This window comes from Nocardioides donggukensis, from assembly GCF_014842875.1.
GTDB classification, from domain to species: Bacteria; Actinomycetota; Actinomycetes; order Propionibacteriales; family Nocardioidaceae; genus Nocardioides; species Nocardioides donggukensis.
The window spans coordinates 1-225355 of record NZ_JACYXZ010000005.1 but is presented as its reverse complement, the minus strand read 5'-3'; the positions used below and the strand labels follow the sequence as shown (position 1 = coordinate 225355).

The window sequence follows — 225355 nt, the reverse complement described above, 5'->3', positions numbered from 1 at the left end:
CGCTTTCGAGGCGTTCTCCTTAGGCCGCTCGGACACGCCACCGCCGGAGAATGTACCGGACCGGCGGCTACGACCCGAAATCCGGTCGCCAGCCCGGTCGCCCGTCTGGTCGCCCGCCTGAGCGCCGCCCGGTCAGCCCCGGTGGGCGTCGAAGAACCGGTGCAGCAGCTCCGTGGACTCGGCGGCCAGCACCCCGGCGTACACCTCGGGGCGGTGATTGAGCCGCCGGTCGCGGACCACGTCCCAGAGGCTGCCGACCGCGCCGGCCTTGTCGTCGTAGGCGCCGAACACCAGCCGCTCCACCCGGGCGAGGACCAGCGCGCCCGCGCACATCGTGCACGGCTCCAGGGTGACCACGAGCGTGCAGCCGTCCAGTCGCCACTCCCCGCGGGCCAGCGCCGCCTCACGCAGGGCGACCACCTCGGCGTGCGCGGTCGGGTCGCCGTCGGCCTCGCGCAGGTTGCGGCCGCGCCCGACCACGGCGCCGTCGGGGTCGAGGACGACGGCACCGACGGGCACGTCGCCGGTGGCGAGCGCCGACTCGGCCTCGTGCAGGGCGTGCCGCATCGCCGCGTCGTACGTCGTGGGGGTGGCCGGGGGGTCCGCGGCGCTACGGGGACCGCTCACGCAGAGGTGAGCCCGACCAGGTCGTCGAAGGCCGCGCCGAAGCCGAGCCGGCCGGCGACGTCGGAGAGCATCTCGTCGGGGTACAGGTCGTAGTCGTCGATGAGGACCGCCATGTCCATCGCGTGCATCCCGAGGTCGCCGAGGATGTCGAGGTCGCCGGCCGGCGCCTGGTCGTCGTCCTCCTCCGGGAAGGGCAGGCCGAGGTGCTCGACGGCGGTGCGGGCGAGGTCCCACTCGTCGGCGGCGGTGATGTCGGAGAGCAGCACCCGCACGGTCGGGCCGGTGACGCGGGCGATGAGGAAGACGTCCTCGTCGAGGCCGATCATCGCCAGGGCGCCGTAGTCGCCGGGGAAGCGGCGCAGGGCGGTGGCCAGGTGCTCGAGGTTCTCGAGGACCTCGTGGGCGAGCTCGTGCACCACCCAGACGCCCTCCTCGCGGTAGGCGGCCAGCGCGAAGTCGACGTCGTCGTCCGCTGACACCGACGTCTCGGGTGTCCCGGGGGACTCAGCCATCACGACCTCACTCTCCTGCGCCGGGCCGGTCCCCGCGGTCGGGGGCCGGGCTCCACGTTCCAGAGTGGCAGAGGTCGGGGACCCTTCCAAGGCTCCGTGGGTAAACGTCAGGTTAGGTTGTGCGCATGCGCACGCACGTCATCGACCACCCGCTCGTCGACCACAAGCTCACCACGCTGCGCGACGAGCGCACCGACAGCCCGACGTTCCGCCGGCTGACCGACGAGCTGGTGACGCTGCTGGCCTACGAGGCGACCCGCGACGTCCGGGTCGAGGCGACGTCGATCACGACGCCGGTCTCCCCGACCGCCGGGGTCAAGCTGGCCACGCCCAAGCCGCTGGTGGTGCCGATCCTGCGGGCCGGGCTCGGGATGCTGGACGGGATGGTGCGGCTGCTGCCCACCGCCGAGGTCGGGTTCCTCGGGATGGTGCGCAACGAGGAGACGCTCGAGGCCTCGACGTACGCCGAGCGGCTGCCCGACGACCTGTCCGGACGCCAGTGCTACGTCCTCGACCCGATGCTCGCGACCGGTGGCACGCTGGCCGCGGCGATCCGCTTCCTCACCGACCGCGGCGCCGACCACATCACCGCGATCTGCCTGCTCGCCGCCCCCGAGGGCTGCGCCCGGCTCGAGCAGGAGCTCGCCGACCTCGACGTGCCGGTCACCATCGTCACCGCGGCCATGGACGAGAGGCTCAACGACAAGGGCTACATCGTGCCCGGGCTCGGCGACGCCGGGGACCGGCTGTACGGCGTGGTGCACTGAGCACTGGTCGGGCGGGGGACGTGTCGTGCCGCCGCGGCGACTGGACATGTCATTCGGGCGCAATTGCGGCCGTGTGACACATTTTTCGGCCAGATCACTGCAATTCGGCCGCAATTGCGGCCGTTCGACCAGTCCGCCCGGCCGTTCGACCAGTCCGCGAAGCCGTTCGGCCACTCCGACCAGCCGGTCCGAGCAACCGGACCCTCAGGACACGGTCGTGAGCAGCTGCGTCGCCCGGGTGAGCACGACGTAGAGCGTCGCCCGCCCGGTGACCGACTCGTCCTCGATCTCCTGGGGTCGGACGACCACGATCCCGTCGAACTCCAGCCCCTTGGTGTCCAGCCCGGTCAGCACGACCACCCGGTCCTCGCCGCTGGGTGAGCCGCCGGAGACCGACGCCGCGGCCGACGGGGCGTCGGCGGCCAGCTCGGGCCACGACGCCAGCCACGAGTTCACCTCGGCCCGGCGGGCGACGGGGACCACGATCCCGACCGTCCCGGGCACCTCGGCGGCGACCCTGAGCACCTCGGCGCGCACCGCCGACTCGAGGTCGTCGACCGAGTTCAGCTCGGTCGGCTCCACCCCCGTCGAGCGCACGGCCGTGGGCAGGTCGGCATCCAGCCCGACCCGCTCGGCGTACGCCGCGGCGTGGGCGTAGATCTCCGAGGAGTTCCGGTAGTTGGTCGAGAGGTGGAAGGCGTGCACGGCCTTGCCCTCGAGCGCCTCGGCGCGGGCGGCGTCGGCCTCGGCCGGCTCCGGCCACGACGACTGCGCCGGGTCGCCGACGATCGTCCAGGTCGCGGTCCGGCCGCGCCGGGCCACCATCCGCCACTGCATCGGGGTCAGGTCCTGCGCCTCGTCGACGAGGACGTGCGCGAAGGGATCGTCCTCGATCCGGTTCGACGGCGGCGTCCACGACGGGCCGGTGGCGTAGTCCCGGTCGGAGACGGTCGTGATCTCCTGCAGGTCGCCGCCGACGTGGTCGGCGTACTCGGCGTCCTCGTCGGTCTTCAGCGGCACGTCGCCGAGCGCGTACCGCAGCTCGTCGAGCAGGGCGACGTCCTCGATCGACGGCTCGCCCTCCCAGCTCTTGAGCAGCAGCGACTGGTCCTCGTGGCTGATCACGCCGTCGCCGACGCGGGCCAGGAAGTCGGGGTCGCGCAGCCAGCCCATCACCTGGGCGGCGTCCAGCGGCGGCCACCAGGCCAGCGCGAAGTCGACGAACGTGTCGAGCGAGAGCAGCTCGTCGTTGAAGGACTCGCGGCCCCGCTCGCGGCCGCGCTCGCTGCGCACCTGCCGCCACAGCGAGTCCAGCAGCGTGGTCGCCACCCGCGGGATCTGCCGGTTCCGACGCCCGTGCGCCAGCAGCCGGCGCCGGATCCGGCCGAGCTCGGCCCGGTCCAACGTAAGCACGTCGTCGCGGTAGAACAGCCGGAACTCCGCCGGCGCCCCGGGCACCGCCTGCCGGGCCGCACGGCGCAGCACCTCGGCCATCCGGCCGGCGCCCTTGACGTCGGCGACCGCGGGGTCGTCGTGCCTCGTGGCGCGGATCCCGTCGACGACCTCGCCGAGGGAGCGCAGCGCCACGGCGGTCTCGCCGAGCGAGGGCAGCACCCGCTGGATGTAGCGCATGAACACCCCGGACGGGCCGACCACGAGCACCCCGCCGCTCTCGTAGCGGCGGCGGTCGGTGAAGAGCAGGTACGCCGCGCGGTGCAGCGCCACGACCGTCTTGCCGGTCCCCGGCCCCCCGGTGATCGTCACCGCGCCCTTGGCCGGGGCCCGGATCGCCCGGTCCTGCTCGGCCTGGATGGTCGCGACGATCGAGTGCATCGACCGGTCCCGGGCCCGGGACAGCTGGGCCATCAGCGCGCCCTCGCCGACGATCGGGAGGTCTCCGCCGGCCTCGGCGTCGAGCAGCTCGTCCTCGACGCCGACGACGGTCGGGCCGGTGCAGCGCAGCACCCGGCGGCGTACGACGTCGTGCGGCTCGGCGGCTGTGGCCTGGTAGAACACCGCCGCGGCGGGCGCCCGCCAGTCGATCAGCATCGAGTCGCGGTTGTCGTCGCGCAGGCCGATCCGGCCGACGTAGCGGGGCTCGGGGTCGATCTCCTCGCGCAGGTCGAGGCGCCCGAACACCAGGCCCTCGTGGGCGGCGTCGAGCTGGGCGATCCGGCGGGCGGCCTGGAAGACCATGGCGTCCCGCTCCACCAGCCCGCCCTCGTGGCCGAGCCGTCCGCGGTCGTGGCCCTCTCGGGCGAGCTCGCGGGCGGCGGCGGCCGAGACCCCGAGCTGGGCATAGACCCGGTCCACGAAGGCCTGCTCCGCCGCGGTCTCGCGCGCGGCGACGTCCTCGTTCAAACGACGCTCCCCCTCAGGAGTCCTGTCTTCGGCAAGGGCTCGACTTTACCGGAGGCCGGTCGGGTGCCCAGGCGGCGGCCCGGGGGGACCGGCCGGGCCCACGACCCGCGGGTCCGGCGCTCAGTCGCGGTCGGTGAGCACCCAGGCGGCGAGTGCGCCGCCCACGGCACCGAACAGGTGACCCTGCCAGGAGATTCCCGGCTGCCCGGGGAGCACCCCCCACAGCACCCCGCCGTACAGGAGGAACAGCACCACGCCGAGCAGGATCTGACCGGCCCGCAGCGAGAACAGCCCCCGCAGGATCAGGTAGACCAGCCACCCGAAGATCAGGATCGAGGCGCCGAGGTGGACCGTGTTCGGTGGCGCGACCAGCCAGGTGCCGACTCCGCCGACGACCCACACCATCGCGGTCACGCTGGCCCAGTGACCGATCCCGGAGAGCAGGATCAGGAAGCCGAGCACGGCGACCGGCACCGTGTTCGCGACCAGGTGCCCCCAGCCGGCGTGCAGCAGCGGGGCGAAGAGGATCCCCAGCAGCCCCTCCTGGTCGCGGGGCTGCACGCCCTCGGCGTCGAGCCGGTTGCCGAGCAGGACGTCGACGAACTCGATCACGTAGAGCGCCGCCACGAACGCCGCGATGACGGCCAGGGCAGGGCCGACCCGGGAGGGTTGTCGGGTCCGCTCGGTCAGGGACATGGCGTCCACGGTACCCAGTCGGCGCTCAGCCCTTCTTGCGCGACAGGAACGCCAGCATCGCCTCTCGGGCCTCGTCGGACCCGAACAGCCGGGCGCTGAGTTGGGCGAGGTCCCCGCCGTGCTCGTCGATGTTCGCCACCAGGTGCCGTCCCAGCAGCGCCTTGGTCTCGCGCAGCCCCTGCGGGTGGCCGCTCACCAGCGCCGCGCAGACCCGCTCCACCTCGGCGTCCAGGTCGGCCTCGGGTACGGCGCGGGTCACCAGGCCCATCTCTGCGGCGGCGACCCCGTCGAAGGTCTCGCCGGTCAGGAAAGTCAGCGCCGCGGCCCGGTCGGTCATCCGCGGCAGCACGGTCAACGAGATCGCGGCCGGCGCGAGCGCCAGCTTCACCTCGGTGAACGCGTACGTCGCGTCGTCGGCGCTGAGCGCGACGTCCGAGGCCGCGACGATCCCGATGCCGCCGGCCCGCACGTTGCCGTGCAGCCGGGTCACGACCGGCTTGGGGCAGGTCACCAGCGAGCGCTGCAGCTCGACGATCACACCGGCCGCCTTCTCCATCCCGTCCTCGGCCGCCTCGGACAGGTCGGCGCCGGAGCAGAAGGTGCGCCCCTCCGCACGGATCAGCACCACCACCACCTCGTCATCCGCGACCGCCTGCGCCAGACGCTCGTGGAACTCGGCGACGAGCTGGCGGCTCAGCGCGTTCCGGTTGTGCGGCGAGTCGAGGGTCAGGGTGCCCACGCCGCCGGAGACGGCGTACGTCACGAGCTCGGTCATCGAGGTCCTCCACCGGAATGGGGTGGCGGCTGTCGGGTACCGGCCGCCGGTCAGGGAACCGCACAGTATCGGAGGCCTTCATGGACAAGCAGGACGACGGACGCTGGCAGGTCACCGCCACGGAGGCGGAGGCCCTGCAGGCCGTGGTGGACCGGGTCTCGTCCTGGCAGGACGGCGCCGAGGGCGGCGTGGTCCGTGACGAGTTCGGCTCGGTGGCGGGCGAGGTCGGGATCACGGTGCCCGACGAGCTGGCCGAGTCCCTGTGCGCCGACATCGAGCACCGGGACGAGCGGCCGGACCTGAGCCGCTACGTCACCGTCGCCTGAGCCGTCAGCAGGCCGACACAAGCGACGGGTCGGCGGGTCTCAGCCCGACACAAACGACGGGTCGGCGGTGCTCAGCCCGACACTCACGACGGGTCGGCGATCCTCAGCCCGACACAAACGACGGGTCGGCGGGTTTCGGGCCGACACTCACGACGGGTCGAGGGTGGTGAGGACGCGTGCCAGGAGGGCCTCGGCGGCGGCCGGGTCGGCCGCCGGCAACGGGGTCTCCAGCAGCTCGTCGAGCAGCACGTCCACCTGCCCGCCTGCGTCGCGGGCGACCCGGAGGCAGACCAGGGCGGCGTCGCGGACCGCGCGCGGCTCGACGGTCCACAGTGACTCGAAGCGCCGTCGGTGGTCGGGCACCCCCTCCTGGCCCGGGAGCTCCCAAGCGGCCAGAGCGGCGGTGAAGCCGGGGCCGTCGCAGATCACCGCCCACTCGCGCCGCATCGGCGCCGTCTCGGAGAGGTGCACCCGGAGCGGCCGCCCCCGGCCGGCGGCCTCGGCGGCATCGGGCGTGTCGCCCCCGTCGAAGGCGGCCAGGGCGACCGTGGCGCGGGTGACCCGGGCCAGCTCGTTCCAGCGCGGCAGGGCGGCGCGGTAGTACCGCTCCTCCTGGAAGGCGCCGAGCACCATCGCCTGGTGCGCCCGTGCCAGCGCCTCGTCCTCGATCGCCCACGAGAGCGCCAGCAGCGTCGACTTCGCCAGCGTGTGGGTGCGCAGGTGCGGGTGCCGCCGGCGCAGCTCGGCGAAGACCGACGGGGAGGCCGCGACGCTCCGGCCGCCCGGCTTCGCGTCCTGGCCGGACACCTCGGCGATCGCCACCTCGAGCCGGACCCCGGCGTCGCGGCGGCGCAGCACCCGGGTGACGGTCGCGACGTCGGTCTCGGCGTAGCGACGGTGCCCGCTGTCGAGCCGCCGGGGCACCGGGAACCCGTGCCGGGACTCCCACATGCGCAGCACGGCCGGGGTCAGCCCGGTGCGTTCGGCGAGGTCCCCGATCGTCAGATCGGCAGCGCCGGACCCTTGCGCTTTGGCTCCTGATGTGGTCATGCTTGGATCCTAACCTAAACAACGTGTTTAGGTAAGTGTTGAGATTTGGAGATCACCATGGACAGCAGCACCAGCACCCAGGGTTCCACCGACCAGGGCGAGGTCCTCGACTGGACCGACCTCGGCCAGAAGATGTGGTCGTTCCTCACCGGACGCGAGGCGGCGATCAACTACCGGTTCATCGACATGTCGGTCGAGGTGCCCCGCGACACCGGCAACAAGGCCCCGCGCGCCGTCTGGAAGCTCGACGGCGTCCTGCAGGTCACCACCGAGGACAACCAGAACCGGCCCGCGCACCGGTCGACGGACTGAGTGAGCCGGCCATGAGCACAGTCACGATCGCCGCGGACCTCTGCTTCGAGGTCCGGGCCCCGGGGCGGGACACGGTGCACGGGGCCCTCACCGGCTCCGGGAACCGGCTCGACCTCGCGGTCGACGACCCCGGCATGTTCGCCGGCCGGGGCGACGCCCCGGCCGTGCGGGCCATCGCCGCCGAGCTGGCCCGCCGAGGCCTGAGCCTGCGGGTCCACGACGGCGACAACCACCTGATCACGCTCGGCGCGGTCCGCGCCTCCTGGTGGCAGCGCCGCCTCACCGGCTCCCGCCACATCCGGCTCGGCAGCCTGCGCGGTGCCTGGACCTCGGCCCGCTCCCGCTCCCGCTCGGTGGACACCCCGGTGCTCCCGGACGCGGAGCTCGCCCCGCCGGCCACCCTGTTCCCGGTCGCCCCGACGTTCATGCGGCGGCCGCGGCGGACGCCGACCACCACCCACGACCCGCACCACGGCGGCAACCCCCGGCTCACCCTCGTGCCGCGCGACGGCGTGCACGTCGACCACCCCGAGGTGTTCTGGCTGGAGAAGGACCTCACCACGGTGGGCTCCGGCGCCGACTGCGACATCCGGCTGCCCGGCCTGGCCGAGCGGCACGCCGAGATCCGGCACGACGAGGACGACGACGAGCTGGTCATCCACGCGATCGACGCCGACACCAAGGTGCACGGGCAGCGGATCGCCTCGCACATCCTGCGCACCGGCGCCCGGCTCGACGTCGGCGAGTGGACGCTGACCTTCACCCGCGCGGAGTACGCCGACCACGGCCGGCCCTACGGCGGACGGATCGGCGGCGAGCTCGGCCACCAGCAGTCGCAGCCGCCCCGGGACGCCGCCCGCTGAACCCATCCGGCGAGGGGGTCGGCACCGAACAACGGGGCATGGAACGCCTCCGCACCATCCTCCCCTTCGCCGGCGTCGGCGTGCTGGCCACCCTGACCGGCATGGCCGCCGGTCACCTGGTGGCGGCCCTGACGACCCCGTCGGCCTCCCCGGTCCTGGCGGTCGGCTCGACCGTCATCGACCTCACCCCGACCCCGGTGAAGGAATGGGCGGTGCGGGAGTTCGGCACCGCGGACAAGCCGATCCTCATCGGCAGCGTCGTGCTGATCACGCTGGTCCTCGCCGGCGTCGCCGGCGTCCTGGCCCGCCGCCGGTTCGTGCTGGGCGCCGGGCTGCTGGTGCTGCTCGTGGCGCTGGCCGGCCTCGCCGCCGTGCTCCGCCCGATGGCGGGGCCGCTCGACGCCCTGCCCTCCGTGCTCGCCGCGGTGATCGGCCTCGGCGCGCTGTGGTGGTTGGTCAGCGGCCTGATCGGCACCGGCGCCCCCGAGGCCGCCCCCGGAGCGACCACCGCGGCCACCACCAAGAGCACCGCCACCGGCGCGGGCGCGGGTGCCACCAGCACCGCGACCAGCGGCTCCGGCGGCACCGAGACCCTCACCACCGACGGCGGCGCGAGCCGCAAGCCCGAAGCGCTGGCCCACCCCGGTGGCAGCCAGGACGGGATCCTCGTCCCCCGCGACCACCGCCCGTCCCGGCGCACCCTGCTGATCGGCACCGGCGCCCTGTCCGTGGCGGCCGTGGCGATGGGATTCGGCGGGGAGCGGATCATCTCCTACCGCACCAAGCCCGGGAACGTCACGCTCCCGGCCCCGGCCGACTCCAAGCCGGCCCTGCCGGCCGGCCTGGAGGAGAAGTACCCCGGCATCTCCAAGTTCACCACCCCGAACAGCGAGTTCTACCGGGTCGACACCAACCTCACGCTGCCCGTCGTACCGGTCAACGGCTGGACGCTGACCATCGACGGCGACGTGGAGCAGGAGCTGACCTTCACCTTCGACGACCTCGCCGCGATGGACCTGGTGGAGCGCGACATCACGCTCACCTGCGTCTCCAACGAGGTCGGTGGCCGCTACGTCGGCGCCGCCCGCTGGCTCGGCGTGCCGCTCAAGGACCTGCTCGACAAGGCCGGCGTCGGCAGCAAGGCCGACCAGATCCTCTCCACCGCGACCGACGGCTTCACGATCAGCACGCCGCTCGAGGTGGCCATGGACGGCCGCGACACGATGATCGCCATCGGCATGAACGGCGAGGCGCTGCCGGCCGCGCACGGGTTCCCCGCCCGGCTGATCACCCCCGGCATCTACGGCTACGTCGGCGCCACCAAGTGGCTGACGAAGCTCACGCTGACGACCTACGAGGAGCAGGAGGCGTACTGGACCGAGCGGGACTGGGCCACCGACGCGCCGATCAAGATCTCCTCGCGCATCGACACCCCCGCCCCGCTGTCCAACATCGACGCCGGCAAGGCCGTCATCGGCGGCGTCGCCTGGGCGCAGACCCGCGGCATCCGCAAGGTCGAGGTGCGCGTCGACGGCGGCCCGTGGCAGGAGGCCAAGCTCGGCCCCGACGCCGGCGTCGACTACTGGCGCCAGTGGTTCCTCCCCTGGGACGCCGCCAAGGGCTCGCACATGCTGGCCGTCCGGGCCACCGACATGGACGGCAAGGTGCAGACCGACGTCCGCGCCTCGCCGTTCCCCGAGGGCTCCAGCGGCGTCCAGGAGATCGTCGTCAACGTCACCTGAGCCCCCGCAGACCGCGCACGCCCAGCACACCCAGCTCACCGAGAACGGTGGTCACCCCCTCGACCGGGGTGGCCACCGTTCGTGCGTGACGGGTCGGTCACCCCGCGTCGTCGAGCGCGGCCCGGAGGTCGTCGAGCAGCCGCCGCAGCGGGCCCGGCACCCGGTCCGGGGTCAGCGCCGCCGCCAGCGCCCCCGCCAGCAGCTCCTTGCGGCCCGAGGCCACGCCGGCGAACCTGCGCAGCTGGGCGGAGACCGGGCGCCCCTGCCACGCGGGCTGCTGGCGGAACGTCTCGAAGCGCTCGCGGAGGTCGTGCCGGTCGAGGACCGCCAGGACCCGGTCGACGCCGAGGGCCCGGATCAGCTCCTCCTCCAGGTCGGCCTCGCACACGTGGAAGCCGACGGCCGGCAGGTCCGCCGCGGCCTCGACCGGGAGGCCGTGGGCGGTCAGCGCCCGGACCACGAACCGGGTGTCGGCGGCGTCGCACAGGCCGAGCACCCGGGCCGCTGGGCGGCGGTCGGCGAGCTCGTCGAGCCGGCTGCGCACGTTGGTCACGCCGCCCATGTCGACCAGCTCGACGCGATGACGCTGCGCCGCCAGGTCGCCGTCGGCGAGGAGATTCCGCACCGCGGCGACGTCGCTGCGCCCCTCGAGCAGGACCACGACCTCCGCACCGGGATGACCCACGTCACAAGGATTGCAGGAAGAAATCCGCCATCCCCCCAATCCGGGTGCCGCGCGGGGCCGAATCACCTCACGAGAAAACAAAGCCCCCTCCGAAAGGCAACATCATGAAGCGCACCATCCTTCGCCAGTCCGGCGCCGCTGCCGCGGTCCTCGCCCTCTCCGTCACCCTGGCCGCCTGCGGCTCGGACGACGAAAGCAGCAACTCCGCCGGTGAGGACACCAGCAGCGAGTCCGAGGCCCCCACCTCCGAGGAGCCCGCCGCGGACGACGCCGGCGCGCAGACCTTCGGTGAGGGCTGCTCCCTCATCCCCGACGACGGTGCCGGCTCGTTCAACGGCATGGCCACCGAGCCCGTCGCCACCGCCGCGAGCGGCAACCCGCTCCTGAAGACCCTGGTCACCGCCGTGGGCGAGGCCGGCCTGGTCGACACGCTGAACTCCGCCGAAGCGCTCACCGTGTTCGCCCCGACCGACGACGCCTTCGCCAAGATCCCCGAGAAGGACCTCAACGCGGTGCTCGCCGACAAGGAGCTGCTCACGCAGATCCTGACCGGCCACGTGGTCGCGGGCCAGCTCGGCCCGGACGAGCTGTCCGGTGAGCTGGAGACCCTCGCGGGCAACACCATCGAGGTCAAGGGCTCGGACGAGTCCTTCACCGTCGCCGACGAGGAGGCCAACGTCCTCTGCGGCAACATCCCGACCTCGAACGCCACGGTGTACGTCATCGACACCGTGCTGATGCCCTGATCGCAGCGGTCGGACACAATAGCTCCATGAATGACATCGCGCCCGTCCCCTCCGGTGACACACCGGAGGGGACGGGGGCGCCTGAACTCTCCGAGCTGCTGCACCGCTCGGCCCGTGGGGACGAGAGCGCCTTCGCCGCGTTGTACGACGCGACGGCGGCCCGGGTCCACGGGATGGTGCTCCGGGTCATCCGTGACCCGTCGCAGGCCGAAGAGGTCACCCAGGAGGCCTTCCTCGAGGTCTGGCGGACCGCAACCCGGTTCGACCCGGCCAAGGGGAGCGCCCTCTCCTGGTTGCTCACGATCGCGCACCGTCGGAGCGTGGACCGGGTCCGGTCCGCGGAGGCCTCCAGCCGGCGCGACACGACGTACCACGACAAGAGCCGGACCGTCGACCACGACGCCACGGCCGAGGCGGCGACCGCCGCCATGGAGGCCCGCCGCGTGCGCCACGCGCTGCAGGCCCTGACCGAGGTCCAGCGCGAGGCCATCCAGCTCGCGTACTTCGGGGGGTACACGCACACGGAGGTGGCCACGATGCTCGACCTGCCGGTCGGCACGGCCAAGACCAGGATCCGCGACGGGCTGATCCGACTACGAGACGCCATGGGGGTGTCGCTATGAGTGAGATCCACGCACTGTCGGGTGCCTATGCCGTCGACGCCGTCAACGACGTCGAGCGCAAGCTCTTCGAGCAGCACCTGGCCCACTGCCCCGACTGCCGGGACGAGGTCGCCAGCCTCCGCGAGGCCGCGTCGCTGCTCCCCGAGACCGCCGCCGTGGCCCCGCCGCCGGCGCTGCGCGACCGGGTGCTCGCCGAGATCGCCTCGGTCCGCCCCCTGCCGCCGGTGACCGTCGAGACCGGCCCCGTCGAGCCCACCAACGTCACCTCGCTGGCCGCCCGCCGCCGGCGCCGGCTGCCCGCCCTCGCGGCCGCCGCGGCCGTCGCCGCCATGCTCGGCGCCGGTGCCGTCGCCTGGCAGCCGTGGGAGACCACCCCCGAGGTCCAGCAGCGCCAGCTCACCGCCGCCGAGCGGATCGCCGCGGCCGACGACGCCCAGGAGATCGTGCACGAGTTCGAGGGCGGCGCGGTCGCCACCGTGATCCGCTCCCGCGAGCTCGGCCAGGCCGTCATCACCACCTCTGACATGCCCGCCGCCCCGGCCGGCAAGGTCTACCAGCTCTGGCTGCAGGACCCGACCGGGCAGATGCGTCCGGCCGGGCTGATGGAGCCACTCCCCGCGCAGACCGTGGTCCTCGAGGGCGACGCCGCCTCGGCCCGCGCCGCCGGGATCACCGTCGAGCCGGCCGGAGGCTCCGAGCGACCCACGACCGCCCCGCTCGCGGTCTTCGACTTCGAGCGGTCGGTGTGACCGCCCGGATCGCGGTCGTCGGCAGTGGTGTGGCCGGGCTGACCGCTGCCTACGTGGCCTCCCGCACCGCCCACGTCACGCTCTTCGAGGCCGACTCCCGGCTCGGTGGCCACGCCGACACGCACGTGGTCGAGGAGTCCGGGCGCGAGCTCGGCATCGACACCGGCTTCATCGTCCACAACGAGCGCACCTACCCGGTGCTGCTGCGGCTCTTCGCCGAGCTCGGCGTGCCGACCCAGCCCTCCGAGATGTCGATGTCGGTGCGCGACGAGGACTCCGGCCTCGAGTACGCCGGCGCGCTGGGCGCCAAGGGCCTCTTCCCCCAGGGCCGCAACCTCACCAGGCCGGCGTACCTGCGGATGCTCGTCGAGATCCCCCTGTTCCATCGGCGGGCGCGTCGGCTGCTGGGGGTCTCGACAGGCTCGACCGACGGCGGTGGCTCGACCGACGGGAACGGCTCGACCGACGGCGGTGGCTCGACCGACCCCGACGAGACGCTGCGCGACTTCCTGGCCCGCGGCCGGCACTCGGCGTACTTCGTCCGCCACTTCATGGAGCCGCTGGTCGCGGCGGTGTGGTCGTGCGACCCCGAGGTCGCCCTGGACTACCCGGCCCGCTACCTCTTCGCGTTCCTGCAGCACCACGGCATGCTCGGCGTCTACGGCTCCCCCGAGTGGCGCACGGTCACCGACGGCTCGCACGAGTACGTCCGCCGCATCGGCGAGGCGGTGCCCGAGGTCCGGCTCGGCACCAAGGTCACCTCGGTCCTCGAGACCGCCGACGGTGTCGAGATCACCGACGGCAACGGCGAGACCACGACGTACGACGCGGTGGTCGTCGCCACCCACCCCGGCCAGGCGCTGTCGATGCTCGGCGAGCCCACCCCGCTCCAGCGCGAGGTGCTCGGCGCGATGCCGTACTCGCAGAACACCGCCCAGCTGCACACCGACACCTCGCTGCTGCCGCGGCTGCCCGGCGCCTGGGCGTCGTGGAACTTCCAGCGCCGCGCCGCGGGCACCGACGGCGTCACCGTGACCTACGACCTGACCCGCCTCCAGCGGCTCGACACCGACGTGCACTACCTGGTGACGCTCGGCGGCACCGACCTGGTCGACCCGGCCACGGTGATCGACACGATGGAGTACGAGCACCCCATCTACACCCCCGAGTCCGTCGCCGCGCAGCGCCGGCTGCCGGAGATCGAGACCTCCCGGATCGCCTTCGCCGGCGCCTACCACGGCTGGGGCTTCCACGAGGACGGCGCCCGCTCCGGGCTGGCCGCCGCCGAGCGGCTCGGCCTGACCTGGCCCGAGGCACCCGCCGCGGCCGTCGGGAGGGCGCTGCCGGCCACGCCGCGGGTCTACGAGACCACGATCCGGCACACCCGGCGCACCCCGCTGCGCAACGAGTTCACCTACGGCTCGCACACCTGGCTGGTCGACCTCGACCGGCTGCCGGCGCCGAAGCGGACCGCGTCGTTCGAGGCCCGGGACCACCTCGGCTCCCCCGACCGCACGATCCGGCAGAACGTCGAGACGTTCCTCGCCGGGGAGGGCGTCGAGCTGGACGGCGGCCGGATCCTGATGCTGGCGCACCCGCGCTCGCTCGGCTACGTCTTCAACCCGATCAGCGTCTATTGGTGCCACGACGCCGCCGGCGACCTCGCCGCGGTCGTGCTCGAGGTGCACAACACCTACGGCGACCGGCACGCCTACCTGGTCCACCCCGACGAGCACGGGCACGCCGAGGTCGACAAGGCGATGTACGTCTCGCCGTTCCACGACGTCTCCGGCCGCTACGAGATCTCGGTGCCGCTGCCCGGCGACACGGTCGCGGTCGGCATCACCCTCCGCCACGACGACCGGTCGTCGTTCACCGCCGGCCTGTCCGGCACCGCTCTGCCGCCCGGCCGCCCGCCGTGGCGGGCCCTGCTCGCGCCCGCCCTCGGGAGCCTGCGGATCCGCAGCCAGGGCATCCGCCTGTGGCTGCGACGCCTTCCGGTGCGCACGCGCCCTACCCACCGACAGGAGAACGTCCGATGACCGCTCTCGTCTCCACGACCACGGCCACCGAGACCTGGCCCGGCCTGCACGACGTCCCCAGCGGGCCGAGGGCGACGGTCGCCGCGTCGATCGCGCGCAGGATCTTCGACGTCGCGATCAAGCGGCTGCACGTGCGGGTGGTGATCTCGCACGGCACCGCGGCGGGCGACCCGGTGCCCGGGCAGCCCGGCAACACCGACGAGCCCACGATCGTGCTGCACCGGCCCGACGAGTTCTACCGCCGGGTCGGCTCGGACGGCCTGATCGGCTTCGGCGAGGGCTACCTCACCGGCGCCTGGGACTCCCCCGACCTCGGTCACCTGCTGACCACGATGGCCAGCGAGATCACCACGATCGTGCCGGACTGGATGCAGACGATGCGCCGGCTCTACGTCGCCCGGGCGCCGCACTTCCACCGCAACACCGTGCACCAGACGCGGGACAACATCTCGCACCACTACGACCTCTCGAACGACCTGTTCCGCACCTTCCTCGACCCGACGATGAGCTACTCCTCGGCGCTGTTCGACACCCCGCACGCCTCGCGTGCCGACCACGCGGTGGCCGCGGCCCCCGAGCACGTCGACCCGGCGGTGTTCGAGGAGGCGCAGGCCCGCAAGATCGAGCGGCTGCTCGACCAGGCCGGCGTCGGCGAGGGCTCCCGGGTGCTGGAGATCGGCACCGGCTGGGGCGAGCTGGCGATCCGCGCCGCCCGCCGCGGCGCGACCGTGCACAGCGTCACCCTCTCCAGCGAGCAGCAGGAGCTGGCCCGCGAGCTGGTCGCCGAGGCGGGGTACGCCGACGCGGTCGACATCGAGCTGCTGGACTACCGGCTCGTCGAGGGCACCTACGACGCGGTGCTCTCGGTGGAGATGATCGAGGCGGTCGGCCACGAGTACTGGCAGACCTACTTCGAGAAGATCGACTCGGTGCTCGCCCCGGGCGGCAAGGTGGCGATCCAGGCGATCACGATGCCGCACGACCGGATGCTGGCGACCAAGCGCACCTACACCTGGATCAACAAGTACATCTTCCCCGGCGGCTTCCTGCCCTCGGTCGAGGTGATCGACCAGATCACCCGCGACCACACGAGGATGTCGGTGACCGACCGGCTCTCCTTCGGCGGCCACTACGCCGAGACGCTGCGGCTGTGGGACACCGCGTTCCTCCAGCACCGCGACCGGGTCCGCGAGCTCGGCTTCGACCAGACCTTCGAGCGGATGTGGCACTTCTACCTGGAGTACTCCCGCGGCGGGTTCGCCTCCGGCTACATCGACGTCAACCAGATCACGTTCACCAAGGACCCGGCATGAGCACCGCCACCGAGCCCCGGACCGGCGGCGCCCCCGGTGCCTCCGGTGCCTCCGTGGCCGACCGGCTCGCCGAGGGCCTGCGCCCGTTCGTCGGCGGCGACCTGCCGGTGCGGCTGACCGCCTGGGACGGCTCGGAGACCGGCCCCGCCGACGCCCCGCACGTGGTGATCAACTCCCCGCAGGCCCTGTCCCGGCTGTTCTGGCACCCCGGCGAGCTGGGTGCCGCGCAGGCCTACGTCACCGGCGAGCTCGACGTCGACCACGACCTCGACGACGCGCTGACCCACGTGTGGGCGGTCGCGAGGGAGCGCGGCCTGGCCGGCATCCGGCCCTCCGCCGCCGCCGCGAAGGCACTGCTGAAGGTGCTCCGCGACTTCCGCCCCGGCCTGCCGCCGACCCCGCCGCCGAGCCAGGCCCGGATCCGCGGCCGGCTGCACTCGAAGCTGCGCGACCGCAGCGCGATCAGCCACCACTACGACCTCTCCAACGACTTCTACTCGTTGATCCTCGACGAGTCGATGGCCTACTCCTCCGGCTACTGGCGCAGCGACGACCCGTCGTACACGCTGGCCGACGCGCAGCGCGACAAGCTCGACCTGGTGCTCGACAAGCTCGGCCTCGAGCCGGGCATGACGATGCTCGACATCGGCTGCGGCTGGGGCTCGCTGTCCCTGCACGCCGCCGCCCGCGGCATCAAGGTGACCGGCGTGACGATCGCCGCCGAGCAGAAGAAGTTCATCGACGCCCGGATCGCCGAGCGTGGGCTCGCCGACAACGTCGAGATCCGGCTGCAGGACTACCGCGACGTCACCGGCGAGCACGACGCGGTGTCGTCGATCGAGATGGGCGAGCACGTCGGCCAGGGCAACTACCCGACCTACGCCTCGGTGCTGCACCGCTCGGTGCGGCCCGGCGGGCGGGTGCTGATCCAGCAGATGTCGCGGCGCGGCCGGCACCCCGGCGGCGGCCCGTTCATCGAGTCGTTCATCGCGCCGGACATGTACATGCGGCCGATCGGCGAGACCGTCGCCTTCCTCGAGGAGGGCGGGCTCGAGGTGCGCGACGTGCACGGCATGCGCGAGCACTACGTGACCACGGTCGCCGCCTGGTTGGAGACGTTCGAGAGCAACTGGGACCGGGTCGTCGAGCTGGTCGGCGAGGAGGTGGGCCGCGTGTGGCGGCTCTACCTCGTCGGTGGCGCGATGGCGTTCCGGGACGGGCGCATGGGGGTCGACCAGATCCTCATGGTGCGCCCCGGCGCGGCGCACACCGTGCCGCCCGTGCGCACCTGGTGATCGCCCGGTGGCGCCGGCGTCCCCGGTGGCGCCGGTGTTGCCGGTGTTGCTGGGGTGACCGCCCTGCGATGATCCTCGGGTGACCGACTTCCTGATCGTCTCCGCCGCCTCGCTGGCCGCCGTCGCACTGCTGATGGCCGGGACCGCGCTGTGGGCCCGCTCGGTGAGCCGGGTGGCCGTCGTCGACGTGATCTGGGGGCCGGGCTTCGTGCTGGTCGCCCTGGTCTCGGCGGTCGTCGGCTCCTCGAACGCCGACACCAGCTGGCGTCCCTGGCTGCTGTTCGTCCTCGTCGCCATCTGGGGCGGCCGGCTGTTCTGGCACATCCGGCGCCGGGCCGTGGGGCACGGCGAGGACCCGCGCTACCGCGAGATGCTGGGCGACCCCGAGGACGACCGGTCAGCATGGTTCGCGGCCGCGGTCCGCAAGGTCTTCCTGGTGCAGGGCGCCGCGATGTGGTTCATCTCGCTGCCGTTGCAGGTGGCGGCCGTGAGCGAGACCGACTGGTGGCCGGTGGTCGTCATCGGCGTGCTGCTGTGGCTGGTCGGTGTCGTCTTCGAGTCGGTCGGCGACGCCCAGCTCACGGCGTACAAGGAGAGGCCGAAGCAGGAGCGGCCCCCGGTGATGGACCAGGGGCTGTGGCGCTACACCCGGCACCCGAACTACTTCGGCGACGCCTGCGTGTGGTGGGGCCTGTGGCTGGCCGCCGGGCTGGCGTCCGGCTGGCTCCCGGGGCTGCTGACGGTGCTCTCGCCGGCGGCGATGACCTACTTCCTGGTGTTCGCGACCGGGGCTCGGCTGTTGGAGCGGTCGATGATGAAGCGGGACGGCTACCCGGGGTACGCCGAGCGCACGTCGTTCTTCTTCCCGCTGCCGCCGAAGGGCTCCTGAGTCGGGTCGTTCCCTACTCGTAAGGTCTTTCGCCGCCGTTCCGACGTACCGTCGAAGGAACGGAAAAGAGGTGCTCGTCATGTCGATGATGCCCATGGGAATCGCACTCGTGCTCGGGATGGTCTTCCTGCTCCTGGTCGCCACCGGCGCCTACGTCGCGTTCCGGATGTACGGCGCGCACGAGGTCGCCCAGGACCACCCCACCGACGGGTTCCGCCGCAAGCACCCCTGACCTCTCACGGGTCGGATCGGCCGCCGGCCCGTGCTTGACTGGCCGGATGGACCCCGTGGCGGCGGCGTTCGCCGCGACCCCGAGGGCCGGCTTCCTGCCGCGCCGGGGGCGGCGGCGTGCCCGGTACGACGGCCCGCTGGACATCGGGCACGGCCAGACCAACAGCCAGCCGCGCACCGTCGAGGCGATGCTGCAGCTGCTCGAGGTGCGGCGCGGGCAGCACGTCCTGGACGTGGGCGCCGGCTCGGGGTGGACCACCGCCCTGCTCGCCCACCTCGTGGGGCCGCGCGGGTCGGTGTGCGGCGTCGAGCTGCTGCCGGAGCTGGCCGCGTGGGGGGCGGCGAACCTCGCCGCCGCCGAGCGGCCGTGGGCCTCGATCGTCGAGGCCCGTCCCGGGGTGCTCGGCCTGCCCGAGCACGCGCCGTACGACCGGATCCTGGTCTCCGCCGAGGCCGACGAGCTGCCCGACCCGCTCGTCGCCCAGCTCGCCGACGGCGGTCGGCTGGTGGTCCCGGTCGCCGGCCGGATGCTCCTGGTGCGGCCCCGGCACGGGGACGTCCAGGTCACCGAGCACGGCTACTACCGCTTCGTCCCCCTCCTCTGACCCCGAGGAGCCGCTCGGTGGTTGAGGAGGTCGCGCAGCGACCGTCTCGAAACCACCCACCCCCGGTGGTTGAGGAGGTCGCGCAGCGACCGTCTCGAAACCACCCCGCCGGTCAAGGCCGCCCGGTGGTTGAGGAGGTCGCGCAGCGACCGTCTCGAAACCACCCTCAGCCCAGCGGCTCCCGCGGCTCCCGCGCATCCACCGCGAGTCCGAACTCCGTGTGCACACCCGGGCTGAACGCGACGTGGTCCGGCTCCCGCTCGGCGAGCTCGCCCAGCCCGGCCGACCCCAGCAGCGCATCGTCGAGCTCGACCAGCTCGGCGTCGTGCAGCGGCCAGCGGCCGTGCCGGTTGGGGATGTAGCGCAGCTTGCCGAGTCGGCGGGTGTGCAGCCCCCACCGCGCCGAGACGAAGTGGTCCAGCTCGGACGCCTCCCGCGGCTCGCCGACGCGTACGACGACCCGGCTGCTCGTGGTCGGTCCGCGGCGCCGTAGCCGCGCGGCGTACTCGTGCTCGGAGCCGCCGGGGACCGGGCGGGCGGTGTGCGACATCCGGGCCCAGCGATACGGCACGCCGAACCCGAGCCTGGCGCCCGCCGCGACGAGCAGCCGGTCGCAGTCGAGGCTGAGGAAGACCACGCCGCGGCGGCCGGTGGTGTCGACGGAGTAGAGCCGCACGTTCGTTTCCAGGAACGACCCGAGCCACGGCACTCCGGGCAGCCGGCCGGGTGCGGCGTCGACCATGCGGAACGGCACCAGCCCGACGTACGTGCGGCCCTCGAGGACGTCCGGCACCACGCCGGCCGGGAGGAGGCCGGCGACCCGCTCGGGCTCGACCGCCCAGTGGAGGTAGGTGAGGTCGCGCCAGTCTGGTTCATGAGCACCGGCCCGCGGAAGCCCGGCGCGTCCGGCATCACGGGCTCGGGGCTGGTCACCCCGCCATCCTCCCTACCCGGTGGTTGAGGCCCCGGTGGTTGAGGAGGCCGAGGAACGAGGCCGTCTCGAAACCACCCCACCCCCGCTGGTTGAGGAGGTCGCGCAGCGACCGTCTCGAAACCACCCCCGGCCGCACCCCACCAGCGGTACAACAGGACCCATGCGCGAGCAGGGCACGGTGGCGGAGTGGAACGACGGCAGGGGGTTCGGCTTCATCACCCCGGCCGGCGGCGGTCCGCGCGTCTTCGTGCACGTGAGCGAGTTCCCGCGCGGGCAGCGACCCACCACAAGCGACCGCGTCACGTACGCCGTCCGCCACGACGACCGCAACCGGCGACGCGCTCACGACGTGCGGTACGTCAAGCGCTCCGGGTCGGTGCGTCCCGCGTTGCTCACCGCGATCCTCGGTGCGGCACTGTTCGCCGCCGTGGCGACGGGTCTGGTGCTGCTCGGCCGGCTCCCCATCTCTGTGCTGCCGGCGTACGGCGTCCTCAGTCTGCTGTCGTACACCTCCTACGGCAGCGACAAGGCGGCCGCCCGGCGCGGGTCACGGCGCATCCCGGAGTCGACCCTGCACCTCCTCGACCTGCTCGGCGGCTGGCCGGGCGGGCTGGTGGCGCGGCAGGCCTATCGGCACAAGACGAGGAAGCAGCCGTTCCGGACGTTCTTCTGGGGCACGGTCCTGATCAACTGCGGAGTGCTCCTGCTGCTCGCGACCGACGTGGTGTCGGTCTTCGCCGGTTGAGCCCCCGGTGGTTGAGGAGGCCGAGGAACGAGGCCGTCTCGAAACCACCACCCCACCCCGGTGGTTGAGGAGGCCGAGGAACGAGGCCGTCTCGAAACCACCACCCGCCGATCACCCGTCAGGAACACTGTGCCCGTGACCACCACTGAGCTGCTCCGCCTCGCCTCGGCCGACAACTTCCGCGACGTCGCCGGCCCGGGCGAGGGCTACCCGACCCGCGACGGGGGCCGGGTCCGGCGCGGGGTCTTCTTCCGCTCCAACCAGCTGGCGCTCAGCCCGGAGGACGCCGCCGTCGTCGCCGGCCTCGGGCTGACAGCGATCCACGACCTGCGTCGCGCCGACGAGATCGAGTCCAACCCCGACGTCGAGGTGCCGGGCGCGACCTGGCACCACCACGACGTGCTCGGGGTCGGCGCCGCGGACGCGGTCGGCAACCTGGACGTCGAGGAGACGGTGACGATGATGGAGCGGGCCTACACCGACTTCGTCCTCGACCCGGCCTCCCGCGCGGCCCTCGGCTCCCTCTTCGGCCACCTCGCCCACGACCCGGGCCCGCAGCTCTTCCACTGCACCGCCGGCAAGGACCGCACCGGCTGGGCGGGCGCCGTCCTGCTCGAGCTCGCGGGGGTCGACGACGAGGTCGTCTTCGAGGACTACCTGCTGAGCAACGACTACTCCGCCCGCAGCCGGGCCGGCTACGAGGAGGCCATCCGCGAGGCGCTCGGCGAGGAGGCGGTCGCGGTCCTGGTCCCGGTGCTCGAGGTGCGAGAGGAGTACCTCGCCCTCAGCCGCCGCCTGGTCGAGACGACGTACGGCGGTCTCGACGGCTACCTGCGCGAGGGCCTGGGACTCGACGAGGCGACGCTGACCGCGCTGGCCGGCAAGCTCCGCGCCGCCTGACCCTCGCCCGCGGCGGAGGCCTACTCGGGCAGCGGCGGCATCACGGTCAGGACGACCTCGGCACCGTCCTCGATGGGGCTGCCGGGGGTGGGCTGGATGTCCAGCAGCGCGCCCTCGGGGAGCGAGGCGACCAGCGACGAGGTGCGGGAGTCCGGCGGCTCCGCCGGCTCGACGCGCACCGCGAAGCCGCGCTCCTCCAGGAGCCGGGCGTAGTCCCGCGTCGTCGGGGGCTCCGTGCCCCAGACCGGCGTGTGGCCGCCCCGGAGAGCCAGCGGCACCGTCGTCCAGCCGTCGGGGAGGAGCGTCAGGGAGTCGCGGAACACCGCCGGATCGACGTCGCCGGCGTCGGCGACGTACATCGCGAAGGCCACGCCCAGCGAGGGCACCGCCACCACGGTCCGGCAGGCCCGCTCGGCGATCCAGCCGCACTCCTCGCCGGTCAACACCGCCTGCCCACTGACGTCCCCGTCCGGCACCAGGTCGCCCACGAGGCGCTCGCCGTGCGCGAGATCGGTCGGGACAACGGCCACCGACGACACCTCCCGGTGGGTCTCGGGCGGGACCGGTGCCGCGCAGTCGGTCATGGCGCCCGTCTCGACGTACACCGTGTCCTCCACGGGCAGCAGGCACTGCGTGTCCCCGGTCGTCCACCAGTCCGGCACCGCCACCACGACGCCGCGGTCGCCGACCCAGCGGTGCCCCTCCGGCGGCGACGCCGGCCAGGCATCGCCCGGTGCCGATGCGGCGGCGCCCCGGGTGGCGGCCCGGTCGGTCCCGAAGGAGCCGCTCGGCTGCTCGCCGGCACACGAGGCGAGGACGACGGACGCCCCCACGGCGACCAGGGACAGCAGACGCGCACTGAGAGGCATGCCGGTACGACGCGCGCGGCTCGGGGCGGGTTCCCCCGCCGGATCAGCGGACGATCAGCCCGAGCACGCCGAAGACGATCCCGACCACCAGCGAGGCGAGCGCGAGCCGGTCGCTGCGGGTCCACGGCTCCCCGCGTGTGGCCTCCGGAGCCGCGTGGGTCGGCTGTCTCACGGCACGGCTGGTGCGGTGCAGGACCAGGAAGGCCAGGGCCCCGACGACGAGCACGACACCGACCACCGTGAACAGAAAGGCCATGTCCTCACCCCCGCGCGTCGCCACCGTCTCCCCCGATCATGGCACCGATCGAGGCCGACGGGCAGGGCCCGACCCGAGCGCTCGGCATGGTGTCGACGGACCATGGCGTGCGGCCGCTCCAGCGGGTTAGCGTGACCGCAGATCCGCCGGCACCGGCGGACCAGCACGTCCTGGAGGTCGCCGATGCACCTGCTCTTCGCCGACCGGCTCCCCGAGCAGACGCTCGCCGGGCTCGAGGAGCGCGGCCACACGTGCGTGATGGAGCCGGCGCTCACCGCCGAGGACCTCCCCGGCCGGATCGCCGGGTACGACGTGCTGGTGGTGCGCAGCACGAAGGTGCCGAGCGCGGTGTTCGAGGCCGCCGACCGACTCGCACTGGTGATCCGAGCCGGCGCGGGCACGAACACGATCGACACCGACGCCGCCGCCACCCGCGGCGTCCTGGTCTCCAACGTGCCCGGCCGCAACGCCGCCGCGGTCGCCGAGCTCACGCTGGGGCTGCTGCTCGCGATCGACCGGCGGATCCCCGACACCGTGGCCGACCTGCGCGAGGGCCGGTGGGACAAGCAGCGCTACAGCAAGGCCGACGGGCTGCTCGGGAAGACCATGGCGATCATCGGTCTCGGCTCGATCGGGCTGGCGGTGGCCGAGCGCGCGGCGGCGTTCGGCATCCACCTCCAGTCGCTCGCCAAGCCCAGCCGATCGGCGTACGCCGCGGAGCGGGCCGAGGAGCTGGGGATCGCGATGTGCGACTCGATGGCCGAGCTGCTCTCGACCTCCGACATCGTCACCCTGCACGTGCCGTCCCACGACGACACCCGGCGGCTGGTCGACGAGGGCTTCCTCGGGGCGATGCGGGACGGCGCGATCCTGCTGAACACCTCGCGCGGCGACGTCGTCGACGAGCCCGCGCTGCTGGCGGCGCTCGACGCCGGGAGGCTGCGGGCCGGGCTGGACGTCTTCGCCGACGAGCCGGGCTCCGGCCAGGCCCAGTGGGAGTCGCCGCTGGCCCGGCACCCGCAGGTGGTCGCGACCCACCACATCGGCGCCTCGACCGAGCAGGCGCAGCGTGCGATCGCGGCGGGCGTGACCGAGATCGTCGACGCCTTCGTGGCCGGGGAGGCGCGGCACTGCGTGAACCTCGACCCCACCCGGCTGGGCTCGACCACGCTCACAATCCGCCACCTCGACCGGGTCGGCGTGCTGGCGCAGGTGCTCGACGAGCTCAGCACCGCGGGGCTGAACGTCGAGCACATGGAGAACCGCGTCTTCCGCGGCGGCCGCGCCGCCGTCGCCTCCATCGACGTCGCCGGCGAGCCCTCGGAGGCGCTGATGTCGGCGCTGGGCGCGATCCACGACGTGCTGGGGGTCTCGCAGGTGACGCTGGACCGGGACGACGGGTGAGCCTGGTCCGGCCGTTCCCGGCGCGGTTGGTGCGCCAGGACCACGCCGAGCGGCTGGTCACCGCCACCTCCGACTCCCCGGACGAGGCGTCGGCCGCCGCCCTGCGCTCGGCGGCCGACCCGGCGGCGTACGACGAGGTGCCGGCCGCGCTGTACGGCTACCGGCAGGTGCGCGACGGCGTCCCGCACACGGCGATCGTGTGCGAGGTGGCGATCCAGGCGTTCGCCGACGGTCGCGTGCGCGGGCACGAGGCGGTGCAGCCGCAGCGGGTCGAGGGGCTGGTGCGGCAGCACGCGACCACCGGTGAGCGGCCCGCGCTGGTGGCGCTGCTGCACCACGCGGGGCCCGCGTTCACGGCCGCGCTCGAGGCCGCGTGCGGGACGCCGCCGCTGCTGGACTTCGCCGGCCCGGGAGGGCTGCCGCAGGCGGTGTGGCGGATCGCCGACGACACGGGTGCGGTGGCCGCGGAGCTCGCCGCGGCCGACCTGTACGTCGCCGACGGTCACCACCGGGTCGCCGCGGCGCTCGAGGAGTGGCGCCTGGGCGGCAGGCCTGACGTCGCCGGCCTGCTCTGCGTGGTGCACCCGATGGACGGCCTGCACCTGTCCGCGTTCGACCGACGGGTGACCGGGCCGGTGGAGCCGGCGGACCTCCTGAGCCTGCTCTCCAGGGGCTTCGAGGTCTCGTCGGCGGCCGGGTCTCCGGCGCCGGAGCCGGGCACGATCGGTGTGTACGTCGCGGGGTCGTGGTGTGCGGTGCGGCGGCGGCCGGCCGACGACCACGGCCCGCTTCTCGACGTCGAGGTGCTGCAGGCACTGGTGTTCGACCGCCTGCCCGAGCTCGGCCCCGGGGCGGCCCCGACCGTCGAGGTCGCCGCCGCCCGGACCTCGGTCGCCGAGCTGACCCGGCGGTGCGACGCCGACGGGGGTGCCCTGTTCACGCTGGCGCCGCCGCCGCTCTCGGCGCTCACCGGGCTCGCGGACGCCGGCAAGGTGATGCCGCCGAAGACGACGTACTTCGAGCCGAAGCCGTGCACGGGGATCTTCCTGCGGCCGGCGGAGCGGTAGCCGGCCGGTGGGCGCGGATAATAGCGTGGCGCATTATCACACTACTGCCCTAATATCAAATCGCGCCGCGCTCGGCGGTGGCTTCGACTCTTAGAACGGTGCGACTCATGCGACGTCCACGAAGCACTACGATCGGCGCCGCCATCGCGGCGCTCACGGCCGGCCTGTTCCTGGGCGCTGGTCACGCGACCGCGGCGCCACCCACGCGCATCACGACGCCCCTCGACTTCTACTTCGCAGGTGACGACTTCTGCGGTGCCGGGATCAGCATCGAGATCGTGGGGGTCGGCGAGGAGCAGCTGCAGGTGACCCAGCGCCGGGGAGAGACATACTTCTCGGCGCATGCCCGACTCGACGTCTCGTTCACCAACACCGAGACCGGTGTCACGATCACCAGCAGGGAGATCACCCGCTTCACCGACCTGCACGTGACGGACAACGGCGACGGCACGCTGACGATCGTGAGCTTCGGCACCGGCTTCGCCATGGCGTACGACTCCGACGGGCGGATCATCGCCAAGAACACCGGCCAGTCTCGCCTCAGGACGACGCTCGACCTCAATGGGACGCCGGACGACTTCGAGGACGACACGGTGATCTCGGAGGAGCTGATCCTCGGCTCGACCGGCACCAACGACGACTTCTGCGAGGCCGCGGTCCCGGCGCTGACGTAGCGGTCGACCGCGAGTGGATGGGGCCGACCGGCAATGGTCGCCCGGCTCCGGGACCGGCCCGGCCCCGGAACGCAGGACGGCCGCGGGACGACGCCGGCCACTCCCCGCTACCCGATCGGGGCGGGGTCCTTCCCCGTGGGGGTGAACACGGGCCGGTAGCCCTGAAGCTCGGTGGCGATCTCCGCGAACTCGAGCTCGAAGGTGTGGCGCGGCACGCACGGGCGGCAGGTCGTCTGCTCACCTGGCTGGAGCACAGTCAGGCAGGTGTAGAGCTCGTGGCCGCGGGCGTCGATGGCGCTGACGCAGACCTCGCAGTCGATGGTCTGGCCGAGTTGACCTCGCAGGCACAGCTTGCGGTCGACCAGCTTGTAGGAGATGGGCCCGTCCGGTCCCTGCACTTCGCCGCTGTCCTCCTCCAGCACCTGGCCGCACACGCACCACTGGTAGTCGATCGGGAACGGCGCCAGGCGTGGCCACGCCTCGATCACTCCGCGCCAAGCCACCTCCGACGTGGTGCAGCGTGAGCAGTCGGCCGAGATGTACTCCTCGACCGGGCCTCGCTCGGCCACGCACCAACGCTGGGTGAGGTCGAGCTGGGCGACTGGGTTGTCGTAGGTCACCCACTCGAGCGTCAGCCGCTGGTCGAAGGTGTTGCGCCACGCCCGGCACCGCACCAGTCGACCGTCGCCGGTGCGCATGCCGAACACGACCCGGCTGCCGACCGTGAACGGCCCGAGGTCGGCGAAGGAGGGAATCATCGACAGGGGGATGCTGGTGCTCGTCAACGGAAGCGCAGAGATCGCCAGCGGGTCGAGGGCGCCGTAAGTCCGGCCGGTGACCGAGAGTCGCGCGGCACCTCGAGTGGTCAGACCCGAGGCGGGGTCCCACACCAGGTCGGTGCCGGGTTGCGGGGTGGCACTGGTGGATCCGGCGTCCAGGTCGAAGGAGATCCCCGCGACCGGGGTCCGCGAGCCACTGTTGCGGACCGGCACGGCCGGCGCCCGGGAGATCGTCCCTCGCAGCTCGAGGTCGTCGAGCACGAGCGACGTCATCGCCAGCCTGCTGCCGATCGGTCCCAGGGGGATCGAGGCGAACGTGCCGATCGAGCCGGAGATCCCGGACGAGATCAGGCTGTTGGCGACACCCTCGACCACCGACTCGGTGATGGCGAGCACCACGGCGGCGACGATCGCGCCGACGATGCCACCGAAGAGACCACCGAGCGCGAGTCCGGCGAGCCAGACCCACCACTCCAGGTCGACGTCGGTGGCGACGGTCGGAGTCGTGGTGGTGATCGCGATCGATCCCGTGGCGTCGATCGACAGGCTGACGAAGAACGTGAACGTCGACACCGCCGACCAACCGGTGCCGCTGGCAGTGGCCCGGCCGTCCACCCGGATCCGGTTGCCCTCGATGAAGGCCACCAGGGAGGTCAGCGTGCCCGTGCCACCGGGCGCCGGGATGGACCGGTTCAGCCGGAGCGGCGTGTCGAAGTCAGTGAGTGGACGGCCGAGCGAGGTGGCGACCTGAGGGCGCATCACCTTCGCCAGCAGCCACGTGTTGCTCATCATCACCAGGCTGGGGCTCCCCGCAGGGATCATGTTGGTGGTGACGTTGTTGATGTTGCCACCGGCGTCGCTGGACATCCGCACGCCGAAGGCGAGGCAGTCCCGATCCGCCGCACTGAGGTCGTTCACGGTGGTGACGGCGAGGTCGAAGATCGTGGTCGGGCTGGTGTCGTCCACGACCGGGATGAACGGGGTCAGCAGCACCCGCTGCACCGTCGACTGGAGCTGGGCGAGCACGAGGCCGGCCACGGTGTTCTCTGCCTGGGCGATCGACATGCCCACCGCCGCGAGCAGCGGCGCGAGCCGCGTCTCCGAGGCCGCGTCGAAGTCGACGGTGACTGTCGGGGCGCCGGAGGTGAAGTCGATGACGGCTGCCTGGCCGCCTGCCTCGGAGACGATCTGCACGGCGTCGACGATGACGATGGTGCCGCCCAGCGGTGCGACGGTGAGGGGCACCGGGGCCGTCAGTGCGAGCTGGGAGCCGGCGAACGGCAACGTGAGGCCGACCTGGGGTCGTGGCCGGTCCAGGTCCAGCGTCGGGGTCTGGAAGTTGATGTCGGCGGTGCCGGTCGCACCCCCCATCGTGACCGGCAGGGACAGCGAGGGCGGGAACACGGTCCCACTCAGGAAGGCCGCGGCCAGTTGACTGTTGATCTCCTGCTCCGAGATCTGCACCAGCATGTCGAAGCCGGATGTGCGGTCGAGCGCCATCGCTCCTCCTAGCAGTCCGGGTCGCCGGCCGCGCCGGAGCCCTGGTCGTCGGATGTGTCCTGGGAGGGCTTGCTCGGACGAGCGTCGCCGACCTTGCCCCGCTTGGTGGCTGACACGGTCAGCTTCGAGATCGAGGTGCCGGGAGGCAGGACGGCGTCCTCCCGCAGTGCGCCGTTGGACCGCGACAACATCTTGGCCTCGGCGCGGCTCAGCTCGACGCCGGCACGCTCGAGCGCGGCCACCGGGTCATCGATGAACTGCTGGGCATTCGCCTGGTCCTTGGCCAACCAACTGATGACCGCAGTGTTGGCCTCGGTCAGCTTGTCCACGAGGCCGGTGGGAAGGGGCATGGGGCGTACGACGAACGGGCGGTCGCCACGGGGAGCGCACTCCTCACGCTGCGGCTCCTTGAAGAAGTCTCGGCCCGGGACGATCCGGATCGAGACCTCGCTGTGGAAGCCCGGCTGAATGGTCGCCTTGATCGGCCGGCTGTTGTCGGCACTGGCCGCCCCGACGGCACGCGCCTCACGAGCTCCGTCGGAGTGCTCGTCCTTGCACTTTCCGCACATCGTGTCTCCTCGATTCGGTGATGCTCGGGAGGAGTCACGCGCGGGCGGCCAGATACGGCGGATCGTCCGCCGGCCTCGCCGAGCGAGTCGTCCAACATCCATGGTCGGATTGGCTACCGAGGCGTACTGCTGCTTTGCGGGAGTGCCCAGCACGGCTCTCAAGCGTCTCCGTCACGGAGCGCTTGACCGCTACTCCCCGCACGGCGAAGGTACGGCCATGCCCTCAATCTGGAACTCGGAGAATGTGCTTGAAGCAATCGTTGGGGCGCTTGACGGTGTGCACTTGAACAACCCACAGGGCCATCACTTCGGCCGGCCCTTTCTGACTGGGTACCAGTTGGCGATCAAGGTCGACGCGGCACACCCTGAGATCCGTCAAGCGCTCGGGCCTCCCAACGAACTCGGAGGCGAAGGCACGGGCGTTCATCACAGCTTTGCCCAGTACCTCGCTCGTGAGCTGTCCCGAAACATCAGGCGTCATGTTGAAGCGGATGAGTGGTATCCGGTGCAGGGCCGATTCCTGTCCAACGAGCACGTGACCGAACTCCGCTATAGGGACGCGCAGGGATTGCCGCGCACCAGCAGCCTGACCGGGACCGGCTTCGACTTGGCCCTGTTCCGGCTGCGGGGGATCGACGAAGGCGCTTGAGGTCGATTCGGACACCGGCAGGCCGGATCCGCGATGACCGGCGACAGTCATCATGAGCCAGTCCGCTGGGTTCGTCCCAGATCGAGTCGTTTCGACTGGCGTCGTTCCGCCGCGAGGGGGCATGCCAACGCGGAAACTTCGGGTTTGATCCTGGATTCGCGTGCGCCTTGTGGCTCGCAAAGGCTGGGTCCGACAGCACCTCGCAGCAGCGGGGCAGACGGCCGGCGCAGGACGGCCACCTGTGTCCACGGGGATGGTTAAGCGCTGACCTCGCAGCCGGTCGGCTTCGATCGGGCTAATCTCCTGAGAACTCGTTCTCAGGAGAGGCATGTGGCTGCACGACCGCTATCGATCTTCCTACTGAAGTCTGGCCGGGGCATCGACGACAGCATCGAAGAGCCGGAGCAACTCGAGGAAGCTCCGATGAGTGGCCAGTTCCCGTCCCAGTCACGCTTCTTTCTGCGCTTGGGAAAGTCGCGGAAGCCTTGGTGGTTGGACTACTTCGGCGTCCAGAACGATGTACGCTCCATGGCCAACGGAGCCTTGGTGTTCATTCCAACCAGAGACAGGATCTTCGCGCTGGCCTTCGGCAGCGCAAGGCACAACCTGGTCGACGACAGCTACGAGCACGACTTCGGCACGCGCGTGGTACTCAATTGCATAGACCCGGAGAAGCTGAAGAGCACGGATTTGGTCGAGCCTGGCTCTGCCCGGCGTCAAAGAACCCAACTGCCGTTCGATGCGGATCTCAGCTATTTCGGCGACCTCGATGACAGTACGGTGCTCAAGAGCCTCACGGGCAAGGTCGGTGGCCATCTTGCCGACGTTGCCCGCAGCGTTACTGGCGCCTACAACCTGCGCGTCACTGCCGACACCCCTCCCTCCGAGCTGGTCAAGTTTCTTGAGGACTGCCTTGACCTCTCCGAAAGTAGGGACTACGTCGAGAAGTTTCCCACCCTGCGGTGGCTCGAGCCCGTTACGGACCCTGAGGTGCTAATGCCGTTGAACGAGGGACTTATCGACGCTCTCTTCGACGTTGAGGCGATGATCGCCTTGACCATCCCGGACATCGTCGACTACGAAGCCGAAGGTCTCATTTCGTTTGCCGGCGCGGGTGGAAGCGATTGCTTCAACGATGTCTACATCAAGCACTATCGCGAGTACCTCGAGGGCGCCGGGCTATCCCGAGCCGATTTCGACCTCGAGAAGCTCAAGCGTCACAAGCTCCAGCTTCTCAATGACGACTTCACGGTGATGCACAGCTACTCCATCTATCGGTCCCTCGTCTTCGAGGCGTCTGCTGCCGACGATCACACCTTCCATCTCAGTGATGGCGTGTGGTACCGCGTAGCCGATGACCTGCTTGACCGGCTCAGAGCCCACCTGGAGCCGCATTGGCGCGCTTCGAGTTTTCCCAGCTATACGGGTCCGAATGAGGGTAGATACAACGAGCTCCTCGCAGCGGAGCTCGACGGCTACTGTCTGGACAAGACATCGATCGCGCCACCGGGTGAGTTCGGCGTGGAGCCGTGTGACGTGCTCAGGCTCATTAACGATCGAGTCGAGCTCATTCATGTGAAGATCGGGACAATGTCCGACAGACTCAGCCATCACTTCAATCAGGGTGTGAACTCTCTGACCTTATTGGTGGAGCAAGAGTCGGCTCGGGAGCGGTTGGCAGCACTGATCGCTGAAAGGTCAGGCGGTGCGTGCCCACAGGATCTACTCGATGCACTGGAGCATCGACGCTTCGCTGTCTCATTCGCGATCGTCACGCACAAGGATGAGACCGGGCGCGCAGGGAACGTCCCACTGTTCTCGCGACTCTCGCTACGACGCCAAGTCCGTGCAATCAGCCGAACTCAGACCCCCGCGAGTTTCGAGTTCGTCAGAGACACCACCGAGTCGGCCACTATGCGACGGCGAAGGGGCCGGCCAATCGCAAGTGCGCGCGAGGTCAGCTGCGCGGGATGTCGTCTTGAATTGCTCCCGCATCTTCTGACAAACGGCCTGTGCGCCGACTGTCGAGACGCGTAGCGATTCTCACGCGCGGACCGACGCGATCCCATCTGATCTACCGGGCCTCGCGCGCTCCCGACGTGCGACATGCCCCCGCGTCTGCCCTAGCCGAAGTCGAGAGTTCCGTCGGGGTTGACCCCCCGGAAATCGGGAGCCCACGTCAGGAGGACGCCTGCAGATTCGACTACCTCCACCCAACCGTTCGGGGGCGGTTCCTTTTCGAGCACGAGGATGGGCGTCACGCTGAGCTCGGGGTGTTGGCTTCGGATTCTTTGTGCGTACTCGAGAACCTGCCCCAGCCCTAACCGAATCTGCTGAACGACCGAGCCACTAGTGAAGCTCTTTACCTCGCCCACGACGAACGCTCGAGCACCTCGGCGCCATCCCACGTCATACAGAACCGGCCTCCTGCCCTCGAGGACACGGACGGCTGCAAGGTGCTTCAGAAGAAGATCGCGCGTGGTTTCATGCGCCTGGGTGCCTCGGTCGAGCTTGTCCAGATCCAACGACAGCTGAACAGGCCTACGGGTGGGGCTGTTGCGGGTCTTGGCGAGCAATCCAAGCGCGTCCTCGGCAACCGAGGCCTCGGTGGTGCTCGTCGGAGCCGGGCGTTGCCCGCTGAGACGGATGCCGCTCGGGGTTTCGACCAGCCCGATGCAGTTCGCCCGATCCCGGCGCAGCAGTTGACCGAAGCCGTGCCCATCCACGAGGCAGATGTGGTTTCCGAGGGCCCGCTCTTTGGCGACGAACACGATGTTCTGGGAACGCCGGTTCTTCGGATCTACGACGTGTAACGGCAGCTCTCCAGCGATCACAAGCGTTTGGTCCTTGTTGCGGCTTCCCTTGGGCACCGAGAAGCCGCCGAGCTCCCTGACCTTTCGCTTCACCTCGGCCTGTGTCCACCAAACACCGTCAACATGAATTCGCCCGGTGACTTGCACGAACTGACTCTTCAGGGTGTTCACCGTTCCCCTGCACGGACCTGATCCCATGAGATCAGTCTGCAGCTCCTGCGCCCTGCGTCGGCACTTCGACGTCCCGTGTAACACCTGGGGCCGCCGCCACCGGACACCCGCCAGCGGCATCATGCCGAATCGTCGACGCCTACGAAGCTTCGACCAAGATGGCCCTTTGGGCTTCGAGGTGCCGGCGAAGAGAGACGACCACGCCATCCTCGGCGTCGTCCTGCTTATCGAGGTCCTCGACCTCGACGTTGTACGCCTCCGCGAGTCGCCAGGTGTGGGCGATCACCATGTCGAACAGGGGCACCAGGTCGTCAAGGGAGATCTTGACCTCGTTGCCCTCGTCCGAGAAAGCCTTGATCGCGTTCAGGTCTTCCAGGAGTCGTGCAACTATCGGTGCGTCCAGCGCGCCTTCGCGTCCGGCCGCGACGTAAGCGCGGAGGGACGCGTCAAAGTTTGTGATGCACTCCGGGAGGTCATCTACCGGTACGAGCTTGGAGTCCTTCCGCTTCTTGGCGATATACGTGACCCCGCCGCCAACGACTGCGGCTACGGCAACGACCGAGATCACGATCTTGGGGTTGAGCTTCATGCTCCTGACTGCTTCTTCAGCTTTCTCCGGACTCGGCACCAGCTCGGTCAGGTGCTTGTAGATGCGGCATGTGTCGGCCTCCCTGACCACACTTCCGAACAGCTTGAGAGTGCCTTCGAGCAACCCCAATTCGATTTCCGGCGGCACGAAGAGCAAAGGTTGATCGATCATCATGGCTGAGTCCTCGAGAGCGGCATCGGTAGACTGAAACCCTATGACTGACCACCGGCATTCGTTCACGGAATGGCCCGTGCGACCCTGATGGCCGAAAGGCCTGTGGCGCACCGCGTCTTTTCGCCGCTTCTGCTCGGCCGATCAGCCGCCCAGGATCTTCCCGCCTTGCTCGAAGAAGTCATCCTGCCCGTGTCCAAGATCGGCACGCAGGCGACCGAACGCATCACGCAGCCAACGCCGCCCAGATGAATCCCGGAAATTGACCCGCGCGAATAGCGCGGCCGGTTCCCAGCCGGCCTCCAGTTGACCGTCGTAGTCGATCTCTTGGACTCGGGTTTCGCCCGGCGGAACTGGACCCAGTCCGACCCGGAAGAGGGCGCCGTCGATGGGCGCGCGGAAGTCGACAAATACGTCGTAGACGGCCGCGTCCGAGGAGTTGCGAACGAAGACCGCCGGGAGTCGCGGCTTGGCGAATGTGCCGAAGTCACCAAGACCGTGCCAGTCAGCCCACGCCGAGATCTGTCGCGCGTGCTCGCGTTCTGCATCCTCGGCGAGCTTGCGGCGGTCGACCTGACCTTGCCGCAGCAAGAACAGCGCCACCATCGTCGCTACGACTGCCGTCGCCGACGATATGAGCGTCGAGATTTCATTCATGAGCGCAATAGTCCAGGAGGGCACCGACATTCCGAGGGCGCTCGGGCGTGGTCGCCACTCAGGCGCATCCCTTCGCCGCGTCTAGGCTCACCCCATGGAAGACCCCTCGGAGGTTGTCCCCCCTTCAATTGCCCCAACTGAAGGCGATTTGCGAGGCGCGTGCGAAGACCTGCTGCGGTCGTGGGACGCGACCTATCTCGGGGTGGAAGAGATCTCGCTCGGACGCGCCGACCAGGAAGCCGACCCGATTCGATTTCTCCTTGTGCTGGCGTTCGCCTCTCATGCCCACCATTTGACGGGCACTGCCTGCTCAATGCTTGACGGCGGTGACTACCCGAGTGCCGTCCCACTGCTGCGCGTCGCGTACGAATCCGCCCTTACGGCAGCTTGGGCAGCAGAATCCGAGGACGCCGCGCTTGCTCTGCATAATCAGTACCTCGATGGGGCGGGGAAGCTACGCGCGAACGTACAGAAGACAGGATGGTTCGACGACCTGCTTGAGCGCGTTCACGAGCCGGGAGACGCGACCGACGTCGCACCGCGCGCCAGTGGCGAGGCCGGGAACTTCTCCAACTTGTGCCAGGCTCTGGAGCCGCACCCGGACTGGCTCTACACGACTTTCCGGCTGCTTTCGGCCTACGCGCACCCATCTGGTTCGGTAGTGCGGATGTTCGTTCCGGGCACGGCCGACCAAGGCGCCGCGTTCTCACCGGCGAAGGCCGCCGAGGATGCGCATCGGCAGTGGTGGCACGCAGCCGCGACCGTCTTGCTCCATGCTGGCCAGGCGTTCGACCGTCTTGACCCTCGGGCTCCACGACAAGGGCTCCTGGCTCGCACCGGAGAACTAATCGGGTGGGAGGAGCCGCTGCGGTTGAGCGCCGCCGCCCGACTGGCTGTCACGCAGGCCAGACTGGCTCGCGAGCGTGAGCCGGACTGATTGGACGCGGCGTTGTTCGTTGCGGAATAGCGGCCGCGAGTCGGTGTCAGGTGCCGCCTCAACGATGGTTGGCTCGGCACGGCTAGTGGCGAAGTCGAGGATCGCCTTCTCAGGATGCGGTCCCGTTGATGTTGTTGGAACCGGTCCGTCAGTCACTTGAGGCTTATCGGCCTTCTGCGTACCCGCCACACTCCCCGTATGACCGACTTGCACGATCGCATCTATGACGAGTTGACCTCCCAGATCACAACACTGGAGGGCGGTGCGCTGCTGCACCATCCCGACGGAAGCGCTCGGAGCACTACGGAAGTCGAGCAGTCATTGTCGGCGCTCCATGCGGATCGCGAACTGCTCAAGGAGCACTGGCAGATCACTCCTGGTGCAGCCGGCCTCGCTTCGGAGAACCCGCCACAGACCGCGTCGTGTGGCAATCCCCAGCCGCGCCCTCATGTGCTTGGCCTCGGGGCCAAGTACAGCGTTCCCGTGACCGGCTGACCGCTTCGCAACACACAGAGAATCTGCACCCATCCCAGGGTCGCGCCGATCGCGAGGTCTGCCGTGCATCTTCGGGTCCGCCCGACCACGCTTACGGGGCGGCTGGGCGCGTCTTTCCGCCGCCTGTCGGCGTCCTTCTGGGGCGCCTCCGGGCGCAAGCGCCCGAACTTGCCGTGGCGCTTCGACCTACCCGCCCACGGCCCTTGGGCGGAGTCGAGTGCCTCCGAGGTGAGCCCGCACGGTCACCGAGATGCCAGCGTCAGCCAAGCTCGCACGCGGACCTAGGCATTGCCCCAACCCTGCTCAATGCAGAACGCTCCGCCCGTCACAGGGCCAGCCTTCAGCCGGTCACAGTTACCCCGGCAGTCGTCCTTTGGAGCAGCAACGCAGACGGTGCCCGGTCACAAGATGGATGGTGTGCACTTCCTCGACGGTCGGGAACTAGTCCGGTGGCTACGCCAACTGGACGGCTAGGACATCACGCGCAAGGCCGCCAAGGACCTCGCCGCACGTCTGGCGCGGTACCGCGAGGCCATATTCAAAGCACACGAGGCCGCGGCTGCCCGAAAGCCGTGACGCGGGAGAAGGGCGACAGCCTTCAAGTGGGCATGGCGTACAGCTGCAGGACTATGCGGCGTGCTCCGCCCATAATCCGAGTCATGGCCCAACAGACCGACCCAGGCGAAGCTCGTAGGCGCATTGATCAACTCGTCGGCAGTCCACATGCCCAACCTCTGGTCGACGCATACTTCGAGCCTGAGCGCGGCTTTGCCGGTTCCGTGTTCGACGGCCTAGATGAGTACGGTCTACTCGCAGATAACCCCCCTGGACGCTTCACCGGTGACGACATCGCGGCCTCGTCGCTGCTTGACGTGCGATTCGGCCCCAAGGCGGTCCGGACGCTGCTGACCTCGCAAGAACTTGCGGATGCGCTCGATGCCGTGCCCCCGCGGTGTCCACTGTGGGAGGCGGACCAGCCCGAACTTCAAGCGGCCAGCGGGCTGTGGTCACTCATCCGCGAGATCCCTGGCGTGGGCCGCACCAAGGCAAGCAAACTGTTGGCGCGCAAGCGCCCCGAGCTGGTGCCCATCGTTGACTCCGTCATCTCTGAGGCCCTGCAACTCCGCTTCGACACGTGGCGCCCGATTGCGGATGCCCTCAAGGACGAGGGCCTACGACAGAGAATCGATGACCTTCGCCCCACGCGTGTGACGAAGCCGATCAGCACCCTCCGCATATTGGACGTGGTCGTGTGGATGTCATGCAGCCGGAGCAAGGCTGCCGTTCAGGTTCAGCTCGAGGTCGGGGCGCCCGCGACGCGAAGCCTGACATGACACTCGGCACTGGCTTCACTGTTGCTGGCTCGACCGCTCTCGCGAGGCCTTCTCCCGAGGTCGTCGGCTGAAGCGACTCCTAGGGAGTATGACGCGCTCGCCCGTTTCGAGGCATGCTGAACTTGGCGTGGAGGGGAGGTGCCCAATGCGGGGTGACGAGGCTCGGGTGGTTGATGCCTTCTGCGCACATCTCGAGGCTGACGGCTGGGTCGTTCAGAGGGAGGTGCAGCACGTCGATGTGAAGGCAACCAAGGGCCCGGCCACTCTCTACGCGGAGGCCAAGGGCAGGACCAAGGCCATCCGTCTCGACGTCGACACGCTCTACGGGCAGCTCCTACGCCGCGTTCCTGAGGACGCCGCCGACTCGCTGCTGGGCGTGGTGGTCCCAGACGAGGCGGTGACCGCCGCGCTTCGCGTGCCTGACTGGATACGCCAGCGACTCCGAGTGCGCATCTGGTCAGTCTCCGACGACGGCAACGTCCGTGAGGTTGCGTCCACACCAGAGGCCCACTGGCGCTGAGCACGTCCCTCAGTACGACTTCGGCAACCCCAGCGAATGCATCGCCACGAAGTTCAGGATCATCTCCCGACTCACCGGAGCGATCCGACCGGCGCGAGCAGCGACGAGCAGCCCGGCCATCCCGTACTCCTGGGTGATCCCGTTGCCCCCGTGCGTCTGCACGGCCCGGTCCGCGGCGTCACAGGCGGCCTCGGCGGCGGCGTACTTCGCCATGTTCGCGGCCTCGCCGGCGCCCATGTCGTCGCCGGCGTCGAGCAGGGCGGCGGCCTTCTGGGTCATCAGCCGGGCCATCTCGATCTCGATGTGCGACTGCGCCAGCGGGTGCGCGATGCCCTGGTGGGCGCCGATCGGGTCCTTGAAGACCGTGCGCTCCTTGGCGTAGGCGGTCGCCTCGCCGAGGGCGAAGCGGGCCAGGCCGGTCGAGAACGACGCCGCCATGATCCGCTCCGGGTTGAGCCCGGCGAAGAGCTGCACCAGGCCGGCGTCCTCGTCGCCGACCAGCGCGTCGGCGGGCAGCCGGACGTCGTCGATGAACACCTGGAACTGCAGCTCCGGCGAGACGATCTCCATCGGGATCGGATAGAACTCGAAGCCCGCGGCGTCCGTCGGCACCACGAACAGGCACGGCTTGAGCTTGCCGGTCTTCGCGTCCTCGGTGCGCGCCACGACCAGCACGTTGTCGGCCTCGTCGACGCCGGAGATGTAGATCTTGCGCCCGTTCAGCACCCACTCGTCACCGTCCCGACGGGCGGTGGTGGTGATGTTGTGCGAGTTCGTGCCCGCGTCCGGCTCGGTGATCGCGAAGGCCATCGTGCCGGTGCCGTCGGCGATCCCGGGCAGCCACCTCCGCTTCTGCTCCTCGGTGCCGAAGCGGCCGATCACGGTGCCGCAGATCGCCGGGCTGACCACCATCATCAGCAGCGGGCAGCCCTGCGCCGCGAGCTCCTCGCACACCGCCGCGATGTCGCCGATGCCGCCGCCCGCGCCGCCGTACTCCTCGGGGATGTTGATCCCGAGGTAGCCGTTCTTGCCGATCTCCAGCCACAGGTCGGTGGTCTTGCCACCGGAGCGGGCCTGCTCGGTGAAGTACTCGCGGCCGTACTTCGACGCCAGCCGGGCCACCTGCTTGCGCAGCTCGCGCCGCTCGTCGGACTCGGTGAATGCGATCTCGCTCATCCTGCTTCTCCTTCAACGACTGCCAGAACCTCGCCGGACGCGACCTGCGTGCCGGGTGTGACATCGAGCTGGGTGACCACGCCGGCCGTCGGCGCGGTCACGGTGTGCTGCATCTTCATCGCCTCGAGCACGAGGACCGTCTGCCCCGCCTCGACCCGGGCGCCGGCCTCCACCTCGACCCGGACCACCGTGCCCGGCATCGGCGCCAGCAGGGAGCCGCTGGCCACCGCCTCGGCCGGGTCGGTGAACCGCGGCAGCGCCCGCAGCGACAGGTGCCCCGCGGCCGAGTCCACGTGGACGTCGCCGCCGTCGAGCACCACGTCGTACGCCGTCCGCACGCCGTCCGCCTCCAGCACCACCCGGTCGGTGCTCGCCGCGATCACGACCAGACCGTCGACCGCGTAGCCGTCGCGACCGCCCAGCCAGGAGACCTCGACCTCCTCCTCGCCGACGGCGAAGCGGGTGACCTGGGGCTGGCTGACCACGTTGCGCCACGCCACCGGGATGCCGCGCTGCACGGTGCGGCGAGCCCGGGTGTGCTCGGCCAGCGCCAGCGCGGCGGCCACGGTGGCGTCTCGGTGGTCGGCCTTCCCGCCCGCCTCGAGCACGCCGCTGCGCTCCAGGAAGTCGGTCGAGACCCGGCCCGCCACGAAGTCCTCGTGCCGCAGCACCTCGACCAGCAGGTCGCGGTTCGTGACCAGGCCGTGGATCCGCGCCCTGGCCAGCGCCCCGGCCAGCCGTCGCAGGGCGTCCTCGCGGGTGGGCGCCCAGGAGACCACCTTGGCCAGCATCGCGTCGTAGTGGGTGCCGACCTCGCTGCCGGCCTCGAAGCCGGAGTCCAGCCGCAGGCCCGGGCCGGCCAGCGGACCGAACTCCACGCTCACCCCCGGCACGGTGAAGCTGGCGAGGCGGCCGCTCTGCGGCTGGAAGCCGGCGGCCGGGTCCTCGGCGTAGAGCCGCACCTCGACCGCGTGCCCCTCCGGATGGGCGGCCGACGACGCCCGGTGCCGACTCGTCGGACCGACCGCCCGGCCCTCGGCGACCTGGAGCTGGACCTCGACCAGGTCGACGCCGAAGACCGCCTCGGTGACCGGGTGCTCGACCTGGAGCCGGGTGTTCATCTCCAGGAAGAAGAACCGGTCGGCCTCGGCGTCGTAGAGGAACTCCACCGTCCCGGCGCCGCGGTAGTCGATCGCCGCCGCGGCCGCGCGGGCCGCCTCGTGCAGCGCCGCCCGGGTGCCCTCGGGCAGGGAGGGCGCGGGCGCCTCCTCGACCACCTTCTGGTGTCGCCGCTGGATCGAGCAGTCCCGCTCCCCCAGCACGAGGACGCCGTCGGCGTGGCCGACGACCTGCACCTCGACGTGCCGGCCGTGCTCGACGAACGGCTCGACGAAGACGGTGCCGTCGCCGAACGCGGACTCCGCCTCGGCCTGCGCCTTCTCGATCTCGCCGGGCAGGTCGGCCAGCGACCGGACGATCCGCATGCCGCGGCCACCGCCGCCCGCCGAGGCCTTCACCAGCAGCGGCAGGTCGTCCTCGGTCGCTTCGCTCCCTGAGGAGGCGAGGGACGAGCCGTCGCCGCTCCCTGAGGAGGCGAGGGATGAGCCGTCTCGAAGGGCCCCCACCGCCAGGTTCCCCAGCACCGGCACCCCGGCGGCCTCCATCAGCTCCTTGGCGGCCACCTTCGAGCCCATCCGCTCGATCGACTCCGGCGCCGGCCCCACCCAGGTCAGGCCGGCGTCCAGCACCGCCCGGGCGAAGTCGGCGTTCTCGGACAGGAAGCCGTAGCCCGGGTGGACCGCGTCCGCGCCGGTACGGCGGGCGGCGTCGAGCACCAGGTCGATCCGCAGGTACGTCTCCGCGGGCGTGCTGCCGGGCAGCCGGACCGCGACGTCGGCCTCGCGAACGAACGGCAGACCGGCGTCCGCGTCGGAGTGCACGGCGACGGTCTCGATGCCCAGGCGCCGGCAGGTCGCGAAGACCCGGCGGGCGATCTCGCCGCGGTTGGCGACGAGGAGGCGGGTGATGGGGTGGTTTCGAGACGGGCCTTGACGGCCCTCCTCAACCACCGGGGGCTCGCGGCCCTCGTCAACCATCGGGGGCTCACGGCCCTCCTCGACCTGCGGGGGGTTCGGGTCGGTCATCTCGCTCACATCCTGAAGACACCGAAGCGGTCGGTGCCCGCGAATTCGGTGTTGTCGATGACGGACAGGCAGATGCCCAGGACGGTGCGGGTGTCGCGCGGGTCGATGACCCCGTCGTCGTACAGCATCCCGGACAGGAAGAACGGCAGCGACTGCTCCTCCACCGAGGCCTCGATGAACTCGCGCATGCCGGCGTCGGCCTCCTCGTCGTACGCCTTCCCCTTCGCCTCCGACGCGGCCCGCGCCACGATCGAGAGCACCCCGGCCAGTTGGGCCGGGCCCATCACCGCCGACTTCGCGCTCGGCCAGGTGAAGAGGAACCGCGGGTCGAAGGCGCGGCCGTTCATGCCGTAGTTCCCGGCGCCGTAGGAGGCGCCCATGACCACGCTGATGTGCGGGACGGTGGAGTTCGAGACCGCGTTGATCATCTGCGCGCCGTGCTTGATGATCCCGCCCTGCTCGTACTCCTTGCCGACCATGTAGCCGGTGGTGTTGTGCAGGAACAGCAGCGGTACGTCGACCTGGTTGGCGAGCTGGATGAACTGTGTCGCCTTCTGCGCCTCCTCGGAGAACAGCACCCCCTGCGCGTTGGCGAGGATGCCGATCGGGTGCCCGTGCAGCCTGGCCCAGCCGGTGACCAGCGAGGTGCCGTAGAGCGGCTTGAACTCGTCGAACGCCGCGCCGTTGGTCTCGCTCACACCGTCGCAGATCCGGGCGATCACCTCGCGCGGGTCGAACGGCTCCTTGAGGTCGCTCGGGATCAGGTCGAGCAGGCCGTCGGGGTCGGCGTCCGGCTCGGCGTACGGCAGGTGGTTTCGAGACGGGCCTTGGCGGCCCTCCTCAACCACCGTCGCGCGGCGGCCCTCCTCAACCAGCGTCGCCTTGCGCCAGTTCAGCCTCGCGACGATCCGGCGGCCGATCCGGATCGCGTCCCGCTCGTCCTCGGCGAGGTAGTCGGCCAGCCCGGAGATCCGGGCGTGCATCTCCGCGCCGCCGAGCGACTCGTCGTCGGACTCCTCGCCGGTCGCCATCTTCACCAGCGGCGGTCCGCCGAGGAAGACCTTGGCCTGCTCCTTGACCATCACCGTGTAGTCGCTCATGCCGGGCACGTACGCCCCGCCCGCGGTCGAGTTGCCGAAGACCAGCGCGATCGTCGGCTCCTTGCGGGCGCTGGCGCGGGTCAGGTCCCGGAAGAGCTTGCCGCCGGGGATGAAGATCTCCTTCTGCGTCGGCAGGTCCGCCCCGCCGGACTCGACCAGCGAGACCGTCGGCAGCCCGTTCTCCTCGGCGATCTGCGAGGCCCGGAAGATCTTCTTCACCGTCCACGGGTTGCTCGCCCCGCCCTTCACCGACGGGTCGTTGGCGGTGATCATGCACTCCACGCCCTCGACCACACCGATGCCGGTGACCACGCTCGCGCCAACCGTGAAGTCCGAGCCCCAGCCGGCCAGCGGCGACAGCTCCAGGAACGCCGAGCCCTCGTCGACCAGCAGCTCGATCCGTTCGCGCGGCAGCAGCTTGCCGCGGGCGTGGTGGCGCGCGAGGTACTTCTCGCCGCCGCCGGCCACCGCCTTCGCGTGCTCGGCGTCGAGGTCGGCGAGCTTGGCGAGCATCGCCTCGCGGTTCGTGGGTGGTTTCGAGACGCTCGTTCCTCGCTCCTCAACCACCGGGGCATCGGCTGGTGGTTTCGAGACGCTCGTTCCTCGCTCCTCAACCACCGGTGTACCCCAGCAGCCGGGCGGCCAGATCGGTCAGCACTTCGGTCGCTCCTCCTCCGATGCCGAGGATCCGGGCGTCGCGGTAGTGCCGCTCCACCTCGGTCCCGTGCATGTATCCGGTGCCGCCGAAGAGCTGCACCGCCTGGTGGCACACGTGCTCGGCGGTCTCGACGGCGGTCTGCTTCGCCAGGCAGGCCTCGGCGACGACGCTCTCGCCGGCGACGTGCCGCTCGGCCACGTGCCGGGTGTACGTGCGCGCCACCTCGACCTGCCGGTGCATCTCGACCAGCCGGTGACGGACCACCTGGCGGTCGGCGAGCGGGCGGCCGAACGTCTCCCGCTCCTTCGTGTACGCCGCGGCGAGGGCCAGCGACCGGGCGGCGATCCCGTAGCCGTGCACGGCCAGCGCGAGCCGCTCGACGACGAACTGCTCGACGATCTGCACGAACCCGGAGTGCTCCTCGCCGACCAGGTTCGCCACCGGCACCCGCACGTCGACGTACGACAGCTCGGCGGTGTCGGAGCAGTGCCAGCCCATCTTGGCCAGCCTGCGGTCGACGGTGAAGCCAGGCGTGCCCTTCTCGACGACGAGCAGGCTGACGCCCGCGTGCCCGGGGCCGCCGGTGCGCACCGCGGTGGTGACGAAGTCGGCGCGGGCACCGGAGGTGATGAACGTCTTGGCGCCGTTCACGACGTAGTGGTCGCCGTCGCGGACGGCGGTCGTGGTGATGCCGGCGACGTCCGAGCCGCCGCCCGGCTCGGTCACGCCGAGCGCGCCGATCAGCTCGCCGGCCAGGGTCGGGCGGACGAACCGGTCGACCAGGTCCGGCGACCCGTTGGCGGCCAGGTGCGGCAGCGCGATACCGCCGGTGAAGAGCCCGGCCATCAGGCCGCTGGAGGCGCCGGCCTCGAAGAAGCCCTCCTGCATCGCCATCGAGTCGAGCAGGTCGCCGCCCTCCCCGCCGACGGACTCGGGGAACGAGACGCCCAGCAGTCCCTGCTTCGCGGCGGCCGCGTGCAGCTCCCGCGGGATCTCGCCGGCGTCCTCCCAGTCCTGCAGGTGCGGGGCGACCTCGCGGCGCACGAACTCGCGCGCGGCCTCGCGGAGCGCGTCCCGCTCGGCGCTCACAGCAGCCCCTCCTCGATCTGCACCAGCCGCGACCGCACCCACTCGCCGAGCCCCTTGGCCTGCGGGTCGAAGCGGGTGGAGGCGGCGACACCGTCGCCGAGTAGCCCGTGGATGAGCACGTTGACGCCGCCGAGGTTCGGCAGGCAGTAGACGTCGATCTCGAGGTCCGCCGCCTCGGGCACCAGCTCGCGCACCTTCTTGGGGTTCATCAGCTTGGTCAGCCAGGTGACCCGCTCGTCGTACTTCGGCGACCCGTCGTGGGCCACCCACAATCCCAGGTTGGCGTCGCCGCCCTTGTCGCCGGAGCGCGCGTGGACGAACGTGCCGAGCGGCATCCGCCGGGTCAGGCTGTCCCGCGGCGCGGAGTACGGCGAGGGGCGCAGGCCGTCCGACTCGTCCGGCCCGGCGGCCAGCGCGACCGGGTCCGGGACGACCTCGCGACGACCGTCCGCATGCACGACGGTGTGGGCGACCTCGGACCGGTCGACGTACGCCGGACGGTAGACGCCGTACGGCGTGGCCGGGCCGGGCGGCGCGGTCATCGTGAAGCCGGGGTAGGAGCCGAGGGCCAGCTCGACGGCCGCCGCCGTGAACGGCTTGCCGACCGGCTCGGGGGCCGGGTCCTTGACCGTGCACCGCAGCAGGCAGGAGGCGGCCTCCTCGGTCTCGGCGTCCGGGTGCGGGTGGGAGGTGCTCGACCACACGACCTCCGCCGGCTCGCGGCCCGCTAGCGCGGCGGTCATCTGCTCGCGCACCCACACGCCCTTGGCCTCGACGTCGAGCCCGGTGAGCACGAACTCCACGGTGTTGCGGTGGCCGCCCAGCTCGTTGACGCACACCTTCAGCCGCTCCGGCGGCGCCTCGCCGCGGGCGCCGCTGATCGCGACCCGGTCGGCGCCGGCCTGCTCGAGGGTGATCGTGTCGAGCCGGGTGGTGACGTCGGGGCCGACGTAGCGCGTGGACTGGATCTCGTAGACCAGCTGCGCGGTCACGGTGTCGACGGTGACCGCGCCACCGGTGCCGTCGTGCTTGGTGATCACGCACGAGCCGTCGACGGCCACCTCGGCCAGCGGGAAGCCGAGCGGCTCACCGGTCCGCGGCAGCGTGCGGAAGCCGGAGAAGTTGCCACCGGTCGCCTGGGTGCCGCACTCGATCACGTGCCCGGCGACGACGGCGCCGGCCAGCTCGTCGTACGACGTCTCGGACCAGCCGTGGTGCGCGATCGCCGGGCCGACCACGACGCTGGCGTCGGTGACCCGGCCGGTGACCACGACGTCGGCGCCGGCGTCGAGCGCCCGGGCGATGCCGAAGCCGCCGAGGTAGGCGTTGGCGGTCAGCGCCCCGCTCAAGCCCAGTTCCTCCGCGCGCGGCCTGAGGTCGTCGCCCTCGACGTGCGCGATCGCCGGGTCGAGGCCGAGCCCGTTGGCGACCTCGCGGAGCTTGTCGGCCAGCCCGGCGGGGTTGAGGCCGCCGGCGTTGCTGACGATCCGAACCCGGCGCTCCAGGGCGAGGCCGAGGCAGTCCTCGAGTTGGCCGACGAAGGTGCGGGCGTACCCCAGCGTCGGGTCCCGCATCGTGTCCTTGCCGAGGATCAGCATCGTCAGCTCGGCCAGGTAGTCGCCGGTGAGGTAGTCCAGCTCGCCGCCCTCCAGCATCTCCCGCATCGCCGAGAGCCGGTCGCCGTAGAAGCCCGAGCAGTTCCCGATCCGCACCACGCCGGTGGTCGAGGAGCGAGCGCCAGCCTCCCCGGTGGTCGAGGAGCGAGCGCCACCCTCCCCGGAGGTCGAGGAGCGAGCGCCAGCGTCCCCGGTGGTCGAGGAGCGAGCGCCAGCGTCCCCGGTGGTCGAGGAGCGAGCGCCAGCCTCCCCGCTGGTCGAGGAGCGAGCGCCAGCGAGCGTCTCGAGACCCTCCCCGCTCATCCCCGCGGCTCCCGTCCGCCACCCGGCGGCCCGGCGAAGGCCTGCGCGATCCCCAACCAGGTCTCGGCATCCTCGCCCTCGGCGACCAGCGCGACGTCGTCGCGGTGCCGGCGCTGGGTGACCAGCAGGCAGAAGTCGTACGCCGGGCCGGTCACCCGCTGCGCCGCGTCCTCCGGCCCCCAGGCCCACGTCTCGCCGGACGGTGCGTCGAGCTCGACGCGGGGCTCCTCGTCCGGCGGGGTCAGCCCGTGCACGGAGTAGGCGAAGCCCCGGGTGCGGACGCCGATGTGCGCGACGTGCCGGACCCGGTCGGAGACCTCCGGCTCGGCGCCGAGCGCCTCGTGCACGTCCAGGGAGTGCGCCCAGGTCTCCATGAACCGGGCGGTGGCCATCGACGTCGGCGACATCGGCGGCCCGAACCACGGCATCCGCTCGCCCTGCGGGACCTCGCGCAGGGCCCGCGCCAGCGCCGTACGCGCCGCTCGCCACCGGGCCAGCAGCTCCTCGGCCGACACCCGGCCACCCTCGAGCGCGACCGTGTCGACGAACCCGTCCGGGTCTGCCATCGCCCGCAGGACGAGGGCGTCCCAGGCCTCCTTGTCGCCGCCCGCGGCGACCGCGGCCGCCACCGCGGCCTCGTCGGTCCAGGCAAGGTGGGCGACCTGGGTGGCGACGTCCCAGCCGGCCGCGGGGGTCGGCGTCCGCCAGCCGGTCTCGCCGAGCGGCGCGACGAGGCGCTCCAGCAGGTCCCCCTCGGCGGCCAGGTCGGCGAGGACGGCTTCCAGCACGTCGTTGCTCACGGGCGCTCCTTCAGGACGGTGTCGAGGGTCAGGGCCCAGCGGTCGAGGATCCGTGCGCGGCGGCGGGCGTCGTCGGTGATCGTGTCGGCCAGGCCGAGGCCACGGACCAGGTCGAGGGTGGCCTGCACGAGCTCCCGCTCGCCGGGCCGCGACTCGTCGCAGCCGAGCAGCTCGACGGTCAGCCGGTGGGTCTCGCGGCCGACCCGGGCCTCGAGCGGGGCGACGGCGGCGAGCAGCGTCTCGTCGGTGCGGGCCGCCACCCACAGCTCGAGGGCGGCGCTGAACACCGCGCTGGTGAAGTGGTCGGCCAGCATCTGCAGGACCGCCCTGGTCCTCCGCTCGCCGTGCGGCAGCGCGGCCGCGGCGGCGACCAGCTCCCGGCCGCGGGTCTCGGTGAGGTGCTCGACCGCGGCGACGACGAGGTCGTTCTTGGTCGGGAAGTGGTGCAGCTGCGCCCCGCGGCTGACCCCGGCCCGCTGCGAGACCAGGGTCGTCGAGGTGCCGCTCCAGCCGTGCTCCACGAGGCAGTCCACGCAGGCCTCGAGGAGCCGGTGCCGCATGGCGCGGGTCCGCTCCTCCTGCGGGACGCGCCCGGCGGTCGTGGTGCTCACCGGGCCATCGTGGACCCTGAGGAAAGAAACAGTCAAGCCTGACTTTATGTGGGTGAGACGGGTCGTCGCCCCCGCCCGCGCGCGAGGCTCTACGTTCTGCAGGTTCTGCGCCCGAGAAACCTGCAGAACGTAGAGCCTGAGCCACCAGGGACCCGGCCACCAGCACCCCCCCTCACCCCCGCGGCGGGTCGACGACCGGCATCGCCATCGCCTCGGCGTGCAGCTCGGCGAGAGCCTCCTGCTCCGCGAGGTGCTGGTCCAGCCACGGACCGACCGGCCGGGCCTCCCACGCCCGCTGCCCCGGAGCGGCGAACCGGGACCGCCGCCGGGCGTCGAGCAGCCGGTCGACCACGGCGGAGGCGTCGGCCAGGTCCGGGCCGGTCACCCGGGTGACCTCGAGCCCGTGCCGGCGCAGGAGTGCCTCCCGCTCGACGTCCCGCGAGTGCCGACGGGCACCGCGATGGTCGGCGCCGTCGTACTCCACGACCAGCCCGGCCTCCTCGTCGAGCAGGTCGGCGATGCCGAGCAGCCGACCGTCGTCCCGGCCGCCGCGGGCGTGCACCGGGCAGTTCACGTGCGGCGCGGGCAGGTCGGCGTCCAGCACCCAGACCAGCCGGAGCCGGGTCTCGCCGGGCGAACGGCTGCCCTCGACGGCGAGCTCCAGGCCGCGGCGCACCCGACCGATCCCGGTCACCCGACCGCGCGTGGGCAGGTGGCCGGCCACCCGGGCGATCGAGACCAGCCGCGCCGCCGCCATCATGTCCAGCGCCACCGCGGCCTCCCGCTCGTCCGGCGCCAGCCGCATCGCGTCGAACGTCGCCCGCACCGGCCGCGTGGCGGGGACGCCGCACCGGACCCAGGTCTCCCCGGCCGGCAGCGGATCGTAGAGCAGCAGCACCCGCTCGTCCGGGCGGATCCGGCCGCACGCCCCGAGGGCGAGCGGCACCGGCAACGGCGTCCGGCGGTCCGGCGCCACTCCGTCGACGAGACCGGCCCCGGCCAACCGGCACGCGGCCCAGCCGGTCACCGCCGCACCCGGCGGCAGCCGCACCGAGGCCTCCAGCACCCGCTGCTCGGGCAGGGAGGCGTCGACCTCGGCGGGCACGAAGAACCCCGGAGAGGTACGCCGCCAGCGCGGCCCGGCCGCCCTCCCCCGGGTCGGCCCGGCGACACCGGTGGGATCGACCCGCACCGGCCGGACCAGTCCCCGCGGTCGCGGAGCCACCGGATCCCACGGATGCCCAGCCATGCCAGGGAGCATCTCCCAACCCGAGCCCTCCCCGAGGTGGTCATCCACAGGCGCCCGCCCGGGGACCGGCCCGCTGCCCGCAGGTGAACGCGAGGCTCTACGTTCTGCAGGTTCTGGGCCTGAGAAACCTGCAGAACGTAGAGCCTGACCCGCCCGGGACGGACCACACGCCGGTCCCCTCACCTGGCTGAGGGAGGATGGACCCATGGCCAAGACCATCCTGATCACCGGAGCCAGCGCCGGGCTCGGCGCCGAGATGGCGCGACAGTTCGCCGACCTCGGCCACGACCTGGCGCTGTGCGCGCGTCGCACCGACAGGCTCGAGGAGCTGAAGGCCGAGATCACCGGCAAGGATCCCGACCGCCGGGTCGAGGTCCGGGCGCTCGACGTCAACGACGACGCCCAGGTGTTCGAGGTCTTCGAGGCCTTCCACGCGGACTTCGGCAGGATCGACCGGATCGTGGTCAACGCCGGCCTCGGGAAGGGCGCGCCGCTGGGCACCGGCCGGTACGACGCCAACCGGGAGACCGCGATGACGAACTTCGTGGCCGCGCTGGCGCAGTCCGAGGCGGCGATGCAGATCTTCCGCGCGCAGGGCTCGGGTCACTTCGTGATGATCTCGTCGATGTCGGCGATGCGCGGCCTGCCCAAGGGGCTGGCGACCTACGCCGCCACCAAGGCCGGGGTCGCCCACCTCGCCGAGGGGATCCGGGCAGAGGTGCACGGCACCGACATCGCGGTGACCGTGCTCTACCCCGGCTACATCGCCTCGGAGATGAACAGCCGCTCCAGCGGTGCCAGCCCGATGCTCGCCTCGACCGAGAAGGGGGTGCGCGCCATGGTGTCGGCCATCGAGAAGGAGAAGGCCTCCGCCTGCGTGCCGGCGCTGCCCTGGGCGCCGCTGAGCGTGGTCATGAAGCACGCGCCGCTGCCACTGTTCAAGCGGATGGTCTGAGGCAACGAAGGCCAAGGGCCCCAGCGGCCCCGGCGGCCCTCAAGGCCACGTTCGAGCCTCAGCGGTAGGTCAGCCCGCCACCCTCGAGGTGCGAGTGCTCGTTGAACGAGACCAGCGTCGCGCCGCGGCGACCGGTGACCACCTTGGTGATCGAGGTGTTCACGACCACCTTGTTCAGCTGACCCCACAGGCTCGTCGTCGCCGGGTCGGGGGAGGTCGATCCGGTCAGCAGGGACGCCGCCACCCAGGAGATCGCGCCACCCGAGGTGAACACCACCGCCGTGGAGCTCGCCCCCGCCAGCTCGGTGGTGCGGGCCAGCGCGGCCCCGATCCGCTCCGCGAACTCGGCGTAGGACTCGGAGTAGCCGGTCCCCCCGGAGGTCCAGCGGTCGGTGGCGGCCTCGAACCAGCCCTGGAACTCCGCCGCCGTCGGCTCGGAGCCGGCGAACTCCGGATCCGGCGCCGCCGCGAGCATGCCGACGTGGTCGAACTCGTTCCAGCCGCCGTCGTTGACCACCTCCATCGCCTCCCACCCGGCCTTCTCCACCACGGCGGAGGCGGTCTCCCGGTGCCGGCGCATGCCGCCCTGCACCAGCAGGTCGGGGGTGGTCGCCCGGGCGGCCAGCGCGTGGCCGAGCATCCGGGACTGCTCCCAGCCCAGCGGCGAGAGCAGGTCGTAGTCGTCGGCGCCCCACGAGGCCTGGCCGTGCCGCACCAGCAGGACCTGGCCCATCAGCCGATCACCCGTGCGCAGCGCGTCTCGAGGTACTTCGCGACGTCCCCGAAGACGGCGTACGACGGGTTGCTGGTCTGGCCGTGGAAGTAGCGGTAGTAGATCTGCTGGGCGATCACCGCGAGCCGGAACAGCCCGAACACCTCGTAGAAGCGCCACTGCTCCGGCGTGACCGTGAGCCCGGTGCGCTCGCCGTAGTAGGCGACCACCTCGGCGCGGGTCCACATGCCCGGGGCGGTGGTCGGCTGGCGTCGGAAGAGGTGGAAGGTCTCGTCGTCGTCGGCCTGGATCCAGTAGGCGGCCATCCCGCCGAGGTCCATCAGGGGGTCCCCGAGGGTGGCCATCTCCCAGTCGAGGACGCCGACGACCCTCAGCGGGTCGTCGCTGTCGAGGACCAGGTTGTCGAAGCGGAAGTCGTTGTGGATCAGGCAGGTCGCGACGTCGTCGGGCTGGTGCTCGTCGAGCCAGGCCATCACCGGCTCGAAGTCGCCCACGTCCTCGGTGCGCGCGGCCCGGAACCGGCTCGACCAGCCGCCGACCTGGCGGGCGACGTACCCGCTGCCCTTGCCGAGCTCGGCGAGCCCGGGCGTGGTGACGTCGACGCCGTGCAGGTCGATCAGCACATCGATCGCGTTGCGGCACAGCTGGGAGACCTGCTCGGGCGAGAGGTCCATCCCCGGCGGCAGGTCCTGGCGCAGGATCGTGCCCTCGACCTTCTCCATCACGTAGAACTCCGAGCCGATCACCGACTCGTCCTCGCAGTGCCCGACCATCCGCGGCACCAGCGCGAAGACCGGCGCCAGCGCCGACTGGATCCGGAACTCGCGACCCATGTCGTGGGCGCCCTTCGCCTTGCGACCGCCGGGCGGGCGGCGCAGGATCAGGTCCCGGTCGGGGTAGCGCAGCAGGTAGGTGAGGTTCGAGGCGCCCCCGGGGAACTGCCGGACCTCCGGGTCGGCGGCCACCGTGTCGGCGAAGTCGGCCTCGGCGTGCGCGCGCAGCCATGCGGACACCGCGGCAACGTCGAAGCCGTCCTCGTCGCGCACGTCCCGCGACGGGTTCCCCTCGTCGCCCGCGCCCGGGTGATCGGTCGAGCCCTTCGACACCACTCAGTCCATCCTGTCCAACCTGGCTGCCTGCTGTCGCATGACCGCGTCGTACCCCGCGCGGTCATTCTGCTTGAGGTCGACCGCCCGGCGGGCGGCTTCGTCCGGAATGATCACTTCCTGTTGCCGTGCGATCCCGGCGAGCACCTCGGCGGCGATGTCCTCGGCGGTGAACGGCGAGCTCTCCACCAGGCCGGAGATCACCGTGCCGAGGGCGGTGTCGGCGCCCTGGAGGGAGTCCATGAGGTTGGTCCGGAAGTACGACGGGCAGACCACCGAGCAGCGCACCCCGTGACCGGCCAGCTCGTGGCCGGTGGTCTCGCTGAGCGCCACCACCGCCGCCTTGACCGCGTTGTAGGAGGCCATCCCGGCCGGGTGCACGAGTCCCGCGAGCGAGGCGACGTTGACGATGTGACCGGACCCCTGCTCGCGCAGCATCGGGACGAACGCGCGGGTGCCGCGGACCGCGCCGAAGAGGTTGATCTCGAAGATCCACTGCCACTCCTCGAGGGTGGCCAGGTGCAGCCGGCCGCCGCCGGCCACGCCGGCGTTGTTGACCAGGATGTCCAGACCGCCCCACTCGGCCTCGACGTGCTCGACCGCGCGCGCCCAGTCGGCGTCGGAGGTGATGTCGAGGTCGAAGCCGGTGCCGCCCAGGTCGGTGGCCAGCACCCGGTCCCCGGCCGCCTCGAACGCGCGGACCAGGGCCGCCCCGAGGCCGGAGGCGGCCCCGGTGACCAGCACCCGGCGACCGGACGACAGGTCGGACGGCGGGCCGGGCGGGCCGGAGGGTTCGGACGGGCCGCTCACTGGTGCTTGCCGAGCTCGAGCCGGGCGATCAGCCCGCGGTGCACCTCGTCCGGCCCGTCCGCCAGCCGGAGGGTGCGGGCGTTGGTCCAGGCGGCCGCGAGGTCGAAGTCGTCGGAGAGTCCGGCGCCGCCGTGCATCTGCATCGCCATGTCGATGACCTGCTGGGCCATGTTGGGCGCCGCGACCTTGATCTGGCTGACCTCGGAGAGTGCGTTGCGCGGACCGCCCTGGTCGAGCTTCCACGCCGCGTGCAGCACCAGCAGTCGCGTGGAGTCGATGGCGATCCGGGCGTCGGCGATCCGCTCCCGGTTGCCGCCGAGGTCGGCGATCGGCTTCCCGAACGCGGTCCGGGCCAGGCCACGCGCGCAGGCCGCCTCGAGTGCGTGCTCGGCGAGCCCGATCAGCCGCATGCAGTGGTGGATCCGGCCGGGGCCGAGCCGGCCCTGCGCGATCGCGAACGCCTCGCCGGGGCCGGAGATGACGTTCCCGATCGGCACCCGGACGTCGGTGAAGGAGACCTCGCCGTGCCCGAACGGCTCGTCCTGGATCCCCATCGTGGACAGCATCCGCTCCACCTTCACGCCCGGCGCGTCCGTGGGCACGAGCAGCATCGTGTGCCGGTGGTGCCGGTCGGCGTCCGGGTCCGAGAGCCCCATGAAGATGATCACCTTGCAGTCGGGGTTGCCGATGCCGGTGGTCCACCACTTGCGACCGTTGACGACCACCTCGTCGCCGTCGACGATCGCGGTCGCCTCCATGTTGGTGGCGTCGGAGGAGGCGACGCCCGGCTCGGTCATCCCGAAGGCGCTGCGGATCCGGCCGTCGAGGAGCGGCTCGAGCCACTGCTCGCGCTGCTCGGCGCTGCCGTACTTCAGCAGCACCTCCATGTTGCCGGTGTCGGGGGCGTTGCAGTTGAAGACGTACGGCGCGATCGCGGACCGGCCGGTGAGCTCGGCGATCGGCGCGTAGTCGACGTTGGTCAGCCCCTCGCCGCCGTCGGTGCCGAAGCGGGCGGCGTACTCCCCGGCGTGCTCGCGGGGCAGGAACAGGTTCCACAGGCCCTGCTCGCGGGCCTTGGCCCGGAGCTCGTCGAGGACCGGGAGCGGGGTCCACGGATCGCCGGTGCGCCGCTGCTCGGCGAGGTCGCGGTGGTAGTCGCCCTCGATCGGGGTGACGTGCTCGCGCATGAAGTCCGCGACCCGGCTGGTCAGCGCGGCGGCCCGGGGGGTGGGAGAGAAGTCCATGCAGTGAACCTAACGGTCACCGGGAACCGGCGGGAGCGGCATCCGCGTAGCGTCCGCGGCTCTGCGGCGTTGACCCTGCGTCGACCAAGCGTCGACCCGTCCCCGCGCCGAGGAGGTGCCCGTGCCCCGATCCACCCCTCCGGCCAGGCTGCGCGCGCTGATGCTGCTGCTCCTGCTGGGCCTGACCGCGGCCTGCTCGGGCACCGGCACCCCCGGTGCCGCCGACGACCGGGAGGCCGCCTCCACCGGCACGGCGACGACGACCACCGGCTCGGCCGACGTCGCCGCGGAGCTCTCAGCGCTGTTCGCCCGGCTCAGCCCCGAGTCGGCCGGGGCCGCGGACTGCTTCGGGGCCGCCCTCTCGGCCGACCTCGGCGACGAGGAGCTGCGGGAGGCCGGACTGCTGGACGGGGCCGGGTCCGCCGCGGCGCAGATGCCGTCGCTGGACCGCGGGCCGGCCGGGAGCTGGGTGGACGCCTGGTTCGGGTGCGTGGACTTCGTCTCCGTGGTCGGGCGGGCCCAGGCGAAGGCCACCCGGGGGCTCGACGAGGCCGGCTTCCGGGACTGCCTCCGGGACGCGCTCGACGACGAGGAGTTGCGGTCGGCGGCGGTCGACGGGCTGGCCGGGGACGCCGGGTCGGAGTCGGTCCGCCGGCTCGGGCAGGCACAGGCGACCTGCGCCGACCGGCACTCCTGAGCCCGGCCGGAGCTCCCGAGCCCGTCCGGTCGCGCCCGAGCCCGGCCGGTCGCGCCCGAGCCCGGCCGGTCGCGCCCGCGGCGGGAGGCCCCCTCAGGCGGCCACGTCGACGGCGGGAGGCCCGCTCAGGCGGCCACGGTCACCGCGACCCGGGACCGGGTGGTCGGCTCGGACCACTGCCGGCGGACCTGGCCCAGCCGCCGCCACCACCAGGCAAGCAGCGGGGCGGCCACCACCACGCTGAGCCACCAGACCCCGAAGACCGCGACCGTCGAGAACAGCAGGCCCAGCAGCGTCGTGCTCAGCGCCAGCCGGGCCGAGTAGCCGACCATCACGGCCGGCGGTGCCGGGGTGGCCCGGGCGCTGCGCATGTCCGCGGCGTACGGCGCCCGCGCCGACCAGCGCATGGATGCCGTCGTCACCTGGAGCGTGACCACGAGCCAGGCGCAGAGCAGCGCGACCAGCACCGCGGCGGAGGGCAGACCCGCGCGCAGGGAGCCCAGGGCGATCGTGACCGCCGAGGCCGCCATCAGCAGGCCGGCCAGCACCCCGGCGCGGGAGACGAACGCCAGGTCGGGGTCCACCGGCAGGCTGCCGCGCCACAGGGCGCCCCGGCCGTCGAGGCACCAGGCGTTCACCCCGAAGAGCAGGGCGGCGCCGGAGGCGACCAGCCCCGGCATCAGGATCAGCATGTCCCAGGCGATCGCTCCGCCCAGCGCGGCCAGGCCCGGGAGCAGGGCCAGCGTGAGCAGTCCGCGGCGCAGCGGCACCGAGCGCAGGACGGAGGACAGGTCCACCCGCGCCAGTGCCATCAGGTCCGAGCGGGCGTCGCCGCGCGGACGATGGGTGCCGGACTCCAGCCGGGCCTCGTCGCGCGGCGGCCGGCGCAGCGCGAGCGTGGCCGGCACGATCCCGGCCAGCACGGAGGCGACCAGCAGCGCCACCAGGACGCCGAGCACGGCCAGCGGGTAGCCGGCCTCGCCGTCCTGGATCCGGGCCACCGCGACCGCGAGGTGCACGGTCGGTGACGCGGACAGCACGTCCACGAGACGGTCGGTGGCGACCAGCCAGGCGGAGAGCGCCAGGCTGGCGACGACCAGCCCGCGGTAGGCGACGACGCCGTACCGGGCCCGGCGGACGGCCTCCACCGACCAGCCCACGACCTGGCCGAGGGCGGTCGCGGCGGCCAGGAAGAGCAGCATGAGCAGCTCGGCCGGGAGCAGGGCCCGCCACCCGGCGCCGTACGACGTGAGGCCGAGGAGCAGCCAGCCCTGGACCAGCCAGGCGATGTTGAGCGGCGCCATGAGCAGCGCCCCGAGGTGGTCGGTGACCGGGCTGACCGGGTAGGCGACGCCGTGCTCGCGGGACAGGAGCTCCCGCCCGCCGCCCGAGGCGACGGCGGAGACGATCGTGAGCAGCAGGAACGCCGTGGCCGCGGTCGGCAGGATCACCAGGAGGTCGAGGGCGTACCCCTCGCGGGAGCCGGCGCCGGCAGCGGCCGCCGGGACGAGTAGCACGGCCAGCGTGATCGCGGCCGGGATCCCGATCAGCAGCCGGGTGCGACGCGCCCCACCGGGTCGGTCGGGGCGGGCGGCGCCGAACCGGAACCGGACCAGGCTGCCGACGTCGGCGATCGGGTCAGTCCAGGAGCGACCGGTAGGCACGGGCACCGTCCTCCCCCGCGAGCTCCTGCGCGGAGACGTCGGCCACCTGGGCGCCGCCGCGCAGCACGAGGGCCGTGGTGCAGGCCTCGATCGCGAGCTCGCGCAGGTGCGTGGAGACCAGGACGCAGGCACCGGCCGCACGGGCGTCGGCGATGACGTCCATGGTGGCCTCGACGCCCAGCGGGTCGACGCCGTCGAATGGCTCGTCGAGCAGCAGCACGGCGGGTCGGTGGAAGGCGGCCAGCACGACCGACATCCGTCGGCCCATGCCGTGCGAGAAGCCGGCCGTGACCCGGTGCGTGACCGCGCCGAGCTCGAACCGCTCCAGCAGGTCGCGGGCCCGGTCCTCCCAGTCGTCGAGGCGGCGCAGTCGGGCCGCCAGCTGGAGGTGCTCCCAGGGGGTGGCCCGCGGGACCAGCCCGCCGACGTCGGGGCAGTAGCCGAGCCGGTGCTGGGCGGCCAGCCGGTCGGTGCGCAGGTCGTGGCCGGCCACGTGGACGGTGCCCTCGGTGGGCGGTACGACGCCGGCCAGCACCCGCATCGTCGTGGACTTGCCCGCGCCGTTGCGCCCGAGCAGCGCGGTGGCCTGGCCGGGGCGGGCGTCGAGGTCGATGCCGCTGACCGCCTCGACCGCGCCGAAGCGGACCCGCAGCCCGCGGACCTCGACCAGCCCCCCGACGCCGTGCCCCGAGGGGTGGGCGTCCGGGTGCGGCTCAGGGGTCGGGTGCGACTCCGCGGTCGCGGCGGCGTCGGTGCTCTGGTGGTCCGTCACCGGGCCATTCTCCCCGCCGGGCCCGCCACTGTCCCCGGAATCGTCCACCCGTCGCTGGTGTCGACCCACAGCACCGCGACCCGTCGCTTGTGTCGACAGGGACGCGGACACAAGCGACGGGTCGGCGGGGGTGGGGTGGGCCGAAGCGCCGGGTCAGGCGGGGAAGGACTCGCCCTTCTCGGCCATGGCGCGCAGGTATGCGGTGGGGCGGAACCGCTCTCCGTAGGCGTCGGCCAGCTCGTCGGCCCGGGCGCAGAAGGCCACCAGCCCGACGGTCGGCTCCGAGTCGGCGGACTCCCCGGGGCCGGCGGGCGACTCGGCCGGCACGTAGCCGGTCATGAACTGCGCCGCGCCACCGGTGTTGGGCGGGAAGCCGATCCCCATCACCGAGCCGATGTTGGCCGCCGCGGCCGAGGTGATGACGTTCTCCTCGAAGCACTTCGCGGTCTCCAGCGCCTCGATGAACAGCAGCCGGTCCTTCACGTCCTGGAACGGGACCTGCTGCTCGGCCACCGGGAACGTCTCGGCCAGTCCCGGCCACAGGCCCAGCCGCTTGCCGGAGTCGTCGTACTCGTAGAAGCCGGCGCCCTTGAGCCGACCGGAGCGGCCGAGCCCGATCATCGTGTCGATGACGTCGCCGGAGGGGTCCTCGGGCAGCTCGACGCCGTCGCGCGCCGCGGCCTCGGCGGTGGCCGTGCGGATCTTCTTCATCAGCTCCATGTTCAGCTCGTCCGAGAGCTGCAGGGTGCCGACCGGGTAGCCGTCCTGGGTGGCGGCCCGCTCCAGCGAGACCGGGTGCACGCCCTCGCCGAGCATGGTCAGCCCCTCGTTGACCATCGTGCCGATGACCCGCGAGGTGTAGAAGCCGCGGCTGTCGTTGACCACGATCGGGGTCTTCCGGATCTGCTGCACGACGTCGTAGGCCTTGGCGAGCGCCTCGTCCGAGGTCTCCTTGCCGCGGATGATCTCGACCAGCGGCATCTTGTCCACCGGCGAGAAGAAGTGCAGCCCGATGAAGTCCGCCGGACGGTCGACGCCCTCGGCCAGCTCGGTGATCGGCAGCGTGGAGGTGTTCGAGCACAGCAGCGCGTCGTCGTTCACGAACTCCGCGACCTCGGCGAAGACCTTGGCCTTGAGCGAGGGGTCCTCGAAGACCGCCTCGATCACGAGGTCGCAGCCGGTCAGGTCGGCGGGGTCCGCGGTCGGCGTGATCCGGCCGAGCAGCTCGGCCTTCTTCTCCTCGGTGGACCGGCCGCGGGAGATGGCCTTGTCGAGCAGCTTGGCGCTGTAGGCCTTGCCCCTCTCGGCACTGGCCTGCTCGACGTCCTTGAGCACGACGTCCATGCCGGCCCGGGCGCAGGAGTAGGCGATGCCGGCGCCCATCATGCCGGCGCCGAGGACCCCGACCTTCCGGGCCTGGTACGCCGGCACGCCGTCGGGGCGCAGCGACCCGGAGTTGATGGCCTGCAGGTCGAAGAAGAACGCCTGGATCATGTTCTTCGACTGCTGGTTGACGATCAGCTGGGTCAGGTAGCGCGACTCGATCCGCGACGCGGTCTCGAAGTCGGTCTGCGCCCCCTCGACGGCCGCGGACAGGATCGCCCGGGGTGCCGGGTAGACGGCGCCCTTGGTCTGCTGGCGCAGCAGCGCCGGGAACGCGGGCAGGAAGGCCGCGAGCTTGGGGGTCGAGGGGGTGCCACCGGGCATCCGGTAGCCGGCGCGGTCCCACGGGTTCTGCGCGGCCTCGGCGTCGTCGCGGTGCTCGGCGAGCCAGGCCTTCGCGGCCGGCAGCAGCTCCTCCCGGGTGTCGACCAGCTCGTCGACCAGGCCCTTCTCCTTGGCCTGGGCGGGCTTGAACCGGGTGCCGGGGAGCAGCACGTCCATCAGGGCCGACTGCAGGCCCAGCATGCGTACGACGCGGGTCACGCCGCCGCCGCCCGGGAGCAGGCCGAGGGTCGACTCGGGGAGACCGAGCTCGACCTTCGGGTCGTCGACGACGATCCGGTGGTTGGCGGCCAGGCAGATCTCGAGGCCGCCGCCGAGCGCGGCGCCGTTGATGGCGGCGACGACCGGGCGCGGGAAGAGCTCGAGGCGGCGCAGGCCGGCCTTGACCCCCTCGGCCATCTCGAACACCGCGGCCGCGTCGTCGGGCGTGGTGGCGACCATGCCCTTGAGGTCGCCGCCGGCGAAGAAGGTCTTCTTCGCCGAGGCGATCACCACTCCGGTGACCTCGTCCTGCTCGGCGTACAGCCGCTCGACGGCGTCGGCCATCGAGGAGACGTAGAGCGGGTTCATGGTGTTGGCGCTCGACGTCGGGTCGTCGAGGGTCAGGGTGACGATGCCGTCGGCGTCGCGCTCGTAGTGGACGGCGCTCTGGGTGGCGGTGCTCATCGGGTTTCCTTTGCGTGAAGGGTCGGGTCTCGAGACAGGCGCGGGGCGCCTTCCTCGACCGGCGGTGGGCCTGGGCGTCAGACCAGCTCGACGATGGTGGCGATGCCCATGCCGCCGCCGACGCAGAGCGTGGCCAGGCCTCGGCGCTGGTCGCGGCGCTCGAGCTCGTCGATCAGCGTGCCGAGGATCATCGCGCCGGTCGCGCCCAGCGGGTGGCCCATCGCGATCGCGCCACCGTTGACGTTGGTGATCTCGGAGGTGATGCCCATGTCCCGCATGAACCGCATCGCGACCGCGGCGAAGGCCTCGTTGATCTCGAACAGGTCGATGTCGCCGACCTCGAGGCCGGCCTTGGCGAGCGCCTTGCGGGCGGCGGGCGCGGGGCCGGTGAGCATGATCGTCGGGTCGGCGCCGGAGACGGCGACCGAGAGCACCCGGGCGCGGGGGGTGAGCCCGAGGTCGGAGCCGACCCGCTCACTGCCGACGGCCATGATCGCGGCACCGTCGACGATGCCCGAGGAGTTGCCGGCGTGGTGCACGTGGTCGATCCGCTCGACCCAGTGGTACTTCTCCAGCGCGACGTCGTCGAAGCCGGCCTGGGCGCCCATCTCGGCGAAGCTCGGCTTGAGGCCGGACAGGCTCTCGACGGTGGTGCCGGGCCGGATCAGCTCGTCGTGGTCGAGGACGGTCAGCCCGTTCTGGTCGGTGACCGGGATGACGGAGTTGGCGAAGTAGCCGTTCGCCCACGCCTTGGCGGCCCGGGCGTTGGACTCGGCGGCGAAGGCGTCCACCTCGGCGCGGCCGAAGCCCTCGATGGTGGCGATCAGGTCGGCGCCGATGCCCTGGGGCACGAAGCCGGTCTCGAGCGCGGTGGCCGGGTCCGCGGCCCAGGCGCCGCCGTCGGAGCCCATCGGCACCCGGCTCATCGACTCGACACCGCCGGCGAGGATCAGGTCCTCGAAGCCGGCGGCGACCCGCGAGGCGGCCTGGTTGACGGCCTCGAGCCCGGAGGCGCAGAAGCGGTTCAGCTGGACCCCGGCGACGGTCTCGGGGAGCCCGGCCTTCAGCGCGGCGGTCTTGGCGATGTCGCCGCCCTGGTCGCCCAGGGGCGAGACGACGCCGAGCACGACGTCGTCGATCCGGTCCGGGTCGAGCGTGGGGTTGCGCTTGCGCACCTCGTCGAGCAGCCCGACCACCAGGTCCACGGGCTTCACCTCGTGGAGGGAGCCGTTCTTCTTCCCCTTGCCGCGGGGGGTGCGGAGGTGGTCGTACACGAACGCTTCAGCCATGAGGAGTCCCTGCCGGTTGTGAGAGTGGAGCCGATGGTGTTGCCTTGATTGTGACACCATCACTGTCATGATGGTCAAGGGCGGACGCCCTGTGATCCCGCTCATAGCCCGTTCCCTGGAGGTGCCGCCGTGCCCGACGTCGACGAGCTGACCCTCGACGAGCTGTGCGAGCGCGTGGACCTGAGCGTCCGCACGGTCCGCTTCTACACCAGCCGCGGGCTGGTGCCGCCGCCGCAGCGACGCGGCCGGTCGGGCTTCTACACCCCCGAGCACGTCGCCCGGCTCGGCCTGGTCCGCGAGCTCCAGGCGCACGGCTTCACGCTGTCGGCGATCGAGCGCTACCTGGCCCGGATCCCCGCCGACGCCTCGGCATCGACGATCGCCCTGCACCGGACCCTGCTCGCTCCGTGGATGGCCGAGATGCCGGAGACCATGACCGTGGAGGAGCTCAGCAGCGCGGCCGGCCGGACGCTGGGCGAGGCGGACCTGGAGACGCTCTCGGTCCTGGGCATCATCACCCCCGCCGCCCGCGGCACCTACGACGTCGCGGTCGCCCACCTGGAGGCCGGCGTGCGGCTGGTGGACTTCGGCTACCCGACCCAGGCCGCCCACGCCGTCAAGGCGGTGTACGCCGAGCACGCGCGCGCCATCGCCGAGCAGGTCACCGAGATCTTCGCCACCCAGGTGTGGCCGTCCTACCGCGCGGCCGGACACGGCCCCGAGGAGCTGCAGGAGGCCATCGAGCTGCTCAAGCCGCTGTCCATCGCCGGCCTCGTGACGGCGTACGGGATGGCCGTCAACGAGACCACCCGCGACCGGATCGCCCAGCGCACGCGCTGATCGTCGCGGCCGGCCGCTGGCCGGTCCGCCTAGGCTGGGGCCCATGACCACCGTTCTGCTCACCGGGGCCACCGGCTTCATCGGCCGCCGCCTGGCGCCGGTGCTGGTCGAGGCCGGCCACGACGTCCGGGCGATGACCCGCAACCCCGACTCCTACCAGGGGTCGGGCACCCCGGTGGGCGGGGACGTCGACGACCCCACGTCGCTGACCGAGCCGCTGGCCGGCGTCGAGGTCGCGATCTACCTCGTGCACTCCCTCGACCACGCCGACTTCGAGGCGCGTGACGCCGCTGCCGCCCGCGCGTTCGGCCGGGCCGCCGCGGAGGCCGGGGTCCGGCAGATCGTCTACATGGGCGGCCTCGGCGCCGACGACGGCGACCTCTCGCCGCACCTGCGCTCCCGGCGCGAGGTCGAGGGCCTGCTCGGTGAGGCCGGGGTGCCGGTCACCGTGCTGCGCGCCGCGATCGTGGTCGGCAACGGCGGCATCTCGTGGGAGCTCACCCGGCAGCTGGTCAAGAACCTGCCGGCGATGGTGGTCCCCCGCTGGGTCAGCACCCGCACCCAGCCGATCTCGGTGGACGACGTGGTCCGCTACCTCGCCGGGGTGGTCGGCCAGGACGAGGCGCTCGGCCGGGTCTACGAGATCGGCGGACCCGACCAGCTGACCTACCTCGAGATGCTCCAGGTCGCCGCCGAGATCTCCGCCGGCCGGCGGGTGCCGATCCTGCGGGTGCCGGTGCTGACACCCCGGCTCTCGTCGTACTGGCTGGCACTGGTGACCGACGTCGACGTCACCACGGGCCGCAACCTGATCGACTCCATGGGCACCGAGGTCGTGGTCACCGACACCTCGATCCGAGAGGTGGTGCCCGGCGAGCCGCTGACGTACGCCGAGTCCGTGCGGCGGACGCTGGAGGAGGAGCGGGCGACCTCGGGCACCGGGGACGCCTGAGCGAGCTCCGCACCGAAGGGACCAGCGTGATCGTGAGACGCGAGGTCGTGACCGACCGACCGGGGATCCACGCCGTCCACGTCGCGGCCTTCGGGCGCCCGGGCGTTTCCGTGGTGGCCGAGGCCGGGCTCGTCGACGCACTGCGAGCCGACGGCGACGCCGTGCCTGCGCTGTCCCTGGTGGCCGAGGCCGACGGCACGGTGGTCGGCCACGTGGTGTGCAGCCGCGCCCACATCGACTCCCGCCCCGCGCTGGGGCTCGGCCCCCTCGGCGTGCTTCCCGAGCACCAGGGCCGGGGCGTCGGCAGCGCCCTGATGCACGGCGTTCTCGCCGCCGCTGACGCCCTCGACGAGCCCGCCGTCGTCCTGCTCGGCGACGCCGGCTACTACCGGCGCTTCGGCTTCGAGCCGGCCCGGCCCCTGGGCGTGGTGCCGGTCCACCCGGAGTGGGTGCCGCACTTCCAGGTCCGCCGGCTGCACACGTGGACCGCGGCGCTGCGGGGGACGTTCCACTACGCCCCGGCGTTCGGCCGCCTGTGAGCCGAGGCCACACCGTCGAGGGCCGCTGCGGCAGGTGCGGCCGATGGCCGGCCCGGGCGGACCGCCCTCAGACGAAGATCAGCGGCAGCAGGAACAGCATCGACACCGACCAGGTGACATGGGTCAGGATCGGCGCCAGGATGCCGCCTGACGCGCGCCGCTGCAGGCCGACCACCAGACCGAGCACGACCGCGGCGAAGGCCAGCATCACGTTGCCCGTCGCCAGGGTCGCCACCGCGTAGGCGACCGTGGTGACCGGGACCGGGTGCCGGGTGGTCGCGGCATAGGCGGCGCCCCGGAAGAAGAGCTCCTCCGCGATGCCGTTGACCAGCGTGATCCCGACCAGGATCGGCACCGACCCCTGGTCGGCGTAGTCGAGCACGCTGCGGACGTAGTCGCTCAGCCACGGGATCTCACGGACCACCAGCCCGCCGACGCCGAAGACCGCGGCCAGCCCGAGGCCGACCAGCACCGGGGTGACGACCGGACGACGGGCACCGGTCCGGTGCTGGATCCGGCCCAGGTGCAGCGGACCGGAGGCGAAGGCGCCGACCGTCCAGACCGCGGCCAGCCCGAGCGTGGCCGGGTAGAACCAGACGCTGCCGGGCTCGATGCGCAGCGAGAGTCCGAGGACGACGGCGCCGACGGCCACGAACAGCAACGTGACCACCTGGCGTCGCCGCAGGTCTTGCGGCGACGCCCGGTGGTCACGGGGGACGACGTCCCACAGGGCCCGTTGCAACCAGGCCCGCGCGGGGTCGATCACCGGGCGGGTCATGGGCCCGAGCCTACGAGGCAGGCCATGACCAGCATCCGGCGCTGGGTTAGGGGGTGAGGCCGTCCTTCAGGTTCTTGCCGGCGTCCTTGACCTTCTCCCCGGCCTGCTTGACCTTGGCCTCGGACTGGTCGCCGCGACCCTCGGCCTCCATCTCCCGGTCGCCGGTGGCGCGACCGGTCGACTCCTTGGCCTGACCGCCGGCCTCTTCCACCTTGTTCTTGGCCTTGTCACCGATACCCATGTCTGGATTCCTTTCGTAGACGTCGGACGGGCGGTACCCCGCGCCGCCGTCCCGAAACCGAGACGTGTCGCGGGTCACCCGGCCCGGCTGAAGGCGAGCGTCCCGTCCTCGATCGCCCCGCGCCGGATCGGGCCGACGTCGCGCAGGTAGTTCTGCCGCAGCCGCCACGGTGCCCGGTCCCCCTGCTGGGGCAGCTCGTCGAGCTTGCGGAGCACGTAGCCGGCGGTGAAGTCGAGGAACGGCTGCGGTGTCACGTCGGGGTCCCGCACCGGAACGACCGTGGTCTGCCCGGTCTCGTCGAGGTGCGCCAGCAGCCGGCAGACGTACTCCGCGACCAGGTCGGCCTTCAGCGTCCACGAGGCGTTGGTGTAGCCGATCGTGTAGGCGAAGTTCGGCACCCCGCTGAGCATCAGCCCCTTGTAGGCCATGGCCTCCGGCAACCTCACCGGCTCGCCGTCGACCAGCAGCTCGACTCCGCCGAACGGCTTGAGGTTGAGCCCGGTCGCGGTGATCACGAGGTCCGCCGCGAGCTCCGCGCCCGAGGAGACCCGCACGCCGGTCTCGGTGAACGTCTCGATGGTGTCGGTGACGATCGAGGAGCTGCCCTCGCGGAGCGAGCGGAACAGGTCGCCGTCGGGCACCAGGCACAGCCGCTGGTCCCACGGGTCGTAGCGCGGCCGGAAGTGGGTCCCGACGTCGACGCCCGGAAGCTGCCTCTCGGTCATCGACCGGATCGCGCGCCGGGCCGCGCCGGGGAAGCGCTGGCAGAGCTGGTAGATCCCGGTCGCCATCAGCACGTTCTTCCACCGGGTCACCCGGTACGCCGCCGGCTCGGGCAGCAGCCTCCGCGCCCGCAGGGCGAACCCGTCCCGGCTGGGCAGCGAGACGATGTACGTCGGGGAGCGCTGCAGCATCGTCACGTGCTCCGCCTGGTCGGCCAGCGCCGGCACCAGCGTGACCGCCGTGGCGCCGGAGCCGATGACCACGATCCTGCGGCCGGCGTGGTCGAGGTCCTCCGGCCAGTGCTGCGGGTGGACGACCGTGCCGGCGAAGTCGTCGATGCCGGGGAGCTGCGGCGTGTAGCCCTCGTCGTAGTCGTAGTAACCCGAGCAGGACCACAGGAAGCCGCAGGTGAGGGTGCGCGGCCCGTCGCCGGTCTCGGCGGTGACCGTCCAGCGGGCTGCGCCGGAGTCCCAGGCGGCGCCGACGACGGTGTGGCCGTAGCGGATCTCCCGGTCCACCCCGTGCTCGCGCGCCGCCTCACGGACATAGGCCAGGATCGAGGGCCCGTCGGCCAGGGCCTTCTCTCCCAGCCACGGCTTGAACCGGTAGCCGAGGGTGAACATGTCGGAGTCCGAGCGGACGCCGGGGTAGCGGAACAGGTCCCAGGTGCCACCGCTGGCGGCCCGGGACTCGAGGATCGCCACCGACCTGCCGGGATGCTCACGCCGGAGCTGGCAGGCGGCGCCGATGCCCGAGAGCCCCGCCCCCACGATGAGGACGTCGACGTGTTCGGTCATCCCCCGACCCTAATGAACGACGTTCAGTTGCGGTAGGGCAGGCCGGGCCGCGGGACCGCCCGGATCAGGGCCGATCAGGGCCGGTCCGGTCGGGTCAGCGGCCTCGGCTGAAGTTCGCCGCGCTGTGCGACCCGCCGGACGCGCCGGAGCGCTGCCCGCCGCTGCGACCGCGGGAGCCACCGGACCGGCCGGCCCCGCTGCCACCCTGGCCGCCACCGGACTGGCTGCGGGAGCCCTGGCCGCGGGAGCCCCCGTTGGAGCCCCCGTTGCCCCTGCTGTTACCACTGCCGCCGCCGCTGTTCCCGCCGGAGCCGTTGGCGCCACCACCGGAGCGACGCCGGGGTCCGCGGGACCGGCCACCGCCGCCGGAGGACCGCTGGCCCTGCCCGCGCGGCGCGTCGCCGGCCGGGGTCGGCAGCGCGAGGCCGCCGGCGACCAGCACCCGGTCGCCGGGGGCCAGCTCGGTGAGCACGGGGTGGTCGGCCCCGGAGACCCGGGTCGTGGTCGGCTTGATGCCGGCGGCCCGGGTCAGCGACCGGACGTCGCGCACCTGCTCGTCGGTCATCAGCGTGATCACCGTGCCGGCGGCGCCGGCGCGGGCGGTCCTGCCGGAGCGGTGCAGGTAGGCCTTGTGCTCGACCGGCGGGTCCGCGTGCACGACCAGCGAGACGTCGTCGACGTGGATGCCACGGGCGGCGATGTCGGTGGCGACCAGCGTGCTGGCCTTGCCGGCGTGGAAGGCGTCCATGTTGCGGGTGCGGGCGTTCTGGCTGAGGTTGCCGTGCAGCTCGACCGACGGGACGCCGGACTTGTTGAGCTGGCGGGCCAGGGCCTTGGCACCGTGCTTGGTGCGGGTGAAGACCACCGTCCGCCCGGGGGCGCTGGCCAGGTCGACCAGCACCGGCAGCCGGTGCGAGCGGTCCAGGTGCAGCACGTGGTGGCTCATCGTGCTCACCGGCGACTGGGCGGAGTCCGCCTCGTGGGTGACCGGCTGGTTGAGGAACCGCTTGACCAGCACGTCGATGGCCTTGTCCAGGGTCGCGGAGAAGAGCAGCCGCTGGCCGTCCTTCGGCGTCTGGTCGAGCAGCCGCCGGACGGCGGGCAGGAAGCCGAGGTCGGCCATGTGGTCGGCCTCGTCGAGCACGGTGACGCTGACGTCGCGCAGCGAGCAGTGGCCCTGACCGATGAGGTCCTCGAGCCGGCCGGGGCAGGCCAGCACGATGTCGACCCCGTTGCGCAGCCCGCGGACCTGCGGGTTCTGGCCGACGCCGCCGAAGATCGTCTGCGTGGACAGCCCGGCCGCCTTCGCCAGCGGCTTAAGCGCGGCGTCGATCTGACCGACCAGCTCACGCGTGGGGGCCAGGATCAGCGCCCGCGGCGCGGTGGCCCGCGGCGTACGACGCTCGGCGTCGAGGCGGGCGACCAGCGGCAGCAGGAAGGCGTAGGTCTTGCCGGAGCCGGTGCGGCCGCGGCCGAGCACGTCCCGGCCGGCCAGCGAGTCCGGCAGCGTGGCCGCCTGGATCGGGGTGGGGGTGGTGATGTCGAGGCCGGCGAGGATGCCGGCGAGGTTCGTGGGCACGCCGAGGTCGGCGAAGGAGGAAGACAAGGAGAGGTCGCTATCCGTTGGTGTGTCTCACCAAGGCATCCCGCCGGCGGCGGGGAACTGGTGCCTGCCCCGCCCGGAGGCGAGGGGCGCGTCCGCAGGGCGGGCGCCGGCGACCCGAGGCAAGACTGTGCGGGTCGACGTGGTTGATCCTAGGGCCTCCGCGGGGGCGACCGTTAATCGAACGAGTGCTCAGGTGGTTGCCGGGGCAGCCACCTGAGCACTCGCCCCGGGCGGATCAGGCCGCGCGGGCGGCCATCTGCCGGTCGCGGGCGGCGATCGCCCGGCGCACCTTGGGACCCCCGGTGGTCATCTTGTACAGCTTGGCCAGCTGCTGCGGCGCGTTGCGTGGCGTGGTCTGCGCGAGCCAGCCGTTGGGCAGCGAGAGCCGGACCACCTTGTGCCAGGCACTGGCGACCTGCTGCGGGAACGGCGCCGTGTGGTAGTTCAGGTCGTACTTCTCGAAGAGCGCCCGCACCTTCGGGGCGATCTCGGCGTACCGGTTGCTCGGCAGGTCCGGGAACAGGTGGTGCTCGATCTGGTGCGACAGGTTGCCCGACATCACGTGCATCGCCTTGCCGCCGGAGATGTTGGCCGAGCCGAGCATCTGCCGGACGTACCACTCGCCGCGGGTCTCGCCGTCGATCGAGCGCTTCTCGAACGTCTCCACACCCTCGGGGAAGTGACCGCACATGATGATCGAGTGCGACCACAGGTTGCGCACGACGTTGGCGGTGAAGTTCGCCGCAAGCGTGGGCAGGAACGACGGGCCGGACAGGGCCGGGTGCACGAGGTAGTCCTTGGTGGCCTGGCGGCGGATCTTCTTCAGCACGCCCTTGACCCGCTTCTGGAACTCCGGGTCCTTGGTCCGCTTGCGCTTGATGTTCGCACCGAGCTCGAGGTCGTAGGCCGCGATGCCGTACTCGAAGAAGCAGGCGTTGATGAAGTTCCACACCGGCTGGGCGAGGTAGAACGGGTGCCAGGTCTGGTCCTCGTCGACCCGCATGATGCCGTAGCCGAGGTCGTTGTCCTTGCCGATGACGTTCGTGTAGGTGTGGTGCAGCTCGTTGTGCGAGTGCTTCCACTGCTCCGACGGGGTGGCCATGTCCCACTCCCAGGTCGTGGAGTGGATCTTCGGGTCGCGCATCCAGTCCCACTGGCCGTGCAGGATGTTGTGGCCGATCTCCATGTTCTCGAGGACCTTCGCCACGCTCAGGCCGGCGGTGCCGACGACCCAGGCGGGCGGGAACAGGCTGGCGAGGAGCACGGCGCGCGAGCCGAGCTCGAGCTTGCGCTGCACGTCGATCACCTTGCGGATGTAGGCCGCGTCGGCCTCGCCGCGGGAGTCGACGATCTCCTGGCGGATCGCGTCCAGCTCGACGCCGATGGCCTCGATGTCCTCGGGCGTGAGGTGGGCGATGGGGTTCTCGGGCTTCTTCTGGATCGTGGTCATGGGTTCCTCCTGGTGGTGCGGTGGGCGGGGCAGGCGCCGTGCCCCCCGGTGGTCGAGCCCGGTGGTCGAGGAAGGCGGTCGGCCTGTCTCGAAACCACCCGGTGGTCAGTGGTCGATGTCGCAGGCGCCGGCGGCGGCGTTGATGCAGGTCTGGATCGGGACGCCGCCGGTGTCGGACTCCAGCGAGCTGGCGGTGGTGACCTCGCCGGTGCGCAGGTCGCGCACGGCGCCCTCGCGCAGCGGCAGCACGCAGCCGTAGCAGATGCCCATGCGGCAGCCGCTCGGCATGAGCACGCCCGCCTCCTCGGCGGCGTCGAGGATCGGGGTGCCGCCGTCGGCCTCGACGGTGGTGCCGTTGAGGGTGAAGCTCACGGTGCCGCCGTCGCCGGGCTCGACCCGCGCGCTGCGGAACTGCTCGGTGAACAGCTCCAGGCCGGCCGCCTCGTGGTGCCGCTCGAGGGCCTCGAGCAGCCCGGCCGGGCCGCAGGCGAAGGTACGCCGCTGCGCGAGGTCCGGGACCAGCTCGCCGAGCTCGTCGACGTCGAGGACGCCGTGCACGTCGTCGTAGCGCGCGACCAGCCGCACGGCTCCGGCGGCGTCCAGTGCTCGCAGGTCGTCGAGGAAGATCGAGTCCGGCTCGCTGGGCGCGACGTGGACGACAACGATGTCGTGGCCGGCGCTGCGGGGCAGGCGCAGCACCCCGTCGTCGACGACCGGGAACAGGTTGCGCAGCATGCCGATCACGGGGGTGACCCCGGACCCGGCGGTGACGAACAGCAGCGGCCCACCCTCGGGCGGCAGCACGAACTCGCCGGCCGCCTGCTCCAGGTGCACCAGCGTCCCCGCCCGGGCGCTGCGGACCAGGTGGTGGCTGACCGTCCCGTCCGGGACCGCCTTGACGGTGATCGAGATCCGGCCGTCGGCGCGCGGGCCGTGGGTCAGCGAGTAGGCACGCCACTGGCGGACCCCGTCGACGTCGATCCCGACCCGGACGTACTGCCCGGGCACGTGCCCGGCCCAGTCGGCTCCGGGCCGGATCACGATCGTCGCCGCGTCGGCGGTCTCCGGGCGGACCTCCTCGATCCGGCCGCGCAGGCTGGCACCGGAGCGCAGCGGGTGGAACAGGTCGAGGTAGTCGGCCGGCAGCAGGGGGGTGGTCGCTGCCTCGGCGAACCGCACCAGGCGGTCGGTGAGCCGCGGGCGAGGGGTGCTCGCCGGGCGGGCTCGTGGCGTCTCAATGGTGGCCATGTCATCACTCTCGCTGGCTCGGGCGCTAAAGTCATGACTGTCGGATGTGAATCAATCGGACATTATTGTTCGAAGCGAACAAAGCGAGGAAGCCATGGCTCGTCGTGCCGCCCGCCCGGAGACCGGGTCGATCGAGCTCACCCCCGCCGTGGCCGAGGCGATGCGCGCCGAGCTGGCCGCGGTGGCCGACCGGACGGTGCTGGCGATCATCGAGGAGGTGCCCAGCTACGAGAACGCCCTGAGCGGCTCGATGGGCGCGACGATCCGCAGCGCCGTCCAGCTCGCCCTGGGCACCTTCCTGGACCTGGCCTCCCGGCCCGGGCACTCGATCGACGCGCCCGCGCTCGCGCCGGCACTGGAGGGCGCCTACCGGCTCGGTCGCGGCGAGGCCCGCAGCGGCCGCACGATGGAGGCCCTGCTCGCGGCGTACCGGATCGGGGCCCGGGTCTCCTGGCGGGACATGTCGCGCACCGTGGTCGAGCAGGGCATGGCCGCCGAGCAGGTCTCCCGGTTCGCCGAGCTGGTCTTCGCCTACATCGACGAGCTGTCCGCGGCCAGCGCGGCCGGCCACACCGACGAGCTCGAGAGCAGCGGCCGGGTGCGCACCCGACACCTCGAGCGGCTGGCCCGGGCGCTGCTGAACCGCGCACCGGCGGACGCCGTGGTCGCGGCGGCCGAACGCGCCGACTGGGACCCGCCGGCCACGCTCACCGCCGTCCTGCTCCCCGAGTCGCAGGTCGGCACCGTGCTCACGCAGATCGATCCGCGGACGCTCCAGCCGACCGAGGACCTGCCCGAGGTGGTCGAGGGCGAGACGCTGCTGCTGGTGGCCGGCTCCGGCGCCCCGGCGGCACGCGCCGGGCTGCTGCGCACCCTCCAGGACGTGCCCGCGGTCGTCGGCCCCGCCGTGCCCTGGCTGGACGCGGCCACCTCCCACGACCGTGCCCTGCGCGGCCGGGCCCTGGGGCTGGCCGGGCTGGTCGACTCCGAGGAGCACCTGGCCGAGATCGTGCTCGGCGCCGACCCCGGAGGGCTGGCCGACCTGCGGGAGCGGGTGCTGGCCCCGCTGGCCGACCTGCGCCCCTCGACGGTGGAGAAGCTCACCGAGACGCTCCGGTCCTGGCTGCTGCACCAGGGGCGGCGCGAGGGCATCGCCGAGGAGCTCTTCGTGCACCCGCAGACCGTGCGCTACCGGGTCGGTCAGCTCCGGGAGGCGTACGGCGACCGGCTGGAGGACCCGCGCTTCGTGCTCGAGGCGACGATCGCGCTGGCCGGCCCGCTCGGACCCCCCACGTAGGTTGGCGCCATGAGCCCACGCCGGCCCCGCGCCGTCCCCGTCGGAACCCTTCTCCTGGTGCTCCTGCTGCTCGGGGTCGTGGCCTGCGGCCCACCCGACGAGTCGAGCGGCCCCAGCGGTCAGCGCGACTCCGACGCCGCGGCCGGCCAGAGCGAGGACGACGGGGACGACGCCTACGTGCCGCCTCCGGCCGCCCTGCCCGAGGCCACCGACGTCCCCGAGCTGCGCCAGTACGTCGCGCTCGGGGACTCCTACACCGCCGGCCCGAACATCCCTCCGGTCGACAACGCCAGCGAGGGCTGCTTCCGCTCCTCGGCGAACTACCCCTCGCTCGTGGCGGGCGCCGTCGAGCCGGCGCAGTTCGTCGACCGCAGCTGCGGTGGGGCGACCACGCAGAACATGACCTCCGAGCAGCGCACGATCACCGGGCAGGTGCCGCCGCAGTTCTCCGCGCTCACCGAGGGCACCGACCTGGTCACGATCGGGCTCGGCGGCAACGACTTCAACCTGTTCGGCACGCTCATCGGCTACTGCCCGACGCTGCGGCGGGAGGACCCCCAGGGCGCCCCGTGCCGCAAGGCGCTGCGCACCTCCGAAGGTGAGGACGGGCTGGCCATGCGGCTGCCCGAGCTCACCGACCGCCTGGTCGGTGTCGTCGAGGGCGTCCGCGAGCGCTCGCCCGACGCCCGGATCCTTCTGGTCGGCTACCCGGAGATCATCCCCGAGCGGGGCACCTGTCCCGACCTGCTGCCCCTGGCCCGGCGTGACTACCGCTACGCCGACAAGATCGCCGACGGACTGAACGAGGCGGTCGCGGACGCCGCCGAGGCCGCCGACGTCACCCTCATCGACGTGGCCGAGGTCAGCGCCGGGCACGACATCTGCGGGGACGAGCCGTGGGTGAACGGCCAGGTGCCCGCGACCGACGCGCAGCTCTACCACCCGTTCCCGGTGCACCAGGAGACCGTGGCCCGGATGATCGTCGAGGAACTGAGCACATAGCCGGGCGACGGACTGGGCGACGGACTGGGCGACGGACTAGGCACATGGCGGGCGAGGAACTGGGCGACGAACTGGGGTGAGATGACCAGTGACTCGGGCCGGGCCCGCGTGTGACGATGGAGCAGGCGCCATGGGGGCGCCGTGGAGCATCGGGGAAGGCAGAGATGTCCCGGCGGACGAAGGTCGCGATGTCGATCGCGCTCGCGCCCTTGACGGCGCTCGCGGCCGCCTCGCCCGGCGCGTCCTTGGTGCTCGCGGCCGACCGGGCCACCCCGGCGGCCGCCACGGCCGAGGTGCCGCCCGTGGCCCTGCCGACGCTGCCCGACGCCCCGCTCGACGACCCCGCCAGTCGCACCGCCCCGCCACGCCACCCCGACCGCGGGACGAGGAGCGCTCCGGTCGCGGCCACCGTCAGCACCGCCTCCACCGCCGCGATCCCGGACGTCGCGCTGGCGGCGTACCAGCGCGCCGAGGCGGTCATGCGCGCGACCGACCCGTCCTGCAACCTGGACTGGGAGCTGCTGGCGGCGATCGGTCGGGTCGAGTCCGACCACGGGCGGTACGCCGGCAGCAGGCTCACCGCCTCCGGTGTCGCCCGACCCGCCGTGCTCGGGCCCCGGCTGGACGGCCGAGGCGGCTTCGCCCGGCTGCCCGACACCGACGCCGGTGCCCTGGACGGGGACCGCAGGTTCGAGCGGGCGGTCGGGCCGATGCAGTTCATCCCCGGCACCTGGCGCGAGGTCGGGGTCGACGCCGACGGCGACGGCCGCCGCAACCCCCAGGACATCGACGACGCCGCCCTGGCCGCCGGGGTCTACCTATGCGTGGGCGAGGACAACCTCGGGACCGACGCCGGCCAGCGGGCCGCCCTGTTGCGCTACAACCGCAGCCACGCCTACGTCCGGGTGGTGCTCGGCCTGTTCGACCGGTACTCCGCCACCCCCGGCAGCATCTCGCTGCGGGCGCGGGAGGCGCTCCCGGTGACGGTCGGCGCGGTGCCGCTGCCCGACGTCCTGACCGCCTCCGGTCCGGTCCGGGCGCGGGTCGGTGCCCCCGGCGGGCGCGCTCCGGGCGGCCCGTCCACGACCAGCGGCAGGGGCAAGGACGACGACGTCCGGGCGAGCATCGCACCGGCGCCCTCGACCGGGGGCACGAAGAAGCCGAAGCCGACCGTGATCGGCTCCGAGCCCCCGAAGGACGCCGACCCGGGGCCGACGGAGGAGCCGACTGAAGAGCCCACGGACGGGCCGACGGAGGAGCCGACCGAAGAGCCCACGGACGGGCCGACGGACGGGCCCACGGAGGAGCCGACCGGCGAGCCCGGCGACGAGACCGGGACGCCCGAGGAGCCCCCGGCGGAGGAGACCTCGACCGGCGACACGACGTGCGGCTCGGAGGGCGCGACCGCGGGCGAGGGCGAGGCGTCCGGCACCGACGCCGAGACCGCCGACCCGGAGTCGAGCGGGTCGGAGGAGTCCGGCGGGACCGGGTCCGAGGAGACCGGGTCCGAGGAGACCGGGTCCGAGGAGACCGGGGCGCCCGCGTGCGACGACGCGGACGCCGCCGACCGGTCGACCCAGACCTCCGGCGACACGACCTCGGACTGAGGCGCCGGACCGGTCAGCGGGCGTAGCGCTGGACGAACCGGGCCAGGAGCCGCGGCGGCTCGGTGACCACCGCGGCCCGCGCGGCGCGGAGCAGGTCGTCCTTCTCGTGCGGCGCGAAGTAGCCGTGGTCGCGGTAGGCCTCGATCCGGGCGCACAGCGCCGCGACGTCCAGCTCGGGGTGGAACTGGGTGGCGTAGACGTTCTGGCCCAGCCGGAAGGCCTGCACGGGGCAGGTCCGCGACGACGCCAGCAGCACCGCGCCCCGCGGCAGCCGGCGGACCGCCTCCTTGTGACCCAGGAACGCCTGGAAGGTCTCGGGCAGCACCCCCAGGAGCGGGTCGGCCAGCCCCGCCTCGGTCAGCGTCACGGGCAGCGCGCCGATCGGCTCGCCGTACTCACGGTCGACCGTGCCGCCGGCGAGCGTCCCCAGCGTCCCGATGCCGTAGCAGGCGCCGAGGAAGGGGAAGTCCGCCTCGACCACCCGCTCGGCCAGCTGCCGCAGGTCGGCCTCGACCCGGCGCTGGACCGGGGTCTTCGTCGACTCCGGGTCGCTCACGTTGAAGGGGCCACCGCCCAGCACGATGCCGGAGAGCTCGGCCAGGTCGAGGTCCGGGAGCGGGTCGGCCTCGAGCCGGTGCCGGCGCAGCTCGACCTCGGTCAGACCGCTGAAGGCCCGCACCGCGTCGTACTCGCCGTCGGCGACGTCGTCCTCGCCGCGGGTGCCGAGGAAGAGGAAGGGCCTCACACCTGCACCGCCGCACCGGAGGCGACGAGCCCCTCCACGTCCGCGATCCCCCACGCCCGGAGCGCGGCCCGGGTGTGGGTGCCGGGCCGGGCGGCCGGCGGCAGCGTGAGCGAGGGGCCGGTCCGGGAGAACCGCGGCGCGGGCGCCGGCTGGCGGATCCCCGCGTGGTCGACGAACACCTCACGGGCCGCCAGGTGCGGGTGGTCCATCGCCTCGCTCAGCGGCAGGATGCCGGCCACGCAGGCATCGGTCCCCTCGAACACCTCCACCCACTCCGCCTGGGTGCGGGTCGCGAACGCGGACGCGATCACCGACCGGAGCTCGTCGTACGTCGTGGGGTCGTTGCGGTCCGGCGCCCGGTCGCGGACGCCGAGCAGGTCGAGGAACAGCTCGTAGAACTGCGGCTCCAGGGCGCCGACCGACATGTGCCGCCCGTCGGAGGTCTCGTAGACGTCGTAGAAGGGCGCCCCGCCGTCCAGCAGGTTCGCCGCCCGCCGCTCCCGGTGCGCTCCTCCGGCGAGGAAGGCCGCGGTCATGACGTTGAGGTGTGCGGTGCCGTCGACGATCGCGGCGTCGACCACCTGCCCGGCACCGCTGCCACGGCTCTCGAGCAGCGCCGCGAGGATCCCCATGACCAGGTAGGTGGACCCGCCGCCGAAGTCCCCCACCAGGTTGCTCGGGAAGGAGGGCCGGGCCGGGTCCTGACCCAGCCCGTGCAGGGCCCCGGCGACGGCGATGTAGTTCATGTCGTGCCCGGCCACGGGGGCGAGCGGACCGGTCTGCCCCCAGCCGGTCATCCGCCCGTAGACCAGCCGCGGGTTCCGGGCCAGCGCCTCGTCCGGCCCGATCCCCAGCCGCTCCGCGACGCCGGGACGCATGCCCTCGACGAAGACGTCCGCGCCGGCCGCCAGCTCCAGCACGGTGGCCACCGCGGCCGGGTCCTTGAGGTCCAGGGCGACGCTGGGCCGGCCCCGGTTCAGCAGGTCGTGCGCCCCACCGGTGAGGGGCTGGCCGCCGGGGCGCTCGATCCGGATCACGTCGGCCCCGAGGTCGGCCAGGATCATGCAGGCGTGGGGGCCGGGGCCGATGCCGGCGATCTCGACCACCTTGACCCCACGTAGCGGTCCGGTCCCCTGCCCGAGCTCGATGCGGGGTTCGGGGTCGCCGGGTGCGGGATGTCCGGTGTCGGTCTGGCCGGGTTCGGTCTGGCCGGATGCGTTGCCCATGCCGGGATTCTGGCAGGGCGACCCCGGACGCGCGCGGCGCCCGCGGCCTACGGTGGGTGCATGTACCTCGAGAACGTCGTCATCGACGCCGTCGAGCCGCAGCGGCTGGGCCGGTTCTGGGAGACCGCGCTCGGCGGCGAGCGGCTGGCCGACGAGCCGCACGGCTTCGAGACCCGGCTCGCCGTCCCCGGCGGGCCGATCCTCGACCTGTGCTTCCAGCGGATCCCCGACCCGCCGCCGGACCCGCGGGCGGCGTCGCCGCGGCTGCACCTGGATCTCGCCGGCGGGACCCGCCAGGAGGAGGTGGTCGAGCGGCTGGTCGGGTTGGGCGCCCGGCACCTCGACATCGGGCAGGGCGAGGTGCCCTGGGTCGTGCTGGCCGACCCCGAGGGCAACCCCTGCTGCGTCATGGAGGACCGGGAGACCTACGCCGACACCGGCCCGGTCGCGGCCCTCCCGCTCGACTCCGCGGACCCGGACCGGGACGCGGAGTTCTGGTCCTGGCTGAGCGGCTGGACCGACGTGGCCGGGCTCGCGGGTCGCTCGCTGCGCCACCCGTCCCGGCGCGGCCCGCTCCTCGAGCTCCTGCCCGAGCAGGGCCCCAAGGCGACGGAGAAGAACCGGCTGCACCTCGACATCCGGCTCGAGGCCGGTGACGACCCCGACGCCGTCGCGGACGGCATCGCCGGGCGCGGTGGCCGCGAGCTCCACCCCGCGTGGGGCGACCTGCCCTGGCGGGTCCACGCCGACCCGTCCGGCAACGAGCTCTGCGTGCTTCCCGCCCGGCCCCAGGGTCGGTGAGACCCCGGCCACACTAGGTTGCAACTCGTTGCATAGCCCGCCACCATGGCCGCATGGCACTCGAGCACGCGTTGCTGGTCTCGCTCAGCGAGCGACCCGCGTCCGGGCTCGAGCTGACCCGGCGCTTCGACGCCTCGATCGGCTACTTCTGGACCGCCTCGCACCAGCAGATCTACCGCGTCCTCGGCCGCATGGAGACCGACGGCTGGGTGACCTGCACCGTCGTCGCCCAGCAGGGCCGTCCGGCCAAGAAGGTCTACGAGGTGGCCGACCCGGGCCGGGCCGAGCTCGAGCGCTGGCTGGCCGCACCGACGGCACCGGACCCGCTGCGCTCGGAGGTGATGGTGAAGTTCCGGGGCGCGTCGTACGGCGACCGCGCGGCCGTCCTGGACCAGGCCCGCGAGCGCCTCGCCGACCACCGCACCCGGCTGGCGCACTACGACCGGCTGGCCGAGCGTGACTTCCCCGAGCCGGCCGGCCTCCGTGGCCGGGAGCTCGACCTGTACCTCGTGCTCCGGGGCGGCCAGCGCCTCGAGCACTTCTGGATCGACTGGCTGACCGAGTACCTCACCGCCCACGAGGAGAACCGATGACCTTCCCGCACCTGCTCGAGCCGATCACCCTCGGCGACCTCACCCTGCGCAACCGGGTGGTGATGGGCTCGATGCACACCGGTCTCGAGGACACCGTCCGCGACCTGCCCAAGCTGGCGGCGTTCCTCGCCGAGCGGGCGGCCGGCGGCGCGGGGCTCATCGTCACCGGTGGCTACTCGCCGAACAAGCGCGGCTGGCTCAAGCCGTTCGCCTCGGAGATGAGCACCCGGCTGCACGCCATGCGGCACCGTCAGGTCACCGACGCCGTGCACGAGCAGGGCGGCGCCGTCGCGCTGCAGGTGCTCCATGCCGGGCGGTACGGCTACACGCCGTTCAGCGTGGGCGCCTCGGGCCTCAAGTCGCCGATCACCCCGTTCACGCCGAAGCCCCTGTCCGGCAAGGGCGTCGAGTCCACGATCACCGACTTCGCGCGGTCGGTGTCGCTGGCCCGCAAGGCCGGCTACGACGCGGTCGAGATCATGGGCTCCGAGGGCTACCTGATCAACCAGTTCCTCGCCGCCCGCACCAACGACCGGACCGACGCGTGGGGCGGCAGCGCCGAGCGCCGCATGCGGTTCCCGGTCGAGATCCTGCGCCGGACCCGCGAGCTGGTCGGCCCCGACTTCCCGATCGTCTACCGGATCTCGCTGCTCGACCTGGTCGACGGCGGCCAGACCTGGGAGGAGACGGTCGAGCTGGCGCACCGGCTCGAGGAGGCCGGCGTCACCGCCTTCAACACCGGCATCGGCTGGCACGAGGCCCGGGTGCCGACGATCATCACCCAGGTCCCGCAGGGCACCTGGGTGCCGTGGACCGCCCGCCTGAAGCAGGCCGTGTCGGTGCCGGTGTGCGCCTCGAACCGGATCAACTCGCCGGAGATGGCCGAGTCGATCATCGCCGAGGGCTCCGCCGACCTGGTCTCGATGGCCCGGCCGTTCCTGGCCGACCCGGACCTGGTCAACAAGGCGGCCACAGGTCGCTCCGACGAGATCAACACCTGCATCGCCTGCAACCAGGCCTGCCTGGACCACACGTTCGCCAACCGGAAGGCCAGCTGCCTCGTCAACCCGCGGGCCGGCCGGGAGACCACCCTGGTGCTGTCGCCGACGCGAACCCGGCGCACGGTGGCGGTCGTCGGCGCCGGCCCCGCCGGACTCTCCGCCGCGGTCTCGGCCGCCGAGCGGGGCTTCGCGACCACCCTGTTCGAGCAGGACGCCGAGCTCGGGGGACAGTTCCGGCTCGCCATGCAGGTCCCCGGCAAGGAGGACTTCGCCGAGACGCTGCGCTACTACCGGCGGCGGCTCGACGTGCTCGGAGTCGACGTCCGCCTCTCCACGCGCGCCACCCCCGACCTGCTGGCGGAGTTCGACGAGGTGGTGGTCGCCACCGGGGTCGCCCCGCGGATCCCCGAGCTGCCCGGCATCAGCCACCCGACGGTGGTCTCCTACGCCGACGTGCTCTCGGGCGCCGTCGAGGTCGGCCGACGCGTGGCGGTGGTCGGCGCGGGCGGCATCGGCGTCGACGTCAGCCACTTCCTCGCCCACGACCCGGCCGACACCCAGGAGGACTGGCTCCAGCACTGGGGAGTCGGCGACAACGCGGTGCACCCGGGCGGGGTGACGGAGAAGAAGCCGCGCACCCCTGCCCGCGAGGTGCACCTGCTCCAGCGCAAGACCACCGCGATCGGCAAGGGCCTGGCCAAGACCTCCGGCTGGGCGCACCGGGCGGTGCTCAAGGACTCCGGGGTCGCGATGGTCACCGGGGTGACCTACGAGCGGGTCACCGACGAGGGTCTGCTGATCTCGGTGGCCGAGGCCGACGGCACCCGCACCCAGCGGCTGCTCGAGGTCGACCACGTCGTGGTGTGCGCCGGCCAGGACTCCGTGCGCGGGCTGTACGACGACCTGGCCGCGCACCGCGACGAGGGCCTGCACCTCATCGGCGGGGCCGACGTCGCCGCGGAGCTGGACGCGAAGCGGGCGATCGAGCAGGGGACCCGCACCGTGGCGGCCCTCTGAGGGTCCGCCCGGTCTCGGCTCAGTCGCCCTTGCCCTTGCCTCGGCCCTTGCCCTTGCCCTGACCACGGCCCTTTCCCTTGCGCCTGCGCCGCTGGGCGGCGCCGATGCTCGACTGGGCGAGGGCCTCCGCTTCCTCGTAGAGCCGGACGTACTCCCGCCGCACCTCGTCGAGCGCGGCGTGCGTCTCCGGGTTGTCGAGACCGGGCGTGGCGAGGCGGGAGAGCTGGTGCCAGGCCTCCTCGGTCACCGCCTGCAGCGGCTTCGGGATGTCCAGCGAGTCCCAGGTGATCGTGACCCGGCGCAGGCCGGGGTCGATCAGCTCGTCGACGCGGGCGCGGTCCCGCGACGTCGCCCGGCGGACGGCGTCGAGGCCGAAGCGCTCCCCGAGCCGGTCGACCGGAGTGCTCCAGTCGTCGAGCAGCTCGTGGTAGCCGATGAACGCGCGGTCGGTGCCCCGGGTCGCCAGCTCGGCGTGCAGCATCTGGTTGGCCCACGACGCGATCCGGCTGGTCTCACCGACGTGCGCGGCGTAGTAGCGCTGCTTGCTCCCGACCACCTCGGGCGGCGGGCGCAGCATGATCACGTGGGAGGAGGCGGCCCCGCTGCGCTCGGCGACCCCGTGCCAGAGCCCGAGGAACCAGGCCAGGCGGGGGTCCTTGAGCACCACCTCGTGACGGTCGTCGGCGAACTGCTCCTGGAGCCACCCGAGGACCTCCTCGGCCACCGACTCGTCGGCGCAGACCCGGGCGGTGTCCGCCCAGGCCTGGGGGCGACCGTCGGCCACCCGGACGTTGGACCGGCGCAGCAGACGGGCGTGCAGGTCCACGACCCACTGCGACTCCCCGAACCCCTTCGGGTTGGTCTCGTCGGCGGGCACCTCGGGTTGCGGGACGTGCATGCCGAGCGTCTGGAGTGTGCACGCCATGGCGCTGGTGCCGCTGCGTCCGGAGCCGAGAATGAAGACGATCCGCCGACCGGCCCCGGTCGTCGGATCGCTGTCTGGTCGTGCCCCGCTCACCGGGGGCCCTCACGATGTGGCACCCGCGCGATGCTACCCGAGCACCGCGGGGTGGCGGCGGCTCCCGGGCCCGTGGGCCCGGGAGCCGAGCCGGCCCTCAGGGCTCGACGGTCACCTTGATCGCCTCGCCCTTCTTGACGATGTCGAAGGCGTCGAGGACCCGGTCGAGCGGGATCCGCTCGGTGATCAGGTCCTTGACCGGCACCTGGCCGCTGGAGATGTACTCCAGCGCCCGCTTGTTGTGCTCCGGCGCCGAGCCGTTCGCGCCGTGGATGTGCAGCTGGCGGTAGTGCACGACGTTGGAGTCGCACGTGATCGTCGGGTCGTTCTTGGGCAGCCCGCCGAAGAACGAGATCCGGCCGTTGCGCGCCGCCATCGCGATCGCCTGCTCCTGGGTGACGTTGGCGGCGGTCGCGGTGATGATGACGTCGGCGCCGCGACCTCCGGTCAGCTCCATCACCTTCTCCACGACATCCACCTCGGCGCCGTTGATGGTCTCGTCCGGCGACACCGCGTCAGCGGACATCTGCAACCGCTCCGCGTTGACGTCGACCAGGTAGACCGGCCCGACCTTGTGCACGCCCCGCGCGATGCGGATGTGCATGCAGCCGATCGGCCCGGCGCCGAAGACGACGACGGTGTCGCCCTCCTCGATGCCCATCAGCTCCTGCGCGTTGATCGCACAGGCGAACGGCTCGGCGGCCGACGCCTCGTCGTAGCCGACGTTCTCGGGGATCCGGTTCAGCCCGTCCACCTTGAGCACCTCGCGGGGCACGATCATGTACTCCGCGAAGCCGCCGTCGTACTGGTAGCCGACGGAGGTCTGGTTCTGGCAGACCGCCATCCAGCCCTTGCGGCACTCGTGGCAGTCCCCGCACGGCACCGCCGCGATGACCTGGGCCCGGTCTCCGACCTGCCAGTCGCCGCCGTACGTCGCCTGCACGTCGGCCCCGACCTCGACCACCTCACCGGCGATCTCGTGGCCGATGGTGCGTGGCGGGGAGAGGTTCTGGTGGCCGTTGTAGAAGATCTTCACGTCGGTGCCGCAGGTGGAGCAGTTGCGCACCCTGAGCTTGACCTCGTCCGGGCCGCACTCGGGCTCGGGCACGTCCTCCACACGCAGGTCCTCGGGGGCGTAGAAGCGCAGTGCCTTCACGGGATCAGTCCTCCTCGTCGTCCGTGGGCGCAAGCAGCGCCAGCACGGTGTCGATGTCATCGGTCTCGCGCAGCTGCTGCGCCTTGGCCTTGTCGCTGAGCACCATGGCCAGCGACTGCAGGATGCCGATGTGCTCGTCCGATCGCGACGCGATCGCGATGCACAGCCGGCAGTCCTTGCCCTTCCAGTCCACACCGTCCGGGAACTGCAGGACCGCGATCGCGGGGCGGCTGATGTGCTCCCGGCTGGCATCGGTGCCGTGCGGGATCGCCACCCCCTCGCCCATGTACGTCGAGACGCCGGCCTCACGCTCGAGGATCGCGTCGGCGTACCCCTGTGACGCCGCACCGATCTCCACGAGCACCGCACCGCACTGACGGAGCGCGTCCGCCTGGTCGGTGGCCGTGAGGCCGAGGCGGACCGCGTCCCGCGACAGGACGTCGGCCACCTCAGGACTCAAGGGTCTCGCCCTGCTTGATGGCGCTCTCGACCTTGGCGAAGGCCGGGTCGCCCATGAACACCTGGAACGGGACGATCACGGCGTTCGGCGCGATGCCGGCCGCCCGGGCCGCGAGGCCCGAGTGGCACAGCACCACCTGGCTGTCGCCGGGGATCTCGTTGACAGGCGTGTGCACCACGTCGACGTCGTACTTCTTGAGCTTCTTCTTCATCGTGGTGGCGACCATGACGCTGCTTCCCATGCCGGCGTCACAGGCGATCACCACCTTGCGTACGTCCGAGCCGTTGATCGTGGGCATCGCGCTTCTCCTTCGGTTGCGGTGACGTCGGTCAGGTGCCGACGATGACATTGTCCTCCGGGCGGACCGGCTTGTCGGTCTCCTCCTTCTCGCCGCGACCGAAGCCCAGGAGGGCGGAGGCCACCGCGAAGGAGACCAGCGTCGCGACCGTGATCGCCGCCAGCACCGCGAAGTAGCCGCCCTTGGGCGTGACCGCGAGGTAGGCGAAGATGCTGCCGGGCGAGGGCACCGAGACCAGGCCGGCGTTGAGGATGGTGGCGGTGAGCAGGCCGGACATGCCGCCGGCGATGGCGGCCAGGATCAGGCGCGGCTTCATCAGCACGTAGGGGAAGTAGATCTCGTGGATGCCGCCGAGGAAGTGGATGATCAGCGCGCCGGGGACGGTCGGGCGCATGACCCGCGGACCGAAGAACAGGTAGGCGAGCAGGATGCCCAGGCCGGGGCCGGGGTTGGTCTCCACCATGAACAGGATCGACTGGCCGGCGTCGGTCACGTCGGCCGCACCCAGCGGGGTCAGCACGCCCTGGTTGATCGCGTTGTTGAGGAACAGCACCTTCGCCGGCTCGACGAAGATCGACGCGAGCGGGAGCACGTTGTTCTCGACCAGGGTGTCGACGCCACTGCCGAGCCAGTTGACGATCTCCTGGACGACCGGGCCGATGACCTGGCGCCCGAGCAGGGCCAGGCCGCCGCCGAGGATGCCGAGCGAGAAGTTGTCGATCAGCATCTCGAAGCCGCTGGGGACCTTGTCCTGGATGGCTTCGTCGAGGAGCTTCAGGAGGTACGCCGCGAGCGGGCCCATCAGCATCGCGCCGAGGAACATCGGCACCTCGGAGCCGACGATGACACCCATCGTCGCGATCGCGCCGATCACCGCACCGCGCTGCCCGTGCACCATCCGGCCACCGGTGTAGCCGATCAGCAGCGGGAGCAGGAACGTGATCATCGGGCCGACCAGCTCGGCCATCTTCTCGTTGGGGATCCACCCGGTGGGGATGAACAGCGCGGTGATCAGACCCCAGGCGATGAAGGCGCCGATGTTGGGCATGATCATGCCGGCCAGGTAGCCGCCGAATCGCTGGACTCGTGCGCGCACCCCACCGCCTTCAAGGTTCTTGTTCTGTGTTGCGTCAGGCATGGCCATGGCTTGTTTCTCCGTTCGATACGTCCACTGTGGCTCGGCTCACAGGTGATCTGTATCTCTGTTGTAACACTTGGTTTTATGTGGGGTCAAGGGTTACAGCGAAGAAAATACCAACTAAACGGGCAACACTGGGGTCAGGCCAGCACCGCCAGTGCCTCAGGCAGCACCCGGGCGGTGAGCGGACCGGCGCGCAACTCGCCCAGCGACTCGCCGTCGCCACCCACCGGCACCGGGCCGGCCAGCGAGCGCACCTCCACCAGGCGGCCGCGCAGGACGTGCACCCCGGGCAGGGCGACGTGCCCGCCGTCGTAGACCGTGGGCAGCGAGCGGATCAGGTCCAGCCGGCCCGCGGCCTCGATGACCACCACGTCCAGGACCCCGTCGTCGAGGGAGGCGCCCGGGGCGATGTGCATGCCCGAGCCGTAGTAGCCGGAGTTGGCGACCACGACCGTCGCGGCCCGGAACGTGCCCACGGTCCCGTCCACCGCGACCTCGAGATGGGCCGGCCGGTAGGTCGCCAGGGACCGCACGGCGGCGTACGGGTACTGCAGGCGCCGGGGCAGCCAGCGGGCCCGGTCGACCAGCCGGCTGGCGCGGGCGTCGACGCCGGCGTACACCGACCCGGCCACGACCCGATCGGCACCGTCCGGCCCCCGCACCGCGAGCAGGTCGACCGGGCGCGGAGGCGCCTCCAGGAGCAGTCGGGCCACCTCGTCCGGGTCGTCGGGCAGGCCCAGCATCCGGGCGAAGTCGTTGCCGCGACCGGCCGGCACGATGCCGAGGGTCCCGCCGAGGCGGGCCACCTCGCCCGCGACCGAGGACAGCATCCCGTCGCCACCGACCGAGACCACGACCTCGCCGCGCCCGACCGCCGCCCGGACCAGGTCGAGCGTGGCCCGCGGGCCGGGCGAGTAGGTGACCTCGACGGCGGCGCCGGCCTCCCGCAGCCGTCGCGCGACCGGGACCACCGCCCCCGGGGCGGCGCCCCCGCCGGAGAGCGGGTTGACCAGGAACGAGTAGTCGCGGGTCACGGGACCAGCACCCCCGGGTTGAGCACGCCGGTCGGGTCCAGCTCGTCCTTGACCGCGCGCAGCACCCGGACGCCGAGCGGGCCGATCTCCCGCTCCAGCCAGGGCCGGTGGTCGGTGCCGACGGCGTGGTGGTGGGTGATCGTCGCGCCGGCCGCCACCATCGCCTCGGTCGCGGCCGACTTGGCGGACCGCCACTGCTCGACCGGGTCGTCCCCGCCCGGGACGGCGACGGTGAAGTAGAGCGAGCAGCCGGTCTCGTAGACGTGTGAAACGTGGCAGAGCACGATCGCCCTCTCCCCCAGCGTGCCGGCCAACGCCTGCCGCACCGCGGCGTAGACCTGCGGCACCCGCGACCAGAACGTCGCCGTCTCGAGGGTCTCCACGGTCACCCCGACGTCGAGCATCGAGTCCCGCAGGTACGGCGCGTGGAACCGGCCCTGCTCCCAGGCGGCCCCGCGCTCCTCTCCCAGCGGGGTGCCGCCGGCCGCCTCGAGCGCGGCCGTCACCGCCGCCCGACGGTCCGCGACGTCGGCACCCTCGTGGCCGACGATCATCAGGCACCCGCCGTCCGCGGCGGCACCCCCGACGTCGGACTGGCTGGCGAGGTTGAGGGCGGTCTCGCTCTCGTCCGAGAGCCGGAGCACGGTGGGCATCAGCCCGGACCGGGCTCCGGCCTGGGCCAGCGTGCGGATCGCCTCCGTCCCGGCGGCGAACGAGCCGAACTGCCAGCCCTCGTAGACCCGCTCGGCGGGGAGCCGGCGGACCCGGACCCGGACCGCGGTGATCACGCCGAACGCGCCCTCCGAGCCCAGCACCAGCTGGCGCAGGTCCGGTCCGGCCGCGTTGGCGGGCGAGGTGCCGAGCTCCCAGGTCCCCTGCGGCGTGGCGACGGTGAGGCCCACCACCAGGGCGTCGAAGCGCCCGTAGCCGGCACTCGACTGCCCGCTGGACCGGGTCGCGGCGAAGCCGCCGATCGTCGCGAACTCAAACGACTGCGGGTAGTGGCCCAGCGTCAGCCGGTGCTCGGCCAGCCGGGCCTCGGCCTCCGGCCCGCGCAGCCCGGGCTCGAGCACCGCGGTCATCGAGACCTCGTCGATCTCGCGCACGGCGGTGAGTCGCCCGAGGTCGAGGCTGACCACGCCGGCGTACCCCTCGCGGCGGGCCACGAGGCCGCCGGTCACCGAGGTGCCGCCGCCGAACGGGACGACGGCGACGTGGTGCCGGACCGCGACCTCCAGGAGGGCGACGACGTCGTCGTGGTCACCGGGACGCACGACCGCGTCGGGGGCGTCGGTGAGGTCACCGGCCCGGGCCCGGAGCAGGTCCGGCGTCGACTTGCCGCGGGTGCGCAGCCGACGGGACTCGTCGTCGGTGCGCACGTGCTCGTCTCCGAGGACGGCGCGCAGGTCGGCCAGGACCGACTCGGCCAGGCCGGGCGCCGGGAGGGCGGCACCCTCGGCGACCGTCGTGTCGTGGACGCCGAACGCGAGCTCGACGAGCTCCCTGGTGGCGGAGGGCAGCGGTCCGGCCTGGGCCGGGTCGCCCCAGCGGGTGGGGTGCATCTCGGTGGTCATGTGTTACAGTGTGACACATGTCGTCACTTCGTCACAAGCAGAGTCCACGGGACGGCTACCTGGACGCGGCCCGCGAGTGCATCCTCGACGTCGGCTGGCGCCGGACCACGCTCACCGAGGTCGCCCGGCGGGCCGGCGTGAGCCGGATGACGATCTACCGCACCTGGTCGGACATGCCCCAGCTGCTGGGCGACCTGATGACCCGTGAGTGGCACGGAGTGGTCGCCGCCGCGCTGCCGCCGGACCCCTCGCCGGACGGCTCGGCCGTCGCCGGGGGCGCGGGCGTCACCGGGACCAGCGGGGCCACCGGGACCAGCGAGCCGGGCGGGCCGGCCGCGGCGCTCGCCGAGGCCGTCGTCGGGACGGTGCAGGCGCTGCGGGCCAACGAGCTGTTCGTGCGGATCGTCGAGCTCGACCCCGAGCTGATCCTGCCCTACCTGCTCTCCCGCCGGGGTCGCTCCCAGGAGGCGATCCTCGCCCTCGCCGAGCCCCTGATCCGGGCCGGCCAGGCGGAGGGCGGGATCCGTGCGGGCGACCCCGCCGCCCTCGCCCGGTCAGTGCTGCTCGCCGCCCACGGGTTCGTCATCTCGGCCCACACGATGGTCGACGACGACGTCAGCCTGGCCGACCTCGACGCCGAGCTGGGCCGGCTGCTGACCCGGGCGCTGGCGCCGTGACCCGCCTGGGGCACGGCCTGGCCGGGCTGCCGGACCACACCGACGTCCTCGTCGTGGGGCTGGGCGTCACCGGCGCCGGTGTCGCGCTCGACGCTGCCGCCCGCGGACTGCACGTCGTGGCCGTCGACGCCCACGACGTCGCCTTCGGCACCTCCCGCTGGTCCTCCAAGCTGGTGCACGGCGGTCTGCGGTACCTCGCCCGGATGCAGGTCGGAGTGGCCCGGGAGAGCGCGGTCGAGCGAGGGATCCTCATGGAGACCACCGCCCCGCACCTGACCCGGGCGATGCCGATGCTCCTGCCGCTGATGTCCAGCGTGAGCCGACCCCAGGCCGGCATCGCCCGGGCCGGGTTCGCCGCCGGGGACCTGCTGCGCCGGGTCGCGGGGACCGACGTGGACACCCTGCCGCGGCCGCGCCGGATCTCGCGGGCCGAGGTGCTGACCCTCGCTCCCGGGCTGCGTGACGCCGGACTGCGTGGCGGCCTGCTGTCCTGGGACGGACAGCTCGAGGACGACGCCCGGCTCGTGACCTGCCTGGCCCGGACGGCCGTCGCCGAGGGCGCCAGCGTCCGGACCCGGGTCCGGGTGCTCGAGACCACCGGCACCGGCGCCCTCCTCCGCGACGAGCTGACCGGCGAGACCCGCGCGGTCACCGCACGGGCCGTGGTCAACGCCACCGGCGTCTGGGCCGGCGACCTGGTCGACGTCCGGCTCCGGCCGAGCCGCGGGACGCACCTGGTGCTGGGGGCCGGGACGCTGCCGGGCCTGGCCGCGGCGGTCACGGTGCCGGTCCCCGGGGAGACCAACCGGTTCGTGTTCCTGCTGCCGCAGTCCGACGGGCGGGTCTTCGTGGGGCTCACCGACGAGCCGGCCCCGGGGCCGGTGCCCGACGTCCCGGAGCCCACCGAGACCGAGATCGGCTTCCTGCTGGACGTGGTGGCCGCCGCGTTCGACCGGCCGCTGCGGCGCAGCGACGTGGTCGGCGCCTACGCCGGACTGCGCCCGCTGCTCGACGTCGCCCGGCCGGACGCCCGGCCAGACGACCGACCCGGCACCCGACCCGGCGGCCGACCGGGTCGGGGTACCGCCGACCTCTCCCGTCAGCACGCGGTGCTGACCAGCGGCACCGGCCCCTGCCCGGTGGTGACGGTCGTCGGCGGCAAGCTCACGACGTACCGCCGGATGGCCGAGGACGCCGTGGACGCCACCGGCCTGGGCGCCGGGCGGTGCCGGACCCGCGACCTGCCCCTCCTGGGGGCCGCTCCCCGGGCCGAGCTGGCCCGGCTCGAGCAGCCGTCGCACCTGGTGCGTCGCTACGGCACCGAGGCGGCGTACGTGCTCGACGACGCCCGGGCGGTCACCGGGCTGTCGGAGGCGGAGCTGCTCGCACCGGCCGCCCCGCACCTGCCGGTGACCCTGGCCGACCTGGTGTTCGGGGTCACCCACGAGGGGGCCCTCGACGTGGACGACCTGCTCGACCGGCGCACCCGGGTCGGTCTGGTGTCGGCCGACCGGGAGCTGGCGCGTCCGCTGGCCGAGCGCGCCCTCGCCCTCGTCCACGCCGACTAGGTGTGCCGGCCAGGCCCGACCAGCCCGACCAGGCACGACGGGACCCTCGACAGGGCGTGGAAGAGCGACAGAATGTCGTCATGACGACCACCGCGCAGGAGACCGACTTCGAGCAGGCGACCCATGGCTACCGTCGGGAGCTGCTGGCGCACTGCTACCGCATGACCGGCTCCTTCCACGAGGCCGAGGACCTGGTCCAGGAGACCTACCTGCGCGCCTGGCGCGCCTTCCACGGCTTCGAGGGCCGGTCCTCGGTGCGCACCTGGCTGCACCGGATCGCCACCAACGTCTGCCTGACGAACCTCGAGGGCCGGGCCCGCCGCCCGCTGCCCACCGGACTCGGCACCGCCGACAGCTCGGCCGGCGACGAGCTGGAGTGGGACGCCGAGGTGCCCTGGCTCGAGCCGGTCCCGGACGCCGCGGTCCTCGTCGCCGAACGGGACACGATCCGGCTGGCGTTCATCGCCGCCCTGCAGCACCTGCCGGCCCGGCAGCGCGCCGTGCTGATCCTGCGCGACGTCCTCCGGTGGTCGGCCAGGGAGGTCGCGGAGACGTTGGACACGACCCCGGCGGCGGTCAACTCGGCCCTCCAGCGCGCGCACGCACAGATGGCCCGTGCCGACCTCACCGAGGGCTCCCCCGCGGATCGGCTGAGCACGGGCCAGCGCCAGCTCCTGGAGAGGTACGTCGACGCGTTCTGGCGCAAGGACATCGCGGAGATCGTCGGCCTCCTCACCTCCGAGGCCGTCTGGGAGATGCCGCCGTTCACGGGGTGGTACCGCGGCGCCGAGAACATCGGCCGCCTGATCGACGTCCAGTGCCCGGGCGGCGTCCACGACATGCCGATGGTGGCCACCACCGCCAACGGCCAGCCGGCGTTCGGCCTCTACATGCGCCAGCCCGGGTCCGACGGCGGCTTCCTCCCCTTCCAGCTCCAGGTGCTCGAGCTCGACGGGGACCGGGTGGCCCGGGTCGCGGCGTTCTTCGACCCGGAGCTCTTCGCCACCTTCGGGCTGCCCGATCGACTCGACCATAAGGCGCCGTGACTACTGGGGTTGGTGGGGCAGATGGTGACTAATGTCCCTTCCGTCACTCTCGTCACACCCCCAGCAGGGGAAAAAATGGCCCGATCGGGCTATGGCGCGTGATCCGACCGCACTAATTGTGAGTAATCATCCGGGCTGCCCCAAGTGGGGTCCTAGCCTGCATACATGGTGGGGACTCCAGTACTCGAAAGGGACACGGAGATCGCAGCACTCGGGAGGTTGATGGGGCGCGCAGCAGGGGGGCGCGGCAGCCTTGTGGCGATCGAAGGTCCGGCCGGCATCGGCAAGAGCCGGCTTCTGACACACGCGCGGGAGAAGGCAACCGCATCCGGCTGGCGGGTGCTCGACACCCGATGCACGCCGATGAGCACGACCATCGACTACTGCCTGTTGCGCGACTGGTTCAGCATGCTCGCGCACCGGGCCGGCAACGGCACACACCCGTTCGACGGGCCGGGACAGGTGCTCTCGGACCTCTCCGACGGCACCACCCGCGGCATCGGCGACCTCGTGTACGGCGTCCGGTGGGTCCTCGAGGACCTGACCCAGGACCAGCCGGTGCTGCTCGTGGTCGACGACCTGCAGTGGGCCGACGTCGGCTCGCTGCAGGCGCTGGACCTGCTCGTCAACGCACTCCAGCACCTGCCGTGCCTGATCGTCTACGCGGTGCGCACCGGTGAGCAGGTGGCCGCACCGGAGACTCTGAGCCGGATCCAGCAGAGCAGCAAGGTGTTCACCCTCTCCCCGCTCTCGCGAGGGGCGGTGGCGGTCCTGCTGCAGGACGAGAGCCCGGAGGCCACCAACGACGACGTCGCCCACATCCATGACGTCTCCGGTGGCGTGCCGTTCTTCGTCAAGGAGCTCATGGCCGACCACGAGGCCGTGCCCGAGACGGTCGTCGGCTCGATCGCCGGTCGGCTCGGCCGGCTCTCGGCCACGGCCACGGCCACCGCCCGCGCCGTGTGCGTCCTGGGCCCGGCCGCCAGCGTCGGCACCGTCGCCGAACTGGCCGGGCTGCGGCTCGACCACGTCGCCGACGACATCTCCTCCCTGGTGGCGGCCCAGGTCCTGACGCTGGACCACGGCCGGCTCTCCGCCCGGCACCCGCTGATCGCGCACGCTGTCCTGGCGCACATGTCCTCGGCCGAGGCGGCCGACGTGCACGCCCACGCCGCCGACATCCTCAGCAGGCGCGGCGCCGCCCGGGCGGTGGTCGCCGGCCACCTGCTGCAGACGATGCCGGCCGGCGACGAGGACGTCCGCGCCCGTCTCGCCGAGCAGGGCGAGTGCGCCCTGGCCGGCGGCGACCACGCCATGGCGATCCGGTACCTCGAGCGCGCCATCGCCGAGGGCGAGGTCGGACCCGAGGACGCCCGGCTCTACTCGGCGCTGGCCCGGGCCCGGGCCGCGGACGGCCAGATCGAGCAGGCCCTCGCCGCCTGGGACCTGGCGGCCGGCCACACCGAGGACATCGACGACCTAGCCCGGCTCAAGGCCGAGGCCGGCGACGCCCTGGTCATGGCCGGACGGCACACCGACGCCCAGGAGGCGTTCGGAGCGCTGCTCGACGCGGAGACCCCCGAGCGCCCGGCCCAGCAGCGGCTGGTCGCCCGCCTGGTGCTGACCGGCATGCTCACCGGCAGCTCCGTGGAGCACCTGCGCGAGCAGGTCCGGGCGGCCAGCGCCGGGACCGGGGCGGACGGCGGGTACGACGACCGGCTGACGATGGCCGCCCAGGCGGTGCTCTCCACCTTCGCGTGCGAGAACGCGGCCGGGGTCCGCCGGAACGCCCTCGACGCCGCCGGGGACGGCCTGCTCCTGCAGGCCGAGGGCCCCGAGGGGGCCGGCACCTTCATGGCCGCCAGCGCCCTGACCTGGGCCTCGGCCTTCGAGGAGAGCGAGGCCCTGCTGACCAGCGCCATCGAGCGGGCCCAGTCCCGCGGGTCCGGGCCCGGTCTGGCCACCGCCGCCTCCGCCCGGGGATACGCCCGGATGCGCATGGGCATGGTCACCGAGGCCATCGGCGACTTCGAGTCCGCCCTGGCCCAGCGGAGCCTGGGCTGGAAGGCCCACCTCGGCGCGGTCCTGTCCGGTCTGGTCGAGTGCCGGATCGCCCGCGGGGAGATCGACCTGGCCGCCGAGCACAAGGCCGACCTGGAGGGCATCGCCCACCAGCCCGGCCTGAACGGCACCTACGCCACCTGGGCCCTGGCGGACCTGGCGGAGGCGGCCGGCGCCCACGACCACGCGGCGGCCCTGTACGCCGAGGTGGGCCAGCTGGTCACCGACCGCATGGACAACCCGGCGATCCTGCCGTGGCGCTCCGGTGAGGCGCTGGCGCTGATCCGGCTCGGCCGCTCGCGCGACGCCGTCCCGCTGGCGGCGGAGAACCTCCGCCTGGCCCACCGGTACGGCGCGCCGCTCGCGGTCGCCCAGGGCCTGCGCTCGCTCGCCGCCATCGACCCGACCAGCGACCGGGTGGCCCTGCTCCGCGAGGCCCTCGAGGTGCTCGGCGACATCCGGGCCCTGCGCCTGCAGGCCCAGGTCGCCACCGACCTGGCCGGGATGATGGTGCTGCACGGCTCCACCGACAACCGTGAGGTGGTCCGGCTGCTGCGGCTGGCCGAGACCCACGCCGGGTTCCAGGAGCTGCGCCCACTCGGGGAGCGGGTGACCCGGCTGCTCGAGCGGATCGGGGAGCCGGTCAAGCGCGGCAACTCCGAGACCGTCAACGCGCTGACGGTCTCCGAGCGACGGGTGGCCGAGCTCGCGGCGTCGGGCCTGTCCAACCGGCAGATCGCCCAGCAGCTGTTCGTCACCGTCAAGGCCGTCGAGTGGCACCTGTCCAACGTCTACCGCAAGCTCGGGATCCGGTCCCGCACCCGACTGCCTGCCGTGCTCGCCGTGCCGGCGCCGCGCTCGCCGGTGCTGGAGCAGCGCAGCGCCGTCAACCACTGAGGGGGCTCGGCGCCGTCAGTCCGTGAGCCACTGCAGCACCCGGCCGTGGCCGTGCGTGCGGGCCACGGCGCGGCCGTCGACGGCGAGCAGGAAGTGCGTCTGCGGCGCGCTGCCGGCCGACGCGGAGGCCTGCCCACGGGCGACCGTGGCAGCGACCCCCGGCAGGACGCCGGGCGCCTCGTTGCTGACCCAGCGGCAGCGGCCCTCGGAGACCAGGCCGCCGATGAGCGCGACGAAGCGCTCCCGGTCGGCCGGCGTGAGGTAGGCGAGCACCGCGGAGTGGAAGACCACCGGGACGGCCCCGTCCGGGGCCTGCTCCAGCAGGGCCGGCAGCTCCTCGAGCAGGTCGCCGGCCACCAGGTGGGGCGGCTCCCGGCGGGCCACCCGCACGGCCTCGGCCAGGCGCTCGCGGCGGTCCCGCTGCTCGGGCCAGACCAGCATCTCCAGCCAGGCCGTCTGGTCGGCGTCGCGGACGTCGAGCGGGGACAGGTCGACCCCGGCCCGCCAGGCGACCTCGGGCACCCGACTCGGCAGCGGGACCGGGCCGGTCGTCTCGCACCGCAGCACCGGACCGGCCCCGAGCCGGGTGCCGGACCCGTCGCCGGAGAACTCGTAGCGGTAGCGGTCGGGGTAGAGGCACAGCCCCGCGGAGGCGCCCGCCTCGATCAGGGCCAGCGGCCGCTCCTCCCCGATCCCACCGACCTCGCCGGCCCCGTTGCCACCGGTCCCCCCGCCCCCGTCGACCCCGTCGACCCCCGCCAAGGCGGCGAACACCGGGAGCAGGGTGGCCAGCCGACCCACCTCGTTGGTCTGCGTGGACCGGGCCAGGACGGTGCGCCGGATCGGCTCCCAGTCCCCCAGCAAGGCCTCGCGCAGGCCGGCGTACGGGCCGGGGGCGGGGACGCCGTGCCACCGGGCGGCCGCGAAGACCAGGTTGGGCTGCTGCTTGATCCGCGGCAGCGTCTCGATGCGGGCCAGCACCTCGGGGTCGTCGGCGACCGAGGTCGCCCAGTCCGCGAAGCACGGCGAGTCGGCCGCCTCGCCGGCGAACGCGGCATAGGACTCCGCGGCCGGGCGCCACAGGTCCACGCTCAGCCCCGTCCCGGCGAACCGGTCACGACGGGTCCCGCCACTCCCGCTCGAACGGCAGCCGCCAGGCCGCCGGCGCGATCAGCTGGTGGATCTGGTTCGGCCCCCAGGACCCGGCGGCGTACCGGCGCACCGGCGGCGGGTCGGCAAGCAGGTCGGCGGAGATCTCCCAGAGCCGCTCCACACCCTCGGCGGTGGTGAACAGGGTGCGGTTGCCCTTGACCGCCTCGAGGATCAGCCGCTCGTAGGCCTCGAGACCGGAGCCGGCCCAGTCGGTGTCCTGCATGGCGAACTGCATCGAGAGCTTGTCGAGGCGGAAGCCCGGGCCGGGCCGCTTGCCGTAGAACGACAGCGACATCTTCGAGGAGTCGGCGAGGTCGAAGGTGAGGTGGTCGGGTCCGTGCTCCCCCACGCCGGAGCCGTCCGGGAACATGGACTTCGGCGGCTCCTTGAACGCGATCGAGATGATCCGCTGGCCCTCCGCGAGCTGCTTGCCGGTCCTGAGGAAGAACGGGACGTCGGCCCAGCGCCAGTTGTCGACGAAGCACTTGAGGGCGATGAAGGTCTCGGTCTCGGAGTCCGGGTCGACACCGTCGCCGGCCCGGTAGCCGTCGTACTGGCCGCGGACGACGTCGTCCGGGTCGATGGGCAGCATCGACCGGAAGACCTTGTACTTCTCCTCGGTGATCGACTGCGGGTCCAGCGCCACCGGGGACTCCATCGCGGTGAAGGCCAGCACCTGGAACAGGTGGGTCACCACCATGTCCCGGTAGGCGCCGGTCTTCTCGTAGAACGCCGAGCGGCCCTCCAGCCCGAGGGTCTCGGGGATGTCGATCTGCACATGGTCGATGAAGTTGCGGTGCCAGATCGGCTCGAACAGCCCGTTCGCGAACCGGAAGGCCAGGATGTTCAGCGCCGCCTCCTTGCCGAGGAAGTGGTCGATCCGGAACACCTGCTCCTCCTCGAACACCTCGTGGATCGAGGCGTTGAGCGACCGGGCGGAGTCCAGGTCGGTGCCGAACGGCTTCTCCATGACGATCCGGCTGCCCTCGACCAGGCCGGCGTCGCGGAGCTGGTGGACGACGCTGAGCGCGGCGCTGGGCGGCACCGAGAGGTAGTGCAGGCGGGTGTGCGGCTGGGTGCAGTCGGCCTCGGCCTCCTTCACCGCCGCCACCAGCTGCTCGGTGCCGCTCGGCGCCCAGTGCAGCAGCGTGGCGAACTCCTCGAACTCGTCCTTGTCCAGCTCGTCGGAGCTGAACTCCGCCACCGCCTCACGCGCCAGCTGCACGAACGAGTCCCGGTCGTGCTCGTCCAGCGAGGTGCCCACCACCCGCATCTCCGGCAGCAGCCCGGAGCGCCAGAGGTGCAGCAGTCCGGGCAGCAGCTTGCGACGGGCCAGGTCCCCGGTCGCGCCGAACAGGATCGCCGTCGTCGGGGGGCCGGGGCTGGACTCGTGGTCGTCTGCCATGGCACCACCCTGCCACGGGCGCACGGGCCGCGGACCTGAGCGGACCGGGACGGACAGCGGCGGGCCCGCGCTCCGACCGGTGACGGGAGGTTGCCGCCTCTGGCAGTCTGGGCGGCATGCCCATCGCCACGACCGACCCCCGCACAGGAGAGGTGCTGCGCACCTTCGAGGAGCTGACCCCCGAGGAGGTCGAGGCCGCCATCGGCCGCGCCTCCGCAGCGGCCGCCGACTACCGCCTCACCTCGTACGACGACCGCGCGGCCTGGCTGCGTCGGGCCGCCGAGCTGCTCGACGAGCGCACCGACGAGCTGGCCGAGCTGGTCACGCTCGAGATGGGCAAGACCCGTGCCTCCGCGGCCGGGGAGATCGGCAAGTGCGCGTCCGCGCTGCGCTACTACGCCGACCACGGCGCCGAGCACCTGGCCGACGAGCCCATCGACGCCGAGACGGTGGGCGCCTCCCGGGCCTACGGCCGCTACCTGCCGATCGGGGTGGTCCTGGCGGTCATGCCGTGGAACTTCCCCTGGTGGCAGGCGATGCGGTTCGCCGCCCCGGCGCTCATGGCCGGCAACGTGGGGCTGCTCAAGCACGCCAGCAACGTCCCGCAGACGGCGCTGGCCATCGAGCAGCTCTTCGTCGACGCCGGGTTCCCCGACCACGTCTTCACCACCCTGCTGGTCGGCTCCTCGGCCGTCGAGTCGGTCATCACGGACTCCCGCGTGGCCGCCGCCACGCTGACCGGGTCCGAGGGCGCCGGTGTGGCCGTGGGCCGGGTGGCCGGGGAGTCGCTGAAGAAGGTGGTCCTGGAGCTCGGTGGCTCCGACCCGTTCGTGGTGATGCCCTCGGCCGACCTCGAGGAGGCCGCCCGGGTGGCGACCACCTCGCGCACCCAGAACTGCGGCCAGTCCTGCATCGCCGCCAAGCGCTTCATCGTCCACGCCGACGTGTACGACGAGTGGCTGGGCCTGTTCCTCAAGGCCATGTCGGGCCTGACCGTCGGCGACCCGATGGAGGAGGGCACCGACGTCGGACCGCTGGCCACCGAGCAGGGCCGCGAGGACGTCGTCGCGCTGGTCGACGCCGCCGTCGCGGACGGGGCCACCCTCGAGCTCGGCGGCGAGACCCCGGACCGACCGGGCTGGTGGTACCCGCCGACGGTGCTGACCGGTGTCACCGAGGACATGGAGCTCTTCCACGAGGAGGCGTTCGGACCCGTCGCGACGGTGTTCAAGGTGGGCTCGATCGAGGAGGCGGTCACCCTCGCCAACGCCACCCGCTTCGGCCTCGGCGCCAACGCCTGGACCACCGACGCCGCGGAGCAGGAGATCTTCGTCCGTGACCTCGAGGCCGGCCAGACCTTCATCAACTCGATGACCGCCTCCCACCCGGCGATGCCCTTCGGCGGGGTCAAGGCCTCCGGGCACGGCCGGGAGCTCAGCGCGGCCGGGATCCGGGAGTTCACCAACCTCAAGACCGTGTGGATCGCCTGAGACCCGATCCCGCGAGCACTGGGCCGGGCCCGAGGCTTGGGCGTGGCCGGCGACTTGCGGGTAGTGTTCGGGCGGTGCGCAAACCACCCGATCTGCTCGTGATGCTGGCGCCTGCTGCGCTGGTGACGGCGGTCGTCGTGGCAGTGGGCCTCCAGGCGGCCCCCGGCGCCGACGACGAGCGGGCCGCCAACGCCGGCATCGTCGCCCCGCCGACGCCCTCCGACAGCGCGGCAGCGGTCGAGGCGACCCCCCGGGCCAAGGCGACGCCGGCGCCCACGCCGGCCGCCCGCGACACCCGCCGCCAGCTCACCGGCCCGCGCGTGGTGCTCGAGCCGCGGCCGGAGCCGAAGAAGCCACCGCCGCCGAAGTTCCGCACGGTCGCGCCGGCCTCCTTCACGGTGGCCTCGTTCAACGTGCTCGGGCACAGCCACACCGTCAAGGGCGGGAACCGCCCCGGCTGGGCCTCCAGCGGGGTCCGCATGGGCTGGGCCCTCGGCTCGCTCTCCGGCCAGGGCGTGGACGTCGTCGGCCTGCAGGAGTTCCAGGCCCCGCAGCTGAACAACTTCCTCGGTCGCGCCGGAGGCACCTGGGACGTGTGGCCGGGCATGGCGGTGGGCCACCTCGGCGTCGAGAACTCGATCGCCTGGCGCCAGGGCAGCTTCGGCGCCGTCGAGAAGCGCACGATCGGGATCCCCTACTTCGGGGGGCGCCAGCGCCAGATGCCGTACGTCCTCCTCGAGCACTACGCCACCGGGCAGCGCGTGTGGGTGGCCAACTTCCACAACCCCGCGACCACCAAGGCGCACGGCAACAACGTGCGCTGGCGCCGGGCCGCCACCAGCATCCAGATCGGGCTGGCGAACCGGCTCGGCGCGGACGGCACCCCGGTCATCTTCACCGGCGACTTCAACGAGCGCGCCGAGTACTTCTGCCCGCTGACCGCGAACACCGCCCTGAAGGCCGCGAACGGCGGCAGCACCGGCGGCGCCTGCGCCCCGCCACCCCGGATGCTGGTGGACTGGGTCTTCGGCTCCGACAAGATCGAGTTCAGCCGCTACCGGGCCGACCTGTCGGCCAACGTGCGGCGGGCCACCGACCACCCCCTGGTGGTCACCGAGGCGACGCTGCCCGGCTACCGGGAGCGCCTGGAGCCCTGACCCGGGTCACCGGACCAGCAGCCGCAGCAGCGCGGCGGTGCCGGCCGCGGCGAGCACCACGACGACGAACGGCGCCCTCTTCCAGGCCAGCACGCCACCGACCAGGACCCCGGCCGGTCGGGCGAGGTCGGCCGGCTCCCGGCCGTCCGCGACCGCGCTGGTGACCACGAGCGCGAACAGCAGGACCGTCGCCCCGGTCGTCATCAGCTCCTGGGTCCAGGGGGAGGGCGTGAACCGGGTGCGCAGCAGCGGCCCGGCGACCCGGTAGCCGAAGGTGCCCAGGCCCAGCACGGCACCGGAGACCAGGATCGCGGTCGTGCCGATCACGCCGGCTCCCGACCGGGACGGGCCAGCACCAGGCCGGCGAGCGCGAACAGCACCGGCAGCCCCGCGGGCAGGAACGGCGTGAGCGCCAGCGCCACCGCGGCGCCGAGCAGGGCCGGGCGCCGGGTGCCGGCCGTCCGCAGGCTCGGCAGCACCAGCGCCAGGAGCACGGCCGGGAAGGCGGCGTCCAGGCCGAGCGCGTCGGTGTCGGTGATCGTGGTGCCGGCCAGGGCCCCCAGCAGCGACCCGACGTTCCAGCAGAGCATGAGCAGCAGCCCGCACGTGAAGTAGGCGACCCGGCGGACCCGGGGGTCGCGCTGGGCCAGCGCGAACGCGACGGACTCGTCGATCATCAGGTAGCCGCCGAGCAGCGGCCGGCCCCGGACGGTGTCGGCGAGCGCGAACCCGAACGGCAGGTGCCGGGCGTTGACCAGCAGCCCGGCGACCACGGCGGCCACCGGGCTGCCGCCCGCGGCGACGATCCCGGTGAACAGGAACTGGCTGGCACCGGCGAGCACGACCAGTGAGAAGTACGACGGGGTCCACACCGGCAGCCCCTCGCTGACCGTGATCGCACCGTAGGAGACCCCGACCACGCCGACCGCCAGGCAGACCAGCACGATGTCCCGGAGCAGGCCGGGGCCGAGCTCCTCGGAGAGGCGACGCAGGTCCACGGGTCAGGCCGGCCCGTCGCCCGGGAGCACGTACGCCGCGAGCTGGGTCCGCGAGCGCAGGCCGAGCTTGCGGTAGATCCGGGTCAGCGTGGCCTCGACGGTCTTGACCGAGAGGAACAGGCGCTCGGCCACCTCCCGGTTGCTGGCGCCCTCGGCGACCTGGCGCGCGATCCGGCGCTCGGTGGCGGTGAGCTGATCCAACCCCCGGTCCCGCTCCGGGGCCCCGTCCCCGACCGGCCGGGGGTCGGGGATCCGCGCCGCCGAGCGGGCCTGGGTGGCCCACGGAGCCGCGTGCGCGTCCCGGAACACCTCGTGCGCGGCCGCCAACGCCTCCCGGGACGCGGCCGCCCGGCGACGGCGGCGCTCGAGGTGCGCCCGGGTCAGCAGGGCCCGACCCAGGTCGATCCGCAGCCCCAGCTCCCGGCAGACCCGCTCCGAGGAGGCCAGCAGCTCCTCGGCCCGGTCGGTCTCCCCACGGGCCAGGCAGAGCTCGGCCGCGGCCCGGTCCAGCTGGGCGCGGGTCCCGGCCACCTCCGAGCGCCCGGCCAGCGCCGCCCGGGTCTCCTCGACCACCTCGGCGGCCGTCGCGAGGTCGCCGGCCACGACGAGGGCGGAGACCAGGTCGGGGCGCCACCGGTTCACCGTGGGGTCGCCGATGCCGTTCTCCCGCTCGATCTCGCGCAGCCGGCCCAGCGCGGTGGCCGCGGCCCGGGCGTCGCCCTGCCGCAGCAGTGCCTGCCCGAGCACCATGAGGTGCCGCTGCAGGTAGCGCCGGTCACCGGCCTCCTCGCAGGCGACGACCCCCTGCTCGGCCAGCCGACGGGCCCGGGCCAGGTCGCCGCCAACCAGCTCGGCGGTCGCCGTGATGAACCACGACGGGTGCGCCTCGAGCTCGAAGTCGTCGGCCACCCGTTGCGCCCGGGCCGCGTAGTCCAGGGCCTCCCGGCACCGACCGAGCCGGGCGGCGGTCTCGACCAGGCACCGCAGCAGGTGCACCGCATCCTGGCCGGCCCCGCGCTCGACGCCCGCGAGCATGGTCAGGCAGGCCTCCCAGGACTCCTCGAGACGGTCGTCGTAGAACGCGAAGCGGGCGGCCATGTAGCGCGGCGAGGTGTGCAGCATCCCCGGCGTGGCCGGCTCCGGCAGGCTCAGCGCCCGGCGCAGGACCGCGTCGTGGTCGCCCACGCCGAGCCATCGGCGTACGGCGGCGAGCAGGGGCAGGGCGAGCGCCTCGGCCCGCTGGTCGCCCAGCCGTCGGAGGATCCGGACCGCCTCGGCCGCGTGCCGCTCCGACTCGCGCGGCCGGGACTCCCGCAGGTGCACCCGGGCCCGCTGCAGGAGGACGTCGGCCACCAGGTGCGGCTCGGCACCGGCGTCGGCCAGCGCGGCGGTCAACACCTCCTCGACCATCGCGGTCCCGGTGCCGGCCAGCTCCACGAGTGCCAGACGGACCCGCACCCGCTGGCCGGGCGTGGCCTCCGCGGCGAGCAGGTCGTCCAGCGCCCGGTAGATCAGGTCGGCGTGGTTGCCGGGCGCCCCGGCCTCGACGCAGGAGGCCAGGCACTCGACGCGCAGCGCCGCCAGCGCGGGCGGGCAGCGGTCGGCGGCGAGCAGGAACAGCTCGCAGGCCAGCTCGCGGTCGCCGCGCTGCAGGGCGGCCTCGGCCGCCGTCGCCAGCTCGCCGGCCAGCCCCTCGTCGGGGGCCGGGTCGGCGAGGGCGCGGTGCCGGAGCTGCTCGGCCGCCGTGGCCGCGACCTCGCCGAGCCGGCGGTGCAGCGCGGCGCGACGGTCGGCGGGCACCGCCCCGGCCAGCACCTGGGCGAGTGCCGGCGGGGTGAAGCGCACCTCCTCCTCACGCCGGGTCAGCAGCCCGGCGCGGGTGGCGTGCTCGAGGTGCGCCTCCGCGTCGCTGCGCCCGGCCCGGACCAGGTGCCGCATGGTGGGACGGTGCAGCAGGGCCGCGTGGACGAGCGTCTCGCGGACCTCGCCAGGCTGGGACGCGACCCGGTCGTGCAGCATCCGGACGATGCTCGCGGGCGTCGGCGAGGGCCGGCCCAGCAGGGTCGGGTCCGCCCCGGCGGCACCGCCGAGGGCGAGGGCGAGCGCGGGCAGCCCACCGGCCTGGGTGCAGATCCGCTGTGCCGCCGACGGGGAGACCCCGTGCCGGCCCAGCAGGTGGACGACGTCGCCGGAGTCCAGTGCGGGCACGTCGAGGTGGTCCGCGGCGGGGAGGACCTCGGCGGACCCGTCCGGCTCGGGACCCCAGGTGGAGACCAGGCCGGCGGACGCGGCGACCCGGCGGCCGGCGTACCCGATCGCGGCGAGGGACTCGGCATCGATCCACTGCGCGTCGTCGACGAGCAGCAGCACCGGGCCGGCCGCCGCGAGCTCGCCCAGGATCCGGAACCACGCCCGCTGCACCTGGTGCACCGCGTCCGGGTCGAGGGGTCGCCCCACGAGGCCCGTGCCCACGACCCGGGCCTCCTCGGGTCGGGCGGCCAGGACGTCCCCGGGGACCTGGTCGAGCAGGTCCTGCAGCGCCGCGAACCGCAGCGAGCGCTCCGCGACCGCGCCGCGGGCCCGCAGCACCCGGGTGCCCGAGGACGCCGCGTGCGCCTCGACCTCGTCGAGCAGCGCGCTCTTGCCGATGCCGGTCGGGCCGTGCAGGGCGACCGGCCGACCGGACGCGAGGCGGGCGTGGATCTCCTCGACGAGGGCTGCGCGACCGACCAACCGGGACATCGGCACCACCCTAGTCCCGGCCCGGACCCCTCTCGGACCGTCCCCGGCCGAACCGGCCCGAGCGGCCGGCGGCCCCGGCGGCCCCGGCGGCGCCGTGAGCGTCAGTGGGTGCGGGCCCAGGCCCGGGCCTGGGCGCGCGAGGCCCGGCGGTCGGCGGCGTCGATGCTGCGCCGGCTGCCGAGGTCGACCCCGGCCCGGCGGGCCGCCTTCCGGGCCCGCGGCGTGGTCAGGTCCGGGGCAGCGACGGTCTCCGGCTCGATCGCCGCGTCCGTCGCGGTGTGCTCGCGCTGCGCCTCGACCAGCCGCTCCGCCGACGCGGCCGCCCGCTGCCGGACGGTCCGGCTGACCGCGACCGCGGCGCCGGTCAGCAGCGGGCTGACCGTGGGCGTGTAGCCGGAGGAGTGACCGGGCCGATTCGGGTGGTAGGACTCCGAGATCGGCCAGGACAGGCCGTTGATCCACTCGGCGTCCGCGCAGACCGCGTGCCCGACGAACCGGTCGGTGGGGTCGGCGAACCCGAAGCCCCGGGTGGCGGCCAGCCCGGCGGTGCGCTGGTTGAGCAGGTCGGCGGTCTCGTTGAGCCGGGTCATCTCGCTGCGGGAGAACCAGGTGGCCCAGTTGCAGTCCTTGCCCATGAAGATCCGGGGGTAGCCGACCACGACCACGCGGGCGTTGGGCGCCCGCTGGTCGATGTCGGCGTACAGGCCGGCCAGCCGCCCCGGCAGGGTGCGGTCGATGAACCTGCGGGCGGCGTCGATGGCGCCGTTGCAGTCGCTCATCCAGCCGGGCTGGGCGCACTCGGTGAGCACGTCGGCGAAGCCGGCGTCGTTGCCGCCGACCGAGACCGTGACGTATCCGGTCGCCGGCGAGAGCGCCTCCACCTGGGTGGCGACGTCGGAGACCCGCGCGCCCGAGCAGGCCCGGAAGCTGAGCTCGTAGCCACGGGCCGCCGCGATCAGGGCCGGGTAGGCCCGGGTGGACCGCTGGCAGCTGGTCCCGTCAGCCAGGTAGCTGCGGGTCCCGGTGCCAGAGGCGTAGGAGTCGCCGAGCGCGACGTACGACGGGCTCGCGGCGCGCTCGGCCGCCCCTGCGGGGGTGGTCAGCGCCGCGGCCAGCAGCGCGAGGAGGGTGGTCACGACCGCGATCACCGGGACCGCGCGGACGAGGGGGACCTGCTGCTGCATCTCTTGCTCCTTCGGCACCTGTCCCCACATGTGACTGCCGTCACACTAGGGCACGCGGGGCTTCCGGGCGAGAGGAACGCGGGGCTACTTGTGTCGCGGCTTCCGCTTGCCCTGCGGCGCCGCAGCGTGCCCCTCGGCCCTGCTCAGCTCGATGAGCTTGCCGGAGATCCGCGTGCTGCGCAGCGCGTCCCAGGTGTCACCGGGCAGCTGGGCCGGCAGCTCCACGAAGGAGTGGTCGCCGCGGATGTCGATCTTGCCGAAGTCCCCGCGTCCGAGGTTGCCCTCGTTGGCGAGCGCCCCGACGATCTGGCGCGGCTCGACCTTGTGCCGCTTGCCGACCGCGATCCGGTACGTCGCGCTCGGGCCCGAGCTGCGCGGACCCCGCTCCCGGCCCGGTCCCCGACCGCGGTCCGAGCCCCGGTCGGCCCGCGCGGGACGGTCCTCCCGCGGCATCCGGACCGGCTCCGGCTCCTCCTCGAGCAGCAGCGGCTGGTCGCCCTGGAGCACCACGGCCAGCGCGGCCGCGACGTCGGCCTCGGGGACGTTGTGCTCCCGGACGTAGTGGTCGACGACGTCGCGGAAGAACGCCACCCGGTCCGTGCCCAGCGCCTCGGTGATCGCGTCGTCGAAGCGGGTGAGCCGGGTCGAGTTGATGTCCTCCACCGTCGGGAGCTGCATCTGGGTCAGGGCCTGCCGGGTGGCCTTCTCGATGGCCTTGAGCAGGTACCGCTCGCGCGGGGTGATGAACGAGATCGCGTCCCCGCTGCGGCCGGCGCGACCGGTGCGGCCGATGCGGTGGACGTAGGACTCGGTGTCGGTGGGGATGTCGTAGTTGACGACGTGGCTGATCCGCTCGACGTCGAGTCCGCGGGCGGCGACGTCGGTGGCGACCAGGATGTCGAGCTTGCCCTGGCGCAGCTGGTTGATGGTCCGCTCCCGCTGCACCTGGGCGACGTCGCCGTTGATGGCGGTCGCCGAGAAGCCGCGGGCCCGGAGCCGCTCGGCCAGCTCCTCGGTGCCCTGCTTGGTGCGGGCGAAGATGATCATCGCCTCGAAGTTCTCGACCTCGAGGATCCGGGTGAGGGCGTCGATCTTCTGCGGGTGGGAGACCAGCAGGTAGCGCTGGGTGGTGTTGGCGGCCGTGGTCGTCCTGCTCTTGACCGTGATCTCGGCGGCGTCGGTGAGGTACTTCTTCGAGATCCGCCGGATCTGCGCGGGCATCGTCGCCGAGAACAGCGCGACGTGCTTGCTGTCCGGGGTGTCGGCCAGGATCGTCTCGACGTCGTCGGCGAAGCCCATCTTCAGCATCTCGTCGGCCTCGTCGAGCACCAGGAAGCGCAGCTCGGAGAGGTCCAGGGTGCCCTTCTCGAGGTGGTCCATGATCCGCCCCGGCGTGCCGACGATGACGTGCACGCCGCGGCGCAGGGCGCTGAGCTGGACGCCGTACGCCTGGCCGCCGTAGACCGGGAGCACCCGGACCCCGCTGAGCCGGGCGGCGTACTTCTCGAAGGCCTCCGAGACCTGGATCGCGAGCTCGCGGGTCGGGGTGAGGACCAGAGCCTGCGGCGTCTTCTGGGTCAGGTCCAGCCGGGAGAGGATGGGGAGCGCGAACGCGGCCGTCTTGCCGGTGCCGGTCTGCGCCAGGCCGACCACGTGCCGGCCCTCGAGCAGGGGCGGGATGGTCTGCGCCTGGATGGGCGAGGGCGACTCGTAGCCGACCGCCCGGAGCGCCTGCAGCACCCGGTCGTCGAGACCCAGGTCCTCGAAGGTCGTCTGCTGCTCGGTCGGGCCGGTCGGTTCCGCGGTGTCACTCACCCCGCAACGGTAGTGGGTCCTTCGGCGGCTGCCCACATCCACGACGCTGTGCGCTCGCGCACGCCCAGCGCGTCGGCGACGAAGGAGGAGACCAGGTCCAGTGCGGCGCTGGACTCCGGCAGCAGGTGGGCCAGGACCGGGAAGGCGTGCACCTGCCCCCTCCACACGTGCAGGTCCACCGGCACTCCGGCGGCGTCGAGCCGCTCGGTCATCAGCTCGGCGTCGCAGCGCAGCACCTCGTCGGCCGCGCACACCAGCAGCGCCGGCGGCAGGTCGTCGAGGTCCCGGTTCACCGGGGAGAGCGAGGGCTCGAGGATCTGCTTGCCGGTGACCTGGCGGGCGATCCGGTCCAGGCGGAAGGTCGGGATGTAGGCGTCGCGCCGGGCGTTGGCGTGGGTGCGTCGCACGGAGTTGTCGAAGTCCAGCCAGGGCGAGAGCCCCACGACGCCGGCGACGCCGAGGCCCTGGGCTCCGGCCTCCATGGCCACCGTGAACGCCAGGTGGCCACCGGCCGAGTCACCGACCAGCACCATCCGGCCCGGGTCGTAGCCGCGCTCGACGAGCCAGTTCACGGCGTCGGTGCAGTCGGAGACGCTGGTCTCGACGAAGTGGCTGCTGCGCTGCCGGTAGGCCACCGAGAGCACCGGCAGCCCGGTCCGCAGGGAGAGCCGCTCCACGATCCGACGGTGCGTCGCCAGGCCGCAGAACAGGAACGCCCCACCGTGGAAGTAGACCAGCGCCTCCCGGCCGGGCTCGGCCCCGCGCGGCCGCACCAGCTCGGCGGTCCACCCGTCTCCCTGCACGTGCTCGACGGTCGTGGACCGCAGCCGGGGCAGCGCCCGCGCCCCGACCTCGACCACGTGCCGGGCCGGGCCCAGCGGACCCTCCACCGGCCAGAGGGAGAGGACCGGGCGGACGACGGCGCGGGCGGCGACGCGGACCGCGACGGATCGCAGGCTGGTGCGGTCGTGGATCTCGATCACGTGCGGCTCCTGGGAGTGCCTCGTGGGGTGACGTGCGCGCGACTCTAGGCCGAGGTGTGGTGCAGGTCACGCACTGGGGCAGGAATGTCTCGATCCGATGCTTGTTCAACTTTCAACGAGATACCCGCAAACCCAGGAGGAGCACAGATGAGCATCTTCAGCCGCACCAAGACCGAGGCCCCCGACACGGAGGGCATTGACACGGAGGGCACCGAGGGCGCCCAGAGCGGCGCGGTCGCCGACCTCACCGGCGAGTACACCCTCGACCCGACCCACACCCGGATCGGCTTCTCGGCCCGGCACGCGATGGTCACCACGGTCCGTGGCTCCTTCGCCACCTTCGACGGGGCCGCCCGGATCGACGCCCAGCGGCCGGCCGACTCCTCGGTCGAGCTCGCGATCGACGTGGCCAGCATCGACACCGGCGTCGCGGACCGCGACGGCCACCTGCGCTCGGGCGACTTCCTCGACGTCGAGCAGTTCCCCAGGATCACGTTCGTCTCCACCGCCGTCGAGCGCGAGGGCGAGAGCACCTGGCTGGTCACCGGCGACCTGACGATCAAGGACGTCACCCGGCCGGTCACGGTGCCCTTCGAGGCCACCGGCTCCGCCCGGGACCCCTTCGGCAACGTGCGGGTCGGCTTCGAGGGCGAGGTCTCGGTCAACCGCAAGGACTGGGGCCTCACCTGGAACGCCGCGCTCGAGACCGGCGGCGTCCTGATCTCGGAGAAGGTCAAGCTGAGCTTCGACGTCTCCGCGATCCGCAACGCCTGATCCGTCCCGGCGGTCAACAACGTTCCACATCGGGCCACTGCGGTCCACAACGGGCCACAACGGGCCCGGCGTCCGGTCGAGTTCCCTCGGCACCGGACGCCGGGCCCGGCTACATTGACGCCCATGCCGATCCGCCTCGCCATCGTCAACGACTACGAGGTCGTGGTCCGGGGCCTGGCCGACATGCTGCGCTCCTACTCCGACGACTTCGAGATCGTCGAGCTGAACGCGGACACCGCCGTGGCCAGCTCGGTGGACATCGCGCTCTACGACACCTTCGCCCAGACCCAGGGGGACGGCGACGCCGTCTCCCAGCTGGTGGCCAACCCGCTGGTGGACCGGCTGGTCGTCTACACGTGGAACCTGGGGCACGTGCTCAGCCAGGCCAGCGTCGCCCACGGCGTGGCCGGCTACCTCTCCAAGTCGCTGACCGGCTCCGAGCTGGCCGCGGCCCTGCGCGCCGTGGTCGACGGCGAGGTCGTGGTCTCCCCGGACCCGGGTCGCACCGGCGCGGTGATCGGCGGGGACTGGCCCGGCCGCGAGGAGGGCCTGACCGCTCGCGAGGCCGAGGTCCTCGCCCTGATCACGCAGGGGCGGAGCAACGCTGAGATCGCCGAGCGCACCTCGTTGTCGATCAACTCGATCAAGTCCTACATCCGCTCCTGCTATCGCAAGATCGACGCCCGGAGCCGCTCGCAGGCGGTGCTCTGGGGGGTCCGGCACGGCTTCCTGCCCGACCGGATCCGGGTGCAGGACCCGGACTGACCGGCTCCCGCACGCCGACTCCCGCACCCCGGCTCCACCGGACCGACGCCCCCTCCCGGGCCCCGGAACTCCACCCCTACGGGTGTGTCGACCCGATCGGCGCCCGCTCTAGGGTCGAAGCCGCCCCTGGAGTGCCTCGTCGCGCGGGCGACGACCACGATCCTGGGTGCGGCCAGCCCCCAATGCCGGCCGCGCCCAGACCAGCCCCACAGCGGGCGTCCTCCTCCGCCCTCGGGGGAGCGGAGGAGGACGGCCCCCAGGAGAAATCAGGTGCGCCGCGGCGCGCCGACTGCTGTGATCGACGGATGGAACCGCTCGACGGCCTTCCGGCCGGACTGACCGCCCGCCCGCTCGTCGACGAGGATGCCGCGGCCGTGACGGCGCTGGTCGCCGCGAACGAGCTCGCCGACCTCGGCGAGGTCGCCATCGAGGAGGCCGACATCGTCGGCGAGTGGCGCCGCCCCAGCTTCGACCTCGCTGCCAGCACCGTGGGCGTGGTCGCGGCCGGGGGACTGGTCGGCTTCGCCGAGTGGAGCGGCGGCGACCGGGCCGACGCCGCCGTCCACCCCGACCACCACGGCCGGGGGCTCGGGACGGCGCTCGCCCACTGGCTGCAGCGGGTCGCCGCCTCCGGAGGGGCGGCCCGCGTCGGGATGCCCGTGCCCCGGGGGTCGGCGGGCGACCGGCTGCTCGCCTCCCTGGGCTGGCAGGTGCGGTGGGAGTCGTGGGTCCTCCGCCTGCCCGAGGGGCGGGAGGTGCCCGCCCGCTCCCTGCCTGCGGGCCACACGGTGCGCGAGGCCGGGCCCGCGGACCGCGAGGCGGTGTGGCGGGTCCTCGAAGACGCGTTCCTCGAGTGGTCCGACCGCGAGCGCCAGAGCCTCGGCGACTTCGCCGCGCAGGTGTGGGAGCGGCCGGGTGCCGCCGGGTGGAACCTCCGGGTGGTCACCGACGACACCGGGGCCGTGGTCGGCGCGGTCCACGTCACCGGCTCCGACGGGTACGCCGACGTGGCCCGGGTCGGCGTACACCGCGACCACCGTCGGCGGGGACTGGCGCAGGCACTGCTCGCGGACGCCTTCCGCGCCGGGCGCGAGCACGGGTTCCCGAGGGCCGAGCTGGCGACCGACTCCCGCACGGGCGCCCTCGACCTCTACCTCGGGGTGGGGATGGAGGTCGTGCAGACCTGGCTCAACCGGGCCGTCGAGCTGCCGGTTCCGGCCACCGACCGGGTGCCGGGCCGATAGCCTGCGCCGCATGACGGGCCTCCGTTCACCCCGGCACGCCCGGGCCCTCCATCTCGTCACCGCGGTCGCGGCCGCCTGCGCCGTCCTGCTCCAGCTGGTGCTGGTGGCGCGCGGGGCGGCGGTGCTCGACGAGACCGAGGACCCCGGGCTGGCGACCCGGCTGATCCGGTTCGCGTCCTACCTGACCATCTGGAGCAACGTCCTGGTGGCCTGGACGGCGGCCGCGCTGGCCCGCGACCCGGGCCGGGACGGCCGGGCGTGGCGGGCCCTGCGGATCAGCGCCGTGGTGGTGATCTTCGGCGTCATGGTCGTGCACTTCTTCCTGCTCCGGCCGCTGCTCGACCTCGAGGGGTGGAACCAGGCCGCCGACACGCTCCTGCACGTGGTGGTCCCGGCGCTCGCCGTCGTCGGCTGGCTCGCGTTCGAGCCGCGGGGGCGGGTGACCTGGCCCCTGCTCGGCCCGTTCCTGGCCCTGCTGGGGCTGTGGCTGACGCACACGCTCGTCCGGGGGGCGGTCGTGGACTGGTACCCCTACCCGTTCCTCGACGTCCTCGAGATCGGCTACGGGCGCACCCTGCTCAACGTCGGCCTCGTCTGCGCGGTGATGGTCGGGCTCTTCGCCCTGGCCCGGCTCGTCGACCGTCGCCTGGACCGCTCCTCCGAGCGGGAGTCGCTCGCGCGGGCGGACTGAACGGGCGGGCTGAGCCGGATCAGGCGAGCGAGAGGAAGAGCTTCTCCATCTTCTTCACGTCCACGCTCTCCATGCCCTCGCCCGTGGTCAGGCACTGCTGCAGGCCCGAGGCCACGATCGCGAAGCCGGCCCGGTCCAGGGCGCGGGAGACCGCGGCCAGCTGGGTCACGACGTCCTCGCAGTCCCGGCCCTCCTCGAGCATGCGCAGCACCCCGCCGAGCTGGCCCTGGGCGCGCTTGATCCGGTTGATGACCGGACCCATCTCGGTCGCGTCGAGCTCCATGGTCAGTCCTTCCTCTCGGGTGCCGCCGGGGCGGTGGTCCTCGTCGGGCGGCCGCTCATGCGGTGCCGTCCCCCGACTGGCCCTGCTGGCCCGCCTGGGCCTCGGCCCGGGCCTTCTCCACGTCCAGCTCGCGCACGGCGGCGATCAGCTGGTCCAGCGCCGGCGCCGGCATCGCTCCCGGCTGGGAGAAGACCAGGCTGCCGTCCTTGAACGCCATCAGCGTCGGGATCGAGGTCACCTTCGCCGCCGCCGCCAGCTGCTGCTCGGTCTCGGTGTTGATGCTGCCGAAGACGAGATCCGGGTTGGCCTCGGAGGCGGCCTCGTAGACCGGCGCGAACTGCCGGCAGGGGCCGCACCAGGAGGCCCAGAAGTCCACCAGGACGATCTCGTTCTCGGTGATGGTGCGTTCGAAGTTCTCCGCACCCAGCTCGATGGCGCTCATGGGTCCACCTCTCCGTCGTCGTTGACTTGACCATACCCCAGGGGGTGTTACGGTGAGGTCAACCGGTCATACCCCGCTGGGTATTCCCGAGAAGGAACGGAGCACGACAGCATGCGCGAGACCGACATCGCAGGACTCGAGGCCGCCCTCGAGGACGGCGCCACCCTGGTGGACGTCCGGGAGCCCGACGAGTACGCCGAGGGCCACGTGCCCGGCGCGCGACCGATCCCGATGGGCCAGCTGCCCGCCCGCCTGGGCGAGCTCGACCGGGAGCGGCCGGTGTTCGTGATCTGCGCGTCCGGCAACCGGTCCAGCGCCATGGCCGAGGTCCTCGACCAGGCCGGGTTCGACGCCGTGAACGTCGCGGGAGGCACGGGCGCCTGGCAGAGGTCCGGGCGCCCCGTCCAGACCCGCTGAGTCCCGAGGAGGAGCACATGAGCGACCTGAGCATCCTGACCATCGAGACCCCGAGCCTCGGCGACCGCAGCTACCTGGTCCACGACGGCCGGGTGGCGGCGGCGATCGACCCGCAGCGCGACATCGACCGGGTCCTCGCCCTGCTCGAGGAGCACGACCTGCGCCTGACGCACGTGCTCGAGACCCACATCCACAACGACTACCTCACCGGCGGGCTGGCCCTGGCCCGGCGCACGGGGGCGGCGTACCTCGTCAACGGCGAGGACGACGTGGCCTTCGACCGGACCCCGGTCACCGACGGCGAGACCGTCGCCGTGGGGGACCGGATCCGGCTGGTCGCCGTGGCCACCCCCGGGCACACCTTCACCCACCTCAGCTACGCCCTGCGCGACGAGGGCACCGGCGAGGAGGTCGCGGTGTTCTCCGGGGGGTCGCTGCTCTTCGGCGCCACCGGACGCCCGGACCTGCTCGGTGACGAGCACACCCACGAGCTGGCCCGCCGCCAGCACGACTCCGTCCACCGGCTCGCCGACCTGCTGCCGGAGGACGCCGAGGTCCTCCCCACCCACGGCTTCGGCTCGTTCTGCTCCTCCGGCTCCTCGGGCGGCACCGAGTCCACGATCGGCCGCGAGCGCCGGGAGAACCCCGCGCTCACCCAGGAGCGGGAGCAGTGGGTGGAGGAGATGCTCGCCGGGCTCGGCGCCTGGCCGGCGTACTACGTGCACATGTCCCCCGGCAACGAGGCCGGGCCGGACGAGCCGGACCTCAGCCCGCCGGACCGCGCCGACGCCGACGAGCTGCGGCGCCGGATCACCGACGGCGAGTGGGTCGTCGACCTGCGCAACCGGACGGCCTTCGCCGCCGGTCACGCCGCCGGCAGCCTGAACTTCGGCATCGACGGTGCGTTCGCGACCTACCTCGGCTGGCTGATCCCGTGGGGCACTCCGCTGACCCTGCTCGGCGAGTCCCCCGACCAGGTGGCCGACGCCCAGCGCGAGCTGGTCCGGATCGGCATCGACCGGCCGGCCGCCCACGCCACCGGCGGCCCGGAGGAGTGGGCCGGCGGCGAGCCCGCGTCGTACCCCACCGGCACGTTCGGCGACCTGGCCGACGTCCGGCACCACCGCGAGGTGCGGGTCCTCGACGTGCGCCGCGCCGAGGAGTACGCCGCGGCCCGGATCGACGGCGCGCTGAACATCCCGCTGCACGAGCTGGTGGACCGGCTCGACGAGGTCCCCGACGAGGAGATCTGGGTGCACTGCGCCAGCGGCTACCGGGCCTCGGTCGCCGCGTCGCTGATCGCCGCCCGCGGTCGCCGGCTGGTCGCGATCGACGACTCCTTCGACCACGCCGAGGACGTCGGCCTGCACCTCGTGGGCCCCGAGGCGTGACCGGCTCGTGACCCTGGCCCTCCTCGCCGTCCTCGCGGGCGTCGTCATCGGCGTCAGCCTCGGCGCGCTCGGCGGAGGCGGCTCGATCCTGGCCGTGCCGGTGCTGGTCTACGCCCTCGACCAGTCCGCCGCCCAGGCCACCACCGGCTCGCTGGTGGTGGTCGGGGTCGGTGCGGTCACCGGCGCCGTCACCGCGCACCGCTCGGGCACCGTGCTGCTCGGACGCGGGCTCGGCTTCGCCGCCACGGCGGTCGTCGGTGCCGTGGTCGGGGCCCGGGCCTCGTCCCTGGTCTCCGACGAGGTGCTGCTGGCCTCGTTCGCCGTGCTCATGCTCGTCGTCGGCGGCCTGATGCTGCACCGCTCGCTGCGCGGGAGCGGCCAGGACGACGAGGACGGCGTACCCGAGAACCACGAGCCGATCCTGCAGTTCAGCCCGGTGTTCGCCTGCCAGTGCCCCCGGGCCCTCAAGGTGCTGGTGACCGCGACCGTCGTGGGCCTGCTGACCGGCTTCCTCGGCGTCGGCGGCGGCTTCCTGGTGGTCCCCGCCCTCGCCCTGGCCCTCGGCATGTCGCTGCGGCACGCCACCGGCACCTCGCTGGTCGTGATCGCCGTGACCAGCGCGGTCGCGCTCGCGGTCCGGGCCGGGTCCGGCGTGGCTCCGGACTGGGGCCTGGTGCTGCTGCTGACCGTGGCCACCTCGGTCGGCGCGCTGGTCGGGGCCCGGGTCGCCCGCCGGATCGGCACCCGGCGGCTGGGCCAGGCCTTCACCGGCGTCGTGCTCCTCGTCGCCGTCGGCATCGCCTGGCAGGCCATCCCCGCCCTCCTCTGACCCCCACCCGTCGCTTGTGTCGGGCCCTGACCCGCCGACCCGTCGCTTGTGTCGGGCCCTGACCCGCCGACCCGTCGCTTGTGTCCACCCCCTGCACGCTCAGAACGAACCTTGAAAGGCGCCTGACATGACGCTCACCGACCCCGCCGCCCGCCCGCGGCCCGCCGACGACCGCCCCGAGGACCCGACCGGACCCGGGCCGCTCGGCCGGCTCGGCGGGTGGGTCCTCGACCACGCCCGCCTGGTGACCCTGGTCTGGGTGCTGGCGATCGTCGTCCTGGGTGCCTTCGCGCCACGGGTCGAGCAGGAGCTGTCCGGTGCCGGCTGGCAGGCCGACGGCTCCGAGTCGGTGGCGGTGCGCGAGCTGGCCCGGGACAGCTTCGGCGGCAACGCCAGCTCGGCCATCCAGGTCGTCGTACACAGCGACGACGGCCCGCTGGCGGAGAACGGCGGCGACGCCGTGCTGGCCGAGGCCACCACCCTGCTCGAGGCCGATGAGCGGATCGGCGAGATCGTCCCGCCCCAGCCGGGGGTGTCGCTCAGCGAGGACGGTGGCACCGCCGTGCTGCTCGCCGGTGCCGACGCCGACACCAACGACATGGTGCGCGCCGCCAACGACCTCAAGGGCCCGCTCGAGGAGCTCTCGAACGGCGCCGTCGAGGTCAACCCGACCGGCGCATCGCTGCTGTGGTCGGACTTCAACGAGGCCAACCTCGAGGCGATGCTCACGTCCGAGATGTACTCCTGGCCGGTGACCCTGGCGATCCTCGTGCTCGCCTTCGGGGCGCTGGTCGCCGCCGGCCTGCCGCTGATCCTCACCCTCGCCGGCCTGGTCGCCTCGGCCGGGTCGCTGGTGCTGCTCAACGAGCTGGTGCCGGTCTCGATCTGGGCGATGAACTTCGCGATGATGTTCGCGCTCGCGCTCGGCATCGACTACGCGCTGTTCCTGGTCGTCCGCTACCGAGCCAGCCGGATGGGCCACGGCAAGCCGGTGCGTACGGCGATCGCGGAGACCATGGACACCGCCGGGAAGGCAGTCCTGCTGTCCGGGGCCACCGTTCTCATCTCGCTGTCCGCGGTGATGCTGGTGCCGTCGCCGGCGTTCCGGTCGATGGCCGGCGGCATCATGCTCGCGGTGCTGTTCGTCCTCGCCGCCACCCTGACCCTGCTGCCCCTGGTGCTGGCCAAACTCGACCTGCGCATCAACAAGGGCGCACTGAAGTGGGTGAACGCCGGCGAGCACCGCTCCGCGCGCTTCGCGGCCTGGGGCGAGCGCCTGTGGCGCCGACCGGTCGCGTTCGGCCTGGCCTCGCTGCTCGTGCTGCTGGCACTGGCCTTTCCGGTGCTCGGCCTCAACACGGCCATGCCGAGCATCAAGGTGCTCCCGGAGGACGCCAGCGCCCGGGTCGGCTACGACGTGGTCCAGGACGCGTTCGGCGAGGGCGCACCCGGCACGCTGCAGGTCGTGGCCGACGCCGCGGACGCCGACGGCACCGCGGCCGCCCTCACCGCGGACCCCGGCATCGCGGCCGCGGTCCCGGCCCAGCCCTCCTCCGACGGCAGCGACCTGGTGCTCATCAGCGCCGTACCCACCGTCGACCCGTCCGATCCCGCGCTCGCCGAGACGGTCGACCGGCTGCGGGGCGACCTGCCCGACAGCGCCCTCGTCGGCGGTGCCGCCGTGGAGAACCTGGACCTCAAGGACCAGCTCGACGCCTCCACCCCGCTCGTGATCGGCGTCGTGCTCGTGCTCGGATTCGTGCTGCTGCTGGTGGCACTGCAGGCCCCGCTCATCGCCGTACTCGGCACGCTGGCCAGCCTGCTCTCGACCGGGGCCGCGTTCGGGGTCGCCCGGTTGGTGTTCCAGGAAGGCTTCGGCGCCGGTCTGCTGGGCTTCGAGAGCCAGGGCTTCCTCGACGCGTGGGCGCCGGTGTTCTTCTTCGCGATGATCTTCGCGATCGCCATGGACTACACGGTCTTCCTGCTGGCGTCGGCCAAGGAGCACTACGAGCGCACCGGCGACCCCCGCGAGGCGATGGTGGGGGCACTGGCGCACTCGGGCCGGGTGATCTTCGCCGCCGCCGCGGTGATGGTGGCGGTCTTCTTCACGTTCGCCCTCTCGGGCCCGCTGCCGCCGAAGGAGATGGGCGTGGTGCTCGGCCTCGCGGTGCTGCTGGACGCCTTCCTGGTGCGGCTGGTGCTGCTGCCGGTGCTGCTGCGACTGACCGGCTCGGCGGCGTGGTGGAGCCCGCGCTGGCTGACCAGGGTGCTGCCCACGGTCCGCTTCGCGCACGACTGACCCCCGGGGCGGGCGGTCCCGCGGGGCCGCCCGCCTCGTCATGATCCGATGGAACCGAGTTGAAGGAGAACCACGATGTGCCGACGCGTCACCTGCCGGACCTGCGGCAAGGCGAGCTGGGCGGGGTGCGGGCAGCACGTCGACCAGGTCATGGCCGGCGTCCCGAAGTCCGCCCGCTGCCCGGGCCACCCGAAGGAGCCGGGCTCCGGGTGGCTGAGCCGGCTGTTCTCCCGCTCCTGAGGCCGCCGACCCGTCGCTTGTGTCGGATCCCGGGCCGCCGACCCGTCGCTTGTGTCGGATCCTGGGGCCGCCGACCCGTCGCTTGTGTCGGTCCCGGGGCGCCGACCCGTCGCTTGTGTCGGGCGGCCCTCAGTCAGCTCGCGTCGGGCTCACGCTGCCGGACGACGGCCCTGCTGGATCGCGAACGAGTTGCCGTCGGGGTCGTCGAAGAACACGAACGTCCCGAAGTCGGCGTCGTCGGGCTCGGGGCCGTCGGTCATCGTCCCGGCGACGAAGTGCTTCAGGCCGGAATGTGAGATGCCCGCCTCGTCGAGCCGGGCCACGGCCGCTCGGGCGTCCGGGACCACGAACTGGGTGCCCTTCAGCGTCCCCGGCTCACCGCCGCCCAGTCCGCGGCCGAACGCCAGCGAGCAACCGGAGCCGGGCGGGGTCACCTGGACGACGCGGAAGTGCTCCCCTCCGACGTGGTCCGTGTCGAGCCTGAACCCCAACCCGTCCACGTAGAACTCCTTGGCCCGGTCGACGTCTGAGACCGGCACCACGATCACCTCGATCCGCCAGTCCATCGCACCCTCTGCCATACCTGCCTCCTCGAGCCGTCGCTTCTGTCCAAGTCTGGACTCCCGCGCACGGCCGGAATCATCGGGCGCCGCCCGGCCCGGCCGACACTCACGACGGGTCGGCGTTCCTGGGGCCGACACTCACGACGGGTCGCGGATCTCGACGGTGGTGACGACCGACGTCACCGTGGGACGGCGCGGCGTCGAGGAGAACCCGAAGCGGGCGGGGGGCTCGACGGCGGTGAGGCTGCCCAGGTCCGCGCCGTCGAAGGAGCCGTGCACCGCGGTGATCGCGTGCACGTCGGAGGCGCCGTACCACTCGCGGCGGTCGTTGCCGGCCGTGCCACGGGTCCGTACGCCGCGCAGGACCAGCCGCGCCACCGGGTCCGTGACAGCGCACCACGCCGGACTGGTGGCCACCCGCGCGGGCACCAGCCGCAGCAGACGTCCCAGCGCGGTGCGACGACCCTGCGTCACGCGCAGGGACAGCGACGGAGAGTCCAAGCTCCACCCGGCGCCCTCGCGGGTCACCGTGACCGGCTCCAGGCGGATCTCGTCGAACGAGTACGTCGCCGCGATGAAGTCCCGCACCTCCGCGCGCGGGGCCAGCAGGACCCGGTGGCCGGCGGGGGTCTCGACCATCGCGTCCGAGAAGGCGCCGAGCGGGGTGTCGTGCCAGTGACCGACCACGACCCGGGTGCCGGAGGTGGTGCCGACGCCGAGGATCCGGCCGTGGAAGCGGGAGCGTTCTCGGGGCGACACCCCACCAGCATGGCAGCGGGCCGGTGACGGCTCAGGCCGGCGGGCCGGCGTAGGACACGTGCGGTGTCCAGTCCGCGTCCGGTCGAGCGGCGGCCGCGTGCAGGGCCTCGGCGACGGCGGGCGGAGCGAACGGCCCCTCGTCGGCGAGCAGCCCCTCCACCTGCACCGCGACCGCGCGGATCCCGTCCGGGGCCAGCGTCGCGTCCAGACTCACCACCAGGTTGCGCAGCGCGGCCTTCTGCATGCCCAGCGAGCACGCCTCGTGCCAGGGCTTCTCCGCCGCGGCACTGCCGGTGACCAGGACGCGAGCCCCCCGGCGCAGGTGCGGACGGGCGGCCTGGACGGCGGTCAGGAGCGGGGTGACGCCCAGGCGCAGGTCGTCGAGGAGGTCCTCGACCCGCAGGTGCAGCGGGTCGGCCATCCGGAACGCGCTCGGGTTGAAGTGCAGTACGTCGAGGTGCCCGGCCGCCTCGCCGACCTCGCGCACGACCCGGGTCAGGCTCTCCGGATCGGTCAGGTCCACCGGGTGCGCGGTGCCGCCGATCTCGTCCGCCAGGCCGGCCAGCCGGTCGGCGGACCGGGCGGCCAGCGCGACGGCGTACCCCTCCCGGGCGAAGCGACGCGCGACCTCGGCTCCGACGCCCGGGCCGGCGCCGAGGACCAACAGGGTCGGCTTCTCCATCCGCCCAACCTACGCGGTGAGCGCCTTCTCGATGTCGCCGGCGATCTTCTCGGGCTTGGTGGTCGAGCCGTAGCGCTTGAGCACGGTCCCGTCCTTGCCGACGAGGAACTTGGTGAAGTTCCACTTGATCTTCTCGCCGAGCAGGCCGCGCTTCTCGCGGCGCAGCCACTGGTAGACCGGGTGCGCGTCGGGTCCATTGACGTCGACCTTCTCGAACATCGGGAAGCTGACGCCGTAGTTGCGCTGGCAGAACTCGCCGATCTCGTCCGCCTCGCCGGGCTCCTGCTCGCCGAACTGGTTGCAGGGGAAGCCGAGCACCGCCAGCCCCTGGTCGGCGTACTCCTGGTGCAGCTTCTCCAGGCCCTCGAACTGAGGGGTGAAGCCGCACTGGGACGCCGTGTTGACCACCAGCGCCACCCTCCCCTCGTACGCCGAGAGCGGCTGCTCCTGCCCGGTGAGCGTGGTGGCGGTGAAGTCGTTGAGCGTGGTCACGGTGTCCCCTTCGTCGGTTGGGTGGCGGTAGGTCGGCATCCACCAGTGCTTCGGAGACACGGTGCGACCGGATGGGCGCGCGCTCGACTCGCGGACCCACGCGAGGTCGCGGGTCCCGCCGAGGCGGGGAGCGGCGGGTTGATCAGGAGAGGGCGTCGAGCAGCGCGGCGTTGAACGCGGGGAGGTCGCCCGGGTTCCGGCTGGTGATCAGGTTGCCGTCGATGACGACCTCCTCGTCGCACCACTCGCCGCCGGCGTTGCGGATGTCGGTCTGCAGGCTCGGCCACGCGGCGATCCGGCGCCCTTCGAGCACGTCCGCCTCCACCAGCGTCCAGGCCGCGTGACAGATCGCGGCCACCGGCTTGCCCGAGGTCACGAAGTCGCGGATGAACGCCACCGCGTCGGTGTCCATGCGCAGGGCGTCCGGGTTGGCCACACCTCCTGGCAGGACGAGGGCGTCGTACTCGTCCGGGGACGCGCTGCCGACCGCCCGGTCCACGGGGTGCTTGTCCGCGGCCTCGAGGTGATCGAAGGTCTGCACCTCGCCCTCCTCCGGTGCCAGCAGCTCGGCGGTGTGCCCGGCGCCGGTGAGCGCCTCCCAGGGCTCGGTGAGCTCGACCCGCTCGATGCCTTCGGCTGCCGTGAGGAATGCGATCCGCTTGGTCATGTCGCCCAGCGTAGGAGCGACGTCCCAGCGCTCGGCACCCCCTCAGGGGTGGCCACCGGCAGCCGACACAAGCGACGGGTCGACGGTCCTGGGGCCGACACAAGCGACGGGTCGACGGTCCTGAACCCGACACAAGCGACGGGTCGACGGTCCTGGACCCGACACAAGCGACGGGTCAGCGGAGGGCGCGGGCGAGCATCCGGGCCCAGACGTCCTCGCCGCGCTCGTACGTCGCGTGCACGCCGTCGCGCAGCAGGTCGGGGTTGCGGATCACCTTGCGGCGCCAGGGCACGACCTGCGTGCGGGGGCGGGCCTCGGCGATCCGGCGCATCCACCGGCTGTAGCGCTTCATGGTGCGGGTCCGCTCCTCCCCGAAGACCTCGGGGGTCCGGTGCACGCTCATGAAGACCACCTCGGTCCGGGCCGGCACCAGGCTCACCGCGTCGACGTAGTCCTGCTTCGACCAGCCGGCCCGGTTGTTGGTCCCGAGCGCGATCACCAGTCGGGAGGGCGCGCCCTCGGTGGCGAGGTAGTCCTCGATCATGCCGGGCAGCTCGGTGACCGGACGCCCGCGCTTGCCGCGCACCTCCACGCCAGGGACCCGGGCGCGCAGCTCACCGCCGCCCCAGTAGGACAGCGAGTCGCCGAGCACGACGGTCCGGCCGTTGACGGACGCCCGCGCCGAGACGGACTCGGCCGGCGGCGACGGTACGACGACCGCGGTCGCGCCCAGCACCGTCAGGATCGGCAGCAGCAGCACGCTGCCGCGGCGCACGGAGACGCGAGCGTCGTCCAGCATCAGATCGTCCCCCAGGAGAGCCCCCGGCTCCCCAAGCGGGCCGGCGTGCCCAGATCGTAGTCGCTGCCCCGACCCCGTGTGCCAGAACCCGCGGATCGCCCGCCAGCCCGGTCAGCCCCAGCCCGATCACCCCCAGCCCGGTCCCCCCGTCCCGGTCCCCCCAGCCCGGTCCGCCCGTCCCGGATCAGCCGGTCAGCCCGGCCTGGTCGCGCGCCCACTCCCACATCTCGCGCCGCTCGGCGTCGCCGGTGCGGGTGCGGGAGAGCAGGTGGGTCGGCCGGTCCCGCCGGTCGTGCCAGAGCAGCCCGCCGGGCGGCGCCGGACGGACCGCCGCCAGCCACACGGTCGTGTCCGCTCCCCCGCGCGCGTCCCGCAGGAGGGGGCCGAGGACCCGGTGGAAGGTGGGCAGCGAGTCCACGACTCCCGGGGTGTCCGCCCAGCCGGGGTGCGTCGCGTGCACGCTGATCCCGTCCGTGCCCCACCGCTCGGCCAGCACCGGCATCAGCTCCACCTGGGCCCGCTTGCTGCGGGCGTAGGCGGTCGTGCCCGAGTACTCCCCGCGCACGTACTCGGGGTCGTCGGCGCGCAGCCGCTGCCCGTACATCCCGCCCGAGGTGACGAAGACGACCCGGGCGCCGTCGACGCTCCCCTTCAGCGCCGGGCGCAGCAGCTCGGTCATGAGCAGCGGCCCGAGCAGGTGCAGCGCCATCGTCAGCTCGTGCCCCTGGGCGGACTCGGTCCTGGTGGCCGGCATGGCGCCGGCGTTGTGGACCAGCAGGTCGAGGTCGTCGAGCCCGTCGGCCTCGGCCACGAAGCGGCGTACGTCGTCGAGGTCGGCGACGTCGCACCGGTCGACCCGCAGGTCGGCACCCGGCACCCGCTGCAGGATCTCGGCGCGCACCCGCTCCCCCTTGGGCACATCGCGCACGACCAGCCGCACTGTCGCGCCGAGGCGGGCGAGCTCCTCGACAGTGGCAAGGCCGAGACCCGAGGTGGCCCCGGTGACCGCGGCCACCCGCCCGGCCAGGGCGCCCGGCGGCGGGTCGGCCGGCCACCCGGGCAGCCGGCTGCGCACGCCCATCCCGATCCGGGTGAAGCCTGGCGCGACGGTGCGGTCCATCGCGGTGTCGAGGCCGGCGGCGACCTTCCGGGCGAGGATGCTCATGCCCGCCACGGTAGCCACGCGGTCCTGATCGGATCCGCGGCCGCGGCGTCGTTCGCCGGCCGGTGCCGACCCGGGAGGTAGGTTGGGCGGACACGTACCCGTGACCTGGGAGGTCCTCGTGATCGGTTTCATCGTCTTCGGACTCGTGGTCGGCGCACTTGCCCGGCTCGTCAAGCCCGGCCGCCAGAACCTCACCATCCTGTGGACGCTGATCCTCGGGCTCGTCGGGTCCGTCATCGGCGGCACCATCGCCAGCGCCCTCGGGGTCGGCGAGATCACCGAGCTCAACTTCTGGGGGACGGTCTTCGCCGTCATCGCGGCGGTCCTGCTGATCGGCGTCGCGGAGAGCATGGCTGGTCGCAAGAAGGTCTCCTGACGCGCCCATGATGGTCGGGAGGATGGGCGCAGCGGCGGTACGCCGGGTGGCCCTCGAGGTGGTCGGCTGGACGCTGGTGCTGGTCGGCATCGCCGCCCTCGTGCTCCCCGGTCCCGGCCTGCTCCTGCTCTTCGCGGGCCTGGTCGTCCTCTCCCAGCAGTACGCCTGGGCGGAGAGGCGGGTGGAGCCGGTCAAGTGGCGCGCACTCCAGGCCGCCTCCGACGGCGTCCAGACCTGGCCGCGGATCGCCGCCTCGGTGGCCGGCTGCGCGTGGCTGGTGGGCCTCGGCGTCTACTGGGGCAGCGCCGCCCCCGTGCCGGGCTGGTGGCCGCTGCGGGAGAGCTGGTGGCTGGTGGGCGGTTGGGCGACCGGGGTCACGCTCATCGGCTCCGGCCTGTTCGCCCTCGGGCTGCTGGTCTACAGCTTCCGCCGCTACCGCCACCGCCCCTACCGGCCCGAGGACCAGGAGCCGGACGACTCGCCGGCGAGCAGGTCGTAGACCACGTTGTCGACGAACCCGTCGGCCACGAGCGCACCCTTCCGCTCGGTGCCGACGTGGGCGAATCCGGCCCGCTCGGCGACCCGAATGGCACCGGTGTTGGTCGCGGCGGTCAGCAGGTAGAGCCGGCGCATGCCCAGGCCAGCCGGCCGCTCCCGGAACGCGTGCCCGGCCAGGGCCCGCACCGCCCGCGTGGTGACACCGCGCCCCCGCCCGGCCGGGTGCGACCAGAAGCCGACCTGCGCGGCCCCCGCCTGCTCGGGTCCCTCGAGGTCGAAGAGCGCCACCCCACCGAGGACGGCGTCGGTCTCCCGGTCGGCGACACACCAGGCCAGCCGCTCGCCGGTGACCACGCCGAGCCGGACCCGGTCCAGGTAGCCGGTCACCTCCTCCGGGAGGGTCGGCAGCGGCGATCCGGGCAGGAACCGGCGCAGCACCGGGTCCCGCCCGGTCTCCACGAGCCCGGCGCCGTCGGCGTCGCGCCAGGCCCGCAGCCGCAGGTCGCCGTCCTCGAGGGTGGAGACCTCGTGCCACGGGGCACCCGGCCGACGCGGGTCGTCCCGCCCGAGCCAGGCGGTCCACCCGTCCGTGGGCGTGCCCCGGTGGTCGAGCAGCCCGGGGACGGTCGGCCCGAAAGTGAAGCCCAGCGACCACACCACCCGCCGTGAGGCCCAGTTGCCGACGTTGGCCCGCCAGTGCACGACCCGGCGGCCGCGGTCCGCGAACGCCCAGTCCAGCAGCAGGTCGAGGCCGGCGCGCATGACTCCCCGCCCGCGGGCGTCCGCGTGCAGGCCGAAGCCGATCTCGGCCTCCCAGCCACCCCGTGGCCGCAGCGAGACCGAACCGGCGAAGGCACCCTCGTGCTCAACCGCGAAGGTCAGGTCGACCCCCTCGACCCAGCCGGCCGGCACGACCCGGCCGATCCAGGTCCGCGCCTCCGCCTCGTCGTAGGGCACCGGCACGGTCGTCCACGTGATGCTCGCCGGGTCGGTGCACTGCTCCACCACCCGTGGAACGTCGTCCAGGCGCAGGGCGCGCAGGGTAACCGAGCCGTCGCTCAGGACCGGTACGTCGTCGGGGTAGCGCACCGCGTCAGTCTCCGGGCCGGGGTCGACCCCGGCAACTCGATATCCGGCCGCGGGCGCGGTTGGGCACAATTCCTGGCATGCCCGACCTGCCGACCCCCGCCGCCGGGCGGCCCGCGCTGGCCGCCGTCGCCTGGCCGGTGCGCACCGCGCGGCTCACGATCCGGCCCGCCACCGCCGCCGACGCGGAGCCGACCTGGGCCTTCCGACGGCTGCCCGAGGTCGCGCGGTGGATCACGGCGGCGCCGGGCGACGCCGCGGCGTACGCGGAGCACTTCCGGGAGCCGGAGCGGCTGGCCAAGACCCTCGTGATCGAGCACGACGGGGAGGTCGTCGGCGACCTCATGATCGCGATCGAGGACGGCTGGGGCCAGGCCGAGGTGGCCGAGCGGGTCCGGGGCGTGCAGGCCGAGCTCGGGTGGGTCCTGCACCCGGAGCACGGTGGGCAGGGCTACGCGACCGAGGCCGTCGCCGCCCTGGTGCGGGTCTGCTTCGAGGAGCTCGGGCTGCGTCGGGTCATCGCGCAGTGCTTCGCCGACAACGAGTCCTCGTGGCGGCTCATGGAGCGGCTGGGGATGCGGCGCGAGCAGCACACGGTCCGGGAGTCGCTGCACCGGTCGGGCCGGTGGCTGGACGGCTACGGCTACGCGCAGCTGTCCGAGGAGTGGGCGGCGGCTCAGTCCTCAGCGGAGTCGGCGTCCTCGCCGGGCGCCGGGAAGGGGCCGATGTCCGGGTCGGTCTCGTGATCGGTGAACTGCCCGGTGGTGGCGTCGAAGTCCCGGTCGGTGTTGTCGACCTCCACGTTGTCGGGACGGTTGGCCGGGTCGAGCCGCTCCCGGCGCTCGGCCTCGATCTGCTCCTGCTCCGCCTCCGAGAGCTCCTCGGTGCCGCTGCCCACCGGGGTCTCGTCGCCCGTCTCGCTGCCCGTCTCGCTGCCCGCCCCGCCGTCGGTCTCGGCATCGGTGCGGGTCCGGTCGTCCGCGTCGTCCATCTGCTCCCCCGTGGGTGGTGCGGTGCTGCGCGGGTGCTGCTCTCCGGGTGCCCACGAAACCCCGCGCCGGGGCGGCTGTCAACGGCCGGCCGCGGTCCCCACGTCGGCGAGGAGCCAGGGGTCGACCCGCGCGCCGGCCCGGATGACGCTGACCGTCCCGTTGCGCTCCAGGACGGCGTACCCGACGTCGCGCAGCGTGTGCAGGCCGGCCCGGCGCACCGCCTGCCGCACCTCGTCCTCGGCCACGTGGGCGCGGCGCATGTTCGCGTGCAGCAGTCCGCCGTCCCGGACCAGCAGGAGCGGCGCCCGGTTCACCAGCCGGTCGAGCCGCCGGTGCTGGGAGACCAGGCCGAGCAGCCCCTGCATCCCGAAGAACGTCGTCAGGGCCACCACGCCGATCGCCAGCGTCGGCTCGGCCAGCAGGGCGGTCCGACCCAGCACCGCGCCGAAGGCGACCACGCAGGCGAAGTCGAAGCTCGACATCACCGTCAGGCTGCGCGAGCCGAGCAGCCGCACCAGGACGATGAACGTGAGGTAGATGCACACGGTCGTGACGACGACCGTCACCGCGGTCAGCGGGCTGATCGTGAACTGCTCGCTCACGCGACCCCACCGACGCCGGCCAGCAGCCGAGCCCTGGCCCGGCGACCCTCGGGGGTGGGCAGCAGCGGGTGGACGTGGGGCGAGCCGGGCACCTCGTCGAGGTGGACCGTCCCGCCGGCGGCCCGCACCCGGTCCCGCAGCAGGCGACTGTCGGCGAGCGTGATGTCGCGGGTGCCGACGTGCACGGTGATCGGGGGCAGCCCGGCGAGGTCACCGTGGATCGGGCTGAGCCGCGGGTCCTCGAGCGGTACGTCGCCGGCCCAGGCCGCGGCGACCGGACGCAGACCCGGACGGGCCAGCCAGGGATCGTAGGGCTCGATCTCGTCGATGCCGGGGTTGGCCATCGTCAGGTCGACCCAGGGCGCCATCACGGTGATCCCGACCGGCCGGGGGCCGTCGGTGTCGCGCAGGTGCTGGGCGGCGAGCAGCGCCAGGCCACCGCCGGCCGAGTCCCCGAGCAGGTGCACCGGGCCCTCGGCGGCCGCCTCGGCGACGACCCTCGAGGCGAGGGCGCGGGCCTCGAGCGCGCCGTGCTGCGGCGCCAGGCCGTAGATCGGGACGTGCACCGGACGGCCCGTCGCGTCGGCGAGGTCGGCCACCAGCGACCAGTGCTGGGAGACGATCTCGCTGACGTAGGCGCCCCCGTGCAGGTAGACCACCGCGCCGCGCTCCCGCACCCCCGAGCGCGGCAGCACCCGGTGCACCGCGAACCCGGCCACGGTGCGCGTGGTCACCTCACGGTGCCGGGTCAGCGATCGGGGCGGGGTCGGGTCGCCCTTCGCGCGGGCCAGGGTGCGCTCCCCGGCCGCCGCGGTGGTCCAGCGACGCCTCTTCGCCAGTCGGAGGAACAGGCAGAGCACCCGGGTCTGCCAGCTGGCGCCGGTGGTCGGGTCGGTCGCGGTCGCGGCGTCGGAGATCACCGACCGAGGGTAGCGACCCCGGTCAGGGCAGCCGGCCGGTGAGCCGGTCGTGCATGTGCGCGCTCGCCTCGTTGAGCCCCACGATCTCGACCGTCTTGTGCTTGCGCTCGTACTTGGTCGTGATCCCGTCCAGGGCCGCGACCGTGGAGGCGTCCCAGACGTGCGAGGCGCTCAGGTCGATGACGACCCGGTCCGGGTCGGCAGCGTACTCGAACTGGGCGTAGAGGTCGTTGCTGGAGGCGAAGAACAGCATCCCGGTCACGGTGTAGCGGGCGTGGGCGCCGCCGTGCTCGTCCTCGACCAGCTCACGGCGGACCGCGGCGAGGTGGGCGACCCGGCGGGCGAAGAGCGTCATCGCCACCAGCACGCCGACCACGACGCCGATCGCCAGGTTGTGGGTGGTGACCACGACCGCGACCGTGGAGAGCATCACCGTGGTCTCGCTCTTCGGCATCCGCCGCAGGGTCGCCGGGGCGACGCTGTGCCAGTCGAACGTGGCCACCGCGACCATGATCATCACCGCGACCAGCGCCGCCATCGGGATCATCCCCACGACGTCGCCGAAGCCGACCACCAGGATCAGCAGGAAGATCCCGGCGCAGAACGTGGAGATCCGGGTGCGGGCGCCGGAGGCCTTCACGTTGATCATCGTCTGGCCGATCATGGCGCAGCCGCCCATGCCGCCGAAGAAGCCGGTGATGACGTTCGCCGCACCCTGCCCGAGCGACTCGCGGGACTTGTCCGAGTGGGTGTCGGTGATGTCGTCGACGAGCTTCGCGGTGAGCAGGGACTCGAGCAGCCCGACCAGGGCGAGGGCCAACGCGTAGGGGGCGATGATCCGCAGCGTCTCCATCGTCAGGGGCACGTCGGGGAACAGCAGGCTGGGCAGGGACTCGGGCAGGTCTCCCTCGTCGCCGACGTCCGGCAGCGCGAAGCCGGCCGCGAGGGTGATCGCGGTCAGCAGCACGATCGCCACCAGCGGCGCGGGCACGACGTTCGTGATCCGCGGCAGGGCCACCATGACCAGGATGCCGAGCAGGACCGCCGGGTAGACCAGCGCCGGTACGTCGACCAGGTGCGGCAGCTGGGCGAGGAAGATCAGGATCGCCAGGGCGTTGACGAAGCCGACCATCACCGAGCGGGGCACGAAGCGCATCAGCTTCGCCACCCCGGCCAGGCCGAGCAGCAGCTGCAGGATGCCGCCGAGGATGACGGTGGCGATCAGGTAGTCGAGGCCGTACTCGCGCGACACCGGGGCGATCACGAGCGCGATGGCACCGGTCGCCGCGGAGATCATCGCCGGCCGACCGCCGAGGAAGGCGATGCTGACGGCCATCGTGAACGACGCGAACAGCCCGACCCGCGGGTCGACGCCGGCGATGATCGAGAACGAGATCGCCTCCGGGATGAGGGCGAGGGCGACGACCAGCCCGGCGACCATCTCTCGGCGCAGGATGCTGGGGGTGCGCAGGGCGTGGCGCACGGAGTCGTCGGGGAGGGCGGGGGCGGCGGGCCGCTCGGCAGGCAGCGCAGGGGTGGTCACGTGGGTCTCCGTGGCGGGATCGTGTCCCCCCATCGCGCGGGAGAACGTCAGTGCGGGTGGCCGGGCCGCAGCGTGACCCCGAGGCCGCGCGCTGGACCGGGCGCTGCAGAGGCAGCGCGGCCGACGTGTGCGTGACGCCGCCGGATCAAGGCTCCAGTGTAGGGCCGGGCTGCCGATCCCGGTGAAACGTCGACGCCGGGCCCGCCCGTGATCCTGCTCACCGGCCGCCGAAGGCCTCCTCGTAGATCCGCTCGAGCCGGGGGGTCCAGGTGGCGCTGAAGCCGCAGACCATCAGCGTCCCCTCGGCGTCGGCGGCCACCAGGTAGCGCTCCCCCTCGCGCAGGTCGACCGCGAGCAGCAGGGAGCTGAGCACCTCGGGGACCGCGCGCACGGTGAGCGTCTCGGTCGGCTCTCCCGCGAACCAGCGGGTCGGCTCCAAGACCACCTCCCGGCGGTCCCGGGTCAGCACGGTGGCGTCGACGGCGAGCTCGGCACCCGTCAGGTGCTCCGCGGTCGTGGGCAGGCAGCGGCCCGCCCCGCCCCCTGGCGGCACCGACAGCACCGTCTCGGTGCCGGCGGGCGGACCCTCGTCGGGGCTCGCACCGCCCGACGTCGGGCCCGTGGGGGTCGCTGTCGCCTCGGTCTCGGCCCGGTCCACCGGCTCGTCGGCACCCGAGCAGGCCCCGAGCAGGAGCGCGCCGAGGAGCAGCGCCGGCAGCCCGGCGGCCAGGACACCCGGACCGGTCACCCGCAGACCTCCTCGACGTTGCTGGGGTCCCACGGTAGCCCGGCCCGTGGCCGGGCCCGGGAGCGTGAGTCGGGTCACACCGCGCCGCCCGGCGACGTCCGCGGCAGGAATAGTCGGCCGCCCGGCACCTGTTGCGCCCTGTATGACACTCACACCCACCCGCCCCACACCCGTCCTCGACCTCCCCCTCACCGGCGGAGGCAGCACCGACGACCTGGCGCTGGGCACGGGCGCCGACGGCCGGTTCTCGGTCGTGGTCTTCTTCCGCGGCCTGCACTGCCCGGTGTGCCGCAAGCAGCTCGGCGAGCTGGACCGCCGGCTCTCCGACCTGCGCGAGGGCGGCGTCGGCCGAGTCGTGGCGGTCAGCATGGAGACGCCCGAGCGCAGCGCGCAGCTGGTGCAGGACTGGCACCTGTCCGACCTCCCGGTCGCGCACGGCCTGACCGAGGAGTCGGCCCGCGAGTGGGGCCTGTTCGTCTCCACCTCGATCAAGGAGGGCGAGCCGGCGGTCTTCAACGAGCCCGGCATCTTCGTGCTCGACTCCGACGGCAGCCTGTTCTGGAGCAACGTCTCGACGATGCCCTTCGGCCGGCCCGCCATCGACGACCTGCTGGCCGGGCTGAAGTTCGCCCAGGACGCGGACTACCCGGCGCGCGGCGCCGCCTGAGTCCCGCGCAGGGCGGCGCGTAGCCGCCTGCCGAGGACCTCGCTCGCGAGGCTGACCCCGAAGGAGGCCACCAGCACGGTGGCCACCACCGGGAACCGGAACGCGACGAGGTTCTCGGTGAGCAGGCGGCCCAGGCCGGCGGCGCCCACCACGCCCACCACCGCGGTGTCCCGCACGCAGATCTCGAAGCGGTACAGCGTGAACGTGACCAGGTGGTGCGTCGAGGCCGGCGTCAGGGCCGCGGCCGCCGCGACCGGGCGGCGTACCCCGGCATGCAGCAGGGCCTCGAGGGACCGGCGGTCGAGGCTCTCCCAGGCCTCGGCGACCAGCCGGCCGAGGATGCCTCCGGTGTAGAGCCCCAGCGCCACCGCACCGGGCAGCACGCCGGGGAACAGCGCGAGCAGCGCGACGACCGCCCAGACCGGCGGCGGCACCGACCGCAGCACCAGCAGCAGGAGCCGGCTGCCGATCCACAGCACCCGGCGTACGGCGCCCGCGGCCACGCCGCCGCCCGCGGGGCCGGTGCCGCCACGGGTGGACCACGGCCTGGTCGCCCACGGGGCCACCAGCAGGGTGATCCCGACCGCGAGCACCATGGCCAGGACCGCCATCGCCACGGTGTCGAGCACCGCCCCGGAGAGCTCGGGCACGCCCCCCGGCGGCAGCTCGGGCGGCAGCATGTCCTCCAGCAGGCTCACGGTCAGGTCGCGGGTCCGGGCCGAGGTGAGCCCGGCCAGCGAGACCCCCGAGGCGATCCAGGACGCGACCAGGACCAGGGGCAGCAGGGCGAGCGACCAGCGCGCCCACGGGGAGGGCCGGGTCGCCCGGGCCGCGTCACCGGCCGACCAGTCCGAGCAGCTCGCGACCGAGACGTCCGCGCGGATCCTGCTGCTCCAGGCGTCCACCAGTGCCGAGAGCACCAGCACCGCCCCGATCAGCGTCCACACCTCGTCCCAGTTGCGGGACTGCAGGCTGACGACCAGCTCCTGGCCGAGCCCGCCGATCCCCACCACACCGAGGAGGACGGCCGAGCGGATCGCGCACTCGAACCGGTAGAACGAGTACGACAGCAGCAGCGGGGTCGCCCCGGGCAGCAGGCCGTAGGCCAGCGCCGGCCCGGGCCGGGCTCCGGCATGGCGCAGCGCGAGCAGGGAGCCGTGCGGGACGCCGTCGAGGGTCTCGCTGAACACCTTGGCGGTCTGGGCGCCGAAGGGCAGGGCGATCGCCAGCACCGCGACCAGCGGGTCCAGCCCCAGCACGCTGACGAACAGCAGCGCCCAGATGACCTCGTGGATCGAGCGGATCGCGACGAGAGCGCCCCTCAGCACGAGCCGGACTCCTCGCAGCCACGGGGCAGGCCGCCGGGACCAGGCGATGTCGCTGAGGACCAGCCCGCCGGCGGCGCCGATCACCAGGGCTCCGGCCGTGCCGAGCGCGGCGAAGACCACCGTCACCAGCGCGGCGTCGGCCACCCGGGCGAGGAAGTCCGGCGCCAGGGCCGGGTCCAGCACCGAGGCGCCGAGGTCCGCGAGCAGCCGCAACCCGCCGGTGTTCACCACGGCCGTGCCGCCCGAGAACGACCGGTGCAGGGCCCACAGCACCGGTAGGACGACGATCGCCACGGCCAGCAGCCTGCGGGCGAGCACGACCCGCGCGGTCACCCGCGGGCGGGCGGTCGGGCGAGGTGAGCCGGGAGCCGCAGGCCGGTCGAGCGCGGTGCTCACGTCAGCTCGTACAGCTCGGTGAGCAGCGACTCGTCGATCTGGTCGGCGGCGACGTCGAAGACCACGCGGCCCGCCCGCAGCCCCACCGCGCGGGTGCAGTGCCGGCGGGCGAGCTCCGGCTGGTGCAGGCTGACCACCAGGGCCCGGGCCTCCTCGGGCTCGTGGAGCAGTCGCAGGATCTCCGCCGCCCGGGTCGGGTCCAGGCTCGAGACCGGCTCGTCGGCGAGCACCAGCTCCGGGCGCTGGACCAGCAGCCGGGCGATCGCCACCCGCTGCCGCTCACCGCCGGAGAGCCGCTCCGTGCGCTCGAACAGCGCCCAGTCCAGGCCGACCCGGTCGAGGGCCCGCTGGGCCTCCGAGGACTCCCGCGGCCACAGGAACGTCGACAGCGCCCGCGGCGTGCTCCAGTGGCCCAACCGACCGGCGTTGACGTTGTGCACCACCCGGACCTGCTCGATCAGGTCGAGGCCCTGCTGGACGGTGCCGATCCGGCGCTGCAGCGCGCGCAGCCGGCCCGAGGCCAGCCCGGTCATCTCCTGCCCCAGCACCTCGACCGTGCCGGACGTCGCACGGAGGGATCCGTTGAGCAGCGAGAGCAGCGTGCTCTTGCCGGCACCGCTCGCGCCGAGCAGCGCGACCCGCTCGCCGGCGTGCACCGTGAGGTCGGTGTCCTGCAGGGCGGCGGTCGCTCCGAACGTGCGCCCGGCGCCGCGGAGCCGCACGACGGGCGCGCCGGGGCTCACGCCAGGAGCCCCTGCTCCATGGCCACCGCCTCGATCTGGTCGTAGTTGGCGTTCTCGGTCGCCACGAAGGTCTCGGCGCCGAACAGCTCGAGGATGCCGGCGTCCTCCTCGTTCGCCGCATCGAGTCCGAGCAGCAGCTCCGTGACCTTGTCGAGGGTGCCGGCGCCGAAGGTGTCGTCGAGGTCCGGGCGGGCCAGCCAGTGGTAGTCGGCGTAGCCGGGGGTGCGCCACAACACCTGGACCTCGCTCAGGTCGACCTCGCCGGCCTCCTCGGTTGCCGTCCAGACCTGCTCGTTCACCGCGCCGACCTCGAAGCTGCCCGAGGCCACCGCCTCGATCGTCGCGTCGTGGGAGCCGGAGAAGCCGGGCTGTCCCTTGAGGTCGGCCTCGTCGAGCCCGCCCTCCTGCATGAAGAACTGCGGCATCAGCCGGCCGGAGGTCGAGGTCTCCGAGCCGAAGGTGAGGCTGTGCCCCGCGAGGGCGGTGAGGCCGTCGATCTCCGTGAACGGCTCCAACCCCGACCGGGTGTTCGCGATGAAGAGGCTGTGGAAGTCGGCGTCGATGTCGCGCTGGGCGATCGCCTCGGAGCCGGGCACCCGGGACCGTGCCTGGACTCCGGTCAGCCCGCCCATCCAGGCCAGGTGGATGTCGCCGACCTCGAAGGCCCGGACCACCGCCGTGTAGTCGGTCAGCGGGGTGTAGGTCACCTCCAGCCCGGTGCTGTCCGCGAACCGCGCGGCCACGTCCGGGTAGAGCCGGTTGAGCAGCTCCGGATCCTGGTCCGGGATCGCCGAGATGCCCAGCGGGCCGGCGGAGGCCGCATCCCCGCCGTCGTCGGTGCCACCGCAGGCGGCCAGCAGGACCACCCCCGCCGAGCCGAGCAGGAAGCCGCGTCTGCCGAGGGAGCCGCGCAGCGGGGAGGTGGGGGTCAGGTGCATCGGAATACCGTCCGTCCTTGGTCGCCGGCTGCCTGCTGGACCTCGACGACGTCGCGCATGACGTCGAGCACGTGGGCGACGGGCAACGGGGCGTCGGCCACCTTGAGGTGGCGGTTGGTCACACCCACGGGGTGCCACCAGGCACCGTCGGCGGTCAGGGTGGGCTCGGGCTCGACGGTGTCCAGGGAGATCTCGACCCCGCCCTCGGCGAACCCCTCGTGGGCGACCGGCCGGATCAGCTGGTCCTCCTCGGCGATGCCGAGTGCGCCCAGCGCCCGGTGCAGGTCGCCGGCCTCGCCGGCGTCCTCCGGTGTGTAGGTCGCCGCGACCCGCACGGTGAACCCGAGCTCACTGGCGAGCCGGATCCCGGACATCGCCTTGGCGTGCGAGCCCTTGCCCCGCTGCCGGTCGTGCAGGCCGGGACCGACGGAGTCGAGGCTGATCTGCAGCACCACGCGGTCGCGGTCGAACGACTCGAGCGTCTCGCGACGCCGGCCCCGCTCGAACACCATGGCATTGGTCAGCAGGGTCACCGGGACCTCCGCCGAGGTGGCCGCGACCAGGGCCCCCAGCTCGGGGTGCAGGAACGGCTCGCCGCCGGTGACCAGCAGCTCCCGTCCGCCCTGGGCCGCGAACTCGGTGGCCGCGCTGGCCGCCATCTCCACCGGCATCAGCCGGGCCTCCGCCTGCGGTGAGGAGCCGGCGCAGCAGTAGGCGCAGGCCAGGTTGCAGTGGAAGTTGGAGTACAGCCAGAGCCGGGTGCCCAGCGGCGCCGGTGCGCCGGAGGAGTATTCCACCTCCGGTGCGGGAGCCCGCGACCCGGCGGTCCGAGCCTCCCCCCGGCGCACCCAGAGCCGCCAGGCCCCGTCGCCCTCGTCGTTGGTCGTGCCGACGAGCTCGTGCCCGGCGAGCCTGGCCCAGGCGGGCAGGTCGGCGAGCACCGAGGGCTCCGTGGTGTGCAGCAGCATCGTCTCGCCCGGGTCGATCGCGCGGATCCGGGACGTGATCGCGAGCAGCAGCCCGCTGCCGCAGTCCATGTCGCCGCCGTCGTACTCGGTGGCGACCGGGAGCTGCTCGAGCTGCCGCGCCTGGTCGGCGCCGGTGGGCGCGGTGGAGCCGGTCGTGCCGGTCATGGGCTTCTCCCGGGGGATCAGAAGGACAGCGAGGCGGCGCCGTCGGCGAGGAGGGCGACCAGCGTGGCCCCTCCGACGACACTGGCGCCCTCGATGAGGTCGTCCTCGCCGATGTCCCGCTTCTTGGCGCACGGGCTGCACACGAGGAACGTGCCGCCGGCGGCGACGTAGTTGGACACGAGTTCGGACATGGGGGCGAAGCCCTCCTCGTGGAGGTCCTCGGCGACCCCCTTGGCAGCCAGGCGCGTGCCCTCGCTGGAGAGGAAGACCGTGGTCTTCTGGTCCGAGGCGACCGACGCGCCGGCGACGACCATGGCGACGCTGGTGCGGTCGACGTCGTCGACGGAGTGGGTGAGGTTGATGACGAGGCCGTTCATGGGTGTTCCTCTCGGTTGTCGGACTCTTGCTCGGACGGGACTGCGGTGGCGGGGGCCAGCCGCCAGGGTCGGGCCGGGTCGGATCGCCGCCCCGAGGCGGAGGTGACCACGTCGTAGTAGGGCCGGCCGTCGTCGGCCAGCACGCCGCGGCCCGCGAAGTGGTGGCCGGTCAGGTGGCACCAGGCGGGGAGGTCGATGGCGGCGGCCGGGTCGGTGGCGATGAGCCGAACCGGCGAGTCGGCCGGGAGACCTCGCGCTCGCCCGGCGAGGACGAGCAGCAGCTCCCCGCAGGCGCGGTCACCGCCGTCGACGACGATCAAGGCGCCGCCCGGTCCGAATGCTCGGAGTCGACCGCGGGCCGGGCACCTGGCCGGGCGCCTCGGTCCGCGAGGGCGAGGCCGGCCGCGACCGCTGCGCAGGCGAGGTAGACCGCGGCGGTCGTGGGTGAGCCGCCGAGGATCGGGTCCGTGAAGCCCAGCTGGGCGTAGAGGGAGAGCGCACCCAGCGCGCCCAGGCCGGCCGCCGCCCACGCCAGCGCGGCGCGGCCGCCCCGGGCCGCGAGGAGCAGCAGCACGCCGACCGCCACGAGCAGCACACCGCCGAGCAGGTTGTAGCGCCCGATGCCCACCGAGAAGTCGGAGGTGCCGAGGTTGGTGCCGGCTGCCGCGAACGGGTCGCCCAGCGAGACGGCCGCGGCGATCAGTCCGGCGACGACGGCCAGGCCGCCCCAGACCGTGCCCAGCCGGACGCCGCCGCGGCCCGCTCGCACCGCGTCGACCGCGGCGTACCGTCCCGCGGCACTGAACAGGATCAGCAGGTGGGCACCGATCATGAGGTAGTAGGACCAGGGCCACTCGTGCGGGGCCACGGTCACCGAGAGGGCGATCGCCACCGACTGGGCCACGCCGAGCAGGGCCGCGACCCGCACGAAGGCGCCGCTGAGCAGCAGCACCGCGAGCGCGGTCTCCGAGGCCAGCACGCCCCAGCCGAAGATCTCGAAGTTCGGCAGGACCAGCTTCTCGACCACCCAGCTGAACGGAGGGAAGACCGGGTCGCTGACCGCGAAGCTGGTGAACTTGTACAGCCCGTTCTCGGCCTCCTGCCCGAAGTCGGGGGCCCGCTTCCAGGAGACGTTGTAGAGCCACATCACGCCCACGAGGATCCGCAGGCCGGCCGCCGCGATCGCGTGCGATCGGGGTCCGTCCTCCACAGCGGGTGCCAGCACCCAGGTCAGGCGGTCGGTCACCGTCCCAGACATCGCCGTCCGTCCTCTGTCGTGGTCGCCCCGTCTGTGCACCGTAACCCGGTCGGTGCGCCACATGCTTCCCGCGAGGTGACGAAAGCCTTACGCCGCCCCCACAGGCGCCCCGCGGATCGCTGCGAGAATGGCCGGGAGAATGGCCTGACACTGGCCGGCAGGAGGGCCCATGGACGACGCGTCGCTGATCCTGGTGGTCGCCCTGGCCGCCGGCCTGGTCGCCAGGTGGGTCCGGCTGCCACCGCTCACCGGGTTCCTGGTGGCCGGGTTCGTCCTGCACGCCATGGGGGTAGGCGCGGTCCCGGCGCTGGACACCGTCGCCGACCTGGGCGTCACGTTGCTGCTGTTCGGGGTCGGGCTGAAGCTCGACGTCCGGAGCCTGGGTCGGCGCGAGGTGTGGCTGACCGCCTCGGTGCACCTGGCGGTGTCGGCGGCGCTGGGCACCGCGCTCCTGGCCGCCATGGCGGTGGTCGGGGTGGGCCTGGTGGAGGGCGAGGACTGGCGCACCTGGCTGCTGGTCGGCTTCGCCCTCTCCTTCTCCAGCACCGTGTTCGTGGTGCGACGGCTGGAGGAGCGCAGCGCGATCCGGTCGCTGGGGGGCCGCACGGCGATCGGGATCCTGGTCTTCCAGGACCTCGCGGCCGTCGTCTTCCTGGCCGCGGCCGCCGGGCACCCGCCGAGCCCTTGGGCGGCCCTGCTTGTCCTGCTGCTGCCCGGGGCGCTGCTGCTCCGCCGCCTGCTGGACACCCTGGGCCACGACGAGCTGCGACCCCTGCTGGGTCTGACCCTGGCGCTGGTGCCGGGGTTCGCACTGTTCGAGGCGCTCGGCCTGAAGGGGGACCTGGGCGCCCTCGTGGTCGGCGTGCTGCTGGCCTCCCACCCGGGCTCGGAGGAGCTCGCGAAGAGCCTGTTCACGCTGAAGGACCTGCTGCTGGTCGGGTTCTTCGTCTCCATCGGGCTGGGCGGCCTCCCGACCGCCGAGCACCTGCTGGTGGCGGCCGCGCTGCTCCTGCTGCTCCCGCTCAAGGCGCTCGGCTTCACGCTGCTGCTCCGCGTCGGCGGCCTGCGGCGGCGTACCGCCGTGCTCACCGCGGCGAGGTTGGCCAACTTCTCGGAGTTCGGGCTGATCGTGGCGGTGGCCGCCTCCGACGAGCTGCTGGGCGAGGAGTGGGTGCTGGTCCTGGCCACCGCGGTCGCGGCCAGCTTCGTGCTGAGCGCGCTCCCCTCAGGACGGGCCGGTGAGCGACTGGTCGGGGCGGCCAGGCGGCTGCTGCCGGACCGCCCCCCGAGCCGGCTGCACCCCGAGGACCGCCCGATCGAGGTCGGGCACGCGGACGCGGTCGTCCTGGGGATGGGCCGGGTCGGCCGAGCCGCGCACGCGCAGCTGACACACGAGTACGGGCTCGTCGCGGTCGGCATCGAGAGCGACCCGGACCGGGTGCACCGGCTCCGGGCAGCCGGGCTGGACGTCGTCGAGGGCGACGCCACCGACCCCGACTTCTGGGCCCGGCTCCGCCCCGGGGACGTGCGCCTGGTGCTGCTGGCGATGCCCTTCCACGGCCGCAACCTCGAGGCGCTGGGGCGGTTGCAGGACGGCGGCTACTCCGGCACCGTCGCCGTGGTCACGCGCTACGACGAGGACCTGGACCAGGCCCGTCAGCACGGCGCCGACACCGGTCTCCAGATCTACGACGGCGCCGGGGCCGCCCTGGCCGACCGGGCCGCCGAGTCGGCCGGGCTCCGTCCCTCCGACGAGCTCCCCCACGACGTCGGACCGCGCGAGGACCCGCCCGGCGACTGACCCCGCGCGGGCGCGTCGAGAACTCAGCCGGCGCGCGCCAGGAGTCGCGCCACCCGGGTCTGGCCTCCGGAGATCGCGTGCTCGAGGGCGGTGACACCGTCCCGGTCGGCGATCCCCGGATCGGCCCCGGCCGCGAGCAGGATCCGCACGATCCGCTGGTAGGGCCGCGACCCGTCGCCGAGGATGACGGCCTCGAGGAGGGCGGTCCAGCCGAGGTCGTTGACGTGGTCGAGGTCGATGCCGGTCCGCGCGACGCGACGCACGTAGTCGACGTGGCCGCGCTCGCTGGCCGGGATGATCGAGGTGCCGCCGAACCGGTTCCGGATCCCCAGGTCCGGGTCGTGGGCGAGCAGCACCTCCGCCATGGGGACCGAGCCGGTGACCCCGGTGACCAGCCAGGGGGTGTCGTGCCGGTCGTCGAAGGCGTCCGGCGAGGCGCCGAGGGCGACCAGCAACCGGGCCACCGCGAGCCGCTCCTCGGTGACGGCCAGCAGGAGCGGGGTGCGCTCACGGGAGTCGCGGGCCTCGAGGTCGGCCCCGGCCCGCAGCGCGACCGCTGCCCGGTCCGCGTCACCGGCAGCGGCGGCGGCGAGCAGCGCCCGATCGGGGTCGCGCGGGGCGGGATCCGCCAGTGCCCTGCTCAGCGTGGCGACGACGGCGTCCTGCCCACGGGACCGGGCGTGCTCGACCGGGGCGATGCCGTCGCGGACCGGGGTGACCTCCAGGTCGGCACCGCCGGCGACCAGCGCCCGCACCGTGTCGACGTACCCGCGGGAGCCGTCCCCGAGGATGATCGCCTCGTGCAGCGCGACCCAGCCGAGGTTGTTGACGTGGTCGACCTCGATGTCGGTCTGCAGCAGTCGACCGACGACCTGCCCGAGGCCGCGCTCGGCCGCCCGGATCAGGCCGGTGCCGTCGAAGCCGTCGTGCAGGCCGACGTCGGCGCCAGAGTCCAGGGTCAGCTCCAGCAGCTCGAGCGGTCCCTCGCTGGTCGCGATCAGGAACGCGCTCTGCTGGGTGTCGTCGCGCCAGTCGACGTCGGCGCCCCGTGCGATCAGTCGTCGGGCGCGGTCGACGTCGGCGTCCCAGGCCGCGTCCACCAGCCGCTCGTCCAGCTCCCGCTGCTCGGCCGGCGTCAGGGACGGGGGCGAGGCGTCCGGTGCCGCCGAGAGGGTCGGCCGATCCGCGCTCGCCCTGGGCGGGCCGGTGTCTCCCGTGCCCGCCGTGACCGACGGATCCGCGGTCGTCCCCGCGCGGCCGGTCTCCGGGGACGCGGAGCAGGCGGTGACCGCCGCCACCGCGGCCACCGTCACCCCCACGGCTCGGACGCGCACCACACCACTGTGCCATGCGGGCCCGGCACGACCGCCCGATCAGACCATGGTGCGGAGCCGGGCGAGGGGCGATGCTGGAGACCGAGACGGACGGGGGGTCCGAGGTGAAGTCACTGATCGTGGCCGGTGTCGCCGGCGGCCTGGTCGTGCTGTCCGGCGCGGTCGGGATGGCGCTGTCCGCACCCGACGCCCCGGCGCCGGTGTCGTCGCAGTCGGACACCGCCGACGGGGACGAGGACGCGGACCCGGTCCGCGGCTACGAGAAGGACAAGCACCAGGGCAAGCACGGGGACAAGCACGGGCACAAGCACGGGCACAAGCACAAGGACAAGGCCCGCGGTCACGACAAGGCCAAGCACGGCGACGAGCGATCCGGTCCGCCCGACCACGCCGGACCACCCGACCACGCCGGACCACCCGACCACGCCGGACCCAAGGACCACGCCGGAGCACCCGACCACGCCGGCCCACCGGACCACGCGGGTCCCAAGGGCGACCGGTAGCGCAGCAGGTCCGCGGAGCGCTCAGTCGTGCGGTGGCGGCGCCGTGTCGACGTTGATCGTCGGCACCCCGGTCCCGGCCCGGGCGATGACCGCCACGGACGGCTCGGAGGTCGGGTTGCTTTCGCGGTGCACGGTGAACGCCGGCACGTGGATGTAGTCCCCCGCCCGGGCCTCGACATGACCCTCGACGCCCTCGCACTCCAGCCGCAGCACGCCGCGCACGACGTACAGGCTCGAGACGTTCGAGTCGTGGTGGTGCCACCCGGAGACCGCGCCGGGCGCGGTGACCACCTGCCCGGACCACAGCCCGGCCACCTCGAAGGCGCGGCTGCGGAGCATGCCGTACGTCGGGTCGGCCTCGACCAGCTCGTCGGCGCCGATGACCCGGACCGGTTCGCTCATGCCCCCAGCCTAGGCCCGGACCGAGCCGAGGTCTCGGGAGACGGACCTCAGCCGGCGCCGACGACCAGCAGGGTGCCCGCGAAGACCAGGCCCGAGAGGACCAGCACCACGCTGGTGTAGCCGAGGATGTCGCGCACCTTCAGACCGGCGACCGCGAGCAAAGGCACCGCCCAGAACGGCTGGATCATGTTCGTCCACTGGTCGCCGTAGGCGATCGCCATGATCACCACGGACTGGTCCACGCCGAGGCTGTCGGCGGCGCCGGAGAAGATCGGCGCCTGGACCGCGAACTGACCACCACCGGAGGGGATGAACACGTTGAGCAGGCCGGCCGCGAGGAAGGCGAACACGCCGAGCGTCGCCGGGCCGGCGGCGTCGACGACGGCCTCGCTGAGCAGCTCGACCAGGCCGCTGACGCTCATCATCGCGGCGATCCCGGCGTAGAGCGGGTACTGCAGGAGCACCTCGCCCACGGTCCGACCACCGCGGGAGACCAGGACGGCGAGCTCGCGGGCGTTGCCGACCACCAGCAGCACCAGGGCCAGGAAGGTCCAGTTCACGATGTCGAGGGTCAGGTCGAAGCCGCGGTCGGCGAAGTGCACCACCAGGTAGAGGCCCAGCGCCAGGCCCATGGTCGTCGTCACCGCCCGAGAGCGCTCCACCCAGTCGGCCGGCGACCCGGCCTCCCCGGCGACCGGCTGGTCGTCGGTCGGCTCGACCAGGGCCGCGTCCGGTGCCGCCCGGACCGCGTCCCGGCCGGTCGGCGCCATCATCGGCAGGGCGACCGCGAGCACCACGAGGACCACGACGACGGCCGCGATGTTCCAGCCGGTGAAGATGGTCTCGGAGACCGGGACCAGGTCCCGCTCGAGCACGGTGTCGTAGACCCCGCCCTCGGTGGCCGCGTTGAGCGGGCCGGATCCGGAGTAGCCCATGTGCCAGACCACGAACCCGCTGTAGGCCGAGGCGACCAGCAGCGGGTAGTGCAGGGCGACCCCGCGCTCCCGGAACTGGCGGGCCAGCTCGACCGCGAGGACGCCGCCCACGATCAGGCCGAGGCCGAAGCTCAGCAGGGAGGCGAGCCCGGCCACGACGACGAGGAACGCGTACGCCGCGCGCGGGGTGCGTGGGAGGCCGGCGATCCGGGCGAGCAGTCGCCGCACCGGTGGGAGGTTGGCCAGCGTGTAGCCCAGCAGCAGCACCAGCGCGATCTGGGTCATGAACGCCAGCAGCCCCGCCAGCCCGTCACCCCAGCCGAGCACCAGCTCCTGCGCACCCACGTCGGTCATGGTCAGGGCCATCACGGCGACGACCAGGGTCAACGCGACCGCGAACACGAAGGACCCTGGGATCCAGCGCTCCACGACCCGACTCGACGCGCCTGCCACCCGATGCAACATCCGGCCACCTCCCGAGAGAAGGCTCCGACCCGATACCGGAGCTCGGGGCGAGACTGCCCGGGCTCGTCGTACGCGTCAAACCGTGCTCAGCGCCGGACCAGCACCTCCTCGAGGGGCTTCCGGTCCAGCGCCGGCACCGTCGCACCGGGAGCCGGGTAGCCGACCGGGACCAGCAGGAACCCCCGCTCCTCCGGCGGCCGGTCGAGGATCTCGTTGAGGAAGCGCATCGGGCTGGGGGTGTGGGTGAGCGTGGCCAGGCCGGCCTGGTGCAGCGCGGCCAGCAGGAAGCCGACGGCGATACCGACGGACTCCTTGACGTAGTAGGGGCGCGGGGAGTGCGGGCCCTTGTGCACCTCGAAGACGGCGATCAGCGCGGGCGCGTCCTCGAGGAAGGGCTTCTCGGCGTCGGTGCCGAGTCGCCGCAGCGCGGCCAGCCACTCCTCCGAGGCTCGACGCTCGTAGAACTCGCGCTCCTCGGCCTCGGCGGCCGCCCGCAGCCGGGAGCGGACCTCCGGGTCGGTGACGACCACGAACCGCCAGGGCTGGACGTGCGCCCCGCTCGGTGCGCTGGCCGCGGCCCGGATCGCGTCCTCCAGGACGCCGTCGGGGATCGGCCGGTCGCTGAACTCCCGGACGGTACGTCGCCGGAGCAGGTCCTCGGTGAAGCCGGCCACCCGGGCCCGCGCGAGGTCGTCGGGCAGGGCCAGGTCCGGCGCCGGGACGAAGGCGGTCGGTTCCGTGGGGTCCGCTGGGTTCGAGGCAGGCATGGCTCCACCCTCTCGCGTCCTCACCCCCTCCGACGGGATGGTGCGTCGGGGGAGTCGGGCCGCGGGCGGCGCGGGAGGGCGGGTGGATCCGGCCGTACGCCGGGGCGCGCCGCCCACGCGGTCGCGATCGCCAGTGAGCCGAGCACGATCGCGTCGCCGACCACCGCGTCGAGGAGGTAGTGGTTCCCGGAGACGACCACCGCGACGAGCATCAGCACCGGCAGCGCCCGACCGATCGCCCGGACCCAGGCCCGGCTCGCCTCCCGCGCCAGGGCGATCCCCATGAGCAGGTCCCACCCGACGTGGAAGCTGGGCATTGCGGCGTACTGGTTGGTGAACGACGGCGGCTGCAGCACCCGGTAGGCGTCCGAGTGCGCCGTGACCGTGTCGACGAAGCCGAGGTCCATCAGCCGCGGCGGGGCGACGGGGAACCCGGCCACGATCACCATGCCGACCAGCCCCGAGAGCAGCAGCGCGTTGCGGTGCACCCGGAACGCCTCGCGGTGCCGCACGGCCAGCCAGGTCAGCGTCGCGGCGATGACCGGCCAGTGGCCCCAGATGTAGATCGCGTTGACCACGGCCACCACCGGCCCGTCGAGCCCGAGCGCCCACTGCTGCACGTCCCGCTCGAGGTAGAGGCCCAGCGAGCGCTCCAGCCCCACCAGCCAGCCGGCGTTCCGCTCGGCGAGGGCGGCGTCCCCGGCGGTCAGGTTGCGCACCCCGAAGTAGACGCCGACCGCGACCGTCAGGAGAGCCAGCTGGGCCACGAGGAACGGGATCCGGGGCCGGGCCGGAGCCGTGAGCCGCGGCAGGGACGGGACCGACAGGGGCGCCGGCGCCCGGTCCAGGATGCTCATGGTCCGAGCCGACCACCGGTCGCCCGGCCGGCACATCGGGGTGATCACCCGACCGACCCCGGGCTCCCCCTCGGGGCTCCCGGGCGCCGACCTCAGGGAGGCTCACGGTCCGCGTGCTTGGCTGGGGGCATGCGCGCCAGCCGATCGGGACCGACCCTCCTCCGCCTCCTCGCCGCGATCCTGCTCGCCGTGGTCGCGCTCGCCGGGTGCTCCTCCGACGCCGGAGACGGGGCCGGCGGCCCGACCGCGGAGGGGACCGGCTCCGACGCGGACTTCCCCGACATCACCGGGGTCGAGATCACCGCCGAGGGCGCGGGCACCTACCGGCTGGACGTGACCGTCAGCTCGCCGTACGACTCACCGGACCGGTACGCCGACGGCTGGCGGGTCCTCGGCCCGGACCGGGAGGTCCTGGGCGAGATGACGCTGGGCCACGACCACGCCTCCGAGCAGCCGTTCACCCGCACCCAGACCGGGGTGCAGATCCCCGAGGGCGTGTCGACGGTCACCGTGGAGGGGCACGACACGGAGAACGGGTACGGCGGCGGCACCGCGGAGGTCGAGGTCCCGCCGGTCCCCTAGCCCGGGTCAGTGCCGACCCGTCGCTTGTGTCGGGCCGAGCCCCGCCGACCCGTCGCTTGTGTCGGGCCGCCGCGCGTCCCCGGCCCTATGGGAGGCTGGCCGCATGGCCGAGAAGGTGGTCGACCTCGCCGAGAGGCTCTCGCTGTTCTCCGATCTCTGGTCACCGAAGGTGGTGGCCCGGATGAACGACTACGAGATCAAGGTCGTGAAGGTGCAGGGCGAGTTCGTCTGGCACGCCCACGACGACACCGACGAGCTGTTCCTCGTCGTCGACGGGGAGCTGACCGTCCAGCTGCGGGACGGGGACGTGACCCTGGGTCCCGGCCAGCTCTACGTCGTGCCGCGCGGGGTCGAGCACTGCCCCGTGGCGGACGGCGAGGTGCACGCGCTGCTGATCGAGCCCGTCGGGGTCGTGAACACCGGTGACGCAGGGGGCCCGCTCACCGCCGGCCCCGACGACAGCCTGACCTGAGCCCGTGTCGACCCGCGGCGACCGTCCGGCCCGGGTCGAGGACGTGCACGCCCTGGCACTGTCCATGCCACACGTCACGGTCGACACCGGGACCGCGGACAACCCGATCTACCAGGTCGGCCGCAAGTCCTTCGTCTTCTTCCGCAACCCGCGCCCCGACGCGACCGACCCGGAGACCGGGGAGCGCTACGACGACGTCATCGTGGTCTGGGTGGGCTCGGAGGCGGACAAGCAGGCCATGGTCCAGGACGAGGCGTCGCCGTACTTCACCACGCCCCACTTCGGCGGCCACCCGTCGGTGCTGGTGCGGGCCAGCCGGATCGGCGAGATCAGTCGTCAGGAGCTGGCCGAGATCGTCCAGGACGCCTGGCTCTCCCAGGCCTCCCGACGCCGCGCGGACGCGTGGCTCCGCGACCACCCGCCTCCCGGCTGATCGGCCGCCGACCGTCGTCCCGGATTCCGGCAATGCCGCACCGCCCCCGCGAGGGCTGACCTAGGCTGCGGTGGCAGCAGGAGGCGCCATGCACACATCCGAGGAGCAGCGCGAAGCCGTCGCGCTCCGGGGCCTGGTCCAGGTCATGACCACCCTGCACTCCGCCCGGGACCTCGGCGTCGTGCTCGATGCCGTCGCGAGCGGGGTGCGCGAGGTCCTGCGCTACGACATGGCGATCATCCGGGTGCTCGACCCGGCGACGGGGACGCTGCGCACCACCACGGTCGCCGGGCCCGACGACGCGGTCGCCTCGCTCACCGGGGGGTCGGTGCCCCTGGCCGAGCTGGCCGGCGAGTTCGCGATCGCGGACCGCACCGGGGACGTCTACTTCCTGCCGCACGAGCGGCTCCCCGAGGACTTCGTCAGCACGTGGGTCCCGGAGGTGGAGGCCTGCGACGAGCCGGACGCCTGGCATCCGATGGATGCGCTCTACGTCGCGCTGCACGACCCGGCCGGCCAGCTCCTCGGCGTGCTCGGCGTCGACCTGCCCCTGGACCGGAAGCGGCCCGACACCGCCCAGCGCGAGCTCCTGGGCCTGTACGCCGACCAGGCCGCGCTCGCCCTGCACCGGACCAAGCTGCTCGAGCAGCAGCAGGAGCTGCTCGACTCGCTGATCGAGGGCAACCGGCGCCGGGAGGACATGGTGGCCGAGCTGGCGCACGACCTCAAGGGGCCCCTGTCCGCCATCAGCGGTCACGTGGAGATGGGACTCGAGCACGTCACCGACGGCGACCGGGACGAGCTGCACCTGCAGGGGATCGGCAGGGCGGCGGCCCGGATCGGCGACACCCTCGACGAGCTGCTCGCCAGCCCGGCGCCGGGCACGCCGTCCCCGTCGTCCGCGGCGCCTGAGGAGCTCGACCTGCTGGAGACCCTGACCGAGATCGTGCTGGTCTCCACCGTGGTGGCCGAGCGACGCGGCATCGAGCTGCGGATCACCTCGCACGGCCCCGACTTCCGGGTGCGCGGTGACGAGCGGCAGCTGCGCCGGGCCGCGGACAACCTGGTCACCAACGCCCTCAAGTACACGCCTCGGGGAGGGCTGGTCGACGTCGTCGTCGACGGGACCGGTCCGGACCTGCTGGTGACCTGCACCGACACCGGGATCGGCATCCCCGCCGACGAGCACGCCCTGATCTTCGAGGACTACGGCCGCGCCACCCAGGCGCGCCGGTACGGCATCGAGGGCACCGGCCGCGGGCTGCCCATCGCCCGTCGGATCGTCGAGTCGTACGGCGGCAGCCTGGGCGTGGCCTCAGAACCCGGCACCGGCAGCACCTTCACGATGCGGCTCCCGGCGCGGATCCGCAGCTAGCCGGGGGAGAGCTCCGGCTAGTCGTCCGGCAGGCCGGCGAAGGCCCGGACCGGGAAGGTCGCGAGGCCGCGCACGGCCGGAGGGACGGCCGTGAACCGGGCACCGGTGGCCGGGAGCCGGTCCAGGCCCGTGAGGTGCTCCACGACCGGGATCCCGGCGGCCAGGAGCAGGCTGTGCGCGGGTCGCTGCCCGGCGCTGGTGTCGTCGATGTTCACCGAGTCGATGCCGACCAGCGTGGCGCCCCGGTCGACCAGGGTCCGGGCTCCGGCCTCGGTGAGGTGCGGGTGGTCGACGTCGCCGTACCGCTCGGTGAGCCAGTGCCGGTCCCAGCCGGTGCGCAGGAGCACGGCACACCCGGCGACCTCGAGGCCGGAGAGCGCCGGCTCCCCGATCGCACCCGTCCCGTCGACCACCACCGCCGGCAGGTCGACGCACCTCTCCAGCGGGAGGCCGGCGAGGTCGTGCCCGTTCCGGTACCGGTGCGCCGGCGTGTCGAGGTAGGTGCCGGTGTTGGCGACCATGTCGATGCGCCCGATCGCGAACTCGGTGCCCGCGGCGTACTGGCCGTGGGAGGCCTCGAAGGTGAGGTGCGGGCCGATCTCCGGGCCCGGCAGCCCGGGATAGGTGACCATCCGGTGCTCGACGACGTGGCTGAGGTCGACGTACCGCATGACTACGGCACGACCTGGTCGACGGCCGTGACCGGCTGCCGGAGGATGGTGCGGAGCCGCTCGGGGGCGACCCGGCGCCGGTCGCTGAGGTAGATCTCGTGATGCCGGCCGGTCCTCCTCAGCCCGTGGTCCGGGAGGAACTCCTCGTGCATCCGAGCCAGCACCTCGCCCTCGTCGTCGAAGGAGCCGACGTGGAGCGTCTGCACGCACCGCCCCTCGGCCAGTCGCTCCAGCCGGACGTCGTCGAGCCGGGCCGGGCGCCCTCGGGCCCCGGCCCGCTCGCGGGCGGTCTCGACCATGTCCGGCCCGATCCAGTCCGGCACCAGGATCATCAGCGTCCACTGCCATCGCGACTTGTCCCGGGACGTGGTGAAGGCATCCATGTCCTCGGCCCACCACAGGCCCTCGAGCGGGTTGACGACGTGGTCGCGACCCAGGTCCCGCTTGCTCGCGAACTTCAGCCGGTACGCCAGCGGGTACAGCGCCTCGACGGCCTCGGTGAAGTCGGGTCCGACGTTCGGGTCCCCGGAGCCGTCGACCATGAGGTACTGCAGCTCCGGCACGTCGACGACACGGAACCGGCCTCGCTGCGCCCGGTAGGCGTCGAGGCTCTTCTTGAGGTCGATCGTGGTGGTCATGGGGCACCTGGGCTCGGGTCTCCCAATCTAGGGGGCGGCTCGGTCACATGCGACCCCTCCGGTTCGTCACCCGAGCAGACGACGACAGTGGAAGGGTGAGCGCCGTGGAGCGCACGGAGATCTTCGAGGCCGAGCGACCCCGCCTGGTGGGGATCGCCGCCCGGGTGCTCGGCGACCGTGCCGAGGCCGAGGACGTGGTGCAGCAGACCTGGCTGCGCCTGCACCGGGCGGCGGAGAGGATCGATGGGGAGGACATCGAGAGCCTGCCGGCCTGGCTGACCACCGTCACGACGCGGCTGTGCCTGGACCGGCTGCGGGCGCGGATCCCGGCTCCGGTGCCGGACGTCGCGGTGGCCGGCACCGCCCCGGACCCGGCGGAGGACCTGGTGCTCGCCGACACCGTGGGCGCCGCCCTGCAGGTCGTCCTCGACCGGCTCTCCCCCCGGGAGCGCGTCGCCTTCGTGCTGCACGACAGCTTCGGCTTCGAATTCACCACCATCGCCGGCGTCCTGGCCACCACCCCGGCGGCGGCGCGCAAGCTCGCCTCCCGCGCCCGCGCCAAGGTCGGCCAGCCGGCCGCCGAGGATGCGCTCGCCGACTGGGAGGTGGTCGACGCGTTCATGGCGGCCGCCCGGGCCGGCGACTTCGACCGGCTGCTGCGACTCCTCGCCCCGGGTGCCGTGGTCACCGCCGACGAGGCGGCGCTCCGGGCCGGCACCCCCGCGCGCATCGAGGGTCGAGGTGAGGTGGCCGCCTTCTTCGACGGCAGCGCCCGCGCGGCGCTGCCGGTGCTGGTCGACGAGCGCCCGGGCGCCGCCTGGTTCCACCGAGGCGAGGCGAAGGTCCTCTTCGACTTCACCGTCGCCGACGGCCGGGTCGAGGCGATCGTGTTCCGCGCCGAGGCCGCGGTGCTGGCCCGGGTGCAGCGGCGCGACGGCGGGGCGGGCCGCGGCCGAGCGGCCCGGTCACACCTCGCCGCGGACGATCGTCAAGGGGACGAACCACCACGCACGCACCAGCAGCACGGAGAAGGAGACCGACGATGAGGACGATGACCTGCCGCCAGCTCGGTGGCCCCTGCGACCTCGAGCACCACGGCGAGACCGCCGACGACGTCCTCAAGGCCCAGGACCGTCACCTCAAGGAGGCGGACCGGGCCGGCGACACCAGCCACCAGGAGGCCCGGGAGGCCATGAAGGGCCGCTGGCGACACCCGAAGCGGTCACTCGGCTGGTACCGCGACACCAAGGCCGCCTTCAGCCGGCTGCCGGAGGACTGACCGCCGCCGGCCGTCAGGACGCCCCGCCCAGCGCGGCCGAGACGACCTCGCGCGCCTCCTCCTGCACCTGGGCGAGGTGCTCGGCCCCGCGGAAGGACTCGGCGTAGATCTTGTAGACGTCCTCGGTGCCCGAGGGACGCGCGGCGAACCACGCCGACTCGGTGGTCACCTTCAGCCCGCCGATCGCGGCCCCGTTGCCGGGCGCCTCGGTGAGCCGGCCGGTGATCTCCTCCCCGGCCAGCTCGGTGGCGGTGACCGCCTCGGGGCTCAGCGCCCCCAGCGCCGCCTTCTGCTCGCGGGTCGCCGGGGCGTCCACGCGGGCGTACGCCGGGTCGCCGTGCTGGGCGACGAGCGCCGCGTAGTGCTGTGACGGCGTCCGGCCGGTGCTCGCGAGAATCTCTGCGCCGAGCAGGCACAGCAGCAGCCCGTCCTTGTCGGTCGTCCACGTCGAGCCGTCGCGGCGCAGGAACGACGCCCCCGCCGACTCCTCGCCGCCGAAGCCGAAGGAGCCGTCGAGCAGCCCCGGCACGAACCACTTGAAGCCGACCGGCACCTCGACCAGTGGCTTGCCGAGCGACGTGGCGACCCGGTCGATCATCGACGAGGAGACCAGCGTCTTGCCGATCCGGGCGGTGTCGGGCCAGTCGGGGCGGGCGCCGCCGAAGAGGTGCCCGATCGCGACGGCCAGGAAGTGGTTGGGGTTCATCAGACCGGCGTCGGGGGTGACGATGCCGTGCCGGTCGGCGTCGGCGTCGTTGCCGGTCGCGATGTCGTAGGCGTCCTTCTGCGCCACCAGGGAGGCCATCGCGGACGGGGAGGAGCAGTCCATCCGGATCCTGCCGTCCCAGTCGAGCGTCATGAAGCGCCAGGTCGGGTCGACGAGCGGGTTGACGACACTCAGGTCGAGACCGTGCCGCTCGGCGATCTCGCCCCAGTAGGCGACCGACGCCCCGCCCAGCGGGTCGGCGCCGATGCGCACCCCGGCCCGGCGGATCGCCTCGAGGTCGACGACGCTCGGCAGGTCGTCGACGTACCCGCCGAGGAAGTCGTACGCCGTCGCCGCCGCCCGGGCCTGCGCGAACGGCGTCCGCCGCACACCGTCGAGGCCGGCGCGGATCAGCTCGTTGGCGCGCGCCGCGATCACCTTCGTGGCGTCGGAGTCGGCCGGCCCGCCGTGCGGGGGGTTGTACTTGAAGCCGCCGTCGGCCGGCGGGTTGTGCGAGGGGGTGACCACGATCCCGTCGGCCAGCCCCGGGCCGGTCGTCCGGCCGTCGTTGGCCCGCAGGATCGCGTGCGAGACCGCCGGGGTGGGCGTGTAGCCGTCGCGGTCGTCGACCAGCACCGTGACGTCGTTGCCGGCCAGCACCTCCAGCGCGGTCGACCAGGCCGGCTCGGAGAGCGCGTGGGTGTCGCGACCGATGAACAGCGGGCCGTCGTACCCCTGCTCGCGGCGGTACTCGCAGATCGCCTGGGTGGTGGCCAGGATGTGGGTCTCGTTGAAGGCGGTGCGCAGTGAGGAGCCACGGTGTCCGCTGGTGCCGAAGGCGACCTGCTGGTCGGGGTCGTCGGGGTCGGGCACGCCGGTGTAGTAGGCGGTCACCACCTGGGCGACGTCGATGAGGTCTGCTGGCTCGGCTGTGGTCCCGGCACGCTCGTGGCTCATGAAGGCATCATGCCGTCTGCGAGCGGCCATGCCGAGGGGTCGCGGCAGACGACTCCGGGCAGGAGGGGCCGCTCCTCCCCGGGATCGACCACGATGACCTCGATCGTCGTACCGCTCGTCAGGGATGCCTTGACTCCTCCCAGCGGCGGGCGCAGATTGGGTCGCGCAGCGACCTGTGTGCCCCCAACGACGATTGAGGAACCTCGAGTGACCGGATCAGAGCCTCGACCGACCACCACCGACGCCGGCATTCCGGTCGCGAGCGACGAGCACTCGCTCAGCGTCGGGCCCGACGGCCCGTTGCTGCTGCAGGACCACTACCTGATCGAGCAGATGGCGGCGTTCAACCGCGAACGCATCCCGGAGCGCCAGCCGCACGCCAAGGGTGGCGGAGCGTTCGGCGAGTTCGAGGTGACCCAGGACGTCTCCGCCTTCACCCGGGCCGCGGTGTTCCAACCAGGTGCCCGCACCGAGGTCCTGGCCCGGTTCTCCACGGTGGCCGGCGAGCGGGGCAGCCCGGACACGTGGCGGGATCCGCGTGGGTTCTCGCTGCGGTTCTACACCAGCGAGGGCAACTTCGACATGGTCGGCAACAACACCCCGGTGTTCTTCGTCCGGGACCCGATGAAGTTCCAGCACTTCATCCGGTCCCAGAAGCGGCGGGCGGCCAACAACCTGCGCGACCACGACATGCAGTGGGACTTCTGGACGCTGACGCCGGAGTCGGCGCACCAGGTCGCCTGGCTGATGGGCGACCGCGGCATCCCCCGGACGTGGCGGCACATGAACGGCTACTCCAGCCACACCTACATGTGGATCAACGCCCAGGGTGAGCGGTTCTGGGTGAAGTACCACTTCAAGACCGACCAGGGCGTCGAGTTCTTCACCCAGGACGAGGCCGACCAGATGGCCGCGGTCGACACCGACTACCACCAGCGCGACCTCTACGAGCACCTCGAGGCCGGCGAGTTCCCCAGCTGGACGCTGCAGATGCAGATCATGCCGTTCGAGGACGCCAAGACCTACCGGTTCAACCCGTTCGACCTCACCAAGGTCTGGCCGCATGCCGACTACCCCCTGCGGGAGGTCGGCCGGTTGACGCTCAACCGGAACGTCACCGACTACCACACCGAGATCGAGCAGGCCGCCTTCGAGCCGAACAACAGTGTGGCCGGCACCGGGCTCTCGCCCGACAAGATGCTGCTCGCCCGGGGGTTCAGCTACTCCGACGCGCACCGGGCGCGGCTCGGCGGGAACTACCGGCAGATCCCGGTGAACCAGCCGCGCGTCCCCGTGCACAGCTACTCCAAGGACGGCCACATGCGGGTGCACAACGTCTCGGATCCCGTCTACGCACCGAACTCCTACGGTGGCCCGAAGGCCGACCCGGCGCTCACCGACGACGGCGGGCACTGGTACTCCGACGGCGAGATGGTGCGCACCGCCTACACCCTCCGCGCCGACGACGACGACTGGGGACAGGCGGGCACGATGGTCCGCGAGGTCCTCGACGACGCGGGTCGGGAGCGTCTCGTCGACAACATCGTCGGGCACCTGCTCAACGGGGTGAGCGAGCCCGTCCTCGCCCGAGCGTTCGAGTACTGGCGCAACGTCGACCGGGACCTGGGCGACCGGGTCGAGAGCGGCGTCCGCGCGAAGCAGGGTGAGAAGGACCCCAAGGCCGCCGAGCAGAGCAACCCGGCCCGGTCGAGCATGCAGGACAAGGCCTGACGCCGTCCCACGGGTCCGGCCCGCTCACGGGGCCGGGCCTGGGCGCATCTCTGAGCATCCGTGCATGACGTACGACGAGCGCCTGGCAGGGCGGGTCCGCGACCTGCTCGGCGACCAGGTCGAGGCGGAGAAGAGGATGTTCGGCGGGCTGGCCTTCATGGTGGCGGGTCGGATGGCCTGCTGCGTGAGCGGCCAGGGACTGCTGGTCAAGGTCGGCCGGGCCGGGTTCCCCGAGCTGGTCGAGCTCGCGCACGTCGAGCCGATGACCATGCGCGACACGGTCTCCGACTCCTGGGTCCGCGTCGGCATCGACGCGCTGCAGGATGAACGCGCCCTGCGCCTGTGGGTCGACCGCGGTCTCGCCGCGAACCCGCCCAAGCCTGGCTCGTAGCCGCTCGGCGTCTATCGCCGCTAGCCCGTCGCCCGCCGCCGCGCGAGTCTCTACGTTCTGCAGGTTTCCAGGGCCGAGAACCTGCAGAACGTAGAGCCTGACCCGGCGAGGCTGCCTCAGGTGTTCGTCGCGTCGAGCAGCTTCGTCAGCAGTCGTCGGAGCTGGCGATGTCCGTGCTCACCCAGGATCGCGGTCACCTGATCCTCGAGGCCCTCGATCGTCCGGCGTCCGGCCTCCACGGCCTGGCGCCCGCGATCGGTGAGGACGATGAGCTTCGCTCGCCCGTCACTGGGGTCGGGCTGACGGACGACATAGCCCATGTCGACCAGCTCATCGACCAGCTCGGCCATGGACTGAGGGGTCATGTCGGCCTTGCGTGCGAGCTCGGTGAGGCGTGAGCCCTCGAGAGAGATCTGGGCGAAGACAGCCGAGTGCTTGGGTTTCTGCGGATAGCCGGCACCGACCACGCCCTCGACGATCTGGAAGCCCAACAGGCTGTAGGCCTGCCCCAGCATCGAGATCGTGTTCAGGGTCTTCGCCATTGACAACTCCAGCTCCGAAGAGTATTCAGGTTACCTGACTAGTTTCTAGCACACTCCACCTCGGAGCGTTGCTCTCGCAGAGCGAGAGGAGCCGTGACCATGACCCACATCGAGGCAGGCACACCGCCTGTCACCACGGCGCCCGACTGGGTGGCCCGCGCCGGTTCGACATGCCTGGCCGCCGGGATCCTCGGAGCCCTCAGCGGCATCGTCCTGGCCGTCTACCCGGCCCAGGTGTCCGAGGACATGTTCAGCTACCCGAACACGGCGGGCGAGTTCACCGTCATCCAGATCTGGTTCTTCATCCAGCACCTCGGGCTGCTCGCCGGCATCGCAGCACTCGCCCGTGCGGAGGCCATGGCCCCGGGCCACAGTGCCCGCTGGGGCATCGGCCTCGCCGCATCGGGCATGGCGCTGCTCGCGGTCACCGAGCTGATCGCCATCTCCGCACGAAACTCGACCTACCCTGGCGACGGCACCGGCCTGCTCGACGTGCTCTACGGCGTCTCCACCGTGGCGGTCGGGGTGGGATTGATTCTGGCCGGTCTTGCCGTCCGCCGTCGGGCGAGCTGGACCGGCTGGCGAGGGGCCGTCGTGCTGGTCGCCGGAATCTTCGTGTTCGTGCCGATGATGCCCGCTCTCATGGGCCCGTTCGTTCTCGCTCGGCTGGCGATCACGGTCTGGATGCTGCTCTTCGCGGCTCTCGGCTACTCGCTCTGGAGGGTCGGCCGGCGATGAGCGGCGACGGAGGGCCGGCGGCCCGTGAGATGCCGATCATTCACCGGATCTTCCGGCGTCAGTTCGCCGAGGTGCGGGCGCTTGTGCGCGGTCTGCCGGCAGCCGAAGCAGCGCGGACGGGCGCCGTCGCCGACCACCTCGGCTTCCTCCTCGACGGACTGCACATGCACCACACCACCGAGGACCATCTGATCTGGCCAAAGCTGATGGACCGGGCGGGGCTCGACGCGCCGCTCGTGGTGCGGATGGAGGAGCAGCACCGGCAGATCGACGAGTCGGTCGCCAAGGTGCGCGCAGCCATGTCCGAGTGGCTCTCGGATCCGACACGGGCGACGTCCTCGACCCTCGCCGACCGCCTCGGCGAGTTCCTCGTCGTCCTCGAAGGACATCTCGACGAGGAGGAGCAGGTCGTCGTGCCGCTGATCGACCGCTACCTGTCCCAGGCCGAGTGGGAGGAGGTCGGGGAGCGCGGCTTCGAGAAGTTCACGCCGGCCCAGCGGTGGATCGCCACCGGACAGCTCGTCGAGGTCGCGACGGCCGAGGAGGTGGCGATGATGTTCGGCGGGCTTCCGCCGCCGGTCAAGGTCCTCTGGCGCCTGGTCGGCAGGCGCAAGTACCGCAGGTACATCGCCGCCGTCCGCGGCGCTCAGCTCGTGTGAGCCGTGGGACGCCGTGACCAAGGCTGCCGGAGCCTGCTCACTCGTGCTCGGTCTGGGCTTCGGCCTCCCGGGTGTGTACGCCGCGTGGTACTACGCGCGACAGGGCGAGGTGTGGACGTTCCTCGGCTTCCCCACCTACGGGGAGGGTCCGTTCGAGCGCTGGGGACTCGAAACCGGCGTCGGGCTACTGCTCGGCTTCGTGGCGGTGTGCACGGCCGAGGTCGTCGTAGGCCTCCTGCTCTGGAGCGACGTCACGACCGCCCCATGGCTGGCACTGGCCCTGCTGCCGGTCGAGCTCGTGTTCTGGATCGGTTTCGCGCTGCCGTTCGGACCACTGCTGGGACTGGCGCGCACGGTGCTGGTGGTCGCCATCCTCGTCGCCACGGAGTGACGAGCTGGCAGGCGCACACCGCGGCTTCCTTCGCGTGCAGCCACGAGTGAGTACGACGACTCATGTGGCCAGCAGCGGTCTGCGCCACGCTCGTCCCATGCCTGGCTCCCGGATGCTCAACGTCTCCCCCGTCGTCGGTGTGGTCGTCGGTGCGGTGGCCGCGGCTGCCGCCCTCACCGGCTGCGCGCCGCCGAGCCTGCACACCGAAGCACGGACGCTGCTGGAGGCGGTGCGCTCCTCGGCCGGCGTGGAGACCGCCACACTCGACTACGCCGAGCCGATGACTCTCGACAGCGGCAAGCTGGACATCCGAGTCGAGATGTCTCCCCGGGCGGGCACCGCTGAGGTGGCCGAGGTGGTCGCGACCGTCTACGACGCGTACGCGACCACGCACGTCCACGAGGAGGGTGACCTCAGCGTCCGGTGGGGCGACGATCGAGTCCACCTCCGGACCTTCGAGCCGGTCGCCGACCGCGCCGCCGTGCGCACCCAGACCACCGCGGCGCTCCGGGCCGCGGACCGGGGTCGTCTCGAGGTCGGGGTGCTGGCCGACGACGTCCCGGCCGACCCGGGGGTCCGGACCGCGGTGGTGCTTCGACTGCCTCCCGGAAGCACCGGCGCCGCCGTGCTGCCGACCTTCGCGGAGCTCGAGGCGACCGCCGACGACCTGGCGGACCTGGGCTGGACGGTGCGTGCGGCGGATGGATCGGGGCTGGCCGCGGAAGAAGTCTCCCCGAGCCCTCGGACACTGCGTCGTTGGCGGCAGCTGGGGAGCGTCGAGGTGCCCGGCGCCGAGTACGCCGTCGACTACGTCGCCCACCGCGACCGCAAGGGCCGGGTCTACCCCCGCGTGCGCGTCACCGTGCGGGGAACCGAGGCTCCACTGTCCCTCGAGGACCCGACGGACCACCGTCGGCTGATGCGACTGGCAAGGGCTCAGGTCGAGCACCTGCAGTCCTACTCGGCAGGGGTGTCCTACGCGTTGATCCTGGAGGGGCGCAGAGTCGCCAGCGTCGATGACGTGCTGGCCCCCTCCGGACGGGGTCCTGGCACGCGTTTCGCCGAGCAGCTGGCTCGCACCACCGGCCTCGCGACCTGACCGTCTCAGTGCGCCATGTCGACGAACCGGCTGTAGTGGCCCTGGAAGGCGACGGTGATGTCCCGGGTGGGGCCGTTGCGGTGCTTGGCCACGATCAGGTCGGCCTCGCCGGGGCGAGGTGACTCCTTCTCGTAGACGTCGTCACGGTGCAGCAGGATCACCATGTCGGCATCTTGCTCGAGGCTGTTGTGGATGGGCATGCCGTTGGCGACGAAGTTGTGGACGCCCATCACGGTGGCGTCGTACACCTCCTGCTCGCCCAGCGGCTCGATCGCGGTGATCGAGTCCCAGTACACGTCGTTGGTGGCCATCACCTCGAGATCGGCGTCGTGGAGCACGGTCGCGACCTGGGCCAGCCGCTGCCGGCTCGGGGCGTGCTTCCACATCGTCGAGCCACAGAACCTCGTGCCCATCTCCGAGGCGAACTCGCGGTGGGTCATCCGCCGCTCGGTGAGCGCCTCCCGGACCCGACCCCAGACCTCGACGGGAACCGTGTCGAGGTTGGTGTTGACCTGGACCTCACGCAGCCCGTCCGCCAGCTCGCGCGCCTTCTCGCCACGCGCACCGTGGACCCCGATCTCGTCGACGAAGCGCAGCTGGTTCTCGGCGCCGTAGACGTAGAGGTGCCAGCAGTCCCGGTAGCCGGGCTTGCGGACGCGCTTGATCCGGGTGAACACGTTGTGGCGCAGGAGGAGTCGAGCCAGGTCGTCGACGAGCCGCCGACTGGTGGAGGCGTAGTAGACGCGGCCCACGCGTCGCTTCGCGTCGAAGCCGACCGAGCCGTCCGTCGCCCAGATGTGGCGCAGGAAGAGGCCCACCTGCTCCTTCGGCAGGCCGAAGACCCAGGAGGGCACGAACTTCTCGTGGCTGCGCAGGCCGAAGAGCCCGTCGTCGTCGAGCCAGGTCGCGATCGGGTTCCGGCGGCCACGGGCCAGGCGGTAGGGAGCCGGGAGCCGGAGCGTCGTGACCCGGGCGGCGGGGTAGTCGTCCCGGACCGACCTGATCCCGAACCGCCGCGACGCCGCCTCGGAGACGGCCGACAGGTTGGCCTCGTCGATGCTCGCGTAGCGGATCGGCTGCCGCTTCACGAAGGAGCCGTCGCCGAGCATGTGGGCGAGCAGGACGATCTCGTCCTCGTCCCTCGGGGTGACCTGCATGGGTGGCGGGACGTGCCGCACGGACCCGACCCGCGCCCCGGGTGCCAGCTCGCCGAGTGGCATCCACCCGTCGTAGGTCAGGAAGGGGTGGTTGGCGGTGGCCTGGATCCGCCGACCGGAGGCGAGCGTGAGCTCGAAGACCTGCTTGGTGCCGCTGGGGAAGGCGTGCGTCATGGTGCGCGGGACCAGCTTCAGCCGGTCGTCCAGGGCCCAGACGGGCACGTCGCGTGCCCCGGAGCTCATCAGCTCCCCGATGGTCACCTCCGCGTTGGTGTCGGCGCGCATCACCCGGGTCTCGGCGGTGACGCACCCCGACTCGCGGAGGTCGCTCATCATCGGCCGCTTGTCCGAGCGCTGCTCGGCACCACGGTTGAGCTGCGAGAGCGCGATGATCGGGACCTCGAGCTCCTTGGCCAGCAGCTTGATCTGCCGGGAGAACTCCGAGACCTCGAGCTGGCGGGACTCGACCTTCTTGCCCGAGGTCATCAGCTGCATGTAGTCGATGACGATCAGCCGCAGGTCGTGGTTCTGCTTCAGGCGCCTCGCCTTGGAGCGGATCTCCATCATCGTCATGTTCGGGGAGTCGTCGATGAACATCGGGGCGCCGGACACCTCGCCCATCTTGCGGGCCAGCCGGTCCCAGTCCTCGTTGGTCATGTTGCCGTTGCGGATGTGGTTCAGCGGCACCTTCGCCTCGGCCGACAGCAGCCGCATCGTGATCTCGGAGCGGTTCATCTCGAGGCTGAAGAAGACGCTGGACATGTTGTTGTGGATCGAGGCCGCGCGGCACAGGTCGAGCGCCAGCGTCGAGTTGTGGGTGGGGATCCCGCCCGGGCCGGCGAGGTAGAGGTGCTCGGGGTTGTCGACCTGCACGCAGCGCACCGGCACGCTCGGCACCGTGATGACGCCCTCGACCTTGACGACCGAGCCGTCCGGGAGGGTGATCGTGTGCACCTGGTCGAGGCTGGCGGCGAGCTCGGCGGTGGTCCGCACGGCGCGCCGGCCGGCCGGCGCGGAGGGGGTGGTGGTGGCCCAGAGGTGCTGCTCGTCGGCCACGATCCAGGTGCCGTCGGAGAAGCACACGCCGTAGCAGGGGCGCCCCTCCATGACCTCGGTGGCGGCGAGCACCCGGGTCGGCCGGCCGGCGGCGTCCACCAGGTCGTCGCCGACCCGGACCGCCCCCATCGTGGTCCAGCCGGTGGGGGTGGGCAGCGGGGTGTCGAGCGCCAGCGCCTTCCCCATGGCCGGGCGGGCGGCGACGATGATCATCTGGCCCGAGTGCAGGCCGTTGGTCAGGTCGTCGAGGTCGGCGAAGCCGGTCGGCACGCCGTACATGCCGCCGTCCCGGTTGCCGATCGCCTCGATCTCGTCGAGGACGCCCTCCATGATGTCGGCCAGGGGCGAGTAGTCCTCCGCGGCCCGCTTGTCGGTGATCTTGTAGACCTCGGCCTGGGCCTCGTCGACCACGGCGTCGATCTGGCCCTCGCCGGCGTACCCGAGCTGGACGATCTTGGTGCCGGCGCTGACCATCCGGCGCAGGATCGACTTCTCGTGCACGATCTCGGCGTAGTAGCCGGCGTTGGCGGCGATCGGCACGTTGGCCGAGAGCGTGTGCAGGTACGGCGCGCCGCCGACCCGCTGGAGCTCGCCCTTGCGCTGCAGCTCGGCGGCGACGGTGACCGGGTCGGCGGGCTCGCCACGGCCGTAGAGGTCGATGATCGCGTCGTGGATCACCTCGTGGGCCGGCCGGTAGAAGTCGGTGCCGCGGAGCAGCTCGCTCACGTCGGCGATGGCGTCCTTGCTGAGCAGCATCGAGCCGAGGACGCTCTGCTCGGCCGCGTTGTCCTGCGGCGGGGTGCGGTCGCCGCGGGGGGCGTCGCCGGGCTCGTAGGCGGCGGGGCCGTCGCCCCACCCCGGCTCGGTCAGCTCCTGGGACCAGTCGGTCACACTCAACCCGTTCCCCCTCCTGTTCTGATGTGCCCGTCTGTCCCGACACGCTAGGGACAGGCACCGACAACGACTGCCCGGGACACCCAGCGGACGAGCGACGGTACGTCGGCCGCGGAGCCCGGCACCAGTCCGTCCTCCACAGGGGGGTGTGGATAACCGGGGTGGAGAGGTGGAGGAGCACCACCAGCCTGTGCACAGGCTGGGGAACGGCCTGTGGAAGACTGCGGACAACCGGTCAGCTCAGGGGCTCTGACCTGCGGAAATGGCTCTCCCGAGCTGTGGAGGGAAAGTTTCTTGGAACGATCTCAGACGCGCCGTGCGCGACACGCCGGGGCCGGTGGCTTTGTCGACATGAGGTCGGGCGCCCCGCACAACTCACAGGTTTTCCCCAACTACACAACCAGTCGGGTCAACGTCAATAGGCTCTTCGGGTGAGGTCTCGACCGGTGCCGCCCCCGGACCACCGCGGAACCGACCGGGAGATCCTCCGGCTGGCCGTGCCCGCCTTCCTCGCGCTGGTCGCCGAGCCGTTGTTCCTGCTCGCCGACGCGGCCGTCATCGGCCACCTCGGGACGCCCGAGCTGGCCGGCCTGGGGATCGCCGGCGCGATCCTGCAGACCGCGGTCGGGCTCTGCGTGTTCCTGGCCTACGGGACCACCGCGTCCGTGGCCCGCCGGGTCGGCGCGGGGGACCTGCGGGCCGCGCTGGCCCAGGGCGTGGACGGCCTCTGGCTCGCGGTCCTGATCGGGGCGCTCACGACCGTCGTCGGGGTGCTGTCCGCGCCCGCCCTGGTCGGGGCGTTCGGCGCCGGCCCCGAGGTCGCCGGCCACGCGACGTCGTACCTGCGGATCGCCTTCCTCGGCACCACGCCGCTGCTCGTGATGCTCGCCGCCACCGGGGTGCTGCGCGGCCTCCAGGACACCCGGACGCCCCTGGTCGCGGCCGTCGGGGGGAACCTCCTCAACGTGGCCCTCAACGTCACCCTCGTCTACGGCCTCGGGCCGCTCCCGGCGCTCGGGATGCCCGGCGCGGCCGTCGGCTCGGTCGTGGCCCAGATGCTCGCCGCGGCCTACCTGCTCGCGGTCGTGACCCGGGCGGCACGCCGCGAGGGCGCCCCGTTGGGACCGGACCTGCCCGGGATCCGGGTCGCCGCCCACGCCGCCGTGGCGCTCGTGGTGCGCACGCTCACGCTGCGCGCGGCCCTGCTGGTCACGACGTACGCCGTCACCCAGACCGGCAGCGACGCGGACCTGGCCGCGCACCAGCTCGCGATGACGCTGTGGACCTTCCTGGCCTTCGCCCTCGACGCGGTGGCGATCGCCGCCCAGGCCATCACCGGGCGGTTCCTCGGTGCCGGCGACGCCCCCGGCACCCGCCGGGTCACCCAGCGCATGCTGCGGTGGGGTGTCGTGAGCGGGGTGGTCACCGGGGTCGCGCTGGCCCTCGCCAGCCCGGTCCTCGGTCACCTCTTCACCCGGGACGCCGACGTCGTCGACCGGCTCGGGACCGTGCTGCTCGTGGCCGCCCTCGCGCAGCCGGTGGCGGGAGTGGTGTTCGTGCTGGACGGGGTGCTGATCGGGGCCGGGGACGGCACCTACCTGGCCTGGGCCGGTCTGCTGGTGCTGGTCGTCTACACCCCGCTGGCGCTGCTCGCGCCCACCCTGACCTGGCTGTGGGTGGCCTTCGCGACCGGCTTCATGCTCAGTCGTGGCGCGGTGCTGCTGCACCGGGCCCGGGGTGAGGCGTGGCTGGTCACCGGCGCGAGCCTGCGATGAGCCGCCCGTAGGGTGGGCGGCGTGAACGGGCCGATGACCCCCCTGCAGAAGATCGCCATGGGCCTGGTGATCGTCGCCCTGGACACCCTCGGCGGCTACGACGCGCTGCCGGACTTCCTCGGCTGGGCCCTCGTCCTCTGGGGACTCGCCACCCTCCCCACCCCGGCCCGCGGGACCCTGCAGGCGACGGCGGCGGTGGCCGGGGCGGTCTCGCTTGTGTTGTGGTTCCCGCAGGTGCACCAGCCCCTCCGGGACGCCGAGGTGTCGCTGCGATGGGCCGCCTCACTGCCCGACCTGCTGTTCGTCCTGCTGCTCTGCCGGGCGCTGGCGACGCGCGCCCGGGAGGCGGACCCCACCGACCGCAGGTTCGCCGCCCGCTTCGGCGTGCTCGCGTGGGCGGCCGTGGTGGTGGCCGCACTGCCGGCGATCGCCGACGCGGCCGGCTCGGACGGGCTGCTGGTGGCCGCCGAGGTCGGCTTCGTGGTGCTGTGGCTGTGGTTGGTGTGGAACCTGTTCGCCGCCCACGGCCGGGAGTACGCGAGACCCCCGGTCACGACCCGCTGACGCGGGCCGCCGACCGGAGGTCGTCGGGCGAAGGTGGGGCTCAGCCCTCGAGGTCCTCCTGGGTGACCAGGATCGCGCCGTCCTCCGGAGGCGCCTCGCGGGCGTGGATCGGGGTCCCGCTCTGGCGGTAGTGCGCGTACTTCGGGTTGGAGTAGAAGTCGGACTTCCAGACCATGTCGAAGTTGTTCATGTACTTGCGCCACATCTTGGTCCACGGGATCCGGACCCACACCTCGTCCGCGCCCACGGTGCGGTGCGAGAAGTTCTCGGAGCCGGTGTAGACGACCCGGTCACCGCTCTCCTTGCCGACGTTGCCGTTGATCGCGACCATCTTCATGTGGCTGTACATCTCGGTGTAGCCGTTCTTGTCGCGGTCGAAGATCGTGCGCCGGGTGGCGACGCCGCCGGCCTTGAAGCGCTTGTGGATCCGCGGGGCGATCAGGCCGTAGAGCACCCTGACCCGGCAGCCGGCCTTGCGCATCGAGACGATCTTGCGGGCGATGTAGTAGCCGCGGTCGCCCTCCATGGCGTGGATGTTGATCGCCACCGCGGTCTTCCCGGCGTAGCCGGTGCCGCCGGTCGGCTTCCGGTCGCAGTGCACGCTGCGCAGCACCTTCATGACCCGGTCGGTCGTCTTGGTGTGACCCGGCTGCGGCCAGAACATGCTCTTGATGGCGCCGGCCCGGTAGTTGCGCTCGATGGGGGCCGGGGCGACCTTGTCCCGCTTCATCTCCTTGAAGATGGTCTGGTACTGGTTGTAGAGCTTCTGGCGGCCCTTGAAGACGAACAGGTCGTTCCACTGGACCTTCGCGGCCTTGCCGGTCATGTTGCTGCTGCCCACGGTGACCACGTCGGTGGCCTTGCGGACGTTGCTGAAGAGGAAGATCTTGCTGTGCAGCGGGCCGTTGTAGCCGCGGCAGCCCTTCTTGCAGCGGCGCGCCCAGCTGCGGTTCTTGCGAGAGCCGCCGAGGGCCCGCTGGACCCGGCCGAATGCGGGGACGTCGGAGTTGCTCAGGTGGTCGTTCATGAGGATCTGGACGCTCACGCACCGCCGGTGCGCGCGGATCAGGGCGTCGGCCACCTTGGGGTCGCTGAAGGAGTAGAGCGCGATCTTGATCTCGTTGGGCCACAGCTCGCGCCGCTGGGGGCACTGCGAGGGGCTCTTGACCTTGTAGCCGAGGGTCGACTGGACCATGCGGTAGATGCGGTCCAGGTTCCGACGCTTGGCGATCGTCCCGCCGTTGGGGTTGTTGAACGACGGCCCCCCGGCCGGGGTGGTCCGGCCCGGCGCCGTGCGCTTCAGGCCGACCCGCGCGAGCCGCGCGATGTTGGCGGACTGGCCGCGCACCTGCTCGACCGAGAGCGGCGCGGTCGCCGGAGCCGGGCTGGCGCTCGCCGAGCCGCCGGAGTAGGCCCCCACCACCAGGAGCGGCAGCAGGATGCTCAGTGCAGCGGGCACCACTGTTCTGCGGAACATGTCAGGGACTCCCCCGGGACGGTGTGCGGATGTGATCATGCGGAACGACAACTCAGACAATGCTAAGCGCTGGGTCCCCGGTCCCCGCAACCAACGATCGCGCGCGCGCCGGGTCACGGTCGGCTGACCCGGCCCTGACCGTGCCCTGACCGGGTCGGGAGCTGGGCTGGGACCGGGCCACGACAGGGCCCCGGCCCCCCATTCGGGGAACCGGGGCCTCGCTGTCGGTGGCTGGGTCAGCCGCTGACGACGTTGAGGGCCACCGTGGCGGACACCTCGTCGTGCAGCTTGACCGAGACCTCGTGCGCTCCGAGGGACTTGATCGGGTTGCCGAGCACGATCGTGCGCTTGTCGACCGACTCCCCCGACGTCTCGGCGAGGGCGCCGGCGATCTCGGCGGCGGTGACGGCGCCGAAGAGGCGACCGCCCTCGCCGGCCCGGACCGCGACGTTGACCGGCGCGGCCTCGAGCTTGGCCTTGACCTCCGCGGCGTGGTCCTGGTCGCGCAGCGCCCGCGACGACCTCGCGGCCTTGATGGACTCGATCGTCTTCTCGCCGCCGCGGGTCCACTGGATGGCGAACCCACGCGGCACGAGGTAGTTGCGGCCGTAGCCGTCACGGACCTCGATCACGTCGCCCGCGGCGCCGAGACCCGACACTTCCTGGGTGAGGATCAGCTTCATGTCAGTCCTCCTCAGCGACCGGTCGAGGTGTAGGGCAGCAGGGCGACCTCGCGGGCGTTCTTGACCGCGATGGCGACGTCGCGCTGGTGCTGCACGCAGTTGCCGGTCACCCGACGGGCGCGGATCTTGCCGCGGTCGGAGATGAACTTGCGAAGCAACGTGGTGTCCTTGTAGTCGACACCGGTCGCCTTCTCCTTGCAGAACTGGCAAACCTTCTTCTTCGGCTTGCGCATCACTGCCTTGGCCATTGTGGTGCTCCTCCCGAGGCCCGGGGGCCTCAGATCAAACTCAGAATGAGCCCGGCGTACGCCGGAATGGTGGCTGGATTCGGATACTTCGGGTGGTGCTGGTCAGGGGTGGATCGGAGCCCGCTCGGGGATCAGAACGGGGGCTCCTCCGAGCCCACGCCGGGCGCGCCCCACGGGTCGGCCTGACCGCCCTGGCCGGGCTGCCCGCCCTGTGGTGCCGGAGTGGCCCACGGGTCGTTGCCGCCCTGCTGGCCGCCCTGCTGGCCCCCGCCGCCCTGGCCGCCCTGGCCGGAGAAGCCGCCCCCACCGCCGGAGCGCTGGGTGCGGGTGACCTTGGCGGTGGCGTACTTCAGGCTCGGGCCGACCTCGTCGACGTCGATCTCGAAGACGGTGCGCTTCTCGCCCTCGCGGGTCTCGTACTGACGCGACTTCAGGCGACCCTGGACCACGACGCGCATGCCCTTCTGCAGGGACTCCGCGACGTTCTCGGCCGCCTGCCGCCAGACCGCGCAGGAGAGGAACAGCGCGTCGCCGTCCTTCCAGTCGTTGGTCTGCCGGTCGAAGGTGCGGGGCGTCGACGCGATCCGGAAGTTCGCCACGGCGGCACCCGAGGGGGTGAAGCGCAGCTCCGGGTCGTCGACCAGGTTGCCGACCACCGTGATGACGGTCTCGCCTGCCATGTCAGATCTCCCTTGGTTGTGTGTGCCCCACATCGTCCCCGTCGGCACCGACAAGCACCAGGGTGCGGGTCGGTGCGCTGTGCACGAGGCGGGGCGCGGCGGGGCTGGGTCGAGCCGGGGCTCAGGCCTCGGCGCGCAGGACCTTGGTCCGCAGGATCGACTCGTTCAGCCCGAGCTGGCGGTCGAACTCCTTGACCGTGTCCGGCTCGGCCTGCAGCGAGATGACGGCGTAGATGCCTTCGGCGTTCTTCTTGACCTCGTAGGCGAGGCGGCGACGTCCCCAGACGTCGACGCTCTCCACGCTGCCACCATCCTTGCGGATGACGTTGAGGTACTTGTCGAGCGACGGCTCGATGGTGCGCTCTTCAAGGCTGGGGTCGAGGATGACCATGACTTCGTAGGCACGCATAGCGGTCTCCACCTCCTCTGGACTCGGCGGCCACGGTCTCTCCGTGGCAGGAGGGCTGTGCGTCGTCTCCGGCACAGCACCCGTCGGGGGCACCGGCTCGATGAGACGCTGCAGGCTATCAGCGAGGCGGCCCCGCCCGGAAATCGTGCCGACGGGGTGGATCCGGACCGCCGGCCGGCTCCTACGATGGGGCCATGGGCATCCGGATCGGCGCGCACGTGGACCAGAACGACCCCGTGGCGCAGGCGCGGGCCCGGGACACCGACCTGGTCCAGTTCTTCCTCGGCGACCCGCAGAGCTACAAGGGGCCCGTGATCGCGCACGAGGGTGGTGCGGAGGGGCTGCGCGCCGAGGCGGAGGAGGCGGGGGTCGACCTCTACGTCCACGCGCCGTACCTCATCAACGTGGCGACCACCAACAACCGGCTCCGGATCCCGAGCCGCAAGCTGCTGCAGAAGCACATGGACGCCGCCGCGGCCATCGGCGCCAAGGGGCTGATCGTGCACGGCGGGCACCTGGGCAAGGACGAGGACCCGGCGATCGGCTTCGACAACTGGCGCAAGGCGGTGGAGGCGACCGACATGACCGTCCCCCTGCTGATCGAGAACACCGCCGGCGGCGACAACGCCATGACCCGCTACCTCGAGCGGATCGCCGGGGTCTGGGACGCCATCGGCTCCGCCGACCAGGCCGACCGGGTCGGCTTCTGTCTCGACACCTGCCACGCCCACGCCGGTGGCAACGCCCTGGAGACCGTGGTCGAGGACGTCCTGGCCATCACGGGCCGGATCGACCTGGTGCACGCCAACGACAGCCGCGACGAGTTCGACTCCGGCGCGGACCGGCACACGAGCTTCGGGGCCGGGCACATCGACCCGGAGCTGCTGGCCGCGGTGGTCCGGGACGCGGGAGCCCCGGTGGTGTGCGAGACCCCCGGCGGGGCCGCAGAGCACGCGGCCGACTTCGCGTGGCTGCGCGAACGCCTCTGACGGTCTCCGCCGCCGACGACGACGACGACCGGCCGACCGACCGGCCGGGACGGCCGGCCCGCGCGCCCGGTCAGGCGGCGACGGTGAGGTGCACGTCGAGCACGGCGTCGACCTCGAAGGCGTCGCGCGCGCACAGAAGCCGGAGCAGCCCATCGCCGGGCCGGACCGCGCGGAAGCGCAGCAGCCGGGTGGAGTGCGCCCCGGTGCGGTGGGTGCCCGGCCCGTAGTGCTCGTCGCGCTCGACGACGATCCCCTCGGGTGCGGCGGCGACGTTCCACGTGGAACCGCTGCCGCCGACCTGGCGGAGCGAGAGCTCGAGGGTGTCACCGCACGCCAGCTCGAGCCGACGCCCCGACGAGGGCTGGTCGAGCGTGTGGTGACGTACGGCGCGGCGCGGTGCCGGGACCGGGTCCCGCCCGGCGCCCGACACGCCTCCCAGGCCGTTCTCGGGGCCCTTCTCCGGGCCGATGTCGAGGCCGTTCTCCAGGCCGATGTCCAGCGTCATGGTCCCTCCCAGGTGTCCGACACCACCGAGGACCGCCGACCGGACCGCCAGATACCTGCGGGCTACCAGCCGGCCCCGAAGCACACGAACGGCGCCGGCGCGACCTCGGCACCGGGCCCGGGGATGGCGGCGGCCAGGGCCGCGGCCGGGTCCTGGCCGCCGGCCAGCCCGCGGTGCATCTCGGTCAGGACGTCGTGGGCGGCGGTGTCGGCCACGGCGGAGGGCGAGGCCACGACGCACCGCACGCCCGCGTGCAGCCAGGCCGCGGTCATCCCGATCAGCTCCTCCCCGAACCGCACCGAGGACCTGCCCACCTCGCACGCGGAGAGGATCACCACCTGCGGGACCCGCTCGAGCAGGTCGATGTCGTAGCCGAACCACGCGCCACCGGCCAGCTCGACCCCGGAGAACAGCGGGTTGTCGGCGGAGTGCCGCCCGTGGGCGGCGACGTGCAGGACGTCGACCTCCCCGGCCAGCCGCGCGACCGCGGCGGCGGTCGCGGCGGCGCCCGCGAGTCGGCTGGCGCCGGGCCAGCACCCGGCCGCCTGCCGCACCTCGTCCTCGGCCCGGGCCACCCGCGGTCCGGCGACGAAGCCGGCGGTGCCCAGGCGCAGCGGGCGGGCACGTCCGGCCACCCAGCCGGTGGCCGAGGGGGCGAGGGTCACCGGTCGTCCGCGGAGCCCGGGCAGCAGGGTCCACGGGGTGCCGGCCAGGCCGCCGGACGGCGTGGCCACGACCCGGCGGTCACCGATCGCGGGGAGGAGCGGCGCGACCAGCAGGCGGCCGAGTCGCTCCAGCCGGGCCGTGAGGCCGACCCGCACGGCGTCGGCCAGCGTCGGTGGTAGGTCGGAGGCGGCGACGTCGAGGTCGGGGAGCAGCCCCTCGAGCAGGGCTCGGACGGGGGCGACCGGTCCCAGCTCGTGCCGGACGATCCGCTCGTCGGTCACGACGAGGCCCACCACGCACTCGTTGCCGACCACCCAGGCCACCAGGGCGTCGTCGGTGCCCAGCGCACGGCGTACCTCCTCCAGGGGCACCGGCTCGGTGACCTCGCCGGAGCCGGGCGTCTGCCAGGCCCGCTCGCGGACCCGGCGGCGCAGCTCGGCGGCGCGGCGGACCGCGCCCCGGTCGGCGCCGTCCGGCCCGTCGACGCCCTCCGCGATCTGCAGCCGGCGCAGCTCGGCGAGGTCGGCAGCGGTCCGCTCGTCGGCCGGCGGGTGCACCGGCTGCACCCAGCTGGCGAGCATCCGGCCGCGCTCGGACCACTCGTAGAGCACGGTCGGCGAGCCGGAGTCGACGGCCAGCCGGAGGCCGCCCACGGCCAGTCGCCGGCCCTGGCCCACGACCCCGGTCTGCAGGTCGAGGCTGCCGAAGCTGCTCTGCCACGCGTGCAGCTCGCCGAGTCCGGTCCGCGCCTGCCGGAACGCCTCGGCCCGGCGGCCCGACGCCTCGGCGAGCTCGGCCCGGGCGGTGCGCAGGAGCAGTCGCACCGCGAGGGGGGACTCCGGTCCCGGGCGCAGGCCGGCGAGCCGGGCGCGCGCCTCCTCCAGCCGGCCGCGCCGCACCAGCACCCGGACCAGCTCCAGCCGCAGCTGCGTGGCCAGCCGGTGCAGGCCCTGGCCGTCCAGCTCCTCGGCGAGCCCGTCGCCGCGCTCCACCAGGGAGGGAGCCTTGCGCCCCATCTCCACGCTGGCCGTGAGCGCCACGGCGTCGGCCCGGACCCGCCAGGCGTCGCTGCCGACCCGGTCGTAGGCCGTCCGGGCCGCCCGCGCCGCCCGCAGCGCCGCCGCCGGGTCGGCCAGCAGCAGCGTGCGGGCCAGGGCCAGCTCGGCCTCGCCGCGCTGGCGGTGCAGCCGACGGCGGCCGTAGACCCGCGCCGCCGCCCGCAGCAGCTCACGGCCCTCGGTCAGCTGTCCGGCGGCGATCAGGGCCTCGGCCCGGTCCTGGTTGATCGTCGCCTCCATCACCGGCCCGTCGGGGGCGAGCACCGGGTTGGCGGCCTCCAGCTGCCGCAGGGCCCCGGCCAGGTCGCCCTCGAGCAACCGGGCGTAGCCCAGGTTGTGCCCGGCCTTCGCCGCCAGGTAGCCGTTCCCGGCCGCCCGGAAGTGCCGCATCGCCCGGCTGAAGTCGCGCTCGGCCGGCAGGCTGCGACCCTGCTGGAGGTAGACCATCCCCCGGTTCAGGTGGACCCGACCCCGCAGGACGTCGTCCTCCAGCTCGGAGAGTGCCTGCTCGAACTCCCCGAGGCTGGCGGTGGTGTCGCCGTGCAGGGTGAGGATCAGGGCCCGCTGGCTGTGCAGCAGCCCGGTGGTCTCCGAGGACAGGCCGCCGCGCCGACCGGCGGCATCGCACATCTCCAGGGCCTCGGCCGTCCGCCGGGTCTGCGAGAGCACCAGCGCGGTGCTCAGCTCGATCCTGGTGAGCAGGTCCGGGTCGGTCGCGAGGGTCCGCGCGCGCTCCAGCGCCTCGCGGGCCCGGTCGAAGCGACCCGCGTTCATCGCGGCTACGCCGCGGCGGTGCAGCTCCGTGGGAGTGACCACGCCTCCATCATGACCTGATCCGGGTCCGACCCTCCACCGCGTCCCACGCGCGACGCACCGCGCGGGGCCGGTCGGCGGGCGTCTCCGGCGGGTCCATCCGCCCGAGGAGGTCGGCGGCGAGGGCGCCGGCCATCACCGGCGCGGCGAACGACGTGCCGCTCCAGACGGCGAACCCGCCCCGGAAGTCGTCGGGGTCGATCGCCTCGCGCCAGCGTCCGTGCACCCGGGTCCTGGCCTGTGGCTGGGATCCCCCCTGGAAGAGCGGCATCGTCGACATCACGGCGGCACCCGGGACGAAGGCCCGGACCCAGGGCCCGGCGTTGCTGAACAGGGCGTCGGTCCGGCGGCTCGGGTTGAGCGCGCCGACCGAGACGACCGGGACGCAGGTCCGGTCGGTGGCCACCGGGCCGGCGCCGTTCGCCCAGGGGCCGAGCGCGGCCGGGAAGGCCGGGCGGTCGGTGGCGTCGTTGCCGGCCGAGCAGACCACGACCACGCCGTTGCGGCCGAGGTCCTGCAGGATCTCCTGGAGGGTGGCGTCGAAGAGCCGGTCCTCGGGCGTCTCGTGGTAGTAGCCGCAGGAGAGGTTCAGCACGTCGATGGGGCACCCGCCCTCCTCGCCGTCGACGTGCCGGCGGACCAGCTCGGCGATCTGGCTGAGGACCCGGACCAGGTCCGACTCGACGATCGGGCCCGACGAGGGCACGACGCGCCAGGCCAGGATGTCGGCGTCGGGGCAGGCCTGGTGCACCAGCCCGGCGATGAAGGTGCCGTGGCCGGAGAGCGGGTCGATCGAGCCGTCGAGCGGACCGGTGAGGTCCCCGTGGATGTCCGGGGCGGTGCTCGGGTCGTCGTACCCGATCGCGACCCCGTCCAGGGTCACCCCGGTGTCGACGACGTCGTCCAGCCACGGGTGCGGCGCGCAGCCGGTGTCCACGATCGCCACCACCGGCCGGCGACCGGGCAGGTCGCCGTCCGCCCGGCGGTGCGGCCGGGGTCCGATGTAGGCGATCGGCTGCCGGCCGCCGCTGCCGGCCCGCCCGTACGACGCCACCGCCGGCGAGGTGCCCCCACGCACGCTCTCGGCGCCGGAGGGGTTGCCGTCCCACACGGGATTGCCGTCCCAGACCGGGTTCCCGTCCCAGACCGGGTTCCCGTCCCACACGGGGTTCCCGTCCCAGACCGGGTTGCCGTCCCAGACCGGGTTCCCGTCCCACACGGGGTTCCCGTCCCAGACCGGGTTGGCGTCGACCGCGACCCGCACGACGTGGTCCAGCCCGACGCCGGAGAGCCGGTCGATGCCGAAGCGGGCGCGGGCCTGCTGGAGGAGCACCCAGCCGTCCGGGGCGATCGTGGCCTTCCGGTTCGCCACCGACAGCCGCACCCGCCGGACCCCGAACCTCAGCCCTCCGGCGCCGCGCGCGGGCTGCTGGGGGTCCTGGGGCTCCGGTGGCTGCTGGTCGGGCCCCGGCGCACGCACCGGCGGCGGGTCCTCCGGGTCGACGTCCCACCCGAGCTCGGCGGCCGCGACGCGCAGCAGGTCCAGGGTCTCGAAGTAGTTCACGCGGTAGGCGATCGTGAGCCGCGGCCCGACGTACACGGTGGCGCGCGGCCGGACCCCCTTGACCACCAATGCCGTGGCCGGGTCGAGGACCCGTCCGTCCACCGGGGCCAGCTCCCACTTCGGCGGCGGCTCCGGGTCGCGGCCGGCGGGTCGCTCGGGGGGCTCGGGGGGTTGCTCGGGCTGCTTGGGGGCGGACCGGTCCGGGTCGGGGTACTGCTCCATGCGGCTGTCCGTTCGTGGGGTCGGGCGGGTCAGATCTCGAAGGCGGGGGTGCCGAAGGGCCGGACGCCGGTGTCGTCCGGGGTGAGGAACACCCGGTACATCCCGGGGGGCAGCCCGGTCACCTCGAAGCGGCCGAGCTCGTCGGAGGTCACCTCCCAGGTCCGGCCGGTGTCGGGCACGGCGGACACGCCGACCGAGCAGGCGGTGGCCGGCGCCACCCAGCCGTCCAGCCGGGCCGCGCCGTCACCCCCGGTCACCGCCCGCAGGAGCAGGTCGAGGTCCGCTCCGGCGAACCGCAGCGTGTAGGCCGCGGTGCCGCGGGCGCCGGCCAGCTCGGTGGACCGGTCGACCAGCATGAGCAGCTCGTAGTCGAGGTCGACCTCGACCAGCGCCGCCTCCCCCTGGGCCACCGCCTGCATGCGCTCGGCGAGGCCGTCCGGCACGGGGTCGTGCTCGGTCCAGGCCCGGCGCACGAGCGCCAGGAGTCCCTCCCGGCTGAGATCGGTGTGGCTCATGACAGTGCTCCCGTCTGGAGGAGGGCGACCCGCAGCTTCGCCAGGCACCGGCCCCGGGTCGGGCCGATGCTGCCCACGGGCATGTCGAGGGTCGCGGCCACCTCGCTGTAGTCGGGGCGGTTCTCGAAGGCGACGATCCGCAACAGCCGGCGGCACCGCTCTGGGAGGGTGTCCACCGCCAGCCAGAGCCGGTCCGCCTCCTCGGACTCGAGGGCGGCCGTCTCGGCGGAGCGCTGCCGCGGCAGGTGGAGGGCGATCGTCTCGTCCTCGGTGGGGACCGCGCGTCGGGTCGCGGAGCTGGTCCGCCAGGCCTCGCGTCGGGCCGTCGTGGTCAACCAGCCGCCGACGGCGGCCGGGTCCTCGATCGCGTCGCGGCGGCGGACCAGCGCCAGCCACGTGGTCTGGATGACGTCCTCGGCGGCGTCCTGCTCGAGCCGGTAGGCGCGCACGACGTGCCAGAGCACGGGCGTCATCACCCGCACCAGGCCGTCGAGCCCGTCGTCTCCGGTCGCCCCGTTGACCCAGCCGCGGAAGCGCTCCTCGGCCTCGGCCCACACGGCACCGGCCCCGGATCGGGAAGTGGTAGGTGCCATCCCACTCATTCTGGTCACATCGGACAGGAATGTCACCGGGTATTCCTGATACCTCCCGCCGCCGATTTCCCTCGCCGGCCTTCGGTAGCCTCGTCGCCGTGCCCCCCTCCTCCCCCGTGCCGCCCCATGCCCGCCTGACCGTGCGCACGATCAGCGCGGCCCAGCACCTGGATCACGTCCGGTCGCTGGAGTCGGCGAGCTTCCTCCAGACACCGGCCTGGGGAGAGGTCAAGCGGGAGTGGCGCCGGGAGTCGATCGGGTTCTTCGCCGACCAGGAGCTGGTCGGCTCCGCCCTGGTGCTCTACCGCGCGCTGCCGAGGGTCCGCCGCTACCTCGCCTACCTCCCCGAGGGACCGCTCGTGGACTGGGCCGACGAGGACCTCGGCCGCTGGCTGACCCCGATGGTCGACCACCTGCGGAGCGAGGGGGCCTTCGGCGTCCGCATGGGTCCCCCCGTGGTCACCCGTCGCTGGACCGCCGCCCAGGTGAAGGAGGGCATCGCCAGCGACGAGGTCCGGCGGCTCGGTGAGGTGGCCCCCGAGGAGCGCACCGTCGTGGGCGCCCGGGTGACCGGCCGGCTGCGTGAGCTCGGCTGGCGGCCCCAGGCCGTCGAGGGCGGGTTCGCCGCCGGGCAGCCCCAGTACAACTTCGCGATCCCGCTGCGGGACGCCGACGGCACCCAGCGCACCGAGGACGACGTACTCCGCGGGATGAACCAGCAGTGGCGGCGCAACATCAAGAAGGCCGCCAAGGCCGGCGTCGAGGTGACCTCGGCCGCCGGGCCGGACATCGACGAGGCCGGGCTGAGCGCCTTCCACGACCTCTACCTGCACACCGCCGAGCGGGACGGGTTCACCCCCCGGCCCCGGTCCTACTTCGCCACGATGGTCTCCGCGCTCGCCGCCGAGGAGCCGGACCGGATCCGGCTCTACGCCGCCCGGCACGAGGGGGAGCTGGTCGGCGCCACGATCGGGATCCGGGTCGGCAGCCACGTCTGGTACTCCTACGGCGCCTCGTCGAGCGAGAAGCGCGACGTCCGCGGCTCCAACGCCGTGCAGTGGGCGATGATCCAGGACGCGATCGCGGCCGGCGCCGCCCTCTACGACCTGCGGGGCATCACCGACACCCTCGACTCCGACGACAGCCACGTGGGGCTGATCCAGTTCAAGGTCGGCACCGGCGGCGAGGCGATGGAGTACGCCGGCGAGTGGGACCTCCCGGTCAACCGGGCGATCTACGCGGCGTTCGCGCTCTACCTGAGGCGGCGCGGATGAGCCTCACGCTGTACGTCGACCGGGCCCGGTTCCGGGCCAACCAGCAGCGGGTGCTGGAGCGCCGCCCCGGGCTGGTGCCGGTCGCGAAGGGCAACGGCTACGGCGTCTCGGTGGAGACGCTGGCAGCCGAGGCCGCCGCCCTCGGCGTCGACGTGCTCGCCGTCGGGACCTACGACGAGCTGCCGGCCGCCGAGTCCGCGTTCCCCGGATCCCTGCTCGTGCTCACGCCCTGGCGCCCCTTCGGCGCCGCGGACCGGGCCAGCAGCGACCCGCGGGTGATCCACACGGTGAGCCGCCCCGACGACCTGGCCCGGCTCCTGGACACCGAGCCCGGTGCCCGCTTCGTGCTCGAGCACGTCACCTCGATGCTGCGGCACGGCATGACCGCGACCCAGCTGCGCGAGCTGGCCGAGGCGCGGTCCGGGTCCGGCGACGACGGGCGGCTCGAGGGGCTCGAAGGGGTGGCGTTCCACCTGCCGATGACCGGCGGGTCGCACCTCGCGGAGGTCCGGCGGCTGCTGACCGACGTGGTCGCCGCCGGGCTGCCCACCCGCACCGTGTTCGTCAGCCACCTCACCGACGACGAGCTGGCCGCCCTGGCCCGGGACTGGCCGGACTTCACGATCCGGCCGCGCACCGGGACCGACCTCTGGCTCGGCGACCGCGAGGCGCTCCGGGCCAGGGCGACCGTGCTCGACGTGCACCCCGTGGACCGCGGGGCCGTCTACGGCTACCGCGGCCGCTCCGCGCCACGGGCCGGCACGATCCTCGTGGTCAGCGGCGGCACTGCCCACGGCATCGGCCTCGAGGCCCCGACCGGGGCCGGGACGGTCCGGGCCCGGGCCGCGGCGCTGGCCCGCGGCGGTCTGGACGCCGTCGGCCTGGTCCGGTCGCCGTACAGCATCGGCGGGAAGCCGCGGCTCTTCGCCGAGCCGCCGCACATGCAGGCCTCGATGCTCTTCCTGCCGGCGGGGGCGCCGGTGCCCGAGATCGGCGACGAGGTCGACGTCCGGGTCCGGTTCACCGCCACCTCGTTCGACCGAGTCCAGTTCTCCTGAATCCCCTTGGGACGGGGTCGTGGCGGGGCACCAGCACGTCGCGGGTCACGATCGCGACCAGGTAGAGCTCGCAGGCGACCCGGACCACGATCGCCAGCCAGTAGGCCCCGGCATCGGAGCCGGCACCCGGCTCGAGGAGGTCGCCGAGGTACCACCACACCGCGGCGAAGTAGAAAATCTCGCCGGCCTGCCACACGATCTGGTCCCGCCAGCGGGGCCGGGCCAGCACCGCGAGCGGCAGCAGCCAGAGCACGTACTGCGGTGAGTAGACCTTGTTGACCAGCAGGAACCCCGCCACGACGAGGAACCCGAGCTGGGCCAGCCGCGGCGTCTCGGGGGCGAGCAGACCCAGCGCGAGCACGCCGAGGCACCAGGCGAGGAAGAACACCCACGAGGTGGTGTTGATCGTCTCCGCCGACACCGGGCCGACGGCCTGCGCCCACACCAGCCACAGGCTGCCCAGGTCGGCACCACGGTCGGAGTTGAAGGTCCAGAACACCGTCCACTCCCGCGGACCGGTCAGGAGGGCGGGCGCGTTGGCGACCAGCCAGGCCGCGAGCGCGGAGCCGACGACGCGGGCGAGGTCGGCGAACGAGCGTCGGCGCAGGCAGATCACCAGCACCCCGCCGAGGAGGAACAGCGGGTAGAGCTTGGTGGCGGTCCCGAGGCCGATGAGCACCCCGGTGAGCACCGGCCGGTCCCGCGACCAGGCCCAGAGCGCGCCGGCGACCAGTCCGACCGCGAGCAGGTCCCAGTTCACCAGGCCGGTGAGCAGCAGCGCGGGCGAGAGCGCGAACATCGCGGCGTCCCACGGCCGGTCCCGGTGGGTGCGCACCAGCAGCCACGCCGAGAGCAGCGCCACCAGACCCAGGAGTACGGCGCTCACGGTGACGTAGGTGCGCATCTCTCCGACCACCCGGTCGTCCTCGTAGAGGTCGCCGGTCGGCACCGCTGACCGGGGCACCACGTCGGGTGACCCGCTGAGCCAGTGGGTGGCCCAGGCCGCGCCCCACGCGAAGTAGGAGATGCCGACGGGGTACTCCATGACGTCGAAGCGGGCCCGGGTGCCCGGGTCGTCGCTGTAGGGCCACTCCAGCTCGACGAAGCCGCGATCGACGTAGAGGTAGGGCAGGTCGGAGTAGCACATCGCGGTGTAGCGCTGCTGGCCGTCCAGCCAGCTGTCCTGGTAGCAGGGGGCCTTCTGGGCCATCCCGAGCACGAAGCACAGGGCGGTCAGGGCCAGCACCACCCGCAGCGGCGTCCACCAGCGGTGGGGTGCCGCATGGCTGCCGAGGGGGCCGCCCACCCCCTCGCTGACCGCCGCCACCACCGGGTCCTCCCGGGTCGGGTGCACCCGGTCGCCGAAGGGGTCCGGCGGCCTCACCGGTGCCTCAGCCGCCGGCGGACTCGGTCTCGCGACCGGCCGCCTGCCCGTCCGTGGTCTGCGACTCCGACGGTTCCGGATCCGGGGTGAGGACGCACTGCGGGTTCTCCGGGTTCTTCTCGCAGTCCGGTCCCTTGGTCTTCGTCGGGCTCGGCGTCGGGGTCGGCGTCGGGGTCGGCGTCGGCGAGGGCTTCTTCGAGCTCGGCGCCTTGGTGGGCGAGGGCTGCGAGGTCGTCGGCGGCGGGGGCGGCGGCGTGTACGGCTCGTGGTCCTCCTCGGGGGCGTCGCCGTCCACGAACGCCGGCTCCGGGAACTCCTCGACCGGCACGCCCTCCAGCAGCCGCTGCATGGTGGCCACCCAGGTCAACGCCGGGTAGGTGCCGCCGAAGAACGGCTCGAGGAACCCCTCGAGGCTCTCGTTGCCCTTGCCGCGGCTGTACATCACCGCGGTCGCCATCTGCGGGGTGTAGCCGACGAACCAGGCCGAGGAGACCTGGTCGTCGGCGTTCGTCGCGGTGCCGGTCTTGCCGGCCGCCGGCCGGCCCAGCGCCTGCGCCTTGGCACCGGAGCCGCCCTCGGCGTCGACCACCTGCTGCAGCGCGTAGGAGACGTCCGCGGCGATGTCCTTGTCCAGCACCCGCTCGGTGCTGACCTTGTGCCGGTAGCGCTCCTCGCCGCTGCGGTCGACGACCCGGTCGATGAGGTACACCTCGGCCGCCTCCCCGCCGTTGGCGATGGTGGCGTAGGCGTTGGCCATGTTGATCGGGCTCACGGTCGCCGAGCCGAGTGCGACACCGGAGGTCGGCTGCAGGCCGGGCGAGTCGCGCAGGTTGTCGAGGGACTTGTCCTTCGCCTTCGCCTTGGGGATGCCCAGCTTGTTGGCCATCTCGACGACCTTCTCGGGGCCGTCCGGGATCGAGGCGGTCAGGTCGACGTAGGCGGTGTTCACCGAGCTGACCGTGGCCTTGATCATGTCGATCTGGTCGCCGTAGTCGTTGCCCTCGCCCGGACCGAGGTTCTTGACCGTGTCGCCGTTGGGGAACTCGTAGGGCGAGTTGCCCTGGAACCGGTCCTTGAGCGCGTAGCCGGCCTCGAGGCCGGCGGCCAGGGCGAACGGCTTGAACGAGGAGCCGGGCTGGCCACCGGAGACCGCCCAGTTGATCTGGGAGTCCAGGTAGTCCTGCCCGGCGTAGAAGCCGCGCAGGGCACCGGTGCCCGGCTGGACGCTGGCGGTCGCGGTGTGCAGGCCCTTGAGGCCCTTGGGCTGGACCTCGTCGACGGCCGCCTGGGTCGCGTCCATCGCCTTCTTGCTGAGCGTCGTGTAGACCTTCAGCCCGCCGCCGTTGATCTCGTTGTCGGAGAAGCCGAGCCGCTTCAGCTCCTTCTCGATCATGGTCAGGGCGTGGCCCTTCATGCCGGCGTAGCTCGACTCGGCCTCGATCTTGGGGAACTTGGGCAGCTTGCGGGCGGCCTTGTCGGCCTTCTCGGCCGGGACCTCACCCATCTCGGCCATGCCGTCCAGGGTGTAGGTGAAGCGGCCCTTCAGCGCCTCGCGGCTGTCCTTGCCGTTGGCGGGGTCGAACCGGCTCGGGTTGTTGATCACCGCGGCCAGCGCCGCCGACTGGCGCAGGTTCAGCTCGCCGGCGTCCTTGGCGAAGAACGCCTGCGCCGCCGCCTGGATGCCGTACGCGCCCCGCCCGAAGTAGATCGTGTTCAGGTAGCCGGCCAGGATCTCCTCCTTGCTCGTCTGGCGCTGCAGCTTCAGCGAGACGATGGCCTCCTTGGCCTTGCGCTTGTAGGAGCGCTCCTGGGTCAGGTAGAGGATCTTGACGTACTGCTGGGTGATCGTGGACGCGCCCTGCTGGGCCTGGCCGGAGGCGTTGCTGAAGGCGGCGCGCAGGATGCCGCGCGGGTCGATCCCCTTGTTGGTCCAGAACGACCGGTCCTCGGCGGCGACCACGGCGTCCTTGATCGAGTCGGGCATCTCGGAGTAGGGGATCGAGCTGCGGTTCTGGGTGGTAAAGCGGCCGACCTCGGTCTTGTCGTCGGCGTAGTAGACGAACGACGTCTCGGTCTGGAAGTCCTCGTTGGGGTCCGGGATGTCGATCGCCTGGTAGAGCACCGTGAAGCCCAGGGCGGCCATCACGGCCAGCACCAGACCGGAGATGCCGGCCCACTTGAGGACGCGGCGGAACCGGTTGCCGCCGGTGCCGCCCTTGGCGCCCTTGCCCTTGGCCGATGCCTTGCGGGGGGTGGGACTCGCGGGCGTGGCTGCCTTGCGCTTTCCAGTCACGTGGGGATCTCCGGGGTACGTCGGGGCGGGGACCGCCTCGGATGCATGCCGTGCTCGACAGGAAAGAGTACGTGGAACTCCCAGCATCGCAGGATTCCTGGGTCGACCCGGGTCTCGGGCCCGCCCGTCACCTCTCCGAGTTCGCAACCCGGCGATATATCGCTACGATAGGTGCGTGGCACGTCGTGGAGAGACCATCGAGCTGGCAGTCCTGGGACTGCTGCAGGAGTCACCCATGCACGGCTACGAGCTGCGCAAGCGGCTCAACCTGATGCTGGGGTGGGGGCGGGTCCTGTCCTACGGCTCGCTCTACCCGACGCTGAAGCGGATGCTGAAGTCGGCCTGGATCGAGGAGCGCACGGTCAGCAGCGAGCCGGCCAGCCGGCGCCCGCGGATCGTCTACCAGCTCACCGAGACCGGGCAGAGCGAGTTCGTCCGGCTGATGTCCGAGGTCGGGCCGACCGCCTGGGAGGACGACAACTTCGACATCCGGTTCGCCTTCTTCGGTCGCACCGACATGGAGATCCGGCTCCGGGTCCTCGAGGGTCGGCGGTCCCGGCTCCAGGAGCGGCTCGAGCGGGTGCAGTCCCAGCTCTCCCTCACCCAGAAGGAGATGGACCAGTACGCCGCGGAGCTGCAGCGGCACGGGGTCGAGTCAGTGGAGCGGGAGGTCCGCTGGCTGTCGGACCTCATCAACGCCGAGCGCAACCAGCAGCCGCCGCTGGAGAAGCCCCAGCAGACCTGAACAGCACCACACACGTTCACCAGACAGCCGGCGCACCGCCGGACGAGAGCAGGAAGAGGAAACCGCAATGGGTTCGGTACGCGTGGCAATCGTGGGGGTGGGCAACTGCGCCACCTCGCTCATCCAGGGCGTCGAGTACTACAAGGACGCGGACCCGGCCGGTTCCGTGCCCGGGCTGATGCACGTCAAGTTCGGTGACTACCATGTCTCCGACGTCGAGTTCGTCGCCGCGTTCGACGTCGACGCCAAGAAGGTCGGCTTCGACCTGTCCGAGGCCACCCAGGCCTCCGAGAACAACACCATCCGCATCTGCGACGTGCCCCCGACCGGGGTCACCGTCCAGCGCGGGCCGACGATGGACGGGCTCGGGAAGTACTACCGCGAGACCATCGACGAGGCAGACGGCGACCCGGTCGACGTCGTGGCGGCCCTGCGCGAGGCGAAGGCCGACGTCCTGGTCTCCTACCTCCCGGTCGGCTCCGAGGAGGCGGACAAGTTCTACGCCCAGTGCGCCATCGACGCCGGCGTGGCCTTCGTCAACGCCCTGCCCGTCTTCATCGCCTCCGACCCGGTCTGGGCCAAGAAGTTCGAGGACGCCGGCGTCCCGATCGTGGGCGACGACATCAAGTCCCAGATCGGTGCCACCATCACCCACCGGGTGCTGGCCAAGCTGTTCCAGGACCGCGGCGTGGTGCTGGACCGCACCTACCAGCTCAACGTGGGCGGCAACATGGACTTCAAGAACATGCTGGAGCGGGACCGCCTGGAGTCCAAGAAGGTCTCCAAGACCCAGGCCGTGACGTCGAACATCGACCACGACCTCGGCACCAAGAACGTCCACATCGGGCCCTCGGACTACGTGCAGTGGCTCGACGACCGCAAGTGGGCCTACGTGCGCCTCGAGGGCCGGGCCTTCGGCGACGTGCCGCTCAACATGGAGTACAAGCTCGAGGTCTGGGACTCCCCGAACTCCGCCGGCATCATCATCGACGCCGTGCGGGCCGCGAAGATCGCGCTCGACCGCGGCGTGGGCGGGCCGATCATCCCCGCCTCGACGTACCTCATGAAGTCCCCGCCGGTGCAGATGCCCGACGACCTGGGGCGCGCCGAGCTGGAGAAGTTCATCCGCGGGGAGTGACCCACCCTCCGCAAGCACGCACCCGACCCTCGGGAGCCTGACCTCGACCCGGCACCGGCCGCAGCCCGGTGCCGGGTCGCTGTCGTGCCGGGTCGCTGTCGTGCCGGGTCCCTGTCTTGTCGCTGTCGTGTCGGGCCGGCGCGTCGTGGAGTACGGTCCGTCGAGCAGCCCCGGGAGGTGCGCATGTCCGACGGTCCGGTCCACCCGCACCTCGACGCTGCCCTGGCCGGACTGGCCGCCGAGCTCGACGACCGCCTCGCCGAGGCCGACGCCGCCCTGGCCGCCGGCTTCCCCGGTGAGCGGCCCGGACGCCAGCCGGTGCACACCGTCTACGTCCCCGCCGACGCCTACGCCGCCGACCTGGTCCCCGACTGGGGAGCGCGGGCGGCTGCCGCCGTCGCCCGGCACCCCGAGGAGTTCGCCCGGCTCACCGCGCCGGACGACGGCTCGTCCGCGGAGACCCTGAGCAGCCTGGTCCGGGCCAAGCTGACCCGGGAGCCGATCGAGGACCTGCGGATCGACTTCGAGGACGGCTACGGCACCCGGCCCGACGAGGAGGAGGACGCCCACGTCGCGGCGGCCGCCGCCGCCCTCGCCACGGCCGAGCGGGACGGCACCGGGACGCCCTTCCGCGGGATCCGGTGCAAGAGCCTCGAGGCGCCGACCCGGCACCGGGGGCTGCGCACGCTGGGCCTCTTCCTGGGCCGGCTGCTCGAGGACGGCGGCACCCTCGACGGCTTCGTGGTCACCCTGCCCAAGGTCACCAGCGTCGAGCAGGTCGAGGCGATGGTGCTGGCCTGCTCCCGGCTGGAGGCGACGCTCGGGCTGCCCGAGGGGGCACTCCGGTTCGAGGTGCAGGTCGAGACCCCCCAGTCGGTGCTCGGGCCGGACGGCACCGCCCTGGTGGCCCGGATGATCCACGCCAGCGCGGGCCGCTGCAGCGGGCTGCACTACGGCACCTACGACTACTCCGCCTTCTGCGGGATCGCCGCCGAGCACCAGTCCCTGGAGCACGCCGTGGCCGACCACGCCAAGCTGGTGATGCAGGCCGCGGCCGCCGGCACCGGCGTCCGCCTCTCCGACGGCTCCACGAACATCCTCCCGGTGGGCGAGCCGGCCGCGGTCGCCGCCGCCTGGGCCCTGCACCTGAGGCTGGTCCGCCGCTCGCTCGCCCGCGGCTACTACCAGGGCTGGGACCTGCACCCGGCCCAGCTCCCGACCCGGTTCGCGGCGACGTACGCCTTCTACCGCGAGGGCTTCGCGGGCGCGGCGGAGCGGCTGCGGCGCTACACCGCGGGCCCCGACACGGCCGCGGGAACGGGCAGCGCCGGCAGCGCGGGCGGCGGGGGCGGCACGGCCAGCGGGGACAGCGCGGACGGGGCCGGCGTGCTCGACGAGCCGGCCACCGCCCGGGCACTGGCCGACGTCGTCGTCCGCGGCACCGACTGCGGCGCCGTCACCGAGGCCGAGGTCACCGCGGCCGGGCTCGACCCCCAGCGACTGCTCGTCCTGGCCCGCCGGACCCCGGACAGGGGGTAGTTTCTCCGACCATGGCCAACGTGTTGGGCGCCAACCGCTACGGCAAGGCGGAGACCCGGGTGGTGCGGATCCACCGGGACACCGACCGGCACGCCATCCGCGACCTGAACGTCTCCACCTCGCTGCGCGGCGACTTCACCGCCGCGCACGTCGACGGCGACCAGTCCCACGTCCTGCCGACCGACACCCAGAAGAACACCGCCTTCGCCTACGCCAAGCGGCACGGCGTCTCCTCCCCGGAGGACTACGCCGTGGCGCTGGGCCGCCGGCTGCTCGAGGCCGCGCCGGCCGCCACCGCCGCCCGGGTCACGGTCGAGGAGTACGCCTGGGACCGGATCCAGGTGGACGGGTCCGGCCACGACCACGCGTTCTCCCGCCGCGGCACCGAGACCCGCACCACCGAGGTCACCGTCGAGGGCCGCGGGACCGACGAGGAGGTCGTGGTGACCTCCGGGCTCCGCGACCTGGTGCTGCTGAAGTCGACCGGCTCGGAGTTCACCGGCTTCCTCACCGACGAGTACACGACACTGGCCGAGGCCCGGGACCGGGTGCTCTCCACCGCGCTGACGGCGCGCTGGACCTATACCGGCGACACCGGGCCCGACACCGACTGGGACGGACGACACGCCGCCGTCCGCCGGACGCTGCTGGCCGGCTTCGCCACGACGTACAGCCGGGCGCTCCAGGAGACGCTCTACCGGATGGGCAGCGCCGTCCTCGACGCCTTCCCCGAGGTCGTCGAGGTCGACTTCTCGGCACCCAACAAGCATCACTTCCTCGTCGACCTCTCGCCGTTCGGGCTGGAGAACGAGGGCGAGGTCTTCCATGCCGCCGACCGTCCCTACGGGCTGATCGAGGCGACCGTGCGCCGCGAGCCGGACGCCCGGTCCGAGGAGCCGGGGCGGCAGTCATGACCCTGGCGGAGCTGAACGCGCTGGGCGACGACGAGGTCCGGGCCCGGCTCGCCCGCTGCCTGGCGGTGCCCCGCTGGGTGGAGGACGTCGCCTCCGGCCGCCCGTACGCCGACCGCGCGGCGCTGCTCGGGACCGCCGACGCGGCGGCCCGCGAGCTCACCGACGACGAGCTCGACCAGGCCCTCGCCGGACACCCCCGGATCGGCGAGCGACCCGGTGCCGGCCACGACGCCGGGCACTCGCGGCGCGAGCAGGCCGGCGTCGACCCGGCCGCCGGGGACGACGTCGCCCGGCTGGCGGCCGGCAACCGCGACTACGAGGAGCGCTTCGACCGGGTGTTCCTGATCCGGGCCGCCGGCCGCGGCTCCGCGGAGATCCTCGCCGAGCTCCGGCGCCGGCTGGCCAACGACGACGCCACCGAACGCGCCGAGACGGTCGACAACCTGCGCGAGATCGCGCTGCTCCGCCTGGAACAGGAGATCTGACCGTGGCCTCGCTGAGCACCCACGTCCTCGACACCACCACCGGTCGCCCGGCCGCGGGCCTGGCGGTCCGGCTCACCGGGACGGACGGGGAGGAGCTCGGGAGCGGCGCCACCGACGCCGACGGCCGGATCGGGTCGCTCGGGCCGACGGAGCTGCAGGCCGGGGACTACGTCCTGCGCTTCGACACCGGCGCCTGGTTCTCCGCGGCCGGCAGCACCGGGTTCTACCCCGAGGTGGTCGTGGTGTTCACCGTCGCCGAGGGCGGCGGCCACCACCACGTGCCGCTGCTGCTGAGCCCGTTCGGCTACTCCACCTACCGCGGCAGCTGAGCCGGTGACGCTGGACCTGGTCGTCCGAGCCCCCCGGGCCGTCGTCGGCGGAGCGGAGATCGCCTGCACGGTCGGGGTCCGGGACGGCCGGATCGTGTCCGTGGGGCCGCTCGGGCCGGCGACCGGGACCCCCGCGGCCGCCGTACGGCTCGACCTGACCGCCGACGAGGTGCTGCTGCCCGGCCTGGTCGACACCCACGTGCACGTGAACGAGCCCGGGCGCACCGAGTGGGAGGGGTTCGCCTCGGCCACGACGGCCGCAGCCGCCGGCGGCGTCACCACGATCCTCGACATGCCGCTCAACAGCATCCCGCCCACCACGACCCTGGCCGCGCTGCGCACGAAGCAGGAGGCAGCGGCCGGCCAGGTGCGGGTCGACGTCGGCTTCTGGGGCGGTGCGGTCCCGGGCAACGGGGCCGACCTGCCGGAGCTGCACGCGGCGGGGGTGTTCGGCTTCAAGTGCTTCCTGATCGACTCCGGCGTCGAGGAGTTCCCCCACCTGGAGCCCGACCGGTTCGCCGCCGCGATGGAGGTCACCGCCGACCTCGGCGCCCTGATGATCGTGCACGCCGAGGACGCCGACCTCGTCGACGAGTCGCTGCTCTCGGGACGTCGCTACGCCGGCTTCCTCGCCTCGCGACCCTCCACCTCGGAGGACAGCGCCATCGCCCGGGTCATCGAGCAGGCCGCCCGGACCGGTGGCCGGGCCCACGTCGTCCACCTCAGCAGCGCCGGCGCGCTGCCGGCGCTGCGCTCGGCACGCGCGACGGGGGTCGACGTGTCGGTGGAGACCTGCCCGCACTACCTCGCCCTGACCGCCGAGCAGGTGCCGGACGGGGCCACCGCGCTCAAGTGCTGCCCGCCCATCCGCGACGCCGCGAACCGGGACGCCCTGTGGTCGGGCCTGGCGGCGGGCGACATCGACATGGTGGTCTCCGACCACTCGCCGTGCACCGCCGACCTCAAGGCGCGGGGCGACGGCGACTTCAGCCTGGCCTGGGGCGGCATCGCCTCGCTGCAGCTGGGGCTGCCGGTGACCTGGACCGCGGCCCGGGAGCGCGGCGTACCCCTGGCCCGGGTCGTCACCTGGATGGCCACCCACCCGGCCGACCGGGTCGGGCTGACCCACAAGGGCCGGATCGAGGTCGGTGCCGACGCCGACCTGGTGGTCTTCGCCCCCGACCGCGAGTGGGACGTCGACCCGGCCCGCCTGCACCACAAGAACCCGGTCTCGGCCTACGCGGGCCGGCACCTGACCGGCGCCGTCCGGCACACGCTGCTGCGCGGCCGCGACGTCACCACCGACCGGCCGCCCGAGGGCCGGCTCCTGCGGAGAGGACACCGATGAACCGCTACGCCACACCCCCCGGCGGGCTGCCGCCCCAGACCCGGCTGACCACGGACCGGGCCCGGTTCACCGAGGCCTACGCCGTGCTGCCGCACGGGACGATGCGCGACATCGTCGCCAGCCACCTGCCGCACTGGGACGACACCCGGCTCTGGATCCTGGCCCGGCCGCTGTCCGGGTTCGCCGAGACCTTCTCCCAGTACGTCGTCGAGGTGGCCCCCGGCGGCGGATCGCAGCGACCGGAGCCGGACCCGGACGCCGAGGCGGTGCTGTTCGTCGTGGACGGGGAGCTCTCGCTGAGCGTCGAGGGCACCCGGCACCGACTGGCTCCGGGCGGCTACGCCTACCTCCCGCCCGGCTGCGCGTGGACGCTGCACAACGACTCGGCCGGCACGGCGACCTTCCACTGGATCCGCAAGGCCTACGAGCGGGTGGAGGGGCTCGACGTGCCGGAGCCGTTCGTCACCGACGAGGCCTCCGCGAGCGTGATCGAGATGCCCGGGACCGACGGGGCGTGGACCACGACCCGGTTCGTCGACGTCGCCGACCTGCGCCACGACATGCACGTCAACATCGTCACCTTCGCCCCCGGCGGCGCGATCCCGTTCCCGGAGACGCACGTGATGGAGCACGGGCTCTACGTGCTCGAGGGCAAGGCGGTCTACCTGCTCAACGAGGACTGGGTGGAGGTGGAGGCGGGCGACTTCATGTGGCTGCGCGCCTTCTGCCCCCAGGCCTGCTACGCCGGGGGCCCGGGGCGGTTCCGCTACCTGCTCTACAAGGACGTGAACCGGCACCCGCGGCTGGGTCGGCCGTTCGCCTGACCCCACCCTCTCCGGCCGTGACCCGCCCTGACCGGCCCTCACCCGCCCGGCCCGGCTCCCTTCCGCGACCCACTCCCCGCGGGTAGTGTGGTCGGCATCACACGGGCTGCTGTTCGGCATGGATAACCAGCAGACCCGGGTCCCTCGCAACCATGCGCCCGCCGGTGCGGGCCGACGTGGGTGTCGACGGACAGGAGTCGCGGATGACGACAGCGCAGGAGATCGCCGAGGGTCAGCCGGGCAGCGCCACCGTCAACGGCCGGGCCCGGGGCCTGGCCGGGATCACGTCGCACACCACCGCCCTCGACTGGCTGCGCGGGCTCGGCCTGACCGGCGCCAAGGAGGGCTGCGCCGAGGGCGAGTGCGGCGCGTGCTCGGTGCTGGTGGCCCGGCCCGCGATCGCGGCCACGGGTGAGTCGGGTGCCGCGCAAGCGACGGGCGGCACCGAGTGGGTGGCGCTGAACGCCTGCCTGCTGCCGGCTGCCGGGCTGGACGGTCAGGAGGTGGTCACCGCCGAGGGGCTGGCCGGCGGGGGGTCCGCGCCGGAGCGGCTGCACCCGGTCCAGCGGGAGCTGGCCGACCGCGGGGGGTCGCAGTGCGGCTACTGCACGCCGGGGTTCGTCTGCTCGATGGCCGCGGAGTACTACCGCCCGGGGCGGGCCGACGGGAGCGCCGAGGCCGGCGACCCCGAGGCCGGCGACCCCGAGGCCGGCGACCACGAGGCCGAGCGCGGGGCGACGGAGCAGGGGCCGAACGGCTTCGACCTGCACGCCCTCGGCGGCAACCTGTGCCGCTGCACCGGCTACCGGCCGATCCGCGACGCCGCCTACGCGCTCGGCACCCCGGCCGCCGGCGACCCTCTCGCCGAGCGACGGGACCGGCCGCCGCCCGCGGTGCCGGCCACCCGGGTCTCCCCCGCCCCCTCGGGGTCGGCGCGGTCGTCCGGGTCGACGGGCGGCGGGTACCTCCGACCCGGCTCCCTGGCCGAGGCGCTGGAGATCCTGGCCGAGCACCCCGAGGCGACGGTGCTCGCCGGGTCGACCGACCTCGGCGTCGAGGTGAACCTGCGCGGCGCCCGGCCGGCGTACCTCCTGGCCGTCGACCGGCTCCCCGAGCTGCGCGGCCTCGCGGCGGCGGGCGAGCAGATCCGGCTCGGCGCCGCCTTGTCGCTGACCGAGGTCGAGCGGCTGCTCGCGAGGCGGGTGCCCCTGCTCGACGACCTGTTCTGGCAGTTCGGCTCCCGGCTGGTCCGCAACGCGGCCACGCTCGGTGGCAACCTCGGCACCGGGTCACCGATCGGGGACGCGCCGCCGGCGCTGCTCGCCCTCGACGCCAGCCTGGTGCTGGCGTCCTGGCGCGACGGCGGCGTGGTCGAGCGGGTGGTGGACCTCGCCGACTACTTCACCGGCTACCGCACCACGCGCCGCGAGCCCGGCGAGCTGATCACCGAGGTCGTGATCCCGCTGCCGCTGGCCGGGCTGACCGCCTTCCACAAGATCGCCAAGCGTCGCTACGACGACATCTCCAGCGTCGCGGTCGGGTTCGCGCTCGACGTCCACGGCGGCGAGGTGCGCCGGGCGAGGATCGGCCTCGGCGGCGTCGCCGCCACCCCGGTCCGCGCTCGCGCCACGGAGGAGGCCCTCACCGGCCGACCGTGGGACGACCGCACCGTCGCGGCGGCCGCGGAGCGGCTCGCGGAGGAGGGCACCCCGCTCGACGACCACCGGGCCAGCGCCCGCTACCGGGCGGCGATGCTCGGGGAGTCGCTGCGCAAGCTGTACGCCGAGCACCCGGACCCGGCGCTCCCGGACGGAGCCCTCGCATGAGCCGGCTCTCCGAGCGACCCGACGGCGCCGTGGTGGGCGAGGCCCTCCCCCACGAGAGCGCCACGCTCCACGTCACCGGGCTGGCGCTCTACACCGACGATCTCGTCGCCCGGACCAGGGACTGCCTGCACGCCTGGCCGGTGCAGGCGCCCCACGCGCACGCCCGGGTCACCGGCCTGCGCGTCGAGCCTGCCCTCAACGAGCCCGGCGTGGTCCGGGTGCTCACCGCCGCCGACGTGCCGGGGGTCAACGACGCCGGCATCAAGGAGGACGAGCCGCTCTTCCCCACCGAGGTGATGTTCCACGGCCACGCGGTGTGCTGGGTGCTGGCCGAGACGCTGGAGGCCGCACGACGGGGTGCCGAGCGGGTCGAGGTCGACTACCGGCCGCTGCCGTCGGTGGTCGACCTGCGCGGGGCGATCGCGGCCGACAGCTTCCAGGGAGCCCAGCCCACCGTGCAGCGCGGGGACGTCGGGGCCGGGCTGGCCCGCTCGACCCACGTCTTCGGGGGCGAGATCGAGTTCGCCGGGCAGGAGCACTTCTACCTCGAGACGCATTGCTCGCTCGCGCACGTGGACGAGGCCGGCCAGGTGTTCGTGCAGTCCAGCACCCAGCACCCCTCGGAGACCCAGCAGATCGTGGCGCACGTCCTGGGCCTGCGCAGCCACGAGGTCACGGTCCAGTGCCTGCGGATGGGCGGAGGGTTCGGGGGCAAGGAGATGCAGCCGCACGGGCTGGCCGCGATCGCCGCGCTCGGCGCCACCCTGACCGGACGCCCGGTCCGGCTCCGGCTCAACCGCACCCAGGACCTGACGATGACCGGCAAGCGGCACGGGTTCCACGCGAGCTGGCGGGTCGGCTTCGACGACGACGGCCTGCTGCAGGCGCTCGAGGCGACGCTCACCTCCGACGGCGGGTGGAGCCTGGACCTCTCCGAGCCCGTGCTGGCCCGCGCGCTGTGCCACGTCGACAACGCCTACTGGGTGCCGGACATCCGGCTCACCGGCCGGATCGCCCGCACCCACAAGACCTCGCAGACCGCCTTCCGCGGCTTCGGCGGGCCGCAGGGGATGCTGGTGCTCGAGGACATCCTCGGCCGCTGCGCGCCACGGCTCGGGCTGGACCCGGCCGAGCTGCGCCGCCGGAACTTCTACGTCGACGGCCAGGCCACGCCGTACGGGCAGCCGGTCCGGCACGCCGAGCGGCTCGCGACCGCGTGGGAGCAGGTGCACGCCACGGGAGACCTCGCCGCCCGGCAGGAGGAGGTCGCCCGGTTCAACGCCGACCACCCGCACCGCAAGCGCGGGCTGGCGGTCACCCCGGTGAAGTTCGGGATCTCCTTCAACCTCACCGCGTTCAACCAGGCCGGGGCGCTGGTGCACGTCTACAAGGACGGCTCGGTGCTGATCAACCACGGCGGCACCGAGATGGGCCAGGGGCTGCACACGAAGATGCTCCAGGTCGCCGCAACCACGCTCGGGGTGCCGCTCGACACCGTGCGGCTCGCGCCGACCCGCACCGACAAGGTGCCCAACACCTCGGCGACCGCGGCCTCCTCCGGCGCGGACCTGAACGGCGGCGCGGTCAAGGACGCCTGCGAGCAGATCCGGGGCCGGCTGACCGAGGCCGCCGCGGGGGCGCTCGGCGTACCGCCGGGCGAGGTGTGGATCAGGGACGGCGTGGTCGGGGCGGGGGGCACCGACCGGACGCTGACGTGGGCCGAGCTCGTGCACGCGGTGTACTTCGCCCGGGTCCAGCTCTTCGCGGCCGGCTACTACCGGACCGAGGGGCTGCACTGGGACTCCACAGCGATGCGGGGCTCGCCGTTCAAGTACTTCGCCTACGGTGTCGCGGCGGCCGAGGTCGAGGTCGACGGCTTCACCGGCGGCTACCGCACCCGGCGGGTGGACATCGTGCACGACGTCGGCGACAGCCTCTCGCCGCTGGTCGACCTCGGCCAGATCGAGGGCGGCTTCGTCCAGGGCGCCGGGTGGCTGACGCTGGAGGACCTGCGCTGGGACACCGGTGACGGAGAGGGCACGGGCCGGCTGGCCACGCAGTCGGCGAGCACCTACAAGCTCCCGAGCTTCTCGGAGATGCCGGAGGTGTTCAACGTCGCGCTGCTGGAGCGGGCGCACGAGGACGGCGCGGTCTACGGGTCGAAGGCCGTCGGCGAGCCGCCGCTCATGCTGGCATTCTCGGTGCGCGAGGCGCTGCGGGCGGCGGTGGCGGCGTTCGGCCCGCCCGGCACCAGCGTCGACCTGGGCTGTCCGTCGACGCCGGAGGCGGTCTATTGGGCCGTGGTGGCGGCGCGGTCGCACCGGCCCGAGGAGACCCCGCGGTCCGGTCCCACGGGAGCCGACGGGACCCGGCCGGACGAGCCGCCCCCGCCCGACCCCGACGCACCGGCACGGCTGCCCGAGTCGGAGCTGGCGCCACACCTGCTCGGCGGTCCCCGGGCCGACGTCGGGGAGGGGCGATGAGCCTGACCTGGCTGCGGGCGGTCGAGTCCCTCCGGGAGCGGCGCGAGCCGGGGGTCCTGGTCACGGTCGCCCACGTGCGCGGTCACGCACCCCGCTCCGCCGGCGCCAAGATGGTGGTCACCGCGACCTCCTCGTGGGAGTCGGTGGGCGGCGGCAACCTCGAGGCGGTGGCCGTCGAGCGGGCCCGCCGGATGCTGGCCGACGGGGTGACCGAGCCGGTCACGGTGGTCTCCGACCTCTCCGACCGGGCACCGCTCGAGCACGGCGTCCAGTGCTGCGGCGGTGAGGTGACGCTGCTGCTCGAGCCGCTCCCGGTCCAGCCCGCGGTCGCCGTCTTCGGGGTCGGCCACGTCGGACTCGAGCTGGCCCGGATCCTGGCCCGCCTGGACCTCGACCTGCACCTGGTCGACTCCCGACCCGGGCAGCTGACCGACACGGCGCTGGCCCCGCTGGCCGACGCCCGGGCCCGGGTCCACGTGCACCGGGTGCCGGTGCTGCCGGAGCTGGTCATCGCCGAGCTCCCCCGCGGCACGCACGTCCTGATCCTGACCCACGACCACGCCGAGGACGCCGCGCTGGTCGACGCCGCGCTGCGCACCGACCACCTCGCCTCGATCGGGCTGATCGGATCCCGCGCCAAGTGGGCCCGGTTCCGGGCGAAGCTGGCCGCGGAGGGCCACGACGAGGCCACGATCGCCCGGGTCACGACGCCGATCGGCGACCCCGGGATCCGCGGGAAGGACCCGGCGACGATCGCGGTCGGTGTGGCGGCCGCGCTGCTGCGCGGCATCGAGGACCTCGAGCCGGTGCCGGACCCCACGCGGGACCGTGCCCGGAGCCGGGCTCGGGCCCACGACGGGGACCGGGCCCGGGACCAGGGGGCGGCCCGGTGACCGACCCGGTGGCCGGCCCGGGCCCCGGCACCCTCTTCCGGGGCACCTTCGTCGACACCCCGGTCAGCCCGTTCGCCGGCGGGGGCCTGCGGGTCGAGACCGACGGCGGCCTCCTCGTGCGGGCCGGACGGATCGTCGAGCGGGACGGCTTCGCCCCCCTGCGCGCCCGGCACCCCGACCTCGACGTGGTCGACCTCAGTGGCGGCCTGGTCCTGCCCGGCTTCGTCGACACCCACGTGCACTACCCCCAGGTCCGCGCCATCGGCGGCCTCGGCATGCCGTTGCTGGACTGGCTGGAGCAGTGCGCCCTGCCGGAGGAGGCCCGGCTGGCCGACCCGGCGTACGCCGCGACGCTGGCGGGCGAGTTCGTCTCCGGCCTGGTCGCCGCCGGCACCACCACCGCGCTGGTCTTCGGCGCGCACTTCGCCCCCGCCGTCGAGGTGCTGTTCACCGAGGCCGCCCGGGTCGGGATCCGGGTCACCAGCGGGCTGGTGGTCAGCGACCGGATCCTGCGCGAGGACCTCTACACCTCACCGGAGCGGGCCTACGCCGAGGGCCGGGCGCTGGCGGAGCGGTGGCACGACGTGGACCGGAGCCGGTACGCCGTGATCCCGCGCTTCTCGCTCTCGTGCACCGACGACCTGCTCGACTCCTGCGGGGCGCTGCTCAAGGACGTGCCGGGATCCTGGTTCACCTCGCACGTCAACGAGAACCTCGCCGAGATCGGCGCCGTCGTCGGGCTCTTCGAGCACCGGGAGCACTACCTCGGCACCTACGACCACCACGGCCTGGTCGGGCGGCGCAGCGTGTTCGCCCACAACGTCCACGCCACCGACGACGAGCTCGCGATGCTGGCCGCCGCCGACGCCAGCGTCGCGCACTGCCCCACCAGCAACGCCGCCCTGGGCAGCGGGCTGTTCCCGCTCCGGGGTCACCTCGAGCACGGGGTCCGGGTGGCGCTGGGGTCCGACGTCGGCGCCGGTGCCGGGTTCTCCCTGTTCAAGGAGGGTCTGCAGGCCTACTTCGCCCAGCAGCTGCTCGGACCGGCCGGGCTGCCGCTCGGCGCCGCCCACCTGCTGCACCTGGCCACGACCGCGGGGGCGCAGGCCCTCGACCTGGGCGGCACCGTGGGGGACTTCTCGGTCGGCAAGGACTTCGACGCCCTGTGGCTGCGGCCCGCGGAGCGCTCCACCCTCGACGTCTCGCTCCGGCACGCCCCGGACACCGAGACCGCCGTCGCCCGCGCCTTCGCCCTGGCCACCCCGGCGGACGTCGCGGCCGTCTGGGTCGGCGGCGACCGGATCGACCGGGGCTGACCCGGCCGCCTGGCGAGCGGCCCGGCCAGCCCGACCGGCCCGACCGGCCCGGACGGGCCCGACCGGCCCCGTGGCTCAGCCGCCGGCGGCGACCACGACGTCGTAGGCCGGCAGGGTCAGGAAGTCCACGAAATCGTCGTCCAGCGCGGTCCGGACGAACAGCTCCCGCGCCCGGTCGAGGTGCTCGGCGTAGGCGCCGGCGTCGACCAGGGCGGCGTACTCCTCCTCGACCAGCCGCTCGACCAGCTCGCGGGTGACGACCGCACCGGTGTCGAGGGTGGCCGCCGCGTGCGTCCACTGCCAGATCTGGGAGCGGGAGATCTCGGCGGTGGCGGCGTCCTCCATCAGGTTGTCGATCGCCGCCGCGCCGTTGCCGGCCAGCCAGGCGGCGAGGTAGCCGATGCCCACGTGGATGTTGCCGCGCAGGCCGGCCTCGGTGCGCTCGCCCGGGGTGCGGTCGAGGGCGAGCAGGTCCGCCGCCGTGACCGACACGTCCTCGCGCCGCCTCGCCAGCTGGTGGGGGCCCTCCAGCACGGCGTCGAAGACCTCGGCGCAGAGCGGCACCAGGTCGGGGTGGGCCACCCAGGAGCCGTCGAAGCCGGCCTCGACCTCGCGCTGCTTGTCGGCGCGCACCTTCGCGAACGCCGCCGCGTTCACCTCCGGGTCCCGGCGGCTGGGGATGAAGGCCGCCATCCCGCCCATCGCGAAGGCACCCCGCCGGTGGCAGGTCCGGACCAGCAGGTCGCTGTAGGCGCGCATCATCGGCGCGTCCATGCTGACCGCGTTGCGGTCCGGCAGGGTGTGGTCGCCGGGGGCGTCGCGGAACGTCTTGATGATGCTGAACAGGTAGTCCCAGCGGCCCGCGTTCAGCCCGCTGGCGTGCTCGCGCAGCTCGTAGAGGATCTCCTCCATCTCGAACGCCGCTGTGATCGTCTCGATCAGCACCGTGGCCCGCACCGTGCCGTGCGGGATGCCGAGCTCCGCCTGGGCGTGGGTGAACACCTCGTTCCAGAGCCGGGCCTCGAGGTGCGACTCCATCTTGGGCAGGTAGTAGTAGGGGCCCGAGCCGCGGGCGAGGAGCTCGGCGGCGTTGTGGAAGAAGTGCAGCCCGAAGTCGACCAGGGCGCCGACCGCCGGGCGGCCGTCGACGTACAGGTGCCGTTCGGGCAGGTGCCAGCCGCGGGGACGCGGCAGGACCACCGGCAGGTCGTCGGGGTCGCGGAGCCGGTACTCCTTCCCCTCCGGCGAGGTCAGGCTGATCGTGCGGCGTACGGCGTCGTACAGCGTGACCTGGCCGCCGACCACGTTCGCCCAGTGCGGGGTGTTCGCGTCCTCGAGGTCGGCCAGCCAGACCCGGGCCCCTGAGTTGAGGGCGTTGATCGCCATCTTGCGCTGGGTCGGGCCGGTGATCTCGACCCGGCGGTCGGTCAGGTCGGCGGGGGCCGGGGCGACCTGCCAGTCGCCGGCGCGGACCTCGGCGGTCTCGGGGAGGAAGTCCAGGCGGCCGGTGCGCGACAGTTCCTCGCGGCGGTCCCGGCGGGCGAGCAGCAGCTCATCGCGGCGGGCCCCGAACCGACGCTGCAGATCGGCGACGAACGCCAGCGCGGGTGCGGTCAGGATCTCCTCATCACGCTCGACCGGCGGCCCGGTCACCTCGACGTCCGGCATCGGTGCTCCTCCTCCAGCGGGTCGCACCAACCTAGCGTGGCCGGCCCGCCGGCGGCGTCGCCGTCAGCGGTCCCTCAGGCCTCGGCCTCGGCCTTGATCCGGGACAGCGTCTGGCGCATGCCGTCGCGGAGCTCGCTCGTGAACTGCTCCTGCCCGCCGAGGACCGTGTCGACGAGCCGGTTCGAGATCGCGGCGGTGCCGTCGGGGGTGCGACGGCGCTGGACGACCCGGGTTCCGGTCGTGGTCGGCTCCAGGCTGAAGGACCAGATCGTGTAGTTGTCCTTGATCCGGAACGCGAACTCCGAGTGCGGCTCGAACGCGACCACCTTGGACCGGGTCGGCCACACGAGCGGGCCCCGCCGGTTGATGTTCACGGTCCGCGTCCCGAGGCCGACGCCCCGGCCGCCACGCACGATCGTCTTCACGACCTGCGGGCTCCAGCGCGCCATCCGGGGCAGGTCGGTGACCAGGGCCCAGACGGTGGCGGGCGGTGCGGAGACCTCGATGGACTCCTCGAGCAGCGGGGCGACGGACACGGATCCTCCTGGATCGTCGGGGTGACGGTGCGGGGTGACGGGTGGGTGGTGGTGCGGTGCGGTGCGGCGACTGTAGGGGCGCCGGACCCTGACGCGCTGTCACCTGGATCACGCCACCCTCTTGCACAATCTCTGTGCATAGGTATTGTGGATGTCGTGGACCCTCATCCCCGGCTCGACGGTCGGACCCTCCTCGTCCTCTCCTCGCACCCGCTGCGCAGCCGTCTGCTCGGCCAGCTGCGGCTCGCCGGTCCGGCGACCGCGACCGGGCTGGCCCGGGAGCTGGGCACGAACACCGGCGCCACCAGCTACCACCTGCGCCGCCTGGCCGAGGTCGGCCTGGTCACCGAGACCGGCGAGGGCCGCGGCCGCGAGCGCTGGTGGCGGGCGACCCACGAGATGCACAGCTGGTTCCCCAGCGACCTGGCCGGCGAGGCGGACGGGGAGGCGGCCCTCAGCCTGCTCCGCGACGAGCACCGGCGGCGGTTCTCCGAGCTGGCCGACCAGTGGCTCGCCCACGAGCACTCCTGGCCGGCGGAGTGGCGCGACGCCGCCGGGGCCGGCGACTGGTTCCTGACCCTCTCCGCGGGTCAGGTCCGGGCGCTGCAGGACGAGCTCGCCGAGGTGCTGGAGCGGCACCGCGGCCTCGAGCCCGAGCCCGGCGCCCGACGCGTCTTCGCCTACCTGCACCTGCTGCCGGAGGTCGACCCGGAATGAGCCCGCTGACCGTGGTCGGGCTGCGGCGCCGCTTCCTGGTCCTCACCGCCCTGCGCTGGCTGCCCACCGGACTGCTGCTCCCGGTGCTGGTGCTGCTGCCGCTCGAGCGGGGGATCGGCCTGGCCGACCTCGGCCTGGCCTTCGCGGTCCAGGGCTTCGTGGTGCTGGCCCTGGAGCTGCCGACGGGCGGGCTCGCCGACGCCCTGGGGCGGCGTACCGTGCTGCTCGCCTCCACCGCGGTGGGCCTGGCCTCGGTCGCGGTCTTCCTGGTCGCGGACTCGGTCCCCGCGCTGGTGCTGGTGTTCGCGCTGCAGGGGGTCTACCGCGCGCTCGACTCCGGGCCGCTCGAGGCGTGGTACGTCGACTCCGCGCTGGCGCTGGACCGGGGAGCGGCCATCGACCGCGGCCTGAGCGCACACGGCGTGGTGCTGGGCCTGGCCGTCGCCGGCGGGGCGCTGGTCTCGGGCGGACTGGTCGCGCTCGATCCGGTGCCGGCCCTGGACGCGCTGGCCACCCCGGTCGCGGTCGCGCTGGCCCTCCAGGTCGCCGGCGTGGCCGGGCTGGCGCTGCTCATGGTCGAGCCGCGCGAGCCCGGCGGGTGGCGGGTGGCGCTGGTGGCGGCCCGGGCGACGCCGGCCACGATCGTGCAGGGCCTCGCCCTGGTCCGGGGCTCCCGGGTGCTGGCCGCCCTGCTCGCGGTCGAGCTCTCCTGGGGGTTCGCGATGGTGACCTTCGAGAGCCTGACCCCGGTCCGGCTCCAGGAGATCCTCGGCGACGCCGACGCGGCCGCGGCCATCACCGGGCCGGCCGGCTCCGCAGCGTGGGTGGCCTCGGCCGCCGGCGCCGCGGTGATGCCCTTCCTGGGTCGCCGGCTGGGCGTCGCGGCCACCGCGGCGCTGATGCGGGTGCTCCAGGGCGCCACCGTGGTGGTGATGGGGCTGGCCGGTGGCGTGGTCGGCGTGCTGGTCGGCTACCTGCTCTGCTACACCGTGCACGGGGCCTCGAACCCCGCCCACATGACGCTGCTGCACCGCGAGGCGACCGGCCCCGTGCGCGCCACGGTGATCTCGCTGAACTCCATGGTCTCCCAGCCGGCCGGCTCGATCGGCGTCGTCGTCCTCACCGCCCTGGCCGAGGGCCAGGGCGTCTCGACGGCGATGTACGTCGGCGGCGCGGTGCTGGCGCTGGCCGCCCCGCTCTACCTCCCCGCCCACCGCCAAGAGCGCCGACCCGTCGCAAGTGTCGGCCCTCAGACCCCCGACCCGTCGTGAATGTCGGCCCTCAGACCCCCGACCCGTCGTGAATGTCGGCCCTCAGAGCGCCGACCTGTCGTGAGTGTCGCGCCGCGCCCGACACAAGCGACGGGTCGGCGACTCCAGCGCCGACACAAGCGACGGGTCGGCGGCTTCTGAGCCGACACAAGCGACGGGTCGGGGTCAGGGGCGGTCGGGGCGGGCGGACCACCAGGCGAGCAGAGCGTCGCGGGCCGCCTCGAAGGACATCGGACCGTCGTCGAGGCGCAGCTCGAGCAGGTGCGCGTAGGCGGCGCCCACGTCCCGGCCGGGAGGGATCCCGAGGATCTCCATGATCTGGTTCCCGTCGAGGTCCGGCCGCATCGAGGCCAGCTCCTCCTCCTCGGAGAGCCTCCCGATCCGCGCCTCGAGGTCGTCGTAGGTGCGGCGCAGCCGCTCCGCCTTCCGCCGGTTCCGGGTGGTGCAGTCGGCGCGGGTCAGGATGTGCAGCCGCTCCAGCTGGTCGCCGGCGTCGCGGACGTAGCGCCGCACCGCGGAGTCGGTCCACTCCCCGGAGCCGTAGCCGTGGAACCGCAGGTGCAGCTCCACCAGCTTGGAGACCGCGTCGATGTCGTCCCCGGAGAAGCGCAGCGCCGCCATCCGCTTGCGGGTCAGCTTGGCCCCGACCACGTCGTGGTGGTGGAAGGTCACCGTGCCGTCGTCGACGAAGCGTCGGGTCCTGGGCTTGCCGACGTCGTGCATGAGCGCCGCGAACCGGGACACGAAGTCCGGCCGCGCCGGCTCGCCCTCGGCAGCCAGCCGGTGCTCGAGGTCGATCGACTGCTCGAGCACCGTGAGCGTGTGCTCGTAGACGTCCTTGTGCCGGTGGTGCTCGTCGCGCTCCAGCGCCAGGGCGGGCAGCTCCGGCAGCACGTGCCCGGCCAGGCCGGTCTCCACCAGCAGCGTCAGCCCACGACGGGGGAACGGCGCGCACACCAGCTTCACCAGCTCGTCGCGCACCCGCTCGGCGGAGATGATCGCGATCCGGTCGGCCATCGCGGTCATCGCGGCGACCACCTCGGGCGCGACCGTGAATCCGAGCTGCGCGGCGAAGCGGGCCGCCCGCATCATCCGCAGCGGGTCGTCGGAGAAGGAGTCCTCGGGCGTGCCCGGCGTGCGCAGCACCCCGGCGGCCAGGTCCACCACGCCGCCGTACGGGTCCTCGAACCCCCGCCCGGGCAGGGACAGGGCCATGGCGTTCACCGTGAAGTCGCGCCGGCCGAGGTCGCCGGCGAGCGAGTCCCCGAAGTCCACGTCGGGCTTGCGCGAGGAGGCGTCATAGGCCTCCGAGCGGTACGTCGTGACCTCGACCTGCCAGTCCCCCTTGCGGCAGCCGATGGTCCCGAAGGCGCGGCCGACGTCCCACACGGCGTCCGCCCAGCGGCGCAGCAGCCGCTCGGTCTCCTCCGGTCGCGCGGAGGTGGTGAAGTCGAGGTCGGTCTGCAGCCGACCCAGCATGGCGTCGCGCACCGGACCGCCGACCAGGGCCAGCTCGTGCCCCGCCGCCTGGAACCGGCTGCCGAGCTCGTCGATCACCGGGGCGATCCGCTCCAGCTCGCGGGCGACGGTGCGCTCGACCTCGCTGATCGAGATGGTGGGGGGCGCGGCGTCGGACACGGGAGACAAGAGTAGTCGCCACCCGGACGGCTAGAGTCGGCGCCGTGATCCGACGGCTGGCAGTGCTCCTCGCGCTCGCAGTCGTCGTCCTCGGACTCGCGGTCGCCTGGACCCCCGGCGGCGCCGAACCGGCCCTGGAGGAGATCAGCGCGCCGGGTCCACGGAGTCCGAGCGGGCCCGCCGAGCCGACCGGGACCGACGATCGACCCGCCTCCGCACCGGCGGGCGGGGTCGACCGGGCCGGCCGGGCGCCGGTCGACCGCAGCACCTCGCGGACGACGCGGCGGGTGCGCGAGGCCGTACCCGCGCGGGCCCAGGAGGGCCGGGACTTCACGGTCAGCCTGGACCGGGTCTCCCCGGTCATCCCCCGCTCCGGCCCGCTGCGCCTGAGCGGGACCGTCACGAACGTCAGCGAGCAGACCTGGACCAGCATCAACGTCCACCCGCTGACCTCCTTCTACCCCATGACCAGCGCCCGCGAGCTGCAGGTCTCGGCCGCCTCGGACCCGGAGATCTACCTCGGCCCGCGGATCACCGAGGCCGGGGCCTTCGACAACTCGATCGAGACCCTCGGGCCCGGCGAGACCGCCCGGTGGTCGGTCCGGATCCGACGCGACCTGCTCCGGATCAGCGAGGAGGAGGGCGTCTACTGGGTGGGCGTGCACGTGCTCGGGGCCGACGAGGACGGCCTCCGGGACGGCACCGCCCACGGTCGGGCGCGCTCGTTCGTCCCCCTCGTGGGCCGGGGCCGGGACCGGGTGCCGACGTCGCTGGTGCTGCCGGTGCGACGGATCGTCGAGCGCACCCCCGAGGGCCGCCTTGCCGACGTGGCCGGCTGGACCGAGGCGCTCAGCCCGGGCGGCCGACTCGCCAACCTCCTGGACTTCGCACGCACCTCCCGTGACCTGCCCCTGACCTGGGTGATCGACCCGGCCGTGCCGGCCGCGGTCCGTCAGCTCGCCCGGGGCAACCCGGAGCTCAGCCTGGCCCCGTCGGGCGGCGCCGGGGACGGCAGCGAGGGCGGGGACGCCAGCGAGGACGGCGGCGAGGGCGGCGACGAAGCCGACGGTGACGAGGAGCCGGCGGCCGGCGACGACCCCGCAGAGCAGCCGGAGCCCGACCCCGACGCGATCCCCGCCGTCCAGCCGGCCAAGGACTGGCTCGACGACCTCGCCGAGCTGACCACCGGGCGTCGGGTCCTGGGGCTGCCCTACGGCGACGTCGACGTGGTCGCCGCCGCCGACAACGCCCCCGGGCTCTACGCCCGGGCCCGGGCCCTGTCCGAGACCACCTTCGACGAGCTGGGGATCCTCGCCCAGCCGGCCGTGCTGTCCCCCTCGGGACTGCTCACGGACGCGGCACTGGCGCTGGTCCCCGACGACGTCGAGGTGCTGCTCTCCGACGAGGCCCTCCCGGCCCGGTTCTCCAGCGCCGAGTCCGGTCCCTCGACGATCACCGTGGCCGGCAACCGGGTCGCGGTGTACGACGCCGCGGCCGGCACCGGCGGCCCCGGACCGGACCGGCGGCTGGCTCGGGTGGCACTGCGCCAGCGGATCCTGGCCGAGGCCGCGGTCCGGTCCCTGGCGGGAGGCAGCGGGTCGCTGCAGGTCGTGCTTCCGCCCGGGTTCGACCCCGGCACCGGCGGGCGGGCCTTCTTCGCCGGCCTGGACCAGCGGTTCGTGGACCCGCGGTCGGCCGGGGTCGACCCCACCGGCCCGGCGCCCGAGGTGGCCGAGGTGACCTACCCCCAGCGCCAGCTCCGGCGCGAGCTGCCGGCCGCCCAGCTGGCCTCCGCACAGCAGCTGGTCGAGGCCGGCCAGACGCTCGACGGGATCCTGCCGGGCACCGACGCGGTCGCCCCGCAGGTGCTGGCCCAGGCCCTGACCGGGGTCTCCTACGAGACCCGGGACGACCCCGAGGAGGCCGCCCTGGCCACCCGGCGTACCGCCGACCGGATCCGCGACCTCCTCGGCCTGGTCCGGATCGAGGCGCCGTCGTTCGTCATCCTCTCCTCGGAGACCGGCCCGTTCGCGGTGACCGTGACCAACGACCTGGACCAGCCGGTCGAGCTGCGGATCGAGGCCTACACGGCCGATGACCTGGTGATCCGGGCCCCGGAGAAGGTCGAGCTGGAGGCCGGCACCCAGCAGACGGTCGAGCTCGACGCGGAGGCGCGCTCGATCGGCGTGCACGCCGTCCGCCTGGTCGCCGCCGGTGAGGACGGCAGCCTGCTCGGCTCCTCCGACGTGCTCAACGTGCGCTCGAACAGCGTCGGCACGGTCATCTGGGTGATCCTCGGCGTCGGTGTCGGGATCCTCTTCCTGGCGATCCCGGTCCGGTGGGCGCGCCGTCGGCGCCGGGCCGCGCGGGAGGGCGGGACCGCCCCCGCGCTGCAGGTCCGGGGCCGGCGGGACGGGACCGCATGAGCGGGACGACCGACCGCGAGGGCGGCCCGGGCGACCCGGGCGACCAGGACGACCAGGGCAGCCAGGAGCACCAGGGCCCGACCGTCCTCGGCAGCAGCGCGGTGATGGCCGCCGGCACCGTGGTCTCCCGGATGAGCGGCTACGTCCGCTCGGTGCTGCTCGCGGCCGCCCTCGGCAACGCCCTGCACGCCGACCTGTTCACGATCGCCAACACGATCCCCAACATGCTCTACATCCTGCTCGCCGGCGGCGTCTTCAACGCCGTGCTGGTCCCCCAGCTGGTGCGGGCGATGAAGAACGACCCCGACGGCGGCGACGCCTACACCCAGCGGATCGTGACCCTGGCCGGCCTGTTCCTCGGCGGCGTGACTGTCCTGTTGGTGGTGCTGGCCCCCCAGGTGATGTCGCTCTACCTCGACGGCTCGTACGACGACCCCTCGCTCACCGCGGAGCGGGCCTCGGTGATCGACTTCGCGCGCTACTGCCTCCCGCAGGTGTTCTTCTACGGGATGTTCGTGCTGGTCGGGCAGATCCTGAACGCCCGCGGTCGGTTCGGGCCGATGATGTGGGCCCCGATCACGAACAACCTGACCACGATGGCGGTCCTGGTCGTCTACATCGCCGTGTTCGGCACCAGCTCCACCGGCGCGTACAGCACCGGCGAGGAGCTCCTCCTCGGGATCGGGTCGACGGTCGGCATCGCCCTGCAGTTCGTGATCCTGGTGCCGTTCCTGCGCTCGGCGGGCTTCCGGTTCCGGCCCCGGTTCGACTTCCGCGGCACCGGCCTGGGGCACACGCTGCGGCTGGGCACGTGGACCGTCCTGTTCGTGATCGTCAACCAGGTCGCCTACACGGTCGTGGTCCGGCTGGCCTCGGGCGGCACCGCGGAGTCGGCGGACGGCACCGGCTACACGATCTACGCGAGCACGTTCCTGCTGGTGATGGTGCCGCACGCGGTGGTGACGGTGTCGCTGGCCACCGCCGTGCTGCCGCGGCTCTCGGCCAGCGCCGCCGAGGGCCGCCTGGACGCCCTGGCCTCGACGCTGGCCTCGACGCTGCGCACGACGCTGGTGCTGATGATCCCGTTCGTGCTGCTGGTGCCGCTGATCTCGGTCGAGCTCTCCGACCTGATCTGGGGGTACGGCGCGGCCGAGGCGGCCTCGGCGAACTACGCCCCGTCGCTGGCGCTGTTCGCCCCCGGCGTCGCCTTCTTCACCGTGCACTACCTCATGCTCCGCGGCTTCTACGCCCTGGAGCAGACCCGGACCGTCTTCTGGGTCCAGTGCGTGATCGCGGCGGTGAACGTCGCCCTGGCCCTGACCCTGGTGACCGCGACCGACGCCGCCTTCACCTCCCCGGCCCTGGTGCTCGCCTACGGTGCGGCGTACGCCGTCGGCGCCTGCCTGTCCTACCTGGTGCTCCGGCACACCCTGGGCGGCCTGGACACCCGGCGCACCCTGCGCTTCCTGGTCCGGACGCTGCTCGCCGCCGGTCTGGCCGCCGCGGTCGCCTGGAGCCTGGCCCGCGGACTGCACTCCTGGTGGGGGGACGAGGCGACGGGCAAGGGCGAGGCCCTGCTGTTCGTGGCCGCGGTCGGCCTCGTCGACGCGGTGGTGTTCCTCGTCCTGGCGCGGGTGCTGCGGATCCGCGAGGTCACCGAGCTGGTCGAGACCGTGACGCGGCGGTTGCCGGTCCCCGGCCGGAGGTGACCTGGCCCCTACGATGGGCCGGAGAGGCCCAGTCATGAGCCAGTCACGAGGCGTTCACGAGGCGGTCACGAGGGAGCCGGTGGACGCGAGGCCGACCAGGGTGAGGAGAGGTGAGGAGCGGGATGCCCGGCACGATGCGACCCGGTGACGTGCTCGCCGGACGCTATCGCTTGGTCGACCTGCTCAGCGAGGCCCGGGGCGGCCGGTTCTGGCGGGCGTGGGACAGCGTCCTGGCCCGGCACGTGGCCCTGCACCTGATCGCCGAGGGCGACGACCGCGCGCCCGCGCTGATGGAGGCGGCCCGCCGCTCCGCCACCCTGCACGACCCGCGGCTGCTCCGGGTCCTCGACGCCGACGTCGTCGACGGCCTGTGCTTCGTCGTCAACGAGTGGGGCGAGGGAGAGTCCCTCGACCAGATGCTGGTCGAGGGCCCGCTCACGCCCCGGCGCGCCGCCTGGCTGGTCAGCGAGGTCGGCGCCCTCGTCGCCCACGCCCACGAGTCCGACATCGCGCACGGCCGGCTGGTCCCCGAGAACGTGCTCATCGACGAGGGCGGTGCGGTCAAGATCATCGGCCTGGCCGTCGACGCCGCGCTGCACGGCCTGCCGTCCACCCGGACCGCGGCCGACGTGGTGGACCTGGCCGCCCTCCTCTACGCGGCCATGACCGGCAAGTGGCCCGGGAACTCCGGCTCGCGGGTGCCGGCGGCACCGCAGGAGCACGGCTGGCCGCTGCGCCCGCGCCAGGTCCGGGCCGGGGTGCCGAGGGTGCTCGACGCCCTCTGCGACGAGGTGCTGGGGGCCCCGTCGGCCCAGCCGGGCGGCCACGACTCGGCCCGCGCGATCACCGACGCCCTGGTGGAGTACGTCGGCGACCCGGCCGCCGTGGCCGAGGCCGAGGCGGCCCGGCACCGGGGCAACCCGACCCCGCGGATGCCGGGGCTCGTTGGCCCGATCCCGTCCCCGGCCGCGTCCTCGACGCCTCCGACCGCGTCCCCCACCGCTTCCCCGACGGTTTCCCCGACCGCTTCCCCGACTGCTTCCCCGGGGGGCCCAGCGGCGGCCACTCCGGGCCCGGTGCCCCCGGTCGTGCCCGGCCCGGGCCCGGCCACCGGTGCCGACGCGGGTGCGGACCCGGACCGGACGGCCGTGCAGGCCGCGGTGTCCCCGTCCGCCGGATCCGCGGCCGGACCCCCAGCCGGCACCTCGGCCGACCCGGCAGCCGGCTCCGACACCGGCCCTGAGACCGAGCCCGAGGCCGGCCCCGGAGCGGACGCCGACCCCGGGCACACCGACGTCCTCGAGCCGGTGCCGGTCGACGCGGGCGACGCGTCGGACGCGTCCGACAGGGCCGAGGGGGCTGACGGGGCCGGGAGGGCCGGGAGGGCCGACGACTCGTCCGGAGCCACCCGTCCGGCCACCGCGCCGGCCGGCGAGCCAGCCGGCGACCCGGAGCAGACCCCCGGGGCGACCCGGCCCCGCACCGAGGAGACCCAGGCGGGGGTACCGGTCTTCTACGACGAGATCGAGGACGTCGGCTGGATGTCCTCCCAGGGGGAGTCGGCGCCACCGCCGCCACCGCCGTTCGAGGAGACGCCCGAGCGACCCCTGTTCGCACCGGACCCACCCGAGGGACAGCCGGTCCGGGTCTCCCGCGCGACGGGGGCGGCGCCGACCGACCACGGCGGCCCCGGCCCCGACAGCGGCAGCATGGGTGGCACCGGCACCGACACCGGCGGCTTCTGGCCCTGGGAGACCGGCGCCGGCGTCCCCGCCCCGCCCACCGAGCCCGGGGAGGACCCGGAGCCGGTGCCCGGCCGCAGCTGGCTGCGGATCGCGGCCGTCATCGCGGCCGTGGTCGTGCTGCTCGTGGTGATCGCCTACGCGTTCGACCGGGGGCGCCAGGGCGGCGGCACACCGGCCACCAGCGACGACCCGGAGCCGTCGCCGACCGTGACCGACGCCCAGCCGGTGCGGGCGACCGCCACCGACTTCGACCCGCAGGGGGACCCGCCCGCGGAGAACCCGGAGCTCGCGCCGCTGGCCGTCGACGGCGACGCGGCCACCGCGTGGCAGACCAGCACCTACCGGCAGAACTTCGGGCCGGGCGGCCTCAAGACCGGCGTCGGGCTGCTGCTCGACCTCGGCGAGGTCCGCGACGTGGCCCAGGTCGAGCTGACCTTCACCTCCTCCCCCACGGCCGTCCAGCTGCTGGCCGCGGACTCCGAGACCGCCCCGTCCGACGAGGAGGGCCTGAGGACGGTCGCGGAGGGCCGGGCCGGCGGCAACCGGGTCACGCTCACCCCCGACGAGCCGACCAGCGCCCGGTACGTCGTCGTCTGGCTCACCTCGCTCCCCGCCGTGGACGGAGGCTTCCGCGGTCAGGTCGCGGAGATCCAGGTCCTGGCATGAGCAAGGCCGCCCAGGGGGGTGTGCCGCCGGGGCCGGACCGCAGTGACCGGGACCTGCTCGCGGCGCACGTCGCGGGCGACCCGGACGCCTTCGGTGAGCTCTTCGCCCGGCACCGGGACCGGCTCTGGGCGGTGGCGCTGCGCACCAGCGGCAACCCCGAGGATGCCGCCGACGCGCTCCAGGACGCCCTGATCTCGGCGTTCCGCCGGGCCTCCGGCTACCGCGGCGACGCCGCCGTCACCACCTGGCTGCACCGGGTGGTGGTCAACGCCTGCCTGGACCGGATCCGGCACACCCGGTCGCGGGCGGCCGACGCACTGCCCGACGACCTGGAGGCATCCCCCGATCACGGCGGCCGGACCACGATCGACCGTGCGCCGGGACCCGAGGCCCGGGTGCTGGACGACGAGCGCCGGCAGCAGGTGCTGGCCGCGCTCGCCACCCTCCCGCCGGAGCAGCGCGCGGCGCTGGTCCTGGTCGACATGGAGGGCTACCCCGTGGCCGAGGCCGCCGCGGTGCTCGACTGCGCGGTGGGGACGGTCAAGTCGCGCTGCGCGCGCGGCCGGGCCAGGCTGGCCCCGCTGCTCGGCGTACTGCGCGATCCGGAGGAGCCGACCGAGGGGTCGGGGAACCCGGACCCCGGCTCCTCCGTCCCATCCACGGACCGCACCCGCGGACCACCCGCAACGCCACCCGCAACCCCGCCCACCGCCCCACCCGCAACCCCCACCGGCTGACCCGCACGCCCCGGACGACACCCCGCAGGAGGTGAACCGTGACCGATCCCGAGCTCGACCCGACGCAGGAGCGCGCGGTGCGACGCCTGCTCGCCGACGCCCGGCACGAGGGCGGCGTCCCCGACGAGGTCGGCGCCCGGCTCGAGGCGACCCTGGCCGACCTGGTGGCCGAGCGGTCCGCCGGAGCCGGGGTCACCGGCGCCGACGCCGACCCGGGGCCGGGATCGGCCACCGTGGTCGCCCTCCGCCGACGCCGGTGGCCGGCCGCGCTGCTCGCCGCCGCGACCGTGGCCGCGATCGGCTTCGGCACCACCCAGATGCTCGCCGGCCAGGACAGCGGCGGTGGCGACGCCGGCAGCACGGCCGAGTCCCTCGACTCCGGCGGGGGCGACGCGGCGCTCCCGGAGTCCGCAGGGGCGGACCTCGAGCCGCGCACGACCTCCCGGCGGGACCTGCGCCAGGCCCGGGACCAGCTGGCCCGGCTCGACCTCGCCGGACTGCGGGTGGCCGGGGTGGACCCCGACACCGGGCTGACCTCCGGTCCGAGCGGTCCCGAGGCCGCCGACGAGTACGAGGCGCCGGGGCCCGCTGAGCTGGGCAAGGCGGCCGACGCCGACCGGCTGGCCCGGCAGCGGGCCCAGGCCGTCGGCTGCGGGCCGGCCGAGCCGCGCGCCGGGGCGGAGCGGATCCTGGCCGACTTCAAGGGGCGCCCCGCGCTGGTCGTCATCGACCCGGTCCAGGGGGCCGCCCAGGTGGCCCGGGTCTACGTCTGCGACGGCCCGACGCCTCAGGAGCCCGTCCGTAGGGTGCGGCTCGCGCCCGAGGGCTGACCGACCGGGGAATGTGCCACCCCTAGGATCGGTTGCACCCACGCAACCCGAAGAGCCCGCACACCCCCGAAGAGTTGGAGCACCGCGCCCATGACGACCGAAGTCCGCAACGTGATCATCATCGGCTCCGGCCCGGCCGGCTACGCCGCGGCGACGTACGCCGCCCGCGCCAGCCTCGCGCCGCTGGTCTTCGAGGGATCGGTCACCGCGGGGGGTGCGCTGATGAACACCACCGAGGTGGAGAACTACCCCGGCTTCCGGGACGGGATCATGGGCCCCGCCCTCATGGACGAGATGCGCGGTCAGGCCGAGCGCTTCGGCGCCGAGCTGGTCCCCGACGACGTGGTCGAGGTCGACCTCACCGCCGAGCCCAAGGTGGTGCGCACCGCCACCGGCGAGTTCCACGCCCGCGCGGTCATCCTGGCCACCGGGTCGGGCTACCGCCGGCTGGACCTCCCCAACGAGGACGAGCTCTCCGGCCGGGGCGTGTCGTGGTGCGCCACCTGCGACGGGTTCTTCTTCCGCGACCAGCAGATCGCGGTCGTCGGCGGGGGCGACTCGGCCGTCGAGGAGGCCACCTTCCTCACCCGGTTCGGCGCCAAGGTCACCCTGATCCACCGCCGTGACGAGCTGCGGGCCTCCAAGATCATGCAGGAGCGGGCCTTCGCCGACCCGAAGCTCGAGATGGCCTGGAACTCCGAGGTCGCCGCGATCAACGGCACCGACCGGCTGGAGTCGCTCACCCTGCGCGACACCGTCACCGGCGAGGAGCGCCAGCTCGACGTGACCGGACTGTTCATCGCGGTCGGCCACGACCCGCGCTCGGAGCTGCTGGCCGGCCAGGTCGACCTCGACGACGGCGGCTACGTGCTCGTGGACCACCCCTCGACCCGCACCAACATCCCCGGGGTCTTCGCCTCCGGCGACCTGGTCGACCACAACTACCGCCAGGCGGTGACCGCGGCCGGGACCGGCTGCGCCGCCGCCCTGGACGCCGAGCGGTTCCTAGCCGCCCTGGACCACCAGGCCTCCACCGCCGGCGCCGCCGAGGCCACCGCGGAGGCGGCCGCAGAGGCGGAGGCGGTCGGCGAGGCCGTCCAGACGGCCGGCGCCTGACCGAGCGGCACCCCGTTCAGCCCCGTTCAGCCCGTTCAGACCCGCACCACCCCCGCCAAACCGGTGCCAACCCTTCGGGGAGCCACGACCCGCCTCCGCGGGCAGTGGCCGAGGAATGAACGTCGGTGGCTCGGTGTTCCATGACACCGAGCCACCCAGCACCAGTTCGCGACCCGGACCGACCGGGCCGCCAGGAAGGAAGAGACCGTGGGCAACATCGCAGCCGTGACCGACGCCGAGTTCGACGCCGAGGTCCTCAAGTCCGACAAGCCGGTCCTCGTGGACTTCTGGGCCGAGTGGTGCGGGCCGTGCCGCCAGGTGGGGCCGATCCTCGACGAGATCGCCGCCGAGCACGGCGACAAGATCACCTTCTACAAGATGAACGTCGACGAGAACCCGGTCACCCCGTCCAACTACCGGGTGAGCGGCATCCCGACGATCAACGTGTACCAGAACGGCGAGGTGGTCCGCTCGATCGTGGGCGCCAAGCCCAAGGGCGCGCTCCTCAACGAGCTGTCCGACTTCATCGCGTGAGGCGCTGCCGCGCCGGGGGCTGAGTGGCCTTCGGCGCGGCGCGCACCGGGCGCACCGCGCCCAACAGCTTCTCCAGGGCCTGCTCGACCTCGTCCTTCCAGGTGAGCGTCGAGCGCAGGTCCATCCGCATCCGCGGGTTCGTCGGGTGCGCCCGCTGGGTCTTGAAGCCCACCGCGGCCAGGAACCCGGCCGGGACGACGCAGGCCTCGGGCCGAACCTGCCGGGTGTCCCCGAACGCCTCGACGGCCCGGATCCCGCCGCGCTGGACGAGGTCCCGGGCCATCGCCTGGATCAGCACCCGGCCCAGCCCGCCACCGGCCGCGCGCGGGTCGACGTACACGGTGGTCAGCTGCACCGCGTCAGTGCTGACCGGCGCCGTCGGGAACGCCTGCGCCCCGGGCACGAACGCCGTCGGGGCGTAGATCGCGTAGCCCAGCGGTACGTCGTCCACGCTGAGCACCTGCCCGCAGGAGCCCCACTCGCGCAGGACCTCGGAGACCCACGCCTCCTTCTCCGCCAGCCGGTCCTCCGCGGCCACCCGGGTCCGCCGGACCGGGTCCAGCTCCCAGAACAGGCAGTCCCGGCACGGTCCGGGCAGGGTGGCCAGATCGTCGAGGGTGAGGCGTTTCGTCCTGCGGGACATGGCTCTCCGGGGGTCGGCACGCGGTGGGGCCGGAACGCACCCGGTGCTGCGCGGGGCCCCTCCATGGACCATGCTAGTGCCGTCATGAACGAGCTCTCCGCAGGCCACACCCGACTCGACTCCTACGTCGACCGGTACGCCGCGCGCACCCAGGGGATGACCGCCTCCGAGATCCGGGCGCTGTTCGCGGTGGCCAGCCGGCCCGAGGTGGTCTCGCTGGCCGGCGGGATGCCGAACATCTCGGGGCTCCCGCTCGACGTGGTCGGGGAGGCGATCGGGGACCTGATCCGCGACCACGGGCCGGTCGCGCTGCAGTACGGCTCCGGGCAGGGCGACCCCCGGCTGCGCGAGCAGATCACCGACGTCATGCGGCTCGAGGGCATCGAGGCGCACCCCGACGACGTCGTGGTCACCGTCGGCTCCCAGCAGGCCGTGGACCTGGTCACCCGGATCTTCTGCGACCCCGGTGACGTCGTGATCTGCGAGGCGCCGTCGTACGTCGGCGCGCTCGGGGTGTTCAAGTCCTTCCAGTGCGACGTCGTGCACGCCGAGATGGACGCCGACGGCCTGGTCCCGGAGGCCCTGCGGCAGGCGATCGTGGCGACCAAGGCCGCGGGCAAGACCATCAAGTTCCTCTACACGATCCCGAACTTCCACAACCCGGCCGGCGTGACCCTGTCCCTGCCCCGGCGCCGGGAGATCCTCGACATCTGCCGCGAGCACGACATCCTGGTGCTCGAGGACAACCCGTACGGGCTGCTCGGCTTCGATGCCGAGCCGATGCGGGCCCTGCGCGCCGACGAGGCGGAGGGCGTGATCTACCTCGGCTCGTTCTCGAAGACGTTCTCGCCCGGGATGCGGGTCGGCTGGGCGCTGGCCCCGCACGCGGTGCGCGAGAAGCTGGTCCTGGCACAGGAGTCGGCCACCCTGTGCCCGCCGGCGTTCAGCCAGATGGCGGTCTCGACGTACCTGACCTCGCACGACTGGCAGGGCCAGATCAAGCAGATGATCGAGATGTACCGCGACCGGCGGGACGCGATGATGGAGGCCCTGGAGGACTTCCTGCCCGCCTCCTGCACGTGGAACACGCCGAGCGGCGGGTTCTTCGTCTGGGTCGGCCTGCCGCCGGGCATCGACGCCAAGGCGATGCTGCCTCGCGCGGTGACCGCCCGGGTCGCCTACGTGCCGGGCACGGCGTTCTTCGCCGACGGCTTCGGCGCCGGCTCGATGCGGCTGTCCTTCTGCTACCCCACGCCGGAGCGGATCCGGGAGGGGGTACGCCGCCTGGCCGGCGTGCTCGAGGCGGAGATGGAGCTGCGCGAGATGTTCGGCGCCACCGCGACCGTCCCGGGTCTGCCCCGCAGCGGGTACGACGCCCCGAGCAGCGACCTGAGCTGAGGAGACCCCGTGCAGAACCCAGCAGAGAGCCCAACGCCCGGCCTGGCACCCGACCCGGCGCCGGTCGTGGCCGGCGGGTCCCGCGTCGGCGGCGGCCGGGTGGTCGTGCTCGCCGGCGGCCTCTCCCACGAGCGGGACGTCTCGCTGCGCTCGGGACGCCGGGTCGCGGAGGCCCTGCGCGGTGCCGGGGTGGCGGTCGAGGAGCGCGACGTCGACGCCACCCTGCTGGCCGCCCTGATGGCCGACCCGCCCGCCTGCGTGGTGCCGATGCTGCACGGCGAGACCGGTGAGGACGGGGCGATCCGGGAGGTCCTCGAGCTGGTCGGCCTGCCCTACGTCGGGGCGGCACCGGCCGCCTGCCGGGTGTCGTTCGACAAGCCGGTCGCGAAGACCATCGCCGCGCGCGCCGGCGTACGCACCCCGGAGTCGGTCTGCCTGCCGCACGAGACCTTCCGGGAGCTGGGGGCCGGCGCGGTGATGGGCTCGCTCGTCGAGCGTCTCGGGCTGCCGCTCATGGTCAAGCCGACCCGCAGCGGCTCGGCGCTGGGCTGCACCGTGGTCCACGACGCCGCCGAGCTGCCCTCGGCGATGGTGAACGCGTTCGCCTACGGGTCGGTGGCGCTGCTGGAGCAGTTCATCGAGGGCGAGGAGGTCGCGGTCCCGGTGGTCGACGACGGCACCGGTCCGCGGGCGCTGCCCGCGGTCGCCATCCAGCCGGACGGGGGCGTCTACGACTACACCGCCCGCTACACCGCCGGCAGCACCGAGTTCGTGGTGCCGGCGCCGCTCAGCGACGAGGCGACCGCCGAGTGCGCCCGGGTGGCCCTGACCGTCCACGAGGCGTTCGGGCTGCGCGACCTGTCCCGGTCGGACCTGATCGTGGACGCCGCCGGCGAGGTGTGGTTCCTCGAGGTCAACGTGGCGCCCGGCTTCACCGAGACCTCCACGGTGCCGCTCTCGGTCGGCGCCGCCGGTCTCGACCTGGGAGAGGTCATGAGCTCGCTCGTGCGGGCCGCGGTGGCACGCTAGCCTTCCCCCACCCGGGTGCCGCCGGCCTCGGCCCCTGTCCCTGTCGGACCCGGCGCTCCGGCGCACCCGCTCAGCCCCCCGTCGTACCCGCTCAACCAGGAGTCCCGATGCCCGACATCACCTACCCGATCGTGATCGCGGCCGCCAAGACCTGGTTCCGGCTCGGGGACATCGACATCCGCATGGACGGCACCGGGCACATCCCGCGCGAGGGCGGGGCGCTGTTGGCGGTCAACCACATCTCCTACGTGGACTACCTCATGGCCGGCTACCCGGGCGCCGAGCAGAAGCGGCTGACCCGGTTCATGGCCAAGCGGGAGGTCTTCGACAACCCCGTCGGGGGGCCGGTGATGCGCTCGTTCGGGCACATCTCCGTCGACCGGTCGGCCGGCCTCGCCTCGATGGACGTCGCCGCCGAGCAGCTGCGCCGCGGTGAGCTGGTCGGGATCTTCCCGGAGGCGACGATCTCGCGGTCGTTCCTGATCAAGGAGCTCAAGACCGGAGCGGCCCGGATCGCGGCCAAGGCCGAGGTGCCGCTGATCCCGGTGGTGCTGTGGGGCACGCAGCGGATGTACACCAAGGACCACCCGAAGGACTTCTCGCGGCACAAGACGGTGATCGTCAAGGTGGGTGAGCCGCTGCACCCCACCGGCACCGACCCACGCGCCGACACCGCCGAGCTGCAGCAACGCATGGAAACCCTGCTCGACCAGGCGATCACCGCCTACCCGGCCGAGGAGCAGCCCCCGGGCTCGTGGTGGCTCCCCGCGACGTACGGCGGCTCCGCGCCCACCCTCGAGGAGGCCGAGGCGCTCGACGCCGCCGAGAAGCGCCAGCGCGCCCAGCGCAAGGCCGCCAAGAAGCGCTGACCTCGGGTCGGGGTCTCGGAGGTCCTGGGAGCGCAAGACCGGCCATGTCATTCGCCCGCAAGCCTGGCCATGTCATTCGCCCGCAATTGTGGCCGTGTGACACATTTCTGCGCCAAAAACATGTCACACGGCCGCAATTGCGGCTGTTTGACAGGCGGCCATGAACTCAGTTCGGTCAGATCACCGATATGTCGACAAAGTGATATATCGCTCTGTTGCTAGATCGGCCTGTCGCGACGGTTGCGGGGGTCCATGATCTCGACGATCCGCTGCAGGTCGTCCATGGAGGCGAACTCGACGGTGATCTTGCCCTTGGACTTGCCGAGGTCGACCTTCACCCGGGTCTCGAAGCGGTCCGAGAGCCGGTCGGAGAGGTCGGTCAGCCCGGGGGCGGTCGGCTTGCGGCGGGTCACCCGCGGAGCGGAGCCCTCCTCGCCGACGGCGACGATCTCCTCCAGGCCGCGCACCGAGATCCCCTCGGCGACGACCCGCTGGGCGAGCTTGTCCTGGCGCTCGCCGTCGTCGACGGCGAGCAGCGACCGGGCGTGGCCGGCGGAGAGCACCCCGGCGGCGACCCGGCGCTGGACGGCCGGGGAGAGCCGCAGCAGTCGGAGCGTGTTGCTGATCTGCGGCCGGGAGCGGCCGATCCGCTGCGCCAGCTCGTCGTGCGTGCAGCCGAAGTCCTCGAGCATCTGCGAGTACGCCGCCGCCTCCTCGAGCGGGTTCAGCTGGGAGCGGTGCAGGTTCTCCAGCAGGGCGTCACGGAGCATGTCCACGTCGTCGGTCTGACGGACGATCGCGGGGATCTCGGTGAGGCCGGCCTGCTGGGCGGCGCGCCACCGGCGCTCGCCCATGATCAGCTCGTAGGCGTGCTCCCCCGTCCGGCGGACCACGACCGGCTGGAGCAGCCCCACCTCACGGATCGAGTGCACCAGCTCGCCCATGGCCTCCTCCTCGAAGACCTGGCGCGGCTGGCGCGGGTTGGGCGTGATCGCGGAGAGCGGCACCTCCGCGAAGTAGGCTCCCGCGACCGGCTCGAGCTCGCGGCCCCCGGATTCCGGGGCCCCGCCGTGCCCTCCGTCGTCCACGGTGGACCCCATGCCTGACCCCGACCGGGGTGCCGACGACGCGTCGCCACGGGGACGCCCGTCGGCGGCGAACGAGCCGCTGGGCTGGTCGCCCTCCCGGGTCGACGCCGACGCGTCCTCGGGGGGCGCCGTCGGGATCAGCGCGCCGAGGCCGCGTCCCAGGCCGCGTCGCTGTGGTTGCCGCTGGTTCATCGTGCTCCTCTGACTGCCATCTCGCGGGCCGCCTCCAGATAGCTCAGGGCCCCCGGCGAGCCCGGGTCGTAGGTCATGACGGTCTGCCCGTACGACGGGGCCTCCGAGATCCGCACCGAGCGCGGGATCGAGGTGCGCAGCACGGTCTCACCGAAGTGCTCGCGCACCTCGTCGGCGACGCCGGACGCCAGCCGGGTGCGGGCGTCGTACATCGTGATCAGGATCGTGGAGACGCTCAGCCGCTGGTTGAGGTGCTGGCGGACCATCTCCACGGTCTCCAGCAGCTGGCCCAGGCCCTCCAGCGCGTAGTACTCCGCCTGGATCGGGATCATCATCTCCTCGCCGGCCACCAGCGCGTTGAGCGTCAGCAGGCCGAGCGAGGGCGGGCAGTCGACCAGCACGTAGTCGAACCGCTCCTCCCCGGCCTCCGCGGCGGCACCCACGGCCGGATGGGCCTGGATCGCGCGGTAGAGCCGGCTCTCCCGGGCCACCACCGAGACCAGCTCGATCTCCGCGCCGGCTAGGTCGATCGTGGCCGGCACCACCGACAGCCCGGGCACCTCGGGGCTCTCGGTGATCACCTCGGCCAGGGTGGCGCCGTTCACGAGCAGGTCGTACGTCGAGGGCACGCCACGCCGGTGCTCCACCGAGAGGGCGGTCGAGGCGTTGCCCTGGGGGTCGAGGTCGATCACCAGGACCCGCTGACCGAGCTGGCACAGGGCGGCGGCCAGGTTCACCGTCGAGGTGGTCTTGCCGACCCCGCCCTTCTGGTTCGCCACCACCATCACCCGGGTGGCCGGTGGACGGGCCACGGCCGGCCGACCGTAGGCGGTGCGCCGGGCCAGCAGCGAGTGCTCCGCGGCCCGGGCCAACGGAGTGGTCTCGTCGGCGTAACCGGGCTCCAGCGAGGCGACATCGGCCGCGGTGCGGACCACGAATCCGGACGGCCCAGCTGATGTTTCACGTGAAACCACGGAATCCTCTTCCTGTGGATGAACTGGCCCCGTCTGTGGATAACCACGCTCAGCAGGCGGGGGAGCATCGGTGGATAACTGGGGTGCGGTCGGCTGGTCCTCGACGTCACGCTGATCTTCAGGCATGGTCACGACCTCCGCCGACGCGTCTTCCCGAGTGACTGGGAGCTTCCCGACGACGCCCCCGTGGCATCGGCACAACCTACCTGTCCGGACCGCCCGCGGGCCACCCGGACCAGCATCGTCGTCCGATCGAGCAGGCCGACCCCGGCCTCGTGCACCGTGGCCTCGCCGGCGCCCCACCGGGCCAGGGCCTCCGCGGAGTCGGCCAGCTCCTGCGCTGCCGAGCTCCCCTTCATCGCCACCATCGCCCCTCCGGGCGCCACGAGCGGCATCGACCAGCCCAGCAGCCGCTCCAACGGGGCGACGGCGCGGGAGGTCACCACGTCGTAGGTCTCCCGGCCGTGCAGCGACTCGGCCCGGCCCCGGTGGACCGAGACGGTGTCCAGGCCCAGGGCGGCGACGGCCTCCTCCAGGAAGGTGGTCCGCCGCAGCAGCGGCTCCACCAGGGTGATCCGCAGGTCCGGGCGGTGCAGCGCCAGCACCAGGCCCGGAAGGCCGGCCCCGCTGCCGAGGTCGCACACGGTCGAGCCCTCGGGCATCAGCTCGCCGGCGACCGCACAGTTGAGCAGATGGCGCTCCCACAGCCGGGGCACCTCACGAGGACCGATCAGCCCCCGCACCACCCCCGCATCGGCCAGCAGGGCGGCGTACTGCTGGACGCGGGGGAGCGACGCAGACGAGAACACCCTCCGGGCCACGTCCGGCGGGGCCGGCGGCTCGGAGGGTGTTTCACGTGAAACATCGCCCATCGGATCAGCCAGGTAGGACGACGACGTAGCGACGGGGCTCGACACCCTCGGACTCCGAGCTGTGGCCGGCGTCAGCCACCGCGTCGTGCACGACCTTCCGCTCGAACGGCGACATCGGGTCCAGCGACACCGGCTCGCCGGTCTTCTCGACCTCGGCGACGGTCTCCTGGGCCAGGACCACCAGGCGGGCCCTCTGGTCAGCGCGGTAGCCGCCGATGTCCAGCATCAGGCGGGAGCGCTCACCGGTCTCCCGGTACACCGCCAGCCGAGTCAGCTCCTGGAGCGCCTCGAGCACCTCGCCCTTGGCGCCGACCAGCTGGTCGAGCTCAGCGCCGACGATCGAGACCGCGGCCCGGTCACCCTCGACGTCCATGTCCAGGTCGCCGTCCAGGTCCGCGATGTCGAGCAGCTCCTCGAGGTAGTCCGCGGCGATGTCGCCCTCGGCCTCGAGTCGCTCGACCTTGCTCGGACGGCCGGCGCTGCCGGACGCGGAACCCTCGGTGTCCTCGGTGTCCTCGCGGTTCTCGTCCCCCCGGGCCTCGGGAGCCTCGTGCTCCTCGGTGTCGGTGGGTCGTTCAGTGGTCTCGGTCGCCTCGTCGCTCACGTGGCTCTCTCCTTCGACGTCGATGGGTCAGGAACGTTTCTTGGGTGGCTGCTTGCGCTGGCTACGGGGCTTGCGCTGCGGCTGCTGTCGCTTGGCCGGGCGAGGGGGCTCCGGCGCCGGCTCGATCATGGTGGAGCCCGGCTCCTCGACGACCGGGTGCCCCTTGCGGGCCGCCTTGTGGGCGTCCCGCTCCGCCTTCGCCTGCGCGGCGGGCGTCCCGGGAGCCGGGTTCCGCCGGATCACGTAGAACTGCTGGCTCATCGTCCACAGGTTCGAGACCGTCCAGTAGACGAGGACGCCGATCGGGAAGGCGACGCCGCCGACGGCGAAGACCACCGGCAGGACGTAGAGCAGCATCTTCTGTTGCTGCGCGTAGGGCCCGGTCATCGCGCTCTCGGGCATGTTCTTGGTCATCAGCTGGCGCTGGGTCAGGAAGGTGGTCACCAGCATCGCGAGCACGAAGAACAGGGCCATGATCTGGACGCCGATGTCGCCGTCCGCGGTGATGAAGGTCTTCGAGATCGGGACCCCGAACAGCTCGGCGTTGCCGAACTGCTCGGCCTGGCTCTTGCTCAGCACACCGCGCGGATCGCCGTCCGAGGCGGCGTCGAGCAGCCGGAACAGCGCGAAGAAGATCGGCATCTGCAGCAGGATCGGCAGGCAGGAGGCGAACGGGTTGGTGCCGGCGTCGCGGTAGAGCGCCATCGTCTCCTGTGCGAGCCGCTCCCGGTCGTGGCCGTACTTCTTCTGCAGCTCCTTGACCTTCGGCTGCAACATCTGCATGTTCCGCGAGGACTTGATCTGCTTGACGAACAGCGGGATCAGCGCCGCCCGGATCACCACCGTCAGCCCGACGATCGAGAGCACCCACGAGGCGCCACCGGCGGGCTCGAGGAGCTTGCTGATCACGTTGTGGAACCCGATCATGACCACCGAGATCACGTAGTACAGCGGCGTCATGATGAAGCTGCCGATGGCTCCGAAGAAGGACACTCAGGCTCCTAGCGTCTGCGAGGCGGATGCGGAACGGCGTGGCGGTACGGGGTCGTAGCCACCGCGTGCCCAGGGATGACAGCTGGCCAGGCGCCGGATCGAGAGCCAGCAGCCGCGGATCGCGCCGTGGACGGTGACCGCCTCCAGCGCGTACGCCGAGCAACTGGGATGGTACCGGCAGACCTGGCCGTAGAGGGGCGAGATCAGCAGCCGGTAGGCCTTGAGGAACCAGATGAGCGGGTACTTCACGCGCCGCTCACCCGCTCCAGGCAGCGGGCGAGGTCGCGGCCGAGGTCGCCGTACGACGCGGCGGCCGCCGGCGGCAGCGCCCGGATCACGAGCACAGCAGAGCCCGGGAGCGACGAGACGTGCTCCCGGGCGAGGTGTTTGAGTCGGCGCTTCACGCGATTGCGGTGCACAGCATTCCCGACCGCCTTGCTCACCACGAACCCGACGCGAGCCGGTCCCGGGCCGGCCTCGGCCTCCTGCGCCACCCGGAGGTGGACGACGAGGGTGCCGGAGCCGGCACGGCGGCCCTGCCTCGTGGCCAGGAGGAAGTCAGCGCTCGAGGTGAGTCGGTGCTCCCTGGCCAGCACGGCCGCTCGGATTCGTTCGGCGGCTCAGACGGCGAGCTTGCTGCGACCCTTGCGGCGGCGCGAGGAGAGGATCGAGCGCCCGGCGCGGGTCCGCATGCGCAGGCGGAAGCCGTGCACCTTGTGCCGGCGACGGTTGTTCGGCTGGTAAGTACGCTTGCTCACGTCGATCTCTTTCGATTGCGTGTCGGTTGCGGATGTCCACGTCCGGTGCCCGGGGGCAGGCAGCAACTTCGGCTGGCACCGCCCAGCCACGCATACGGGCCCGCGCACGGGCCTGGTCGTGGACATGCGGCACCGGTCGACACCGGCCAGACTGAGCAACGGTACGCGCTGCCCGGAGACAGGGTCAAACCAGCCGCCCGCCAGCCTGTGGATGAAGGCTTGCTCCGGCGTCGCTGCGCTTGTTACGTTCCCCTCCTCCGAGGTTCCCCGGCTCCCCGCCGACGGCCACGGTCCACACCGGCTGTGACCCCGCTCACAAGGCTCAGAAATGGGCTCTGAACTGGGAAGACGTGTTCGTGACCGCGGGCGGCGTGAGTCTTGGAGAGTGCTTGTCCACAGTCGGGCGAGCAGGTTCACAGCCTGTGGACAAAGTTGTGGACCAACTGCCTGCTCCGTGCCCTGCGGCGGCGCGACCGGTAGCAGAACGGAACGCGTCGGCCGGACCCGGTCGCCGATCGGAACGGGGAGAGGAATCTCGTGGAGAACGCACGCGGCCAGGGCGTCGACCTGGCCACCGTCTGGCGGGCCCTCGTCGACGACCTGCAGCCCAGCCAGCGGGCCTGGCTGCGCTCCAGCGAGCCGGTCACCCTGCACGAGCACACCGCGATCATCGCGGTCCCCAACGACTTCACCCGCCAGCAGCTCGAGGGCCGGCTGCGGACCCGCCTCGAGGACTCGCTCACCGACGCCTTCGGCCAGCAGGTGCGGATCGCGGTCACGGTCAACCCGCAGCTCGACGACGCCGGACCGCTCGAGGACCCCGAGGCGACCCACGCCCCGCACCCCTCCCACGCTGCCGCGCCCGAGCCGGAGCCCGCGCCGCTCCCCGAGCCGACAAGTCCCTTTATCGACATGTCGACCCATGCCCTCCAGGGAGCCGCGTCCGGCGCGCTCGAGACCCGGCTCAACCCGAAGTACGTCTTCGAGACCTTCGTGATCGGCTCGTCCAACCGGTTCCCGCACGCGGCCGCGGTCGCGGTGGCCGAGGCGCCGGGCAAGGCCTACAACCCGCTGCTGGTCTACGGCGACTCCGGCCTCGGCAAGACCCACCTGCTGCACGCGATCGGCCACTACGTGCGCTCGCTCTACCGCGGGGCGAAGGTGCGCTACGTCTCCAGCGAGGAGTTCACCAACGAGTTCATCAACGCGGTGAAGGACGGACGCACCGAGACCTTCCAGCGCCGCTACCGCGAGGTCGACGTCCTGCTCATCGACGACATCCAGTTCCTCGAGGGCAAGGACCGCACCCAGGAGGAGTTCTTCCACACCTTCAACACCCTCCACAACGCGAACAAGCAGATCGTGCTCACCTCCGACCGGGCACCCAAGCGGCTCGACCAGCTCGAGGACCGACTGCGCAGCCGGTTCGAGTGGGGCCTCATCACCGACGTCCAGCCGCCCGACCTGGAGACCCGGATCGCGATCCTGCGCAAGAAGGCGGCGATGGAGCGGATGACCGCGCCGCCCGAGGTGCTCGAGTTCATCGCCAGCAAGATCCAGACCAACATCCGCGAGCTCGAGGGCGCGCTGATCCGGGTCACGGCGTTCGCCAGCCTGAACCGGCAGGAGGTCGACCTCACCCTCGCCGAGATCGTCCTCAAGGACCTGATCCCCGAGGGCGGCGAGCCGGAGATCACCGCGGCCGCCATCATCGCCCAGACCGCCGCCTACTTCGGGGTCTCGATCGAGGACCTCACCGGCCCCAGCCGCGGCCGGCACCTGGTCCAGGGGCGGCAGATCGCGATGTACCTGTGCCGCGAGCTCACCGAGCTGTCGCTGCCCAAGATCGGCGCCCAGTTCGGCAACCGCGACCACACGACGGTGATGTACGCCGACCGGAAGATCAACCAGCTGCTCGCCGAACGCCGCTCGGTCTTCAACCAGGTCAGCGAGCTGACGAACCGGATCAAGATGCAGGCCCGCCAGAGCTGAGCCTGTGGAGAACCGGGGGCCAGGCCGGGACACACCTCGGGACGGCCTGTGGACGACCACACCGGACCCCGTGGGCGACCCGGGTCGTGCACACCGAGAACGTGTGGTTCCACCGCTCGATGCACAGGCCCTGTGCGCGTGGAAACGACCGCTGACCTGCGGTGACCCGAGTTCTCCACAGTTTCCACGGACCCTATGACAACGATGAGACCTATCTCTGGATCCTTGGACCGCGAACTCCCTGCGGGCCCCCTGCCTGGGGAGAACTCCCGGGCCGGAAGCACAGGATCCGCACCGAGCCTCCCCAGCCGCCCGGGTGCATGGCAGGATGCTCAGTCCACACGTGTCATGCACTAACCGGAGGCAAGAGAAACCGTGAAGTTCCGCGTCGAGCGCGACGTCCTCGCCGATGCCGTGGCCTGGGCCGCGCGCAGCCTGCCGGTCCGTCCGAGCGTGCCCGTCCTCGCCGGCCTCCTCATCGATGCCGGCAACGAGGGCCTGGTCCTCTCCACCTTCGACTACGAGACCTCGGCCCGCGCCACGCTCAGCGCCGAGGTGAGCGACGAGGGCCGCGCCCTGGTCAGCGGCCGGCTGCTCGCCGACATCTGCCGCAGCCTGCCGAACAAGCCCGTCGAGATGGTCATCGACGGGTCCCGGGTCTCGCTGACCTGCGGCTCGGCCCGGTTCAGCCTCCAGACGATGCCGGTCGAGGACTACCCCTCGCTGCCCGACATGCCCACCGCCACCGGCACCGTCGCCAGCGACGTCTTCGCGCACGCCGTCGCCCAGGCGGTCACCGCGGCCGGCCGCGACGACATGCTGCCGGTGCTCACCGGCGTCCGGCTCGAGATCGACGGCGGCACCATCTCGCTCCTGGCCACCGACCGGTTCCGGCTCTCGCACCGCGAGCTCGCCTGGGACCCCCGCACCCCCGACGAGTCGCTGGCCGCCCTGGTCCCCGCCAAGGTCCTCGCCGACACCGCCAAGTCGCTCACCTCCGGCAGCGAGGTGACGATCGCGCTGGCCGCCGGCGCCTCCGGTGAGGGGATCATCGGGTTCGAGGGCGCCGCGCCCGGCGGCGTACGCCGGACCACCACCCGGCTCCTGGACGGTGAGTTCCCCAAGGTCCGCAGCCTCTTCCCCAGCGAGCACCAGACGGTCGCCCGGGTCGACCGCAACGAGCTCATCGACTCGGTGAAGCGGGTGTCGCTGGTCGCGGAGCGCAACACCGCGGTCCAGCTCGCGTTCAGCGACGGCCAGCTCACCCTGGACGCCGGCTCCGGCGACGAGGCCCAGGCCAGCGAGGCCCTGGAGGCCACCATCGACGGCGAGGACATCACCACCGGCTTCAACCCGCAGTTCCTGCTCGACGGGCTGACCGCCATCGAGGCCTCCGTCGTCGAGCTGGCCTTCACCCAGGCCTCCAAGCCGGTCGTCATGAGCGGCACCACCGGTGACGGCACCTCCGGCGGCGCCAACGTCTTCCGCTACCTGCTCATGCCGCGGCGCCTCCTGTCCTGACCGCGGACCACCGCACGACCACCGGGAGGAACCCCGCCATGGACATCGGACTCGTCGGCCTGGGCAAGATGGGCGGCAACATGCGCGAGCGGCTCCGGCGCGCCGGGCACACCGTCGTCGGCTACGACCGCAACCCCGAGGTCAGCGACGTCGACTCGCTGGCGGACCTGGTCGAGGCGCTGCCCTCGCCCAAGGTGGTCTGGGTGATGGTGCCGGCCGGCGACCCGACCCGCGAGACCGTGGCGGCGCTGCGGGACCTGCTCGGCGAGGGCGACGTCGTCGTCGACGGCGGCAACTCGCGGTGGACCGACGACCTCGAGCACGCGGAGACCCTGGCTGAGGGCGGCGTCGGCTTCGTCGACTGCGGCGTCTCCGGCGGGGTCTGGGGCCTGGAGAACGGCTACGCGCTCATGGCCGGCGGCAGCGCCGAGGACGTCGCGAAGGTCCAGCCGGCCTTCGACGCGCTCAAGCCCGAGGGCGAGTTCGGCTGGGTGCACGCCGGCAGGGTCGGCGCCGGGCACTTCTCCAAGATGGTCCACAACGGCATCGAGTACGCCCTCATGCAGTCCTACGCCGAGGGCTTCGAGCTGCTCGAGAAGGTCGACATGGTCGACAACGTCACCGAGGTCTTCCGCTCCTGGCGGGAGGGGACGGTGATCCGGTCCTGGCTGCTGGACCTGCTGGTGGCCGCCCTCGACGACGACGAGGGCCTGGCCGGCATCCGCGGCTACGCCGACGACTCCGGCGAGGGCCGGTGGACGGTGGAGGCCGCGATCGAGAACGCGGTGCCGGCGCCGGCCATCTCCGCGGCACTCTTCGCCCGGTTCGTCTCCCGCCAGGACGAGAGCCCGGCGATGAAGGCGGTCGCCGCGATGCGCAACCAGTTCGGCGGGCACGCCGTCCAGGCGAGTGCTCCTCCCGGCGGGGACGTCGGCGAGGACAGCGCGCCGAGCTGATGGGCGAGGGCCGACCGGCGAGGCGCCGATCGGCGAGGGGCCGACCGGCGACCCGCGCCGGAGCGTGTGTGGCCGTGACCTCCCGCCGAGCCTAGGCTGAGCCCGTCCCCACCCGCCGGCAGGAATCCCCACGACGTGTTCGTCTCCCACCTCAGCCTCCACGACTTCCGCTCGTACGCCGCCCTCGAGCTGCCCCTCGAGCCGGGCGTCGTCGCGTTCGTCGGCCGGAACGGGCAGGGCAAGACCAACCTCGTCGAGGCGATCGACTACCTCTCCCGGCTGGCCTCGCACCGGGTCGCGTCCGAGGCGCCGCTGGTCCGGGCCGGTGCCGAGCAGGCGGTGGTGCGGGCGGCCGTGGTCAAGGACGGCCGGACCGCCGTCCTCGAGGTCGAGCTCAACCCCGGCCGGTCGAACCGGGCGCGGGTGAACCGGTCGCCGCTCCCCCGCCCCCGGGAGATCCTCGGCCTGGTCCGGACCGTGCTGTTCTCCCCCGAGGACCTCTCCCTCGTCAAGGGCGACCCGTCCGACCGGCGCCGCTTCCTCGACGACCTCATGGTGCTCCGCCAGCCCCGGTTCGCCGGCGTCCGCGCCGACTACGACCGGATCCTGCGGCAGCGCAACACGCTGCTGAAGACCGCCGGCGCCGCCCGGCGTGGCAGCTCCGGGCAGGACGGCGCCCTGGCCACGCTGGCGACGTGGGACGAGCACCTCGCCCGCACCGGCGCCCAGCTGCTCGCCGAGCGGCTGCAGCTGGTCGAGATGCTGCGCCCCTACGTCGGCAAGGCCTACGAGACCGTCGCCCGCGGCGCCAGCCGCGACGACGCCGACCTGGAGTACCGGCCGTCGTTCGCCCTGGACGGCGTGCTGCCCGAGCCGACCCCGCTCGAGGGCGCGCTGCTCGCCGAGCTGGAGCGGCGCCGCCGCGACGAGCTGGACCGCGGTGTCTCGCTGGTCGGCCCGCACCGCGACGAGCTGCTGCTCACCCTCGGCAGCGCCGAGACCCGGCTGCCGGTGAAGGGCTACGCCTCGCACGGCGAGTCGTGGTCGTTCGCGCTGGCGCTGCGGCTGGCCTCCTACGACCTGCTCCGCAGCGACGGCGACGACCCGATCCTGATCCTCGACGACGTCTTCGCCGAGCTCGACACCGCCCGCCGGCACCAGCTCGCGGAGCTGGTCGCGGGCGCCGAGCAGGTCCTGGTCACCGCCGCGGTGCCCGCCGACGTGCCCGAGGTGCTGGCCGGGATCCGGTACGTCGTCGGCGACGGCGAGGTGCGCCGTGAGTGACCAGCCGGATCCGGACCAGGAGAACGCGGACCGGCCGCACGAGGGGGCCGAGGCCGCAGGCCCAGCAGACGGGGACGAGCACGGACACGAGCACGAGGCCGACCACCAGGTCGAGCACCAGGACACCGGCCTGGACCTCGCCCGCTCGATCGCCCGCTCGATCGTGGGCGCTGCCCAGAACGCCCCCCGCCGCCCGGGCCGGCGCCGCGGCGGCGAGGGCTCCGGTGGCCGGTCCGGCCAGCCCGGTCGCCAGCCCGGTCGGGGTCGGCCGCGCACCTCCGGGGCCTTCCCCGACGAGCGCGACCCCCAGCTGCTCGACACCAGCCTGGGTCGGCTCGTCTCCGACCAGGGCTGGGCGATGGACCTGAAGGTGCGCGGCGTCTTCGGCCGCTGGTCCCAGATCGTGGGCGAGGAGGTCTCCCAGCACTGCGCCCCGACCGGACTGGTGGACGGGCGGCTCACGGTGCGCGCCGACTCGACCGCGTGGGCGACCCAGCTCCGGCTGCTCGCCCCCACCCTGGTGCGCCGGCTCAACGAGGAGCTCGGGCACGGCTCGGTGACCGTGATCGACGTCGAGGGACCGAACCTCCCGTCCTGGAAGAAGGGCCGGCTCGGCAGCCGCGACGGGCGCGGTCCGCGGGACACCTACGGCTGACGACGTGCCGATCCGGCGGCCGCACGTCCGTATCGGGACCCATCGGGACCCCTGCGCGGCGCTTGTGGAGCCGCTCAGGGGGCCCCTCGCACGGATTTCCTCCACAGATCCCCCCGTTCCTGGACCGCGTGCGTGGATCCAGGGCCTCTCACGGGTACCATGAGACGAGGTCGCCCGCTCCCGTAGCCGCGACCTTCTGCATGCCGGCACCCGGTCGGCGCACCAGCCAGGGACGAACAGAAGAAGGTGCTCGTGTCGCAACCCGACGAGGTCTCCACGTCGACCACCCGCTCGCAGGACGCTCCCCCGGTCGGCACGGCGTACGACGCCTCCGCGATCCAGGTGCTCGAGGGTCTGGAGGCGGTGCGCAAGCGGCCCGGCATGTACATCGGCTCCACCGGTGAGCGGGGCCTGCACCACCTGATCTGGGAGATCGTCGACAACGCGGTGGACGAGGCGCTGGCCGGTCACTGCGACCGGATCGTGCTCACGCTCGGCGCCGACGGCAGCATCCAGGTCGAGGACAACGGCCGCGGCATCCCGACCGACACCGCGCCCGGGCAGGAGCTGCCCGCGGTGACGATGGCGCTGACGATGCTGCACGCCGGCGGCAAGTTCGGCGGCGGCGGCTACAAGGTCTCCGGCGGTCTGCACGGCGTCGGCGTCTCGGTGGTCAACGCGCTCTCGAGCCGGCTGACGGTCGAGGTCCGCAACCGCGGCCACCTGTGGCGGCAGGGCTTCCAGCTCGGCATCCCCGACGGGCCGCTGGAGCAGGTGCGCCCCCTCGAGGACGGCGAGGGCACCGGGACGACGGTCCGCTACTGGGCCAGCGAGGACATCTTCGAGACCACGACGTACTCGCTGGAGACGGTGACCAACCGGATCCGCGAGATGGCGTTCCTCAACAAGGGCCTGGAGATCGTGGTCCGCGACGAGCGGCCCTCGGCGATCGAGGTGGCCGAGGCGGTCGAGGACGAGACCGTCTCCGCGGACGTCGACCAGGCCGGCAGTGACGCGATCCACCGCGGCGACGGCGGCGGGATCGAGCGCACCTTCTGCTACCAGCGCGGGCTGGTCGACTACGTCGAGCACCTCAACCGGCGCAAGGACAAGGCCAACCCGAGCGTGATCTCGTTCGAGGCCGAGACCCCGGAGTCGGCCGAGAACCACATGAGCCTCGAGGTGGCGATGCAGTGGAACACCTCGTTCACCGAGTCGGTCCACACCTTCGCCAACACCATCAACACCCACGAGGGCGGCACCCACGAGGAGGGCTTCCGGGCCGCGCTGACCTCCCTGGTCAACCACTGGGGCGAGGAGTGGGGGCTGATCAAGAAGCGCGAGGACCGGGTCTCCGGCGACGACATCCGCGAGGGCCTGACCGCGATCATCTCGATCAAGATGGGCGAGCCGCAGTTCGAGGGCCAGACCAAGACCAAGCTCGGCAACACCGAGGCCAAGGGCTTCGTCCAGCGGATCATGAACGACCAGCTCGGTGCCTGGCTGGAGGAGAACCCGGCCGAGGGTCGTGACATCGTCCGCAAGTCCCAGGCCGCGGCCTCGGCGCGGATGGCGGCCCGCAAGGCCCGCGACCTGGCCCGCAGCCGCAAGGGCCTGCTCGGCGGAGGCGGCCTGCCGGGCAAGCTGTCGGACTGCCAGTCGACCAACCCGGCCGAGTGCGAGGTCTTCATCGTCGAGGGCGACTCGGCCGGCGGCTCGGCCCGCCAGGGGCGCGAGCCGCGGGTGCAGGCGATCCTGCCGATCCGCGGCAAGATCCTGAACGTCGAGAAGGCCCGCATCGACAAGGTCCTCGCCAACGCCGAGGTCCAGGCGATCATCTCCGCGCTCGGCACCGGCATCCACGAGGAGTTCGACCTCGACAAGCTGCGCTACCACAAGGTGGTGCTCATGGCCGACGCCGACGTCGACGGCCACCACATCAACACCCTGCTGCTGACGCTGCTGTTCCGGTTCATGCGCCCGCTCATCGAGCACGGGTACGTCTACATGGCGCAGCCGCCGCTCTACCGGATCCGCTGGAACAAGCCGGCCGAGCACGAGTTCGTCTACTCCGACGCCGAGCGCGAGGCGCTGACCCGCGACGGTCTCGCCCAGGGCAAGAAGCTGCCCAAGGAGAACCCGGTCCAGCGCTACAAGGGCCTCGGCGAGATGAACGCCGAGGAGCTGTGGAGCACGACGATGAACCCCGACCAGCGGCTGATGCTCCAGGTCACCCTCGACGACGCCGCGCAGGCGGACGAGATCTTCTCGGTGCTCATGGGCGAGGACGTCGAGCAGCGCCGCTCGTTCATCCAGCGCAACGCCAAGGACGTCCGGTTCCTCGACATCTGAGCGAGCTCAGCCGACTATCCGGCTTTCTTGTCCTTCCACTAGACATCCGTAGAACCATGGAGAGAGACGAATCGTGACCGAGACCCCCACCGACGGCGGCACCCCTGCGGGCCCGGGCGGCCGGATCGAGCCCATCGAGCTCCAGACCTCGATGCAGCGCGCCTACATCGACTACGCGATGGCGGTCATCGTCGGCCGGGCGCTGCCCGACGTACGGGACGGGCTGAAGCCGGTTCACCGCCGGGTGCTCTACGCGATGTACGACGGGGGCTACCGGCCCGACCGCGGCTTCTCGAAGTGCTCGCGCGTCGTCGGCGACGTGATGGGTCAGTACCACCCGCACGGCGACACCGCGATCTACGACACCCTGGTCCGGCTCGCCCAGCCGTGGGTGATGCGCGCGCCGCTGGTCAACGGCCAGGGCAACTTCGGCTCGCCCGGCAACGACTCCGCGGCCGCGATGCGTTACACCGAGTGCCGGATGGCGCCGCTCGCGCTGGAGATGGTGCGCGACATCGAGCAGGACACCGTCGACTTCCAGCCCAACTACGACGGCCGGTCGCAGGAGCCGACGATCCTGCCCTCGCGCTACCCGAACCTGCTGGTCAACGGCTCGGCCGGGATCGCGGTCGGGATGGCGACCAGCATCCCGCCGCACAACCTGCGCGAGGTCGCCGAGGGGGCCCGCTGGGCGCTGGACCACCCCGACGCCAGCCGCGAGGAGCTCCAGGACGCACTCGTGGAGCGGATCAAGGGCCCCGACTTCCCCAACGGCTCGCTGATCGTGGGCCGCGACGGCATCGAGCAGGCCTACCGCACCGGCCGCGGCTCGGTCACCCAGCGCGCGGTCATCGAGATCGACGAGGACAACCGGGGCCGCACCTGCCTGGTGATCTCCGAGCTGCCCTACATGGTCAACCCGGACAACCTGGCCCTGAAGATCGCCGAGCTCGCCGACTCCGGCAAGGTCCAGGGGATCTCCGACGTCCGCGACGACTCCTCCGGGCGCACCGGGCAGCGGCTGGTCGTCGTGCTGCGTCGCGACGCCGTCGCCCGGGTGGTGCTCAACAACCTGCTCAAGCACACCGAGCTGCAGACCAACTTCAGCGCGAACATGCTGGCCCTGGTCGACGGCGTGCCGCGCACGCTGACGATCGACCAGTTCATCAGCAACTGGGTGGCCCACCAGATCGAGGTCATCCAGCGCCGGACCCGCTACCGGCTCGCCGAGGCCGAGCGCCAGGCCCACGTCTACCGCGGCCTGGTGAAGGCGCTCGACGCCCTCGACGAGGTGATCGCGCTGATCCGCCGCTCCCCCGACGTCGACGAGGCGCGCACCGGGCTGATGGAGCTGCTCGAGATCGACGACATCCAGGCGCAGGCGATCCTGGACATGCAGCTTCGGCGGCTGGCGGCGCTGGAGCGGCAGAAGATCATGGACCGGCTCGCCGAGCTGGAGACGATCATCGCCGACCTCGAGGACATCCTCGCCAACGATGCCCGGCAGCGGCAGATCGTCGCCGACGAGCTCGAGGAGATCGTCGAGAAGTACGGCAACGAGCGGCGCACCCAGATCATCGCCGCGGACGGGGACCTCTCGATGGAGGACCTGATTCCCGATGAGGAGCTGGTCGTCACGATCACCCGCGGTGGGTACGCCAAGCGCACCCGCGCCGACCAGTACCGCACGCAGAAGCGCGGCGGGAAGGGCGTGCGCGGAGCCACGCTGCGCGGTGACGACGTGGTGGAGCACTTCATCGCCACCTCGAACCACCACTGGCTGCTCTTCTTCACCACGGCCGGTCGGGTCTACCGCACCAAGGCCTACAACCTCCCCGAGGCCTCCCGCGACGCCAAGGGCGGGCACGTGGCCGGGCTGCTGTCCTTCCAGCCCGACGAGTCGATCGCCCAGGTGCTGGCGATCCGCGACTACGAGCAGGCGCCGTACCTCGTGCTGGCCACCCGCAGCGGCCTGGTCAAGAAGACCCGGCTCGGGGACTACAACAGCCCGCGCCAGGCCGGCGTGATCGCGATCAACTTCCGTGAGGACGACGACGAGCTGATCGGCGCCGAGCTGGTCGACTCCGCCGACGACATCCTGCTGGTCTCGCGGCGCGGCCAGGCGATCCGGTTCCGGGCCGACGACACCCAGCTGCGGCCGATGGGCCGGGCCACCTCCGGTGTCGCTGGCATGAAGTTCCGCGACGGCGACTCGGTGCTCTCGATGTCGGTGATCCGGGCCTCGCAGGTCGCTGCCGAGGAGGCCGCCGAGGAGGCGGTCGAGGCCGCAGTCGATCCTGGGGATCCCTCCGTCGGAGAGCCGACCGCGGAGCAGGTGGAGGAGCAGCTGCCCGCCGAGGTGCGCACGCAGTACGTCTTCACGATCACCGACGGCGGCTTCGCCAAGCGGTCGCGGATCAGCGACTACCGCCTGCAGTCGCGCGGTGGCATCGGGATCAAGGCGATGGCGCTCACCAACGAGGACCGCGGCGGACTGGTCGGCGCCTTCATCGTCGAGGACGGCGACGAGGTGCTCTCGATCACCAACGGCGGCCAGGTCGTCCGCAGCCCGATCAACGCCGACTTCCGGCCGACCGGGCGCTCGACGATGGGGGTCAAGTTCGTCTCCCCCAAGTCCGGGGACGCGGTGGCCGTCGTCGCCCGCTCGGTCGAGGCCCGGGTCGAGGAGGCCGTCGAGGAGGCGGCCGAGGAGGCGGCCGAGTCGGATGCTGCCGGCGCGCCCGCAGCCCCGGCCGATGAGGTGGCCGATGACGCCGCCACTGACGCCGCTGGAAGCGACGCCACCGAGGGGGATGCAACAATCGGCAGCGACGACGCCCCCGGGGAGAGTGACGCCTGATGACCGAGAAGACCAAGACCAAGGCCACCAAGGCCCCCGGCTCGGCGACCCTCGGCGAGCGGATCAGCGGAGCCTTCTCGACGGCCGCCGACGAGATGCGGGCCAGCGCCAACCCGGAGTCCAAGCAGCACGCCGAGCAGGCCGCCAAGACGTCGGGCGGCCGGCGCCCCCGGCGGGCCCGGCTCCGGCTGACCCGGATCGACCCGTGGTCGGTGATGAAGACCTCCTTCCTGCTCTCGGTCGCCTTCGGCATCGTCACCGTGGTCGCGGTCTTCATCGTCTGGTCGGTGCTCGGCGCGGCCGGGGTCTGGGAGTCGGTGGACCAGATGGTGGCCGACGTGATCGGCGGCGAGTCGACGACGAACTTCGCGATCGAGGACTACCTCGGCACCTCGCGGGTGCTCGGCTTCACGATGCTGGTCGCGGTGATCGACGTGGTGCTGCTGACCGCGATCGCGACCCTGGGTGCCTTCCTCTACAACATGGCCGCCGCCCTGCTCGGCGGCGTCGAGCTGACCCTCGCAGAGGATGAGCGCTGACCCGACCCGCCGCCGACCCGTCGCTTGTGTCGGGCCGGATCGCGCCGACCCGTCGCGTGTGTCGGGCCTGAATGCGTCGACCCGTCGCATGTGTCGGGCCTGATCGCGTCGACCCGTCGCTTGTGTCGGCGGCCGCGCACCCCGTTTTGTCGCCGCCGCGACGGGTGGGGTAATCTTCCCCGTCGGTTCACCCCGACCCCGGGCCTATAGCTCAGACGGTTAGAGCGCTTCCCTGATAAGGAAGAGGTCACAGGTTCAAGTCCTGTTAGGCCCACCGCCACGCACCCGGACATCGATCGAGGGGAACCACCGTGAAGAAGCTCTTCCTGCTCGCCCTGGCCGCGGCCGGCGCCGTCCTCGCCAACAAGAAGATGGCCGAGTCCAAGCGCGAGCAGGCCCTGTGGGCGGCCGCGACCGACGACGTCCCCCGCAGCTGATCCGGGTCGGCGCTGCCGACGGATCACGGGGCCTTGGCGCAATTGGTAGCGCACCTGCTTTGCAAGCAGGGGGTTAGGGGTTCGAGTCCCCTAGGCTCCACACTGTGATGAGTCGCGACATGGGTCTCGCCTGAGTCGCGACATGGGTCACTGAGGAGCCCCGGGCCATCGGCCCGGGGTTCTTTGTGTGTTGCGCCAGTAGGTCTTGGTGGGGTCGATGTGGTGG

The 225355-nt window shown here is 72.9% G+C and carries 216 protein-coding genes, 3 tRNA genes and 1 pseudogene (1 of these 220 cut by a window edge); 109 read left to right on the top strand and 111 right to left on the bottom strand.

Going from position 1 to position 225355, the window contains the following annotated elements; all coding sequences use genetic code 11:
- From IE331_RS16300 to IE331_RS16290, 3 genes are all read right to left on the bottom strand, one after another.
- A tRNA-Ser gene (locus IE331_RS16300) sits at positions 1-42 on the bottom strand (it extends 48 nt beyond the left edge of the window).
- A 90-nt stretch (positions 43-132) separates the two neighbouring features.
- Complete coding sequence (locus IE331_RS16295; protein WP_192144548.1) at positions 133-567, bottom strand: nucleoside deaminase; 435 nt, start codon at positions 565-567, stop codon at positions 133-135.
- Positions 568-623: 56 nt separating this feature from the next.
- Positions 624-1139 carry a tRNA adenosine deaminase-associated protein gene (locus IE331_RS16290; protein ID WP_192144513.1) on the bottom strand — a complete coding sequence of 172 codons (516 nt, stop codon included), beginning with the start codon at positions 1137-1139 and terminating at the stop codon, positions 624-626.
- 125 nt (positions 1140-1264) lie between these two features.
- Between IE331_RS16290 and upp the strand changes: the two genes are divergently transcribed.
- A complete protein-coding gene (gene upp, locus IE331_RS16285; RefSeq protein WP_192144512.1) occupies positions 1265-1906 on the top strand; it encodes a uracil phosphoribosyltransferase in 642 nt (213 codons plus the stop codon).
- 204 nt (positions 1907-2110) lie between these two features.
- On the opposite strand, the gene IE331_RS16280 is transcribed toward upp, so the two are convergent.
- The 3 genes from IE331_RS16280 to IE331_RS16270 form a co-directional block, all read right to left on the bottom strand.
- Positions 2111-4267: a HelD family protein gene (locus IE331_RS16280; RefSeq protein WP_192144511.1), complete on the bottom strand. Its 2157-nt coding sequence runs from the start codon at positions 4265-4267 to the stop codon at positions 2111-2113.
- A gap of 120 nt (positions 4268-4387) precedes the next feature.
- Entirely contained in the window at positions 4388-4963 is a 576-nt protein-coding gene (locus IE331_RS16275; protein WP_192144510.1) for a rhomboid family intramembrane serine protease, read from the bottom strand.
- Positions 4964-4988: 25 nt separating this feature from the next.
- A complete protein-coding gene (locus IE331_RS16270) occupies positions 4989-5738 on the bottom strand; it encodes an enoyl-CoA hydratase-related protein (RefSeq protein WP_192144509.1) in 750 nt (249 codons plus the stop codon).
- An 80-nt stretch (positions 5739-5818) separates the two neighbouring features.
- Between IE331_RS16270 and IE331_RS16265 the strand changes: the two genes are divergently transcribed.
- Positions 5819-6064 (top strand): hypothetical protein, encoded by a 246-nt coding sequence (locus IE331_RS16265; protein WP_192144508.1) that lies wholly within the window; start codon positions 5819-5821, stop codon positions 6062-6064.
- A 147-nt stretch (positions 6065-6211) separates the two neighbouring features.
- Here IE331_RS16265 and IE331_RS16260 read toward each other — a convergent pair whose 3' ends face one another.
- A complete protein-coding gene (locus tag IE331_RS16260; RefSeq protein WP_192144507.1) occupies positions 6212-7114 on the bottom strand; it encodes a DICT sensory domain-containing protein in 903 nt (300 codons plus the stop codon).
- A gap of 57 nt (positions 7115-7171) precedes the next feature.
- On the opposite strand from IE331_RS16260, the gene IE331_RS16255 reads away from it, so the two are divergent.
- Genes IE331_RS16255 through IE331_RS16245 form a run of 3 tightly spaced genes read left to right on the top strand, consistent with a single transcriptional unit; the run spans position 7172 to position 10031 of the window.
- Positions 7172-7426, top strand: a complete 255-nt coding sequence (locus IE331_RS16255; protein ID WP_192144506.1) for a hypothetical protein — start codon at positions 7172-7174, stop codon at positions 7424-7426.
- Between the two features lie 11 nt (positions 7427-7437).
- A complete protein-coding gene (locus tag IE331_RS16250; RefSeq protein WP_192144505.1) occupies positions 7438-8289 on the top strand; it encodes an FHA domain-containing protein in 852 nt (283 codons plus the stop codon).
- Positions 8290-8327: 38 nt separating this feature from the next.
- Positions 8328-10031 (top strand): molybdopterin-dependent oxidoreductase, encoded by a 1704-nt coding sequence (locus IE331_RS16245; protein WP_192144504.1) that lies wholly within the window; start codon positions 8328-8330, stop codon positions 10029-10031.
- 97 nt (positions 10032-10128) lie between these two features.
- On the opposite strand, the gene IE331_RS16240 is transcribed toward IE331_RS16245, so the two are convergent.
- A complete protein-coding gene (locus IE331_RS16240; protein ID WP_192144503.1) occupies positions 10129-10716 on the bottom strand; it encodes a hypothetical protein in 588 nt (195 codons plus the stop codon).
- Positions 10717-10820: 104 nt separating this feature from the next.
- Here IE331_RS16240 and IE331_RS16235 point away from each other — a divergent pair, with 104 nt between their 5' ends.
- The 9 genes from IE331_RS16235 (at position 10821) to IE331_RS16195 (ending at position 19209) form a co-directional block, all read left to right on the top strand.
- Positions 10821-11462: a fasciclin domain-containing protein gene (locus IE331_RS16235; RefSeq protein ID WP_192144502.1), complete on the top strand. Its 642-nt coding sequence runs from the start codon at positions 10821-10823 to the stop codon at positions 11460-11462.
- A 26-nt stretch (positions 11463-11488) separates the two neighbouring features.
- On the top strand, positions 11489-12085 hold the full coding sequence (gene sigK, locus IE331_RS16230; protein WP_192144501.1) for an ECF RNA polymerase sigma factor SigK: 597 nt from the start codon (positions 11489-11491) through the stop codon (positions 12083-12085).
- The gene (locus tag IE331_RS16225) at positions 12082-12834 is read left to right on the top strand and encodes an anti-sigma factor (protein ID WP_192144500.1); all 753 of its coding nucleotides are present in this window, start codon (positions 12082-12084) and stop codon (positions 12832-12834) included. Before sigK ends, IE331_RS16225 begins: the two co-directional genes overlap by 4 nt.
- Positions 12831-14876: an FAD-dependent oxidoreductase gene (locus tag IE331_RS17065; protein ID WP_201931861.1), complete on the top strand. Its 2046-nt coding sequence runs from the start codon at positions 12831-12833 to the stop codon at positions 14874-14876. Before IE331_RS16225 ends, IE331_RS17065 begins: the two co-directional genes overlap by 4 nt.
- A complete protein-coding gene (locus tag IE331_RS16215) occupies positions 14873-16189 on the top strand; it encodes an SAM-dependent methyltransferase (protein ID WP_192144499.1) in 1317 nt (438 codons plus the stop codon). Before IE331_RS17065 ends, IE331_RS16215 begins: the two co-directional genes overlap by 4 nt.
- On the top strand, positions 16186-17484 hold the full coding sequence (locus tag IE331_RS16210; protein ID WP_192144498.1) for an SAM-dependent methyltransferase: 1299 nt from the start codon (positions 16186-16188) through the stop codon (positions 17482-17484). The genes IE331_RS16215 and IE331_RS16210 overlap by 4 nt, the downstream gene beginning before the upstream one ends.
- A 79-nt stretch (positions 17485-17563) precedes the next feature.
- Entirely contained in the window at positions 17564-18373 is an 810-nt protein-coding gene (locus IE331_RS16205; RefSeq protein ID WP_201931860.1) for a DUF1295 domain-containing protein, read from the top strand.
- Between the two features lie 94 nt (positions 18374-18467).
- Positions 18468-18605: a hypothetical protein gene (locus IE331_RS16200; protein ID WP_192144497.1), complete on the top strand. Its 138-nt coding sequence runs from the start codon at positions 18468-18470 to the stop codon at positions 18603-18605.
- Positions 18606-18651: 46 nt separating this feature from the next.
- On the top strand, positions 18652-19209 hold the full coding sequence (locus IE331_RS16195; RefSeq protein WP_192144496.1) for a protein-L-isoaspartate O-methyltransferase family protein: 558 nt from the start codon (positions 18652-18654) through the stop codon (positions 19207-19209).
- 166 nt (positions 19210-19375) lie between these two features.
- On the opposite strand, the pseudogene IE331_RS16190 reads toward IE331_RS16195, so the two are convergent.
- Positions 19376-20017 (bottom strand): annotated as a pseudogene (locus IE331_RS16190) (YqjF family protein); the annotation flags it as partial.
- A 286-nt stretch (positions 20018-20303) separates the two neighbouring features.
- Here IE331_RS16190 and IE331_RS16185 point away from each other — a divergent pair.
- The gene (locus IE331_RS16185) at positions 20304-20888 is read left to right on the top strand and encodes a DUF1294 domain-containing protein (protein ID WP_192144495.1); all 585 of its coding nucleotides are present in this window, start codon (positions 20304-20306) and stop codon (positions 20886-20888) included.
- A 135-nt stretch (positions 20889-21023) separates the two neighbouring features.
- Positions 21024-21788 carry a tyrosine-protein phosphatase gene (locus IE331_RS16180; protein ID WP_192144494.1) on the top strand — a complete coding sequence of 255 codons (765 nt, stop codon included), beginning with the start codon at positions 21024-21026 and terminating at the stop codon, positions 21786-21788.
- A gap of 20 nt (positions 21789-21808) precedes the next feature.
- Here IE331_RS16180 and IE331_RS16175 read toward each other — a convergent pair whose 3' ends face one another.
- The gene (locus tag IE331_RS16175) at positions 21809-22657 is read right to left on the bottom strand and encodes a hypothetical protein (RefSeq protein ID WP_192144493.1); all 849 of its coding nucleotides are present in this window, start codon (positions 22655-22657) and stop codon (positions 21809-21811) included.
- A gap of 43 nt (positions 22658-22700) precedes the next feature.
- Complete coding sequence (locus tag IE331_RS16170; RefSeq protein WP_192144492.1) at positions 22701-22913, bottom strand: hypothetical protein; 213 nt, start codon at positions 22911-22913, stop codon at positions 22701-22703.
- Positions 22914-23096: 183 nt separating this feature from the next.
- On the opposite strand from IE331_RS16170, the gene IE331_RS16165 reads away from it, so the two are divergent.
- The 3 genes from IE331_RS16165 to IE331_RS16155 all read left to right on the top strand — a co-directional run bounded on the left by IE331_RS16165 (position 23097) and on the right by IE331_RS16155 (position 26058).
- On the top strand, positions 23097-24317 hold the full coding sequence (locus tag IE331_RS16165; protein WP_192144491.1) for an NAD(P)-dependent oxidoreductase: 1221 nt from the start codon (positions 23097-23099) through the stop codon (positions 24315-24317).
- Entirely contained in the window at positions 24314-25384 is a 1071-nt protein-coding gene (locus IE331_RS16160; protein WP_192144490.1) for a DUF1015 family protein, read from the top strand. The genes IE331_RS16165 and IE331_RS16160 overlap by 4 nt, the downstream gene beginning before the upstream one ends.
- Positions 25385-25491: 107 nt before the next feature.
- Positions 25492-26058, top strand: coding sequence for a hypothetical protein (locus IE331_RS16155; RefSeq protein ID WP_192144489.1), 567 nt, complete (start codon positions 25492-25494; stop codon positions 26056-26058).
- Between the two features lie 107 nt (positions 26059-26165).
- On the opposite strand, the gene IE331_RS16150 is transcribed toward IE331_RS16155, so the two are convergent.
- Both IE331_RS16150 and IE331_RS16145 read right to left on the bottom strand, forming a co-directional pair.
- Positions 26166-28337 carry a hypothetical protein gene (locus tag IE331_RS16150; protein ID WP_192144488.1) on the bottom strand — a complete coding sequence of 724 codons (2172 nt, stop codon included), beginning with the start codon at positions 28335-28337 and terminating at the stop codon, positions 26166-26168.
- A gap of 8 nt (positions 28338-28345) precedes the next feature.
- Positions 28346-28906 (bottom strand): hypothetical protein, encoded by a 561-nt coding sequence (locus IE331_RS16145; RefSeq protein ID WP_192144487.1) that lies wholly within the window; start codon positions 28904-28906, stop codon positions 28346-28348.
- A gap of 217 nt (positions 28907-29123) precedes the next feature.
- On the opposite strand from IE331_RS16145, the gene IE331_RS16140 reads away from it, so the two are divergent.
- Both IE331_RS16140 and IE331_RS16135 read left to right on the top strand, forming a co-directional pair.
- On the top strand, positions 29124-29555 hold the full coding sequence (locus IE331_RS16140) for a hypothetical protein (protein ID WP_192144486.1): 432 nt from the start codon (positions 29124-29126) through the stop codon (positions 29553-29555).
- Between the two features lie 330 nt (positions 29556-29885).
- Entirely contained in the window at positions 29886-31592 is a 1707-nt protein-coding gene (locus tag IE331_RS16135) for a DUF6119 family protein (RefSeq protein ID WP_192144485.1), read from the top strand.
- Between the two features lie 86 nt (positions 31593-31678).
- Here the strand turns inward: IE331_RS16135 and IE331_RS16130 are convergent, their stop codons facing one another.
- The 3 genes from IE331_RS16130 to IE331_RS16120 all read right to left on the bottom strand — a co-directional run bounded on the left by IE331_RS16130 (position 31679) and on the right by IE331_RS16120 (position 33956).
- Entirely contained in the window at positions 31679-32539 is an 861-nt protein-coding gene (locus IE331_RS16130; RefSeq protein WP_192144484.1) for a hypothetical protein, read from the bottom strand.
- Between the two features lie 139 nt (positions 32540-32678).
- A complete protein-coding gene (locus IE331_RS16125; protein WP_192144483.1) occupies positions 32679-33302 on the bottom strand; it encodes a hypothetical protein in 624 nt (207 codons plus the stop codon).
- 141 nt (positions 33303-33443) lie between these two features.
- Positions 33444-33956, bottom strand: coding sequence for a hypothetical protein (locus IE331_RS16120; protein WP_192144482.1), 513 nt, complete (start codon positions 33954-33956; stop codon positions 33444-33446).
- Between the two features lie 94 nt (positions 33957-34050).
- Here IE331_RS16120 and IE331_RS16115 point away from each other — a divergent pair, with 94 nt between their 5' ends.
- From IE331_RS16115 to IE331_RS16100, 4 genes are all read left to right on the top strand, one after another.
- Entirely contained in the window at positions 34051-34893 is an 843-nt protein-coding gene (locus tag IE331_RS16115) for a hypothetical protein (RefSeq protein WP_192144481.1), read from the top strand.
- Between the two features lie 198 nt (positions 34894-35091).
- The gene (locus tag IE331_RS16110; protein WP_192144480.1) at positions 35092-35388 is read left to right on the top strand and encodes a hypothetical protein; all 297 of its coding nucleotides are present in this window, start codon (positions 35092-35094) and stop codon (positions 35386-35388) included.
- 659 nt (positions 35389-36047) lie between these two features.
- On the top strand, positions 36048-36722 hold the full coding sequence (locus tag IE331_RS16105; RefSeq protein ID WP_192144479.1) for a DUF6308 family protein: 675 nt from the start codon (positions 36048-36050) through the stop codon (positions 36720-36722).
- 166 nt (positions 36723-36888) lie between these two features.
- On the top strand, positions 36889-37242 hold the full coding sequence (locus tag IE331_RS16100; RefSeq protein WP_192144478.1) for a hypothetical protein: 354 nt from the start codon (positions 36889-36891) through the stop codon (positions 37240-37242).
- 9 nt (positions 37243-37251) lie between these two features.
- Here the strand turns inward: IE331_RS16100 and IE331_RS16095 are convergent, their stop codons facing one another.
- The 8 genes from IE331_RS16095 to IE331_RS16060 all read right to left on the bottom strand — a co-directional run bounded on the left by IE331_RS16095 (position 37252) and on the right by IE331_RS16060 (position 47988).
- Positions 37252-38418: an acyl-CoA dehydrogenase family protein gene (locus IE331_RS16095; protein WP_192144477.1), complete on the bottom strand. Its 1167-nt coding sequence runs from the start codon at positions 38416-38418 to the stop codon at positions 37252-37254.
- On the bottom strand, positions 38415-40562 hold the full coding sequence (locus IE331_RS16090) for an acetyl/propionyl/methylcrotonyl-CoA carboxylase subunit alpha (protein ID WP_201931859.1): 2148 nt from the start codon (positions 40560-40562) through the stop codon (positions 38415-38417). Before IE331_RS16090 ends, IE331_RS16095 begins: the two co-directional genes overlap by 4 nt.
- A 5-nt stretch (positions 40563-40567) precedes the next feature.
- Positions 40568-42175 (bottom strand): acyl-CoA carboxylase subunit beta, encoded by a 1608-nt coding sequence (locus IE331_RS16085; protein WP_192144543.1) that lies wholly within the window; start codon positions 42173-42175, stop codon positions 40568-40570.
- Positions 42176-42272: 97 nt separating this feature from the next.
- The gene (locus IE331_RS16080) at positions 42273-43409 is read right to left on the bottom strand and encodes an acyl-CoA dehydrogenase family protein (RefSeq protein ID WP_192144476.1); all 1137 of its coding nucleotides are present in this window, start codon (positions 43407-43409) and stop codon (positions 42273-42275) included.
- The gene (locus IE331_RS16075; RefSeq protein WP_192144475.1) at positions 43406-45124 is read right to left on the bottom strand and encodes an acyclic terpene utilization AtuA family protein; all 1719 of its coding nucleotides are present in this window, start codon (positions 45122-45124) and stop codon (positions 43406-43408) included. Before IE331_RS16075 ends, IE331_RS16080 begins: the two co-directional genes overlap by 4 nt.
- 200 nt (positions 45125-45324) lie before the next feature.
- The gene (locus tag IE331_RS16070) at positions 45325-46128 is read right to left on the bottom strand and encodes a TIGR03084 family metal-binding protein (protein WP_201931858.1); all 804 of its coding nucleotides are present in this window, start codon (positions 46126-46128) and stop codon (positions 45325-45327) included.
- Positions 46125-46739 carry a TetR/AcrR family transcriptional regulator gene (locus IE331_RS16065; protein WP_318646842.1) on the bottom strand — a complete coding sequence of 205 codons (615 nt, stop codon included), beginning with the start codon at positions 46737-46739 and terminating at the stop codon, positions 46125-46127. Before IE331_RS16065 ends, IE331_RS16070 begins: the two co-directional genes overlap by 4 nt.
- Before the next feature lie 172 nt (positions 46740-46911).
- Entirely contained in the window at positions 46912-47988 is a 1077-nt protein-coding gene (locus IE331_RS16060) for a DUF559 domain-containing protein (protein ID WP_192144474.1), read from the bottom strand.
- A gap of 205 nt (positions 47989-48193) precedes the next feature.
- Here IE331_RS16060 and IE331_RS16055 point away from each other — a divergent pair, with 205 nt between their 5' ends.
- Positions 48194-48943 carry an SDR family oxidoreductase gene (locus IE331_RS16055; protein ID WP_192144473.1) on the top strand — a complete coding sequence of 250 codons (750 nt, stop codon included), beginning with the start codon at positions 48194-48196 and terminating at the stop codon, positions 48941-48943.
- Between the two features lie 58 nt (positions 48944-49001).
- Here the strand turns inward: IE331_RS16055 and IE331_RS16050 are convergent, their stop codons facing one another.
- Genes IE331_RS16050 through IE331_RS16035 form a run of 4 tightly spaced genes read right to left on the bottom strand, consistent with a single transcriptional unit; the run spans position 49002 to position 52836 of the window.
- Entirely contained in the window at positions 49002-49676 is a 675-nt protein-coding gene (locus IE331_RS16050; RefSeq protein WP_192144472.1) for a histidine phosphatase family protein, read from the bottom strand.
- Positions 49676-50785, bottom strand: a complete 1110-nt coding sequence (locus tag IE331_RS16045) for a phosphotransferase family protein (RefSeq protein ID WP_318646841.1) — start codon at positions 50783-50785, stop codon at positions 49676-49678. Before IE331_RS16045 ends, IE331_RS16050 begins: the two co-directional genes overlap by 1 nt.
- Positions 50786-51592, bottom strand: a complete 807-nt coding sequence (locus IE331_RS16040) for an SDR family NAD(P)-dependent oxidoreductase (RefSeq protein WP_201931857.1) — start codon at positions 51590-51592, stop codon at positions 50786-50788.
- Positions 51589-52836 (bottom strand): acyl-CoA dehydrogenase family protein, encoded by a 1248-nt coding sequence (locus IE331_RS16035; RefSeq protein WP_192144471.1) that lies wholly within the window; start codon positions 52834-52836, stop codon positions 51589-51591. The genes IE331_RS16040 and IE331_RS16035 overlap by 4 nt, the downstream gene beginning before the upstream one ends.
- A gap of 121 nt (positions 52837-52957) precedes the next feature.
- Here IE331_RS16035 and IE331_RS16030 point away from each other — a divergent pair, with 121 nt between their 5' ends.
- On the top strand, positions 52958-53533 hold the full coding sequence (locus tag IE331_RS16030) for a hypothetical protein (protein ID WP_192144470.1): 576 nt from the start codon (positions 52958-52960) through the stop codon (positions 53531-53533).
- 125 nt (positions 53534-53658) lie between these two features.
- Here the strand turns inward: IE331_RS16030 and IE331_RS16025 are convergent, their stop codons facing one another.
- The 4 genes from IE331_RS16025 to IE331_RS16010 all read right to left on the bottom strand — a co-directional run bounded on the left by IE331_RS16025 (position 53659) and on the right by IE331_RS16010 (position 59649).
- Entirely contained in the window at positions 53659-55197 is a 1539-nt protein-coding gene (locus tag IE331_RS16025; RefSeq protein ID WP_192144469.1) for a hypothetical protein, read from the bottom strand.
- The gene (locus tag IE331_RS16020; protein ID WP_201931856.1) at positions 55172-55969 is read right to left on the bottom strand and encodes an ABC transporter ATP-binding protein; all 798 of its coding nucleotides are present in this window, start codon (positions 55967-55969) and stop codon (positions 55172-55174) included. The genes IE331_RS16025 and IE331_RS16020 overlap by 26 nt, the downstream gene beginning before the upstream one ends.
- A 153-nt stretch (positions 55970-56122) precedes the next feature.
- Positions 56123-58360 carry a 3-hydroxyacyl-CoA dehydrogenase NAD-binding domain-containing protein gene (locus IE331_RS16015; protein ID WP_192144468.1) on the bottom strand — a complete coding sequence of 746 codons (2238 nt, stop codon included), beginning with the start codon at positions 58358-58360 and terminating at the stop codon, positions 56123-56125.
- A gap of 77 nt (positions 58361-58437) precedes the next feature.
- Complete coding sequence (locus IE331_RS16010; protein ID WP_192144467.1) at positions 58438-59649, bottom strand: acetyl-CoA C-acetyltransferase; 1212 nt, start codon at positions 59647-59649, stop codon at positions 58438-58440.
- 129 nt (positions 59650-59778) lie between these two features.
- On the opposite strand from IE331_RS16010, the gene IE331_RS16005 reads away from it, so the two are divergent.
- Genes IE331_RS16005 through IE331_RS15995 form a run of 3 tightly spaced genes read left to right on the top strand, consistent with a single transcriptional unit; the run spans position 59779 to position 61980 of the window.
- The gene (locus IE331_RS16005; protein ID WP_192144466.1) at positions 59779-60489 is read left to right on the top strand and encodes a MerR family transcriptional regulator; all 711 of its coding nucleotides are present in this window, start codon (positions 59779-59781) and stop codon (positions 60487-60489) included.
- Positions 60490-60532: 43 nt separating this feature from the next.
- Complete coding sequence (locus tag IE331_RS16000) at positions 60533-61441, top strand: NAD(P)H-binding protein (RefSeq protein ID WP_192144465.1); 909 nt, start codon at positions 60533-60535, stop codon at positions 61439-61441.
- A 47-nt stretch (positions 61442-61488) separates the two neighbouring features.
- Positions 61489-61980: a GNAT family N-acetyltransferase gene (locus IE331_RS15995; RefSeq protein WP_201931855.1), complete on the top strand. Its 492-nt coding sequence runs from the start codon at positions 61489-61491 to the stop codon at positions 61978-61980.
- Positions 61981-62047: 67 nt separating this feature from the next.
- On the opposite strand, the gene IE331_RS15990 is transcribed toward IE331_RS15995, so the two are convergent.
- The 6 genes from IE331_RS15990 to IE331_RS15965 form a co-directional block, all read right to left on the bottom strand.
- On the bottom strand, positions 62048-62758 hold the full coding sequence (locus tag IE331_RS15990) for a CPBP family intramembrane glutamic endopeptidase (RefSeq protein ID WP_192144463.1): 711 nt from the start codon (positions 62756-62758) through the stop codon (positions 62048-62050).
- Positions 62759-62804: 46 nt separating this feature from the next.
- Positions 62805-62999 carry a CsbD family protein gene (locus IE331_RS15985; RefSeq protein WP_192144462.1) on the bottom strand — a complete coding sequence of 65 codons (195 nt, stop codon included), beginning with the start codon at positions 62997-62999 and terminating at the stop codon, positions 62805-62807.
- Between the two features lie 74 nt (positions 63000-63073).
- Positions 63074-64519, bottom strand: a complete 1446-nt coding sequence (locus IE331_RS15980; RefSeq protein ID WP_192144461.1) for a flavin-containing monooxygenase — start codon at positions 64517-64519, stop codon at positions 63074-63076.
- Positions 64520-64613: 94 nt separating this feature from the next.
- On the bottom strand, positions 64614-66125 hold the full coding sequence (locus tag IE331_RS15975; RefSeq protein ID WP_192144460.1) for a DEAD/DEAH box helicase: 1512 nt from the start codon (positions 66123-66125) through the stop codon (positions 64614-64616).
- A 235-nt stretch (positions 66126-66360) separates the two neighbouring features.
- On the bottom strand, positions 66361-67575 hold the full coding sequence (locus IE331_RS15970) for a fatty acid desaturase family protein (RefSeq protein WP_192144459.1): 1215 nt from the start codon (positions 67573-67575) through the stop codon (positions 66361-66363).
- Positions 67576-67680: 105 nt separating this feature from the next.
- A complete protein-coding gene (locus tag IE331_RS15965; RefSeq protein ID WP_192144458.1) occupies positions 67681-68823 on the bottom strand; it encodes a ferredoxin reductase in 1143 nt (380 codons plus the stop codon).
- 94 nt (positions 68824-68917) lie between these two features.
- On the opposite strand from IE331_RS15965, the gene IE331_RS15960 reads away from it, so the two are divergent.
- The 3 genes from IE331_RS15960 to IE331_RS15950 all read left to right on the top strand — a co-directional run bounded on the left by IE331_RS15960 (position 68918) and on the right by IE331_RS15950 (position 72729).
- On the top strand, positions 68918-70120 hold the full coding sequence (locus tag IE331_RS15960; RefSeq protein ID WP_192144457.1) for a helix-turn-helix domain-containing protein: 1203 nt from the start codon (positions 68918-68920) through the stop codon (positions 70118-70120).
- Positions 70121-70129: 9 nt separating this feature from the next.
- Positions 70130-71122, top strand: a complete 993-nt coding sequence (locus IE331_RS15955) for an SGNH/GDSL hydrolase family protein (protein WP_192144456.1) — start codon at positions 70130-70132, stop codon at positions 71120-71122.
- Positions 71123-71286: 164 nt separating this feature from the next.
- Positions 71287-72729, top strand: coding sequence for a lytic transglycosylase domain-containing protein (locus IE331_RS15950; RefSeq protein ID WP_192144455.1), 1443 nt, complete (start codon positions 71287-71289; stop codon positions 72727-72729).
- Positions 72730-72742: 13 nt separating this feature from the next.
- Here IE331_RS15950 and IE331_RS15945 read toward each other — a convergent pair whose 3' ends face one another.
- Both IE331_RS15945 and IE331_RS15940 read right to left on the bottom strand, forming a co-directional pair.
- Positions 72743-73474, bottom strand: coding sequence for a glutamine amidotransferase (locus IE331_RS15945; RefSeq protein ID WP_192144454.1), 732 nt, complete (start codon positions 73472-73474; stop codon positions 72743-72745).
- On the bottom strand, positions 73471-74700 hold the full coding sequence (locus tag IE331_RS15940; RefSeq protein WP_192144453.1) for a CaiB/BaiF CoA transferase family protein: 1230 nt from the start codon (positions 74698-74700) through the stop codon (positions 73471-73473). The genes IE331_RS15945 and IE331_RS15940 overlap by 4 nt, the downstream gene beginning before the upstream one ends.
- Positions 74701-74760: 60 nt before the next feature.
- Between IE331_RS15940 and IE331_RS15935 the strand changes: the two genes are divergently transcribed.
- The 3 genes from IE331_RS15935 to IE331_RS15925 are packed head-to-tail and all read left to right on the top strand — an operon-like array spanning position 74761 to position 78112.
- Positions 74761-75501 carry a VOC family protein gene (locus IE331_RS15935; RefSeq protein ID WP_192144452.1) on the top strand — a complete coding sequence of 247 codons (741 nt, stop codon included), beginning with the start codon at positions 74761-74763 and terminating at the stop codon, positions 75499-75501.
- Between the two features lie 53 nt (positions 75502-75554).
- On the top strand, positions 75555-76094 hold the full coding sequence (locus tag IE331_RS15930) for a PadR family transcriptional regulator (RefSeq protein WP_192144451.1): 540 nt from the start codon (positions 75555-75557) through the stop codon (positions 76092-76094).
- Positions 76091-78112, top strand: coding sequence for an NADPH-dependent 2,4-dienoyl-CoA reductase (locus IE331_RS15925; protein WP_192144450.1), 2022 nt, complete (start codon positions 76091-76093; stop codon positions 78110-78112). Before IE331_RS15930 ends, IE331_RS15925 begins: the two co-directional genes overlap by 4 nt.
- A gap of 19 nt (positions 78113-78131) precedes the next feature.
- Here IE331_RS15925 and IE331_RS15920 read toward each other — a convergent pair whose 3' ends face one another.
- The 7 genes from IE331_RS15920 to IE331_RS15890 all read right to left on the bottom strand — a co-directional run bounded on the left by IE331_RS15920 (position 78132) and on the right by IE331_RS15890 (position 84793).
- Complete coding sequence (locus tag IE331_RS15920) at positions 78132-79010, bottom strand: sulfotransferase family protein (protein WP_192144449.1); 879 nt, start codon at positions 79008-79010, stop codon at positions 78132-78134.
- Between the two features lie 217 nt (positions 79011-79227).
- Positions 79228-80286, bottom strand: a complete 1059-nt coding sequence (locus IE331_RS15915; protein WP_192144448.1) for a zinc-dependent dehydrogenase — start codon at positions 80284-80286, stop codon at positions 79228-79230.
- Between the two features lie 4 nt (positions 80287-80290).
- Complete coding sequence (locus IE331_RS15910; protein WP_201931854.1) at positions 80291-80734, bottom strand: PTS sugar transporter subunit IIA; 444 nt, start codon at positions 80732-80734, stop codon at positions 80291-80293.
- A gap of 1 nt (position 80735) precedes the next feature.
- Positions 80736-81044, bottom strand: a complete 309-nt coding sequence (locus tag IE331_RS15905; protein WP_192144446.1) for a PTS lactose transporter subunit IIB — start codon at positions 81042-81044, stop codon at positions 80736-80738.
- Positions 81045-81075: 31 nt separating this feature from the next.
- Positions 81076-82182, bottom strand: a complete 1107-nt coding sequence (gene mtlA / locus IE331_RS15900) for a mannitol-specific PTS transporter subunit IIC (RefSeq protein ID WP_192144445.1) — start codon at positions 82180-82182, stop codon at positions 81076-81078.
- A 140-nt stretch (positions 82183-82322) separates the two neighbouring features.
- On the bottom strand, positions 82323-83219 hold the full coding sequence (locus tag IE331_RS15895) for a diacylglycerol/lipid kinase family protein (RefSeq protein WP_192144444.1): 897 nt from the start codon (positions 83217-83219) through the stop codon (positions 82323-82325).
- Entirely contained in the window at positions 83216-84793 is a 1578-nt protein-coding gene (locus tag IE331_RS15890) for an FAD-binding oxidoreductase (RefSeq protein ID WP_201931853.1), read from the bottom strand. Before IE331_RS15890 ends, IE331_RS15895 begins: the two co-directional genes overlap by 4 nt.
- A gap of 17 nt (positions 84794-84810) precedes the next feature.
- Here IE331_RS15890 and IE331_RS15885 point away from each other — a divergent pair, with 17 nt between their 5' ends.
- From IE331_RS15885 to IE331_RS15870, 4 genes are all read left to right on the top strand, one after another.
- On the top strand, positions 84811-85470 hold the full coding sequence (locus IE331_RS15885) for a TetR/AcrR family transcriptional regulator (RefSeq protein ID WP_192144443.1): 660 nt from the start codon (positions 84811-84813) through the stop codon (positions 85468-85470).
- Positions 85467-87038 (top strand): glycerol-3-phosphate dehydrogenase/oxidase, encoded by a 1572-nt coding sequence (locus IE331_RS15880; protein ID WP_192144442.1) that lies wholly within the window; start codon positions 85467-85469, stop codon positions 87036-87038. The genes IE331_RS15885 and IE331_RS15880 overlap by 4 nt, the downstream gene beginning before the upstream one ends.
- Positions 87039-87040: 2 nt before the next feature.
- Positions 87041-88084: a sigma-70 family RNA polymerase sigma factor gene (locus tag IE331_RS15875; RefSeq protein WP_318646840.1), complete on the top strand. Its 1044-nt coding sequence runs from the start codon at positions 87041-87043 to the stop codon at positions 88082-88084.
- A gap of 165 nt (positions 88085-88249) precedes the next feature.
- Positions 88250-91042 (top strand): helix-turn-helix transcriptional regulator, encoded by a 2793-nt coding sequence (locus IE331_RS15870; RefSeq protein ID WP_225580286.1) that lies wholly within the window; start codon positions 88250-88252, stop codon positions 91040-91042.
- Positions 91043-91057: 15 nt separating this feature from the next.
- Here IE331_RS15870 and IE331_RS15865 read toward each other — a convergent pair whose 3' ends face one another.
- Complete coding sequence (locus tag IE331_RS15865) at positions 91058-92131, bottom strand: DUF2332 domain-containing protein (protein ID WP_192144439.1); 1074 nt, start codon at positions 92129-92131, stop codon at positions 91058-91060.
- Positions 92132-92156: 25 nt separating this feature from the next.
- Positions 92157-93599 (bottom strand): glucose-6-phosphate dehydrogenase, encoded by a 1443-nt coding sequence (zwf, locus tag IE331_RS15860; protein WP_192144438.1) that lies wholly within the window; start codon positions 93597-93599, stop codon positions 92157-92159.
- Positions 93600-93715: 116 nt separating this feature from the next.
- Between zwf and IE331_RS15855 the strand changes: the two genes are divergently transcribed.
- Together IE331_RS15855 and IE331_RS17060 are read left to right on the top strand one after the other, a co-directional pair.
- A complete protein-coding gene (locus IE331_RS15855; protein WP_192144437.1) occupies positions 93716-95089 on the top strand; it encodes an NADP-dependent succinic semialdehyde dehydrogenase in 1374 nt (457 codons plus the stop codon).
- Between the two features lie 74 nt (positions 95090-95163).
- Positions 95164-96246 carry an endonuclease/exonuclease/phosphatase family protein gene (locus IE331_RS17060; RefSeq protein WP_192144436.1) on the top strand — a complete coding sequence of 361 codons (1083 nt, stop codon included), beginning with the start codon at positions 95164-95166 and terminating at the stop codon, positions 96244-96246.
- Between the two features lie 6 nt (positions 96247-96252).
- On the opposite strand, the gene IE331_RS15845 is transcribed toward IE331_RS17060, so the two are convergent.
- The 6 genes from IE331_RS15845 to IE331_RS15820 all read right to left on the bottom strand — a co-directional run bounded on the left by IE331_RS15845 (position 96253) and on the right by IE331_RS15820 (position 103968).
- Complete coding sequence (locus tag IE331_RS15845; RefSeq protein WP_192144435.1) at positions 96253-96573, bottom strand: AzlD domain-containing protein; 321 nt, start codon at positions 96571-96573, stop codon at positions 96253-96255.
- Positions 96570-97244, bottom strand: coding sequence for an AzlC family ABC transporter permease (locus IE331_RS15840; RefSeq protein WP_318646839.1), 675 nt, complete (start codon positions 97242-97244; stop codon positions 96570-96572). The genes IE331_RS15845 and IE331_RS15840 overlap by 4 nt, the downstream gene beginning before the upstream one ends.
- 3 nt (positions 97245-97247) lie before the next feature.
- The gene (locus IE331_RS16845) at positions 97248-99986 is read right to left on the bottom strand and encodes an AAA family ATPase (protein ID WP_192144434.1); all 2739 of its coding nucleotides are present in this window, start codon (positions 99984-99986) and stop codon (positions 97248-97250) included.
- Positions 99987-100087: 101 nt separating this feature from the next.
- Positions 100088-101170 (bottom strand): SGNH/GDSL hydrolase family protein, encoded by a 1083-nt coding sequence (locus IE331_RS15830; protein WP_192144433.1) that lies wholly within the window; start codon positions 101168-101170, stop codon positions 100088-100090.
- An 84-nt stretch (positions 101171-101254) separates the two neighbouring features.
- Positions 101255-102985: a DEAD/DEAH box helicase gene (locus IE331_RS15825; RefSeq protein ID WP_192144432.1), complete on the bottom strand. Its 1731-nt coding sequence runs from the start codon at positions 102983-102985 to the stop codon at positions 101255-101257.
- A complete protein-coding gene (locus IE331_RS15820; protein ID WP_192144431.1) occupies positions 102982-103968 on the bottom strand; it encodes an alpha/beta hydrolase in 987 nt (328 codons plus the stop codon). The genes IE331_RS15825 and IE331_RS15820 overlap by 4 nt, the downstream gene beginning before the upstream one ends.
- A gap of 147 nt (positions 103969-104115) precedes the next feature.
- On the opposite strand from IE331_RS15820, the gene IE331_RS15815 reads away from it, so the two are divergent.
- From IE331_RS15815 to IE331_RS15800, 4 genes are all read left to right on the top strand, one after another.
- A complete protein-coding gene (locus IE331_RS15815) occupies positions 104116-104742 on the top strand; it encodes a YceI family protein (protein WP_192144430.1) in 627 nt (208 codons plus the stop codon).
- A gap of 123 nt (positions 104743-104865) precedes the next feature.
- The gene (locus IE331_RS15810; protein WP_192144429.1) at positions 104866-105507 is read left to right on the top strand and encodes a response regulator transcription factor; all 642 of its coding nucleotides are present in this window, start codon (positions 104866-104868) and stop codon (positions 105505-105507) included.
- Positions 105508-105812: 305 nt separating this feature from the next.
- Positions 105813-106751: a GNAT family N-acetyltransferase gene (locus IE331_RS15805; RefSeq protein WP_192144428.1), complete on the top strand. Its 939-nt coding sequence runs from the start codon at positions 105813-105815 to the stop codon at positions 106749-106751.
- Positions 106752-106761: 10 nt separating this feature from the next.
- Positions 106762-107442, top strand: coding sequence for a Pr6Pr family membrane protein (locus tag IE331_RS15800; RefSeq protein ID WP_192144427.1), 681 nt, complete (start codon positions 106762-106764; stop codon positions 107440-107442).
- A 19-nt stretch (positions 107443-107461) separates the two neighbouring features.
- On the opposite strand, the gene IE331_RS15795 is transcribed toward IE331_RS15800, so the two are convergent.
- Together IE331_RS15795 and trxA (IE331_RS15790) are read right to left on the bottom strand one after the other, a co-directional pair.
- On the bottom strand, positions 107462-107725 hold the full coding sequence (locus IE331_RS15795; protein ID WP_192144426.1) for a metal-sensitive transcriptional regulator: 264 nt from the start codon (positions 107723-107725) through the stop codon (positions 107462-107464).
- A 55-nt stretch (positions 107726-107780) separates the two neighbouring features.
- Positions 107781-108167, bottom strand: a complete 387-nt coding sequence (trxA, locus tag IE331_RS15790; RefSeq protein ID WP_192144425.1) for a thioredoxin — start codon at positions 108165-108167, stop codon at positions 107781-107783.
- A gap of 111 nt (positions 108168-108278) precedes the next feature.
- On the opposite strand from trxA (IE331_RS15790), the gene IE331_RS15785 reads away from it, so the two are divergent.
- The 5 genes from IE331_RS15785 (at position 108279) to IE331_RS15765 (ending at position 113343) form a co-directional block, all read left to right on the top strand.
- Positions 108279-108584 carry a rhodanese-like domain-containing protein gene (locus IE331_RS15785; protein WP_192144424.1) on the top strand — a complete coding sequence of 102 codons (306 nt, stop codon included), beginning with the start codon at positions 108279-108281 and terminating at the stop codon, positions 108582-108584.
- A 17-nt stretch (positions 108585-108601) separates the two neighbouring features.
- Positions 108602-109975 carry an MBL fold metallo-hydrolase gene (locus tag IE331_RS16840; protein WP_192144423.1) on the top strand — a complete coding sequence of 458 codons (1374 nt, stop codon included), beginning with the start codon at positions 108602-108604 and terminating at the stop codon, positions 109973-109975.
- Between the two features lie 7 nt (positions 109976-109982).
- A complete protein-coding gene (locus IE331_RS15775; RefSeq protein ID WP_192144422.1) occupies positions 109983-110804 on the top strand; it encodes a sulfite exporter TauE/SafE family protein in 822 nt (273 codons plus the stop codon).
- 127 nt (positions 110805-110931) lie between these two features.
- The gene (locus IE331_RS15770; RefSeq protein WP_192144421.1) at positions 110932-113103 is read left to right on the top strand and encodes an MMPL family transporter; all 2172 of its coding nucleotides are present in this window, start codon (positions 110932-110934) and stop codon (positions 113101-113103) included.
- 75 nt (positions 113104-113178) lie between these two features.
- The gene (locus IE331_RS15765) at positions 113179-113343 is read left to right on the top strand and encodes a hypothetical protein (protein ID WP_192144420.1); all 165 of its coding nucleotides are present in this window, start codon (positions 113179-113181) and stop codon (positions 113341-113343) included.
- Positions 113344-113492: 149 nt separating this feature from the next.
- Here IE331_RS15765 and IE331_RS15760 read toward each other — a convergent pair whose 3' ends face one another.
- From IE331_RS15760 to IE331_RS15730, 7 genes are all read right to left on the bottom strand, one after another.
- On the bottom strand, positions 113493-113924 hold the full coding sequence (locus tag IE331_RS15760) for a glyoxalase superfamily protein (RefSeq protein ID WP_201931852.1): 432 nt from the start codon (positions 113922-113924) through the stop codon (positions 113493-113495).
- 120 nt (positions 113925-114044) lie between these two features.
- Entirely contained in the window at positions 114045-114665 is a 621-nt protein-coding gene (locus tag IE331_RS15755; RefSeq protein ID WP_192144419.1) for a hypothetical protein, read from the bottom strand.
- 31 nt (positions 114666-114696) lie between these two features.
- Entirely contained in the window at positions 114697-115347 is a 651-nt protein-coding gene (locus IE331_RS15750) for an SDR family oxidoreductase (RefSeq protein ID WP_192144418.1), read from the bottom strand.
- 9 nt (positions 115348-115356) lie between these two features.
- Positions 115357-115839: a glutathione peroxidase gene (locus IE331_RS15745; RefSeq protein ID WP_201931851.1), complete on the bottom strand. Its 483-nt coding sequence runs from the start codon at positions 115837-115839 to the stop codon at positions 115357-115359.
- 142 nt (positions 115840-115981) lie between these two features.
- Positions 115982-116506 carry a type 1 glutamine amidotransferase domain-containing protein gene (locus tag IE331_RS15740; protein ID WP_192144417.1) on the bottom strand — a complete coding sequence of 175 codons (525 nt, stop codon included), beginning with the start codon at positions 116504-116506 and terminating at the stop codon, positions 115982-115984.
- A 175-nt stretch (positions 116507-116681) separates the two neighbouring features.
- A complete protein-coding gene (locus IE331_RS15735; RefSeq protein WP_192144416.1) occupies positions 116682-117305 on the bottom strand; it encodes an SGNH/GDSL hydrolase family protein in 624 nt (207 codons plus the stop codon).
- A gap of 184 nt (positions 117306-117489) precedes the next feature.
- Entirely contained in the window at positions 117490-118470 is a 981-nt protein-coding gene (locus IE331_RS15730; RefSeq protein ID WP_192144415.1) for an SDR family NAD(P)-dependent oxidoreductase, read from the bottom strand.
- A gap of 118 nt (positions 118471-118588) precedes the next feature.
- Here IE331_RS15730 and IE331_RS15725 point away from each other — a divergent pair, with 118 nt between their 5' ends.
- Both IE331_RS15725 and IE331_RS15720 read left to right on the top strand, forming a co-directional pair.
- Complete coding sequence (locus tag IE331_RS15725; protein ID WP_192144414.1) at positions 118589-118846, top strand: GlsB/YeaQ/YmgE family stress response membrane protein; 258 nt, start codon at positions 118589-118591, stop codon at positions 118844-118846.
- Positions 118847-118868: 22 nt separating this feature from the next.
- Positions 118869-119345, top strand: coding sequence for a PGPGW domain-containing protein (locus tag IE331_RS15720; protein WP_201931850.1), 477 nt, complete (start codon positions 118869-118871; stop codon positions 119343-119345).
- Here the strand turns inward: IE331_RS15720 and IE331_RS15715 are convergent.
- On the bottom strand, positions 119294-120433 hold the full coding sequence (locus tag IE331_RS15715; RefSeq protein WP_192144413.1) for a GNAT family N-acetyltransferase: 1140 nt from the start codon (positions 120431-120433) through the stop codon (positions 119294-119296). The genes IE331_RS15720 and IE331_RS15715 overlap by 52 nt on opposite strands.
- Before the next feature lie 77 nt (positions 120434-120510).
- On the opposite strand from IE331_RS15715, the gene IE331_RS15710 reads away from it, so the two are divergent.
- Positions 120511-121176 (top strand): GNAT family N-acetyltransferase, encoded by a 666-nt coding sequence (locus IE331_RS15710; protein ID WP_192144412.1) that lies wholly within the window; start codon positions 120511-120513, stop codon positions 121174-121176.
- On the opposite strand, the gene IE331_RS15705 is transcribed toward IE331_RS15710, so the two are convergent.
- From IE331_RS15705 to IE331_RS15685, 5 genes are all read right to left on the bottom strand, one after another.
- Entirely contained in the window at positions 121107-121421 is a 315-nt protein-coding gene (locus IE331_RS15705) for a hypothetical protein (RefSeq protein ID WP_192144411.1), read from the bottom strand. The genes IE331_RS15710 and IE331_RS15705 overlap by 70 nt on opposite strands.
- Positions 121422-121499: 78 nt before the next feature.
- The gene (locus tag IE331_RS17055; protein WP_192144410.1) at positions 121500-122024 is read right to left on the bottom strand and encodes a DUF421 domain-containing protein; all 525 of its coding nucleotides are present in this window, start codon (positions 122022-122024) and stop codon (positions 121500-121502) included.
- Positions 122021-122944 carry an alpha/beta hydrolase fold domain-containing protein gene (locus IE331_RS15695; RefSeq protein ID WP_201931849.1) on the bottom strand — a complete coding sequence of 308 codons (924 nt, stop codon included), beginning with the start codon at positions 122942-122944 and terminating at the stop codon, positions 122021-122023. Before IE331_RS15695 ends, IE331_RS17055 begins: the two co-directional genes overlap by 4 nt.
- Positions 122945-122966: 22 nt before the next feature.
- On the bottom strand, positions 122967-124487 hold the full coding sequence (locus IE331_RS15690) for a SulP family inorganic anion transporter (protein WP_318646838.1): 1521 nt from the start codon (positions 124485-124487) through the stop codon (positions 122967-122969).
- Positions 124488-124704: 217 nt separating this feature from the next.
- A complete protein-coding gene (locus tag IE331_RS15685) occupies positions 124705-125235 on the bottom strand; it encodes a hypothetical protein (protein ID WP_192144408.1) in 531 nt (176 codons plus the stop codon).
- 142 nt (positions 125236-125377) lie between these two features.
- Here IE331_RS15685 and IE331_RS15680 point away from each other — a divergent pair, with 142 nt between their 5' ends.
- A complete protein-coding gene (locus IE331_RS15680) occupies positions 125378-125902 on the top strand; it encodes a redoxin domain-containing protein (protein WP_192144407.1) in 525 nt (174 codons plus the stop codon).
- Here the strand turns inward: IE331_RS15680 and IE331_RS15675 are convergent.
- Genes IE331_RS15675 through IE331_RS15645 form a run of 7 tightly spaced genes read right to left on the bottom strand, consistent with a single transcriptional unit; the run spans position 125878 to position 132063 of the window.
- Positions 125878-127626 (bottom strand): PhnE/PtxC family ABC transporter permease, encoded by a 1749-nt coding sequence (locus tag IE331_RS15675; RefSeq protein ID WP_192144406.1) that lies wholly within the window; start codon positions 127624-127626, stop codon positions 125878-125880. The genes IE331_RS15680 and IE331_RS15675 overlap by 25 nt on opposite strands.
- Positions 127623-128369, bottom strand: coding sequence for a phosphonate ABC transporter ATP-binding protein (locus tag IE331_RS15670; protein WP_192144405.1), 747 nt, complete (start codon positions 128367-128369; stop codon positions 127623-127625). The genes IE331_RS15675 and IE331_RS15670 overlap by 4 nt, the downstream gene beginning before the upstream one ends.
- Positions 128366-129307 (bottom strand): putative selenate ABC transporter substrate-binding protein, encoded by a 942-nt coding sequence (locus IE331_RS15665; protein WP_192144404.1) that lies wholly within the window; start codon positions 129305-129307, stop codon positions 128366-128368. Before IE331_RS15665 ends, IE331_RS15670 begins: the two co-directional genes overlap by 4 nt.
- Positions 129298-130440 carry a radical SAM protein gene (locus IE331_RS15660; RefSeq protein ID WP_192144403.1) on the bottom strand — a complete coding sequence of 381 codons (1143 nt, stop codon included), beginning with the start codon at positions 130438-130440 and terminating at the stop codon, positions 129298-129300. The genes IE331_RS15665 and IE331_RS15660 overlap by 10 nt, the downstream gene beginning before the upstream one ends.
- A gap of 17 nt (positions 130441-130457) precedes the next feature.
- A complete protein-coding gene (locus IE331_RS15655; protein ID WP_192144402.1) occupies positions 130458-130817 on the bottom strand; it encodes a DsrE family protein in 360 nt (119 codons plus the stop codon).
- Positions 130814-131137, bottom strand: a complete 324-nt coding sequence (locus IE331_RS15650) for a sulfurtransferase TusA family protein (protein ID WP_192144401.1) — start codon at positions 131135-131137, stop codon at positions 130814-130816. Before IE331_RS15650 ends, IE331_RS15655 begins: the two co-directional genes overlap by 4 nt.
- Positions 131134-132063 carry an Rv1678 family membrane protein gene (locus IE331_RS15645; RefSeq protein WP_192144400.1) on the bottom strand — a complete coding sequence of 310 codons (930 nt, stop codon included), beginning with the start codon at positions 132061-132063 and terminating at the stop codon, positions 131134-131136. Before IE331_RS15645 ends, IE331_RS15650 begins: the two co-directional genes overlap by 4 nt.
- 181 nt (positions 132064-132244) lie before the next feature.
- On the opposite strand from IE331_RS15645, the gene IE331_RS15640 reads away from it, so the two are divergent.
- Entirely contained in the window at positions 132245-133876 is a 1632-nt protein-coding gene (locus IE331_RS15640) for a cation:proton antiporter family protein (protein ID WP_192144399.1), read from the top strand.
- Positions 133877-133899: 23 nt separating this feature from the next.
- On the opposite strand, the gene IE331_RS15635 is transcribed toward IE331_RS15640, so the two are convergent.
- Positions 133900-135210: an ankyrin repeat domain-containing protein gene (locus IE331_RS15635; RefSeq protein WP_201931848.1), complete on the bottom strand. Its 1311-nt coding sequence runs from the start codon at positions 135208-135210 to the stop codon at positions 133900-133902.
- A gap of 71 nt (positions 135211-135281) precedes the next feature.
- On the opposite strand from IE331_RS15635, the gene IE331_RS15630 reads away from it, so the two are divergent.
- Entirely contained in the window at positions 135282-135713 is a 432-nt protein-coding gene (locus IE331_RS15630) for a hypothetical protein (RefSeq protein ID WP_192144550.1), read from the top strand.
- Positions 135714-135734: 21 nt separating this feature from the next.
- Here the strand turns inward: IE331_RS15630 and IE331_RS15625 are convergent, their stop codons facing one another.
- The 4 genes from IE331_RS15625 to IE331_RS15610 all read right to left on the bottom strand — a co-directional run bounded on the left by IE331_RS15625 (position 135735) and on the right by IE331_RS15610 (position 139139).
- Positions 135735-136115, bottom strand: a complete 381-nt coding sequence (locus tag IE331_RS15625; protein ID WP_192144398.1) for a cupin domain-containing protein — start codon at positions 136113-136115, stop codon at positions 135735-135737.
- A 47-nt stretch (positions 136116-136162) separates the two neighbouring features.
- Complete coding sequence (locus IE331_RS15620) at positions 136163-137515, bottom strand: short-chain fatty acid transporter (RefSeq protein ID WP_192144397.1); 1353 nt, start codon at positions 137513-137515, stop codon at positions 136163-136165.
- 86 nt (positions 137516-137601) lie between these two features.
- On the bottom strand, positions 137602-138282 hold the full coding sequence (locus tag IE331_RS15615; protein WP_192144396.1) for a nitroreductase family protein: 681 nt from the start codon (positions 138280-138282) through the stop codon (positions 137602-137604).
- A 20-nt stretch (positions 138283-138302) separates the two neighbouring features.
- A complete protein-coding gene (locus IE331_RS15610; protein WP_192144395.1) occupies positions 138303-139139 on the bottom strand; it encodes a phosphatase PAP2 family protein in 837 nt (278 codons plus the stop codon).
- Positions 139140-139268: 129 nt separating this feature from the next.
- On the opposite strand from IE331_RS15610, the gene IE331_RS15605 reads away from it, so the two are divergent.
- From IE331_RS15605 to IE331_RS15590, 4 genes are all read left to right on the top strand, one after another.
- A complete protein-coding gene (locus tag IE331_RS15605) occupies positions 139269-139721 on the top strand; it encodes a hypothetical protein (protein WP_192144394.1) in 453 nt (150 codons plus the stop codon).
- Between the two features lie 103 nt (positions 139722-139824).
- A complete protein-coding gene (locus IE331_RS15600) occupies positions 139825-140193 on the top strand; it encodes a cupin domain-containing protein (RefSeq protein WP_192144393.1) in 369 nt (122 codons plus the stop codon).
- Between the two features lie 4 nt (positions 140194-140197).
- Positions 140198-140626: an MmcQ/YjbR family DNA-binding protein gene (locus IE331_RS15595; RefSeq protein WP_201931846.1), complete on the top strand. Its 429-nt coding sequence runs from the start codon at positions 140198-140200 to the stop codon at positions 140624-140626.
- An 88-nt stretch (positions 140627-140714) separates the two neighbouring features.
- Positions 140715-142001 (top strand): GAF domain-containing sensor histidine kinase, encoded by a 1287-nt coding sequence (locus IE331_RS15590; RefSeq protein ID WP_192144392.1) that lies wholly within the window; start codon positions 140715-140717, stop codon positions 141999-142001.
- 17 nt (positions 142002-142018) lie between these two features.
- On the opposite strand, the gene IE331_RS15585 is transcribed toward IE331_RS15590, so the two are convergent.
- Together IE331_RS15585 and IE331_RS15580 are read right to left on the bottom strand one after the other, a co-directional pair.
- Positions 142019-142672, bottom strand: a complete 654-nt coding sequence (locus IE331_RS15585) for a cyclase family protein (protein ID WP_192144391.1) — start codon at positions 142670-142672, stop codon at positions 142019-142021.
- 2 nt (positions 142673-142674) lie between these two features.
- Positions 142675-143310, bottom strand: a complete 636-nt coding sequence (locus IE331_RS15580) for a GyrI-like domain-containing protein (protein ID WP_192144390.1) — start codon at positions 143308-143310, stop codon at positions 142675-142677.
- A gap of 95 nt (positions 143311-143405) precedes the next feature.
- Between IE331_RS15580 and IE331_RS15575 the strand changes: the two genes are divergently transcribed.
- Both IE331_RS15575 and IE331_RS15570 read left to right on the top strand, forming a co-directional pair.
- Entirely contained in the window at positions 143406-144356 is a 951-nt protein-coding gene (locus IE331_RS15575) for a sigma-70 family RNA polymerase sigma factor (RefSeq protein WP_201931845.1), read from the top strand.
- Positions 144353-144589, top strand: a complete 237-nt coding sequence (locus IE331_RS15570; protein ID WP_192144388.1) for a DUF1059 domain-containing protein — start codon at positions 144353-144355, stop codon at positions 144587-144589. The genes IE331_RS15575 and IE331_RS15570 overlap by 4 nt, the downstream gene beginning before the upstream one ends.
- A gap of 13 nt (positions 144590-144602) precedes the next feature.
- On the opposite strand, the gene pgm is transcribed toward IE331_RS15570, so the two are convergent.
- Entirely contained in the window at positions 144603-146252 is a 1650-nt protein-coding gene (pgm, locus tag IE331_RS15565) for a phosphoglucomutase (alpha-D-glucose-1,6-bisphosphate-dependent) (protein WP_192144387.1), read from the bottom strand.
- A 207-nt stretch (positions 146253-146459) separates the two neighbouring features.
- Here pgm and IE331_RS15560 point away from each other — a divergent pair, with 207 nt between their 5' ends.
- Positions 146460-147983 carry a catalase gene (locus IE331_RS15560; RefSeq protein ID WP_192144386.1) on the top strand — a complete coding sequence of 508 codons (1524 nt, stop codon included), beginning with the start codon at positions 146460-146462 and terminating at the stop codon, positions 147981-147983.
- 64 nt (positions 147984-148047) lie between these two features.
- Complete coding sequence (locus tag IE331_RS15555) at positions 148048-148374, top strand: TfoX/Sxy family protein (RefSeq protein ID WP_192144385.1); 327 nt, start codon at positions 148048-148050, stop codon at positions 148372-148374.
- 116 nt (positions 148375-148490) lie between these two features.
- On the opposite strand, the gene IE331_RS15550 is transcribed toward IE331_RS15555, so the two are convergent.
- Positions 148491-148916: a MarR family winged helix-turn-helix transcriptional regulator gene (locus IE331_RS15550; RefSeq protein WP_192144384.1), complete on the bottom strand. Its 426-nt coding sequence runs from the start codon at positions 148914-148916 to the stop codon at positions 148491-148493.
- A 99-nt stretch (positions 148917-149015) separates the two neighbouring features.
- On the opposite strand from IE331_RS15550, the gene IE331_RS15545 reads away from it, so the two are divergent.
- From IE331_RS15545 to IE331_RS16835, 4 genes are all read left to right on the top strand, one after another.
- The gene (locus IE331_RS15545) at positions 149016-149654 is read left to right on the top strand and encodes a hypothetical protein (RefSeq protein ID WP_192144383.1); all 639 of its coding nucleotides are present in this window, start codon (positions 149016-149018) and stop codon (positions 149652-149654) included.
- Positions 149651-150313 (top strand): hemerythrin domain-containing protein, encoded by a 663-nt coding sequence (locus IE331_RS15540; RefSeq protein WP_192144382.1) that lies wholly within the window; start codon positions 149651-149653, stop codon positions 150311-150313. Before IE331_RS15545 ends, IE331_RS15540 begins: the two co-directional genes overlap by 4 nt.
- A 13-nt stretch (positions 150314-150326) precedes the next feature.
- On the top strand, positions 150327-150704 hold the full coding sequence (locus IE331_RS15535) for a hypothetical protein (protein WP_192144381.1): 378 nt from the start codon (positions 150327-150329) through the stop codon (positions 150702-150704).
- Between the two features lie 97 nt (positions 150705-150801).
- Complete coding sequence (locus tag IE331_RS16835) at positions 150802-151803, top strand: hypothetical protein (protein WP_192144380.1); 1002 nt, start codon at positions 150802-150804, stop codon at positions 151801-151803.
- Positions 151804-151808: 5 nt separating this feature from the next.
- On the opposite strand, the gene IE331_RS15525 is transcribed toward IE331_RS16835, so the two are convergent.
- Positions 151809-154913: a replicative DNA helicase gene (locus IE331_RS15525; RefSeq protein WP_192144379.1), complete on the bottom strand. Its 3105-nt coding sequence runs from the start codon at positions 154911-154913 to the stop codon at positions 151809-151811.
- A gap of 428 nt (positions 154914-155341) precedes the next feature.
- Here IE331_RS15525 and IE331_RS15520 point away from each other — a divergent pair, with 428 nt between their 5' ends.
- Positions 155342-156685, top strand: coding sequence for an MATE family efflux transporter (locus IE331_RS15520; protein WP_192144378.1), 1344 nt, complete (start codon positions 155342-155344; stop codon positions 156683-156685).
- A 21-nt stretch (positions 156686-156706) separates the two neighbouring features.
- Positions 156707-157249, top strand: coding sequence for a hypothetical protein (locus IE331_RS15515; protein WP_192144377.1), 543 nt, complete (start codon positions 156707-156709; stop codon positions 157247-157249).
- 40 nt (positions 157250-157289) lie between these two features.
- On the opposite strand, the gene IE331_RS15510 is transcribed toward IE331_RS15515, so the two are convergent.
- The 5 genes from IE331_RS15510 to rpsF form a co-directional block, all read right to left on the bottom strand.
- Complete coding sequence (locus IE331_RS15510; RefSeq protein ID WP_192144376.1) at positions 157290-158726, bottom strand: phospholipase D-like domain-containing protein; 1437 nt, start codon at positions 158724-158726, stop codon at positions 157290-157292.
- Positions 158727-158962: 236 nt separating this feature from the next.
- Positions 158963-159409 (bottom strand): 50S ribosomal protein L9, encoded by a 447-nt coding sequence (rplI, locus tag IE331_RS15505; RefSeq protein ID WP_192144375.1) that lies wholly within the window; start codon positions 159407-159409, stop codon positions 158963-158965.
- An 11-nt stretch (positions 159410-159420) separates the two neighbouring features.
- Positions 159421-159657 (bottom strand): 30S ribosomal protein S18, encoded by a 237-nt coding sequence (gene rpsR, locus IE331_RS15500; protein WP_192144374.1) that lies wholly within the window; start codon positions 159655-159657, stop codon positions 159421-159423.
- A gap of 131 nt (positions 159658-159788) precedes the next feature.
- The gene (locus IE331_RS15495) at positions 159789-160337 is read right to left on the bottom strand and encodes a single-stranded DNA-binding protein (RefSeq protein WP_192144373.1); all 549 of its coding nucleotides are present in this window, start codon (positions 160335-160337) and stop codon (positions 159789-159791) included.
- Positions 160338-160458: 121 nt separating this feature from the next.
- Positions 160459-160746, bottom strand: a complete 288-nt coding sequence (rpsF, locus tag IE331_RS15490) for a 30S ribosomal protein S6 (protein ID WP_192144372.1) — start codon at positions 160744-160746, stop codon at positions 160459-160461.
- A 194-nt stretch (positions 160747-160940) separates the two neighbouring features.
- Between rpsF and IE331_RS15485 the strand changes: the two genes are divergently transcribed.
- Complete coding sequence (locus tag IE331_RS15485; protein WP_192144371.1) at positions 160941-161735, top strand: deoxyribonuclease IV; 795 nt, start codon at positions 160941-160943, stop codon at positions 161733-161735.
- Between the two features lie 70 nt (positions 161736-161805).
- Here the strand turns inward: IE331_RS15485 and IE331_RS15480 are convergent, their stop codons facing one another.
- The 5 genes from IE331_RS15480 to IE331_RS15460 all read right to left on the bottom strand — a co-directional run bounded on the left by IE331_RS15480 (position 161806) and on the right by IE331_RS15460 (position 167671).
- The gene (locus tag IE331_RS15480) at positions 161806-162240 is read right to left on the bottom strand and encodes a protease inhibitor I42 family protein (RefSeq protein WP_192144370.1); all 435 of its coding nucleotides are present in this window, start codon (positions 162238-162240) and stop codon (positions 161806-161808) included.
- 62 nt (positions 162241-162302) lie between these two features.
- Positions 162303-164780 carry a CHAT domain-containing protein gene (locus tag IE331_RS17050; RefSeq protein WP_192144369.1) on the bottom strand — a complete coding sequence of 826 codons (2478 nt, stop codon included), beginning with the start codon at positions 164778-164780 and terminating at the stop codon, positions 162303-162305.
- Positions 164781-164787: 7 nt separating this feature from the next.
- Positions 164788-166563 carry a S8/S53 family peptidase gene (locus IE331_RS15470; RefSeq protein WP_192144368.1) on the bottom strand — a complete coding sequence of 592 codons (1776 nt, stop codon included), beginning with the start codon at positions 166561-166563 and terminating at the stop codon, positions 164788-164790.
- A 29-nt stretch (positions 166564-166592) separates the two neighbouring features.
- On the bottom strand, positions 166593-167078 hold the full coding sequence (locus tag IE331_RS15465) for a carboxypeptidase-like regulatory domain-containing protein (protein ID WP_192144367.1): 486 nt from the start codon (positions 167076-167078) through the stop codon (positions 166593-166595).
- Positions 167075-167671, bottom strand: coding sequence for an RNA polymerase sigma factor (locus IE331_RS15460; RefSeq protein WP_192144366.1), 597 nt, complete (start codon positions 167669-167671; stop codon positions 167075-167077). Before IE331_RS15460 ends, IE331_RS15465 begins: the two co-directional genes overlap by 4 nt.
- A 98-nt stretch (positions 167672-167769) precedes the next feature.
- On the opposite strand from IE331_RS15460, the gene IE331_RS15455 reads away from it, so the two are divergent.
- Positions 167770-168945, top strand: coding sequence for a lipid II:glycine glycyltransferase FemX (locus tag IE331_RS15455; RefSeq protein WP_318646837.1), 1176 nt, complete (start codon positions 167770-167772; stop codon positions 168943-168945).
- Complete coding sequence (locus IE331_RS15450) at positions 168942-170003, top strand: alanine racemase (protein WP_192144364.1); 1062 nt, start codon at positions 168942-168944, stop codon at positions 170001-170003. The genes IE331_RS15455 and IE331_RS15450 overlap by 4 nt, the downstream gene beginning before the upstream one ends.
- On the opposite strand, the gene IE331_RS15445 is transcribed toward IE331_RS15450, so the two are convergent.
- Both IE331_RS15445 and IE331_RS15440 read right to left on the bottom strand, forming a co-directional pair.
- Positions 169966-171387, bottom strand: a complete 1422-nt coding sequence (locus IE331_RS15445; RefSeq protein ID WP_192144363.1) for a glycosyltransferase family 87 protein — start codon at positions 171385-171387, stop codon at positions 169966-169968. The genes IE331_RS15450 and IE331_RS15445 overlap by 38 nt on opposite strands.
- Before the next feature lie 7 nt (positions 171388-171394).
- Positions 171395-173680, bottom strand: coding sequence for a transglycosylase domain-containing protein (locus IE331_RS15440; protein ID WP_201931843.1), 2286 nt, complete (start codon positions 173678-173680; stop codon positions 171395-171397).
- Positions 173681-173855: 175 nt separating this feature from the next.
- Between IE331_RS15440 and IE331_RS15435 the strand changes: the two genes are divergently transcribed.
- The 12 genes from IE331_RS15435 to IE331_RS15380 all read left to right on the top strand — a co-directional run bounded on the left by IE331_RS15435 (position 173856) and on the right by IE331_RS15380 (position 187520).
- Complete coding sequence (locus IE331_RS15435; RefSeq protein ID WP_192144361.1) at positions 173856-174425, top strand: PadR family transcriptional regulator; 570 nt, start codon at positions 173856-173858, stop codon at positions 174423-174425.
- A 67-nt stretch (positions 174426-174492) separates the two neighbouring features.
- Complete coding sequence (locus tag IE331_RS15430) at positions 174493-175563, top strand: inositol-3-phosphate synthase (protein ID WP_192144360.1); 1071 nt, start codon at positions 174493-174495, stop codon at positions 175561-175563.
- A gap of 183 nt (positions 175564-175746) precedes the next feature.
- Entirely contained in the window at positions 175747-177102 is a 1356-nt protein-coding gene (locus IE331_RS15425) for a DUF6986 family protein (RefSeq protein WP_192144359.1), read from the top strand.
- Between the two features lie 11 nt (positions 177103-177113).
- On the top strand, positions 177114-178016 hold the full coding sequence (gene pucL, locus IE331_RS15420) for a factor-independent urate hydroxylase (protein ID WP_192144358.1): 903 nt from the start codon (positions 177114-177116) through the stop codon (positions 178014-178016).
- Positions 178013-178501, top strand: coding sequence for a 2-oxo-4-hydroxy-4-carboxy-5-ureidoimidazoline decarboxylase (gene uraD, locus IE331_RS15415; RefSeq protein WP_192144357.1), 489 nt, complete (start codon positions 178013-178015; stop codon positions 178499-178501). Before pucL ends, uraD begins: the two co-directional genes overlap by 4 nt.
- Positions 178502-178503: 2 nt before the next feature.
- Complete coding sequence (gene uraH, locus IE331_RS15410; RefSeq protein ID WP_192144356.1) at positions 178504-178830, top strand: hydroxyisourate hydrolase; 327 nt, start codon at positions 178504-178506, stop codon at positions 178828-178830.
- Positions 178831-178834: 4 nt separating this feature from the next.
- Entirely contained in the window at positions 178835-180178 is a 1344-nt protein-coding gene (gene allB / locus IE331_RS15405; protein WP_201931842.1) for an allantoinase AllB, read from the top strand.
- Entirely contained in the window at positions 180175-181002 is an 828-nt protein-coding gene (locus IE331_RS15400; protein ID WP_192144355.1) for a bifunctional allantoicase/(S)-ureidoglycine aminohydrolase, read from the top strand. The genes allB and IE331_RS15400 overlap by 4 nt, the downstream gene beginning before the upstream one ends.
- A 203-nt stretch (positions 181003-181205) precedes the next feature.
- Positions 181206-182828, top strand: a complete 1623-nt coding sequence (locus IE331_RS15395; RefSeq protein ID WP_192144354.1) for a xanthine dehydrogenase small subunit — start codon at positions 181206-181208, stop codon at positions 182826-182828.
- On the top strand, positions 182825-185311 hold the full coding sequence (xdhB, locus tag IE331_RS15390) for a xanthine dehydrogenase molybdopterin binding subunit (protein WP_192144353.1): 2487 nt from the start codon (positions 182825-182827) through the stop codon (positions 185309-185311). Before IE331_RS15395 ends, xdhB begins: the two co-directional genes overlap by 4 nt.
- A complete protein-coding gene (gene xdhC / locus IE331_RS15385) occupies positions 185308-186204 on the top strand; it encodes a xanthine dehydrogenase accessory protein XdhC (RefSeq protein WP_201931841.1) in 897 nt (298 codons plus the stop codon). The genes xdhB and xdhC overlap by 4 nt, the downstream gene beginning before the upstream one ends.
- The gene (locus IE331_RS15380) at positions 186201-187520 is read left to right on the top strand and encodes a guanine deaminase (protein WP_201931840.1); all 1320 of its coding nucleotides are present in this window, start codon (positions 186201-186203) and stop codon (positions 187518-187520) included. The genes xdhC and IE331_RS15380 overlap by 4 nt, the downstream gene beginning before the upstream one ends.
- Before the next feature lie 75 nt (positions 187521-187595).
- Here the strand turns inward: IE331_RS15380 and aceB are convergent, their stop codons facing one another.
- Positions 187596-189188, bottom strand: a complete 1593-nt coding sequence (gene aceB, locus IE331_RS15375) for a malate synthase A (RefSeq protein ID WP_192144352.1) — start codon at positions 189186-189188, stop codon at positions 187596-187598.
- A gap of 74 nt (positions 189189-189262) precedes the next feature.
- Positions 189263-189724, bottom strand: coding sequence for an SRPBCC family protein (locus IE331_RS15370; protein WP_192144351.1), 462 nt, complete (start codon positions 189722-189724; stop codon positions 189263-189265).
- A 156-nt stretch (positions 189725-189880) separates the two neighbouring features.
- Here IE331_RS15370 and IE331_RS15365 point away from each other — a divergent pair, with 156 nt between their 5' ends.
- The gene (locus IE331_RS15365) at positions 189881-190441 is read left to right on the top strand and encodes a helix-turn-helix domain-containing protein (protein WP_201931839.1); all 561 of its coding nucleotides are present in this window, start codon (positions 189881-189883) and stop codon (positions 190439-190441) included.
- On the top strand, positions 190438-191712 hold the full coding sequence (locus tag IE331_RS15360; RefSeq protein ID WP_192144350.1) for an MFS transporter: 1275 nt from the start codon (positions 190438-190440) through the stop codon (positions 191710-191712). Before IE331_RS15365 ends, IE331_RS15360 begins: the two co-directional genes overlap by 4 nt.
- 165 nt (positions 191713-191877) lie before the next feature.
- Here the strand turns inward: IE331_RS15360 and IE331_RS15355 are convergent, their stop codons facing one another.
- Positions 191878-193350, bottom strand: a complete 1473-nt coding sequence (locus IE331_RS15355; protein WP_192144349.1) for a CCA tRNA nucleotidyltransferase — start codon at positions 193348-193350, stop codon at positions 191878-191880.
- Between the two features lie 44 nt (positions 193351-193394).
- On the opposite strand from IE331_RS15355, the gene IE331_RS15350 reads away from it, so the two are divergent.
- The 7 genes from IE331_RS15350 (at position 193395) to trxA (IE331_RS15320) (ending at position 203113) form a co-directional block, all read left to right on the top strand.
- Positions 193395-195776 carry a DUF6049 family protein gene (locus tag IE331_RS15350; protein ID WP_192144348.1) on the top strand — a complete coding sequence of 794 codons (2382 nt, stop codon included), beginning with the start codon at positions 193395-193397 and terminating at the stop codon, positions 195774-195776.
- Positions 195773-197485: a murein biosynthesis integral membrane protein MurJ gene (gene murJ, locus IE331_RS15345; protein ID WP_192144347.1), complete on the top strand. Its 1713-nt coding sequence runs from the start codon at positions 195773-195775 to the stop codon at positions 197483-197485. The genes IE331_RS15350 and murJ overlap by 4 nt, the downstream gene beginning before the upstream one ends.
- Positions 197486-197607: 122 nt before the next feature.
- Positions 197608-199896, top strand: coding sequence for a hypothetical protein (locus IE331_RS15340; RefSeq protein WP_192144346.1), 2289 nt, complete (start codon positions 197608-197610; stop codon positions 199894-199896).
- On the top strand, positions 199893-200633 hold the full coding sequence (sigM, locus tag IE331_RS15335; RefSeq protein ID WP_192144345.1) for an RNA polymerase sigma factor SigM: 741 nt from the start codon (positions 199893-199895) through the stop codon (positions 200631-200633). Before IE331_RS15340 ends, sigM begins: the two co-directional genes overlap by 4 nt.
- Positions 200634-200671: 38 nt before the next feature.
- Complete coding sequence (locus tag IE331_RS15330; RefSeq protein WP_192144344.1) at positions 200672-201463, top strand: hypothetical protein; 792 nt, start codon at positions 200672-200674, stop codon at positions 201461-201463.
- 90 nt (positions 201464-201553) lie between these two features.
- The gene (gene trxB, locus IE331_RS15325; RefSeq protein ID WP_192144343.1) at positions 201554-202579 is read left to right on the top strand and encodes a thioredoxin-disulfide reductase; all 1026 of its coding nucleotides are present in this window, start codon (positions 201554-201556) and stop codon (positions 202577-202579) included.
- 207 nt (positions 202580-202786) lie between these two features.
- A complete protein-coding gene (trxA, locus tag IE331_RS15320) occupies positions 202787-203113 on the top strand; it encodes a thioredoxin (RefSeq protein WP_318646836.1) in 327 nt (108 codons plus the stop codon).
- Here the strand turns inward: trxA (IE331_RS15320) and IE331_RS15315 are convergent.
- Entirely contained in the window at positions 203103-203756 is a 654-nt protein-coding gene (locus tag IE331_RS15315) for a GNAT family N-acetyltransferase (protein WP_192144342.1), read from the bottom strand. The two genes, trxA (IE331_RS15320) and IE331_RS15315, sit on opposite strands and share 11 nt — an antisense overlap.
- A gap of 84 nt (positions 203757-203840) precedes the next feature.
- Here IE331_RS15315 and IE331_RS15310 point away from each other — a divergent pair, with 84 nt between their 5' ends.
- The 3 genes from IE331_RS15310 (at position 203841) to IE331_RS15300 (ending at position 207052) form a co-directional block, all read left to right on the top strand.
- Positions 203841-205154 (top strand): aminotransferase-like domain-containing protein, encoded by a 1314-nt coding sequence (locus tag IE331_RS15310; RefSeq protein ID WP_192144341.1) that lies wholly within the window; start codon positions 203841-203843, stop codon positions 205152-205154.
- Positions 205155-205253: 99 nt separating this feature from the next.
- A complete protein-coding gene (locus IE331_RS15305; RefSeq protein WP_318646845.1) occupies positions 205254-206183 on the top strand; it encodes a D-alanine--D-alanine ligase family protein in 930 nt (309 codons plus the stop codon).
- 107 nt (positions 206184-206290) lie between these two features.
- Positions 206291-207052, top strand: a complete 762-nt coding sequence (locus IE331_RS15300) for a lysophospholipid acyltransferase family protein (protein WP_192144340.1) — start codon at positions 206291-206293, stop codon at positions 207050-207052.
- Between the two features lie 218 nt (positions 207053-207270).
- Here the strand turns inward: IE331_RS15300 and IE331_RS15295 are convergent, their stop codons facing one another.
- The 8 genes from IE331_RS15295 to rpmH form a co-directional block, all read right to left on the bottom strand.
- Positions 207271-208332, bottom strand: a complete 1062-nt coding sequence (locus tag IE331_RS15295) for a ParB/RepB/Spo0J family partition protein (protein WP_192144339.1) — start codon at positions 208330-208332, stop codon at positions 207271-207273.
- Positions 208329-209267 carry a ParA family protein gene (locus IE331_RS15290; protein ID WP_318646835.1) on the bottom strand — a complete coding sequence of 313 codons (939 nt, stop codon included), beginning with the start codon at positions 209265-209267 and terminating at the stop codon, positions 208329-208331. The genes IE331_RS15295 and IE331_RS15290 overlap by 4 nt, the downstream gene beginning before the upstream one ends.
- 167 nt (positions 209268-209434) lie before the next feature.
- Positions 209435-210115, bottom strand: coding sequence for a 16S rRNA (guanine(527)-N(7))-methyltransferase RsmG (rsmG, locus tag IE331_RS15285; protein ID WP_201931836.1), 681 nt, complete (start codon positions 210113-210115; stop codon positions 209435-209437).
- Positions 210116-210182: 67 nt separating this feature from the next.
- Positions 210183-210611, bottom strand: a complete 429-nt coding sequence (locus tag IE331_RS15280) for a Jag family protein (RefSeq protein WP_318646844.1) — start codon at positions 210609-210611, stop codon at positions 210183-210185.
- Positions 210612-210809: 198 nt separating this feature from the next.
- Positions 210810-211775, bottom strand: coding sequence for a membrane protein insertase YidC (gene yidC / locus IE331_RS15275; RefSeq protein WP_192144335.1), 966 nt, complete (start codon positions 211773-211775; stop codon positions 210810-210812).
- Positions 211776-212024 (bottom strand): membrane protein insertion efficiency factor YidD, encoded by a 249-nt coding sequence (gene yidD, locus IE331_RS15270; RefSeq protein WP_192144334.1) that lies wholly within the window; start codon positions 212022-212024, stop codon positions 211776-211778. It lies immediately after the preceding gene.
- Positions 212021-212371, bottom strand: coding sequence for a ribonuclease P protein component (rnpA, locus tag IE331_RS15265; protein WP_192144333.1), 351 nt, complete (start codon positions 212369-212371; stop codon positions 212021-212023). Before rnpA ends, yidD begins: the two co-directional genes overlap by 4 nt.
- Positions 212372-212395: 24 nt before the next feature.
- A complete protein-coding gene (rpmH, locus tag IE331_RS15260) occupies positions 212396-212533 on the bottom strand; it encodes a 50S ribosomal protein L34 (protein ID WP_192144332.1) in 138 nt (45 codons plus the stop codon).
- Positions 212534-213070: 537 nt separating this feature from the next.
- On the opposite strand from rpmH, the gene dnaA reads away from it, so the two are divergent.
- From dnaA to IE331_RS15210, 11 genes are all read left to right on the top strand, one after another.
- Positions 213071-214525, top strand: a complete 1455-nt coding sequence (dnaA, locus tag IE331_RS15255; protein WP_192144331.1) for a chromosomal replication initiator protein DnaA — start codon at positions 213071-213073, stop codon at positions 214523-214525.
- A gap of 375 nt (positions 214526-214900) precedes the next feature.
- Positions 214901-216046 carry a DNA polymerase III subunit beta gene (gene dnaN, locus IE331_RS15250; protein WP_192144330.1) on the top strand — a complete coding sequence of 382 codons (1146 nt, stop codon included), beginning with the start codon at positions 214901-214903 and terminating at the stop codon, positions 216044-216046.
- A 38-nt stretch (positions 216047-216084) separates the two neighbouring features.
- A complete protein-coding gene (gnd, locus tag IE331_RS15245) occupies positions 216085-217002 on the top strand; it encodes a phosphogluconate dehydrogenase (NAD(+)-dependent, decarboxylating) (protein ID WP_192144329.1) in 918 nt (305 codons plus the stop codon).
- A 135-nt stretch (positions 217003-217137) separates the two neighbouring features.
- On the top strand, positions 217138-218286 hold the full coding sequence (gene recF / locus IE331_RS15240; protein ID WP_192144328.1) for a DNA replication/repair protein RecF: 1149 nt from the start codon (positions 217138-217140) through the stop codon (positions 218284-218286).
- Positions 218279-218941, top strand: coding sequence for a DUF721 domain-containing protein (locus IE331_RS15235; protein ID WP_201931834.1), 663 nt, complete (start codon positions 218279-218281; stop codon positions 218939-218941). The genes recF and IE331_RS15235 overlap by 8 nt, the downstream gene beginning before the upstream one ends.
- 252 nt (positions 218942-219193) lie before the next feature.
- Complete coding sequence (gyrB, locus tag IE331_RS15230; protein ID WP_192144327.1) at positions 219194-221293, top strand: DNA topoisomerase (ATP-hydrolyzing) subunit B; 2100 nt, start codon at positions 219194-219196, stop codon at positions 221291-221293.
- 73 nt (positions 221294-221366) lie between these two features.
- Entirely contained in the window at positions 221367-224153 is a 2787-nt protein-coding gene (gene gyrA, locus IE331_RS15225; protein WP_192144326.1) for a DNA gyrase subunit A, read from the top strand.
- A complete protein-coding gene (locus IE331_RS15220; RefSeq protein ID WP_192144325.1) occupies positions 224153-224692 on the top strand; it encodes a DUF3566 domain-containing protein in 540 nt (179 codons plus the stop codon). The genes gyrA and IE331_RS15220 overlap by 1 nt, the downstream gene beginning before the upstream one ends.
- Before the next feature lie 200 nt (positions 224693-224892).
- Positions 224893-224966 (top strand) — tRNA-Ile (locus IE331_RS15215).
- A gap of 37 nt (positions 224967-225003) precedes the next feature.
- Entirely contained in the window at positions 225004-225129 is a 126-nt protein-coding gene (locus tag IE331_RS16635) for a DLW-39 family protein (protein ID WP_318646834.1), read from the top strand.
- A gap of 27 nt (positions 225130-225156) precedes the next feature.
- Positions 225157-225229 (top strand) — tRNA-Ala (locus IE331_RS15210).
- Positions 225230-225355: the final 126 nt, after the last annotated feature.

What these genes read in the sequence shown, in the direction of transcription:
- IE331_RS15300 (WP_192144340.1), top strand. Translation starts at nt 206,291, where the DNA reads ATGCCCGACATCACCTACCCGATCGTGATCGCGGCCGCCAAGACCTGG.
- IE331_RS15315 (WP_192144342.1), bottom strand. Translation starts at nt 203,756, where the DNA reads ATGTCCCGCAGGACGAAACGCCTCACCCTCGACGATCTGGCCACCCTG.
- IE331_RS16105 (WP_192144479.1), top strand. Translation starts at nt 36,048, where the DNA reads ATGGCCCAACAGACCGACCCAGGCGAAGCTCGTAGGCGCATTGATCAA.
- IE331_RS15740 (WP_192144417.1), bottom strand. Translation starts at nt 116,506, where the DNA reads ATGACCAAGCGGATCGCATTCCTCACGGCAGCCGAAGGCATCGAGCGG.
- IE331_RS15965 (WP_192144458.1), bottom strand. Translation starts at nt 68,823, where the DNA reads ATGGCCACCATTGAGACGCCACGAGCCCGCCCGGCGAGCACCCCTCGC.
- IE331_RS16290 (WP_192144513.1), bottom strand. Translation starts at nt 1,139, where the DNA reads ATGGCTGAGTCCCCCGGGACACCCGAGACGTCGGTGTCAGCGGACGAC.
- IE331_RS15935 (WP_192144452.1), top strand. Translation starts at nt 74,761, where the DNA reads ATGTACCTCGAGAACGTCGTCATCGACGCCGTCGAGCCGCAGCGGCTG.
- IE331_RS15630 (WP_192144550.1), top strand. Translation starts at nt 135,282, where the DNA reads ATGCTGGAGACCGAGACGGACGGGGGGTCCGAGGTGAAGTCACTGATC.
- IE331_RS16150 (WP_192144488.1), bottom strand. Translation starts at nt 28,337, where the DNA reads ATGGCGCTCGACCGCACATCCGGCTTCGACATGCTGGTGCAGATCTCG.
- IE331_RS16235 (WP_192144502.1), top strand. Translation starts at nt 10,821, where the DNA reads ATGAAGCGCACCATCCTTCGCCAGTCCGGCGCCGCTGCCGCGGTCCTC.
- IE331_RS15810 (WP_192144429.1), top strand. Translation starts at nt 104,866, where the DNA reads ATGCCGATCCGCCTCGCCATCGTCAACGACTACGAGGTCGTGGTCCGG.
- zwf (WP_192144438.1), bottom strand. Translation starts at nt 93,599, where the DNA reads ATGGCAGACGACCACGAGTCCAGCCCCGGCCCCCCGACGACGGCGATC.
- IE331_RS16060 (WP_192144474.1), bottom strand. Translation starts at nt 47,988, where the DNA reads ATGGCTGGGCATCCGTGGGATCCGGTGGCTCCGCGACCGCGGGGACTG.
- aceB (WP_192144352.1), bottom strand. Translation starts at nt 189,188, where the DNA reads ATGCCGGACGTCGAGGTGACCGGGCCGCCGGTCGAGCGTGATGAGGAG.
- IE331_RS15485 (WP_192144371.1), top strand. Translation starts at nt 160,941, where the DNA reads ATGGGCATCCGGATCGGCGCGCACGTGGACCAGAACGACCCCGTGGCG.
- IE331_RS16000 (WP_192144465.1), top strand. Translation starts at nt 60,533, where the DNA reads ATGACCACCGTTCTGCTCACCGGGGCCACCGGCTTCATCGGCCGCCGC.
- IE331_RS15950 (WP_192144455.1), top strand. Translation starts at nt 71,287, where the DNA reads ATGTCCCGGCGGACGAAGGTCGCGATGTCGATCGCGCTCGCGCCCTTG.
- IE331_RS15495 (WP_192144373.1), bottom strand. Translation starts at nt 160,337, where the DNA reads ATGGCAGGCGAGACCGTCATCACGGTGGTCGGCAACCTGGTCGACGAC.
- IE331_RS15585 (WP_192144391.1), bottom strand. Translation starts at nt 142,672, where the DNA reads ATGCGGTACGTCGACCTCAGCCACGTCGTCGAGCACCGGATGGTCACC.
- IE331_RS15425 (WP_192144359.1), top strand. Translation starts at nt 175,747, where the DNA reads ATGTCCGACGGTCCGGTCCACCCGCACCTCGACGCTGCCCTGGCCGGA.
- rpsF (WP_192144372.1), bottom strand. Translation starts at nt 160,746, where the DNA reads ATGCGTGCCTACGAAGTCATGGTCATCCTCGACCCCAGCCTTGAAGAG.
- IE331_RS16110 (WP_192144480.1), top strand. Translation starts at nt 35,092, where the DNA reads ATGACCGACTTGCACGATCGCATCTATGACGAGTTGACCTCCCAGATC.
- IE331_RS16035 (WP_192144471.1), bottom strand. Translation starts at nt 52,836, where the DNA reads ATGGACTTCTCTCCCACCCCCCGGGCCGCCGCGCTGACCAGCCGGGTC.
- IE331_RS15710 (WP_192144412.1), top strand. Translation starts at nt 120,511, where the DNA reads ATGCCCGACCTGCCGACCCCCGCCGCCGGGCGGCCCGCGCTGGCCGCC.
- IE331_RS15815 (WP_192144430.1), top strand. Translation starts at nt 104,116, where the DNA reads ATGAGCATCTTCAGCCGCACCAAGACCGAGGCCCCCGACACGGAGGGC.
- IE331_RS16140 (WP_192144486.1), top strand. Translation starts at nt 29,124, where the DNA reads ATGCCCTCAATCTGGAACTCGGAGAATGTGCTTGAAGCAATCGTTGGG.
- IE331_RS15985 (WP_192144462.1), bottom strand. Translation starts at nt 62,999, where the DNA reads ATGGGTATCGGTGACAAGGCCAAGAACAAGGTGGAAGAGGCCGGCGGT.
- IE331_RS15510 (WP_192144376.1), bottom strand. Translation starts at nt 158,726, where the DNA reads ATGTTCCGCAGAACAGTGGTGCCCGCTGCACTGAGCATCCTGCTGCCG.
- IE331_RS15680 (WP_192144407.1), top strand. Translation starts at nt 125,378, where the DNA reads ATGACACTCACACCCACCCGCCCCACACCCGTCCTCGACCTCCCCCTC.
- IE331_RS15925 (WP_192144450.1), top strand. Translation starts at nt 76,091, where the DNA reads ATGACCTTCCCGCACCTGCTCGAGCCGATCACCCTCGGCGACCTCACC.
- IE331_RS15770 (WP_192144421.1), top strand. Translation starts at nt 110,932, where the DNA reads ATGACGCTCACCGACCCCGCCGCCCGCCCGCGGCCCGCCGACGACCGC.
- IE331_RS16255 (WP_192144506.1), top strand. Translation starts at nt 7,172, where the DNA reads ATGGACAGCAGCACCAGCACCCAGGGTTCCACCGACCAGGGCGAGGTC.
- rpsR (WP_192144374.1), bottom strand. Translation starts at nt 159,657, where the DNA reads ATGGCCAAGGCAGTGATGCGCAAGCCGAAGAAGAAGGTTTGCCAGTTC.
- IE331_RS15765 (WP_192144420.1), top strand. Translation starts at nt 113,179, where the DNA reads ATGTGCCGACGCGTCACCTGCCGGACCTGCGGCAAGGCGAGCTGGGCG.
- IE331_RS15580 (WP_192144390.1), bottom strand. Translation starts at nt 143,310, where the DNA reads ATGACCACCACGATCGACCTCAAGAAGAGCCTCGACGCCTACCGGGCG.
- IE331_RS15360 (WP_192144350.1), top strand. Translation starts at nt 190,438, where the DNA reads ATGAGCCCGCTGACCGTGGTCGGGCTGCGGCGCCGCTTCCTGGTCCTC.
- IE331_RS15295 (WP_192144339.1), bottom strand. Translation starts at nt 208,332, where the DNA reads ATGAACCAGCGGCAACCACAGCGACGCGGCCTGGGACGCGGCCTCGGC.
- IE331_RS15905 (WP_192144446.1), bottom strand. Translation starts at nt 81,044, where the DNA reads ATGCCCACGATCAACGGCTCGGACGTACGCAAGGTGGTGATCGCCTGT.
- IE331_RS16165 (WP_192144491.1), top strand. Translation starts at nt 23,097, where the DNA reads ATGCACCTGCTCTTCGCCGACCGGCTCCCCGAGCAGACGCTCGCCGGG.
- IE331_RS15885 (WP_192144443.1), top strand. Translation starts at nt 84,811, where the DNA reads ATGTCGTCACTTCGTCACAAGCAGAGTCCACGGGACGGCTACCTGGAC.
- IE331_RS15340 (WP_192144346.1), top strand. Translation starts at nt 197,608, where the DNA reads ATGCCCGGCACGATGCGACCCGGTGACGTGCTCGCCGGACGCTATCGC.
- IE331_RS15750 (WP_192144418.1), bottom strand. Translation starts at nt 115,347, where the DNA reads ATGGAGAAGCCGACCCTGTTGGTCCTCGGCGCCGGCCCGGGCGTCGGA.
- IE331_RS15465 (WP_192144367.1), bottom strand. Translation starts at nt 167,078, where the DNA reads ATGAGCCACACCGATCTCAGCCGGGAGGGACTCCTGGCGCTCGTGCGC.
- IE331_RS16260 (WP_192144507.1), bottom strand. Translation starts at nt 7,114, where the DNA reads ATGACCACATCAGGAGCCAAAGCGCAAGGGTCCGGCGCTGCCGATCTG.
- IE331_RS15545 (WP_192144383.1), top strand. Translation starts at nt 149,016, where the DNA reads ATGACCCACATCGAGGCAGGCACACCGCCTGTCACCACGGCGCCCGAC.
- IE331_RS15705 (WP_192144411.1), bottom strand. Translation starts at nt 121,421, where the DNA reads ATGGACGACGCGGACGACCGGACCCGCACCGATGCCGAGACCGACGGC.
- IE331_RS16210 (WP_192144498.1), top strand. Translation starts at nt 16,186, where the DNA reads ATGAGCACCGCCACCGAGCCCCGGACCGGCGGCGCCCCCGGTGCCTCC.
- murJ (WP_192144347.1), top strand. Translation starts at nt 195,773, where the DNA reads ATGAGCGGGACGACCGACCGCGAGGGCGGCCCGGGCGACCCGGGCGAC.
- mtlA (WP_192144445.1), bottom strand. Translation starts at nt 82,182, where the DNA reads ATGCCTGACGCAACACAGAACAAGAACCTTGAAGGCGGTGGGGTGCGC.
- IE331_RS15970 (WP_192144459.1), bottom strand. Translation starts at nt 67,575, where the DNA reads ATGACCACGATCCAGAAGAAGCCCGAGAACCCCATCGCCCACCTCACG.
- IE331_RS16155 (WP_192144489.1), top strand. Translation starts at nt 25,492, where the DNA reads ATGCGACGTCCACGAAGCACTACGATCGGCGCCGCCATCGCGGCGCTC.
- IE331_RS15640 (WP_192144399.1), top strand. Translation starts at nt 132,245, where the DNA reads ATGGACGACGCGTCGCTGATCCTGGTGGTCGCCCTGGCCGCCGGCCTG.
- IE331_RS16840 (WP_192144423.1), top strand. Translation starts at nt 108,602, where the DNA reads ATGAGCGACCTGAGCATCCTGACCATCGAGACCCCGAGCCTCGGCGAC.
- IE331_RS15930 (WP_192144451.1), top strand. Translation starts at nt 75,555, where the DNA reads ATGGCACTCGAGCACGCGTTGCTGGTCTCGCTCAGCGAGCGACCCGCG.
- IE331_RS16125 (WP_192144483.1), bottom strand. Translation starts at nt 33,302, where the DNA reads ATGATGATCGATCAACCTTTGCTCTTCGTGCCGCCGGAAATCGAATTG.
- IE331_RS16270 (WP_192144509.1), bottom strand. Translation starts at nt 5,738, where the DNA reads ATGACCGAGCTCGTGACGTACGCCGTCTCCGGCGGCGTGGGCACCCTG.
- IE331_RS15785 (WP_192144424.1), top strand. Translation starts at nt 108,279, where the DNA reads ATGCGCGAGACCGACATCGCAGGACTCGAGGCCGCCCTCGAGGACGGC.
- IE331_RS15940 (WP_192144453.1), bottom strand. Translation starts at nt 74,700, where the DNA reads ATGGGCAACGCATCCGGCCAGACCGAACCCGGCCAGACCGACACCGGA.
- IE331_RS15470 (WP_192144368.1), bottom strand. Translation starts at nt 166,563, where the DNA reads ATGGAGCAGTACCCCGACCCGGACCGGTCCGCCCCCAAGCAGCCCGAG.
- IE331_RS15665 (WP_192144404.1), bottom strand. Translation starts at nt 129,307, where the DNA reads ATGCACCTGACCCCCACCTCCCCGCTGCGCGGCTCCCTCGGCAGACGC.
- pucL (WP_192144358.1), top strand. Translation starts at nt 177,114, where the DNA reads ATGGCCAACGTGTTGGGCGCCAACCGCTACGGCAAGGCGGAGACCCGG.
- IE331_RS16200 (WP_192144497.1), top strand. Translation starts at nt 18,468, where the DNA reads ATGGGAATCGCACTCGTGCTCGGGATGGTCTTCCTGCTCCTGGTCGCC.
- IE331_RS15990 (WP_192144463.1), bottom strand. Translation starts at nt 62,758, where the DNA reads ATGACCCGCCCGGTGATCGACCCCGCGCGGGCCTGGTTGCAACGGGCC.
- IE331_RS15805 (WP_192144428.1), top strand. Translation starts at nt 105,813, where the DNA reads ATGGAACCGCTCGACGGCCTTCCGGCCGGACTGACCGCCCGCCCGCTC.
- IE331_RS15555 (WP_192144385.1), top strand. Translation starts at nt 148,048, where the DNA reads ATGACGTACGACGAGCGCCTGGCAGGGCGGGTCCGCGACCTGCTCGGC.
- IE331_RS15795 (WP_192144426.1), bottom strand. Translation starts at nt 107,725, where the DNA reads ATGGAGCTCGACGCGACCGAGATGGGTCCGGTCATCAACCGGATCAAG.
- IE331_RS15540 (WP_192144382.1), top strand. Translation starts at nt 149,651, where the DNA reads ATGAGCGGCGACGGAGGGCCGGCGGCCCGTGAGATGCCGATCATTCAC.
- trxA (WP_192144425.1), bottom strand. Translation starts at nt 108,167, where the DNA reads ATGAGCGCCATCGAGCTGGGTGCGGAGAACTTCGAACGCACCATCACC.
- IE331_RS16090 (WP_201931859.1), bottom strand. Translation starts at nt 40,562, where the DNA reads ATGACCGACCCGAACCCCCCGCAGGTCGAGGAGGGCCGTGAGCCCCCG.
- IE331_RS15890 (WP_201931853.1), bottom strand. Translation starts at nt 84,793, where the DNA reads ATGACCACCGAGATGCACCCCACCCGCTGGGGCGACCCGGCCCAGGCC.
- IE331_RS15310 (WP_192144341.1), top strand. Translation starts at nt 203,841, where the DNA reads ATGAACGAGCTCTCCGCAGGCCACACCCGACTCGACTCCTACGTCGAC.
- xdhB (WP_192144353.1), top strand. Translation starts at nt 182,825, where the DNA reads ATGAGCCGGCTCTCCGAGCGACCCGACGGCGCCGTGGTGGGCGAGGCC.
- IE331_RS15660 (WP_192144403.1), bottom strand. Translation starts at nt 130,440, where the DNA reads ATGACCGGCACGACCGGCTCCACCGCGCCCACCGGCGCCGACCAGGCG.
- IE331_RS16010 (WP_192144467.1), bottom strand. Translation starts at nt 59,649, where the DNA reads ATGGCTGAAGCGTTCGTGTACGACCACCTCCGCACCCCCCGCGGCAAG.
- IE331_RS15395 (WP_192144354.1), top strand. Translation starts at nt 181,206, where the DNA reads ATGACGACAGCGCAGGAGATCGCCGAGGGTCAGCCGGGCAGCGCCACC.
- IE331_RS15590 (WP_192144392.1), top strand. Translation starts at nt 140,715, where the DNA reads ATGCACACATCCGAGGAGCAGCGCGAAGCCGTCGCGCTCCGGGGCCTG.
- IE331_RS15615 (WP_192144396.1), bottom strand. Translation starts at nt 138,282, where the DNA reads ATGCCTGCCTCGAACCCAGCGGACCCCACGGAACCGACCGCCTTCGTC.
- IE331_RS16085 (WP_192144543.1), bottom strand. Translation starts at nt 42,175, where the DNA reads ATGCTCGCCAAGCTCGCCGACCTCGACGCCGAGCACGCGAAGGCGGTG.
- IE331_RS15625 (WP_192144398.1), bottom strand. Translation starts at nt 136,115, where the DNA reads ATGAGCGAACCGGTCCGGGTCATCGGCGCCGACGAGCTGGTCGAGGCC.
- IE331_RS15800 (WP_192144427.1), top strand. Translation starts at nt 106,762, where the DNA reads ATGACGGGCCTCCGTTCACCCCGGCACGCCCGGGCCCTCCATCTCGTC.
- IE331_RS16835 (WP_192144380.1), top strand. Translation starts at nt 150,802, where the DNA reads ATGCCTGGCTCCCGGATGCTCAACGTCTCCCCCGTCGTCGGTGTGGTC.
- IE331_RS15400 (WP_192144355.1), top strand. Translation starts at nt 180,175, where the DNA reads ATGAACCGCTACGCCACACCCCCCGGCGGGCTGCCGCCCCAGACCCGG.
- IE331_RS15760 (WP_201931852.1), bottom strand. Translation starts at nt 113,924, where the DNA reads ATGGCAGAGGGTGCGATGGACTGGCGGATCGAGGTGATCGTGGTGCCG.
- sigM (WP_192144345.1), top strand. Translation starts at nt 199,893, where the DNA reads ATGAGCAAGGCCGCCCAGGGGGGTGTGCCGCCGGGGCCGGACCGCAGT.
- IE331_RS15550 (WP_192144384.1), bottom strand. Translation starts at nt 148,916, where the DNA reads ATGGCGAAGACCCTGAACACGATCTCGATGCTGGGGCAGGCCTACAGC.
- IE331_RS15955 (WP_192144456.1), top strand. Translation starts at nt 70,130, where the DNA reads ATGAGCCCACGCCGGCCCCGCGCCGTCCCCGTCGGAACCCTTCTCCTG.
- IE331_RS15460 (WP_192144366.1), bottom strand. Translation starts at nt 167,671, where the DNA reads ATGGCACCTACCACTTCCCGATCCGGGGCCGGTGCCGTGTGGGCCGAG.
- IE331_RS16120 (WP_192144482.1), bottom strand. Translation starts at nt 33,956, where the DNA reads ATGAATGAAATCTCGACGCTCATATCGTCGGCGACGGCAGTCGTAGCG.
- IE331_RS15480 (WP_192144370.1), bottom strand. Translation starts at nt 162,240, where the DNA reads ATGACGCTGGACATCGGCCTGGAGAACGGCCTCGACATCGGCCCGGAG.
- upp (WP_192144512.1), top strand. Translation starts at nt 1,265, where the DNA reads ATGCGCACGCACGTCATCGACCACCCGCTCGTCGACCACAAGCTCACC.
- IE331_RS16175 (WP_192144493.1), bottom strand. Translation starts at nt 22,657, where the DNA reads ATGCCTCTCAGTGCGCGTCTGCTGTCCCTGGTCGCCGTGGGGGCGTCC.
- IE331_RS16195 (WP_192144496.1), top strand. Translation starts at nt 18,652, where the DNA reads ATGGACCCCGTGGCGGCGGCGTTCGCCGCGACCCCGAGGGCCGGCTTC.
- IE331_RS16275 (WP_192144510.1), bottom strand. Translation starts at nt 4,963, where the DNA reads ATGTCCCTGACCGAGCGGACCCGACAACCCTCCCGGGTCGGCCCTGCC.
- IE331_RS15730 (WP_192144415.1), bottom strand. Translation starts at nt 118,470, where the DNA reads ATGAGCATCCTCGCCCGGAAGGTCGCCGCCGGCCTCGACACCGCGATG.
- IE331_RS16055 (WP_192144473.1), top strand. Translation starts at nt 48,194, where the DNA reads ATGGCCAAGACCATCCTGATCACCGGAGCCAGCGCCGGGCTCGGCGCC.
- IE331_RS16225 (WP_192144500.1), top strand. Translation starts at nt 12,082, where the DNA reads ATGAGTGAGATCCACGCACTGTCGGGTGCCTATGCCGTCGACGCCGTC.
- IE331_RS15735 (WP_192144416.1), bottom strand. Translation starts at nt 117,305, where the DNA reads ATGCTGGACGACGCTCGCGTCTCCGTGCGCCGCGGCAGCGTGCTGCTG.
- IE331_RS16170 (WP_192144492.1), bottom strand. Translation starts at nt 22,913, where the DNA reads ATGGCCTTTCTGTTCACGGTGGTCGGTGTCGTGCTCGTCGTCGGGGCC.
- IE331_RS15570 (WP_192144388.1), top strand. Translation starts at nt 144,353, where the DNA reads ATGAGGACGATGACCTGCCGCCAGCTCGGTGGCCCCTGCGACCTCGAG.
- IE331_RS15620 (WP_192144397.1), bottom strand. Translation starts at nt 137,515, where the DNA reads ATGTTGCATCGGGTGGCAGGCGCGTCGAGTCGGGTCGTGGAGCGCTGG.
- IE331_RS16265 (WP_192144508.1), top strand. Translation starts at nt 5,819, where the DNA reads ATGGACAAGCAGGACGACGGACGCTGGCAGGTCACCGCCACGGAGGCG.
- trxB (WP_192144343.1), top strand. Translation starts at nt 201,554, where the DNA reads ATGACGACCGAAGTCCGCAACGTGATCATCATCGGCTCCGGCCCGGCC.
- gnd (WP_192144329.1), top strand. Translation starts at nt 216,085, where the DNA reads ATGGACATCGGACTCGTCGGCCTGGGCAAGATGGGCGGCAACATGCGC.
- IE331_RS15610 (WP_192144395.1), bottom strand. Translation starts at nt 139,139, where the DNA reads ATGAGCATCCTGGACCGGGCGCCGGCGCCCCTGTCGGTCCCGTCCCTG.
- IE331_RS15655 (WP_192144402.1), bottom strand. Translation starts at nt 130,817, where the DNA reads ATGAACGGCCTCGTCATCAACCTCACCCACTCCGTCGACGACGTCGAC.
- IE331_RS15870 (WP_225580286.1), top strand. Translation starts at nt 88,250, where the DNA reads ATGGTGGGGACTCCAGTACTCGAAAGGGACACGGAGATCGCAGCACTC.
- uraD (WP_192144357.1), top strand. Translation starts at nt 178,013, where the DNA reads ATGACCCTGGCGGAGCTGAACGCGCTGGGCGACGACGAGGTCCGGGCC.
- IE331_RS16185 (WP_192144495.1), top strand. Translation starts at nt 20,304, where the DNA reads ATGCGCGAGCAGGGCACGGTGGCGGAGTGGAACGACGGCAGGGGGTTC.
- IE331_RS16845 (WP_192144434.1), bottom strand. Translation starts at nt 99,986, where the DNA reads ATGTCCCGGTTGGTCGGTCGCGCAGCCCTCGTCGAGGAGATCCACGCC.
- IE331_RS15980 (WP_192144461.1), bottom strand. Translation starts at nt 64,519, where the DNA reads ATGACCGAACACGTCGACGTCCTCATCGTGGGGGCGGGGCTCTCGGGC.
- xdhC (WP_201931841.1), top strand. Translation starts at nt 185,308, where the DNA reads ATGAGCCTGACCTGGCTGCGGGCGGTCGAGTCCCTCCGGGAGCGGCGC.
- IE331_RS16050 (WP_192144472.1), bottom strand. Translation starts at nt 49,676, where the DNA reads ATGGGCCAGGTCCTGCTGGTGCGGCACGGCCAGGCCTCGTGGGGCGCC.
- IE331_RS16145 (WP_192144487.1), bottom strand. Translation starts at nt 28,906, where the DNA reads ATGTGCGGAAAGTGCAAGGACGAGCACTCCGACGGAGCTCGTGAGGCG.
- IE331_RS15430 (WP_192144360.1), top strand. Translation starts at nt 174,493, where the DNA reads ATGGGTTCGGTACGCGTGGCAATCGTGGGGGTGGGCAACTGCGCCACC.
- IE331_RS16215 (WP_192144499.1), top strand. Translation starts at nt 14,873, where the DNA reads ATGACCGCTCTCGTCTCCACGACCACGGCCACCGAGACCTGGCCCGGC.
- rplI (WP_192144375.1), bottom strand. Translation starts at nt 159,409, where the DNA reads ATGAAGCTGATCCTCACCCAGGAAGTGTCGGGTCTCGGCGCCGCGGGC.
- IE331_RS16295 (WP_192144548.1), bottom strand. Translation starts at nt 567, where the DNA reads ATGCGGCACGCCCTGCACGAGGCCGAGTCGGCGCTCGCCACCGGCGAC.
- IE331_RS16095 (WP_192144477.1), bottom strand. Translation starts at nt 38,418, where the DNA reads ATGAGCGAGATCGCATTCACCGAGTCCGACGAGCGGCGCGAGCTGCGC.
- IE331_RS15605 (WP_192144394.1), top strand. Translation starts at nt 139,269, where the DNA reads ATGCGCGCCAGCCGATCGGGACCGACCCTCCTCCGCCTCCTCGCCGCG.
- IE331_RS16015 (WP_192144468.1), bottom strand. Translation starts at nt 58,360, where the DNA reads ATGAGCACCGCCACCCAGAGCGCCGTCCACTACGAGCGCGACGCCGAC.
- IE331_RS15720 (WP_201931850.1), top strand. Translation starts at nt 118,869, where the DNA reads ATGGGCGCAGCGGCGGTACGCCGGGTGGCCCTCGAGGTGGTCGGCTGG.
- IE331_RS16245 (WP_192144504.1), top strand. Translation starts at nt 8,328, where the DNA reads ATGGAACGCCTCCGCACCATCCTCCCCTTCGCCGGCGTCGGCGTGCTG.
- IE331_RS15920 (WP_192144449.1), bottom strand. Translation starts at nt 79,010, where the DNA reads ATGCACGTCCCGCAACCCGAGGTGCCCGCCGACGAGACCAACCCGAAG.
- IE331_RS15960 (WP_192144457.1), top strand. Translation starts at nt 68,918, where the DNA reads ATGGCTCGTCGTGCCGCCCGCCCGGAGACCGGGTCGATCGAGCTCACC.
- IE331_RS15600 (WP_192144393.1), top strand. Translation starts at nt 139,825, where the DNA reads ATGGCCGAGAAGGTGGTCGACCTCGCCGAGAGGCTCTCGCTGTTCTCC.
- pgm (WP_192144387.1), bottom strand. Translation starts at nt 146,252, where the DNA reads ATGAGCCACGAGCGTGCCGGGACCACAGCCGAGCCAGCAGACCTCATC.
- IE331_RS15220 (WP_192144325.1), top strand. Translation starts at nt 224,153, where the DNA reads ATGACCGAGAAGACCAAGACCAAGGCCACCAAGGCCCCCGGCTCGGCG.
- IE331_RS15855 (WP_192144437.1), top strand. Translation starts at nt 93,716, where the DNA reads ATGCCCATCGCCACGACCGACCCCCGCACAGGAGAGGTGCTGCGCACC.
- sigK (WP_192144501.1), top strand. Translation starts at nt 11,489, where the DNA reads ATGAATGACATCGCGCCCGTCCCCTCCGGTGACACACCGGAGGGGACG.
- IE331_RS15830 (WP_192144433.1), bottom strand. Translation starts at nt 101,170, where the DNA reads ATGCAGCAGCAGGTCCCCCTCGTCCGCGCGGTCCCGGTGATCGCGGTC.
- IE331_RS16250 (WP_192144505.1), top strand. Translation starts at nt 7,438, where the DNA reads ATGAGCACAGTCACGATCGCCGCGGACCTCTGCTTCGAGGTCCGGGCC.
- IE331_RS16115 (WP_192144481.1), top strand. Translation starts at nt 34,051, where the DNA reads ATGGAAGACCCCTCGGAGGTTGTCCCCCCTTCAATTGCCCCAACTGAA.
- IE331_RS15450 (WP_192144364.1), top strand. Translation starts at nt 168,942, where the DNA reads ATGAGCCTCACGCTGTACGTCGACCGGGCCCGGTTCCGGGCCAACCAG.